At 60.0% G+C, this 230,686-nt stretch carries 208 protein-coding genes, 1 tRNA gene, 3 pseudogenes and 1 riboswitch (2 of these 213 running past the window's edge); of the genes and pseudogenes, 98 read left to right on the top strand and 114 right to left on the bottom strand.

Annotated features, from left to right (window positions below; genetic code table 11):
• From H7R73_RS08395 to H7R73_RS08375, 5 genes are all read right to left on the bottom strand, one after another.
• Window positions 1-503: the 5' portion of a Nif3-like dinuclear metal center hexameric protein gene (locus H7R73_RS08395; RefSeq protein WP_010675276.1), read on the bottom strand. The gene continues 259 nt to the left of window position 1, outside the view; 503 of the gene's 762 nt are visible here — the first part of the coding sequence; it begins with the start codon at window positions 501-503; its stop codon lies beyond the left edge, outside the window.
• A gap of 107 nt (window positions 504-610) precedes the next feature.
• On the bottom strand, window positions 611-1,945 hold the full coding sequence (locus tag H7R73_RS08390) for a sigma-54-dependent transcriptional regulator (RefSeq protein ID WP_010675277.1): 1,335 nt from the start codon (window positions 1,943-1,945) through the stop codon (window positions 611-613).
• A 70-nt stretch (window positions 1,946-2,015) separates the two neighbouring features.
• Window positions 2,016-3,050, bottom strand: a complete 1,035-nt coding sequence (locus H7R73_RS08385; RefSeq protein WP_010675278.1) for a sensor histidine kinase — start codon at window positions 3,048-3,050, stop codon at window positions 2,016-2,018.
• Window positions 3,051-3,155: 105 nt separating this feature from the next.
• Window positions 3,156-4,574 (bottom strand): sigma-54 dependent transcriptional regulator, encoded by a 1,419-nt coding sequence (locus H7R73_RS08380; RefSeq protein WP_182951732.1) that lies wholly within the window; start codon window positions 4,572-4,574, stop codon window positions 3,156-3,158.
• Window positions 4,575-4,813: 239 nt separating this feature from the next.
• A complete protein-coding gene (locus H7R73_RS08375; protein ID WP_182951636.1) occupies window positions 4,814-5,653 on the bottom strand; it encodes a DUF2726 domain-containing protein in 840 nt (279 codons plus the stop codon).
• Between the two features lie 258 nt (window positions 5,654-5,911).
• On the opposite strand from H7R73_RS08375, the gene H7R73_RS08370 reads away from it, so the two are divergent.
• From H7R73_RS08370 to ppx, 3 genes are all read left to right on the top strand, one after another.
• Window positions 5,912-6,424: a glycine cleavage system protein R gene (locus H7R73_RS08370; RefSeq protein WP_010675281.1), complete on the top strand. Its 513-nt coding sequence runs from the start codon at window positions 5,912-5,914 to the stop codon at window positions 6,422-6,424.
• A gap of 76 nt (window positions 6,425-6,500) precedes the next feature.
• Window positions 6,501-8,570, top strand: a complete 2,070-nt coding sequence (gene ppk1, locus H7R73_RS08365; protein ID WP_039040240.1) for a polyphosphate kinase 1 — start codon at window positions 6,501-6,503, stop codon at window positions 8,568-8,570.
• The gene (ppx, locus tag H7R73_RS08360; RefSeq protein WP_182951635.1) at window positions 8,560-10,050 is read left to right on the top strand and encodes an exopolyphosphatase; all 1,491 of its coding nucleotides are present in this window, start codon (window positions 8,560-8,562) and stop codon (window positions 10,048-10,050) included. The genes ppk1 and ppx overlap by 11 nt, the downstream gene beginning before the upstream one ends.
• 58 nt (window positions 10,051-10,108) lie before the next feature.
• Here the strand turns inward: ppx and mgtE are convergent, their stop codons facing one another.
• The 14 genes from mgtE to H7R73_RS08290 all read right to left on the bottom strand — a co-directional run bounded on the left by mgtE (window position 10,109) and on the right by H7R73_RS08290 (window position 24,642).
• A complete protein-coding gene (gene mgtE / locus H7R73_RS08355) occupies window positions 10,109-11,452 on the bottom strand; it encodes a magnesium transporter (protein WP_182951634.1) in 1,344 nt (447 codons plus the stop codon).
• Window positions 11,453-11,575: 123 nt separating this feature from the next.
• Window positions 11,576-11,745, bottom strand: a riboswitch (M-box (ykoK) riboswitch).
• A 177-nt stretch (window positions 11,746-11,922) separates the two neighbouring features.
• A complete protein-coding gene (gene flgL, locus H7R73_RS08350) occupies window positions 11,923-13,131 on the bottom strand; it encodes a flagellar hook-associated protein FlgL (protein WP_010675285.1) in 1,209 nt (402 codons plus the stop codon).
• 3 nt (window positions 13,132-13,134) lie between these two features.
• A complete protein-coding gene (flgK, locus tag H7R73_RS08345; RefSeq protein WP_161653624.1) occupies window positions 13,135-15,132 on the bottom strand; it encodes a flagellar hook-associated protein FlgK in 1,998 nt (665 codons plus the stop codon).
• 3 nt (window positions 15,133-15,135) lie between these two features.
• Window positions 15,136-16,236: a flagellar assembly peptidoglycan hydrolase FlgJ gene (gene flgJ / locus H7R73_RS08340; protein ID WP_182951633.1), complete on the bottom strand. Its 1,101-nt coding sequence runs from the start codon at window positions 16,234-16,236 to the stop codon at window positions 15,136-15,138.
• A gap of 46 nt (window positions 16,237-16,282) precedes the next feature.
• Window positions 16,283-17,380 carry a flagellar basal body P-ring protein FlgI gene (locus H7R73_RS08335; protein ID WP_010675288.1) on the bottom strand — a complete coding sequence of 366 codons (1,098 nt, stop codon included), beginning with the start codon at window positions 17,378-17,380 and terminating at the stop codon, window positions 16,283-16,285.
• Window positions 17,381-17,440: 60 nt separating this feature from the next.
• On the bottom strand, window positions 17,441-18,112 hold the full coding sequence (gene flgH, locus H7R73_RS08330) for a flagellar basal body L-ring protein FlgH (RefSeq protein ID WP_010675289.1): 672 nt from the start codon (window positions 18,110-18,112) through the stop codon (window positions 17,441-17,443).
• A 16-nt stretch (window positions 18,113-18,128) separates the two neighbouring features.
• Window positions 18,129-18,917 (bottom strand): flagellar basal-body rod protein FlgG, encoded by a 789-nt coding sequence (gene flgG / locus H7R73_RS08325; RefSeq protein WP_010675290.1) that lies wholly within the window; start codon window positions 18,915-18,917, stop codon window positions 18,129-18,131.
• Window positions 18,918-18,931: 14 nt separating this feature from the next.
• Window positions 18,932-19,678, bottom strand: a complete 747-nt coding sequence (flgF, locus tag H7R73_RS08320) for a flagellar basal-body rod protein FlgF (RefSeq protein WP_039040234.1) — start codon at window positions 19,676-19,678, stop codon at window positions 18,932-18,934.
• Between the two features lie 146 nt (window positions 19,679-19,824).
• The gene (gene flgE / locus H7R73_RS08315; protein ID WP_039040233.1) at window positions 19,825-21,171 is read right to left on the bottom strand and encodes a flagellar hook protein FlgE; all 1,347 of its coding nucleotides are present in this window, start codon (window positions 21,169-21,171) and stop codon (window positions 19,825-19,827) included.
• A 10-nt stretch (window positions 21,172-21,181) separates the two neighbouring features.
• Entirely contained in the window at window positions 21,182-21,919 is a 738-nt protein-coding gene (locus H7R73_RS08310; protein WP_042017540.1) for a flagellar hook assembly protein FlgD, read from the bottom strand.
• Window positions 21,920-22,009: 90 nt separating this feature from the next.
• The gene (gene flgC / locus H7R73_RS08305) at window positions 22,010-22,429 is read right to left on the bottom strand and encodes a flagellar basal body rod protein FlgC (RefSeq protein WP_005329775.1); all 420 of its coding nucleotides are present in this window, start codon (window positions 22,427-22,429) and stop codon (window positions 22,010-22,012) included.
• On the bottom strand, window positions 22,426-22,827 hold the full coding sequence (flgB, locus tag H7R73_RS08300; RefSeq protein ID WP_010675294.1) for a flagellar basal body rod protein FlgB: 402 nt from the start codon (window positions 22,825-22,827) through the stop codon (window positions 22,426-22,428). The genes flgC and flgB overlap by 4 nt, the downstream gene beginning before the upstream one ends.
• Before the next feature lie 61 nt (window positions 22,828-22,888).
• A complete protein-coding gene (locus H7R73_RS08295; protein WP_010675295.1) occupies window positions 22,889-23,713 on the bottom strand; it encodes a CheR family methyltransferase in 825 nt (274 codons plus the stop codon).
• Between the two features lie 17 nt (window positions 23,714-23,730).
• Window positions 23,731-24,642, bottom strand: a complete 912-nt coding sequence (locus H7R73_RS08290; protein ID WP_182951632.1) for a chemotaxis protein CheV — start codon at window positions 24,640-24,642, stop codon at window positions 23,731-23,733.
• Between the two features lie 222 nt (window positions 24,643-24,864).
• Here H7R73_RS08290 and H7R73_RS08285 point away from each other — a divergent pair, with 222 nt between their 5' ends.
• The 4 genes from H7R73_RS08285 (at window position 24,865) to H7R73_RS08270 (ending at window position 27,399) form a co-directional block, all read left to right on the top strand.
• Complete coding sequence (locus H7R73_RS08285) at window positions 24,865-25,812, top strand: IS30-like element ISAs2 family transposase (protein ID WP_019706001.1); 948 nt, start codon at window positions 24,865-24,867, stop codon at window positions 25,810-25,812.
• 154 nt (window positions 25,813-25,966) lie between these two features.
• Window positions 25,967-26,572 (top strand): flagellar basal body P-ring formation chaperone FlgA, encoded by a 606-nt coding sequence (gene flgA, locus H7R73_RS08280; protein ID WP_318841347.1) that lies wholly within the window; start codon window positions 25,967-25,969, stop codon window positions 26,570-26,572.
• Window positions 26,573-26,665: 93 nt separating this feature from the next.
• On the top strand, window positions 26,666-26,986 hold the full coding sequence (gene flgM, locus H7R73_RS08275) for a flagellar biosynthesis anti-sigma factor FlgM (RefSeq protein ID WP_010675298.1): 321 nt from the start codon (window positions 26,666-26,668) through the stop codon (window positions 26,984-26,986).
• The gene (locus H7R73_RS08270; RefSeq protein ID WP_039040232.1) at window positions 26,983-27,399 is read left to right on the top strand and encodes a flagella synthesis protein FlgN; all 417 of its coding nucleotides are present in this window, start codon (window positions 26,983-26,985) and stop codon (window positions 27,397-27,399) included. Before flgM ends, H7R73_RS08270 begins: the two co-directional genes overlap by 4 nt.
• Before the next feature lie 43 nt (window positions 27,400-27,442).
• On the opposite strand, the gene yfcE is transcribed toward H7R73_RS08270, so the two are convergent.
• Window positions 27,443-27,985: a phosphodiesterase gene (gene yfcE, locus H7R73_RS08265; RefSeq protein WP_182951630.1), complete on the bottom strand. Its 543-nt coding sequence runs from the start codon at window positions 27,983-27,985 to the stop codon at window positions 27,443-27,445.
• 10 nt (window positions 27,986-27,995) lie between these two features.
• On the bottom strand, window positions 27,996-29,633 hold the full coding sequence (locus H7R73_RS08260) for a peptide ABC transporter substrate-binding protein (RefSeq protein ID WP_039040230.1): 1,638 nt from the start codon (window positions 29,631-29,633) through the stop codon (window positions 27,996-27,998).
• A gap of 290 nt (window positions 29,634-29,923) precedes the next feature.
• Here H7R73_RS08260 and H7R73_RS08255 point away from each other — a divergent pair, with 290 nt between their 5' ends.
• Window positions 29,924-30,826, top strand: coding sequence for a DMT family transporter (locus tag H7R73_RS08255; RefSeq protein WP_010675302.1), 903 nt, complete (start codon window positions 29,924-29,926; stop codon window positions 30,824-30,826).
• 101 nt (window positions 30,827-30,927) lie between these two features.
• On the opposite strand, the gene rsuA is transcribed toward H7R73_RS08255, so the two are convergent.
• Window positions 30,928-31,620: a 16S rRNA pseudouridine(516) synthase RsuA gene (gene rsuA / locus H7R73_RS08250; protein WP_039040228.1), complete on the bottom strand. Its 693-nt coding sequence runs from the start codon at window positions 31,618-31,620 to the stop codon at window positions 30,928-30,930.
• Window positions 31,621-31,792: 172 nt separating this feature from the next.
• Between rsuA and H7R73_RS08245 the strand changes: the two genes are divergently transcribed.
• Window positions 31,793-32,983 carry an HD-GYP domain-containing protein gene (locus tag H7R73_RS08245; RefSeq protein ID WP_041214868.1) on the top strand — a complete coding sequence of 397 codons (1,191 nt, stop codon included), beginning with the start codon at window positions 31,793-31,795 and terminating at the stop codon, window positions 32,981-32,983.
• Here H7R73_RS08245 and H7R73_RS08240 read toward each other — a convergent pair.
• The gene (locus H7R73_RS08240) at window positions 32,980-33,168 is read right to left on the bottom strand and encodes a hypothetical protein (RefSeq protein WP_010675305.1); all 189 of its coding nucleotides are present in this window, start codon (window positions 33,166-33,168) and stop codon (window positions 32,980-32,982) included. The two genes, H7R73_RS08245 and H7R73_RS08240, sit on opposite strands and share 4 nt — an antisense overlap.
• A 178-nt stretch (window positions 33,169-33,346) precedes the next feature.
• Between H7R73_RS08240 and H7R73_RS08235 the strand changes: the two genes are divergently transcribed.
• The gene (locus H7R73_RS08235; RefSeq protein ID WP_182951629.1) at window positions 33,347-34,240 is read left to right on the top strand and encodes an EamA family transporter; all 894 of its coding nucleotides are present in this window, start codon (window positions 33,347-33,349) and stop codon (window positions 34,238-34,240) included.
• A gap of 135 nt (window positions 34,241-34,375) precedes the next feature.
• Window positions 34,376-36,181 carry an extracellular solute-binding protein gene (locus tag H7R73_RS08230; protein ID WP_182951731.1) on the top strand — a complete coding sequence of 602 codons (1,806 nt, stop codon included), beginning with the start codon at window positions 34,376-34,378 and terminating at the stop codon, window positions 36,179-36,181.
• Between the two features lie 89 nt (window positions 36,182-36,270).
• Here H7R73_RS08230 and H7R73_RS08225 read toward each other — a convergent pair whose 3' ends face one another.
• Both H7R73_RS08225 and H7R73_RS08220 read right to left on the bottom strand, forming a co-directional pair.
• On the bottom strand, window positions 36,271-36,663 hold the full coding sequence (locus H7R73_RS08225) for a DUF2750 domain-containing protein (protein ID WP_182951628.1): 393 nt from the start codon (window positions 36,661-36,663) through the stop codon (window positions 36,271-36,273).
• A 94-nt stretch (window positions 36,664-36,757) separates the two neighbouring features.
• Entirely contained in the window at window positions 36,758-37,306 is a 549-nt protein-coding gene (locus H7R73_RS08220) for a hypothetical protein (protein ID WP_010675309.1), read from the bottom strand.
• A 246-nt stretch (window positions 37,307-37,552) separates the two neighbouring features.
• Here H7R73_RS08220 and H7R73_RS08215 point away from each other — a divergent pair, with 246 nt between their 5' ends.
• A complete protein-coding gene (locus H7R73_RS08215; protein ID WP_010675310.1) occupies window positions 37,553-37,801 on the top strand; it encodes a TIGR02647 family protein in 249 nt (82 codons plus the stop codon).
• On the opposite strand, the gene H7R73_RS08210 is transcribed toward H7R73_RS08215, so the two are convergent.
• From H7R73_RS08210 to H7R73_RS08180, 7 genes are all read right to left on the bottom strand, one after another.
• Entirely contained in the window at window positions 37,788-38,099 is a 312-nt protein-coding gene (locus H7R73_RS08210) for a hypothetical protein (protein ID WP_102948633.1), read from the bottom strand. The two genes, H7R73_RS08215 and H7R73_RS08210, sit on opposite strands and share 14 nt — an antisense overlap.
• A gap of 77 nt (window positions 38,100-38,176) precedes the next feature.
• Window positions 38,177-38,386 (bottom strand): cold-shock protein, encoded by a 210-nt coding sequence (locus tag H7R73_RS08205; RefSeq protein ID WP_005302803.1) that lies wholly within the window; start codon window positions 38,384-38,386, stop codon window positions 38,177-38,179.
• Window positions 38,387-38,592: 206 nt separating this feature from the next.
• On the bottom strand, window positions 38,593-39,693 hold the full coding sequence (locus tag H7R73_RS08200) for a dihydrolipoamide acetyltransferase family protein (RefSeq protein WP_010675312.1): 1,101 nt from the start codon (window positions 39,691-39,693) through the stop codon (window positions 38,593-38,595).
• A gap of 94 nt (window positions 39,694-39,787) precedes the next feature.
• Window positions 39,788-40,774: an alpha-ketoacid dehydrogenase subunit beta gene (locus H7R73_RS08195; RefSeq protein WP_039040222.1), complete on the bottom strand. Its 987-nt coding sequence runs from the start codon at window positions 40,772-40,774 to the stop codon at window positions 39,788-39,790.
• Window positions 40,771-41,859 carry a pyruvate dehydrogenase (acetyl-transferring) E1 component subunit alpha gene (gene pdhA / locus H7R73_RS08190; RefSeq protein ID WP_103244601.1) on the bottom strand — a complete coding sequence of 363 codons (1,089 nt, stop codon included), beginning with the start codon at window positions 41,857-41,859 and terminating at the stop codon, window positions 40,771-40,773. The genes H7R73_RS08195 and pdhA overlap by 4 nt, the downstream gene beginning before the upstream one ends.
• A 271-nt stretch (window positions 41,860-42,130) precedes the next feature.
• Window positions 42,131-43,150: a succinylglutamate desuccinylase gene (astE, locus tag H7R73_RS08185; protein ID WP_182951627.1), complete on the bottom strand. Its 1,020-nt coding sequence runs from the start codon at window positions 43,148-43,150 to the stop codon at window positions 42,131-42,133.
• A 269-nt stretch (window positions 43,151-43,419) separates the two neighbouring features.
• Complete coding sequence (locus H7R73_RS08180) at window positions 43,420-43,629, bottom strand: DUF1127 domain-containing protein (RefSeq protein WP_010675316.1); 210 nt, start codon at window positions 43,627-43,629, stop codon at window positions 43,420-43,422.
• A gap of 530 nt (window positions 43,630-44,159) precedes the next feature.
• Between H7R73_RS08180 and H7R73_RS08175 the strand changes: the two genes are divergently transcribed.
• Window positions 44,160-45,053 (top strand): DNA replication terminus site-binding protein, encoded by an 894-nt coding sequence (locus H7R73_RS08175; RefSeq protein WP_039040220.1) that lies wholly within the window; start codon window positions 44,160-44,162, stop codon window positions 45,051-45,053.
• Window positions 45,054-45,134: 81 nt separating this feature from the next.
• On the opposite strand, the gene H7R73_RS08170 is transcribed toward H7R73_RS08175, so the two are convergent.
• The 9 genes from H7R73_RS08170 to H7R73_RS08130 form a co-directional block, all read right to left on the bottom strand.
• A complete protein-coding gene (locus H7R73_RS08170) occupies window positions 45,135-48,971 on the bottom strand; it encodes a DEAD/DEAH box helicase (RefSeq protein ID WP_182951626.1) in 3,837 nt (1,278 codons plus the stop codon).
• A 218-nt stretch (window positions 48,972-49,189) separates the two neighbouring features.
• Window positions 49,190-49,843, bottom strand: coding sequence for a YceH family protein (locus tag H7R73_RS08165; protein WP_039040218.1), 654 nt, complete (start codon window positions 49,841-49,843; stop codon window positions 49,190-49,192).
• Window positions 49,844-50,107: 264 nt separating this feature from the next.
• A complete protein-coding gene (locus H7R73_RS08160; protein WP_232092778.1) occupies window positions 50,108-51,757 on the bottom strand; it encodes a PglL family O-oligosaccharyltransferase in 1,650 nt (549 codons plus the stop codon).
• A 148-nt stretch (window positions 51,758-51,905) separates the two neighbouring features.
• Entirely contained in the window at window positions 51,906-52,994 is a 1,089-nt protein-coding gene (locus tag H7R73_RS08155) for an LPS O-antigen chain length determinant protein WzzB (protein ID WP_225315730.1), read from the bottom strand.
• Window positions 52,991-53,545, bottom strand: coding sequence for a dTDP-4-dehydrorhamnose 3,5-epimerase (gene rfbC, locus H7R73_RS08150; RefSeq protein WP_042017517.1), 555 nt, complete (start codon window positions 53,543-53,545; stop codon window positions 52,991-52,993). The genes H7R73_RS08155 and rfbC (H7R73_RS08150) overlap by 4 nt, the downstream gene beginning before the upstream one ends.
• A 54-nt stretch (window positions 53,546-53,599) precedes the next feature.
• Window positions 53,600-54,505 (bottom strand): glucose-1-phosphate thymidylyltransferase RfbA, encoded by a 906-nt coding sequence (gene rfbA / locus H7R73_RS08145; RefSeq protein ID WP_182951625.1) that lies wholly within the window; start codon window positions 54,503-54,505, stop codon window positions 53,600-53,602.
• A 47-nt stretch (window positions 54,506-54,552) separates the two neighbouring features.
• Entirely contained in the window at window positions 54,553-55,443 is an 891-nt protein-coding gene (gene rfbD / locus H7R73_RS08140) for a dTDP-4-dehydrorhamnose reductase (protein ID WP_182951624.1), read from the bottom strand.
• A 5-nt stretch (window positions 55,444-55,448) separates the two neighbouring features.
• Window positions 55,449-56,546, bottom strand: a complete 1,098-nt coding sequence (locus H7R73_RS08135; protein WP_232092754.1) for a sugar transferase — start codon at window positions 56,544-56,546, stop codon at window positions 55,449-55,451.
• 231 nt (window positions 56,547-56,777) lie between these two features.
• Window positions 56,778-57,512, bottom strand: a complete 735-nt coding sequence (locus H7R73_RS08130) for a glycosyltransferase family 2 protein (protein ID WP_197971178.1) — start codon at window positions 57,510-57,512, stop codon at window positions 56,778-56,780.
• A 233-nt stretch (window positions 57,513-57,745) separates the two neighbouring features.
• On the opposite strand from H7R73_RS08130, the gene H7R73_RS08125 reads away from it, so the two are divergent.
• Window positions 57,746-58,696 carry an IS1595-like element ISKpn3 family transposase gene (locus H7R73_RS08125; protein WP_005342491.1) on the top strand — a complete coding sequence of 317 codons (951 nt, stop codon included), beginning with the start codon at window positions 57,746-57,748 and terminating at the stop codon, window positions 58,694-58,696.
• Here the strand turns inward: H7R73_RS08125 and H7R73_RS08120 are convergent, their stop codons facing one another.
• The 8 genes and pseudogenes from H7R73_RS08120 to H7R73_RS24145 all read right to left on the bottom strand — a co-directional run.
• Window positions 58,697-59,794 carry a glycosyltransferase gene (locus H7R73_RS08120; protein WP_182951622.1) on the bottom strand — a complete coding sequence of 366 codons (1,098 nt, stop codon included), beginning with the start codon at window positions 59,792-59,794 and terminating at the stop codon, window positions 58,697-58,699.
• 9 nt (window positions 59,795-59,803) lie between these two features.
• A complete protein-coding gene (locus H7R73_RS08115; RefSeq protein ID WP_182951621.1) occupies window positions 59,804-60,871 on the bottom strand; it encodes an EpsG family protein in 1,068 nt (355 codons plus the stop codon).
• Window positions 60,872-60,902: 31 nt separating this feature from the next.
• Window positions 60,903-62,024, bottom strand: coding sequence for a non-hydrolyzing UDP-N-acetylglucosamine 2-epimerase (gene wecB / locus H7R73_RS08110; RefSeq protein WP_182951620.1), 1,122 nt, complete (start codon window positions 62,022-62,024; stop codon window positions 60,903-60,905).
• 158 nt (window positions 62,025-62,182) lie between these two features.
• On the bottom strand, window positions 62,183-63,088 hold the full coding sequence (locus H7R73_RS08105; protein ID WP_182951619.1) for a glycosyltransferase: 906 nt from the start codon (window positions 63,086-63,088) through the stop codon (window positions 62,183-62,185).
• Between the two features lie 6 nt (window positions 63,089-63,094).
• Complete coding sequence (locus H7R73_RS08100; protein ID WP_182951618.1) at window positions 63,095-64,342, bottom strand: hypothetical protein; 1,248 nt, start codon at window positions 64,340-64,342, stop codon at window positions 63,095-63,097.
• Window positions 64,332-65,432: a glycosyltransferase family 4 protein gene (locus H7R73_RS08095; protein WP_182951617.1), complete on the bottom strand. Its 1,101-nt coding sequence runs from the start codon at window positions 65,430-65,432 to the stop codon at window positions 64,332-64,334. Before H7R73_RS08095 ends, H7R73_RS08100 begins: the two co-directional genes overlap by 11 nt.
• Before the next feature lie 13 nt (window positions 65,433-65,445).
• A complete protein-coding gene (gene rfbC / locus H7R73_RS08090; RefSeq protein ID WP_182951616.1) occupies window positions 65,446-65,997 on the bottom strand; it encodes a dTDP-4-dehydrorhamnose 3,5-epimerase in 552 nt (183 codons plus the stop codon).
• A 60-nt stretch (window positions 65,998-66,057) separates the two neighbouring features.
• Window positions 66,058-66,159 (bottom strand): annotated as a pseudogene (locus H7R73_RS24145) (glucose-1-phosphate thymidylyltransferase RfbA); the annotation flags it as partial.
• A 103-nt stretch (window positions 66,160-66,262) separates the two neighbouring features.
• On the opposite strand from H7R73_RS24145, the gene H7R73_RS08085 reads away from it, so the two are divergent.
• Complete coding sequence (locus tag H7R73_RS08085; RefSeq protein ID WP_011191341.1) at window positions 66,263-67,537, top strand: IS4-like element ISApu2 family transposase; 1,275 nt, start codon at window positions 66,263-66,265, stop codon at window positions 67,535-67,537.
• On the opposite strand, the gene rfbA (H7R73_RS08080) is transcribed toward H7R73_RS08085, so the two are convergent.
• The 3 genes from rfbA (H7R73_RS08080) to rfbB form a co-directional block, all read right to left on the bottom strand.
• Window positions 67,505-68,335: a glucose-1-phosphate thymidylyltransferase RfbA gene (gene rfbA / locus H7R73_RS08080; RefSeq protein ID WP_182951615.1), complete on the bottom strand. Its 831-nt coding sequence runs from the start codon at window positions 68,333-68,335 to the stop codon at window positions 67,505-67,507. The two genes, H7R73_RS08085 and rfbA (H7R73_RS08080), sit on opposite strands and share 33 nt — an antisense overlap.
• 111 nt (window positions 68,336-68,446) lie before the next feature.
• On the bottom strand, window positions 68,447-69,334 hold the full coding sequence (gene rfbD / locus H7R73_RS08075; RefSeq protein ID WP_182951614.1) for a dTDP-4-dehydrorhamnose reductase: 888 nt from the start codon (window positions 69,332-69,334) through the stop codon (window positions 68,447-68,449).
• Window positions 69,334-70,455, bottom strand: coding sequence for a dTDP-glucose 4,6-dehydratase (gene rfbB, locus H7R73_RS08070; protein WP_182951613.1), 1,122 nt, complete (start codon window positions 70,453-70,455; stop codon window positions 69,334-69,336). Before rfbB ends, rfbD (H7R73_RS08075) begins: the two co-directional genes overlap by 1 nt.
• A 975-nt stretch (window positions 70,456-71,430) precedes the next feature.
• Here rfbB and H7R73_RS08065 point away from each other — a divergent pair.
• Both H7R73_RS08065 and H7R73_RS08060 read left to right on the top strand, forming a co-directional pair.
• Entirely contained in the window at window positions 71,431-72,105 is a 675-nt protein-coding gene (locus tag H7R73_RS08065; protein WP_041207018.1) for a response regulator, read from the top strand.
• 11 nt (window positions 72,106-72,116) lie between these two features.
• Window positions 72,117-73,487 (top strand): ATP-binding protein, encoded by a 1,371-nt coding sequence (locus tag H7R73_RS08060; RefSeq protein ID WP_214005469.1) that lies wholly within the window; start codon window positions 72,117-72,119, stop codon window positions 73,485-73,487.
• 369 nt (window positions 73,488-73,856) lie between these two features.
• On the opposite strand, the gene glk is transcribed toward H7R73_RS08060, so the two are convergent.
• Window positions 73,857-74,825, bottom strand: coding sequence for a glucokinase (gene glk / locus H7R73_RS08055; protein ID WP_182951612.1), 969 nt, complete (start codon window positions 74,823-74,825; stop codon window positions 73,857-73,859).
• A 348-nt stretch (window positions 74,826-75,173) separates the two neighbouring features.
• Between glk and H7R73_RS08050 the strand changes: the two genes are divergently transcribed.
• Complete coding sequence (locus H7R73_RS08050; protein WP_182951611.1) at window positions 75,174-76,028, top strand: MurR/RpiR family transcriptional regulator; 855 nt, start codon at window positions 75,174-75,176, stop codon at window positions 76,026-76,028.
• A 160-nt stretch (window positions 76,029-76,188) separates the two neighbouring features.
• A complete protein-coding gene (pyk, locus tag H7R73_RS08045) occupies window positions 76,189-77,628 on the top strand; it encodes a pyruvate kinase (RefSeq protein ID WP_041214849.1) in 1,440 nt (479 codons plus the stop codon).
• Window positions 77,629-77,696: 68 nt separating this feature from the next.
• Here the strand turns inward: pyk and H7R73_RS08040 are convergent, their stop codons facing one another.
• The 5 genes from H7R73_RS08040 to H7R73_RS08020 all read right to left on the bottom strand — a co-directional run bounded on the left by H7R73_RS08040 (window position 77,697) and on the right by H7R73_RS08020 (window position 86,461).
• The gene (locus tag H7R73_RS08040; protein ID WP_182951610.1) at window positions 77,697-78,740 is read right to left on the bottom strand and encodes an efflux RND transporter periplasmic adaptor subunit; all 1,044 of its coding nucleotides are present in this window, start codon (window positions 78,738-78,740) and stop codon (window positions 77,697-77,699) included.
• Between the two features lie 15 nt (window positions 78,741-78,755).
• Window positions 78,756-81,818: an efflux RND transporter permease subunit gene (locus H7R73_RS08035; protein WP_182951609.1), complete on the bottom strand. Its 3,063-nt coding sequence runs from the start codon at window positions 81,816-81,818 to the stop codon at window positions 78,756-78,758.
• Window positions 81,819-81,980: 162 nt separating this feature from the next.
• Complete coding sequence (locus H7R73_RS08030) at window positions 81,981-84,305, bottom strand: acyl-CoA dehydrogenase (protein WP_182951608.1); 2,325 nt, start codon at window positions 84,303-84,305, stop codon at window positions 81,981-81,983.
• A gap of 47 nt (window positions 84,306-84,352) precedes the next feature.
• Window positions 84,353-85,006 carry a TetR/AcrR family transcriptional regulator gene (locus tag H7R73_RS08025; RefSeq protein WP_005324182.1) on the bottom strand — a complete coding sequence of 218 codons (654 nt, stop codon included), beginning with the start codon at window positions 85,004-85,006 and terminating at the stop codon, window positions 84,353-84,355.
• Window positions 85,007-85,186: 180 nt separating this feature from the next.
• Complete coding sequence (locus tag H7R73_RS08020; protein ID WP_011191341.1) at window positions 85,187-86,461, bottom strand: IS4-like element ISApu2 family transposase; 1,275 nt, start codon at window positions 86,459-86,461, stop codon at window positions 85,187-85,189.
• Window positions 86,462-86,873: 412 nt separating this feature from the next.
• Here H7R73_RS08020 and H7R73_RS08015 point away from each other — a divergent pair, with 412 nt between their 5' ends.
• From H7R73_RS08015 to H7R73_RS07995, 5 genes are all read left to right on the top strand, one after another.
• Entirely contained in the window at window positions 86,874-87,614 is a 741-nt protein-coding gene (locus H7R73_RS08015; protein WP_005324180.1) for a phosphatase, read from the top strand.
• A gap of 87 nt (window positions 87,615-87,701) precedes the next feature.
• Window positions 87,702-87,777: transfer RNA gene (locus H7R73_RS08010), tRNA-Thr, on the top strand.
• A gap of 640 nt (window positions 87,778-88,417) precedes the next feature.
• Entirely contained in the window at window positions 88,418-89,284 is an 867-nt protein-coding gene (locus H7R73_RS08005; protein WP_182951607.1) for a helicase RepA family protein, read from the top strand.
• Window positions 89,274-90,110 carry a replication protein C, IncQ-type gene (repC, locus tag H7R73_RS08000; RefSeq protein WP_182951606.1) on the top strand — a complete coding sequence of 279 codons (837 nt, stop codon included), beginning with the start codon at window positions 89,274-89,276 and terminating at the stop codon, window positions 90,108-90,110. Before H7R73_RS08005 ends, repC begins: the two co-directional genes overlap by 11 nt.
• A gap of 527 nt (window positions 90,111-90,637) precedes the next feature.
• Window positions 90,638-91,009 (top strand): tyrosine-type recombinase/integrase, encoded by a 372-nt coding sequence (locus H7R73_RS07995; protein ID WP_182951605.1) that lies wholly within the window; start codon window positions 90,638-90,640, stop codon window positions 91,007-91,009.
• Between the two features lie 143 nt (window positions 91,010-91,152).
• Here the strand turns inward: H7R73_RS07995 and H7R73_RS07990 are convergent, their stop codons facing one another.
• From H7R73_RS07990 to H7R73_RS24140, 4 genes are all read right to left on the bottom strand, one after another.
• Window positions 91,153-92,070: an Abi family protein gene (locus H7R73_RS07990; RefSeq protein WP_182951604.1), complete on the bottom strand. Its 918-nt coding sequence runs from the start codon at window positions 92,068-92,070 to the stop codon at window positions 91,153-91,155.
• Between the two features lie 170 nt (window positions 92,071-92,240).
• Window positions 92,241-92,918, bottom strand: coding sequence for a hypothetical protein (locus H7R73_RS07985; protein ID WP_139737369.1), 678 nt, complete (start codon window positions 92,916-92,918; stop codon window positions 92,241-92,243).
• Between the two features lie 134 nt (window positions 92,919-93,052).
• Complete coding sequence (locus H7R73_RS07980) at window positions 93,053-93,424, bottom strand: hypothetical protein (protein ID WP_139737368.1); 372 nt, start codon at window positions 93,422-93,424, stop codon at window positions 93,053-93,055.
• Window positions 93,425-93,615: 191 nt separating this feature from the next.
• The gene (locus H7R73_RS24140; protein WP_232092753.1) at window positions 93,616-93,888 is read right to left on the bottom strand and encodes a hypothetical protein; all 273 of its coding nucleotides are present in this window, start codon (window positions 93,886-93,888) and stop codon (window positions 93,616-93,618) included.
• Window positions 93,889-94,358: 470 nt separating this feature from the next.
• Here H7R73_RS24140 and H7R73_RS07970 point away from each other — a divergent pair, with 470 nt between their 5' ends.
• Entirely contained in the window at window positions 94,359-95,633 is a 1,275-nt protein-coding gene (locus H7R73_RS07970) for an IS4-like element ISApu2 family transposase (protein ID WP_011191341.1), read from the top strand.
• A gap of 538 nt (window positions 95,634-96,171) precedes the next feature.
• Here the strand turns inward: H7R73_RS07970 and H7R73_RS07965 are convergent.
• The 7 genes from H7R73_RS07965 to H7R73_RS07935 all read right to left on the bottom strand — a co-directional run bounded on the left by H7R73_RS07965 (window position 96,172) and on the right by H7R73_RS07935 (window position 107,479).
• Window positions 96,172-96,810, bottom strand: coding sequence for a hypothetical protein (locus tag H7R73_RS07965; RefSeq protein ID WP_182951603.1), 639 nt, complete (start codon window positions 96,808-96,810; stop codon window positions 96,172-96,174).
• Window positions 96,807-98,786 carry a DEAD/DEAH box helicase gene (locus tag H7R73_RS07960; protein ID WP_182951602.1) on the bottom strand — a complete coding sequence of 660 codons (1,980 nt, stop codon included), beginning with the start codon at window positions 98,784-98,786 and terminating at the stop codon, window positions 96,807-96,809. Before H7R73_RS07960 ends, H7R73_RS07965 begins: the two co-directional genes overlap by 4 nt.
• A 154-nt stretch (window positions 98,787-98,940) precedes the next feature.
• Window positions 98,941-100,029 carry a tyrosine-type recombinase/integrase gene (locus H7R73_RS07955; protein WP_182951601.1) on the bottom strand — a complete coding sequence of 363 codons (1,089 nt, stop codon included), beginning with the start codon at window positions 100,027-100,029 and terminating at the stop codon, window positions 98,941-98,943.
• 371 nt (window positions 100,030-100,400) lie between these two features.
• The gene (locus tag H7R73_RS07950) at window positions 100,401-101,396 is read right to left on the bottom strand and encodes a sulfate ABC transporter substrate-binding protein (protein ID WP_042881496.1); all 996 of its coding nucleotides are present in this window, start codon (window positions 101,394-101,396) and stop codon (window positions 100,401-100,403) included.
• A 329-nt stretch (window positions 101,397-101,725) separates the two neighbouring features.
• The gene (locus H7R73_RS07945; RefSeq protein ID WP_103260447.1) at window positions 101,726-103,138 is read right to left on the bottom strand and encodes an efflux transporter outer membrane subunit; all 1,413 of its coding nucleotides are present in this window, start codon (window positions 103,136-103,138) and stop codon (window positions 101,726-101,728) included.
• Window positions 103,131-106,280, bottom strand: coding sequence for an efflux RND transporter permease subunit (locus tag H7R73_RS07940; RefSeq protein ID WP_103260448.1), 3,150 nt, complete (start codon window positions 106,278-106,280; stop codon window positions 103,131-103,133). The genes H7R73_RS07945 and H7R73_RS07940 overlap by 8 nt, the downstream gene beginning before the upstream one ends.
• A gap of 17 nt (window positions 106,281-106,297) precedes the next feature.
• Entirely contained in the window at window positions 106,298-107,479 is a 1,182-nt protein-coding gene (locus H7R73_RS07935; protein ID WP_010673710.1) for an efflux RND transporter periplasmic adaptor subunit, read from the bottom strand.
• Between the two features lie 154 nt (window positions 107,480-107,633).
• Between H7R73_RS07935 and H7R73_RS07930 the strand changes: the two genes are divergently transcribed.
• The 3 genes from H7R73_RS07930 (at window position 107,634) to H7R73_RS07920 (ending at window position 110,267) form a co-directional block, all read left to right on the top strand.
• Window positions 107,634-108,269, top strand: coding sequence for a TetR family transcriptional regulator (locus H7R73_RS07930; protein ID WP_010673709.1), 636 nt, complete (start codon window positions 107,634-107,636; stop codon window positions 108,267-108,269).
• Between the two features lie 90 nt (window positions 108,270-108,359).
• Window positions 108,360-108,923 carry a class I SAM-dependent methyltransferase gene (locus H7R73_RS07925; RefSeq protein WP_232092752.1) on the top strand — a complete coding sequence of 188 codons (564 nt, stop codon included), beginning with the start codon at window positions 108,360-108,362 and terminating at the stop codon, window positions 108,921-108,923.
• Between the two features lie 168 nt (window positions 108,924-109,091).
• Complete coding sequence (locus H7R73_RS07920; RefSeq protein ID WP_042014198.1) at window positions 109,092-110,267, top strand: dicarboxylate/amino acid:cation symporter; 1,176 nt, start codon at window positions 109,092-109,094, stop codon at window positions 110,265-110,267.
• Window positions 110,268-110,331: 64 nt separating this feature from the next.
• On the opposite strand, the gene tesB is transcribed toward H7R73_RS07920, so the two are convergent.
• The 7 genes from tesB to rnm all read right to left on the bottom strand — a co-directional run bounded on the left by tesB (window position 110,332) and on the right by rnm (window position 116,112).
• The gene (gene tesB, locus H7R73_RS07915; RefSeq protein WP_103260450.1) at window positions 110,332-111,195 is read right to left on the bottom strand and encodes an acyl-CoA thioesterase II; all 864 of its coding nucleotides are present in this window, start codon (window positions 111,193-111,195) and stop codon (window positions 110,332-110,334) included.
• A 181-nt stretch (window positions 111,196-111,376) separates the two neighbouring features.
• Complete coding sequence (locus H7R73_RS07910; RefSeq protein ID WP_103260451.1) at window positions 111,377-111,748, bottom strand: endonuclease domain-containing protein; 372 nt, start codon at window positions 111,746-111,748, stop codon at window positions 111,377-111,379.
• 212 nt (window positions 111,749-111,960) lie between these two features.
• Window positions 111,961-112,884 carry a 23S rRNA pseudouridine(2605) synthase RluB gene (gene rluB, locus H7R73_RS07905; RefSeq protein WP_039039190.1) on the bottom strand — a complete coding sequence of 308 codons (924 nt, stop codon included), beginning with the start codon at window positions 112,882-112,884 and terminating at the stop codon, window positions 111,961-111,963.
• Complete coding sequence (gene scpB / locus H7R73_RS07900; RefSeq protein ID WP_042014199.1) at window positions 112,877-113,569, bottom strand: SMC-Scp complex subunit ScpB; 693 nt, start codon at window positions 113,567-113,569, stop codon at window positions 112,877-112,879. The genes rluB and scpB overlap by 8 nt, the downstream gene beginning before the upstream one ends.
• 41 nt (window positions 113,570-113,610) lie before the next feature.
• Window positions 113,611-114,492 carry a segregation and condensation protein A gene (locus H7R73_RS07895; RefSeq protein ID WP_010673703.1) on the bottom strand — a complete coding sequence of 294 codons (882 nt, stop codon included), beginning with the start codon at window positions 114,490-114,492 and terminating at the stop codon, window positions 113,611-113,613.
• Window positions 114,485-115,105 (bottom strand): L-threonylcarbamoyladenylate synthase, encoded by a 621-nt coding sequence (locus H7R73_RS07890; RefSeq protein WP_010673702.1) that lies wholly within the window; start codon window positions 115,103-115,105, stop codon window positions 114,485-114,487. The genes H7R73_RS07895 and H7R73_RS07890 overlap by 8 nt, the downstream gene beginning before the upstream one ends.
• A gap of 125 nt (window positions 115,106-115,230) precedes the next feature.
• Window positions 115,231-116,112: an RNase RNM gene (rnm, locus tag H7R73_RS07885; protein WP_039039192.1), complete on the bottom strand. Its 882-nt coding sequence runs from the start codon at window positions 116,110-116,112 to the stop codon at window positions 115,231-115,233.
• 424 nt (window positions 116,113-116,536) lie between these two features.
• On the opposite strand from rnm, the gene H7R73_RS07880 reads away from it, so the two are divergent.
• The 6 genes from H7R73_RS07880 (at window position 116,537) to trpA (ending at window position 123,477) form a co-directional block, all read left to right on the top strand.
• Window positions 116,537-118,171 carry an anthranilate synthase component 1 gene (locus tag H7R73_RS07880; RefSeq protein ID WP_041213211.1) on the top strand — a complete coding sequence of 545 codons (1,635 nt, stop codon included), beginning with the start codon at window positions 116,537-116,539 and terminating at the stop codon, window positions 118,169-118,171.
• Complete coding sequence (locus H7R73_RS07875) at window positions 118,164-118,763, top strand: aminodeoxychorismate/anthranilate synthase component II (protein WP_039039194.1); 600 nt, start codon at window positions 118,164-118,166, stop codon at window positions 118,761-118,763. Before H7R73_RS07880 ends, H7R73_RS07875 begins: the two co-directional genes overlap by 8 nt.
• A gap of 10 nt (window positions 118,764-118,773) precedes the next feature.
• Complete coding sequence (gene trpD, locus H7R73_RS07870) at window positions 118,774-119,787, top strand: anthranilate phosphoribosyltransferase (RefSeq protein WP_103260452.1); 1,014 nt, start codon at window positions 118,774-118,776, stop codon at window positions 119,785-119,787.
• Window positions 119,787-121,292 carry a bifunctional indole-3-glycerol-phosphate synthase TrpC/phosphoribosylanthranilate isomerase TrpF gene (gene trpCF / locus H7R73_RS07865; protein ID WP_041214834.1) on the top strand — a complete coding sequence of 502 codons (1,506 nt, stop codon included), beginning with the start codon at window positions 119,787-119,789 and terminating at the stop codon, window positions 121,290-121,292. The genes trpD and trpCF overlap by 1 nt, the downstream gene beginning before the upstream one ends.
• A gap of 188 nt (window positions 121,293-121,480) precedes the next feature.
• On the top strand, window positions 121,481-122,674 hold the full coding sequence (trpB, locus tag H7R73_RS07860; RefSeq protein WP_042864151.1) for a tryptophan synthase subunit beta: 1,194 nt from the start codon (window positions 121,481-121,483) through the stop codon (window positions 122,672-122,674).
• Complete coding sequence (gene trpA / locus H7R73_RS07855; protein WP_103260453.1) at window positions 122,671-123,477, top strand: tryptophan synthase subunit alpha; 807 nt, start codon at window positions 122,671-122,673, stop codon at window positions 123,475-123,477. The genes trpB and trpA overlap by 4 nt, the downstream gene beginning before the upstream one ends.
• On the opposite strand, the gene H7R73_RS07850 is transcribed toward trpA, so the two are convergent.
• Window positions 123,474-123,632: a hypothetical protein gene (locus H7R73_RS07850; RefSeq protein ID WP_158657339.1), complete on the bottom strand. Its 159-nt coding sequence runs from the start codon at window positions 123,630-123,632 to the stop codon at window positions 123,474-123,476. The two genes, trpA and H7R73_RS07850, sit on opposite strands and share 4 nt — an antisense overlap.
• 171 nt (window positions 123,633-123,803) lie before the next feature.
• Here H7R73_RS07850 and H7R73_RS07845 point away from each other — a divergent pair, with 171 nt between their 5' ends.
• The 3 genes from H7R73_RS07845 (at window position 123,804) to H7R73_RS07835 (ending at window position 127,060) form a co-directional block, all read left to right on the top strand.
• A complete protein-coding gene (locus tag H7R73_RS07845) occupies window positions 123,804-125,078 on the top strand; it encodes an IS4-like element ISApu2 family transposase (protein ID WP_011191341.1) in 1,275 nt (424 codons plus the stop codon).
• 68 nt (window positions 125,079-125,146) lie between these two features.
• Window positions 125,147-126,610: an ATP-binding protein gene (locus tag H7R73_RS07840; protein WP_182951600.1), complete on the top strand. Its 1,464-nt coding sequence runs from the start codon at window positions 125,147-125,149 to the stop codon at window positions 126,608-126,610.
• Window positions 126,611-126,733: 123 nt separating this feature from the next.
• Window positions 126,734-127,060 carry a hypothetical protein gene (locus tag H7R73_RS07835; protein WP_103260454.1) on the top strand — a complete coding sequence of 109 codons (327 nt, stop codon included), beginning with the start codon at window positions 126,734-126,736 and terminating at the stop codon, window positions 127,058-127,060.
• Here the strand turns inward: H7R73_RS07835 and H7R73_RS24135 are convergent.
• A pseudogene (locus H7R73_RS24135) lies at window positions 127,057-127,301 on the bottom strand (metal-dependent hydrolase); the annotation flags it as partial. The gene H7R73_RS07835 and the pseudogene H7R73_RS24135 sit on opposite strands and share 4 nt — an antisense overlap.
• 134 nt (window positions 127,302-127,435) lie before the next feature.
• On the opposite strand from H7R73_RS24135, the gene H7R73_RS07830 reads away from it, so the two are divergent.
• From H7R73_RS07830 to H7R73_RS07770, 13 genes are all read left to right on the top strand, one after another.
• Complete coding sequence (locus H7R73_RS07830; protein WP_103260455.1) at window positions 127,436-128,125, top strand: hypothetical protein; 690 nt, start codon at window positions 127,436-127,438, stop codon at window positions 128,123-128,125.
• 173 nt (window positions 128,126-128,298) lie between these two features.
• Entirely contained in the window at window positions 128,299-128,775 is a 477-nt protein-coding gene (locus H7R73_RS07825; RefSeq protein ID WP_158657340.1) for an SMI1/KNR4 family protein, read from the top strand.
• A gap of 436 nt (window positions 128,776-129,211) precedes the next feature.
• Window positions 129,212-130,633, top strand: a complete 1,422-nt coding sequence (locus tag H7R73_RS07820; RefSeq protein WP_043155065.1) for an IS66-like element ISKpn15 family transposase — start codon at window positions 129,212-129,214, stop codon at window positions 130,631-130,633.
• 346 nt (window positions 130,634-130,979) lie between these two features.
• Entirely contained in the window at window positions 130,980-131,663 is a 684-nt protein-coding gene (locus H7R73_RS07815; RefSeq protein WP_158657341.1) for an alpha/beta family hydrolase, read from the top strand.
• A gap of 156 nt (window positions 131,664-131,819) precedes the next feature.
• On the top strand, window positions 131,820-132,089 hold the full coding sequence (locus H7R73_RS07810) for a hypothetical protein (RefSeq protein WP_158657342.1): 270 nt from the start codon (window positions 131,820-131,822) through the stop codon (window positions 132,087-132,089).
• A gap of 92 nt (window positions 132,090-132,181) precedes the next feature.
• Window positions 132,182-132,577, top strand: a complete 396-nt coding sequence (locus H7R73_RS07805) for a DUF2750 domain-containing protein (RefSeq protein ID WP_103260456.1) — start codon at window positions 132,182-132,184, stop codon at window positions 132,575-132,577.
• 85 nt (window positions 132,578-132,662) lie between these two features.
• Entirely contained in the window at window positions 132,663-132,851 is a 189-nt protein-coding gene (locus H7R73_RS07800) for a hypothetical protein (protein ID WP_103260457.1), read from the top strand.
• A gap of 388 nt (window positions 132,852-133,239) precedes the next feature.
• Window positions 133,240-133,545, top strand: a complete 306-nt coding sequence (locus H7R73_RS07795) for a hypothetical protein (RefSeq protein WP_158657343.1) — start codon at window positions 133,240-133,242, stop codon at window positions 133,543-133,545.
• Between the two features lie 241 nt (window positions 133,546-133,786).
• Entirely contained in the window at window positions 133,787-134,164 is a 378-nt protein-coding gene (locus H7R73_RS07790) for a DUF6896 domain-containing protein (protein ID WP_103260458.1), read from the top strand.
• A 106-nt stretch (window positions 134,165-134,270) separates the two neighbouring features.
• Complete coding sequence (locus H7R73_RS07785; protein WP_109422160.1) at window positions 134,271-134,732, top strand: DUF6678 family protein; 462 nt, start codon at window positions 134,271-134,273, stop codon at window positions 134,730-134,732.
• A gap of 156 nt (window positions 134,733-134,888) precedes the next feature.
• The gene (locus H7R73_RS07780) at window positions 134,889-135,176 is read left to right on the top strand and encodes a hypothetical protein (protein WP_103260460.1); all 288 of its coding nucleotides are present in this window, start codon (window positions 134,889-134,891) and stop codon (window positions 135,174-135,176) included.
• A gap of 178 nt (window positions 135,177-135,354) precedes the next feature.
• Window positions 135,355-135,534: a hypothetical protein gene (locus H7R73_RS07775; RefSeq protein WP_103260461.1), complete on the top strand. Its 180-nt coding sequence runs from the start codon at window positions 135,355-135,357 to the stop codon at window positions 135,532-135,534.
• A gap of 102 nt (window positions 135,535-135,636) precedes the next feature.
• Entirely contained in the window at window positions 135,637-135,879 is a 243-nt protein-coding gene (locus H7R73_RS07770; RefSeq protein WP_010673692.1) for a DUF3297 family protein, read from the top strand.
• A gap of 272 nt (window positions 135,880-136,151) precedes the next feature.
• Here the strand turns inward: H7R73_RS07770 and H7R73_RS07765 are convergent, their stop codons facing one another.
• Window positions 136,152-136,586, bottom strand: a complete 435-nt coding sequence (locus H7R73_RS07765; protein ID WP_103260463.1) for a DMT family transporter — start codon at window positions 136,584-136,586, stop codon at window positions 136,152-136,154.
• A gap of 10 nt (window positions 136,587-136,596) precedes the next feature.
• Complete coding sequence (locus H7R73_RS07760) at window positions 136,597-137,085, bottom strand: DMT family transporter (RefSeq protein WP_103260464.1); 489 nt, start codon at window positions 137,083-137,085, stop codon at window positions 136,597-136,599.
• Between the two features lie 100 nt (window positions 137,086-137,185).
• Between H7R73_RS07760 and H7R73_RS07755 the strand changes: the two genes are divergently transcribed.
• The 6 genes from H7R73_RS07755 to tauD all read left to right on the top strand — a co-directional run bounded on the left by H7R73_RS07755 (window position 137,186) and on the right by tauD (window position 143,137).
• A complete protein-coding gene (locus tag H7R73_RS07755) occupies window positions 137,186-138,079 on the top strand; it encodes a LysR family transcriptional regulator (protein ID WP_010673689.1) in 894 nt (297 codons plus the stop codon).
• A 149-nt stretch (window positions 138,080-138,228) separates the two neighbouring features.
• Window positions 138,229-139,332, top strand: a complete 1,104-nt coding sequence (locus H7R73_RS07750; RefSeq protein WP_010673688.1) for an ElyC/SanA/YdcF family protein — start codon at window positions 138,229-138,231, stop codon at window positions 139,330-139,332.
• A gap of 288 nt (window positions 139,333-139,620) precedes the next feature.
• Window positions 139,621-140,595 (top strand): taurine ABC transporter substrate-binding protein, encoded by a 975-nt coding sequence (gene tauA / locus H7R73_RS07745; RefSeq protein ID WP_103260465.1) that lies wholly within the window; start codon window positions 139,621-139,623, stop codon window positions 140,593-140,595.
• 16 nt (window positions 140,596-140,611) lie between these two features.
• Window positions 140,612-141,379, top strand: a complete 768-nt coding sequence (gene tauB, locus H7R73_RS07740) for a taurine ABC transporter ATP-binding subunit (RefSeq protein ID WP_103260466.1) — start codon at window positions 140,612-140,614, stop codon at window positions 141,377-141,379.
• A complete protein-coding gene (gene tauC / locus H7R73_RS07735; RefSeq protein WP_102948679.1) occupies window positions 141,376-142,206 on the top strand; it encodes a taurine ABC transporter permease TauC in 831 nt (276 codons plus the stop codon). The genes tauB and tauC overlap by 4 nt, the downstream gene beginning before the upstream one ends.
• A gap of 79 nt (window positions 142,207-142,285) precedes the next feature.
• Entirely contained in the window at window positions 142,286-143,137 is an 852-nt protein-coding gene (gene tauD / locus H7R73_RS07730; protein WP_043155533.1) for a taurine dioxygenase, read from the top strand.
• Between the two features lie 142 nt (window positions 143,138-143,279).
• On the opposite strand, the gene H7R73_RS07725 is transcribed toward tauD, so the two are convergent.
• The 8 genes from H7R73_RS07725 to H7R73_RS07685 form a co-directional block, all read right to left on the bottom strand.
• The gene (locus H7R73_RS07725; protein ID WP_010673687.1) at window positions 143,280-143,648 is read right to left on the bottom strand and encodes a DUF1428 domain-containing protein; all 369 of its coding nucleotides are present in this window, start codon (window positions 143,646-143,648) and stop codon (window positions 143,280-143,282) included.
• Window positions 143,649-143,730: 82 nt separating this feature from the next.
• Window positions 143,731-145,092, bottom strand: coding sequence for an MFS transporter (locus H7R73_RS07720; RefSeq protein ID WP_103260467.1), 1,362 nt, complete (start codon window positions 145,090-145,092; stop codon window positions 143,731-143,733).
• A gap of 279 nt (window positions 145,093-145,371) precedes the next feature.
• A complete protein-coding gene (cyoE, locus tag H7R73_RS07710; protein ID WP_010673685.1) occupies window positions 145,372-146,265 on the bottom strand; it encodes a heme o synthase in 894 nt (297 codons plus the stop codon).
• An 8-nt stretch (window positions 146,266-146,273) separates the two neighbouring features.
• Window positions 146,274-146,603, bottom strand: a complete 330-nt coding sequence (locus H7R73_RS07705) for a cytochrome o ubiquinol oxidase subunit IV (RefSeq protein WP_010673684.1) — start codon at window positions 146,601-146,603, stop codon at window positions 146,274-146,276.
• A complete protein-coding gene (locus H7R73_RS07700) occupies window positions 146,604-147,299 on the bottom strand; it encodes a cytochrome o ubiquinol oxidase subunit III (RefSeq protein ID WP_080560441.1) in 696 nt (231 codons plus the stop codon).
• On the bottom strand, window positions 147,220-149,196 hold the full coding sequence (gene cyoB / locus H7R73_RS07695; protein ID WP_103260468.1) for a cytochrome o ubiquinol oxidase subunit I: 1,977 nt from the start codon (window positions 149,194-149,196) through the stop codon (window positions 147,220-147,222). The genes H7R73_RS07700 and cyoB overlap by 80 nt, the downstream gene beginning before the upstream one ends.
• 3 nt (window positions 149,197-149,199) lie before the next feature.
• The gene (cyoA, locus tag H7R73_RS07690; RefSeq protein ID WP_080767819.1) at window positions 149,200-150,288 is read right to left on the bottom strand and encodes a cytochrome o ubiquinol oxidase subunit II; all 1,089 of its coding nucleotides are present in this window, start codon (window positions 150,286-150,288) and stop codon (window positions 149,200-149,202) included.
• A gap of 506 nt (window positions 150,289-150,794) precedes the next feature.
• Entirely contained in the window at window positions 150,795-151,238 is a 444-nt protein-coding gene (locus H7R73_RS07685; protein ID WP_103260469.1) for a carboxymuconolactone decarboxylase family protein, read from the bottom strand.
• Between the two features lie 119 nt (window positions 151,239-151,357).
• Here H7R73_RS07685 and H7R73_RS07680 point away from each other — a divergent pair, with 119 nt between their 5' ends.
• Window positions 151,358-152,266: a LysR family transcriptional regulator gene (locus H7R73_RS07680; protein WP_041214823.1), complete on the top strand. Its 909-nt coding sequence runs from the start codon at window positions 151,358-151,360 to the stop codon at window positions 152,264-152,266.
• Between the two features lie 90 nt (window positions 152,267-152,356).
• On the opposite strand, the gene H7R73_RS07675 is transcribed toward H7R73_RS07680, so the two are convergent.
• From H7R73_RS07675 to H7R73_RS07665, 3 genes are all read right to left on the bottom strand, one after another.
• Entirely contained in the window at window positions 152,357-152,686 is a 330-nt protein-coding gene (locus H7R73_RS07675; protein ID WP_042881649.1) for a DUF3634 family protein, read from the bottom strand.
• A gap of 95 nt (window positions 152,687-152,781) precedes the next feature.
• The gene (locus tag H7R73_RS07670) at window positions 152,782-153,753 is read right to left on the bottom strand and encodes a nucleoside hydrolase (RefSeq protein ID WP_103260470.1); all 972 of its coding nucleotides are present in this window, start codon (window positions 153,751-153,753) and stop codon (window positions 152,782-152,784) included.
• Between the two features lie 132 nt (window positions 153,754-153,885).
• On the bottom strand, window positions 153,886-154,185 hold the full coding sequence (locus tag H7R73_RS07665; RefSeq protein WP_103260471.1) for a DUF3861 domain-containing protein: 300 nt from the start codon (window positions 154,183-154,185) through the stop codon (window positions 153,886-153,888).
• 81 nt (window positions 154,186-154,266) lie between these two features.
• On the opposite strand from H7R73_RS07665, the gene H7R73_RS07660 reads away from it, so the two are divergent.
• Together H7R73_RS07660 and H7R73_RS07655 are read left to right on the top strand one after the other, a co-directional pair.
• The gene (locus H7R73_RS07660) at window positions 154,267-154,689 is read left to right on the top strand and encodes a MarR family winged helix-turn-helix transcriptional regulator (RefSeq protein ID WP_050498310.1); all 423 of its coding nucleotides are present in this window, start codon (window positions 154,267-154,269) and stop codon (window positions 154,687-154,689) included.
• Between the two features lie 128 nt (window positions 154,690-154,817).
• The gene (locus H7R73_RS07655; RefSeq protein WP_103261164.1) at window positions 154,818-155,387 is read left to right on the top strand and encodes a HutD family protein; all 570 of its coding nucleotides are present in this window, start codon (window positions 154,818-154,820) and stop codon (window positions 155,385-155,387) included.
• On the opposite strand, the gene H7R73_RS07650 is transcribed toward H7R73_RS07655, so the two are convergent.
• Together H7R73_RS07650 and azu are read right to left on the bottom strand one after the other, a co-directional pair.
• Window positions 155,384-155,587 (bottom strand): hypothetical protein, encoded by a 204-nt coding sequence (locus H7R73_RS07650; RefSeq protein ID WP_039039209.1) that lies wholly within the window; start codon window positions 155,585-155,587, stop codon window positions 155,384-155,386. The two genes, H7R73_RS07655 and H7R73_RS07650, sit on opposite strands and share 4 nt — an antisense overlap.
• Before the next feature lie 181 nt (window positions 155,588-155,768).
• Window positions 155,769-156,209, bottom strand: coding sequence for an azurin (gene azu / locus H7R73_RS07645; RefSeq protein ID WP_041213229.1), 441 nt, complete (start codon window positions 156,207-156,209; stop codon window positions 155,769-155,771).
• A 299-nt stretch (window positions 156,210-156,508) separates the two neighbouring features.
• On the opposite strand from azu, the gene H7R73_RS07640 reads away from it, so the two are divergent.
• Window positions 156,509-157,552, top strand: a complete 1,044-nt coding sequence (locus H7R73_RS07640) for an FAD:protein FMN transferase (RefSeq protein ID WP_103260472.1) — start codon at window positions 156,509-156,511, stop codon at window positions 157,550-157,552.
• Window positions 157,553-157,593: 41 nt separating this feature from the next.
• On the opposite strand, the gene H7R73_RS07635 is transcribed toward H7R73_RS07640, so the two are convergent.
• Complete coding sequence (locus H7R73_RS07635; protein ID WP_103260473.1) at window positions 157,594-158,019, bottom strand: Hsp20/alpha crystallin family protein; 426 nt, start codon at window positions 158,017-158,019, stop codon at window positions 157,594-157,596.
• A 269-nt stretch (window positions 158,020-158,288) separates the two neighbouring features.
• On the opposite strand from H7R73_RS07635, the gene H7R73_RS07630 reads away from it, so the two are divergent.
• The 7 genes from H7R73_RS07630 (at window position 158,289) to H7R73_RS07600 (ending at window position 168,112) form a co-directional block, all read left to right on the top strand.
• A complete protein-coding gene (locus tag H7R73_RS07630) occupies window positions 158,289-159,935 on the top strand; it encodes a response regulator (protein WP_042014219.1) in 1,647 nt (548 codons plus the stop codon).
• Window positions 159,936-159,995: 60 nt separating this feature from the next.
• Entirely contained in the window at window positions 159,996-160,958 is a 963-nt protein-coding gene (locus tag H7R73_RS07625) for an ion channel (protein ID WP_103260474.1), read from the top strand.
• 252 nt (window positions 160,959-161,210) lie between these two features.
• On the top strand, window positions 161,211-162,017 hold the full coding sequence (gene xthA / locus H7R73_RS07620; RefSeq protein WP_010673667.1) for an exodeoxyribonuclease III: 807 nt from the start codon (window positions 161,211-161,213) through the stop codon (window positions 162,015-162,017).
• A gap of 183 nt (window positions 162,018-162,200) precedes the next feature.
• On the top strand, window positions 162,201-162,689 hold the full coding sequence (locus H7R73_RS07615; protein ID WP_103260475.1) for a hypothetical protein: 489 nt from the start codon (window positions 162,201-162,203) through the stop codon (window positions 162,687-162,689).
• A gap of 285 nt (window positions 162,690-162,974) precedes the next feature.
• The gene (locus H7R73_RS07610; protein ID WP_182951599.1) at window positions 162,975-164,507 is read left to right on the top strand and encodes an efflux RND transporter periplasmic adaptor subunit; all 1,533 of its coding nucleotides are present in this window, start codon (window positions 162,975-162,977) and stop codon (window positions 164,505-164,507) included.
• Between the two features lie 73 nt (window positions 164,508-164,580).
• On the top strand, window positions 164,581-167,703 hold the full coding sequence (locus H7R73_RS07605) for an efflux RND transporter permease subunit (RefSeq protein WP_182951598.1): 3,123 nt from the start codon (window positions 164,581-164,583) through the stop codon (window positions 167,701-167,703).
• A 46-nt stretch (window positions 167,704-167,749) separates the two neighbouring features.
• A complete protein-coding gene (locus H7R73_RS07600; RefSeq protein WP_041214815.1) occupies window positions 167,750-168,112 on the top strand; it encodes a copper-binding protein in 363 nt (120 codons plus the stop codon).
• A 73-nt stretch (window positions 168,113-168,185) separates the two neighbouring features.
• On the opposite strand, the gene H7R73_RS07595 is transcribed toward H7R73_RS07600, so the two are convergent.
• Both H7R73_RS07595 and H7R73_RS07590 read right to left on the bottom strand, forming a co-directional pair.
• Entirely contained in the window at window positions 168,186-169,880 is a 1,695-nt protein-coding gene (locus H7R73_RS07595) for a pyridoxal phosphate-dependent decarboxylase family protein (protein ID WP_182951597.1), read from the bottom strand.
• A 176-nt stretch (window positions 169,881-170,056) separates the two neighbouring features.
• The gene (locus H7R73_RS07590; protein WP_103260477.1) at window positions 170,057-171,070 is read right to left on the bottom strand and encodes a lipoate--protein ligase; all 1,014 of its coding nucleotides are present in this window, start codon (window positions 171,068-171,070) and stop codon (window positions 170,057-170,059) included.
• Between the two features lie 411 nt (window positions 171,071-171,481).
• Between H7R73_RS07590 and H7R73_RS07585 the strand changes: the two are divergent.
• Window positions 171,482-173,927 (top strand): annotated as a pseudogene (locus tag H7R73_RS07585) (diguanylate cyclase domain-containing protein).
• A gap of 33 nt (window positions 173,928-173,960) precedes the next feature.
• Here the strand turns inward: H7R73_RS07585 and H7R73_RS07580 are convergent.
• Genes H7R73_RS07580 through H7R73_RS07560 form a run of 5 tightly spaced genes read right to left on the bottom strand, consistent with a single transcriptional unit; the run spans window position 173,961 to window position 179,355 of the window.
• A complete protein-coding gene (locus H7R73_RS07580; protein WP_103260478.1) occupies window positions 173,961-177,119 on the bottom strand; it encodes an efflux RND transporter permease subunit in 3,159 nt (1,052 codons plus the stop codon).
• Window positions 177,112-178,131, bottom strand: a complete 1,020-nt coding sequence (locus H7R73_RS07575; protein WP_103260479.1) for an efflux RND transporter periplasmic adaptor subunit — start codon at window positions 178,129-178,131, stop codon at window positions 177,112-177,114. Before H7R73_RS07575 ends, H7R73_RS07580 begins: the two co-directional genes overlap by 8 nt.
• A 39-nt stretch (window positions 178,132-178,170) precedes the next feature.
• Window positions 178,171-178,617, bottom strand: coding sequence for a YeeE/YedE family protein (locus H7R73_RS07570; RefSeq protein WP_182951596.1), 447 nt, complete (start codon window positions 178,615-178,617; stop codon window positions 178,171-178,173).
• A gap of 13 nt (window positions 178,618-178,630) precedes the next feature.
• Window positions 178,631-179,044: a YeeE/YedE family protein gene (locus H7R73_RS07565; RefSeq protein WP_182951595.1), complete on the bottom strand. Its 414-nt coding sequence runs from the start codon at window positions 179,042-179,044 to the stop codon at window positions 178,631-178,633.
• Window positions 179,041-179,355: an ArsR/SmtB family transcription factor gene (locus H7R73_RS07560; protein ID WP_042864166.1), complete on the bottom strand. Its 315-nt coding sequence runs from the start codon at window positions 179,353-179,355 to the stop codon at window positions 179,041-179,043. Before H7R73_RS07560 ends, H7R73_RS07565 begins: the two co-directional genes overlap by 4 nt.
• A gap of 87 nt (window positions 179,356-179,442) precedes the next feature.
• Here H7R73_RS07560 and H7R73_RS07555 point away from each other — a divergent pair, with 87 nt between their 5' ends.
• From H7R73_RS07555 to H7R73_RS07540, 4 genes are all read left to right on the top strand, one after another.
• A complete protein-coding gene (locus H7R73_RS07555; protein ID WP_039039226.1) occupies window positions 179,443-179,628 on the top strand; it encodes a YgaP family membrane protein in 186 nt (61 codons plus the stop codon).
• 52 nt (window positions 179,629-179,680) lie between these two features.
• The gene (locus tag H7R73_RS07550; RefSeq protein WP_039039227.1) at window positions 179,681-180,952 is read left to right on the top strand and encodes an NAD(P)/FAD-dependent oxidoreductase; all 1,272 of its coding nucleotides are present in this window, start codon (window positions 179,681-179,683) and stop codon (window positions 180,950-180,952) included.
• A gap of 371 nt (window positions 180,953-181,323) precedes the next feature.
• The gene (locus H7R73_RS07545) at window positions 181,324-181,701 is read left to right on the top strand and encodes a hypothetical protein (RefSeq protein WP_039039228.1); all 378 of its coding nucleotides are present in this window, start codon (window positions 181,324-181,326) and stop codon (window positions 181,699-181,701) included.
• 182 nt (window positions 181,702-181,883) lie between these two features.
• A complete protein-coding gene (locus H7R73_RS07540) occupies window positions 181,884-182,612 on the top strand; it encodes an MgtC/SapB family protein (protein ID WP_039039229.1) in 729 nt (242 codons plus the stop codon).
• 78 nt (window positions 182,613-182,690) lie between these two features.
• Here H7R73_RS07540 and H7R73_RS07535 read toward each other — a convergent pair whose 3' ends face one another.
• The 8 genes from H7R73_RS07535 to grpE form a co-directional block, all read right to left on the bottom strand.
• The gene (locus H7R73_RS07535) at window positions 182,691-183,701 is read right to left on the bottom strand and encodes a substrate-binding domain-containing protein (protein WP_041213247.1); all 1,011 of its coding nucleotides are present in this window, start codon (window positions 183,699-183,701) and stop codon (window positions 182,691-182,693) included.
• A gap of 27 nt (window positions 183,702-183,728) precedes the next feature.
• Window positions 183,729-185,144: a glycoside hydrolase family 32 protein gene (locus tag H7R73_RS07530; RefSeq protein WP_103260481.1), complete on the bottom strand. Its 1,416-nt coding sequence runs from the start codon at window positions 185,142-185,144 to the stop codon at window positions 183,729-183,731.
• A complete protein-coding gene (locus H7R73_RS07525; protein WP_041214803.1) occupies window positions 185,144-186,508 on the bottom strand; it encodes a sucrose-specific PTS transporter subunit IIBC in 1,365 nt (454 codons plus the stop codon). The genes H7R73_RS07530 and H7R73_RS07525 overlap by 1 nt, the downstream gene beginning before the upstream one ends.
• An 81-nt stretch (window positions 186,509-186,589) precedes the next feature.
• Window positions 186,590-187,549 (bottom strand): aminoimidazole riboside kinase, encoded by a 960-nt coding sequence (locus H7R73_RS07520; RefSeq protein ID WP_103261166.1) that lies wholly within the window; start codon window positions 187,547-187,549, stop codon window positions 186,590-186,592.
• A gap of 111 nt (window positions 187,550-187,660) precedes the next feature.
• Complete coding sequence (locus tag H7R73_RS07515) at window positions 187,661-189,151, bottom strand: carbohydrate porin (RefSeq protein ID WP_103260482.1); 1,491 nt, start codon at window positions 189,149-189,151, stop codon at window positions 187,661-187,663.
• Between the two features lie 264 nt (window positions 189,152-189,415).
• A complete protein-coding gene (dnaJ, locus tag H7R73_RS07510; RefSeq protein ID WP_041214802.1) occupies window positions 189,416-190,552 on the bottom strand; it encodes a molecular chaperone DnaJ in 1,137 nt (378 codons plus the stop codon).
• Between the two features lie 254 nt (window positions 190,553-190,806).
• Window positions 190,807-192,735 carry a molecular chaperone DnaK gene (dnaK, locus tag H7R73_RS07505; protein WP_010673646.1) on the bottom strand — a complete coding sequence of 643 codons (1,929 nt, stop codon included), beginning with the start codon at window positions 192,733-192,735 and terminating at the stop codon, window positions 190,807-190,809.
• Between the two features lie 283 nt (window positions 192,736-193,018).
• The gene (grpE, locus tag H7R73_RS07500) at window positions 193,019-193,594 is read right to left on the bottom strand and encodes a nucleotide exchange factor GrpE (RefSeq protein WP_029314044.1); all 576 of its coding nucleotides are present in this window, start codon (window positions 193,592-193,594) and stop codon (window positions 193,019-193,021) included.
• 263 nt (window positions 193,595-193,857) lie between these two features.
• On the opposite strand from grpE, the gene nadK reads away from it, so the two are divergent.
• The gene (gene nadK / locus H7R73_RS07495; protein ID WP_103260483.1) at window positions 193,858-194,742 is read left to right on the top strand and encodes an NAD(+) kinase; all 885 of its coding nucleotides are present in this window, start codon (window positions 193,858-193,860) and stop codon (window positions 194,740-194,742) included.
• A 24-nt stretch (window positions 194,743-194,766) separates the two neighbouring features.
• On the opposite strand, the gene H7R73_RS07490 is transcribed toward nadK, so the two are convergent.
• Complete coding sequence (locus tag H7R73_RS07490) at window positions 194,767-195,924, bottom strand: GGDEF domain-containing protein (RefSeq protein WP_103260484.1); 1,158 nt, start codon at window positions 195,922-195,924, stop codon at window positions 194,767-194,769.
• A gap of 306 nt (window positions 195,925-196,230) precedes the next feature.
• Here H7R73_RS07490 and recN point away from each other — a divergent pair, with 306 nt between their 5' ends.
• The 7 genes from recN (at window position 196,231) to H7R73_RS07455 (ending at window position 205,852) form a co-directional block, all read left to right on the top strand.
• On the top strand, window positions 196,231-197,895 hold the full coding sequence (gene recN / locus H7R73_RS07485) for a DNA repair protein RecN (protein ID WP_042014248.1): 1,665 nt from the start codon (window positions 196,231-196,233) through the stop codon (window positions 197,893-197,895).
• 471 nt (window positions 197,896-198,366) lie between these two features.
• On the top strand, window positions 198,367-198,807 hold the full coding sequence (locus H7R73_RS07480) for a universal stress protein (RefSeq protein WP_041213254.1): 441 nt from the start codon (window positions 198,367-198,369) through the stop codon (window positions 198,805-198,807).
• A gap of 194 nt (window positions 198,808-199,001) precedes the next feature.
• Window positions 199,002-200,165: an efflux RND transporter periplasmic adaptor subunit gene (locus tag H7R73_RS07475; protein WP_103260485.1), complete on the top strand. Its 1,164-nt coding sequence runs from the start codon at window positions 199,002-199,004 to the stop codon at window positions 200,163-200,165.
• The gene (locus tag H7R73_RS07470) at window positions 200,162-202,186 is read left to right on the top strand and encodes a MacB family efflux pump subunit (protein ID WP_103260486.1); all 2,025 of its coding nucleotides are present in this window, start codon (window positions 200,162-200,164) and stop codon (window positions 202,184-202,186) included. Before H7R73_RS07475 ends, H7R73_RS07470 begins: the two co-directional genes overlap by 4 nt.
• Window positions 202,183-203,556, top strand: a complete 1,374-nt coding sequence (locus tag H7R73_RS07465) for an efflux transporter outer membrane subunit (protein ID WP_103260487.1) — start codon at window positions 202,183-202,185, stop codon at window positions 203,554-203,556. The genes H7R73_RS07470 and H7R73_RS07465 overlap by 4 nt, the downstream gene beginning before the upstream one ends.
• A gap of 132 nt (window positions 203,557-203,688) precedes the next feature.
• On the top strand, window positions 203,689-204,495 hold the full coding sequence (locus H7R73_RS07460; RefSeq protein WP_103260488.1) for a siderophore-interacting protein: 807 nt from the start codon (window positions 203,689-203,691) through the stop codon (window positions 204,493-204,495).
• A gap of 250 nt (window positions 204,496-204,745) precedes the next feature.
• The gene (locus H7R73_RS07455; RefSeq protein WP_103260489.1) at window positions 204,746-205,852 is read left to right on the top strand and encodes a 3-deoxy-7-phosphoheptulonate synthase; all 1,107 of its coding nucleotides are present in this window, start codon (window positions 204,746-204,748) and stop codon (window positions 205,850-205,852) included.
• Window positions 205,853-206,322: 470 nt separating this feature from the next.
• On the opposite strand, the gene H7R73_RS07450 is transcribed toward H7R73_RS07455, so the two are convergent.
• Both H7R73_RS07450 and dsdC read right to left on the bottom strand, forming a co-directional pair.
• Complete coding sequence (locus H7R73_RS07450; protein WP_010673634.1) at window positions 206,323-206,730, bottom strand: H-NS family histone-like protein; 408 nt, start codon at window positions 206,728-206,730, stop codon at window positions 206,323-206,325.
• A 349-nt stretch (window positions 206,731-207,079) separates the two neighbouring features.
• Window positions 207,080-208,024 (bottom strand): DNA-binding transcriptional regulator DsdC, encoded by a 945-nt coding sequence (gene dsdC / locus H7R73_RS07445; protein ID WP_103260490.1) that lies wholly within the window; start codon window positions 208,022-208,024, stop codon window positions 207,080-207,082.
• A 215-nt stretch (window positions 208,025-208,239) separates the two neighbouring features.
• Here dsdC and H7R73_RS07440 point away from each other — a divergent pair, with 215 nt between their 5' ends.
• Both H7R73_RS07440 and H7R73_RS07435 read left to right on the top strand, forming a co-directional pair.
• Window positions 208,240-209,571, top strand: coding sequence for a D-serine ammonia-lyase (locus H7R73_RS07440; protein ID WP_103260491.1), 1,332 nt, complete (start codon window positions 208,240-208,242; stop codon window positions 209,569-209,571).
• A gap of 339 nt (window positions 209,572-209,910) precedes the next feature.
• Window positions 209,911-210,087, top strand: a complete 177-nt coding sequence (locus tag H7R73_RS07435) for a hypothetical protein (RefSeq protein WP_080944224.1) — start codon at window positions 209,911-209,913, stop codon at window positions 210,085-210,087.
• Between the two features lie 66 nt (window positions 210,088-210,153).
• Here H7R73_RS07435 and icd read toward each other — a convergent pair whose 3' ends face one another.
• Window positions 210,154-211,407 (bottom strand): NADP-dependent isocitrate dehydrogenase, encoded by a 1,254-nt coding sequence (icd, locus tag H7R73_RS07430; RefSeq protein ID WP_010673630.1) that lies wholly within the window; start codon window positions 211,405-211,407, stop codon window positions 210,154-210,156.
• 410 nt (window positions 211,408-211,817) lie between these two features.
• Between icd and H7R73_RS07425 the strand changes: the two genes are divergently transcribed.
• Window positions 211,818-212,909 (top strand): alpha/beta hydrolase, encoded by a 1,092-nt coding sequence (locus tag H7R73_RS07425; RefSeq protein WP_039039248.1) that lies wholly within the window; start codon window positions 211,818-211,820, stop codon window positions 212,907-212,909.
• 84 nt (window positions 212,910-212,993) lie between these two features.
• Here H7R73_RS07425 and H7R73_RS07420 read toward each other — a convergent pair whose 3' ends face one another.
• Window positions 212,994-213,143, bottom strand: a complete 150-nt coding sequence (locus tag H7R73_RS07420; protein WP_182951594.1) for a hypothetical protein — start codon at window positions 213,141-213,143, stop codon at window positions 212,994-212,996.
• 558 nt (window positions 213,144-213,701) lie between these two features.
• Here H7R73_RS07420 and H7R73_RS07415 point away from each other — a divergent pair.
• The 15 genes from H7R73_RS07415 to pgl form a co-directional block, all read left to right on the top strand.
• Complete coding sequence (locus tag H7R73_RS07415; protein WP_042879347.1) at window positions 213,702-213,995, top strand: hypothetical protein; 294 nt, start codon at window positions 213,702-213,704, stop codon at window positions 213,993-213,995.
• A gap of 246 nt (window positions 213,996-214,241) precedes the next feature.
• Window positions 214,242-216,362 carry a hypothetical protein gene (locus H7R73_RS07410; RefSeq protein ID WP_103260492.1) on the top strand — a complete coding sequence of 707 codons (2,121 nt, stop codon included), beginning with the start codon at window positions 214,242-214,244 and terminating at the stop codon, window positions 216,360-216,362.
• Between the two features lie 3 nt (window positions 216,363-216,365).
• The gene (locus tag H7R73_RS07405; RefSeq protein WP_103260493.1) at window positions 216,366-217,127 is read left to right on the top strand and encodes a DUF3142 domain-containing protein; all 762 of its coding nucleotides are present in this window, start codon (window positions 216,366-216,368) and stop codon (window positions 217,125-217,127) included.
• A gap of 7 nt (window positions 217,128-217,134) precedes the next feature.
• Window positions 217,135-217,374, top strand: coding sequence for a hypothetical protein (locus H7R73_RS07400; RefSeq protein ID WP_232092751.1), 240 nt, complete (start codon window positions 217,135-217,137; stop codon window positions 217,372-217,374).
• On the top strand, window positions 217,371-217,838 hold the full coding sequence (locus tag H7R73_RS07395) for a GNAT family N-acetyltransferase (protein WP_103260494.1): 468 nt from the start codon (window positions 217,371-217,373) through the stop codon (window positions 217,836-217,838). Before H7R73_RS07400 ends, H7R73_RS07395 begins: the two co-directional genes overlap by 4 nt.
• Before the next feature lie 83 nt (window positions 217,839-217,921).
• Window positions 217,922-218,830 (top strand): pseudouridine synthase, encoded by a 909-nt coding sequence (locus H7R73_RS07390; protein WP_103260495.1) that lies wholly within the window; start codon window positions 217,922-217,924, stop codon window positions 218,828-218,830.
• Between the two features lie 64 nt (window positions 218,831-218,894).
• Complete coding sequence (locus H7R73_RS07385) at window positions 218,895-219,362, top strand: NUDIX hydrolase (protein WP_039039255.1); 468 nt, start codon at window positions 218,895-218,897, stop codon at window positions 219,360-219,362.
• Between the two features lie 158 nt (window positions 219,363-219,520).
• The gene (gene mnmA, locus H7R73_RS07380; protein WP_010673619.1) at window positions 219,521-220,627 is read left to right on the top strand and encodes a tRNA 2-thiouridine(34) synthase MnmA; all 1,107 of its coding nucleotides are present in this window, start codon (window positions 219,521-219,523) and stop codon (window positions 220,625-220,627) included.
• 211 nt (window positions 220,628-220,838) lie between these two features.
• On the top strand, window positions 220,839-221,450 hold the full coding sequence (hflD, locus tag H7R73_RS07375; protein ID WP_010673618.1) for a high frequency lysogenization protein HflD: 612 nt from the start codon (window positions 220,839-220,841) through the stop codon (window positions 221,448-221,450).
• A gap of 30 nt (window positions 221,451-221,480) precedes the next feature.
• On the top strand, window positions 221,481-222,851 hold the full coding sequence (gene purB, locus H7R73_RS07370; protein ID WP_103260496.1) for an adenylosuccinate lyase: 1,371 nt from the start codon (window positions 221,481-221,483) through the stop codon (window positions 222,849-222,851).
• A gap of 152 nt (window positions 222,852-223,003) precedes the next feature.
• On the top strand, window positions 223,004-224,134 hold the full coding sequence (locus H7R73_RS07365) for a ribosomal protein uL16 3-hydroxylase (RefSeq protein WP_103260497.1): 1,131 nt from the start codon (window positions 223,004-223,006) through the stop codon (window positions 224,132-224,134).
• Window positions 224,135-224,537: 403 nt separating this feature from the next.
• Window positions 224,538-225,950, top strand: a complete 1,413-nt coding sequence (gene pykF / locus H7R73_RS07360; protein ID WP_010673615.1) for a pyruvate kinase PykF — start codon at window positions 224,538-224,540, stop codon at window positions 225,948-225,950.
• 149 nt (window positions 225,951-226,099) lie between these two features.
• The gene (mscK, locus tag H7R73_RS07355; RefSeq protein WP_103260498.1) at window positions 226,100-229,417 is read left to right on the top strand and encodes a mechanosensitive channel MscK; all 3,318 of its coding nucleotides are present in this window, start codon (window positions 226,100-226,102) and stop codon (window positions 229,415-229,417) included.
• Between the two features lie 121 nt (window positions 229,418-229,538).
• Window positions 229,539-230,147 (top strand): LysE family translocator, encoded by a 609-nt coding sequence (locus tag H7R73_RS07350; RefSeq protein WP_010673613.1) that lies wholly within the window; start codon window positions 229,539-229,541, stop codon window positions 230,145-230,147.
• A gap of 57 nt (window positions 230,148-230,204) precedes the next feature.
• Window positions 230,205-230,686, top strand: the 5' end (the start) of a protein-coding gene (gene pgl, locus H7R73_RS07345; RefSeq protein ID WP_103260499.1) for a 6-phosphogluconolactonase. The gene runs 517 nt beyond the window's last position; only the first 482 of its 999 coding nucleotides appear in the window; it begins with the start codon at window positions 230,205-230,207; its stop codon lies beyond the right edge, outside the window.

The following is a 230,686-nucleotide window of genomic DNA, read 5'->3' as shown; positions in this document are numbered from 1 at the left end:
GGACCACTGTCACCACAATGAAGCGGCTCGCGACCGAGACGCTCGGCAATCAGCTTGGCAAAATCGCTGCCGCTCATGGGCTCCTCCAGCTTGCCCACCATGGCCACGCTCTTGCTGTTCCAGGGTTCGAGACCGCGACGCACCTTGATGCCGAGCAGCCTGGCAAGCTGGGCGTTGTTCCCCACCTCGGGGTGCACGTCCAGCGGCAGGTGGTAGGCAAACAGGTTGATGTCGTGGGTCAAGAGGGTCTTGAGACGACGCTGCTTCATGCCGGTGATCTGGGCCGGCTCGCCGCTCCAGAAGTAGCCGTGATGAACCAGGATGGCGTCAGCATCGGCGGCCACGGCGGCATCGATGAGGGCCTGGCTGGCGGTGACGCCGGTCACCACCTTGCGAATGCGCTCGCGCCCCTCCACCTGCAGGCCGTTGGGGCAGTAATCTTTGATGGCATGGGGTTCGAGCAGGTGGTTGAGCAGGCTTTCCAGTTTACGATGAGAGATCATGGGGGTCTCCTAGCTGGGCTCCCCACGTACTGTGCGGGGAGCCGGATTCCGATCGTCAGGGCCCATGATAATCGAGCCGGACCGGCAAGGCCATGCGCCTGTCAGGCCTAGGCGGGCAGCTCGATGCCGGCGTCACGCATCTGGGCCAGCTTGTAGCGCAGGGTGCGCGGGCTGATGCCGAGCTTGTCGGCCACCGCTTTGCGACTGCCGTTGCACTCCTGCAGGGTGTCCAGAATGATCTGGTGCTCCTGCTGCTTGAGTTCGCCACCGAGCCCCTCCCCTGACAGCCGCTCGAGCGGGCGCACCAGGGTCTCGTCCGTCTCCTCCAGGATCAGGTGCTCACAGTCGATGAGGCCGTCTGGACAGAGGATCAGGGCGCGCTGCACCACGTTGTCGAGCTCGCGCACGTTGCCGGGCCAGGGGTGAGCCATCAGACGCTCTCGGGCGTCCTCTGCGAGCTGCGGCGTCGGCAGCCCCATCTGGCTGGCATGCAGCGCCAGCAGATGCTCCGCCAGGGGAAGAATGTCACCCGGGCGTTCCCAGAGCGCCGTCCAGCGCAGGGGGAAGACGTTGAGGCGGTAGTAGAGATCTTCGCGGAACAGCCCGTCCTGCACCGCTTTTTTCAGATCCCGGTTGCTGGTGGCAATGACCCGCACATCGAGGGGGATCATTTTGCGGCTGCCGAGCCGCTCCACCTCTTTCTCCTGCAAGACCCGCAGCAGCTTGGCCTGCAGCCCCAGATCCATCTCGGTGATCTCGTCGAGCAGCAGGGTTCCTCCCTGAGCCTGCTCGAACTTGCCAGGGCACCCCTGCACCGCACCGGTGAAGGCGCCCTTCTCGTAGCCAAACAGAGTCGCTTCCAGCATGTTCTCCGGAATGGCGGCGCAGTTGATGGCGACGAAGGCCTGCTCTGCCCGGCTGGAGTGGTCGTGAATGTAGCGAGCCAGCACTTCCTTGCCCGTCCCGCTCGGTCCGGTCACCATGACGGTGGCTTCGCTTCTGGCCACCCGGGTCGCCAGCTGGAACAGCTCCGCAGTCCTGGGGTCCCCGTACACTACGGCACGCTTCTCCACCTTCTGGGCCGGCACATAACGGCTGACCTGGTTGAGCAGCACCTCGGGGGAGAAGGGCTTGGCCAGATAGTCGATCGCCCCCTCGCGCATGGCGCGCACCGCCCCGTCGATGTTGGCGTAGGCAGTCATCAGGAGCACAGGCACCTGGGGATATTGCTGGCGGATGTTGGCGAGCAGGGTCAGACCATCCATGCCCCCCATCTGGATGTCGGAGATCACCATGTCAAAGCGCTGACGGGACAGGGCAAGCAGGGCCCGCTCGCCGCTGTCCACCTCGCGGCACTCATAGCCACCGAGCAGCAGGGTATCCACCAGCGCCTCGCGCAGGCCGTTGTCATCTTCCACCACCAGAATGCGAGCCTGGGTCATGCCACACCTCCTACAACCAACATGGCCTTGTCGAGAATCATCTTCACCGGCGCTCCGGCTTTTGCGCGCCTCATGCCACGCCCCCCAACTGAACCTGTTGCTGATGCAGGGGGAAGGACAGGGTAAAACAGGTGCCCTCGCCAGGGACCGAGGCCACGCTTACCTCCCCCTGATGGGCTCGTACCACCGACTGCACCACCGCAAGACCGAGGCCCGTGCCTTGGGATCGGGTGGTAAAGAAGGGTTCGAAGATCTGGTTGAGCAGGGAGGGGGCCATCCCCTTGCCGTTGTCGATGACCCGCATCTCCACCCGGTTGCCGCTGCGCACAGCGCTCACCAGGAGCGAATCGGCGCCGGCCTGCCGGGCGTTGGCGATGAGGTTGTTGATGGCCCCCGCCAGGGCACTGCTGTTGGCAAGCAGACAGAGATCGGGCTCAGGGGCCTCCAGATGCAAGGCGCAGCCCTGCTGCTGGCAGAAGGCTTCGGCCCCCGCCTGCACTTCCGCCAGCAGGCCCTGCACCGAGAGGGGCGCCACCACCTGGTTGTCGCCATTGCGGGCAAACAGCAGGATGTCGTTGATCTGCTTCTCGAGATCCTGCAGGCGCGCCATCAATTTTTGCTGGAACTGGCTGCGGGATTCAGGCTTGAGGGTGCGGTTGGCCAGGTTGGCCGCATAGAGCATGGCGGCGGAGAGCGGGGTGCGGATCTGGTGCGCCAGGGAAGCCGCCATGTTGCCAAGGGCGGAGAGGCGCTTCATGTGGTTGACCCTGTCCTGCAACTGGCGGGTCTCGGTCAAGTCGGTAATGAACACCAGTTGGCCGGGCTGATCCGGCAGCGGCTGGGTCGACAGCTGGACCCGGCGGCCGTCGCGCAAGGAGATCTCGTGACCGTCATCCTCACGGGGTTCGAAGCAGCGGGCGATGATCTGGCGCCAGGAAAGGCCTTCCAGTGGCTCTCCCAGCAGCGCCAGGGCGGCAGGGTTTGCGCGGGTGATCAGCCCCTCGCCATCGAGCAGCAGCACGCCGGTCGGCAGCGCCGTGAAGATGGCGTAAAGCTGACTCACTTCATGTGACTGGAGGGGGGCATCCTGCTGCAAGATTGTCATAAAGCTGACCTCAAACTGGCGATTGAGTCAGCTTATTCAATTTCCATGCCAGCAAAATAGACGTTATTTATCAATGCATTGGGTCAATGCGTCAAAGCATTGACCTCAATTGTCCTTGCTCATGCCGTACTTCTTCATCTTCTCCACCAGGGTGGTGCGGCGCATGCTGAGCAGGTCGGCGGCGCGGGCCACCACCCCGTCCTGGGACTCCAGGGCCTGGCGGATCAGCTCCACCTCGAGGTCGGCCAGCATCTCCTTGAGGTTGACCCCCTCTTGAGGCAACTGCATGGGCAGGGGCATGGCGATGCCGGGATCCAGCTCTGGTGGGGACTGGAACACGGCAGCCAGGGCGTCCCGCTCGTCCATCTCGGTGAGCCGTTCATCTCGTGGCTCGCAGGGCAGCAGGCGATAGCGGCCGGGCAGATCCGCCACATCGACGATCTGGTTCGGATAGAGGATGAGCAGGCGCTCGATGAGGTTGGACAGCTCGCGCACGTTGCCGGGCCAGGCGTACTGCATCAGGGACTCCATGGCGCGCTGGGTCAGACGGATGATCCCCTTGTGCTGTTCGGCATGGCGATTGAGCAGCTCCTGCAGCAGCAGCGGGATGTCGTCGGCCCGATCCCGCAGGGGGGGCGTCTCGATGGGGAACACATTGAGGCGGTAGTAGAGATCTTCGCGAAATGCCTGGGTGCGGATCATGGCTTCCAGATCCCGGTGGGTCGCCGCTATCACCCTCACATCAGCCTGGACGGCCTTGCCGCCCCCGACCCGGTCGAACTGGCGCTCCTGCAGCACCCGCAGCAACTTGACCTGCATCGGCAGCGGCATGTCGCCGATTTCGTCGAGGAAGAGGGTGCCCCCCTGGGCCAGTTCGAAGCGGCCGCGCCGGGCGGCAATGGCACCGGTGAAGGCCCCCTTCTCGTGACCGAACAGCTCGCTCTCGAGCAGTTCAGCCGGAATGGCGCCGCAGTTGATGGGCACGAAGGGGCCCGCGCTTCGGGCGGACAGCTCGTGGATGGCGCGAGCCACCACCTCCTTGCCGGTCCCGGACTCACCGAGGATCAGTACGTTGGCGTCGGTCTCGGCCACCTGGCCGATGAGACGGCGCACCTCCTGAATGCCCCTCCCCTTGCCCACCAGCAGGCGCAGCAGGGTCTGACCCTTGTCGTGGGTCTGATGACGGGGATGCAGGGAGATGAAGGCCTGGCAGAAGTGCAGATGACGGGTGAGGGACTCATAGGTAAAGGGCGCCTCGGCCACCCCGATGAAGTTGCTGCAGCCATGGCTCGCCGGCATCAGGGAGAGGAAGGGCAGACGAGGATGGGCGGCAAGCAGCTCACTCAGGGCGCGCTCGCGCAGTTCCCCGGCCAGAATTCCCTGCAGGGGCCCGGCAGTCTCGATGGCCACATCGAGATCGCTCTCCACCACATCCTGCCAAGGGATCCCCATGAAGGAGAGCACAGTCCCCAGTTGCTGGCGCCGCACATCATCGGCATCAACAAGCAGCACACCCATAGCCATCCTATCCATATTTTCACACCTGACGCCAAGTTATTGTTTTTTAAGTGCTTATTAAAACCAATTTCGCACTGTGTCATAAGGGGGACAAAGTGCCAAAATTCTGGCGGATTGTCAAAACTTGTCGCATCCTCCCGGACCCTGGCGGGACGGGGATCACGCTTCCAGCCAGATTGAGTATCGGATGAAAACCAGCGAAGGGGAAAGAATGACGCCGACAGGATGCGGCGTCAGAGGAGGGATCAGTGTTTCACGCTCTCCTGGGGAGCGGCATAGCGGCACTCGGGAAACCGGCTGCAGGCGAGGAACAGGCGACCGGCGTGGGGACCCTTTCGTGCTTCCCGTGCCACCAGGGGCGCGGCACAGCGGGGGCAATGGGGGATCGTCTCCCGGGGCTCCTCCTCATCCGGATCGAGGAAGGGATTCTCCTCCATCAACACGGGCATTGCCTCTTCGGCCTGGGGGGGCGGCACCTGTGGCTCCCTGGCAGCCCCCGGGTGTGACGTGCCCAGATCGACACCATCGAGCAGCAGCGGGCTGAAGGTCGGTTCGCGGCGCTCGCCGGGCAGCAGGTCATCCACCGGCGCCGTCGTTCTCGCCAGCAGGGGCAGCAGTTGCTCCCGCAACTCGTCGACCTGATAGTGGCTGCTGGCCGGGATCTGCAACAGCGGCAGACCGGCGCCATCGCAGGCCGCCTTCAGGAAGAGATCCCGCGCCTTGCGCTTCTGGTGGCGGTGCCCCTCGTCATCCAGCTCCACGGCACACAGGAAAGAGAGATCCGCCGGGTGGCAGAGCAGAAAATCGAAGTGCTTCTCCCCTATCTTGCCGAGCGCCTGCTGGCGCTTGCCCTTGCCAAGGTGCGCCTCGGGCGTCAGTACATAGGAGGCTCGTACCTTGGCAAAGACACGGGCCTTGTCCCCCACCGCCTGGTCCAGCACCCCGAAGAAGGTGCGCTCCGCTGGGCTCATCAAGGTTTCCTGCAGATCATAGGGCTCGGCCTTGCCCCCTTTCTCCCTGCGCCAGACGATCACCAGCAGGAGCAACCCCAGCAACACGGCTCCCGATACGACAAGGCTATTCATACACGCACATCCCGTTTACAAGACAAATTCAGTTCACACCAGAGGAAGGGGCACACTCTACCACGGGGAAAGCGACTCAGGCAGCGCAGAAATCAAGCCCGTCCCGGCATTCGCGTTTTTTCACTGAATTTGCGCAAGGCGGGCTTCATATGGCCTGTCACAGCAGGCACAATGCTAGAGCCCATGGACGTTCTGGCGCGCACCCCGTCACCGCCAGGCGTCAACGGACCCCACGCAGCCCCATTCAAGGAGAGCAGGATGCAAAAGCAATTGGTCGTCACCGTGATCGGCGCAGACAAACCCGGGATCGTCGAGAGCCTGGCCGATACCATCACCCGGCAGCAGGGCAACTGGCTGGCCAGCTCCATGAGCGAGCTGGCGGGGCAATTTGCCGGCATTTTGCACGTCGCCGTGCCTGACGAGCATTACCGTAGCCTGTGCGAGGCCCTGGTGATGCTGCCTGGCCTCACCGTGAGCTTCGCCGAAGGGCAGCTCAGCCCGCAACCGGCCCATCAGGTGATGCTGAGCGTCACCGGCAACGACAGACCGGGCATCGTCCACGAAGTGGCCAGCATCCTGCGCCAACTCAACATCAACGTCGCCGACCTCACCACAGGTTGCGAACCTGCGCCCCACTCAGGCGCCCCCCTCTTCTATGCCCACGCCCTGGTGGCCCTGCCGCCGCAGCTCGAACTGGACGATCTCGTCACGGCCCTGGAGTCCCTCTCCGACGACCTCGTCGTCGACATCGATCAGGATCTGAGCGAATAGTGTCGCCTGTCATAAATTTGTCATGGTTTGACGCCATAACTTCCGCGCAGACGCAACCAGAGCAAAGAGGCACCAGATGAGCACCGACAAGCAGTATGAAGAGAAAGAGCTTAGCTGGCTCTCATTCAATGAACGGGTGTTGCAAGAGGCGATGGACAAGACGGTACCCCTCATCGAGCGGGTCCGCTTCCTCGGGATTTTCTCCTCCAATCAGGACGAGTTCTTCAAGGTACGGGTGTCGGACGTCAAGCGCCGCATCCTCATCAACGAAGTCCACGGCGGCGACGACGAGGCCAAGGTGCTGCTGCGCGCCATCCAGCAGAAGGTGATGGCGCTCGGCGAGGCGTTCGACAACACCTACAAGGAGCTGCTGATCGCGCTGGCCCGCCACAACATCTTCCTGGTGAACGAAAGCCAGCTCTCCGAGTCCATCCAGCAGTGGCTGCGGATCTTCTTTCGGGAAAAGGTGCTGCGCCACATCATCCCCATCCTCCTCAACAAGGAGGTCAACCCGGTCAAGTTCCTGAAAGACGAGCACACCTATCTCGCCATCGAGATGAAGAAGAACGGCCAGGTGATCCAGTACGCCCTGGTGGAAGTGCCCACCGACGATCTGCCCCGCTTCTTCCAGCTACCGCCGGAGGGCACCCGTCGCAAGAAGCAGATCATCATCCTGGACAACGTCATCCGCTTCTGTCTGGACGAGATCTTCAAGGGCTTCTTCGACTACGACGAGATTGCCGCCTACGCGGTCAAGCTGACCCGGGATGCCGAATATGACCTCTCCGACCAGCTGGACCTCAGCCTGGTGGACAAGATGAGTGACGGCTTGAAACAGCGCCTCACCGCCATGCCGGTGCGCTTCGTTTACGAGCGGGAAATGCCGGCGGCCATGATAAGCTTCTTGAAGCTCAAGCTGCAGATCAGCTCCTACGACGCCATCATGCCCGGTGGGCGCTACCACAACTTCAAGGATTTCATCGGCTTCCCCAATGTGGGCCGGGATTATCTGGAAAACCCCAAGCTGCCGGCCCTCGATTGCCGCGACTTTGACGGCTTCGTCAACGCCTTCGACGCCATCGCCAAGCAGGACATCCTGCTCTACTACCCGTACCACAAGTTCCACCACTTCACCGAGCTGGTGCGCCAGGCGGCCTTCGATCCGGCGGTCAGCGCCATTCGCATCAACATCTACCGGGTGGCCAAGAAGTCGCGGATCATCCACTCCCTCATCGACGCCGCCAACAACGGCAAGAAGGTGACCGTGGTGGTGGAGCTGCGCGCCCGCTTCGACGAGGCGGCCAACATCGACTGGGCCAACATCCTGACCGACGCAGGCGTCAAGGTGGTGTTCGGGGTGCCCAGCCTCAAGATCCACTCCAAGCTCTGCCTCATCACCCGCCACGAGAACGGCGAGGCGGTGCGCTACGCCCATATCGGGACCGGCAACTTCAACGAGAAGACCGCCAAGATCTACACCGACTTCTCCCTGCTGACCCGCCATCCGGACATCACCGCCGAGGTGGAGAGCGTGTTCGAGTACATCGAGTACCCCTATCGGCGCTACAAGTTCAACCACCTGCTGGTCTCCCCCATCAACAGCCGCCGCCAGCTCTATCGCCTCATCGACAACGAGCTGACCAACGCCAAGGCGGGGCAACCCAGCGGTATCACCCTCAAGATCAACAACCTAGTGGACAGAGACCTCATCAACCGGCTCTATGCCGCCGGCCAGGCCGGGGTGCCCATCCAGATGATCATCCGGGGCATGTGCGCCCTGCGCCCGGGGGTGCCGGGTCTGAGCGACAACATCCGGGTCATCAGCATCATCGACCGTTTCCTCGAACATCCCCGGGTGATGGTGTTCCACAACAAGGGCAATCCCCAGCTCTATATCTCCAGTGCCGACTGGATGAGCCGCAACATCGACGGTCGCATCGAGGTGGGCACCCCCATCTATGACGAGCGGCTCAAGCAGCGCATCCTCGACATTCTCGAGCTACAACTGAGTGATACCTGCAAGGCGCGGGTGATCGATGCCGACCAGAAGAACGAGTACGTGAAGCGGGGCAACCGCCGCAAGGTCCGTTCCCAGGTGGCGATTTACGACTACCTCAAACGCATAGAGTCAAACCATGGACAATAGTCTGTACGCCGCTGTCGATCTGGGCTCGAACAGCTTCCACATGGTCATTGCCCGCCTCACCGAGGGGCGGATGCAGATCATCGATCGCATCAAGGAGCGAGTGCGCCTCGCCGAAGGGATGGATGAGCAGCGCCGCATGTCCCAGGAGGCCATGGCGCGCGGGCTGGACTGCCTCGCCCTGTTCGCCGAGCGGCTCACCAACATCAAGCCGGATCAGATCCGCATCGCCGGCACCTACACATTGCGCCGCGCCAGCAACGCCCGCGACTTCGTGCGCGAGGCGGCCAAGGTGCTCAACCACCCCATCGAGATCATCAGCGGCCAGGAAGAGGCCCGCCTCATCTATCAGGGGGTCGCTCATACCCAGCACATCGAGGGCCAGGTGCTGGTGGTGGACATCGGCGGCGGCAGCACCGAGCTCATCATTGGCGAAGGGTTTGAGCACAAGGCGCTCACCAGCCGCAAGATGGGCTGCGTGAGCTTCACCCAGAGCTTCTTTGGCAACGGCAAGCTCGGCGAGAAGGCCTTCAACGCCGCCGTGTTGGAAGCCCAGCACCAGCTCGCCCCCATCATCAACCAGTACCGCAAGCTGGGCTGGCAGAGCTGCCTCGGCAGCTCGGGCTCCATCCGCACCGTGCGCGACGTGTTGCAGGGGGAAGAGTGGACCGATGGTGCCATCACCCTGGCGGGACTGGAGCGGCTGAAGGAAGAGATGCTCAAGCACAAGCGGGTCGATCAGCTCAAACTGGCGGGCCTCACCGAGGAGCGTCAGGGGGTGTTCGCCGCCGCGGTGGCCATCCTGCTCGGGCTCTTCACCTCCCTGCCCATCGAGCGGATGGAGTACTCCGACGGCGCCCTGCGCGAAGGGTTGCTCTACGAGTTCGAGGAGCGCCTGCAGCATCACGACATTCGCGAACGTACCGCGCTTGCGCTCAGCACCCACTATCGCATCGACAAGCGCCAGGCCACCCGGGTAGAACGCAGCGTCCTCTCCCTGTTCGACGTCCTGAGCGGCCCCTGGGAGATGCCGGAAGAGCCCTATCGCGCCATCCTCGGCTGGGCGGCGCGGCTGCACGAGATCGGCCTTGCCATCAACTACAGCGGCATCCACAAACACTCCGCCTACATCTTGCAAAACACCGACCTGCCCGGCTTCAACCAGGACGATCAGGCCCTGCTGGCGGCCCTGGTGCGCTTTCATCGCAAGGGGCTCAAGCTCTCCGAGCTGCCCGCCCTGCCCAACCACGACGAGCAGACGGTGCTGCGCTGCATCCGCATCCTGCGCCTCGCGGTGGCGGCCCACCACAGGCGTCAGGACAACCTGCTGCCCGAGTGGAACGTGCAGGCCGCCGGGGATCAGCTGGTGGTCACCCTGCCCCTGGACTGGTGCGACGAGAACAAGTTGCTGATGCAGAACCTGGAAAAGGAGCACCGCTACTGCCACGAGCAGGGCTGGCCCCTGCTGTTCCAGCTCGGGTGATCCGCCCCTCTGTGCAAAAAGGCAGCCGATGGCTGCCTTTTTTGTCTCTTGTCCTTTCCTACTGCAGATCCGGCAGGATCAGCTTGGCTATCTCGAAGTAGATGATGAGGCCGGTACCGTCCACCAGGGTGGCGATGAAGGGGGCGGAGACCACCGCCGGGTCGATGCGAAAGCGACGCAGCACCATGGGGATCACCGAGGCGACGGTGGCGCTCCAGAGCACGATGGCGACGATGGTCAGGGTCACCACCATGCCGATCTCGGGCCCCACTCCCAGGCTCCAGGCCCGCACCCAGGCCGCCAGCGCGATGGCGGCCGAGATGAGCAGACCGGTGGAGATCTCCTTCTTCAGCACGGTGCCGAGGTTTTTCAGGCTCACCTCCCCCACCGCCATGGCGCGCACTATGGTGGTGGTGATCTGGGTACCGCTGTTGCCACCGGTGCCGATGAGGAGCGGGATGAAGAAGGCCAGGGCGATGGCCGCCTCCAGCTGCTCTTCAAACGCCCGCAGCACGGTGCCTGTGTAGGCTTCCGCCACGAACAGGATCAGCAACCAGCCCACCCGCTTGCGCCACAACTGCCAGGGGGTGGCCTGCAGATAGGGGGTATCCAGCGGCGAGGAGCCTCCTTGCAGCTCCGCATCCTCGGTGGACTCCAGCTCCAGGATGTCGGCGGCATCGTCCACGTGGAAGACCCCCACCAGACGCCCCTGATCTTCCACCGGCAGGAGCGAGAGGTCACGGTCAATGAGCAGGCGGGCCGCCAGCTCCTGATCCGCCCGGGCGTTGATACGCACCGCCTCCCCCTCCATCAGCTCCCCTACCGGCAGCAGAGGATCTGCGATCAGCAACGACTTGAGGGAGACGCTGCCAAGCAGGCGCTGCTCGCCGTCAACCACATAGAGATGACCGAACAGCCTGGCCTGATCCCAGGCCCCGTGGATCAGCTGCTTGGCGCTTTCCACCGTCGCATTGGCCTCCACTGCCAGGTATTCGTGGCGCATGTTGGCCCCCACCGACTCGTTCGGCCAGGCCAGCAGGGACTGGAAGGCTTTGCGGGTGGGGTCTGGCAGCCGGGCGAGCAGAGTCTTGCGATCGTGCTCGTCGAGCCTGCGCAGGATGGCCAGCAGGTCCCGACGGGCCAGGGTGCCCTGCAGTATCCCCACGATGCTGCCATGCAGCCTGAGCAGCAGATGGCCGGCACACTCCGCCGGGAGGGAGGCGAGCAAGGACGCCCCTTCCGGCATGGAGAGGGTATCGAAGATGCAGTTGAGCTCTTCCGGGCGCAGGGTCAGAAGCTGATCGGCACGGGCCACCGGATCCAGGTTGTGCGCCAGCCAGTTGCGCAGGGCAACCGGGTCGAGCAGTTGATGACGATTGAGCAGGGTGTGTGTTTTCTTCATCACAGATGTCCTCATGTGATTTCAGGCGAACCTGAACGCCTCCGGCACCTGGCCGGATGCAACGGCAAGAAAACAGCAATTTGATTGACGAGTAACAGGCAGGAAATGACGCCGTCCGGCGTGTTTTCATCCCCACGTACCAGCTTTAGCACTGCATAACGTATCCGGCATGCCGGAAGCCACTTGGGTTGACACCTTAATCCGATGAAAACTGTCCTGATCTTGGGCGTCTCTGGACGTCGTGAGATCAGTGGCCTGTGTTTATGCAGGAGCCTCGCCTAACGAGATGCTGCGAACATTGATTGCACGGCGCTACCGTGCGGGCGGCATCATCTGCCCAGGCGCAGGTCGAGTCAAGGCAAACGGGCCCCTGGCAACGGGTTGTTACAAATTGGCCGGACGGCGGGCCTTTCATGAAACGAGGCTCCCCCGTGCGTGGCACGGGGGAGCCTGCGGTCAACGGATGAACGTCAGCGGATATAGTCGAAGAGGGTCAGCTTGCTTATCTTGCTGAAGGCGAGCTGGGAGGCGCTCATGGCTGCATCCTCCTTGGAGAGGGCCGCGATCACCTCGTACATGTCCGCCTCGGACACCTTGGCCCGCGCCTGCTGGTTCAGGGTGCTGAGTCCGTCGTTGGAGCTCATCACCTGCTCCAGGCTGTTCATCCTTCCCCCCAGCTCCCCCAGCCCCCGGTCTATCTTGGTTCTGGCGTTGCTCATGTGGGTGGTGGCATCGGAGACCGCCAGCTGGAAATCGCTCTCGGACAGGGTCGGATCGCGCATGGCGGAGATGAAATCGGACATGCCATTGAGGATGTTGTCGTTTTTCGGGGTATCCAGCACGAAGTTCTGGGTCGCCGACCCCGCAGGGAGGTCGAGGGTGAGCGCCAGGCCGTTGAAGGGGATCTTGTTGCCCGCCACATAGTCGCCGCTTTGCAGCAGGGTGCCACCGCTGTCACGGATCTCGTAGGTGTCCGGCGGCCCGGCCAGGGTGCTGACCGCATACTGGTTGCTCGGCAGGGAAGCATCATAGTTGTTGCGATAGAAGCTCTCGAAGTTCCCCTGATCCGCCACCGACACCTGGATGTTGCCACTGGCGGCGCTGGCGGTGCGCCGGGTCGCCACCATCTCGAACAGATCGAAACCGGAGTCGTTGGCCGGGATCTGCACCGTGGGAGAGACCTGGATGTTGCGCTGCCCCGTGTCCCCCTGAAACACATAGTTGCCGCTGGCATCCTTGACGAAGGGCTGGGTCTTGCTCTGATTGCCGCCGAAGATGTACTCCCCCTGAGAGTTCTTGCTGTTCATCAGGTCGAACATCTGCTTTTGCAGCCCCTCCAGTTCGCTCGCGATGGCGTTGCGCTCCTCGGAGCCCATGGCGGAGTTGTTCGCCTTCTGGATCAGGGTCTGGGCACTCAGCATGGCGTTGTTGAGGGAGGTGAGCACCGTCTCCTCGTGGCCCAGGCTGTTCTCCAGCAGGCTGCCGTTGACGCCGTACTGCTTGAAGAGATCGATCTCCTTGGTCAGCGCCATCTTCTGGCTCATGCCGGCCGGGTCCTCCCCGGAACGGGAGAATTTATCCCCCGTCATCAACTGGTTGTAGGCGGTGTTCTGGCGCTCGCTCACCTTGCTCATGGAGGCAAGATTGCGGTCATAGATCATGTTGGTGGTGATGCGCATGACTTACCTCACGGAGGAGAGCAGGGTGTCGAAGATGGTCTTGGCGGTATTCACTATCTGGGCCGAGGCCGCATAGGACTGCTGGAAGCGGATGAGGTTGGCCGCCTCCTCCTCCAGATTGACGCCGGAGACACTCTCGAAGATGGCGGTACTCTGGGTCAGCTTCGCCTCGTTGGCCTGCAACAGGGTCTTGGCCTGGCTGGTCTTGTTGCCAATGCCGCTCACCAGACCCGAGTAGGCATCGTTGAAGGTCATCTTGTCGTTGCTGGTGGCGGCGTTGTTGTTCTTGCGCACCAGCTCCTTGTTCTGCAGCTCCGCCAGCGCCAGGCCGTTGGCGTTGTCCGCAAAGCCATCCTTGTTGTAGCTGAGCGTGAAGCTGTCGCTGGCCTCCACCTTGCCGGTGATGCTGAACTCATAGCCCGGGCTCTGGGTCGGATCGGCGTAGACCTTGGGCCCCCCCAGGGGGCTCTCGAGGGCGGCCATCAGGTTCTTTCCCTTGCTGGAGGCGGGGGCCACACCGAGCAGGTTGTTGTTCTTGTCATAGACCTCGTAGTTGCCGCTGCCGTCGATCTTGATGACCTGGGGTGCACTCGGGTCCAGAGTGTTGGTGCCAAAACCCGAACCCGTGCCGGTGTTGTAGACACCGCCCAGCGTTATCTCGCCCGAGCCCAGGTTCTGGGATCCCTTGTCCGCCTTCAGGGGGGATGCCAGCGCGATATCCTCGGGACGGGTGATCGCCTGCTCCAGGTTGGCAGCCGCATTCCGGGTGGGTTGCAACAAGATCTTGTCACCCGCGACCGGAGTGCCGGAGAGATCGATTTCGATGCCGTGCCCCGCCACCTCGAAGGTGGCTGGCGGCGTGGTCCCCGTGGCGAGCGAGGTACGCTGCCCGCTACCGTCGATGGAGAATACCTCGTAACCGGTGGCGCTGTTGAACCGCACCTCGTAGTCGAAGGTGGTGACCTCGCTCCCCTTGCCGGGGACGAAGTTGACGCTGGCCGCCCCGTTACCCTGGTTGCTGGCGTAGGGCAGCCCCTGGCTTCCCTTGAGGGTGAAGAGATCCCCCCCAAGCTCGTTGTCGAGATCCATCCCCAGCCGGTTCTGCTGGTTCATGGCATCCCCCAGGGCGACGGCCAGCTGCCCCAGCTCCCGCTTGGCGGGCTCCAGATCCCGGCGCGCGGTGAAGAGGCCACCGATGGCACCGCCAATATCCTGGTCGTTGATGCTGGCCTGGTTCTTGCCCAGGGTCAGCTGCAGGGAAGGCTCACGGGAATCCGGGTCCCCCGGCACCACCTTGAACTGGGCCACGCCGCCATCGAGCACCAGGGAGTGCCCTGTGCTCATGTTGACCAGCATGCTGCCATTGGGCTGGGTCACGGTGCGGATCTCCATCTTCTCGGAGAGCTGGCGAATGGCCTCATCCCGCTGATCGAACAGCATCAGGTTCTCTTCAGGGGAGCCCTGGGTGCGGACGATGGCCTGGTTCAGATCGTTGATGCTGTTCAGCAGGCTGTTCACCCTGTCCGTCTCGTCCCCTATGGTGGCGTTGATGGTATCGGACTGCTTGTCGAGCTGGGCGGAGAGGGTATGGAATCTGTCCACCATGCCGCTCAGTTCACTCAGGGTCGTCTTGCGCCCCCCGATCTCGGACGGTGACTCGTTGGCGGTGTGGAAAGCCTTGAAATAGGAGGTGATGGTGGTCCCCACGCTGTTGCTGGCATCACCGAGCAGGCTGTCGAGCCGGAACAGTTGATCGTAGCGGGTGTTGGCCGCCTGATAGGCGGACGTATCCCGGCGCACCTCGGCCTGGGCATAGGCGTTGATGATGCGCTCGCTCACCATGTCCCCCGTCCCCAATCCGACGGAATTGGTGTAGATCAGGGTGCGTTCACGTACATAGCCCTGGCTATTGACGTTCACTATGTTGTTGCTGGTGGTCTGCAGCAGTCGCTGCTGGGCCAACACACCCGAGGTCCCAATTCCAAGCAGATCGCTTGCCATAGCTTACAGCTCCATCTCTGTGTTCCTGTCTGCAATGTTGCCGGGCGTCGAGTAACCGGCGATGGCATCACTGCGCAACACTTGTTTAAGTTTCCTGGCGTACTGGGGATCGGTGGCATAACCGGCCTGCTGCAACGCCTCGAAGTAACGTTCCGGGCTGTCCACCTTGGCCAGCGCCCCCTTGTAGCGACTCCCAGAGGTCAGGAAATCCACGTAGTCGTTGAAGCTCTCTTCGAACGACTCGTAGGAGCGAAACGCCGCCTTCTGGCGCGAGGCCACCCCTTGCTCGTATTCCAGGGTGCTCACCACCGCCTTGGGGCCTTCCCAACGCGGATCGGCCTTGATGCCGAACAGGTTGTGCGTCACGTTTCCGTCTGCATCCTTGATCACCCGCTTGCCCCAGCCACTCTCAAGGGCGGCCTGGGCCACCAGCACCGCCGGGCTCAACCCCAGCTTGTCCGCCGCCTTCTTGGCCAGCGGCATCAGCCTGTCGACGAACTCTTCCGGGCTGTCAAACACCTTGGCGCTGCCATCCAGGGCCGAAGGCCTCTGGCTGCTGCCCATGGGCGGCACGGTGCGGTGGGGGCGTCTTGGCATGGCCAGCGGACGCTCGGCCCCATTCAGCTCACCCTTCATTTCGTTATCAGCAAAATCTTTGCCAACTTTGGAGGCAGCAATCAGATCGTTGGAGGCACTGGGGGGTTGATAGGGCTTGTAGACCCGCTCGGTACGCTGGGGCAGCTTGAGTACCCGGCCATCCTTATGGGTGAAGGTCTGCTCGGGTGAGAGCTGCCTGGCCACCATCTCGGCGATGCCCAGCCCCCCCTTGCTCGACATGTCGGCAACCCGCTGCTCGTCCAGCATCCCTTCATAGAACTGGGTGTAGCTGCTGTTCATCGGGTTGCCCTCGGTGAGCACCGAGTTGGCCTGGCGCATCCCCTTGAACAGGGTCTGGGTGAAGATGGATTCGAACTGGCGGGCGGCCGCCATCAGGGCCCCTTGCTTCCCCTCCTTGCTCAGGCTCATCTGGCGCAGTTTGTCCAGGTTCTGGACGTCCTGCACCATGCCAATATTGATACCGCTCTGGGTGTCGAACTCTGCCATAACCTACCTCTTTGCCGCCCGTGGCAACCGCTTGCCGTTCACGAAATTACAGAATGACCAGTTGGCCCTGGATCGCGCCCGCCTGCTGCAGCGCCTCCAGGATCGCCATCAGATCCCCGGGGGCGACCCCCACCTGGTTCACCGCCCGCACCAGGTCGTCCAGGGTCGCGCCGGTATCGAGCTTGAACATCCGACCGGGATCCTGCTGCACGTTGATGGTGGAGTTGTTGGTGACCGCCGTCTGCCCGCCAGCGAGCGGATTGGGTTGGGAGACCTGCTGGTTCTCGGCGATGGTGACCGTCAGCCCACCGTGGCTGATGGCCGCCGGGCGCAGCTTGACCTCGCTGCCGATGACGATGGTCCCGGTGCGCGAATTCACGATGATCTTGGCGGACTCGCTCGCCGGGTCCACTTCCAGGTTCTCGATGGTGGAGAGGTAGGAGACCCGCTGGGCCGGATCCCGCGGTGCGAATACCTTGATGGAGGTGGCGTCCATCGCCTGGGCGGTGTTCGGACCCACCAGATCGTTGACCACGTCCGCCAGACGGCGGGCGGTGGTGAAGTCCGGCCGGTTCAGGTTGAAGGTGATGGTGTCGCCCTGGCTGAAGGAGTTGGGAACCTCCCGCTCCACGGTCGCCCCGTTGGCAATGCGCCCCACTGTGGGCGTGTTCACCACCACCTTGGAGCCGTCCGCCCCTTCGGCCCCGAGGCCACCGACCACCAGGCTGCCCTGGGCTACCGCATAGACGCGGCCATCCAGCCCTTTCAGGAAGGTCTGGAGCAGGGTGCCGCCACGCAGGCTCTTCGCCTCGCCGATGGCGGAGACGGTGACGTCTATGGTCTGACCCGGCTTGGAGAAGGGGGGCAGATCCGCGTGGATGGCTACCGGTGCCACGTCCTTGATCTTGGGCTTGATGTTGTCAGGCACCTTGATGCCGAAGTTGTTGAGCATGGTCCTGAAGGTCTGCTCGGTGAAGGCGTTGTTCTTCTCCCCCGTGCCGGGCAGGCCCACCACCAGACCGTAACCGATCAGCTGGTTGCTGCGCACTCCTTCCACCGAGGCGAGGTCCTTGATGCGGGATGCGTGCGCCAGCCCGAAGGGCAGCAGGCAGCACAGCAGGGCAAGCAGACGGAATCGGTTCATGACATCTCCTAACAAAACCTTCCTGATCCAGGGCCCGTGAACGCCCCGGACTCTTGAGTCTTAAATGGGCCACCAGGGGCCGTTGAAGAAGCTGGTGAGCCAGCCCTGTTCCTGGGTGTTCGCCAGATCCCCGGTACCGCCGTAATAGATACGCGCATTGGCCACCCGCTGGGAGGAGACGCTGTTTTCCGAGCTCACGTCCTCCGGGCGCACCAGACCGGTGATACGGATGTATTCGTTGCCATTGTTGAGCATGATCCACTTCTCGCCGCGCACCAGCAGGTTGCCGTTTGGCAGTACCTTGACCACGCTGACCGAGATGTTGCCCTGCAGGCTGTTGCTCTGATCCGCCTTGGCCTGCCCCTTGAATGCACTGTTCTGGCCGATGGAGGCCGACAGATCGTAGGGCCCCGCCGTGACCGGCACCCCACCCAGGGTGACGGGGTCGAGCGCCAGCTTGTTGTCCTTGCCGCTCTGGGTGTTGGCCTTTTTCGACGCCGAGGTCGACTCCGCCAACTGGATGGTGATGATGTCACCCACCCGGTGCGCCTTGATGTCCGAGTAGATGCCGTTGACCTGCTCGGGCTGGAAGATGGCGCCGGTCGGGCGCACCGACACCGGCTCCGACTCCCCGTAGACGGGGGCGAAATCCGGGTCATCCGGTTTGGCGGTATTGGGGGTACTGGTACAACCCGCCAGCGTCAGCAGTCCCAGCATCCATATGGCTTTCATCATGACACTCCTTTCATCAGGTCCGCTGGGTCAGGAAGGACATCATGGAGTCGACGGCGGAGATGACCTTGGAGTTCATCTCGTAGACCCGCTGAGCCTGGATGAGATTCACCAGCTCCTCGGTCACGTTGACGTTGGAGGTCTCCAGCATCCCCTGCTTGATCACCCCCAGCCCGTCCGCACCGGCAGTCCCCTGAATGGGTGCGCCGCTGGACTGGGTCTCGAGGAAGAGGTTCTCCCCCATGGGCTGCAGGCCGGTGGGGTTGACGAAGTCCGTGGTGTTGATCTGGCCCACCACCTGGGATTGGCCATCCCCCTTGAGCTGGACGGAGACCTGGCCATCCTCCCCCACGGTGACGCTCTGGGCGTTCTCGGGGATCTGGATCTCCGGTTGCAGCGGGTAACCGTTGCCCGGGGTGACGATGGTCCCCTCGTCGTTCAGGGTGAACTGGCCGTTACGGGTATAGGCGGCGCTGCCATCGGGCAGCTGGATTTCGAAGTAGCCGCGGCCGCTGATCATCAGATCAAGGGAGTTGTCCGTGGTCTGGACGTTGCCCTGACTGTGGTTTTTCTGGGTGGCGACCACCTTGGCCCCCGCCCCCAGCATCAGGCCGGAAGGGAGCTCTGTGTCCGCCGAGGAGCGACCGCCAGGCTGGTTGATATTCTGATAAAGCAGATCCTCGAAGATGGCCCGCGCCTTCTTGTAGCCCACTGTGCTGGCGTTCGCCAGGTTGTTCGAGGTGACCGAGATGTTGGTCTGCTGGGCATCGAGGCCAGTCTTGCTGATCCAGAGTGCAGGATTCATGGGGTGCTCCTTGATTAGCTGATACGCAGCAGCTGGGTTTGTGCCTCGTCGTTCTCCTCGGCGGTCTTCATGATCTTGACCTGAGTTTCAAACTGACGTTGCAAGCGAATAAGGTTGGTCATCTCGTCGACCACGTTGACGTTGCTCCCCTCGAGGGAGCCGGCGATCAGGCCCACATCCGCAGACGCGGCCTCACTCTGGCCATCCTTGCGGCGAAACAGACCGTCCTGGCCTTTCTCCACCGCATCTGCCGCCGGGTTGACCAGCTTGATGCGCTGGAAATCTTCCGGCAGGTTGGCGGCTGCCCCCTCGGGGCGGCCGCTGATGGTACCGTCACGATTGATCTCAATTTTCTCCATGGGCAGGGGCAGCACGATGGGCTGACCGGCATCATCCACCACATTCAGACCGGTGGAAGTCTGCAGATTGCCGGTGGCATTGAGCTGCAGGTTGCCCATGCGGGTATAGGCTTCCGCGCCGTTGGGATCCTGCACCGCAATCCAGCCTGGCCCATCGACGGCAACGTCAAGATCCCGACCCGTGGTCATCAGCATGCCGTGCTGCAGGTTCTGGCCCGGCCGCTCGGTCATGGCGAACACCCGCGTGGGCAGCCCTTCACCAAACGCCTGCATGCTGCGCGCCTGCTCGAAGTCGGACTTGAAGCCAATGGTGTTGGCGTTGGCAAGGTTGTTGCCACGAACAGCCAGGCTGTTCATGTTCTCCTTGGCCCCGGACATGGCGATGTAAAGCAGGTGATCCATGGGATCCTCCGTCAAACAGATGACTCTCACAGCTCAACTGCAAGTTGAATGCCAAGAGAGATGACGAAGACGGAATGAAAGGAGGAAATGAGGCGGGACGGAAATGACAAGGGGCGCCAAAGCGCCCCTGCCAACTACCCGCCGTCTTAGCGGATCTGCAATATGTTCTGCTGCAGGGAGCTGTTCACTTCCAGGGAACGGGAGTTCGCCTGGAAGTTGCGCTGGGCAGTGATGAGATCGACCAGCTCGGTAGTGAGGTCCACGTTGGACTGCTCCAGCGCCGACGACTTGATGGAGCCGAACGTGCCGGAGTTCGGGGTGCCGGGCAAAGCATCGCCAGAGAGCAGGGACTGGCGCCAGGAGGTGTCGCCGACCTGGGTGAGCCCCTGGGCATTGGCAAACTTCGCCATGGCCACCATGGCCACCTTGACGGTGGTGGCGTTGCTGTAAGTGGCGGAGACAATGCCATCCGCCCCGATCTCCACCTTGGTCAGGCGACCGACGGTGGAGCCGTCCTGGGTCAGCTTGCTCACTTCAAAGGGGGAGGCGTACTGGGTCACGGTACCAAGCTTGAACTCAATCTCCTGGGTGCCATCGGCGCCATTGGTGATGATACCAGCCCCTGTCGCCCCCAGGGGTTCCGTCTTGATGACCGCCGGGGTGGTGGGTGTGACCATCTTGCCGGAGGCATCGAAGGTCACCCGGGCGCTCAGGGGAGCCTGGCTCAGACCGGTCGCCATGGTGGTGGCCGTACCGCCTACGATGTCGATGGGCTTGTCCCCTTCATAGAGGTACATACGCCAGGCAGTCGGCACCGCCGCTTGGGTAGGATCGGCCGGATCCGCTTCCTTGGTGAAGTACTGGGTGATCGTGTGTGGCTCGCCCAGGGAGTCATAGACCACCACGGAAGTAGAGGAGGAGTAGGTGGTCGAGTCCGTGGGATCGAATTTGGAGGCATTGACATCCATCAGCGTTTTCGTGCTGGAAGGCAGGTTGAAACCAGCCTCGACCGTCGTGGTCTGCACCGGCTCACCGGCCTTGTCCGGGATCTGGATGGGCTTGGTAGCGTTGATGCTCACCGCCTTGGGGGTGCCGTCAGAGTTGATCTCGTACCCTTGCAGATAACCGCCGGAGTTGCTGACCATGTAGCTGCTTTCATTGAGCTTGAAGGCGCCCGCACGGGTGTAGGTGCGATCCAGGTTGGTCAGGCCGTCCGAGGTCACGAAGAAGCCGTTGCCCTGGATGGCGAGATCCAGCGCGTTGTTGGTGAATTGCAGCGCGCCCTGGTGGAACTGCTGGGCCACAGCGCCAGTCGCCACCCCGTTGCCGACCTGGGTCTTGGCGTTGACGAAGATGGAGTTGGCGTAGACGTCGGCAAACTCGGCACGGGACTCCTTGAAGCCGGTGGTATTGACGTTGGCAATGTTGTTCGCGGTGACGTTCAGGTCTTTTTGAGCCGCATTGATGCCGCTGAGGGCATTGTTGAATGACATGTCTTTCTCCTTAGATCACTGCGTTAGAGGACGAAGCCGACTGGGTGGTGGTCTTGCCGGTCGTCGCGCCAATTTCCAATACATCGGTCAGGTAGATGCCACCCAGTCCCTTGAGTTTGAGGGTGCTGGGGTTGGTGCTCGTTCCCAGGGTGACGCTCTCCACCTTGGCGTAAGTCAGGGCGGGGACGCTCTCCGACTTGCCGTCGACGGTGGCATGCGCCTCTATCGAATACTTGCCGCTCTTGGCCTCGTTGCCGGACTTGTCCTTGCCATCCCATTCGAAGGCCACGTTCCCCTTGTGGCTCCCTTCGATGGCGAACTCCCTGATGACCTGGCCGCTCTCGTCCTTCACCGTCACCTTGATGTTGCTGCCGCCATCGCCGGTGGCGATGACCCCCGTGAGGGTGCCCCCCTTCTCCACGTAACCCGTGTTGGACGGGATCAGCACGTTCTGCCCCACCAGCGCGGAGGCCTGCAGCGCCTGGCTGGAGGTCATCAGGCTGTTGAGGCTCTCCATCTGGGTGGAGAGACTGCTGATCCCCTGAGACGTCGACATCGAGGTCATCTGGGAAAGCATCTGGGCGTTGTCCACCGGTTTGAACGGATCCTGATAGGAGAGCTGCATGGTCAGCAGCTTCAGGAAGGACTCCTGATCCAGCTCCTTTTTCTGGGTACTGGTGTTGGCCGTACTGGTCTGGGCCGACGTCGTCCGGTTGACACCCAGCAGGCTGTCATAGGTATCTGCCACTTATGCTCCCCCCTCTAGGGCGTGCCCACTGGGCCGATTGTTGCCGCCTGGCAGGCGATCACGGGTCACTCTCATCCGGGTTCACCTCTGTCAGGACTTGCCCAGACCCAGGGTCTGCTGCAACATTTTCTTGGCCGCATCGGCCACCTGGACGTTGGTCTGGTAGCTGCGCGACGCCGCTATCATGTCCGCCATCTCTTCCACCATGTTGACGTTCGGCTTGAAGATGAAGCCATCCTTGTCCGCCATGGGGTGATTCGGGTTGTACTCCTTGAGCAGGGGCGCATCACTCTCGACGATGCCCTTCACATCCACCCCGACCGAGGCCTGCTTGTCGGACATGGCCTGATCCAGCTGGGCGGCAAAGACTGGCCGCCTGGCGTGGTAAGTTTTTTCCACGCTGGAGCTGACACTGTCAGCGTTGGCCATGTTGCTCGCCACCGTGTTGAGGCGAACGGACTGCGCGCTCATGGCAGAGCCTGCAATGTCAAAGACCTTGAACAAACTCATCCTTGCTCTCCTTTCAGTGCCTTGAGCAGGCCGCTTATCTTGCTGTTCATGAATTCAAGGGAGGCCTGGTATTCGAGGCTGTTGCGCAGGAACTCGCTGCGCTCCTGCTGCACGTCCACCGTGTTGCCGTCACCGGTATCCGGTTGCAGGGGATTGCGGTACTGGGTCGTGCCCGGGGTATCCATCTGCAAGGCGAAGTGCTTCTCGCTGGTGGTGCTGAGCCCGAACCCTTGCTGGCCCTGGGCATCCTGCAACGCCTGTGAGAAGTCGATGTCACGGGCCTTGAAGCCCGGCGTGTCCGCATTGGCGATGTTGCTGGACAACACCTCGGCACGCTTGGCGCGCACGCTCAGCGTGTACTGATGAACACCGAATGCCTTGTCGAATGAAATTGCCATAGCACACCTCCTGCTTCATGAATATTTAGCAAGAGGTGTGCCAAGAGGGTATTGAGCGGGGTTATTTGACCTTGTAGACGATGCCGGGGTTGCAGCGGATCATCTCGAACTTGTCGGTGAGGCCGGCCAGAGACTCAGAGGCCCCCAGCATCAGGTAGCCGCCAGGATTGAGGCTGCTGGCGAACTGGTTGAGGATCTTGGATTTCACTTCGGGCGCAAAGTAGATGAGCACGTTGCGGCAGAAGATGATGTCAAACTTGCCGAGCAGGCTGTAGCTCTCCAGCAGGTTGAGGGGACGGAAGCTGGTCAATTTTCTGACACGCTCCACCACCCGCATCTTGTTGTCGCCACAGGGTTCGAAAAAGAGTCGCTTGCGCTCGGGGGAGAGCCCGCGAGCCAGCGCCAGGCTGTCGTAGACCCCCTCCTTGCACTGGTTGAGCATGGTGCTGGAGATATCGGTACCCACTATCTGCACCCCGCCCGGCAAGGTACCCGGCCGCTTGACTTGCTGCTCCAGCGCCGTCATGGCGATGGAGTAGGGTTCCTGCCCGGATGAAGAGGCGGCAGACCATATCTTGATGGGACGACCGCTCTTGCCAAGCTCCGGGAAAATCTTGTCGCTCAGCAGCTGGAACGGATAGGTATCGCGAAACCACAGGGTCTCGTTGGTGGTCATGGCATCGACCACCGCCATCTTGAGCTCCCGCTCGCGCACGCTCATCGCCCGGGTGACCAGATCAGACAGACTCTCGATACCAAACTGAGTCATCAAGGGCGACAGGCGGCTCTTGACCAGATACTGTTTGTTGTCACCCAGCACTATGCCGCTCTGTTGCGCCAGAAAATTGCTGAATTGCCTGTATAAGTCGTCCGAAAGTGTCTTCATGCAGTTGTTCTTCTTGATTAGAGAGCGCCTTGTACGGCCTTGGCCAATTCATCCGGCTGGAATTTGGCAATGAAATTGTTCGCTCCGACTTTCTGCACCATGGCCTGATTGAACACCCCACTGAGGGAAGTGTGCAGGATAACATGCAAATCCTTGAGGTTGGGATTGTTGCGGATCTCGGCGGTGAAGGTATAACCGTCCATCTCCGGCATCTCGATGTCCGAAATGACCAGGGCTATCTGATCCTTGATGGGACCGTTCTTGGACATCTCCAGCAACATGTTGAGCGCTTCCCGTCCATCCTTGGCCAGCACGCACTGCACCCCGATAGCCTCCAGTGCCCGTTGAACCTGCTTGCGCGCAACCGAAGAGTCGTCCGCAACCAGCACGGGACGCCCGTGAGGATTGCGCTTCACGCTTGCTTCCACCAGTTCGGTGGACACCTCGGTGGAGACCGGCGAGATCTCGTTGAGAATGCGCTCCACGTCCAGGATCTCCACCAGCTCACCATCTACCTCGGTCACCGCCGTCATGTAGTTGATGCGACCTGCCCCTTTGGGTGGCGGCAGGATGGACTCCCAGTTCATGTTGATGATGCGCTCGACCGAGTGGACCAGGAACCCCTGAATGGAACGGTTGTACTCGGAGATGATGATGAAGCACTTGGAAAGGTCCTGGATGGGGCGCTTGCCCATCGCCATGCTGAGATCGATCACCGAGATGGTCTGGCCACGGATATGTGCCACGCCGCGAATGCAGGAGTTGAGCTTGGGCATGACGGTCAGAGGGGGACACTGCAGCACCTCGCGTACCTTGAATACGTTGATGCCAAATCTTTGACGTCCATTGAGACGAAACAACAGCAGCTCCAGCCTGTTTTGTCCCACTAGCTGGGTTCGCTGGTTGACCGAGTCCAGAATACTCGCCATAAACACTCCCTAAAAATGCTTGGCACTGATCGTGCATGTCATTATGCATGCACATTGGCTTGCATCAGATCATCGTTGTTTCAACAACCGAATAATTCTGGAGCAAGCATAGTTAACCGGGAATTCAGATAATAAGTGCGACACTCATGGATGAATGGCGAGAGGTGGCCAACTGCTGATTGGTGGTACCCTTCTGCTCGCCAAAGTAAAAGCAGTATCACCATGAGCTATCAGCAGTTGACCGAGGGGCAACGATACCAGTTATCGGTGCTTCGCGCACAGGGGATGTCCATCCTTGCCACCGCACGCGCCATTGGCGTTCATCGCTCCACCCTCTACCGGGAGCTGCGTCGTAACGCCGGGCCGCAGGGCTACCAGCCAGACAATGCGCATCAGCACGCCACCCACCGACGGGCCAGTGCGGCCAAATCTCGGCTATCTGCCGATGTCATCCAGTTTGTCGAGCTGACACTCGCCTGGTGGTGGAGCCCGGAGCAGATAAGCGCGGTGGGCAAGCAGATAGGCCTCATGGTGAGTCACGAGTGGATATACCGCCATGTGGCCGCCGACAAAGCCCGGGGTGGCCAGTTGTACCGCCATCTGCGCCAGGGCCACAAGCGCTACCGCAAGGGGGCGAGCAGCCTGCGTTCTCCCATCAAGGAAGCCCGCTCTATTGATGAACGGCCGGCTATCGTCGATAGCCGGGAGCGGCTCGGTGATTGGGAGGCGGACACGGTGCTGGGCAAGCAAGGCACAGGTGCACTGGTCACCCTGGTGGAGCGCAAGAGCCGGCTCTATCTGGTCAAGCGGGTCGCGAGCAAACAGGCTGGGGTGGTGCGGGATGCGATAATCGAGATGTTAACGCCCTACATCGAGCAGGTGCATACCATCACCTTTGACAACGGCGGCGAGTTTGCCGAACACAAGGCGATAGAGGAAGCGCTGGGTGCCGAGACTTACTTTGCGCACCCTTACTCTTCGTGGGAGCGCGGTCTGAACGAGAACAGCAATGGGCTGTTGAGGCAGTTTATCCCAAAGGGAACAGACCTGAGAGAGGTCACGGACGAGGATGTCAGGAGAGCGGAGCAGTGGCTCAACCTACGACCTCGGAAATGTCTCGGATTCAGGCAGCCTGTCAAGGTATTCGAAGAGTACCGTCAGGCGGCATAGGCGAGTGTCGCACTTCGAAGTTGAATTCGCGAACTACGGTGGTATACGTGAATAACTTATCGACCGGTAAGCAAAAATGATTAGTAGACTTTTCCTTATCTTACTGCCGTTTTGCAGTCTGTCTCACGCCATGGCGTCCGAGGTCACCGACTATTTGCAAGAACAGGCACAGGCGTTCGTGCTCGACCAGCTCGATATTCCCCTCGATGCACAGGCCGACGTCAAGGCCGGTACCATTGACGAGCGTCTCCCCCTCACGCACTGCGAAGATGCCCTCACCATTTCCCTCCCCGCCAGGATGGAGATCCGTCGCAACACCACCGTCTACCTCAAGTGCGAGGGAGACAAATCCTGGGATCTCTATCTACCGGTCCGGGTCAGCATCCAGAAACCCTATGTCACCGTCGCCGTCCCGGTTGCCAAGGGAGACATTTTGAGTGAACCCATGCTGACCCTGGCATACCAGGACCAGACCCTGATCCGTGGCGACTACCTTACCGACCCGACCGCCCTCATCGGGGTACGCAGCAAGCGTGAGCTCAAACCGGGCCAGCCAATCAGGCTCACCCAGGTATGCGTGGTCTGCAAAGGGGACCAGGTCACCCTGAGCGCCGAAAACAGCAGCATGCAGATCAAAACCATGGCCCGCGCCTTGCAAGATGGCAGCTTCGGAGACATGATCCGGCTTGTCAACACGCGCTCGGGCAGAACGGTGCAAGGCCAGGTCAGTGCAGTGGGTTCCGTGGTCGTGACATTCTGACACATGATGCACTGCGCAATTTTTTTCTAAAGTTCTGACCGCCGTCACCGATATACAGGTAAGCGAACAGCAAAGCAGACGAAGGTAAACCTTATGGCTATCAACAATATCAACAACTTGGCTAACAACCGCCTGCAAAACAGCGGCAGCAGTCAAGGTGTAGCCACCAAGTCGGCGACCTCCAGCGAGAGCAGCCGTGCGACGACCGTCAAGAGCGACTCTGTCTCCTTGACCAGTGAGGCGCAGCAATTGCAACAGATGCAGAAGACCCTCAACACCGCCTCCACCGGTAACGAGAGCCGCGTCGAGAGCCTGAAGAAGGCCGTGGCCAGTGGGGAGTACAAGGTCAACAGCGAAGCCGTGGCCAGAAAGATGTTCAGCTTCGAAGCCGATCTGGATAAACGGTTGGGATGATGGACCTCCCTTCGCTGCTGCGCGCTCAGGATGACAACCTCTCCCAGATGCAAGGCTTGCTGGCAGAAGAGTTCGACCTGCTCAAGGCTCACCGGGCCCTTGCCTTGCCGGCACTCGCCGATCGCAAGCAGCAACTGCTGGTGGCCATCGAGACGCTGGACAAGACTCTGGCGGAGCTACCCGACCTGCAGCAACAGCTGGGCGCCTTCCCGACCCAATTGCAGGCCCTGCAAGCCAAGCTGGAAGCCTGTCAGGAGCAGAACAACCTCAACGGTCGTCTGCTCGAACTCAGCATTGTCTCCAATCGCCGTCTCGCCAGCTTCCTCAGCAAGCTCAGAGACAGCAGCTCCCTGACTTATGACGCCAAGGGCAATACCCGCTCGGGCACCCGCTCTTTCGGGATCAAGGCCTGATCTCCTCTCCCCCTTCTGATTTCCTCTCCTTGTCAGCCCCTAGTCAGAGCACCAGCTGCATCAGGGTTTCTCCATCCTTGCAGGCATGGATGCTCATGCAGCCCTCGTCATAGCGCCCATAACTGGCCACCCACTCGTCCCTTGGAAAACAGATAGACCCCGGGTTCATCAGGAAAATCTCTCCCTCCTGGCGCAGCACAGGCACATGGGTATGACCGCTGATGAACAGGCTCCCTGCTGGCAGGGGCACGTTGCCGGGCTCATAGAGATGACCGTGGCTGACAAACCAGCGCCGCCCATCCACCAGCAGCTGGTTGTAGGGCGCCGTGATGGGGAAGTGGAGCAGCATCTGGTCCACCTCCGAATCACAATTGCCACGCACCGCCATGATGCGGGGGGCCAGCTGGTTGAGCCTTGCCGCCACGGCGGCAGGATCATACCCCGCCGGCACCGGATTACGCGGCCCGTGATTGAGCAGATCCCCGAGCAGCAGATAGTGATCAGGCTGCCAGGGAACGAGTTGCGCCAGCACCTGCTCGAGGGCAGTCAGACTGCCGTGCAGATCCGAGATAATGGCAATCTTCATTCCACACTCCTCATGGCTGGCTGAAATAGAGATCCTTGGTGGCGATGGCGCCCTTGAGGTTGCGGCTCGGCAAGCCGCGCAGTGCCGGGTCCACCAGTCGCATCTGGTTGTAGTGATAGACGGGGATGACGGGCACCTCCTCCATCAGCAGTTGCTCGGCCTGATGATAGATCCCGGACCGGGCGTTGGCATCCAGGGTCTCGGAGGCCTGCTGCAGCAGACCATCGAAGGCGGGGTTGCAGTAGCCGCTCTCGTTCTGGGGATCCTGGCAGCGGAAACTGCCAAGCATGGACGACGGCTCGACATAATCACCAAACAAAAATGAACGAGCCAGCATGAAATCACCACTGTCCTTGGCGACCTGATAGGCATTCCACTCCATGTTGTTGAGAGAGACCTCGACCCCCAGCGGTTTCCACATGGCCGCCACCGCCAGGGCCAGCTTCTTGTGGTTCTCCGACGTGTTGTAGGTCAGCGTCAGCCTGAGGGGATGGGCGCTGTTGTAGCCCGCCTGGGCCAACAGTGCGGCGGCCCGGGCCAACCGGGTCGGCTGGTCTTCCCGGGAGAGGGGGATATCCAGCTCGTCATAACCCGGCATGGCGGGCAGCAGTGACCAGGCAGAGCGCTCCCCCTGGCCGCTCACCTTCTCGGTCAGCAGGTGGCGATCGATGGCCATGGAGAGCGCCTGGCGCACCCGCACATCCTGCAACTCGGGGCGATTGAGATTGAAAGTGTAAAGATAGGTGCCAAGCAGCGGCAGACCCCAGATCCGCTCCGGTGCCTCCTGCATGGTCTTCTGGTAGTACTCCAGCGCCACCTTGTTGGTGAGCTGGATCTCCCCCGCTTCGTAACGCAGGCGCTCCCCATGCTGGGAAGCGAGCGGCAGGTAGGTCACCCGCTGGATCCGGGTATGGGCGTCATCCCAGTACTGGGGGTTGCGTTCGGCTTCGATGCGCTCGTTCACCACCCAGCTCGCCAGCTTGTAGGGGCCATTGCTCACCATCTTGCCTGGCTGGGTCCACTGCTTGCCAAACTGGGCGATGACCCGCTCGTTGACCGGCACGAAGGGGCGCTGGCTGACCAGTTGCAGGAAATAGGGAACGGGGCGCTCCAGGGTCACTTTCAGGATCTGGTCGCTTTCTGCCTCCACCCCCAGGGCATCGAGGTCGAGCGCCCCGGCATAGATGGACTGGGCATTGTTGATGCCGGTCGCCAGCAGCAGGCCGGCGGAGGGGGAAGCCTGCGCCGGGTTCAGCAGCCGCCGCCAGGCGTAGACGAAATCCCGGGCGGTGAGGGGCTCACCGTTGGACCATTTGAGCTGGGGACGCAGGAAGAAGCGCCACACCAGCCCATCCTCGCTGGTCTCCCAGCGCTGGGCCTGGGCGGGCACTATCTTGCCCTGACCATCCTCGCTCACCAGCCCCTCGAACAGGTCCACCAGCACCACCTCCCCCGGGAAACCGGAGCGGATCAGGGCCGGATCGAGGGACTCGGGTTCGGCGCCATTGCCCTTGACCAGGGTCTGCCTGTCCGACAGCACGGGCTGCTGCACCACGGTAGTGGCCTGAAGCGGCGGCACCGCCATCAACCCGAACAGCAAGGGAGAGAGCCAGCGGCGGGCTGGCCTGGCGGCGAAACGGTAAAACATGACATCAACCTCGTTCAATTCTTTTGACTGCAATGGGGGGAAGGCCGGCGGCGCGCCTGGAACCGAATGCATCATGCCGCGCTTGTTATCCCCGAAGACGACCCGTATTGTATCGGGCCTGCCCGATAGAGGGAGTCTTTCGGGCTATTTTTTTCAAGGTTTTATGACGACACGGCCGCCACGGGTGGGCGCAATTGCCAGAAGGCGCACTCCCCTGCCCCCTTGGCAATCGCCCCGGGGCGATGTGTCGCCTGCAAGTCCGGTTGTCGTCTACCGTTTCAGGGGTCTTTATGGGTTACGAATGGCTGGCGCTGGCTGCCGCCAGTTTATGGGCGATCGCCGCCCTCATCTCCGTCAAACCGGCTCGCCATCTGGGGGCCTTTGCCTACAGCCGCTGGCGGATGTTCCTGGTCAGCCTGATGCTGGCCAGCGCAAGTCTGGTGACGGGAGGCTGGCAGACCCTCACCGAGAGCGCCCTTCCCCTGCTGGCCCTCTCCGGCCTCATCGGCATCTTCGTCGGCGACACCGCCCTCTTTGCCTGCATGAACCGGCTCGGCCCCAGGCGCAGCGGTCTGCTCTTCTCCTGCCACGCCCTCTTCTCCGCCCTGCTCGGGCTCTGGCTCTTTGGCGAGCGGCTCGATGGTTGGCGCCTGCCAGGCGCCTTGCTGGTCCTGGCCGGGGTCATGCTCGCCATCCTGTTTGGTCGTCGTGGCGACAACCAGCAGAACGAATGGGAGCAGGTGCGCGGCCGCCTCGTGGTCGGCATAGCCCTTGGCCTCACCGCAGCCCTGTGCCAGAGCCTCGGAGCCATCATCGCCAAGCCGGTGATGATGAGCGGCACCGTGGACGCGGTGAGCGCTTCCGGCGTGCGCATGGGCAGCGCCCTCTTGGCACACTGCGTCTTGCGGGCACTGCGCCTGCCGCTCGCCATGCCGCACAACCCCATCAACCGGCAGGTGCTCGGCATGATAGGCATCAACGGATTTCTGGCGATGACGCTGGGAATGACCCTGATCCTGGTGGCCCTGCGTCAGGGAGATGTGGGCATGGTGGCCATCTTGTCTTCCACCACACCGGTCATTCTGCTGCCCTTGCTGTGGTGGCACTCGGGGATGCGTCCCTCGCTCCCCGCCTGGGCCGGAGCCCTGCTGGCCACCCTGGGCACGGCCCTGGTGCTGGGAATGGGGAACTGAGCCCCGTCTCTCCTGCAAGAAGGAAGGACCAACACGCCCATCGGCGGCACTGAGCCGCCGATACTCCCCCTTGCCGGACAGGGAGAGAGGCGATCGCGCCCCTAGAACAGAGCGACTTCCTCTTCGGTCAGCTCCCGGTATTCCCCCGGTGCCAGCTCATCGTCCAGAGCCAGATCGCCGATGCGTTCCCGATGCAGCCCGACCACCTTGTTGCCGATGGCGGCGAACATCCGCTTCACCTGGTGATACTTGCCCTCGTGGATGGTCAGGCGTGCTTCCCGCTCGTCAAGGATTTCCAGCTCCGCAGGGCGGGTCTTGTCGTTCTCGTTGCGCAGGTAGATACCGTCGGCAAAGAGCGAGATGGCCTCTTCACTCACGGGATCAGCCAGCCAGACGTGGTAGGTCTTCGCACACTCGTGCCGGGGCGACGTGATGCGATGGGACCACTGGCCGTCATCGGTGATCAGCACCAGCCCGGTGGTATCGAGATCGAGGCGTCCCACCACGTGCAGTTTGCCCATGGCCGGCTCGTCGAGCAGGTGGAACACCGTGGCGTGATCCGGGTCCTCGTTGGAGCAGACATATCCTTCCGGCTTGTGCAGCATGAAGTAGCGATTCTGCAGGTTCAGGGTCAAGGTCACACCGTCAAACTCGATCTGGTGTTGCTCATTGATGTGAAAGGCGGGCTGCTTGACCAGCACGCCGTCTACCAGCACTTCCCCCTGACGGATCAGCTTGCCCGCCTGGGAACGGGTCAAATCGGAGCAATCGCAAAGAAATTTGTCGAGCCGCATGCAAAAACCTCGGAATCCATCATGATTGGGGGCGACATTATATCGGTCAGACCCGACAACACCAGTACTAAGCGACAGGGACTCAAGATGGCGCCTGACGCCATGATGTGCCAGTGATAGACTGCCGTCAGCAGACCGACATCACACATAATAATAAGCCCAGGATGTACCCATGAAGCCGACGAAGTCTCACCCCGTCATCCCCGTCAGCCAGCTAAAACCTGGCATGTACGTCATTGCCATTGCCAGCCAGACCGGCGCCATGGAGATTGCCCAGACCGGCATGGTGACCAACCCCCAGCAGGTGGAGGCGCTGATCCGGCGCGGCGTGCTGACGGTGCGGGTGGATCTTGCCCGCAGCAAGCTGCCGGGAGGGGGCTCGGCAAGCCCGGCGGATGTGGTGACAAACGGGGCGGGCTCCTCTCGTCAGATCGGCAGTGGTGAAGGGCGCGAGCTCAAGATCCGTCGGCTCTATCAGGAAGCGCGCGAACTCCAGGGCAAGTTCATTCGCCATCTCAAGGCCGGAGAGCCCATCGACATCACGCCCCTTGCCGCCGTGGCCGAAGAGATGGTCGATACCATGTTCACCCACGGCGATGCCATGCTCTGTCTGGCGCGGATCCGTGCCAAGGATGCCTACCTGATGGAGCACTCCATGAATGTCGCCATCCTCCTGGCGAACTTCGGCCGCTACCTGGGGCTGGATCGCAGCGTGCTCAAGGAGCTTACCCTCGGTGGCCTGCTCCACGACGTGGGCAAGATCATGACCCCGGACGAGGTGCTCAACAAACCGGGCAAGCTCACCGATGAGGAGCTGGAGGTGATGCGCGAGCACGTGGTCCACAGCCACGACATCCTGGCCGCCACCGCCGGCATCACCCCCATCATGCTGGAGGTGGCCGCCAACCATCACGAGCGGATCGATGGCACTGGCTACCCGCGGCGCCTCAAGGGGGATCAGCTCTCCCTCTACACCCGCATGAGCGGCATCGTCGATGTCTACGATGCGGTGACGGCAGACAGGGTATACAAACAGGGCATGCAGCCAACCCAGGCGTTTCGCATTCTGCTCAAGGGGGTTGATCTGCATTTTGATGCCGACCTGGTAACCAGGTTCATCAAGTGCATGGGGGTCTATCCGGTGGGTACCCTGGTGCAGCTCTCCAACCAGCGCCTGGCCATCGTGATGCAGCGCAACGAACAGCAACCGCTCAAGCCCGTGGTCAAGGTGATCTATCACGCAGGCCATCGCCATTATCTCGAGGTGCAGTGGCTGGATCTCGCCAAAAACGGGGTTCAGGAGACCATAGAGAGCACGGTGGACCCCAAGGAGTTTGGCATCAACCTGGCCAACTTCGTCTAACCTGTCCGGCTTGTTGGCGGCTGCTCACGGCAATGGCGAATCAGGAACTCCTCATCCAGCGGGGAGAGATCGAAGCGCAGGCAGGCCTCTTCGATGGCCCGGATGTCGTGTTGATGGTGTTCGCTGAGCCAGCGCACCGCGCGGCGCAAGTCTTCACCATGGGGCAGCAGGGTATGGTCGCTCATGGAATACCTCCGGTCAGCCATCGACGCCAGCCCGTCAATCCGGGCTCTCACTTTTAGCTTAGCCCGCCCGCACTCGCCCGGCAGACACCTGCGCCCTTGACGGTGCCCACCCTGTAGCAGGTATGCTCGACCCCTTCGGCGCCCTGCCGTGCCGGCGCCGCTCAAACAAGGATGCTGCATGCAAACCAAGGACAAGTGTCTGGCCGCCCTGGTCATTCTCTGCTGGGGACTCAACTTCGTTGCCATCAAGTGGGGGCTGGAAGGCATCCCCCCACTGCTGCTGGGAGCACTGCGTTTCGTCGGAGTCGTCTTCCCCGCCATTCTGCTGGTCCCCAGGCCTGCCATGCCCTGGCGCTGGCTGCTGGCCTATGGCGGTGCCATCAGCCTGGGCCAGTTTGCCTTCCTGTTCTGCGCCATGAAATTCGGCATGCCCGCCGGCATGGCCTCCCTGGTGCTGCAATCCCAGGTGGTCTTCACCCTGCTGTTCGCCATGATCTGGCTGGGAGAGCGCTGGCAGCCCCACCACTGGGTGGCACTGCCGCTGGCGGGAGCAGGTCTTTATCTCATTGCCACCCATGGCGAGGGCAACCTCACCCTCATCGGGTTTGTGCTGACGCTGTGCGCAGCCGCCTGGTGGGGCCTTGGGAACGTCATCAATCGCCAGATAGGTCTGCGCTATCGCACCTCTCTGCCGAGCCTGGTCGCCTGGGGCGGGCTGGTGCCCATCCTGCCCTTCTTCGCGCTCTCCTGGCTGTTCGAAGGGCCCGAACTCATCGCAAGCAGCCTGCTCAACATCCGTTGGCAGGGCGTCTTGTGCGTGCTCTATCTCTCGTTTATCGCCACCTGGCTCGGTTATGGCCTGTGGGGGAGGCTGTTGATGCGCTATCCGGTGGCCCAGGTTGCCCCCCTCTCCCTGCTGGTGCCCTGTGTCGGCATGGTGGCCGCCGCCCTGCTGCTCGATGAACACCCCACTCCCCTGCAATGGCTGGGCTCGGGTCTGGTGCTGCTCGGCTTCGTGGTGCATCTGCTGGGGGGCAAGATGCGCTTCTTGAAGACCCAAACCGAGGATTGACCTCGCCCGGGAAACTTCCCATCATGGGTCAGGCCCTCTTGGGCCCACCCCGTTATTTCGGCAGGACGCCATCATCAGGAGAGCAAGGACATGCGTCATCCGTCACTTTCGATCATCCCCTCTTTACCAGGCATCATGCGGGTCACGGCCATGCTGCTCCCCTTCTGCTGGAGCCCGTTCGGCTGGAGTGCCACCCTGCCGGCAGATCTCAAATGGGAGAGCAACGACACCGATCCCGTCTATGCAGACCCCGAGGCCAAGCGAGGCGGCACCTTCCGGGATTTCATGTCGAGCTTTCCGCTCACCTTGCGCAAATACGGGCCGGATTCCAACGGCGGCTTTGCAGCCTACGTGCGCGAGACCAACCTGCCGCTCCTGAGCACCCATCCCGTGACGCGCAATCCCATCCCCATGCTGGCCAATCAGTGGGCTTTCGGCGCGGATAACAAGACGCTCTATTTTCGCATCAACCCCAAGGCCCGCTGGTCGGACGGCCAGCCCGTCACTGCGGACGACTGGGTCTTCACCCTCAAGATGATGCGCAGCAAGGAGATCAACGACCCCTGGTACAACAACTACTACAGCACCCAGATAAGCGAAGTGACCAAGTTTGACGATCACACCCTCGCCATCACCAGCGGCACCGAGAAGAGCCGGGAAGATCTGCTCGAAGCCCTCCCCTTCACCCCGGAACCCAGCCACGCCATCAAGCTGACCGCCAACTGGGTCAAGGAGTACAACTGGAAGGTGCTGCCGGTCACAGGCCCCTACCAGATTGGAGAGCTCAGGAAGGGCAAGTCGGTTACCTTCGACCGGGTCAAGGATTGGTGGGGGAACGACGAGCGCTACTTCCAGCACCGCTTCAATCCGGATCGCATCGAGATCAAGGTGCTCAGGGATCAGAACATCGCCTGGCAGCACTTCCTGCGCGGTGAGCTCGACACCTTCCCCCTCGTGATGCCCAACTGGTGGCACGACAAGAGCAAGACCGCCGAATTCGAGAAGGGTTATATCGAGCGGCTCTGGTTCTACAACCAGACGCCTCAGCCCCCCATGGGGCTCTATCTCAACACCGCCGATCCCTTGCTGAGCAATCTCGACGTCAGACTCGGCATCCAGCACGCCCTCGCCCTGGACAAGATGATCGCGACCCTGCTGCGAGGGGACTACCAGCGTCTCAACACCTATGGCTCGGGCCAGGGAGATTTCACCAATACCGACCTCAAGGCGCGCCCCTTCGATCCCGCCCTTGCTCGCGAATTCTTTGCCAAGGCGGGCTTCACCAAGACCGGACCGGATGGCATCTTGCGAAACGACAAGGGCCAGCCCCTCTCTCTCAGCATCACCTACACCACGGCGGAACATGCACAGCGCCTCACCTTGCTGCGGGAAGAGGCGAAAAAGGCGGGGCTCAACCTCGAGCTCAATCTGATGGATGCGTCTGCCGGCTTCAAATCCATGCTGGAGAAAAAGCACCAGAGTGCCTGGATGGCCTGGAGCGGTGGTCGCTATCCCGCCTATTGGGAACACTTCCACAGGGTCAATGCCAACAAGCCCCAGACCAACAACATCATGAACATCGATGACGACAGGATCTCGGCCCTGGTGGAGCAATACGACAAGGCGTTCGATTTCGGCAAGAAGGCCGACCTCTCCCGCCAGATCCAGCAGCGACTCTATGAGCTCGCCAGCTTCGTCCCCGCCTATCAGGTGCCCTATACCCGGGCCGGCGCCTGGCGCTGGGTATGCCTGCCCAAGGTGCCGGCAACCCCCCAGAGCGACTTGCTCTACTGGCCCCTCGACGGCTCCAACTCGGGTTACAGCTTCGGCGGTCTGCTCTGGATTGACGAAGCAGCAAAGGCGCAGACCCGGGCCGCCATCAAAGAGGGGCAGACCTTCCCGTCAGTGACCATCACGGATACCACCTACCAGCAAAAATAGGGCAGCTGGCACCGTCATCCCCAAAACAAAAGACCCCGCACATTGGCGGGGTCTTTGTTACAACCGGGATGGCACCAGGCAGAGGGCATTCAGCTGCGTTTGGCCTGCTTTTGCGCAATGGCGTCGGCGACGTCGACCGGGTCCAGCACAATGCCTTCCTGATCCGGCGTCGGGAACACGGCCACGCAGAGATCATCCTGCTCCATGCCGTCCACCCAGCGATCCAGCCACACCTTGAGGGTGATGGACTGCGGCTTGCACTCGGCCCACTCCCCTTCGGCCCAGGCCTTGGCGTAGTCGGGATGCGGCCATACCGGGATGCAGTCTTCCTCTTCGGTCGTCAGCATCATGACGCCGTGTTCGTCGGTCAGGACAAACAGCTCTTCGTGCTCGACCAGCTTGCTGATGAAGTGATCAAAGCGGTAATCGGCGTTCAGTTGCAGCGCGGCATTGCGCTCGGTGTCGCTAAGTTCATAGCTCATCGGTCAAGTCTCTCGTTCAATAAAGGGCGACATGTTCACATCTTGCCGACCCCTTGTCCAGCAGGAGTAATGGGTCATCTGTCTTTCCATCGCCTCACCCCAGCTCGGGGGTCAACAGCCGGAGTCCCGCGGTCTCACCCAGTCGCTCCCTCAGCCAATAGGCGGACTCCACTTCCACAAAGCAGAGCTGATCCCGCCCCGCAGCGACCCCCACCATGATCTGCTCAAGCCGTGCTTGCTGGGCGGTACTCCAGGCAGCAACCAGCTTGCCGCCATGGGCCTCGTCCACCACCTCGCGGCGCAGCTCGAACAGGTTATCGGTGATCGGGCTGTTTATCTTGCTCGGGTGGCGCCAGTACATCTGCAGGTTGTCCAGCATCTCCTCATCGTAACTTGCCAGCGCATCGAGCTCCGGCGTCTCTTTGCTCTGGGCCGCGAATTCACACCAGCCTGCCGACAAGGTAGCCAGACTCTGGGCATCCTTGCCATGCTGACGCAGGGTTGTCACGTCTTCCCCGCGAATGGCCGGCAGCCAGAGATCTCCTTGATGTTGCGCCAGGAGAGGGAGCAGCAAGGAGGGAGCATAAACAGGAAAACGGGGACCCAGAGAGTGCAGCAGAGAGACCAGAGTAACAGTGATCATGAGACGCGCCTTGAACAAGATGACCTGGCATCACGCCTGGTCATGAGGGTGAACGAGGGTGCCATTCTAGCATGTTTGCCTTGCTGGGGGCTTTTGCGTCCAGTCGGAGCGGTGATAGATAGCGTCCAAAAAAGCAGCGTTTGAACCAGAGCGGCCCCGATAAAGGCCAATTGTTTGAGCCAGCGCCCACTAAAGAGGCACCGGGGATGCTAGGTTGCATACATCTTTAGCGTAAGGAGTGCATCCATGAGTGGGATCAACCAGGTTTCTGACGATTTTGTGAATGAGCTGAAAATACTGGCGTGTTTTGATCCGGCCAACATGAGCCTGGGGATCAAGCTGCGCAGCGACATGTCGGAAGCGCTTTGCCAGGCGGCAGCGCGCCTGCACAGCCAGGGCCTGATCACCGCGGCAGATGGCGGCTATCTGACCCCTTTCGGCATGACCATGCTGGAGCATCTCCAACACCTGCTGGTCGCACTCAAGCCGAATTGAGCGGTTGTGGTGCCCAGAGCGAGAAGTTGAGCAACTCCCAGCGCTCTCCTTGTCGCAGCAGACAAGCAAACAGCAAAGGACCTTCGGGTCCTTTTATCTTGCCATCGACCAGCCACTCTCCCGCCCGTTTTGGCACCGGCTGTACCCTGATCTCATCGGGTTTCACCGCGTTTCCCAGACGAACATGTACAAACTGTTGACACACGGACACGGCATCATTCACCGCAGGATCCGGCGTTGGCGGGCTGGCCTGACCGGTCAACGCCACGGTCAGCAAGAGGGAGGAGATCAGGGTCATGACGCGTATTGATGAAGCCATGAAAACAAAAAGCCGTGGCACCAGAGGTACCACGGCTTTCTTAAATTCTGCAAGAATTACAGAGCAGTTACGTTCTCAGCCTGCGGGCCTTTTTGACCTTGGGTCACAGAGAACTGTACGCGCTGACCTTCAGCCAGGGTACGGAAGCCGTTACCTTGGATGGCGCTGAAGTGAACGAAAACGTCCGGGCCGTTTTCTTGCTGGATGAAGCCAAAACCTTTGGTTTCGTTGAAAAACTTAACGGTACCGGTGATCATGTTAGACATATCTTTAAACCTGTATTCAAAATAATTACTTATGCTTTTCAGCGGGTAAAGCTCAAAAAACGGGATTACTTATGAACAACAGGAAAAGATGTAAAACATCATATTCATTGACATAACTATCGCCCTTTCAAGCTGGTTGAGATTATACGTGCCTTTGTCGATTACGCAAACAAATTTGTACCCCGCCAGCGGCGGGGTACAGCGGTTTAGACCTGTGCCGACTCCAGTGCCTGAACCAGGGCTTTGAGGAAGCGAGCCGCCTCTCCACCGGTGCAGGCTCTGTGGTCAAACGTCATCGACAGGGGAAGTGCACGCACCGGGCGCGCCTCGCCGTGGATGAACACCACCTTCTCGAACAACTTGCCCGCTCCTATGATGGCCACCTGGGGTGGTGTGACGATGGGGCTGGCGTAACGGCCTGCGATGGCGCCAAAGTTGGTGAGGGTGATGGTTGCCCCCTGCAGCATTTCCCGCGGCACGGCACGGGCCTTCACATCGGCGATCATCCGATCCAGCCCCTGCCGTATGTCAGCCGGGTCCCGCTCTGCCACGTTCTCCATCACGGGCACATAGAGCCCATGCTTGGAGTCGACCGCGATGGCCACATTGACCTCCCTGAACAGGCGCCGCGACAGGGTCTCTCCGTCAAACCACGCATTCATGGAGGGTTCGGCCCGACACGCCACGCCGATCGCCTTGATGAGGCGCACCGTCACATCTTCATCCGGGCGCCAGTGGCGCAAGTCCACTTCGTCGGTGATGCTCACCGGCACCACAGTCCGGTGCGAGAGCTCCATCGCCTTGGCCATGGCCCGGCGCGAGCCTTTCAGGAATTCGTTGCCGCTCTCCTGCTGGGCCTCGAACGCCTGTTGCACATCCTGCTCGGTCACCATGCCAGCGCTGCCGGTTCCCTTGACCTTGTCGATGTCCAGTCCCAGTTTTTGCGCCAGCAGACGTACCGCTGGCATGGCTTGCACCAGCGTGCCGCCGGGCGCCATGGCCCCCACCACGAAATGATCCTCGATATGCTGCTGATGGGCGCTGACCTTGCCAACGACGGTGCCGTCATCCTCGCCCCCTTCAAACTCCACCAGCGGTGCCCCGATGTGGAGGATGTCCCCCTCCTGCCCGCACAATCTGGCGATGACCCCGGCCACCGGTGAGGGCACATCCACCAGCGCCTTGGCTGTCTCCACCGACAGCAGTACCTGATCTACCTGCACCGTATCACCGGCGCTCACCTTCCACTCGACGATCTCGGCCTCGGCCAGTCCTTCGCCCAGATCCGGCAATTTGAAAAATTTCATGACCTGCTCTCCCTCTGCTGGGACATCACCAAACATTGACAGACACCATGGAGCCCTGTGGCCCTGGCACTTGCGCATCCGTACCTGTCGTGCGTCATAGCCACTGGTTCTCCATCAGTTGCCGAGCCGCCTGCGCAATCTCCTGCTCGGTGATGAGGTAATACTCCTCGTTGCGATAGTAGGGGACGGCGGCATCCACGCCGGTGAGGCGTCTTGGCGGCGCCTTGAGGGCAGTCATCGCCTCTTCGGTCACCTGGGACACGATTTCGGCTCCCACCCCGAAACTGCCACAGGCTTCGTGTACCACCAGCAGCCTCCCGGTCTTGCGTACCGAGGTCAGGATGCTCTCCATGTCCAGGGGTTTGATGGTGGCAAGATCCAGCACCTCGCACTGGATGTCCTGCTCCGCCAGCAGGTGCGCCGCACGCATGACTTCCTGGATGCAAGCACCCCAGGCCACCACAGTGATGTCCCGGCCGGGACGCAGGGTGAAGCAGACATCCAGCGGCAGGCCGACGCCGTCATCCACCACATCCGACTTCATGGAGCGATAGATGCGATCCGGCTCGAAGAACATCACGGGATCCGGATCCCGAATGGCCGACAGCAGCAGGCCGTAAGCCCGCTTCGGGCTCGAAGGGATCACGACCCGCAGCCCGGGGATATGGGCAAACAGGGCCTCGACGCTCTCGCTGTGGTGCTCGGGTGAATGGATGCCGGCGCCGTAGGGGGAGCGGTAAACGATGGGACAGGTGATGCGGCCACGGGTCCGGTTTCGCATCCGTGCCGCCTGGCAGATGATCTGCTCCATGCCCGGGAAGATGAAGCCCTGGAACTGGAATTCGGCCACGGGTTTGAGCCCCTGGGTCGCCATGCCCACCGCCACACCGGCGATGAGTCCTTCGGCCAGCGGCGTATCGATGACCCGCTTGAACCCGAATTTATCGCGAAGCCCCACGGTGGCGCGAAACACACCGCCGTTGACCCCCACATCCTCCCCCAGTACCACCACATCAGGATCGCGTGCCATCTCGTGGTGCAACGCCAGATTGATCGCTTCGAGCAGCGTGATATCGCTCATAGTCCCTCCCCGCTCTGCTGCATACCTTTGGCGATGATGCGCTGGCGCTGGGCAAGATAGGCCTTCGGCAGCTCGGCAAACTGGTAATCGAGCAGGGTCTCCGGCGCCTGGGGCGTGATGGCCTCGTAGGCGGCAACGGCGCGTTCCACTTCCCGGCCCGCCTCTGCCAGCAGCGCCTGTTCCTGCTGCTCGTCCCACCAGCCCCGTTCAAACATGAACTGGCGCAGCCGCTTGACCGGTTCCCTGGCCCAGGCCGCTTCCACCTCGGCGCCGTCACGATAGCGAGTCGCATCATCGGCGGTGGTGTGATCCCCGAGCCGGTAGCTGACGGCTTCGATGAGCGTCGGCCCCTTGCCGCTGCGAGCCCGCTCGACGGCGGCGCGGGTCGCCTCATAGACCGCCACCACGTCATTGCCGTCCACCTGAAGGCTGCGCACCCCGGCTCCTATGCCCTTCTGGGCCAGGGTGGGCGCGCTCGACTGCAACTTGCGCGGCACCGAGATGGCCCACTGGTTGTTGTTGATGATCATCACCATGGGGAGATGCCAGACACCGGCACAGTTGAGCCCCTCGAGGAAGTCTCCCTTGGAGGTGCCGCCATCGCCGATGGTCACCACGGCGACCCTGGGCTGGTTGCGCAGCTTGAAGGCGGCCGCGATGCCGGCAGCATGGGTGATCTGGGTGGCGATGGGAACGCAGATGGGCAAGTCTTCCGACAACTCGCCATCGGCCTTGTAGAAGACGCTGCCACGCTCGTCCCCGCCCCAATACTGCAGGTTCTGCTCCATGGGCACGCCCCTCACGTAGAGAGTGGGCATGTCCCGGTAGTAGGGCACATAGACATCCTCTGACTGCATGGCGAGCCCGACCCCGATCCCCACCGCTTCCGCCCCGAGATGGGAGGGAAAAGTGCCGAGTTTGCCGGTTCGCTGCAGTGCTATCGCTTTCTTGTCGTAACTGCGCACCATCACCATGTTGCGGTAGAAGGTGTGCAGCATCGCCTTGTCCAGCCAGGTCGGCAGTGTCGCGACCGGGCGCCCCTCCTCATCGAGGTAACGAAGGAAGGGGATGTCGACATGGGTCATAACTGGCTCCTTGCCGTTGTCAGCGTCACCACCATGAGGTGACATTTAAAATGTAAACAACATGTTAATCAAAGGGCAACGAGATTCATCCAGGTAAGACCAGTAGAAACTTCTTTTATTTTCGAAGGTAATCGGAATTTTCGGCGAGCAGAAACAAAGAAGGGAGCCTGTTCAGGCTCCCTGTCATATCGAGTTCGGGATCATACCCATCACCGCCATGCTGCTTGCCACCGCCCGTGGCGCAGGATCAGCATGACAAAAAGGCGTCAATTCACTCCCACAAACGGGTGGGTACCACCAGCAGCATGGTGCGCTGTCCGATGGCCACGTTGGCGTTGGGGAAGACCACCGCTTCCCGCGGTTTCTCTACCCTGTATTGCCGATCCCCATCTTCTGCCAGCACAAAACCCTGGGGAAATTCGGTGAAATTGTCCACATCGCTGGCAAACAGGAAGCGGAACTGCTCCGACTGCTTGTTGATCACCCGATCTATGGCAAAAAGGGTGAAGTCATCGGCTCGCCAGGGCTCAAGGGCCACCTCATCCCGGGTCACCAGCTCCTGCAATGTCTGGCGCACCTCGATGAAGCGGGTCATGTCGTTTTCACCGAAGGGCCGCACCTTGCCCAGCTCCACCGTAAAGGCATGGGCGCCGTGCTGGTGCGAGCTGTAATAGCTGAAGGTGGTAGTCGGGCCGCTCGAGAGCAGTATGGTGCGCACGCCGCAGGCACCGAGGAAACGTACCTGCTCCTTGCAGTGGGGGCGTTCGTGGGGGAAGGGATAGACGGCAAACTTCTCGTGGCGCGAGCCGCGAATGGCGGTATGGAGATCGTAGTGGTAACGGGGCCTGGCCGAGTCGGCAAAGAAGCGGCTCACATACTGCTCCAGACGCATGGCGCGGATGCGCTCCCGGTTGCACAGCCCCTCCCCCTTGCTGTGGGCGCCCGAGAAGAGGCGGTTCATGTTCTCTTCCACCTCCCTCACCCCCTGGTTCATGGCGGCGGGGTTGCCAAAGAGGAAGAGCACCCGGTGACGAACCTTGAGCTCCTCTGCGAGCAACCGGGTCAGCAACTGATTGCAGATCTCGATGGGGGCTGTCTCGTTGCCGTGGATGCCGCAGGAGAGGACGATGTCCTTGTGCCCGGGTTGCCCCGCCTCGGAAGCGGGTTCCAGGCAGATCACGCCGGTATCCCACACGCTCACCCGGGTACCGTTGGTCAGATTGAAGGCGAAAGGCTCGAGCTGCCACTCATGGCGGCGCGTCAGGGCCAAAAAGTCATGCTGGGGAATCATCCGTCTCACCCTTTAGTCTGGAATGCCATGGCCGGATTATACGCAAGGCAACCGGGCTTAAAATCAGTTTTTAAACAAATTCAAACAGTAAGGATACAAAGGTGGCGAAAATGAGTGACAACTCATGCAACAGGATCAAGCGGGGGGAAACACGGGAGAGGGAAAGTGGTGAACGGGTATCGGCAGGTGAAGACAGCATGCCTTCGGCAGACGGGTGGGCAGCATGCCCCTGGGATCAGCAGAAAAACAAGGCATCCATGCCCGGCTGATCAACCACGCCAGAACGGCTTGGTGGTCTCTTGATAGCGGTCGGCTTCGTTCAGACCGATGTCCTTGAGCAGGTAGGCGGGCAGCTCGGAGAGCTGGCGACGGCTGCGGCTGCGTTCCAGCCAGGTCAGGACGGTCATCTTGACGCGAGCAACCAGATTCGATTCGCTGGAATGCTGGTAACCGGCTTCGGTATAAGTCATGTTGGCCATGATATGGCTCCTCTCTCTCGTTCTGCGCAAGGCTCGGATTTGATGCGCAAAGCTTAGTCAGGGCGGGGAGGTGCCTCAATTGACGAATTTTGATACATGACATTAGTAAAAGTAATGGTTGATATCGCCAGGGCAATAACCATAACCATATGATTTTAAAATGAAATAATGCTGAAACTTTCCCCCTGGCAGCCTGGCAGCATTTTCTCCTGCGCCACCCACTTCTAACTATGCACTTTCCCACGCTAGCTATGCACGGCACGACGGCGAGTCAGCAGGGTGCAAACTCTCGGTCAACAGGTTTTGTTAACAAATAGATCGCAACAAGATCGTTATTTAACAAAAGGATACGAACAGGCAACCTGAACCGGATGCCCCCATGTCACCCCCATCGTCAGGGTGGCACCGGACACTTGGCACCCTGCCATCATACTGGTATGGTTATTTATACAGTGGTTTATCATGCTGCCTCCCCACGTTGTCCCAACACCATGCTGAACAGGGGAGCGGCACACACACAGGATCTGCCGATGGACACCTTTACCCCCACCGCCGCCCTGCGTCAACAGATGGCCCTGCTGGAGGCGTCGCTGGCACGCCTTGCCCGGCAACTGGGCCAGCTCGACCTGCTGGAGGCTCATGTCTATCCTCTCCCGGCCGTGGCCCAGGGGGAAGAGCATGAGCCCATCGAGGCTATCGAGGTGGGCTATCTCTCGGGCGAGGCGGCCCTGGCCGCCACCCTCGCCGCCTTTCAGGACCACAGCGCCCGCCCCGGCTGCTCCACCAAGGCGACCCACCGTCTGCCCGGCTGGCTGCGCTTTCCTGCCGCCTGCGCCAGGGAGCTGGCCCCCGTCATCGAGGAGATCAACGCGCACAAGCTCGCCTTCAAGGCCATGGTGCAGGCGGCGGGCGGGCGGGACGAGAAGTTCGAGCTGGTGCACGGCGCCCTGCCCGGCGTCATCACCCTGCAGGTCTATCGCAAGCTGACCTGGCTTCAGGGGGATCTCCATTCGCTGGGTTTCACCTGGGCCGACAAGCAGAGCATCAGCCGCCTCAGCCGGGAGCAGGTACTGGAGATGCTGGAGCGCAGCCGCCGGTATGTACCGGCGCTCTTTGACAACGAAGAGTGGAGCAAGATGGTGGATCAGGAGGTATACGACATTCGCCGCCTGCCGGCGGATGCCGCCCTGCGGATCCGCAGGCCGGTCAAGACCCACCCCATGATCAACCTGCTCTGGCAGGACCGGGAGCCCCGCAAGCAGCAGATCAAGGCGAGCCTTCCCCTGCTGCTCTGCTCCGATACCCAGCCGGCCGTCACCCATCTGGGCCACTACCCACCCAAGCTGCGCCAGGCACGCCGGGATCGCAAGATTGGCGGTGACCCCATCATAGAGCGGCTGCACCTCTACCTCTATCAGGGGTAGCGCAGGCTCGGCACCGCCACAAACGACAAGGGGAGCATCACGGATGCTCCCCTTGTCACATCGGGCGACAGCCCATCGCCGTCAGCTCATCAGCAGTGCCCGCAGGCTCTCCACATCCAGCCCCTTCACCTCGGACTGGCCGCTCAGGAGGCCGTCGGCCAGTGCTCGCTTCTCGTCGTGCAGCGCCACTATCTTCTCCTCCACCGTCTGCTCGCACACCAGGCGATAGACGGTCACCGGCTGGGTCTGGCCCATGCGGTGCGCCCGATCGCTCGCCTGATCCTCCACCGCCGGGTTCCACCAGGGATCGAGGTGCAGCACGGTGTCGGCCTGGGTCAGGTTGAGGCCCGTGCCCCCCGCCTTGAGGCTGATGAGGAAGAGCGGCACCGTTTCATGGCGAAAACGCAGGATGGACTCCTGACGGGACTTGGCCGAGCAGCCCCCATCCAGATAGCAGTAGTCCCACTGCCGCTGCTCGATACGGCTGCGCAGCAGGCTCAGCAGATCGACAAACTGGCTGAACACCAGCACCCGGTGGCCACCATCGATGGCTTCGTCCAGCAGCGCCATCGCCTCGTCCAGCTTGCTGCTGGTCTGGGACCACTCCGGCATCACCAGCTGGGGGGAGCAGCAGAGTCGGCGCAGCCGGGTCAGGCCGCTCAGCACATGCATCAGGGCACGGCCATCGGCACTTTGCACCTGCTGCACCACCTCGCGCCGGGTCGCCTCGTAGAGCTGACGCTCCTCGGGGGAGAGGCTGATGTGATGGATGATCTCGGTCTTGTCCGGCAGCTCCGTCAGCACCTGTTGCTTCAGGCGGCGCAGGATGAAGGGGCTGATCACCGCCCGCAGCATCGCCATGTGCTGGGGATCCTTGACCGCCTTGCCAAAGCGGCGCTTGAACTCCCCGAGGCTCCCGAGCAGGCCGGGGTTGATGAAGCTGAACAGGCTCCACAGCTCCCCCAGATGGTTCTCGATGGGGGTGCCGGAGAGGGCGAGGCGAAAATCCCCGTCGAGCTGGAACAGCAGCTTGGCGCGCTGGGTACCGGCATTTTTGATCTGCTGTGCCTCGTCCAGCACCATGCTCGACCAGCGGCGGGACTTGAGCGCCTGGGAGAGACTGCCGAGCATGCCGTAGTTGACCAGGACGATCTGTCCGGCCCTGGCCCCCTGGATCAGGGTCTCCCGCTCGGCGGGATGGTCGAACACCACCACCTCGAGCTCGGGGGCAAAGCGGGCCACCTCCTCCTGCCAGTTGGTGACCACTGACTTGGGCACCACCACCAGCGCCGGGCCCAGGTGCTGACGCATGCGCAGCACTATGAGGGCCTGCAAGGTCTTGCCCAGGCCCATGTCATCGGCCAGACAGGCGCCAAAGCCGTGATGGGCCAGGGTCGCCATCCAGCGTACCCCCTCCTTCTGATAGTCCCGCAGCGCCGTCAGCAGCTCGGGGGGACAGCTCACCTCCTGCTGCCACTCCTGCTGGAGATTCTGCCAGGCGGCATCCCCCTCGGTGGTGATGACGGAGAGCAGGCGGGCCAGCGGATAGGCCAGCTTGTTGTTGATGCGCTGCTCGTTGTCCAGCATGGCGCCGAGCACGGTGAGGCGTTCCACCAGCTTGTCGCTCAGCATCAGGCTGGTCTTCTCGTCGAGCTGCACCGTGCGCTGGCCCGGTGTCAGCTGGCGCAGGATGAGGCGAAGATCGAGGATCTGGTGCTCGTCCAACGAGAGCGCCCCCTCCACCTGGAACCAGTCCTGACGCCGCTCGATGCGCAGGCTCAGGGCCGCTTCATCGAGGCTCTTGAGGCGGGCGCTGTCCTGGTGCCAGTGCACCACCACACCGGCGTCCACCAGCTCCGGCAGGGCGTTGACCAGGGTGAGCGCCTGCTCCCCGTCCAGCTTCCACTCGTTGCCGGGCAGGCCGATGGGCAACTGGTTGCGAAGGCGCTGGGCATCGTCCTTCTCGGCAGCCAGATCCCGCTGCCAGTAGTGATACTCCCGGATACCCTGGCGCACGATGGCCTCCCCCTTGCCCAGAGGCAAGGGAGGCAGGTCCCCCTCCCGGGTCACCAACTGGACCACGAGCTGCCCCTCCTGCCAGTCGAGCAGGACGGAGGGATCGCCGGGCCAGGGGGCCAGCTCGGCATTGCCTCTGAGCCCCGCCACCTGGCTGTGCCAGGGGAGATCGGGAATGGCATCCAGCGTGCGTTGCAGCTCCTCGAGCCCGGCCGGCGGCAATGCCGGAATGGCCTCCAGGGCCGGTAATCTGTCCAGCAGCGCCTGCGGTGTCAGAATAAGCTGCCACAAATCCTGAGCCAGGGGGACGATGTGCGCACCGCGGGCGGCGGGAGCAGGATGTAGTCTGGCGCTCATGCCCTCCCCGCTCTGTACCAGTTGCAGCAGGGGGGCGCTGACGGCCAGTTGCAGCTTCTGTCCCTTGGCATTGAAGAGGCGAGGATGGTTTGCCAGGGGCACCCAGGCATCCCGGGGCAGCTTGCCCATGTTGCGCGGCAGGGTGCGCACCAGTGCCCAGTCAGCTTCGTCCAGCAGGCTGGCGTACTGGGTGGAAAGCAGGGCCGGATCGACCCTTCGCCCGGCGGTCCATTCCCCCTTGGTGCTCTGCTTCTGGATCTTGCACTCAAGCTCAGGCCCCTCCGCGTGGAGCAGCCAGACCAGCCGCTCCTGGGGCTTGCGCACCCCGCTCGAGCGTCCCAACCCCTGCAGCCAGTTGAGCCAGCTTGCCGAGGCGGGGGCCTTGCCTTCCTCCTCGGTGGCATCCTCTTCCTCCCCTTGAGCAGGACGCAACGCGCGCAGGGGCCAATGGGCGGCCTCCCGGCCAAGCAGGAGTCGCAGCAGATCCTGGCAGAAGGCCATCAGGCGATGCCGGGGCTCGGCGTCCAGCACGTGGGAGAGGTCCCACTTGTGCAAGATGGTCACCTGGGGGCTCTGCTCGCCGTGGCGCGCCAGGGCGCAGAGATCGAGCCAGAGGTAACCCCAGTGGAGCTCCTCCAGCGGCAGTTGCAGGGTATCGAACAGGCCGACCGCCTGGCCGTGGCGATCTCCGGCCCACTGCCCCAGCAGATCGGCCAGCAGGGGGGAGTGATGGCCCAGACTGCGCTGCCACTTCTTGCGCTGCTCGCTCCCCTGCACCGGATCTGCCTGTTGCAACCAGCCGAGCCAGAGCAGGGCACTGAACATCCGGGGCCAGGGCGACGCCTCTTGCCCCTGCCACTGGCCAAGCGCCCCCAGCAGCCGCTCGGCCAGGGGCTGCTCATCCCCCTGCTGCGCCAGTTGTTGCAGTGCAGGCCAGTGAGTGGTTACCTCGCCCCCAAAGGAACCGCAGAGCCACTCCCATTCGCGGGCGCGAGCCTGGATCTGGCCAGAGAGCGCCGGGGAGCAGGAGACAACCAGCGTTGCCAGCGGCCAGCCCTCGTCAGGCTCAGCGTCAAGCAGGGCCTGCAGGGCGAAGTGCTCGAGCAGCAGGGCCTGCCAGGCGGGGCTGGAGCCTGCCAGCAGGCGGGGAGCATCGGGAAGATCCAGCAGGCTCAGGAGTTCGGCACTCTGGTAATAGGCCGGGATCTGCCCCGCGTCTCCCAGACAGAGCTCGCGCACCACCTCCTGTGCCCGCTCCAGGCCCGTGACCGAGGGGATGCGGGACCACTGCGGCATGGGGCACTCCCCCGCACGCACCGCCAGGATCAGGGTCAGGGTTCCCTCTGCCGTCAGACTCCACTGCTGCTCCGTTCGTTGACGGACAAGCCCCCACTGCTGCAACTGATCAAGGGTGTCGAGCAGCGCACGCCCGGGTGCGCCCGGGGCATAGAGGGTGTCTTGCAGGTAACGAGTGCTGGCGGCGCGCTGCAATTGCAGCTCGCACAGCAGGGCATGGCAATCTGAAGAGAGGGTGAAGGCTGACATCAGAACTCACGGGCAAGTGCAAAGGCGGAATTTTAACGGGAAAGCGGCGGCGGCTCGACCCTTAAGCGCGAAATAGTGCAAAAAAGCTGGCGCCTTTGATGGGTACGCGAGCGACAAGGCTGACAGGGCACTCGCCCCTGCCACCGGGCAACGGGCCGCAGGAGGGGCGCGGTCATCAAAAAAGGCGCCGCAGCGCCTTCTGGAAACAGATTGTTGGCTCAGCCTTCCAGCCGGGCCAGACGGGCTTCCAGCCCCTGCAACTGCCCCTTGAGGTGCTCGACCTCTTCTTCGAGCGCCGCCAGTCTGTCTGCCGCCGGTGACACAAGGTTGCCAGCGGGCGCCGCGTCGGCCAGCGCCTGCAGATCCACCTCGCCACTGAACAGGTGCGCGTAGCGGGATTCCCGCTTGCCCGGCTCACGGGGCAGCTTGACCACATAGGGCCCCCGCTCGATGAGAGTGGCCAGCACCGCATCCACCTCGGTCACATCGTCAAAGCTGCACAGCCGGTTGGTGCGCGAACGCAGCTCACCCGGGGTCTGCGGGCCACGCAGCAAGAGTTCGCAGATAATGCCGAGTTCCTGGGCCGAGAACTTCAGCTCGCCGAACTCGGTATTGCAGAAACGATGCTGATAGCGGGGCACCCTGGCGTTGAAACCGGCGGTATTGACCACCAGACGGCGGCGGATCAGCTCGTCGATCACGGCGCGAATATCCAGCTCGGCGAGCTCCAGCACGGGTTCCCGGTTGCTCTTCTGGTTGCAGGCATTGACCAGTGCATTGAGCGAGAGAGGGTACTGATCCGGCGTGCAGATCTCTTTCTCAATCAGGCAGCCGATCACGCGGGCCTCTAATGGGCCTAGTACTATCTCCATGTCATACTCCCTTGCCAAACAAGACGTTAAGACGGTTATCTTAGCCAAGACGCTTGCGCCGTCCAGCAGATAACCCCATTTTTGCGAGCCGATGAAACCCTTGCTGCAACCTTGTACAGCAAAACGGCCGCGGTGCGCAGGCGAGGTGAAGGGATGGCCGGGAACCTCTTTGGCAACCAGCCCCCTCCCCCTTCAACGAGGCGGGCACAAAAACCATCACGGCCGCAAAGGCGGCCGTGATGGTTAAACGGGTTGAGACGGCCCTCATGAAGAGGGCTTGCGCTCCAGGGTCGCGGCCACCTTTCTTGCGGCCGACACGGTGAGCAAAGGCTCACCCGGATAGAGCATCAGGGCGCTTGCCCGCAGGTTGTCGGCCTCCGCCGTGCGCCCCAGGGCATTGAGGGCGATCACCATGTTGGCGTAGATGTTGGCCCTCGGGGTATGGCGCACGAAGGCCTGTCCCCAGTCGAGGTAGGCTTCAAGCTCCGCCTTGTTATTGGCCTGCAGACCGACCATGAGGCGCACCGCGTTCACGTCGAACTCCACCCGGGTCAGCCAGGCCATGGGGTTGACGATGTCGAGCAGGAGCGCAGGCTGCTTGTAACCGCCCCGCTCATACTTGGTCACCACCCAGGCGGTATGCATGGCGGTCAACATGAAGGGGATGACGATCAGGGGAATGGCGATGGCCATGAAGCGCAGCAGCAACCAGGGGCGGCACAGATGGTCGCGCCAGTTGCCGTGGTCTTGCTCCTCCACCTCCGCATCCATCGCATACAGGAGCAGCAGCAGCGCCCACCACAGGGCGATGGCGTGGTAAAAGGGGTACTCGGTCTGGGTGTGCAGCAAGATGGGGGTCACCAGCGCGAGCAAGGCGGCGCCCTTGACCCAGCCCGCCCGGCTCAGACGCCACAGCAGGGCCCCGCCCATCAGCACCATGCCCAGCATGGGGGCCAGACCCCCTTCCACCGCCCAGTAGAGAAACTCGTTGTGGGGGTGATCCAGGTTGTACTCGATCTGCACCATGGCCGGGTTCAGCGCCTTGTCGGCCATGTAGTGATGGAGAAACACCGACTCGAAGCTGCCATAGCCCCAACCGGTCCAGGGCATCTGGGCAATCAGCTTGGCGGCGTAGGGCCAGTAGATGGAGCGCATGCCGCCGGACTGGTAGATCTCCAGCCCTCGTCTGGCTCCGGCCATCAGGTATTGCGAGGCCAGCCCGAGCAGAATGCCCAGGGCCACCAGCGCGAGCATCCTGCCCAGCCGCCGCTCACGACCCAGCTGGGCAGACAGCAGCAAGAGAGCCATCACGCCGCCCAGTTGCCCGACCCGCGATTGCAGGACCACCAGCAGCAGGGAAGTGGCCAGGATCACCCCATAGCGCAGCCCCTTGAGCCAGGGGTTGGCATCACCGCGCAGCTCCAGCCAGATGGCCAGTGACAGGCCGGTCGCCATGAAGCTCGCCATCACGTTGGGTTGCTGGAAGATGCCATAGGGGCGGTTGGTCTGGGTGTCGTACCCAATCCAGTTGCCCGGCACCAGCAGGTAATACTGCACCAGGCCGAGCAGCGCCTCGATGGCAACGGCCCCCAGCAGCAGATAGAGCAGCCTGTCTCGCCCCTCGCGGCCGAATCGCCACTGATAGAGGCTTGCCAGAAACAGCAGGCCGGCAAACAGCCCCAGCAGCCGGGGAATGGCATAGTCCTTGAGCTCGGCTCCCGGGTAGGCCATGGGCAGCAACAACAAGAGGCCCCCCAGCCACTGGGCCGTCAGCAGCGGCGAGACCACCAGCCGCTGGCTGAGGGTCACATGCCACAGCCCCAGCGCCATCACCAGGCTGGCGAAGATCCAGCCCCAGGCATTGAACGGCAGATAGAGCCCTGCCCCGCCCGGGTTGTGCATGAAAAAATGCATGCCAAGCAACCAGTAAAGGAGGCTGACAACCCCCAATATCCCTGTCGTCGACGTCACCGTCACTGCTCCCTGTTGTGTCATGCTCATGCTCGTTTTCTTCCGACACGCCATACATGAAGGGGGGCAGAGCCCCCCTTGTTCACTTCAATCATCCTTGTGCCGATTCCGGTCGGCGAAATGCATGGCGCACCAGCACGATGCCCACCCCCAGCATGCCGCCGAGCAGGGTAGCCAGCACCACGACCAGAGGGCGCTTGGGCTGCTCGCGGCTCAGGGGCTCACTCGGCGAAGCCAGATAGGCGAACGACTGGAAGGGCTGTGCCTCAAGCTTGAGGGCCTCAAGACTGCCCAATTGCAGGCGCAGGTCGCTCAGCGCCGGGTTGAGGAACTCGGGGTTCTTGATCTCCTTGAGGATCTTGAGCTTCTCGGAGAGGGCGCGCGCCCCCAGATCGATGGGAAGGCTCCCCTGCTCCTGCAGATTCTGCACCGGCGCCTCCAGCCCGGCCGCCTGTGTAATACGCAGACCATATTCGGTACGCAGAATATCGTCTTGCAACTGCTTGAGGGTATCGGCCTTGGCACTCTCGAACTGGGTCTGCAGCGTCTTGATGCGGTTCTGCCAGATGGTATACAGCTCCTTGCCCTTGGCCGCCGACTCCTGATGCTGGATAAAGGCGATGTACTGCTCCAGCCGGGATTTGGCCTCCCCCGCCGTGGCCGCGGCAAAGGAGAGTGTCACATCTTCACGCAATTTGTCCGGTGCCTTGGCGCTGATCCCCTCGGCCATCTTCTTGAGCAGCAGCCGCTTGCCTTTGGGGTCTGTGACGTCGGCCTGCGCGGCCTCGGCATCCAGGTAACCCCTTTCTTGCAGGAACTGGCGCTTGTTGTTGAAGCTGTTGAAGTTGTTGACGAAGTCGCCATAGAGCGCCTTCTTGTCAAAGGCAGTAAAAGCCGCCACCGGTACCTGGGCATTGATCAGCTGATTGATGTTGAGCTCGAGGGACTCCACCTCCTTGAGGGTGGGCGACCTGATCTCGGCCTGGCTGACCCAGACCTGGGGGGCCAGCAGGGCATAGGCGATACCTGCTGCGGCAAAGACGCCTGCGACCAGCAGGATCAGTATTTTCTGGCGCCACAGGACCAGGATCAGCTCACGCAGATCGATTTCATCACCGGAAGAGGCTTGCCAACCCTGGGGCAGCTGACTGTCTGAATTATCGAATACTTGTTTGTTCATATCGGGCTCTGAAGATGAGGTGATTGCCAGAGAGGGGCGTGACGGTCTTTCTCTGACAAGCGTAATGGCACATTGTCCATGAGGGGCCACTCAATAGCCAGTGTCGGATCCGACCAGTGAAGGGAGGCTTCCAGCTCGGGAGCGTAATAATCGGTGCATTTGTAGAGCACCTGGGCCCATTCGCTCTGAACATAAAAGCCGTGGGCAAAACCTGGCGGGATCCAGAGGGAGGTTCCCTCCTCGGCCGAGAGCGACACCCCCACCCACTGGCCCAGGGTCGGGCTCCCGGCGCGCACGTCGACGGCCACGTCGAAGATGGTGCCTGCCAGCACCTGTATCAGCTTGCCCTGGGGCCGTTGGCGCTGATAATGCAGCCCCCGTAGTGTCCCTTGTCGGGAACGACTCAGATTGTCCTGAACGAAGCAAAAATCACCGCACCTGCGGGTGAAGAGATCGTGGCGAAACAGCTCCATGAAGTCGCCCCGCTCATCTGGATGACGCTGGTGGCGGATCTGGATAACATCCGGAATCTTCAATGAAATAAAGTGCATAGGTGTTTTCTTTGGAATAATGGGCAAGGATATATCACTCAATGGAGTGCCTTATCAATCCCAATCGGGGTGCATTTTGCCAAAGGGCTCTTGCAACAGACGCAACAGATAGGCGCCATACCCGCTTTTTGCCAGTGGCTGTGCCAGTGACGCCAGCGCCTCGTCAGAGATCCAGCCCTGGCGCCAGGCGATCTCCTCCGGAGCGGCCACCTTGAGCCCCTGGCGTTTCTCCAGGGTCTGGATGAAGCTGCTCGCCTCCTGCAGGCTGTCATGGGTCCCGGTATCCAGCCAGGCAGCACCACGCCCCATGAAACAGACCTCCAGACTTTGCTGTGCCAGATAATGGAGATTGACATCGGTGATCTCGAGCTCTCCCCGTGACGAAGGGCGCAGGCCCCGAGCAATCTCGCTTGCCGTGGCATCGTAGAAATAGATGCCCGTCACCGCATATTGACTGGCAGGAGATGCCGGCTTCTCGACGATCGACTCGACCCGCCCCTCGCCGTCGAACCCCAGCACACCGTAACGTTCTGGATCCTGTACATGATAGGCAAACAGAGTGGCGCCTTGCGTCTTGGCGCTCGCGCGCTGCAACTGGCGGGGCAGCTCGGTGCCATAGAAGATGTTGTCCCCCAGAATGAGGCAGCAGGGGCTGCCGGCCAGAAAGGGCTTCGCAATGAGCAGCGCCTGGGCCTGCCCGGCAGGCTCTTCCTGCACCGCGTAGCAAAATTGCATCCCCCACTGGCTGCCATCCCCCAGCAGCAGCTCGAAGCGGGACAGATCCAGCGGCGTGCTGATGATGAGAATCTCACGGATCCCCGCCTGCATCAGGGTTGAGAGGGGGTAATAGATCATGGGCTTGTCATAGACCGGCAGCAGTTGCTTGCTGATGGCCAGCGTCGCCGGATAGAGACGGGTGGCGGATCCCCCGGCCAGGATGATGCCTTTACGCTGGTGCATGGAACACCTCCAGAGGAGAACAGAGAGCCATCAAGACACACGTCACATCATTCACCTTCACACTGACTGGCAAGCCAGCGGCTCATCAGCTCTTCCCAGGCCGGGATCTGGATCCCGAACACAGTGGCAAACCGTCGACAATCGAGCCTGGAGTTGAATGGCCGACGGGCTGCCTGGGGCCAGTTTGCAGATGGAATGGGTTTTATCGGAACAGGCTGCGCCAGCAGACCAAGCCGACAGCCTTCCTCAACCAGGGCCGATGCAAAGCCATGCCAGCTCGTCTCGCCTGCGGGGCAGAGATGATAGAGGCCGCCCTTGTCTGGCACCTTCACGACCTGTGTCAGCGCCAGGAGAACGGACGTTGCCAGCCAGTCCACCTGGGTCGGCGCTCCCCACTGATCCGCCACCACCTCAAGGGGCTTGCCCTCGTTGGCACGGCGCAAGATGGCTCGGGCGAAGTGTGCCTCTTCCCCACCATAAACCCAGCTGGTGCGCACGATCAGATGATGGGGACATAGCTCCTGAATGGCCTGCTCTCCGGCCAGCTTGCTGGCACCGTAGACATTGAGCGGGGCAGGCACATCCACCTCGCGCCAGGGAGCGCTGCCGGAGCCATCGAACACATAGTCGGTGGAAAAATGCACCAGCAGCGCCCCCCTGGCACCGGCTTCCCGGGCAAGCAGTGCGACGGCCAGATGATTGATACGCTCTGCCAGCTCGGGCTGGCTCTGTGCGAGATCGACTGCCGTAAAGGCCGCACCGTTGAGGATGACATCAGGCTGATGGCGGTTCAGGGCGCAGATCAGCGCACCGGGGTCGGTGATATCACACGCATCCCTGCCAAGGGCCGTCACCTGCCAATGGGGATAATCCCGGCAAAGGGCAGAAAAAAGGGCTCGTCCCAACTGGCCACGAGCCCCCAGCAACAAGATCCGCATCGGGATTACCGCGCGCCAAAACCGGTCAGGATGGTGCGGATGGTCTTGAACACGATGAGCACATCCAGCCAGAGGGAGAAGTGCTTGATGTAGTAAAAATCGTGCTCGATCTTGATGCGGGTATCATCGGCATCGGCGGCATAACCGTGGACCACCTGCGCCCAGCCACTGATCCCGGGCCGCACGATGTGACGGTACATGTAGAACGGGATCTCCCGTTCGAACTGATCGACGAACGTGCGCTGCTCCGGTCTTGGCCCAATCAGGCTCATGTCCCCTTTAAGGACGTTGAAGAACTGCGGCAGCTCGTCGATGCGCAGCTTGCGGATCACCTTGCCCACCCGGGTGACGCGCATGTCGCCGTCCTGGGCAAACTGGGCGCCGGCTTTTTCCGAATCCTTGCACATGCTGCGGAACTTGTAGATGCGAAAATCCTTGTTCCCCTTCCCTACCCGGTTTTGCAGGAACATCACGGGGCCCGGACTCTCCAGCTTGATGAGGATCGCCGTCACCAGCATCAGGGGGGAGAACAGCGGGATCGCGATCAACGCGGCCAGAATGTCCATTCCACGTTTGATGAAGGCATAGACGGGGGACGGCAAGAGGGAACCAAGCTGGTTCTCGTGCAGATGATCGATCTTCACGCGCCCGGTCAGGGTCTCGCTGATCTGCTTGATGTGATAGACGGGAATGTGCGACAGGGCGCAGCGCGCCAGGAAACGCTCCCACTCACCCGCCAGCTTCTCATCCCGAAGATCTGCCACCACGGCGTCATAACGCACGGCCCCGAGATCGGGTTTGTCCAGCAGACGCCACTGCACACACTCGTGCCGGGTCAGGGCCTGATAGTCCCCAAAGGGTAGCAAGGCGTATTTGGGGGTCCGGTAACGGCGGCCGATGAAGTAGGCGAGCCAGCAGCAAAGCAAGGCAACCAGATACGACTCGAACAATACCTGGCGGCTGTAAGGCAGCCGCAGGAAGAAGAGAATGCCGACCAGGGCACCATAGAGGGTGGTCACCGTGGGGATCATATAGGCCACGGGACTCGCGCCCGGATAGCGCAGGAAGCGATGCAGCACAATCCCGGTCAGCAGAAACGCCACAAAGGCACCGCTTAGGGTATTGATCCGGACGGCATCGAGGTGATGCCAAAATGCCAGGCCCCATCGCTCAATGGCAGGCAGGCAAACCGCAAGCAAGGCCCCGAAGATGAACAAGGCAGGAGAGCTGAATAACACACGTTCATACCAGCGTGAGTGACGGCGTTGAAAGGACAAAGTTACCCCCAGAGATCGAAATAAAGGTCAAATAAATACATACATAACTTTCTAATTCTACTCGCGAATTCGTTTTTTCAACGCGATGACGATATAGCTGAGCCAATGATACAAACTATCTGGCAAACTTAACAACAACTTGTGTCGATAGATATGCCACTGCCATTTTGCTGCGGTCAATTTATTTGCAGATAATGAGTTGGAACTCAATCTATAACGAGCAACGATGTCTTGAACGCAGGCAGCTTTTTTTGCAACCTTCATTATTGCAAGCCACATCAAGTAATCTTCATGCCCACAGCGCTCTTGGTAAAATGTGCCAAGCAGTTCGCGGTTATATATTCCCGTCAGATTTCCGATCCGGTTGCTGTTCAGCATATCCTTGTAGCTGAATTCCATCGGACTGGTTCGCACTGCCACGGGGCGATCAATGTCATCAGAGAGAAAAGTAGAGTAATTGCCACACACCACAGCATACCCTTGCTCCAGCAAAGATATCTGTTTTTCCAGTTTGTTTGATTCCCAGAGATCATCACTATCCAGAAACGCAATATACTTGCCCTTGGCGGATTGAATGCCGACATTGCGGGCATTGGCTACACCACCATTATCCTTGAGCAGGATATATTCGATTCTATCATCGTGGATATCTGCCACAACATTCGCTGTGTCATCTGTTGATGCATCATCAACAATATAGAGGCGCCAATCGCCAAATGATTGGGACAATACAGATTCAACACTATGCATTATATGTCTTGCCGCATTATATGCAGGCATGATGATAGACACTATTTCACATGGCATTTATAGTAACCTTATCCATCGACTTTTTCATAATAACCTCAACGAGTAGCACTTTTTGCTGATGCAACCGAATAACCAGCCAATATTTCATATGTTTTATGATAATACTTATAATGAAGTTTAAATTTCATTTCAAAAATTAACCTGATTACCCATGATTAGCAGTCAGTTACCACGAACTATACTGATCTTACGTACAGTTATCGAGGTGCGAGATCATGGCCAAAAGCAAAATCCAATTCCAGAAAGGCTACAGCCTGTTTGAGTTTCTCAAGGACTATGGCACTGAGGCTCAGTGCGAAAACGCGCTGTTCACTTGGCGTTTTCCTAACGGCTTTGTCTGCCCTGAATGTGCCAACAAGACCTGTTGTCGCCTGAGAAGGCGGCCACGTGTGTGGCAATGCAATCACTGCCGTCACCAGATGTCATTGACTGGAAACACGATTTTCGCAAACACCAAGCTCCCACTGACCAAGTGGTTTCTGGCAATGCACCTGTTGTCACAAACCAAAACAGGCTTGTCAGCGATGGAGCTAAAGCGCCAGTTGGGCGTCAAATATGACACCGCCTGGATGCTCAAGCACAAGCTGCTGCAAGCCATGAAAGAGTCCGATGACAAGCAGCCCATCAGCGGCATCATTCAGCTCGATGATGTCTACTGGGGTGGCGAGCGCCGTGGTGGCAAACGGGGTCGGGGCGCGGCAGGCAAGACGCCGTTTGTGGCAGCAGTGGCCCTGAACAAGGAAGGACATCCAATCAAGATGCGGATGACGGTGGTCGATGGTTTCAAAACCAAGTCCGTTGCTGATTGGGCAAAACGGCATATTGCCAGTGGTAGCGCGGTGATATCCGATGGATTGGCCTGTTTCAAAGCGGTCAAGGAGGCCAATTGTGAGCACCTGGGTGTTGTCACCGGGGGCAACCTGGACTGGCTGGATCATCCGGCATTCAACTGGGTAAACACGATGATAGGAAATGTGAAAAACTCGCTGCGGGGCAGTTGCCATACGCTCGGAGCGAAGCATTTACCAAGGCATCTTGCGGAATACTGCTTCCGGTTTAATCATCGTTTTGACCTCAAGAGCATGTTGGTTGAATTGGGGCATGCAGTCGTGGCAAGCCCTCCGATGCCATATCGGCTCTTGAAGCTGGCTGAGGGTCATGGGTAATCAGGTAGTATTTATTCTATGAAGTAACTCTTCCTGCTTTTCTTCCCAAAAAACATCTGGTGTATACTTATTGAATGTTGTTTCTTTTGATGACAATGCATTGTTTATTTCATTGACAATATCTGCAACATCAAATTCATTAACTAAAACAGTACTTCCATTTATTTTATATAGTTCCTCTGCCATCATTGTTTTTCTTGAAATTATAGGAGGTCTGGAGAAAAGAGAACTTTCAAAAAATTTATTTGAAATAGCATATACTGCATTAAAATCTAGCGTTGGGTAGGCGGCCCAAACTAAGTTTGATACTTTATAAATAAATGGCAAGTCTACTTGTGAATATCTTCCAAAAAATAAAACTTTTCTTTCCAGTTGTTTCTCTTTTATATAATACTTTAAGAAAGACAACTCGGGGCCATCTCCAAATATTAGAAGCTCAGCATCTACGGTTCTCATTGCATCGACCATATTAGTAAGAACATCTCTATATCTTACAACGCCAATCCATGAGATGAACTTTATGCCTTTAGATTTTTTCTCTTGCAATGAATTCAACCATACCGGGGTATCAGGTAAAGAATCTATTATTTCACGAGATGGATAGTTTTCAAAAACCATAATATTATCATGATTGTATAACTTAGCGTAATATCTTGAAGCTAAAATAACAAGATCGACTTTTTTTAAACAAATACTTTCAATATAAAACAATGCTTTTAAAATTGATTTATTACGTGATGTTGGCAAATCTAAACAATCATAGATGATTTTAGATTTTGACTTAAGGAATAAATTGGCCAAAACAAAACAAAGAAGAGAATCCCAATGACTTAAAAACAAATAATCAGGGTTTTCTTTTTTTACTACATTGTAAACGTGGAAAATAAACTTTGGCAAAAGCCACAATTTTTTCAGTTTATGTCCATATCCAATATCAGACTCCAGTATATGATAGTTGTCATCCGTGTTGATATTGTTATTGGAGTTCCTGTTCCAGGCTATTACATGTGTGTTAAAACATTTAGATATCGTTTTTTTAAATTTTTCCGTTCTGGTATTAATGGGATATCCAGTATCAATAAATAAACACTTCAGCATATGATAAACCTATTTCAAATAAAATTCATATGGCTCTGCCATGTATGCTAACGCAGATATGTATGTAATATAAGCACAGGATAAAAAAAGTGACACAGCTCTTTTAAAGTTAATTTGGAGATAAAATCTCTGATTATAAATCTGACATATGACAGGTATTACTATTACCCCTGTTATTAAGTATAAATAACTAACACGCAAGGATATGACTGTTATACTTGCGAAAATTATCATAAAAAACATACCGGCACAGAAAGCTTTGCATAAATTAATATACAAAGGGTCATTGATTTTACCCTTAACATGCCAAATCAAAAAACAAATAAAAACATTTAATATAATTCGAGGATCATACATCCTCATTGGATATCCATACTCAATCGATGACATGTAATTTAGTATTTTATTAGATACTATGCCTAACCCCATCATATTAAAAAGATCAGCAAGCAATGCTAATGGATTTAGAAAGACACAAGACAATAAAATAATGAAAATCGCAAGAAGCAATTTTTCAAGGCTAATTCTTGTAATAAAAATAGCCAATAAGCTAATCGCTGATGTATGAAAACTTATTGATAAGGCAAAAAAAATAACAGATTTAAGATAGCTTTTATTTAAAAAAGAGATAATGAAAACCAAACCAAATGCAGCTGCCACAGAACTTCGGGATGCCTGCATGTTCATCGTTAGAACAAAAGGATACCAGATTAACAATGATAATACTCGATAGCAGGAGTATTTATATATAGTAAACGCGACAGGAATAATCGATAAAACCGCCATTACGAATATTATAAATTGGCCATCAAAGTTGAACTCATTACCAATGTATGATAAATATCTAAAGCCTATTTCAGCATGTATGCTAGTATCAAATATATCATCGAATGTTTTTATTTTCTCGTATAATCTAATATACTCATAATAGTCACCTGTACCAGTCCCTCCTTCACGAAGGCCTACAAAAAAAATCAATACCAAAGTAAGAAATATTAAAATAGGTTTTTCTGCCTTCGATTTGTCAAAGACAGACATGGACAAGAAAAAAAATGGGAGTATCAAATAATAAATCATTTAATAAATGCCATAGTAAACGCTGCGTTAATCATTGGCCTGCTTTTAGAGCATTTAAAATTAAGGTTACACTATCGCCATCACCATACGGATTGTGTGCATGACTCATCGTATGATAGGCCTCTTCATTGTTGAGTAATTCATCTAAACATGTGAATATTTTATCTACATTGGTACCGACTAATTTAACTGTTCCTGCAGACACAGCTTCAGGTCGCTCCGTAGTATCACGCATAACTAAAACAGGCTTACCTAAGGACGGGGCCTCTTCTTGAATACCACCAGAGTCTGTCAAAATGATATGAGCACGCATCATTAGATAGATAAATGGCAAGTATTCCTGTGGCTCAATCAAAATGATGTTGTCGATCTCACCTAGAATACGGCTAACAGGTTCGCGCACATTGGGGTTTAAATGCATTGGATAAATAATTTTCACACAGGGATTTGCTTTAGCGGTAATAGCAAGCGCTTTGCAGATCCGCTCAAAGCCACCACCAAAACTTTCTCGACGATGCCCAGTAACAAGGATAAATTTATTATTATCATTCAGAAATGGGAATTGTGCGGCAAGGTTTGTTTTTAATTGTTTATCTTTTTCAATTTTCTCTTTCACCATCAATAACGCATCAATAACAGTATTGCCCGTTACAAAAATTTTATTGGCATCATAGCCTTCTCTTAATAAATTGCTCCTTGATATTTCTGTCGGGGCAAAGTGGTACGCTGCTAATGTACCTGTTAATTTACGGTTAGCCTCTTCCGGCCAAGGAGAATAAATATTCCCGGTACGTAACCCTGCTTCAACGTGGCCAACAGCAACTTGCTCATAATATGCAGCTAAACTTGCCGCAAAAGTGGTCGCTGTATCACCGTGCACTAACACTACATCCGGCTTAAACTCCTGCAATATTGGTTTTATCCCCAATAATATCCTAGCAGTAATATCATTTAAAGTTTGCCCTACTTTCATCAAATTCAAGTCATAATCAGGGATGATTTCAAATAATGATAACACCTGATCCAACATTTCACGATGTTGAGCAGTTACACATACCCTTGATTCAAAGCAATTATCTGCAGCTAATGCGTGAACTAAAGGTGCCATCTTAATCGCCTCTGGACGGGTACCAAATACAACCAATACTTTCATTCTCCCCCCTGATCATCAATGATCAATAATATAGATTTGAATTTTATATAATAATATGGATATTTAAATTTCTCTGGACTAGATGTGATGGACGCAACTTCAAGCACTATGCTCTAACCCATCTTACAAAATAATCTTCTAAGTTAAAATACAGAGCCTTAACCATCAAGCAAAACATCATATATTTTCTTTATTACTTTTATATATGTGATATTTTTTTTGACGATCGAAAGCGATATTAATCTAGCCATTCTAACAAAGAAAAAAATGAAAATAATTATTTTATTTTCTTGTGTTAATTTATAAAATATAGCCCGACCGACTTCAATATTTATAATTTTGAAATCTGAATTATTCGATGTAGTAACACTACCTATATGTACAGCAAAAGACTCCAATAAAAGTTTTATCTTTTTCCCTTTTTCTTTAAATCGCCACAGTAATTCCGTTTCTTCAAAATATAAGAAGAATGCCTCATCAAAACCATTCATTTCTTCATAAATGGCTCTAGATGTAGCAAAAAGTCCTCCGCACACATAATCAACCTCCAATGACGATCCATTTTTAGATGGAATTTTAATTTTGGCTGTTGCGTAATCATTAAAATATTTGGGTAAAAATTTATGTACAAAAAACAACTCTAATAATTCACCTTTCAACGAAGGAAAACTACCATGGGTATGAGTTGGATCACCGAATTCATCGACAAAATTAAACCCGAGTACATTTCCATCATTCAAATAATCAAGATGGCGATCCAATGTAGATAGTATATTTTTCAAAAAAACGATATCTGGATTAACAAACAGTAGTATATCACCGAGTGCATTATTGACACCGATATTGCAGGCCGCACCAAATCCCACATTACCTTCAGATTTAATATATTTCACTGTTAAATTGTCAATGACATCAATAAAATCTGAATATTGTGATGAATTATCAACAATGATAACTTCATAATCACTTCGCCCATCAATATATCTATCTAATGATGCGATCATTTTTAATATATAAGGTGAGCATTCATAGTTTACAACTATTATAGAGTATTTAATTTTCATGGCACTTTATTTATATCTATGAATATGTGTTTTATATTTAAAAATATGCATACAACTCATACTGAGAACGCCAAATAACTCCGACAGCATGAGCGATGCAATTGGCCCAAGATAACCAAAAGTGAACGTTAATGGTACAATCGATATTGAAAAAGAAATCAAAACGATTGAATTACTGAATGTTGTGACTTTTTCAAGATTATTAGGAATACTTATTTGTGTATCAATAAATATTGCGGAAGCTGTAGCCAGCATACACAACGCACAGAAGATGACATCAATCATTGAAAAATTATATTTATTTGTTGCGATGAATTTTAATGCAGGAACACCAACAATTATCAAACCGACAAAAATAAATGTAATCAATATTGCATAACGTTTTGCATTGTTTTTTATATACGATAAACCATCTACGCTACTGCTCTTTGATACTGCTATCGGCATCCACAATCGACACACCATTGACGGCAGCATTATGGAGGCATTCAAGAGTTGCTTTAAGATGCTAAGGGCTGCTAACTCACCTTTCGCAAGGAAAAGACCAACCAATAATTGATCTACGTATTGATAACACACTCCGATAGATGAGTTGGCAATAAAATTTTTCGCTTTAATTAAAAAACCCAAATAATTTATTTTATTTTCCCACATAGCAGAAATACTAATATACGGTGAGACATATATAAATCCGATAAGATTGGTCAATAAATAAGAAGCAGACATGATAGATACATACGCAATAAAACTCTTTTCTTCATTTATGAAAAAAATGATGGCTATGAGAACTAAAGCTCTAACAAAAAGAGTCCTGTAAAAAATCTCTTTATATTTTTGGGTGGCATAAAAATACCATTCAAAATTCATAAAAGAAAATAAAACAGGCAACATAAATATGCCTGACAAGGTCATATTAGTTGCACTTACATGCATAAATAACAGTATTATAACTACATAAAAAAATGTACATGATAAAGATAAATATAATTGCAGCTGTAGGTTTTGTGATAAACATACCTTTTTACTAATACCTGACTCGATTTTCCTTATAAATTCGCGGATAAAAAGAGGCTGTACAGATAACACAAATAACACATTAAAAATCTGATAAACCACGTTTATAAAAACGTACTCACCATATTGGTGACTTGAAAAAATTCGTAATACTATAGGAATAGTCAATATAGGAAATACTGCATTAAGGACAGTATATGCCAATGAATAATTAAAAGGTGCGCTTAATTTAAATTTCATGCAATATTTCTTCAACTTTCAATCTAAGATTGAAACTGTTCCTAACATAACTCAAGCGAGATTCATATTGCTGTTCATATATTGAGTCATCTGCCATGATGTTTTCTAAACAACGACTTAGCGCATTGGCGTCGTTATGGGGTATGACGATACCATACTGCTTGTTAGATGTTAACTCTTCAACTGCGTTCACTGGTGTTGATATTATCACATTACCAAAATATGCAGCTTCGGTCATCGCTAAGGAAAATCCTTCATAGCGAGAAGTCATAAGGAAAAATCGACTTTTTGAATAAAGGTTGAAAACAGCTTCTCGATTCTGATCTCCAAGAAACTCTATCGAATCTGCATCAGGGTGCTTTTTTATTTCATAAATTTTACTTTTAAACTCTTCCGATATAGGACCAACAAATTTAATTTTCCATCCATTATTTATACGTATCTGGAGAAGTGCATCAACAACCATCTCATGGTTTTTCTGAAATGCACCAATTCTACCAACAATAATGATTACCTTATCTCTTTCATTATATTTAACAGGGGATATAGAGCGAGAAACAGTTAATGGTGATACTGCATTTGGCACAACTCGCAGCTTTTTGTTAGGCCATATTTTCATTAAGTCTGTATAGCCACCATTGGTTTCTATAGATGCTAAATCAACCAATGATAACATAGTTCTTTTAATCACCCACTTTATTTTATTATTTTTTGTATCTGTAATAAATTTAGCAAGCCCACGATTGTCAAAATCCAATTTCAGATAGACTTTTTTGCGTGATAAAACTTTGAACATCAATATAAAAATAAATGTTTCTTTATTCATATGATAGATGTTGATATGAGTGACCTTTCGTATTAATACAAAAAAGAAAAGCTTCATATAATATGATAAAACACTAGAGGCACTTATAGGGCTTAATATTATATTATCCTCATATGGATTATAAAAATTCTCTCCTTTATCTTTGTATATAAGCAGTGACTTATCAAATCCAGAGCATTGGCTCACCTCCATAGGAATCATACCTACATCTTTTGTCAAGTGTACACTGGAGAAACGTGTAAAAATTGTGGCAAAAGTACTCATTTCATCCTCTGTTTTAGATAAAATACAGTGCATCATTAAACGATATTGATAGATGAGAATCCTTATTAGATAGCTGTGGCCGGAATTCAAATGGCCATTCAATGGCGACATCTGCATCATCCCATTTTATACAGGCCTCACTTTCAGGGACGTAATAGCTTGTCGTCTTGTATAGAAATTCTGCCGTTTCACTCAAAGTAACAAAACCATGGGCAAATCCTTCCGGGATCCATAACTGTCGTTTATTTTCGCCTGACAAATGCACTCCAACCCACTGACCGAAAGTTGGTGAACCTTTGCGAATATCTACGGCCACATCAAATACTTCACCCACAGCACATCGCACGAGTTTCCCTTGAGCATGGGGTGGCAACTGGTAGTGCAATCCACGTAGCACGCCTTTCGATGACTTTGAGTGATTGTCCTGTACAAAGGTAACAGGATATCCTACCGCCTCTTCAAACAGCCTGTGGTTGAAACTCTCAAAGAAAAATCCACGCTCATCACCAAATACTTTTGGCTCAAAAACAAGCACATCTGGGATTGCTGTCTTGATTACATTCATCTGTCTATCCACATTTAGTTCAATCTTTATGGGGGAGCATATTCCCTCCCCCATATCACATCAGGCTTTGGCAACCATTCTTAACAAATATTGGCCATACGCATTCTTTGCCAACGGTGCAGCAAGTTCACGAACCTGTTCGGCATTAATGAACTTCTGGCGATCATGTACAGGATCTTTAGCTACAACCAATTGAAATAGATAGAAAAAAGGCTTCGTTTGTGATCTGATTTAATCGCAAAAAAAAACCGACACGCCCGAAGCCATGACTATTATCAATGCAACCCAGTACCTCAAGCAACTTCTTAGCTCTTCTGAACTCAACCGGATCGGTAAATTTACCGGTTTTTGTCAGCGACTCCGGGATATCCAGCCTGCGAGACTACTCCCGGCTCTGCTCTCAGGGCTTGGTTGCGACAAGGTGGATGGTATTGCTGGTTTGCATCGCCATTTCAATGCGTTGCAGCTCCATGATACTGACCAAATAGCGTATAAACCCTTTCACAACCAGTTACGCAAGCAGGGTTTTCCCTTGTTCATGCGCGCACTGGTTGAACGAGCCATCGCCTTACGCCTCAAGGAGTGTCTACCGGACGCCCACGGACTGGCAGGCTTTGAGCAGGTACTGCTGCAGGACGGGTCGTCATTCGCGTTACATCCGCAATTGGCAGAACATTTCCCGGGCCGATTCAATAAGCACAGCCCCGCTGCGGTAGAGTGTCATATGACCATGTCCTTGCTGGACCAGTCGCCGATATCGATGAGTATCACGGCGGATACCGAATCGGAGCGCAAGCATCTTCCGGCCGCAAATTCGTTAAATAACAAACTGTTATTGGCGGATGCCGGTTACATCAGCCGCGAGTACTTTGCTGATGTGACCAAAGCCAAAGGAAGCTATCTGGTCAGAGGGAGTCAAAATCTCAATCCCAAAGTACAGGCAGCTTACCGACAGGACGGCAGGGAAATGCCCAAGTTACTCGGAAAAAAGCTCAAGGATATCGATCGGAGAAGCTGCAGAGCCGAGGTTCTGGATCTGGATGTGAGTTCGGGAAAGTATAAATATCGACTCATAAGACGTTGGTTTGCAGAGGAAAAACGGTTCTGTATATGGATGACCAATCTTCCGCGTGAGCGATGGCCAGCCGAGAAGGTGATGGCATTGTATCGTTGCCGTTGGCAGATCGAACTGTTGTTCAAAGAGCTGAAATCACATAACCGGTTGAAGGCGTTCGCGACACGACAAAAAGCGATAGCGGAAGGCTTGATCTGGGCTAGTTTGCTGGCCTTGCTGGTCAAACGTCGGCTGGCGCTGACGCTGATTGGCAGCGCGGAGTTATCGATGCTGAAGATTGCCAAAAACAGCGCGCTTTGGTTAATGCCGATATTGGCGAGCATCATCCATGGTGCGTGGCAGGAAATAACAGAGAAGTTGGAGTGGGCAATGGTGTATTTATCCAAAAACGGCAAAAAGAGTAGGCAGAGAAAATCCAAGCAAAACAACACGTTAGACGGTATTATTAATTCGCTTGCCGCTTAAGGTTCTGTACATGTTCTGGCGATAGGCGATCTCTTCCGGGCAAGCCACTTTCAGTCCCTGACGGGTCTCGATGGTCCGAATAAAGTTGCTCGCTTCAATCATGCTTTCATGGGTGCCAGTATCAAGCCAGGCATAACCACGGCCCATCATCGCCACCGACAGATTGCCTTGCTCTAGGTAGATACGGTTCACATCGGTGATCTCCAGCTCACCACGGGGCGACGGCTTCAGGCTCTTGGCGATCTCCACCACGCTGTTGTCATAGAAATAGAGGCCGGTCACCGCATAGTTGCTCTTGGGCTCCAACGGCTTCTCTTCCAGAGAGATAGCGGTACCCTCTTTATCAAATTCCACCACACCATAACGCTCGGGGTCATGCACATGGTAGGCAAAGACGGTAGCGCCGCTCTCTTTGGCCGCTGCCGCCTCCAGCTGTTTCTGCAGGTCGTGGCCGTAGAAGATGTTGTCCCCCAGCACCAACGCACAGGGGTCTGACTCGATAAACTCTTCACCCAGAATAAAGGCTTGTGCCAACCCGTCCGGGCTTGGCTGCACCTTGTATTGCAAGTTAAGGCCCCACTGACTGCCGTCACCCAGCAATTGTTCAAAACGGGGGGTATCTTGCGGGGTACTGATGATCAAAATATCGCGAATACCCGCCAGCATCAGGGTGCTGAGTGGGTAATAGATCATCGGCTTGTCATAGATAGGCAGCAGCTGCTTGCTCACCGCCATGGTGACCGGATAGAGACGGGTACCGGAGCCACCAGCCAGAATAATGCCTTTGCGTTTAATCATGATGCTTGTTTCTTATTTTTCAATTTCAAAAGAAAGGGTGGCTTGACACCACTCCTTTCTGTTTTATCCCTACCAGCCTGGAAGGCATTCAATACATCCCTGACCTGTGATTTACTTGCCCAGGATCTCGGTCAACATCCGCTCCACGCCGACCGTCCAGTCCGGCAGCACCAAATCGAAGGTGCGCTGGAATTTGCTGGTATCAAGGCGAGAATTATGAGGGCGTTTGGCCAGGGTCGGGAAGGCGCTGGTCGGCACCGCATTGAGCTGCGTGACTGCCAGTTCAACCCCGGCCTCTCTGGCTTTGGCAAACACCAGCTGGGCGTAGTCAAACCAAGTGGTGGTACCGGAGGCAATCAGATGATACAGCCCGGCAACGTCGGATCTGTTCTGCGCCACGCGGAGTGCATGAGCGGTACAATCTGCCAGCAATTCGGCACCGGTCGGGGCACCAAACTGGTCATTGATGACCGACATCTCGCTACTCTCCTTGCCAAAACGCAGCATGGTCTTGGCAAAGTTGGCGCCACGGGCAGCGTAGACCCAGCTGGTGCGGAAGATCAGGTGGCGCGAGCACAGGGCCGCAGCCTGCTCACCCGCCAGCTTGGTCTCGCCGTAGACGTTGAGCGGAGCGGTCGCATCGGTTTCAAGCCAAGGGCGCTCACCATTGCCATTGAACACATAGTCAGTGGAGTAGTGCACCAGCCAAGCCCCCAATATATCGGCTTCTTTGGCGATAGCGGCCACGCTGGTCGCGTTGAGCAGCTCGGCAAACTCCCGTTCACTTTCCGCCTTGTCTACTGCCGTGTGGGCCGCCGCATTCACAATAACATCGGGTTTGACCAAGCGCACCGTTTCGGCCACACCGGCCGGATTGCAGAAGTCGCCACAATAGTCGGTGGAGTCAAAATCAACGGCAGTGATGCGCCCCAGCGGCGCCAGTGCGCGTTGCAGCTCCCAGCCTACCTGACCGTTTTTGCCAAACAACAGAATATGCATCAGGTACGCTCCCCGTAGTTCTGCTCAATCCAAGATTGGTAGGCACCGCTTTTGACATTGTTAACCCACTGCTGGTTCTCCAGATACCACTGCACCGTCTTGCGGATACCAGACTCGAAGGTCTCTTGCGGTTGCCAGGCGAGTTCGGCGCTCATCTTGCTAGCATCGATGGCATAGCGGCGATCGTGACCGGGGCGATCGGTCACATAGGTGATTTGATCGCGGTAGCTTCTCCTCTCATCCCGGCCCTCTCCCCCAAGGTGCGAGGGAGACAGAGGCACCATCTCGTCGAGCAGATCGCAGATGGTATGAACGACGTCCAGATTCTGTTTCTCGTTGTGACCGCCAATGTTGTAGGTTTCACCGATCACACCTGTGGTGACCACGGTATAGAGTGCACGCGCATGATCCTCAACGTAGAGCCAATCGCGGATCTGGTCGCCCTTGCCATAAACCGGCAGCGACTTGCCATCCAGAGCATTGAGGATGACCAGCGGGATCAACTTTTCGGGGAAATGATAGGGGCCGTAGTTGTTGGAGCAGTTGGTAACGATGGTCGGCAGGCCATAAGTACGGCGCCAGGCTCGCACCAGATGGTCGCTGGAGGCCTTGGAGGCAGAATAGGGGCTGCTGGGGGCGTAAGGGGTGGTTTCAGTAAAGAGTGGCAATGGCTCACCAGCGGCGACTTCATCCGGATGGGGCAGATCCCCATACACCTCGTCGGTGGAGATGTGGTGGAAGCGGAAGGCCGCCTTGCGCGCCTCGTCCAGACCGTTCCAATAGGCGCGTGCCGCTTCCAGCAACATATAGGTGCCGACGATATTGGTCTCGATGAAGTCGGCGGGGCCCGTGATGGAGCGATCAACGTGACTCTCGGCGGCCAAGTGCATCACGGCATCGGGTTGGTGGGCAACGAAGATCCGATCCAGTTCGGCGCGGTTGCAAATGTCAACTTGTTCAAACGCATAGCGGTCGCTAGCAGAGACAGCCGCCAAGGATTCCAGGTTGCCCGCATAGGTCAACTTATCGAGGTTGACTACTGAATCTTGGGTGTGCCGGATGATATGACGAACAACGGCAGAACCGATAAAACCGGCACCACCAGTCACGAGGATCTTCATTGAAAGGTTCCCGATTGCAATCTGATTAAATGGAAAAGAGATTAAGAGACTCATGGTTGGCGGCCGTATGCCACCACATCTATAAACAAGCTAATGATGTAATGGCACAGACACCAGAACAGGTGTGGGAGGAGTCCATTTACCTCAATAGGTTGGCGCTTTATTTCAGGAGCGTGGAAAAACAACATTGATGGAAACGCAGATTATGCCGTTGTCAGCCCAGAAGGTGAACAAGGCTTATGCTACCGCCCTTGGGTTACAGCTCCCAACATGCTGCTTTTAACCTGATTGTCCGTGCTGTTGGCCATCACATCCTCCAGCTTCTTGTTTTGATTGATGTTTAACAATGTTGTCGCATTACATTGCACACCCAGGCAGTCCACAGCCTGCATTGCTCACATCTTGGGCTATCTGCGCCCCAAACCCGATTCGGGGTCAGATTCTATCTTGTTTAACCCAAAGATGAACAGTCAAAACAATAGGAAAGCGCCTATTGAAATCAGGATTCAAAAAAAACCATTCATGTGATACTGCCCTCCGTGAATCCACTCAGCCGTTGCCGGGGATTGCCCTGCTTTGTTCCAGCATCCAGGCCAGGGCATGTAAACATGTTTAATTTCAAACAATTAAATTCATACCTCAAGCGCGTGCAGGCACTCGGGGATGGCCTGACGCCAGCAAGGCCCCCCGCCCCTGTGTACCGGCAGGCTGAAAGCGGCAAGCCGCTTGTGCGATAAGAATGGTCGCGACCAGCCCCTGCACCGGCTCTGACCCTCAACACCCAGAAACCGGCAGGCACGGATAGCGAGCCTGAACACGAGGCTGATGACACAGCGTTGCATCATGGGAAATGCATGAGGAAAGAAGGCAGGGATGATTCAGTCCCGATACAGCGGGGTCAGGTAGGATCCGGATTGACTCTCCCTCTTGTTGACCCTCTAATTGACAGCCTGGACCCTCATCATCATGCATCTTATGAAAATCCTACTGGTTGAAGACGACAAGCTGCTCAATCACCACCTCTCCACCCTGTTGACCGAGGCCCAGAACCAGGTTTACAGCACGGACAATGCCCAGGTGGCGCTGCACTACGCAGCCGACTACCCCATCGATGTCGCCATCATCGATCTGGGCCTGCCTGACATGGATGGCCTTCAGCTCATCACCCGCCTGCGCGAGCAGCAGATCCCCTTTCCCATCATTGTGCTGACGGCCAGAGGCAACTGGCAGGACAAGGTGGAAGGACTGGAGGCCGGGGCGGACGACTACCTGGTCAAACCCTTCCAGAAGGACGAACTGCTGGCCCGTCTCAATGCGCTGGTACGCCGCAGCGCCGGCTTCATCTCCCCCAGAGTGAAGGCGGGTGACTACGAGCTGGATCTCTCCCGCAAGGAGCTGACCATCGCCGGCGAGGTCACCGTGCTGACCAGTTTCGAATATCTGATCCTGGAATACTTGATGCGAAATGCCCGTCAGGTGGTCTCCAAACAGCAGTTGCTGGATCAGCTCTATGGGGATGGTGAAGGGGATCCCAACACCATCGAGGTGATGGTGAGCCGGCTTCGCAAAAAACTGGATCCGGAAGGGAGCATCCAGCCCATCTCCACCATCCGCCGCCAGGGCTACATCTTCAACCTCGCCTGCAGCTGATGCGCCTTGCCATGTTGCATCCCCTGACCCTGATCCGCCGCTCCCTGCACCTCAAGCTGATGCTGAGTGCCATGCTGGTCATCGCGCTCATCATGGCCTTCTCCGTCTACATCCTCTACCTCGGCCATGCCGAGGAGCAGGCCCAGAAAGCCAGTGTCCGCATGCAGGAGAACCTCTCCAAGCTGTTCTCGTCCAAGCAGCCGGAGCCCCACGCCATGACGGATCTAGGCAAGCTCACCCCGGATGCCATCGATCCCAATCTCGATACCCTGATCTGCCGCGCCGACGGAGTGCTGAGCTGGTCCAGCCTGCACATGCCGGAGGTGGTCTCCATCAAGGAGACCATCTGCCGGGATCTGATGAGATACCTGGGGGGACTGGATCAGGACTATTTCTTCAAGCTGCATACCATCAAGAACGGCGAGAGCTACTTCATCTACAGCCTGCGTTTCCTGCGCAATCATGGCGCCGGCCCCACCACCTACTACGTGGTGATGGTCGATTCCGCCCGGCGCTATCAGGCCCAGACCCGCGATTACCTCTACCGCTGCATTCGCCAGGCGCTGCTCGCCTACTGTCTGCTGGGCGCTCTGTTGCTGCTCACCAGTTTCTGGAGCCTCTCCTCCCTGCGCACCATGGCGCGCCAGATTGACGAGATCCGCGCCGGTACGCGAGAGGCGCTGTCAAACGACTACGAGCGCGAGCTGACCCCCCTGACAAGCTCGGTCAACCAGTTGCTGGAGAACGAACGCCAGCAGACCCAGCGCTACCAGCACGCCCTCAACGATCTCGCCCACAGCCTGAAAACCCGGCTGGCGCTCATCCAGATCACCGCCCAGGAGCTCAAGCTCGGCCACGACATCCATGACAACATCAATGAACAGATCACCACCATGGATCAGATCATCCAGTACCAGTTACGCCGCGCCGTCACCGGGCGAAAGCGCCTCGCGAGCAAGGGCACCGAACCGGTTCCCCTCATCGAGAAGCTGCTGGCCAGCCTCGCCAAGGTCTATCGACACAAGAAGCTGCAGACCGGCTTCCAGTTTGACGACGATGTCTTCTTTCACGGCGAGCAGGGCGATCTGATGGAGCTGATGGGCAACCTGCTGGACAACGCCTGCAAGTTCGCCATCAGCGAGATCCGGGTTCATGTCCGCCACCGGGAGAGGGGTCTGCTCATCGTGGTGGAAGACGACGGCCCCGGCATCGATCCCGGCAAATCGCAGCAGATCTTCCAGCGCGGCGTGCGGGCTGACAGCTCCCCCGGCCAGGGGATTGGCCTCGCCGTGGTGACCGAAATCGTGCACAGCTACGGCGGCGAGATCCGGGTGGATGACTCCCCGCTCGGCGGCGCGAGATTCCACATCACCCTCCCCTGACAGCGCAGGGGTCAGTACCTGGCCCCTGCCGCATTCGGGCATTGCCATCCCGGTGCTTGCCCTGTCTCACGCCTCACTCCTTATGCTTCGACCAGGCCAAGCACATGGCAGCGAGGCTGACGAGCTTGTGCACCCATCAGAAGCTGGCCTGCCGCTCCCCTCGGCCCCATGCTCGCGCAGAAACGACAGGCATAAAAAAACCGGCCGCGAGGGCCGGTAAAACAGTTCAGGCTTGTCAGGTGACAATGCGCACCCAGCGGATGAAGACCGGTTTCAATTCCCTATGAAGCCCCGTCCTCTTGAGTACGTAGGTTCACTTTACGCCCCGGTCACTGAATCGGGACTGAACCATGTTCACGCTGGCAAGGCTCAGAGACGGATCCCGAGTGACTGGCGCAGATAAGCCCCTGCCCCGAGCAGCCCCGGCCCTTCATGGGTGATGAGGAAGACCGGAATGTCTTTGAGATAAGGCTTGAAGCGCCCCTTGTCCTCGAAGGCGACCCGAAAGCCCGATCCGATGAAGAACTCCTGGAAGCGCGGCACTATGCCACCGGCGATGTAGACACCGCCGAAGGTGCCCATGTTGAGTGCCAGGTTGCCGGCAAAGCGGCCCATGAGCACGCAGAACAGGCTCAAGGTGCGGCGGCAATCGAGGCAATCCCCCGCCAGCGCACGCTCGGTGATGTCCTTGGGGGCAAAAGGTTCGGGCTCGCGGCCATCGGATTTGACCAGGCCGCGATAGAGATTGACGAGCCCGGGGCCCGAGAGGAAACGCTCCGCCGACACATGGCCCAGCTCGCCGCGCATCACCTGCAGCACCGCATCTTCCTCTTCCGTGTTGGCGGCGAAGTCCACGTGACCGCCCTCACCCGGCAAGCTCAGCCACTGCTCACCGGCCTGCACCAGGTGGGCGACGCCAAGGCCGGTCCCTGCGCCATAGATGGCGATGGGCTTGCCGGCGACTGGGGCCGCGCCCCCGAGCTGGATGCGATCCATCTCGCCGAGCACGGGCACCGCCATGGAGACGGCAGTGAAATCGTTGATCACCTGCAGGCGTGCCAGGCCGAGGTTGGCCTGCATCTCGCAGATGGAGAACTCCCAGCTGTGGTTGGTCATGGCGACCCAGTCACCATTGATGGGACAGGCGATGGCGATGCACGCCTCGCCCACGGTGGCATCGTGCTCTTCGAGATAGAGGCGCACCACGGCCTCCAGGCTGGGATGGGCCAGCCCCGAATAGGTTTTTGCCTGGGAAATGGCGCCCGTCGCCAGTTCGCAGAGGGCCAGTCGGGCATTGGTACCGCCAACGTCGCCCACCAGCGCATGGGTATGCTGCATAACAAACTCCTTCGTTACCGACTCGGGGCGGCCCTTACCGTCCCGACATTATTATTTGGCTGCAATACTACTCGAGCCCGCAGCCGGGCTGCGCGATTTATGCAGACAAGTGTGCGCCCGCTCACAGTGTTGTTGCTTTGCAACATTTGTAAGCGTTTTCAAGACGCAAATGGAAGTTTGCAACTAAAAACACGAAATAATTAGACATGAGTCATACTTTGCAGGGCCGAGATTAGTTCCGATAAGCGCTTGTCTTGTATAGTCATCGCGGAGACTGGAAACCTGCTTGAGCTGTGAATTTAGTGCACAGACACTGAAGTTAAATTACAAAAATGCCTGGTGGTAATGATGAATACCCTCGATAAAATTACGAACAATCTGGAAAGTTTCAGTAAATCAGAGCGTAAGGTGGCTGAAGTGATCCTGGCCTCACCCCAGACCGCCATTCACTCCAGCATTGCTACCCTGGCCAAGCTGGCCGATGTGAGCGAACCGACCGTCAACCGTTTCTGCCGTCGCCTCGATACCAAGGGTTTTCCCGATTTCAAGCTGCACCTGGCCCAGAGCCTGGCCAACGGCACCCCTTATGTGAACCGCCACGTGGAAGCGGAAGACGGCCCAGATACCTATACCGCCAAGATCTTCGAATCCACCATGGCCTGCCTCGATGCCGCCAAGAACAGCCTGGACATCTCGGCCATCAACCGCTGCGTCGATATTCTGACCCAGTCCAAGAAGATCAGCTTCTTTGGTCTGGGCGCCTCCTCCGCCGTCGCCCGGGATGCCCAGAACAAGTTCTTCCGCTTCAACATCCCCGTGGTGAGCTTCGATGACATCGTCATGATGCGCATGAGCTGCATCAACAGCAGTGAAGGGGACATGGTGGTCCTCATCTCCCACACCGGCCGCACCAAGGCCCTGGTGGAAATTGCCGCGCTGGCCCGGGAAAACGATGCCACCGTCATCGGCATGACCGCCAAGGACTCTCCCCTGGCCCGCGAATGCAACCTGGTGCTCTCCATGGACGTGCCGGAAGACACCGACGTCTACATGCCCATGGCCTCGCGCATCGCCCAGCTCGCCCTGGTGGACGTGCTGGCCACCGGTTTCACCCTGCGCCGTGGCATGAAATTTCGCGAAAACCTGAAGAAAGTCAAAGAAGGTTTGCGCGAATCCCGCTTTGATACCCAGCACTCCTCCTGATCATTCGGGGGTCCGCCCCCGACTGTCTATGCCAACGGGCTTGGTGTAGTATCGAAATTCAATCAAACAAGGCCACCCAGATGGCCTGCCAGTTGGCGCCATGCCACATGCTTGACGGGGCAGTATTTCAAGTCATATCAACTTCACATTGGAGTCTTTCATGCCAAGACGTACAAAGATTGTTACCACACTCGGTCCGGCGACCGATCGCGACGGCATTCTCGAGGGGATCATTCGCGCCGGTGCCGACATGGTGCGGATGAACTTCTCCCACGGCACTCCTGAAGATCATATCCAGCGCGCCAACCAGGTGCGTGACATCGCCGCCAAGCTGGGCCGCCACGTGGCCATCATGGGCGATCTGCAAGGCCCCAAGATCCGCGTCTCCACCTTCAAGGATGGCAAGATCTACCTCGCCATCGGTGACAAGTTCATTCTCGACGCCGCCCTCGGCAAGGGCGAAGGCTGCCAGGAGCAGGTCGGCATCGACTACAAGAGCCTGCCGCAGGACGTGGTATCCGGTGACATCCTGCTGCTCGACGATGGCCGCGTGCAACTGAAGGTCGAGCAGGTCGAAGGCACCCGCATCCACACCACGGTGACCGTGGCCGGCCCTCTCTCCAACAACAAGGGCATCAACAAGAAAGGTGGCGGCCTCTCCGCCCCGGCCCTGACCGAGAAGGACAAGGAAGACATCAAGACCGCCGCCCGCATGAACGTGGACTACCTGGCGGTCTCCTTCCCCCGCAGCGGCGATGATCTGCGCTACGCCCGCGAACTGGCCCGCGAAGCCGGCTCCAACGCCAAGATCGTGGCCAAGGTCGAGCGCGCCGAGACCGTCGCCAGCGACGAGGCGATGGAAGACATCATCCTTGGCTCCGATGCCGTCATGGTGGCCCGTGGTGACCTGGGTGTCGAAATCGGCGACCCCGAACTGGTGGGTGTGCAGAAGAAGCTCATTCGCCACTCCCGTCGCCTGAATCGCGTGGTCATCACCGCGACCCAGATGATGGAGTCCATGATCAACGCACCGCTCCCGACCCGTGCCGAAGTCATGGACGTGGCCAACGCCGTGCTGGACGGTACCGATGCGGTGATGCTCTCCGCCGAGACCGCCGCCGGCCAGTTCCCCATCGAGACCGTGACCTCCATGGCCAGCGTCTGTGTGGGCGCCGAGAAGCACCCGAGCCTGAACGTCTCCAACCACCGCATGAGCTACACCTTCACCTCGGTGGAAGAGGCGGTGGCCATGTCCACCATGTATGCGGCCAACCACCTGGAAGGGGTCAAGGCGATCGTGGCGCTGACCGAGTCGGGCACCACCCCGCTGCTGATGTCCCGCATCAGCTCCGGCCTGCCCATCTTCGCCATGTCTCCTCACAACAAGACCCTGGCCTGGGCCAACCTCTACCGCGGCGTCACCCCCGTGCTGTTTGATGGCGACGAGACCAAGCCGGTCTACGAGGTGTGCCGCGACGCGCTGGACGTGCTCAAGGCCAAGGGACTGCTGCAAAGCGGCGACATGGTACTGCTCACCCACGGCGACAAGATGGAGACCGTCGGCAGCACCAACACCTGCAAGGTGATGATGGTCGAGTAATCGCCCCTCCTCCCTGCAACAAAAACGGCTCCCGCGGGAGCCGTTTTTTTATGGGATCAGCCCCAGGTTCAACCGCGAAACAGCTCCACCTTGTCCCCATCCTGCAGGCTGCCGGCGCCGCGCACCACCACCTTGTCTCCCTGCTTGAGGGCGCCACTCACCGCCACCTCCCGGCTGTCCCCAAAGAGCACGGTGACCGGCACCCGGTTCACCGTGAGCGCCTCGCCGTGCTGCTCCACCTGATAGACCACGCTTCCCTCGGTGCCGAGCACCAGGGCATCCCGTGGCAACAGCATGGTGTGCTGCTCTCCCATCGGCAGCGCCACCCGCACCGGCGAGCCGATGATGAACGTGCCCGCTTCCGGCTTGAGGCGCAGCTCGATGAGCCGGGACTTGGGATCGGCGCTCGCCGCCCGCTGGTAATAGATGGCGTGGCTGCTGAGCTGCTCCCCTTCCACCCGCAACCGGGCCTGGGTGGCCAGTTGCCGGGCCCAGGCAATAGGCGCACGCAACCGGATGTCCGGCTGGTCCGGATTGACCAGCTCAAGCGCCTGTTCGCCCGCATCCACATGCTCCCCCGGCTGGATGAAGTGTTCATTCACCACTCCGTCAAACGGGGCAAAGATGCGGCTTCTGCGCAGCTGCTCCTCAATCTGGCGCACCTGCACCCGCGCCAGCTGCTCGGCCAGCTCAGCCTGCTCCACGTCATAGCGCGCCTTGTCATACTGGCTCTGGGAGGCACTCTTTTGCTGGTGCAAACGATCCAGGCGCTGGAACTCGGCGCGAGCGTAACGCAGATTGCTCCCCTCTCTGGCTTGTTCCGCCCTCGCCTGCTCCAGCGAGAGGCGCAGGGTCGCGCTGTCCAGGCGCAGCAACTCGTCCCCCGTCTTCACCCGGCTGCCAAACTCGGCTATCCACTCCACCCGACCGCTCACTTCGGCGCTGAGCGCCGCCTGCTGGCGGCTTGCCACCGTGCCGCTGACCCAGATGCTGGCCCCCGCCTCTCCCTGGGCCACCTCCGCCAGCGTCACCATCTTGCTTTGTGCAAACGCAGGCAGCCCGCCAGCCAGCAGCAGAGCCCCCACCACTATCCTTGTGAAACCTTGTGTCATCGATGAGCTCCTTGCTCAGGCACGCTGCCGAAGGGCGTGCGGTATGTCGGTCTGCTCCCCCAACCGCAGGAAGGCGGGCAACAGGATCAGGGTGAAGAGGGTGCTGCAACTCATGCCGCCGACGATGACGGTGGCCAGCCCCCGGTAGATTTCGCTCCCCTCGCTCGGACTCAACATCAGGGGCAGCATGCCGAAGATGCTGGTGAGGCTGGTCATGGCGATGGGACGCATCCGGCTTTGCAGAGCATCGGTGACTGCCGACTGTCGGCTCATCCCCTCCCGCTCGGCCATCCTGGTCTGGTGCACCAGCAGAATGGCGTTGTTGACCACCAACCCGAGCAGGATGACGAAGCCGATGATGGTGAGCAAGTCCATCGGCAGCGGCGCCACCAGTCCGCTCAGGTGCAGCGCCAGCACGCCGCCTACGGTGGCGAGCGGCAAGGTGAGCAGCACCAGCACGGCATCCTTGAGGGAAGCGAAGACCCCCCACAGCAGAATGAGCAGTATCATCACGGCGAACAGGAAGATGCTGCCGAGGTTGCCGAGCGCCTGCTGCAGGCTGTCGGCATTGCCGGCGACCCGCAGCTCCCCCCCGGCCGGCAGCAACGGCCGGATGGCGGCAAAGCTCTTGTGCTGCAGGGTGTCGAGCACCTGCTCCATGCTCATCCCCGCAGGGGGGGAAATCTGCAGACTGATGCTGCGCCGCCCATCGGATCGGAAGATGCTCTCAGGCCCGAGTTGCGGCTCCACCCGCAGCAGTTCCCCAAGGGGAACGATGCGCCCGGACGGGGTAGCAAGCGGCACCGCCTTGAGCTCGTCCGGGTTGGCGGAGGCCTGCCCCATCAGCAGGATGTCGAGCCGCTCATCCCCGTCGAAATATTCGCCGACCCGCAGACCATCGCCGAAGGTCTGGATGATGGCGGGCATGGGGGAGCGATCCCAGCCCACCTCGGCCAGGCGCCTGTCCTGGGGCACCAGCCGAAGCTCGGGAGCGGTGAAATCGAGTCCGGGCTCTGGCCTGACCTGGGCGCCGGGCAAGTCCCGCTGCACTATGGTCATGCTCTCCCTGGCCGCCTGATAGAGTTCGGGTAGCCCACCCCCCTGGATCAGCAGGGAGATGCTGTTTTCACTGTCAAAACCGCCAAACAGGGACCCCTGACCGCCAAACACCCGGGTGTCGGGAATGCCCACCAGCAATTGCTTCATCAAGAGCTGCTCCAGCACCTTGATCTGGTTATCCTCCTTTGGCCGCACCCCGATCTGGGCACCGCCCGGGTAGCGCAGGATGTAGTAGTTCTTGAGGACAGGCTCCTTCTCCCCTTTCATATAGGGGTCGAGGCGGGCAATCAGGGTATCGATCACCTCCTCCCGCTGGGCCTTGAGATTGACCCCGGGGGTGAAACTCATCCAGACGTCGATGGCGTCCCGCTTCACATCCGGCAGGTAGTTCATCTTGGGCAACATCAACCAGCTCACCAGCACAGGCCCCGTCATCATCAGGACGATGATGGCCCAGCGCCTGGGGGCGGTGGCCGTCCAGCGGATCACGTGGCGGGTGACGCGGCACCACAGGCGCTCAAAGGGATCAATCAGCCGCTCGTGCCCCATCCAGCGCGCCGCCACCGCAGGCAACACAGTCACCGCCACCACCATGGAGACGGTCACGGCGCAGGCGATGGTGAGCGCAAGATCGGCAAACAACTGCCCTTCCACGTCGTTGAGCAGGAGCACCGGCAGGAAGATGGCGACCGTGGTCAGGGTGGACGCCACCAGAGCGGTCCACACCCGGCGGGTGCCCTCCAGCGCCGCCTCTCCCTTGCTGATGTCACCCCGCTCATGGCGCCGGTAGATGCTCTCCAGCACCACGATGGCGGCGTCGAGCACCATGCCGACCGCAAACGCAATGCCCGCCAGGGAGATGATATTGAGGGTCCGCCCCATCACCTTGAGCAGGCAGAAGGTGAGCATGATGCTGATGGGAATGGCGATCGCGATCATCAGGGTCGCCTTGAGCTGGCGCAGAAAGACCCAGAGGATGGCGCAGGAGAGCAGCACCCCGAGCCCCAGGTTGGCGGTCACCATGCTCACCGCCCGGTTGATGTAGAGAGAAGCGTCAAACGACTGCTCCATGTGCAGACCAACCGGCTCCAGCACCTCCTGGTTGAGCTCCCCGACCTTGGCCTTGATCCCCTCGAGCGCCGCCAGGGCATTGGCACCGCTCTCCTTGAAGATCTGCGCCGCGATGGCGGTGTTGCCGTTCTGGATGCGCAGCACCGGGTTCTCCTCCCGGGCCACTCTGATCTCGGCAACGTCCCGCAGATAGATCGGCAGGCCGTCACGCCAGTCCACCACCTTGTCCCCCAGGGCCGCCACGTCATAGCGACCGGCAAAGCGCAGCTTGTACTCCCAGCGTCCGATGTCGAGGGTCCCGGCCGACACATCCCAGCCCGTCGTTGCCCGGCTGGCGAGCACCGGGATCTCCACCCCCAGCTCGGCGGCGCGGTAAGGGTCGAAGCGGATCTGGATCTGGCGCTCGTTGATCCCCTCGATGTCGACCGTGGACACCCCGGGGATCCGCTCCAGCTCGGGCTTGACCCTCGCCTCGATCAGCGCCTGGTGATCGTCTATCTCCCCCTTGGCGCCGGGCAGTTGCTGGATGAAGAAGAAGGTCAGGGTGTCGTTGCTGCTGTAGTTGTTGACGTAAGGACCACCGATGTTGTCCGGCAGCCCCGAGACCCGGTTCAGGCGGGAGATGACGTCAAGCTGGGCCCGCTGCATGTCGGTGCCAAGGGCAAACTCCATGTCGATTTCGGTGAAGCCGGGGTAGCTGTTGCTGCTGAGGCTCTTGAGCCCCTGTACCCCCTGCATCTCCTGCTCGATGGGATCGGTTATCTCCGACTCCATCTCCTGGGGCGAGGCCGAGCGCCAGTCCACCGTGATATTGAGGTGAGGACGGTCTATGTCGGGAAACAGCTGGACGGGCAGTCCCCGGATGCTGAGCAAGCCCAGCAAAAAAATCAGCACGACCGAGACCGCCACCCAGATGGGGCGTTCGATCGCCGTTTTGGCGAGGTTCATTCACTCTTCCTGAGTTGTTGTTATCGGCCATTCCTATGGCCTTGCTTCCTGCCCCAAGGGTGGGGGCCATTGCATTAAACTGGAATTAATCGACCTTGTAAATGCCTGGTTAAACAACAAAAAAACCGGCCACTAGGGCCGGTTGTCGGTTTATGCTCGGGGTCAGGCTGCATGCTCGACCGGGTTCGGTTGAGACAATCCTTCCAGCTCGCCAGGAGCGAAGTTGTCCACCTGGATCGCCTCGTAGCGCAGGGCATCGGCGGCCAGCAGCTTCTCCGCTTCCTCCTTGCCGAGGATGGACTGGGACAGGGCCGCAGCCACCAGCTCAGGCAGCGCCAGCTTGCGGGGCAGTCTGCCCTCTTTCTGGGCCTGCACCAGCTTCTTCTCGATGGGCTGCACCGAGACCATGGCCTGGAAGGCACGCTCCATCAGCCCCACCGGATCCGCCTCGTCCTTGCCCACGTAACAGAGCGCGGTCAGACGATCCCGGAACTCGCCCGGCGTCATCATGGCCAGGCAGATGGCATGGCAGCGATCGTCCGCCGGCATCTTGTAACCGACGCCGAACGGGAACACCACCCGCTTGAGTACCGCACCCACCACCTTGTTCGGGAAGTTCTGGAAGAAGCCCTCGAACGCCTTGCCAATCAGGTAGAGGTTGCGCTCCACCGCGTACTGCACGAACGGCAGGTCAGAGACCATGCGGCCCTGATCCTCGTAATGCTTGAGGGTGGCGGAGGCCAGGTAGAGGTGGCTCAGCACGTCACCCAGTCGGGCGGAGATCATCTCCTTGCGCTTGAGATCGCCACCCAGCATCAGCATGGAGACGTCGGCGCACAGGGCCAGCCCTTTGCTCATGCGGGAGAGCTGCTTGTAGTAGCGGGCGGTTTCACCAGCCACCGGGGCACTGTTGAACTGGCCCAGGGTCAGCCCCTGGAACAGGGCACCGAAGAAGTTGCCGGTACCGAAGGCGATGTGTTTCATCAGCAGGGCGTCAAACTTCTCGAGACCGCGCTCCACATCGGTGTCGGCCGCCGCTTCCAGCTCGGCAAACACATACGGATGGCAGCGGGTGGCCCCTTGCCCGAAGATCATCAGGTTGCGGGTCAGGATGTTGGCCCCTTCCACCGTGATGGCCACCGGAATGCCCATGTAGGCGTAGCCGGTGTAGTTTTTCGGGCCCAGCTGGATGGCGCGACCGGCGTGGATGTCCATGGAGTCATCCATCACCTGGCGGGCCATCTCGGTCATGTGGTACTTGGAAATCGCGGTGACGATGGCCGGTGCCTGACCCAAATCCAGGGAACCTGCGGTCATGCGACGAGCGCCTTCGAGCTGATAGGTGAGGCCGCCGATGCGGGCCAGCGCTTCCTGCACACCTTCAAACTTGCCGATGGACATGCCGAACTGCTTGCGCACATAGGAGTAGGCGCCCACGGTGCGGCTCGCCATGTGACCACAGGCGGTGCCAAGGGCAGGCAGCGAGATGCCACGACCGGCGGAGAGGCACTCCACCAGCATGCGCCAGCCGCGGCCGGCGTAATCCGGGCCACCGATGATCCAGTCGAGCGGAATGAACACATCCTTGCCGAAGGTCGGGCCATTCAGGAACGCCAACCCCATGGGGTAGTGGCGATCGCCGACGCGCACGCCAGGGTGACTGGTCGGGATCAGCGCACAGGTGATGCCGATCTCTTCCTTGTCACCCAGCAGTTTTTCCGGGTCATAGAGCTTGAACGCCAGCCCCAGCACGGTGGCGCGCGGCGCCAGGGTGATGTAGCGCTTGTTCCAGTTCAGGCGAATACCCAGCACCTCTTCCCCCTTGTGCACCCCCTTGCAGACGATCCCCTTGTCCGGGATGGCGCCCGCATCGGAGCCCGCTTCCGGCCCGGTCAGGGCGAAGCAGGGCACCTCCTTGCCGTTGGCCAGCCCCGGCAGCCAGAAATCTTTCTGGGCCTGGGTGCCGTAGTGCATCAGCAGCTCACCCGGGCCGAGGGAGTTGGGCACCATGACGGTGACCGCGACGCTCAGGCTCTTGGTGGCGATACGGGTGACGATGGTGGAGTTGGCAATCGCCGAGAACTCGCGGCCGCCGTAGGATTTCGGGATGATCAAGGAGAAGAAGCCTTCCTTCTTCAGATAGTCCCACACCGGCTCCGGCAGGTCCTTGGTCTCGTTGACGATCTTGAAGTCGTCCACCATGGCGAGCAGGGTTTCGACCTGGTTGTCGATAAAGGCCTGCTCTTCTGCGCTCAGCTCGGCCTTGCCGTAGCCATGCAGTTTCTTCCAGTCCGGGTTACCGCGAAACAGCTCCCCGTCCCACCAGACGGAGCCGGCCTCCATGGCCTCCCGCTCGGTGGCCGACAGGGGCGGCAGTATCTTCTTGAAGATGCCGAACACGGGGCGGGTCACCACCTTTTTACGGATGGCGGGGACACCGAGCACCACGGCTATCGCCAGCACCAGCAGGACAAGCAATGTGATCATACCGAAGTTCCTTCTATTTCACTGTTTCCGTTGATTATTGTTAGGTGTTACACGGCCAGGGAGAGCCTGGTCGACTCCACGGGCGCCCCGACACCGGACGCCAGATAAGGAATGACGTTGCGCACCAGCCCTTCCACATCGAGCTGCTGGCCAAAATCGGCCTGGGCGATGTCACGCAGGGCATCCGCAGAGGCCATGGTGAAGACGACGGTGCCCAGGGTGAAGTGCAGGCGCCAGAAGAGATCCGCTGGCGACAAATCCGGATTGGCCTTGGAGATGGCCTGGGTGATCCCGTGCAGGGTCGCCCCATAATGGGTGGTAATAAAGCGGCGCAGGTGCCCCTGACTGTCGATATAGCCGCGCCCCAGCAACTGCATGAAAAGCGCCGGGCCATTCGCCCTGACGGCCGACAGTTTCATCAGGGGTTCGACAAAGCTCTCGAACACCTGCAACAGGGTCAGCTGATCCTGCGCCATCAACGTCTGCAACCGCCCGTCCAGTGCCGGCATGAAGAGGCTCAGATAACGGTCGAGCACCGCCTGGATAAGCTCCTTCTTGGAGCCGAAGTGATAATTGACCGAAGCCAGGTTCACATCGGCCTCGCTGGTGATCAGACGCAACGAGGTATCGGCGAACCCCCGCTCGGCAAACAGCACCTCGGCGGCGTCGAGAATACGGTTCTTGGTATCGATTTTACTCACTGGACACCTCACTTAAACGAATGTTTAAAAAGTACGTTTCACGCTCACCCATGTCAAGAGAATGTGAACAAGTGTTGGCTAAATGTTTTTAATCAAAAAAGAGGGAAGATGGCGGGAACTTCGCGGCGAGACGGCACTCTATATCTATGCCACTGCAATTAAACATTCATGTACAGAACCTTAAGCGGCAAGCGAATTAATAATACCGTCTAACGTGTTGTTTTGCTTGGATTTTCTCTGCCTACTCTTTTTGCCGTTTTTGGATAAATACACCATTGCCCACTCCAACTTCTCTGTTATTTCCTGCCACGCACCATGGATGATGCTCGCCAATATCGGCATTAACCAAAGCGCGCTGTTTTTGGCAATCTTCAGCATCGATAACTCCGCGCTGCCAATCAGCGTCAGCGCCAGCCGACGTTTGACCAGCAAGGCCAGCAAACTAGCCCAGATCAAGCCTTCCGCTATCGCTTTTTGTCGTGTCGCGAACGCCTTCAACCGGTTATGTGATTTCAGCTCTTTGAACAACAGTTCGATCTGCCAACGGCAACGATACAATGCCATCACCTTCTCGGCTGGCCATCGCTCACGCGGAAGATTGGTCATCCATATACAGAACCGTTTTTCCTCTGCAAACCAACGTCTTATGAGTCGATATTTATACTTTCCCGAACTCACATCCAGATCCAGAACCTCGGCTCTGCAGCTTCTCCGATCGATATCCTTGAGCTTTTTTCCGAGTAACTTGGGCATTTCCCTGCCGTCCTGTCGGTAAGCTGCCTGTACTTTGGGATTGAGATTTTGACTCCCTCTGACCAGATAGCTTCCTTTGGCTTTGGTCACATCAGCAAAGTACTCGCGGCTGATGTAACCGGCATCCGCCAATAACAGTTTGTTATTTAACGAATTTGCGGCCGGAAGATGCTTGCGCTCCGATTCGGTATCCGCCGTGATACTCATCGATATCGGCGACTGGTCCAGCAAGGACATGGTCATATGACACTCTACCGCAGCGGGGCTGTGCTTATTGAATCGGCCCGGGAAATGTTCTGCCAATTGCGGATGTAACGCGAATGACGACCCGTCCTGCAGCAGTACCTGCTCAAAGCCTGCCAGTCCGTGGGCGTCCGGTAGACACTCCTTGAGGCGTAAGGCGATGGCTCGTTCAACCAGTGCGCGCATGAACAAGGGAAAACCCTGCTTGCGTAACTGGTTGTGAAAGGGTTTATACGCTATTTGGTCAGTATCATGGAGCTGCAACGCATTGAAATGGCGATGCAAACCAGCAATACCATCCACCTTGTCGCAACCAAGCCCTGAGAGCAGAGCCGGGAGTAGTCTCGCAGGCTGGATATCCCGGAGTCGCTGACAAAAACCGGTAAATTTACCGATCCGGTTGAGTTCAGAAGAGCTAAGAAGTTGCTTGAGGTACTGGGTTGCATTGATAATAGTCATGGCTTCGGGCGTGTCGGTTTTTTTTTGCGATTAAATCAGATCACAAACGAAGCCTTTTTTCTATCTATTTCAATTGGTTGTAGCTAAAGATCCTGTACATGATTAAACATTAAGTCTCGCCCAACCTGCGTCATGCTAGTTGGGCATTTTTTTGGCCTGCCGTCACCCGATGCGCCGACAGAGAACCAAAAAAAACCGTCGCAGGGGCGACGGCGGGGAAAACGGGTCTGACCATCCAGTGTCGACCCATCGATGGGTGTTCAGGCTTGCATCGATGTCGCCATCCTCGCAGTGAAACGTCATCAGACTTTGTCAGCACAGACCCAAATTGTGACAAAGTATGGCAACCAGCCACATGGCCCGGCTTCGCCAATCTTGCTATGCTGTCGCCTCATGCCAGAGGGGAGAGAAGATGAAGTATACGGTCGATACCCACACGCACACCGTCGCCAGCACCCACGCCTACAGCACCATTCACGATTACCTGCCCATCGCCAAAGCCAAGGGGATCAAGCTGTTCGCCACCACGGACCATGGCCCGGACATGGCAGATGCCCCGCATTACTGGCATTTCGTCAATCTGCACGTGTTGCCCAGAGTCGTGGACGGGGTCGGCATCCTGCGCGGCATCGAAGCCAACATCAAGAACATCGACGGTGAAATAGACTTCCCCGAGCGCTACGAATCGCGGCTCGACATGATCATGGCGGGCTTTCACGAACCGGTGTTCCCCCCCTGCGATCAGGCGACCCACACCCAGGCCATGATCAACGCCATTCGAAGCGGTCGGGTCGACATGATAAGCCACCCCGGCAATCCCGCCTTCCCCATCGATATTCAGGCGGTGGTCAAGGCAGCGGCAGAGTATCGAGTGGCGCTGGAGGTCAACAACTCCTCGTTCAGTCACTCCCGTGCAGGCAGTGAAAGCAACTGCCGCGCCATCGTCGAGGCGGCGCGCGATCTGGGTGCCTACCTCACTTTCGGCTCCGACTCTCACGTGGCATTCAGCCTCGGCGACTTTGATCACTGCCATCGGCTGGTCACCGAAGCCAACTTCCCACATGAGCGGATCCTGGCCCGCTCCCCCCGCGCCCTGCTCGATTTTCTCGAGAGCCGCGGCCGTGCTCACATCCCGGAGTTCGTTGACCTCTGATATGCCTTAACATCATGAGCCAACTCATAAAATCGAGTTGGCTCAATTGACTTGTCCGGCTTTTTTCACGACTCTGAACATCAAGCCGCCGGTATAGCTCAGTTGGTAGAGCAGCGCATTCGTAATGCGAAGGTCGCAGGTTCGACTCCTGTTACCGGCACCAAGTTTTATCAAAAAAAACAGTAAGTTGGGCGTTGCAGTTTGATGCGTTACTGAGCGTTGGAATGCAGCATTTAGCTTATCCAGTGTGGCAAAATTGTGGCATGCCACACTGGCCTGATAGCGGCGAATGACGCTTGCCAGTGCATGACATAGCAAAACACTGCTGGTAGACTTCATTTCGTCACGTAACATCGGACGACAGGCACTAATTATTTATACCCTCAAGGCCGGGCATGGTGCCGCTCAGGTCAATTACCGATTAGCTAACCGGCACAGCTATTCGATGACCCTTGCCGCCTTGTTGGGTTATGACCATGAAACAAACCTCTATTACCACCTCCAGCGTGGTGCTTTTGACTGTTGAGCAATTGGCTCTCTGTCTGCATAAATCCGTTGCTAGCATCCGTAGTGACGCGACTCGCAACCCTTGTTCACTTCCCCCTATCTGCCGTTTACCAGGAACCAAGCGTTTGCTCTGGCGTGCTGAAGATGTTGAGCTTTGGCTTGCTGAACATGTCATTAGCCAAGGTTTGGATGATCGAGCGGTTAAATCGGCAGATATGCCTCGGCGTGGCCGGCCAACCAAAGCCGAGCAGCTAGCACGACAAAAGTCACAGAATTCAAACGCTAAGAGGTAAGCCATGGCTCTTGACCTACTAGCTGCGTTTGAACAGGAGCCGCCTGCTCTTGACTTCATATGGTCTGGATTTTTGGCCGGTACTGTGGGAGCTCTGATCGCACCAGGAGCAACAGGTAAAAGCTTTTGGGCATTGCAGGCCGCAATGGCCGTGGCTTGCAAAGAGTCTGATGGCGATCTGTTGCAACTACGTCCGACCCGTTCAGGCCGAGTGATCTATATGGCTGGTGAAGATCCGGCTGCAGTGCTTAGTCATCGCGTCCATGCGCTTGGCAAACATCTATCGCCCAAAGCGAGGGCCTCTATTGCCACAAACCTCGCATTGGAACCGATGATGGGTGTGAGTTTAGATCTGATGAATCCGGACTGTTTCAAGGCTCTGATACAGCAAGTAGATGGTTATCGCCTTGTTGTTCTCGACACTCTCAGCCGTATGCATCAGATGGACGAAAATAGTAACGGGGACATGTCTCAGTTGATTACCCGACTTGAGTCGCTGGCCGCAAATACGGGGGCTGCGGTGCTCTATTTGCATCACGCTAGCAAGGGGAGCGCGAGGGATGGCAGTCTTGATCAGCAGCAGGCAGCCAGAGGCGCATCAGCGTTGATTGATAACATCCGATGGTGTGGTTACATCGTGCGGATGGGGGAAGAAGAAGCAAAGCAGCTAACCGAGATTCAACACGGTAGTACACCCATCGGAAACTCTCGACGCAGTGCGTTTGTGCGCTTTGGGGTATCCAAGCAGAACTATGGCACTGCAATCAAAGATCAATGGTTTGAACGCCAGGAAGGGGGCGTATTACATCCGGTACAACTTATGGAACCTCCTCAGGCGCGAGAGCGAAGGAGGTTTGCTCATGGCTATTGAACTTACCCACGCGCGCCATGATCCGATGCACTGCCTTGCTCCTGGTCTATTCCGCAGTTTAAAGCGAGGGGAGAGAAAGAAGTTAAAGCTGGATGTGACGTATAGCTATGGACAGAACCAAAGCGCTCGTTTTATTGGTTTTGAGCCATTAGGGGCTGATGATATGCGACTGCTACAAGGGCTGGTTGCGCTATCCGGTCCCAAGGGCGTTATTCTGACCTCTGCGCCATCAGCAGCTATTCCTAAGCGACTTCGTTTGGCCTTAGCATCGGAGTTTGATAGTGCGGACTGCCGTTGCTTGGTGGTGCAGTCTCGTATCACTCAGCTACTCGAAGAGATTGGTCTATGCAAAAGCGGCAGAAACCTTAAAACCCTAAAGGCTAGCCTGATCAGGATGTCGAATGTCACCGTTGTCATTCAAGGTGACTCTCGCTGTGCATCCTTCCACCTGATGAGCCATCTCTTTGATGACCATGATAACGCGCTATACATCTGTTTGAACCCACAGATTGCAGAAGCCGTTCTCGGTGGACGGCCACATGCTCGCATCGATATGAATGAAGTGCGTAGCCTCAAGAGCGATCCTGCTCGATTGATCCATCAACGCCTATGCGGGTGGATCGATCCTGGTAAATCAGGGCGCGCGTCCTTGGATACTCTGTGCAGTTACATCTGGCCGGATCCTGCGATTGCTGATGCGATGAGAAAGCGCCAGCAGATTGCCCGTAGAGCTGTGGGGGAGCTGTTCACGATAGGTTGGTTGGTAACTGAATACCGCAAAGATATGTGGGAGATCCGCAGGCCACGGAACAGATCTTTGGAGTAATTTCAGTGCACTATCATTCCCGAACTGGTGCACTAACGTTCCCAACTGGTGCACTTTCATTCCCAGGAGTTGGTCTTAAAATCTTTTCAAAACATGTGGTTAAGGTATTTTTGGAAAAGTGATCCAAGATTATCCATAAGATAATCCACTAGACACAGGCCCTTGCAGCCCTTGGACGGGTTGCAAGGGCCACAACTGAGATTACCCACCTCGCTAATAGACCTAGTTGTCTAAGCTGGTCATTTGGTCTTTTTATCTGTAGCAGGCTGTATATTTGCGGATTGAGTGGGGATCGTCACGCTATCAATTTGGGGGGCTACGCCGGAACCCCAGAAAATTCTGCCGGTAAACCTCTAGGCTGATGTTTCCGTATACATGCCTTATCCGACAGGGTTTTTTGTGCGCTTTCCACTCACTTCTGAGCTTGTTTTTGCCCTGATATGGACGGTGTCTGGAAACAACTGTTTACCGTCAACCTTCGCCAGTGCTGGCTTTGCGGGCCAGACGGAAAAATCTGGGATTCCGGCTTGGAACCCCAAATTGCACTGTCCCGCCAGGCAGTATCCCTGATCATGGAGTACCTGCAGCTGGCCGGCCGGGAGTACGCTCACAAGAGCGAAGCGGCCCTGTTCGGTGGTTTTGGCTGGCATCAGACAGCCCTCAAGCGCGGCGCCCCACTCTCCGTCAAGACGATAGAGCGGATCTTTGCTAGGGCTCACGAGGTGCTGGCTCTCTCCTCGATGGGGATTGCGCCGTGGACAGGTCACAGTGCCCGGGTCGGCGCCGCCCAGGATATGACTGCGTCTAGCTGTACGATCCTGCAGATCATGCAGGCCGGCCGCTGGGGTAGTGAGGCGATGGTGCTGCGCTACTGCTGCGCTACTGCAGGGATATCCTAGCCAGCGAGGGGGCGATGGCGATGCGTCGGGCTGGCCGGGTGTAGGTCAAGTGAGTTAAGGCGAATCCCCGGTGAGTTTGCTTAACTCACCGGGCTGGCCAAGGAGTGGGATAAGAGAGAGGGCGCCAATATGGCGTCCTTCAATTAGAAATGGTAACTGTTCAGCTTGCGCTGCTTTATCCTGCTCACAATTTTCTTAGCGCCCTCTGGCTTAGATCGCCTCATTTTCCCAGGGCTTTCAAGATGTAGAGATTTGCATCCACCATGAAACCTATACGTGGCCAACGCCTGGCGAGTTAGCAGCGCCTTCAGTGCAGACCAGTGGCTGGTTCTCTGCATGTAGACAGGTATGGCGGGGTCAATCCAGCCGGCCAGCCAGGCAATCTTGTCGATGGCTTGTGCTATCGAGATAACAGTGTGGCGAGGGTGGCGCGGGGTGAAGCCAGCAGCACCTGAGCTGTTAAACTCGGGGATTCTCCAGATCGCGTCGTGGTGCCCAACACGATTTCTAATGTCTCTGATTCTGTAAAGAAGGTTGGTAAGATCTTGTTTGAACTGTGGATCTCCGAAATGTAGGCCCTGCTGGAGGGGTGCGTGAGGGAATGCGGCGGACAGAATGTCGTACTGTAAGTTGGGGTGCCGCCTTGAGTGAGAGACGTGATCAAGGGAAGCGATGAGGTTTTCCCAGAATCCAAACGGAAGTGCTGCAACTATGTCATCTGGAGTGGCGGCCGGCTTTTTGGTTATCACGCTCTGCACGTTCTGGATGCTCTGCGAAGCCATGCGGTGAAGGGGTGTTATAAACGGTTTTAATGGGTTGGGCACCGGGTTAGGGCGCGGTATCATCCAGTTGAAAGAGTCGGCTTGTTGGTTGCTGTAGTGGAGTGAGAGTGAACGATGCAAAGCATTGCGAAGGGTTATTTCGAAGTCACCCAGTATGGGTAGTAGGCCGGAGGAAACAGCCTGAGCCCAAGCGTAACAGCCCAGTAAATCGTCATCATCTTTTGTTCTGAAAAAGTGTCTAACAGTGGCCAGGCGTTGCTGGGTCAGATGGCTTAGCATAAAAGACCTTGTTCTGGAGTTTTAAAGTGCATATAATAACTTATATAGACACAGGGTTTTCTGGAAACAGACGTGCCCTTGTAACTTGAGGCCAAAGCCCGCTACTTGCGGGCTTTGTCCTATCTGGAATTCAGCGCGAATGAAAAAGGGTGCCATCATGGTGCCCTTTCTCAATTCAGCGGTGGGGTGAACACGCCATTTTTGATGAGGGTGTTCCATATGGTTTTCATCGCCTGGCCAGTCTCCTGAGTAACAAACAGGGATGACCTGCTTCCGGCCGGGGAACCCATAAGGTAGTCCTTCATATCCTCCCAAGTCTCAGGGCATTGGGCAGTTGGCCAGTGAGGAAGCTCTTTTAGTAGCATCTTGGGGATGGCGACAGAGGAGGGGATCGGTCTGCTTGGCTCTAGGCCACAAAGCCACTCAAAGCGGATCAAAATCGGAGTGGCACTCAGGTTGTATAGAGGGATTCCTATCTCTTCTGCCTCAAAGTACCCGTCAGGATGGCTAAGGGCTGCAGCGGCGTTCAGCACTGTTTTGGTGGCGTGGCTATAGGGGCAGGTGATGATCGCGTTCGCCAGGTAGATCGTATGATCAAGCCCGTGATACCCGATGTCTTCGCATGGTGCTGTTCGCGCCCAATCACGTATGCCGGCGTATTTGTTTGGCAGATCAACTATTGGGTGCCAGACGGGATATGAATCTACTACTGGCCCATAGTCTTCGATCAGTTTGAGCACCAGCTCCTTGGCATCTGCCCTCTGCGCCGGGTTTCCATCTGATGGGGTGAGATACCGAACAGCCCGTTCCGTCCCTCGCTGAATCTCGTCGTTCGCTCTAAATGCCATTTTACGCACCTCCAATTGACCATAAAACAAACCAATTAAGCATGAAGTTACGATTTTATGCCTAAGCAGTCAATCTCGTGCGTGATTTTAATTGTTTGTGCAAAAAGCAAGGGCGCCGATGTGGCGCCCTTGCCTCATTCATCAAGCCCCAGCGATCTCATTAGGGCCTCGCCGTTCTCTAAGGCCTGCTTCTCCCCTATGGCATAGGCGCGGGTAGGCTTCTTAGCCAGTTCTATGGCGCTGGCCAGCTCTTCATGGTTGCCTATGAACGTGGGGCGATCCCATGCGCCGCCATCGAGGCATCGAACATCCCAGTGCCCATTGCTATTCCATTGCAGGTACGGTTGGCGCCACCACAGTATCATTTCTTCGGGTTCACGCTCGTCGTGCTTGATGTCTCTGGCTGGTGGATTGGTCGGGTTGACCGGTATCCCGTCTATGACGCCAGATAGCTTGGCCGGTTCAATGGCCAGGGCGGCCTCAAGGGTGATCGCAGTAAAGGACATCGCTTGCCCTCCGTGTTGATTGATTGGTTCATCATTGCAGCTGGCCAGCCTGGTGTCACTGGTGTCCGCCCTATTCCGTGCTGCCCTTCTCGTTCTTGCCGGCGGCAGCCTCACTTGGCTTGCCTTCTTGTTTGCTGAGTGTGGTCTTATCCCAGCGATCCTCTGGGAGAATCACCTTAAATCCCGGGCTATCAACTGGTGTGCCAAGTGGTGTGTAGTTGGGGTCTGGCTTCCCAAACGATCGGCGTCTTTTCGACTTGGGCCAGGTAGCCGCCACCAATATCGCTATGGGTACCGAAAAGCGTGAGTTCCGTATGCTCTGGCTGCACAGAGTTAAGCGCAAAGTTGAGCCGGTACTCATCCTTGGCGGCCAACTGGACAACCTTCTCCGCTGCCCCTGGGGCATTGTAGAGGCGAACCGGCGCATTGTCGTCATCAGTGGTGTCCAGGCCAATTGCTGCCACGGTATCGAAGAGGCCGACGAAGGCGACGCGTACCTCGCGCCCCTGGTTGCGGCTTACAACCCCTCATAGGTGCCGGTGAGGGAGCCAGGCTTGAGGAATTTTTTCCCTTGGCGTTCCATCCTGATCACTCAGCTCCAATCTGTAAAGTGTATGGAAGTGGGATGGAAAGTGAATGGAAGAGGTGGGTAAACCTATTGAAAACCATAGGTTTTCTCTTTGGTTATCCTATCCGCAGATGATTTGTATGATTTCCCTTGTTGCTGATGCATGCTTTCCTTCATGATTACAAGGCTGAATTGCGGGCAGGATGTGTGAAGTTAGCTAACCGGCACGCCGGAGTAGCTTCTTCACTAAGCCTTATTCGCACCTCATGTACAGGATCTTTAGCTACAACCAATTGAAATAGATAGAAAAAAGGCTTCGTTTGTGATCTGATTTAATCGCAAAAAAAAACCGACACGCCCGAAGCCATGACTATTATCAATGCAACCCAGTACCTCAAGCAACTTCTTAGCTCTTCTGAACTCAACCGGATCGGTAAATTTACCGGTTTTTGTCAGCGACTCCGGGATATCCAGCCTGCGAGACTACTCCCGGCTCTGCTCTCAGGGCTTGGTTGCGACAAGGTGGATGGTATTGCTGGTTTGCATCGCCATTTCAATGCGTTGCAGCTCCATGATACTGACCAAATAGCGTATAAACCCTTTCACAACCAGTTACGCAAGCAGGGTTTTCCCTTGTTCATGCGCGCACTGGTTGAACGAGCCATCGCCTTACGCCTCAAGGAGTGTCTACCGGACGCCCACGGACTGGCAGGCTTTGAGCAGGTACTGCTGCAGGACGGGTCGTCATTCGCGTTACATCCGCAATTGGCAGAACATTTCCCGGGCCGATTCAATAAGCACAGCCCCGCTGCGGTAGAGTGTCATATGACCATGTCCTTGCTGGACCAGTCGCCGATATCGATGAGTATCACGGCGGATACCGAATCGGAGCGCAAGCATCTTCCGGCCGCAAATTCGTTAAATAACAAACTGTTATTGGCGGATGCCGGTTACATCAGCCGCGAGTACTTTGCTGATGTGACCAAAGCCAAAGGAAGCTATCTGGTCAGAGGGAGTCAAAATCTCAATCCCAAAGTACAGGCAGCTTACCGACAGGACGGCAGGGAAATGCCCAAGTTACTCGGAAAAAAGCTCAAGGATATCGATCGGAGAAGCTGCAGAGCCGAGGTTCTGGATCTGGATGTGAGTTCGGGAAAGTATAAATATCGACTCATAAGACGTTGGTTTGCAGAGGAAAAACGGTTCTGTATATGGATGACCAATCTTCCGCGTGAGCGATGGCCAGCCGAGAAGGTGATGGCATTGTATCGTTGCCGTTGGCAGATCGAACTGTTGTTCAAAGAGCTGAAATCACATAACCGGTTGAAGGCGTTCGCGACACGACAAAAAGCGATAGCGGAAGGCTTGATCTGGGCTAGTTTGCTGGCCTTGCTGGTCAAACGTCGGCTGGCGCTGACGCTGATTGGCAGCGCGGAGTTATCGATGCTGAAGATTGCCAAAAACAGCGCGCTTTGGTTAATGCCGATATTGGCGAGCATCATCCATGGTGCGTGGCAGGAAATAACAGAGAAGTTGGAGTGGGCAATGGTGTATTTATCCAAAAACGGCAAAAAGAGTAGGCAGAGAAAATCCAAGCAAAACAACACGTTAGACGGTATTATTAATTCGCTTGCCGCTTAAGGTTCTGTACATGATTCGCACCTACGGTGCTCAAAGGGGTTGCTGTACAGCTAATATAGGATAGAAAGTTTAATTAATTATTGTGGGGGGGAATAGCAGCTAGATTATAAATGCAATACGAAATATATAATATAAACTGACTGCATAGAAAATAACTTTTAATGTTTGCACTTATGTTTTAAAATATAATTTACTATCAAGATAAACATCTTAATTGATTAAGTGAGAGTTAAATGACTGCGAGGCGTGAAAGTGATAAAAAAGTGAGACTGCTTACCAAGCATGAGTTGAATTCACTGCGTACAGATATGGTTAGGTCAAGTAGACTAATGAAACTTGAATTGCTTAAACGAAGAATAAAAAATGACAGTTGATGTAAAATCTTTAATATTGATGCATATGGCAACGGATTACCTTGATAATTACATAAAAATATCATGGCATTTATTGAATGGTATGCCGCACCAGCGACATACCATTGCTACCTACTCCCCATCAATATCGTTTTATATGTTAAGTCATAATATTAAGTGGTGCTTTATTTGATGTAAGGTCTTTCTGATGTATGGTCAAACAATCGTTTGAAAAAATCAAACCCTATGTTTCTATCAACTCCAATCTTAATTGAAGATGAGTTTTTATAGTAGAAATCAAAATGGTATCTTGGATGGATTCGTCCATTTTTATTTTTATCGTCATCATCAAATCTAAAATAACCATGATCTTCAGTCATCAAGCTTGTGAATATATCACAATAATTAACTGCAGCTCTCACATCAATGTTGTAGTTCACTACTATATTTTCTATTATATCTTCATGTGAGTATCCATAGTCCCGACAGGCTTCGACACAACTTCTCATTATAGAGATAAATAATGCGGTTATCGGCATGTTATACTCATCGTAGTTAAAGCTAATGTTTCCACCAAAATCAATTATTTGAAATGGTAGGCACATAGTATAAAAGCCTAAATCCTTTTTAATCAAAATCCGAGTTGTATTGCCAGTAAATATAGCAAAAACTGCTTCATCTTCATTTTCAGTACGGCAGTGACCACAACGGTTAACAGTCTCTACCAATGTTAATACATTAAGAAAGTTATCATAAGAGTTCCTTACTGCCACAAAGTCATCCAGATGGTAATCAGGTATATCTGTGAATAAATAAACACTCATAGTTTTCTATTCCGGATGTACTCAGCTTCAACAATTGTTAAGAGATATTCCTCTGAATAATCTTCTATCCCCTCAAGCATTGTAGATACTGTGCTGATAATTTTGGCAACTAACCGAGGTGTGGCTTTTCTTGACTCACAGTAACGTTTTACAGTTTTCTCTATAGAAAGACCTTCTGCCAAAACAAACAGATCCTTCTGTTTTTCAATTTCCTCTGCAGTTGGTACTCGAACATTCAACTCATTACTTGCTGTTAACTGTTCTAAGCCTGTTGAGATAGTCTCAAATACGGCAGAGTCAGTATCATGGCTTAATAACAGATGACTTTCTAAAAATGACCTGGCCATCATCGTATAAAGAGCATTTCGAAAGCTAGGATAATACCTAAGTTGTTTGGCGAAGCAAATTACAAAAGGAAATTCTAGGCCCTTAGCATTATTGATATTAGATATAAATAGTTTATCTGTTAGTCTGTTTTTTGTCTCAAATGAGACATTGGATTCCCAATTATATTGGCTTTTAATTTTCAGTCTTAACTTTGAGATTTCATCATAAATGTAATTTTCTGTATCTATAAAGATTACAGCGATATCACCTTGCTCTACTGAAGGATATCTATCTCTAATGCTTTGGATCATCGCTATTATGTTATCGGAGATATCAGCACTCTCCTCTAAAATATGTAGCGAGGTACTTGGATAGTCACTCGGTATGTCTTCAAATCGTCTTAGAGGGTCACGTGTTAAATGTGCTCTTCCATCGCTATCATTGTAATTGTAACCACATGCATCCCATTCCTCCGGCTTCAACCATCTCAGGACAGGTTTTTCAAACAATCCCATACCTAACGCATGAGAAAACATCAAGTTTTTAGGGTCTGTTCTATAGCATTTTTTCAAGACCATATTGGCTGTGCTGACACCTTCATCAATCGGTCTGAATATATTTTGAAATACATCCCCAGCAATGAATACTTTTTTAGATGTAACCAACTCACATAGTTGTAAAAAACTTGCAGGAAAATCTTGACTTTCATCAACAAAAACGTAATCAAATGCTTTTTCATGTACCCCATTCTTTGATAAGAACTCTATGGCTTTTTGGCTATGGTAATCTAATGAACCTGAGCCGTATGTTCCGAATGGAATGTTATAAAAATGACAAATATAACGATACATTCCTGAATGAGGATCTTTTCCACTACCCCATGACTGGAAGCAAAAAAACTTAGAATCCCACTCAATCTGTCTGTCAACTCGCATGAAGTCGAAAAACTCGGGAATTCTACTTTTCATTGTTTTAGCTAAAATCTTATTAAAACAAGTAAATGCAATTCTTGAGTCTGTGTCATGCGCAAAAATCTCCTTGACCTTATGTAGTAATAGCTCTGTTTTTCCTGAGCCAGCCAATCCCTGGATTACAAATTTTTTCTCTGGGCCAGTTTTGAATACAAAACTGGTTTGATCAGTATCAAAAAGTATTATTTTTGACTTTACGCTATCAAGTAAGTTATCGGTTTCAATCTTTATTCTTGAAACATCATTAATACTACCGACAATTAAAGATGTAATGAGATCAACGTGCCTAGCCAACACTTTGTCAGCCAAATATGAATCTAAATCTAAATCACCTAGATCAACAATCTGAAAGTACTTCTCCCAATCTCTTTTTCTTCCAATTTTTTCTCTATATTTAAATTTTTCTGCCAAGAATGACACATCTTCCAAGAAATCATCCACAAAATAATTGAATTTTTTTTCATCTCCGCCAGTGTTGATTAAGCATGGCTTCATTCCGCTGGAGAATATGGCTAAAGCATCATTATATTCATAAGATGCATCTTCTTTGGATAGGGGCTTGCATAATACATAAGTTTGTTTTTTATGTTCCTCTGCAAAGCTATCAATTTGTTCTTTTATGTTTACTCGCTCTGCAATGGCTAAGGCATCATGTGTATAAAAACAATAGTCAGACATATATCACCTCAAACTTCATTTCGTTAAACTAATATGAATGTTTAATTTAAAAAATTGTAATTATTGTAATTGCTCTGGATGCTTCATCACAACCAATTTTTTGAATGACAATGATTATAAAGTCGTACAAATGAGCATAATAAAAGATGGTTAGTCATGATAGCTTTCTGGCTAAGTCTTCCGCTCTTGGATGATAGTACCGCATTAGCATTCTCGGGTCTTTATGTCCGGTGATCTTTGTGAGTTCGTGCATAGGAAATATCTCAGCCAGACGAGAAGTGGCTTCATGGCGCAGATCGTGGAAACGCAGGTCACTGAGAAAGTTGGTTACTGGCATCACACCTTGGGCTTTACACTCTAGCTCGTAGGTCTGTCTAGCGCGCTGGACTGCCCGTTCAAAAGCTCGCGTTACCGCATCAGGTCTGATATCAAAAACTCTACCTGTAGCAGTGACTCCCATAGATTGCAGAGTAACAACCGCGCGAGTTGAAAGTGGCACATCACGCGCACTGCCATTTTTGGTCGATGGCAGGTGTGCAACTCTGCGTTCCAGATCGATGTGCTCCCAGCGCAAGCTAACCAGCTCACTCCGCCGCATGGCTGTTTCCAATGCCAGTATGACCAACGATGGTAAGACCCTTGAGCTACTGGCAGCGATGATCCGCTCTATTTCACCTTCTGATGCTCTATGTGCGCTTTCTTCATCCTGGCTCTGGGGACAATGTGCTGACGTTGCAGAAGCTGCTATACGCCTTGTACGTGCGTTATCAGCTTGGGGCTTACGAATTAGCTCCAATGGATTGGATAGACTTTCCATTCCCCATTCTTTACGGGCCATGTTGAAGACGTGGGAGAGCAGGGCAAGCCGCCGGAGGACTGTTGCAGGTTGATAATCTTTCAGCCACTCGTCTCTTAGCTTTGCAACATCCGCTCCACGAATGGATGCCAATGCGCGTGATGACAAAGGTAATGTCTTGTAGATGCGGATCAGTGAGAGCTCTTGCACGGCTCCCTTTTTATGCGGAACAACCTCAGTTTCATAGCGGCATAGAGCCTCATAAAGCGAGGTTGCTTCAGCTTCGGCTCTGCTGACCCAAATCCCTCGGGTCATCTCAGATTCAATGACTTTAGACCAGGCCTCCGCCTCCGCCTTTGTGTTGAAGGTTTTACTCTGAGCCGGATACCCCTTGCGGCGTACCTGGGCTTCCCATTGATAGGGGCCGCGCTTACGGAACGTTGCCATAGCCAAATACCATAACTTGCTGCTGAGTGTGGCAAGATTGTGGCATAAACCCTATTAAATAGAAAAAGCTATTGATTTATATGAATTGCAGTTTGCTTTCGTAATGCGAAGGTCGTAGGTTCGACTCCTATTACCGGCACCAGACAGACGAAGGGTTGGCCTCAGTGCGAGGCCAACCCTTCGTGCTGTTTGTCTCGGGTCTCTGGCCAAGACGCCGAAGTGACTGCGCCAGAACACCCTCCCCCACCATCCGAGACGGTCCTGTTCATCTTTCAGAGCCTGACGCACCAACCTGGCCCCACCGACAGAGAGGGCAGCCAGGCAGCCACGCCCCGGCTGCACCTGGGTGAGCATCGTTATCCAGAGGCCCCTCAGCGCTGGGCATAGATCTGGTCGAACACCCCGCCCTCCTTGAAGTGAGTGCGCTGGATCACAGGCCACGCGCCGAAGGTCTTCACCACGTCGAGGAAGGTGGCGTTCGGGAAACGGTCTGCAAACTCGGCGAGGATCGCCGGGTTGCGCGGGCGTAGATAGTTGCTGGCAGCGATGCGTTGGCCTTCGTCGGACCAGAGATAGGCCAGATAGGCTTCGGCCTCCTTGCGGGTACCCTGCTTGTCGACCACCTTGTCCACCACTGACACCGGCAGCTCGGCCACGGCGGTGACGCTCGGATAGACCACCTCGAAGCTGCCACGACCGAACTCCCGGGCAATCATCTCGGCTTCGTTTTCGAACGTGACCAGCACGTCCCCTATGCGGTTCTGGATGAAGGTGGTGGTGGCGGCGCGGCCGCCGGTGTCGAGCACGGGAACCTGCTTGAACAGCTTCCCGACAAATGCCCTGGCCGCATCTTCATCGCCCCCCTGCTCCAGCACATACCCCCAGGCAGACAGATAGGTGTAGCGGCCGTTCCCCGAGGTCTTGGGGTTGGGCACGATGACCTGTACCCCCTCCTTGAGCAGATCAGGCCAATCCTTCAACCCCTTGGGGTTGCCCTTTCGCACGATGAACACGGTGGCCGAGGTGAAGGGGGCGCTGTGATCCGGCAGGCGATCCGCCCACCCCTTGGGCACCAGGCCCCCATGCTCGGCGAGGGCGTTGATGTCGGTGGCCATGTTCATGGTGATGACATCGGCGGGCAGGCCGTCGATGACGGCGCGCGCCTGCTTGCTCGATCCGCCGTGGGACATGTTGATCTGCAGTGGCTCCCCGCCTTCGGCCTGCCAGTGCTTCAGGAAGGCTCCGTTGTACTCCTTGTAAAAATCGCGCATCACGTCATAGGAGGCGTTGAGCAGGGTGGTCGCCTGGGCCAGCGGGGCGAGAGCCAGTCCTGCAACAAGCAGGGTGGCGGGCACGAGTCGTTTCATTTCACATCCTTGGAATGAGGGGCGAGTGACTGACTATAAGAGCCGACCATTTATTCTTTGAAAGAATAATTACTGCTCAGCTTATGCGATAAATGGCATCTCCTGGGTCCGGCGCAACGGATGACGGCGATGAGGTAGTCACCTCCAGGCGGGCCATGATGGCTGCCGAGGACGGCGCCCATGAGCGTGGGGCACCTCCTGCCCGCTCCCTGCCCCGGGCAGGGAGCGCCGTTGTCACCTGCCTCGATTTGGCTTCTCGACATGACAGATAAAAAACGGGGCGAACCTAGTGGTTCACCCCTGATGCTTTTTACGTCAACCCCGACGGGTCAACCCTGTTTGTCTGATGCCAACTCTGCGTCCTTCGGCGCCTGCCAGCCGCCACCGACGGCCTTGTAGAGGGCGACCTGGTTACTCAGCTGGGCGAGCCGGGTGCTGATGAGCCCCTGCTTGGCGCTGAACAGGGAGCGCTGGGCATCGAGGCGGGTCAGGTAGCTGTCCACCCCTTGCTCGTAACGCACCTCCGCCAGCCTGAAGTAGGTCTGGTTGGCATCCACCAGTGCCTGTTGCGCCTGCAACTGCTGCGCGTAGTCCGCCTGGGCACCGAGGGTGTCCGCGACCTCCTTGAAGGCGGTCTGGATGCTCTTCTCGTAGCTCGCCACCGCCTGCCTGGTCCCCACCTCGGCCACGTCCAGATCCGCAACGCGCTTGCCGCCATCGAAGATGGGCAGATTGATCTGGGGCATGAAGGTCCAGGTGCCGGTGCCGCCGTCAAACAGACCGCTCAGCTGGTTGCTGGCGGTGCCAGCCGTCGCGGTGAGCGAGATGGTCGGGAAGAAGGCGGCGCGGGCCGCCCCTATGTTGGCGTTGGCCGCCTTCAGGTTGTGCTCCGCCGCCAGGATGTCCGGGCGTTGCTGCAACAGGCTGGAGGGAGCCCCCACCGGGATCGGCGCCAGTTTCACCTCGGCCAGGGTGGCCGGTTGTGCCGCCAGTACCGGGATATCGGTGCCAAGCAGCAGGGCCAGACCGTTTCTGTCCTGCTTCACCAGACGCTGGTATTGCGCCTGGCTGACCTTGGCGTTTTCCAGTGCCGTGCGTCCCTGGGCCAGCTCCATCTCGGAGGCGGCGCCCAGGCGGTATTTGTGCTCGGTCAGGGCATAGCTCTCCTGCTCGGTGGCGAGGGTCGCCTGGCTCAGGGCCAGCAACTCCTGATCCGCCAGCAAGGTGAAGTAGGCATTGGCCACCGAGGCCACCAGCGCAATCTGGGTGCTGCGCTGGGTCTCGATTTGCGCCAGATAGGTCTCAAGGGCCTGATCTTTCAGGCTCTGGATCCGGCCAAACAGATCCAGCTCATAGGCGGTGATGCCGATGTTGGCGCCGTACTGGCTGCTGATGGTGCCCTGCCCCGTACTACTGAGATCGTCGGATCCCTGCTGGCGGGTGCCGCTGCCACTGGCGGCCAGGGTCGGCAACTGGGCCGCCCGCTGGATACGGTATTTCGCCTCGTAGGCCTCGACGTTGAGGGCTGCCAGGCGCAGATCCCGGTTGCTCTCAAGGGCGGTGCCGATCAGCGTCTGCAGGGCCGGGTCCTGGAACTGCTGGCGCCAGGGGGCAAGTTCCCCGGCGGCCAGGTCAGCTTGCCAGGAGACGCCTTGGGGCAGCTCGGGGCGCTGGTAGTCGGGGACCATGGAGCAGCCCCCCATCATCAGGGTCACGCCCAGGGCGATCAGGGTCTTAGTCATGGTTGATCTCCTTGGTGTGGACACACTCTTCCCCGGCATGCTTGCGTTCGGTGAAATAGCGCATCACCAGCACAAAGAACAGCGGCACGAAGAAGATGGCGAGCACGGTGGCACTGATCATCCCCCCCATCACGCCGGTCCCGATGGCGTTTCGGCTGCTGGCGCCCGCCCCGGTGCTGATCACCAGGGGCAGTACCCCCAGGATGAAGGCGAGCGAGGTCATCAGGATGGGGCGCAGACGCTGACGCGAGGCCTCCACCACCGCATCCCCAAGCCTCATCCCCTTGTCGTGCAGCTCCTTGGCGAACTCGACGATGAGGATGGCGTTCTTGGCCGACAGCCCGATCGTGGTGAGCAGGCCCACCTGGAAGTAGACGTCATTCTCAAGCCCGCGCAGGGTCGCGGCCAAAATGGCCCCCAGCACCCCGAGCGGCACCACCAGCATGACCGAGAACGGAATGCTCCAGCTCTCGTAGAGGGCCGCCAGACAGAGGAAGACCACCAGGAGCGAGATGGCGTACAGGGCCGGCGCCTGGGAGCCTGCCTGACGCTCCTGGAAGGAGAGGCCGGTCCACTCGATGCCGATCCCTTCCGGCAACTGCTTCACCATCTCCTCGATGGCCGCCATGGCATCACCCGTACTCTTGCCCGGGGCCGCCTCACCGACGATCTCCATGGCGGAGACACCGTTGTAGCGCTCAAGACGGGGCGAGCCGAAGCTCCACTCCGTGCTGGCAAAGGCGGAGAAGGGCACCATCTGGCCCGCGCTGTTGCGCACGTACCACAGCTTCAGATCTTCCGGGTTCATCCGGAAAGGGGCATCCGCCTGCAGATAGACCTTCTTGACCCGGCCTCTGTCGACGAAGTCGTTCACATAAGAGGAGCCCCAGGCCGCCGACAGGGTGTTGTTGATGTCGGTGATGGAGAGCCCCTGGGCCAGCGCCTTCTCGTAATCGATCTTGATGTCGAGCTGGGGCGTGTCTTCCATCCCGTTCGGGCGTACCCGCACCAGGTTGGGATCCTGCGCCGCCATGCCGAGCAGCTGGTTGCGCGCCTGCATCAGCTTCTCATGACCCAGACCGCCACGGTCCTGCAGGAAGAAGTCGAAGCCGGTGGCCGTGCCGAGTTCCGGAATGGGGGGCAGGTTGAAGGCGAAGACCTGGGCTTCCTTGATGCTGAACAGGAACCCCATGGCGCGGCCGATGATGGCATTGGCGCTGCGCTCTTCTCCCTTGCGCTCGCTCCAGTCCTTGAGCTTGATGAAGGCCATGCCGCTGTTCTGACCGCTACCGGCGAAGCTGAAGCCCGCCACCGTCAGCACGGAGTCCACGTTCTCCTTCTCGTTCCCGAGGAAGTAGTCGCGCATCTCCCCGAGCACCACCTCGGTCCGCTCCTTGGTTGCCCCCACCGGGAGCTGCACCATGGACATGATGACCCCCTGATCCTCTTCCGGCAGGAAGGAGGTGGGCATGCGCATGAAGAGCACCGCCAGCACCGCCAGCATGGCCAGATAGATGATGCCGTAGCGGGTGCCCTGCTTGATCACCTTGCGCACGCCGTTCTGGTAACGGTTGGCGTTGGTGTCGAAGAAGCGGTTGAACCAGCCGAAGAAACCGCGCTGGGCGCCGAATTCACCGTGCTTCATGGGTTTGAGCAGGGTGGCGCACAGGGCCGGGGTCAGGATCAAGGCCACCAGCACCGAGAGCACCATGGCCGAGACGATGGTGAGGGAGAACTGGCGATAGATGGCACCGGTAGAGCCACCGAAGAAGGCCATGGGCACGAACACCGCCGACAGCACCAGGGCGATGCCCACCAGGGCGCCGGTGATCTGGGTCATGGACTTGCGGGTCGCCTCGAGGGGGGAGAGATCCTCCTCGCTCATCAGACGCTCCACGTTTTCCACCACCACGATGGCGTCATCCACCAAGAGGCCGATGGCGAGCACCAGACCGAACATGGTCAGGGTGTTGATGGAGAAGCCGAAGGCCGCCATCACCCCGAAGGTGCCGAGCAGGACCACGGGCACCGCGATGGTCGGAATCAGGGTCGCCCGGAAGTTCTGCAAGAACAGATACATGACGCAGAACACCAGGAAGATCGCCTCGATCAGGGTCTGCACCACCTCCTCGATGGAGATCTTCACGAACGGCGTAGTGTCGTAGGGATAGACGATCTCCATGTTGGCCGGGAAGTACTCGGAGAGTTCACCCAGCTTGGTCCGCACGTGCTCGGCGGTGTCCAGGGCGTTGGCACCGGTCGCCAGCTTGATGGCGACGGCGGCGGTGGCCTGGCCGTTGTAGAGCGCGGTCGCGTCGTAGTTTTCACCGGCAAGTTCGACCCGGGCCACGTCCTTGAGCTGGACCTTGGAGCCATCCTGGTTCACCCGCAGCAGGATGTTGTTGAACTCCTCCACGGTGGAGAGCCGGGTCTGGCCCATGATGGTGGCGGTAAATTGCTGATCGCTCACCGCAGGGGTCCCCCCCAGCTTGCCGAAGGCAACCTGGGCATTCTGGGCCTTGATGGCGGCCTGAATGTCGGCCGGGGTCATCTGCACCCGGTTGAGCTTGTGGGGATCGAGCCAGACACGCATGGAGTACTGGCTGCCGAACAAGGTGATGTCACCGACCCCGTCCAGACGGCTCAGGGGCTCCTTGATGTTGGCTACCACATAGTCCGCCAGGTCATCGTTGGTCATGGCGCCATCGGTGGAGATGAAGGCGGCCACCATCAGGAAGCTGCTGGAGGTCTTCTGTACCCGCACGCCCTGTTGCTGCACCTCTTGGGGCAGGAGCGACATGGCCTGTTGCAGCTTGTTTTGCACCTGCACCTGGGCGATGTCGGGATCCGTGCCCGGCTTGAAGGTGAGGGTCACGCTGACGTTCCCTGACGAGTCGGATTGCGCCGACATGTAGAGCAGGTGATCCAGCCCGGTCATGTTCTGCTCGATGATCTGGGTCACCGAGTCTTCCACCGTCTTGGCGGAGGCCCCCGGGTAGCTGGCGGAGATGCCAACCGCCGGCGGGGCGATGGTCGGGTACTGGGCCACCGGCAGGCCGATGATGGCCATGGCCCCGGCCAGCATGATCACCAGGGCGATCACCCAGGCGAAAATGGGTCTATCTATGAAAAAACGTGCCATGAGGCGACTACTCCATCCTACTGCTTGGTTGCCGGGGTCTGTTGTGCGCTGTTACCGGCACGTTCAGTGGGCGCCACCACGACCCCGGGTTTGACTTTCTGCAGACCGGCGACGATCACCTTCTCGCCAGCCTTGAGACCGGACTCCACCACCCAGCTGTCGCCGGACATGCGGCCGACCTGCACTTCACGCAGTTCCACCTTGTTGTCCGCCGTCACCACCATGACGGTGGCACCGCCCTTGGGGGTACGGGTCACGGCAGTCTGGGGCACCAGCAGGCCTTGCGGGCGCTCGCCCTCCTGCAGGGTGGCGCGCATGAACATGCCGGGCAACAGCAGTTGATCCGGGTTGGGCACGATCACCCGCAGGGTCACCATGCCGGTCGCCTCGTCCACGGTCACGTCGGAGAACTGGAGGGCTCCTTTCTCGCCATACTGGCTGCCATCTTCCAGCTGGAAGCTGACACCGGCCCCGTCCTTCTCCCCCTGGGTCAGCTTGCCCTCGGCCACCAGGCGCTTGAGGCGCAGCAGGTCGGCGGTGGACTGGCGCACGTCCACGTACATGGGATCGAGCTGGGAGATGGAGGTGAGGCTGTCCGCCTGCTGGGCGGTGACCAGGGCACCCTCGGTCACCGCCGACTTGCCGATGCGGCCGCTGATGGGGGCCGTGATGCGGGTGTAAGCCAGGTTGATGTTGGCGGTCTGCAATGCGGCCTTGGCGGCCCCGATCTCGGCCAGCTGCTGTTTCCAGGCCGCGTCGGCGTCGTCATACTCCTGGCTGCTGATGGCTTTCACCTTCACCAGCTCGGCGTAGCGCTGGGCCTTGAGGCGGGCGCTGCGCTCGTTGGCCTCGGCCTTGGCGAGGTTGGCCTTGGCGGAAGCCACTTCGGCCTGATAGACGGCGGGATCAATCTGATAGAGCAGTTGACCGGCCTTGACGTCGCTCCCCTCGGTGAACAGGCGCTTGAGGATGATGCCGTTCACCTGGGGACGCACCTCGGCTACCCGCAGGGGGGCGGTGCGGCCGGTGAGCTCGGACAACAGTTGCAGGGGGGCCGTATGGAGGGTGACCACGTCCACGGCGGCGGGAGGCATCTCCCCCATGGCCTGCTGGGCCCCGTCCTTGTCACCACAGCCAGCCAGCAGGCCGCTTGCCAGCAAGGCAAGGCCGACCGAACGTGCGAGAATATGTTTATGCATCAAGTCTCTGAACCTCAGTTTCAATCAAAAAGAAGTGACAAAACCACAGGGTTTATAAGGCCCCTGTTGGTAAAACGGCGAAGATGAGGCAATATACATACATTCATGAATGTATGTAAGAAACTTTTTTCACTTTTAAACAGGACCGGAGTCAATGGCCAGACGCACCAAAGAAGAGGCGCAGCAAACCCGCTGCAACATCATGAGCACGGCCCTGGATCTCTTCTGCCAACAGGGGCTGGCACGCACCAGCCTGACCGATATCGCCAAGGCGACGGACCTCACCCGGGGCGCCATCTACTGGCACTTCAAGAATAAAGAAGAGCTGTTCGTCACCCTGTGGGAGGAGCTGTGTGCCCCCCTCTCCCACCAGCTCGATGCCTGCGTCGACGAGGCGGAGCCGGATCCTCTGGGCAAGCTGCGCAGCTTTCTCAAGGAGGTGATGCTCAAGATCAGCACCGAGCCCGCCCACCAGCAGATGTTCACCATCATGTTCAATCTGGAATCCATGGAGGGAGAGGCCGCCGTCATGCGCGAGCACATGCACCTGCAATCCATGAATTTCTTCCGGGATCTGGAGATCACCCTGGCCAATGCCGTGCGTCGCGGCCAACTGCCCGAGGGGCTGGATCTGCGCCGCGCCGCCACCCTGCTCCACTGCACCCTGGACGGCTACATCATCAACTGGCTGCACTTCCCGGATCGCATCGATCTGATTGAAGAGTCGGACTTCCTCCTCGATACCCTGTTCACCCTCATCGCGAGCCCCACCCTTCGCCGCCACCCCTGAGTCGGCAAGACGCGCCGCCCCCGCCAATGCTCAACAGCCGGGGGCAAACCTGCTAGAGTAACGCCCCCCACCACGATGAGCCCGACACCCTTGCCACACGCCCCCGCGCCGGCGCACGACGCCGCCCCTCGCCCCGCCCTCGTGGCAGGCGCCCATGCCCTCTTCCTGGCCCTGCTGGGCAGCGGCCGTCATCTGCTGGAGGCCGGTTGCGGGGCAGGAGAGGATCTGCGCCTCTTTCGCCAGCAAGACCTCACCGTGACCGCCTTCGATGCGAGCCGGGCGCAGGCCGCCGCCGCCTCGCGCCTGTGTGGCCAGCCGGTGCGGGTCTGCCGCTTCGAGCAGATGCAAAGCGTCGTTCCCTATGACGGCATCTGGGCCAGCGGCTCCCTCCCCTGTCTGCTCGAACACGAGATAGCCCCGGCGCTCGGTCATCTGGCCACCCTGCTCAAGGCCGGGGGCCCCCTCTACGCCTCCTTCCCCCACGGGGAGGGCGAACCGCTGCCACGGTCGGGGGAATATCCCTTGCAGACCCGGCTCGACGAGGCGGGGCTGCGACGCCTGATCGCTCCCCTCCCCTTCACCCTGCACCATAACTGGGTGGGGAAAGATGAGGTGAACGGCCCCTGGCTGCACGCCTTGCTGGTGCGGCGCTGATCCGCGAAAGCCCCCGGGGACAGTGACACCTCACGGCATTCAGCCCGTTAACAATATTTAACCCTAAGTTAACCACCATAAAGCAGACAAGATGCGGCGTTTGTGTTAAAAAGCGGCATTAAATTCAAAATTAAATAACAAATCAGACACCAACACCTGGATTCCCCCATGAAACTCGTTCTCAATCTGGTTGCCGGTATCCTCGCCGGCCTGCTGCTCGGTCTCTATGCCCCCGAATGGGTCGCCCGCGTGCTGTTCACCGCCAAGACGGTGATAGGCCAGCTCATCACCTTCACCATCCCGCTCATCATCCTCTTTTTCATCATGAGCGGCATCGCCAGCCTGCCGAAGAACTCCGGCAAGCTGCTGGGCAAGACGGTGGGGCTCTCCTACTGCTCCACCATACTGGCGGGCCTGTTCGCCTTCACCGTGGCGAGCCACCTGATCCCGCACCTGACCACGGCCGCCGAGCCCACCGCCGAGGCTGCCACCAAGCTCGCTTCCTACATCAATCTCGAGATCCCGCCCCTGTTCGGGGTGATGTCGGCCCTGGCCGCCGCCTTCGTGTTCGGCATCGGCATCAGCGCCACCCAGGCCACCGACCTGCGCCGGGTCGCCGATCAGGGCCGTGACATCATCGACCGCCTGCTGGCACGCGTGATCATTCCCCTGCTCCCCTTCTACATCGCCGGCGTCTTCGTCGAGATGACGGTGGAAGGCACCGTCTTCGCCACCCTCAAGACCTTCGGGGTAGTGCTGGTGATGGCCATCGTCATGCACTGGATCTGGCTCTGCGTCCTGTTCGTCGGCACCGGCCTCGCCCAGGGGCGCTCCCCCGTCATGCTCATCAAGAACATGCTGCCCGCCTACTTCACCGCCCTTGGCACCATGTCCAGCGCCGCCACCATTCCGGTGGCCCTGCAAGCCAGCAAGCGCAACGGCGTGAGCGACGGCATCGCCAACTTCACCGTGCCCCTGTGCGCCACCATCCACCTGTGCGGCTCCACCATCACCCTGGTGACCTGCGCCACGGCGGTGATGTTCCTCTCCGAACACCTGGCCATTCCGGGCTACGGCACCATGGTGCCCTTCATCATGATGCTGGGCGTCATCATGATTGCCGCGCCGGGCGCACCGGGTGGCGGTGTCATGTCCGCGCTCGGCCTGCTCACTTCCATGCTCGGCTTCGGTGAGGCCTCCATCGCCCTGATGATCGCCCTCTACCTGGCCCAGGACAGCTTCGGCACCGCCTGCAACGTCACCGGTGATGGCGTCATCGCCCTGTGGGCCGACCGCTTCGCCCGGGGCGAGCCAGCACTCAGCACCGAGCAGGACGCAGCCTGATAGCGCAGGCAATAAAAAAACGGGAGCCATCGGCTCCCGTTTTTCGTTGGCGCAAGGGGGCGTCTCAGCCCCGGCGACGGATCACCCCTTCCTGCATGGTGCTCGCCACCAATACCCCATCCCGGGTGAAGAACTGGCCGCGCACCAGACCCCGACCGCCGCTGGCGCTCGGGCTGTCCACCACGTAGAGCAGCCAGTCGTCCAGCCGGAACTCCCGGTGGAACCACATGGAGTGATCGATGGTGGCCACCTGCATGTCCGGCTCCCAGTAGGAGACCCCGTGGGGCTGCAGGGCGGCGAACAGGAAGTGGAAGTCGGAGGCATAGGCCAGCAGGTAGTTGTGGACCCGCTGATCGTCCGGCACCGGGCCATTGGCCTTGAACCAAGTGTAGCGAAGGGGCTCGTGAACATCCGGGCGGATGGGATCCACCAGGGTCACGGGGCGAATTTCGATGGGCTTCTCGCACAGGATCTTGTCCCGCAGGGCCGCCGGGATCATCTGCTCGTAGGGACGCACCAGCTCCAGCTCGCTCTTGAGCTGCTCGGGGGGCGTGATGCCGGCCGGCATCTTCGTCTGATGCTCGAAGCCCTCCGCCTCCACCTGGAAGGAGGCGTTGAGGTAGAAGATGGGCTTGCCATTCTGGATGGCCTTGACCCGGCGGGTGGAGACGGTCTGGCCGTCGCGGATGTTCTCCACGTCGTAGACGATGGGCTTGTTGGCATCCCCGGGGCGCAGGAAGTAGGAGTGGAAACTGTGGACCTGGCGGTCGCTTGCCACCGTCTGCTTGGCGGCTGACAAGGCCTGCCCCATCACCTGTCCGCCAAACACGGATCGCAACCCGAGATCCTGGCTCTGGCCCCGAAACAGGCCCTCCTCGATCTTTTCGAGCGCCAGCAACGCCAGCAGCTCATCCAGTACCTTGCTCATTGGTTTCTCCTGTCTTTGTGCGCGAAAGGCTAACAAGCCCGTCCCGGCAGGGCAACCATCCTGATGCACATCCCCGTCTGCAACCACCTCCCCTTCAAAAAAAGGAAGTGTATGGCGCTTTCCAGCCCGTACAGAGGGCACTCTAGCCCCCTCCCCTGGCAAGGGGAGGGCTGGGGTGGGGTCAGACGCGATCAAGCCATGCCCGAATAGAGACAACCACCCCGGGTAGATTTTCCATCACCTCCCTGTTGCTAAATCTCAGTACCGTCAGCGACAGGGCCGCCATGTAGGCATCCCGTCGCTTGTCATGACGCAAACCCCGCATGTCGAAATGGCTGTCGCCATCAACCTCAATGACCAACAACCGCCCGGGGCAGTAAAAATCCGCAATGTATGGGCCTATACCTTGCTGACGACGAAACTTGACTCCGAGTTGCCCAGCCCGAAGCGCCTGCCACAATCGCCATTCAGGCTCTGTTGGATTGCTTCGTTGTTCACGCCGTTTATCCAGCGTTGCCTCGCGGTTGAAAACACGAACTGGCTTCTCGTTCATGACAGTATTCCTCCGACTATGACCCCGTCAGCATAACAACTACTCACCCCCTCCCAGCCTCCCCCTTCAAAAGGGGGAGGAGCTTGCCTGGCCCTTTCTCTCCCCTGTGCGATTCAGTCTCAAGGAGCCCGGCAGGAGCAGAAAACAAAAAAGCCCGCACCTTGGGGTGCGGGCTTGTGGCGTGTCCGGGGCGAGCGGCCCGTGGCGGCGCCTTACTTGCTGCCGGTGCCGGAATTGCGGGTGGAGGAGGTCGGCTTGCGACGGGCGGTGGTGGCACGGGCGCGCGGCTCCTTGCCCTGCATCTCCTTGTGGCGCTTCACGGCGCGACGGATCTGGGCGGCCTGCTTGTGGCGAGTGCTCTTGCCATCCTGCTGCAAATCGACCTTGGACTCGGTCTCGTTGGGCAGGTTGACCAGGCCGCGCAGGTAGTTCACCTCGGGCAGTTTCAGCTCCTGCCAGCCGCCGCGGGGGATGCCGCGATCCAGCTTGACGTCGCCGTAGCGGATACGCATCAGGCGGCTCACCTGTACTTCCTGGGACTCCCACAGGCGGCGCACTTCCCGGTTGCGGCCCTCGGTCAGGGTGACGTTGAACCACTGGTTCAGCCCTTCACCGCCGGCCGGCTTGATCTTGTTGAACTTGGCCATGCCGTCTTCCAGCTGCACGCCCTTGCGCAGGCGCTGCAACATGGCTTCGGTGATCTCGCCAAAGACGCGCACCGCGTATTCCCGCTCCACTTCGTGGCTCGGGTGCATCAGGCGGTTCGCCAGCTCGCCGTCGGTGGTGAACAGCAAGAGACCGGAGGTGTTGACGTCGAGGCGGCCGACCGCTATCCAGCGGGCGCCATCCATCTTGGGCAGACGATCAAACACGGTGGGACGTCCTTCCGGATCGTGGCGGGTACACATCTCCCCTTCGGGCTTGTGGTAGGCCAGCACGCGGCAGATCACTTCCTCTGCGGCGCGGGTCTTGACCTGGTGGCCATCCACCCGGATCACGGCGTTCACTTCGACGCGATCCCCCAGCGTGGCGACCTTGCCATCCACGCTGACCCGACCTGCGGTGATCAGGGCCTCCATCTCACGACGGGAGCCTTGACCCGCGCGGGCCAATACTTTTTGCAGTTTTTCACTCATCGGGTTTACCTGATTGTTGATCGCTGCCCGCCGACATCGCGGACAACCTTGGCTCTTGTGGGAAGGCCCCGTTGGCCTCCCCACCATGTTCATGCTCAGCACGGCCTGCCAGAGGCTGACCGTCACCGCCCTCGCCCGGCATGAGCGACAAGGGGGCCTGCAGCTCGGGATCCAGCTCGGGGAGCTGCTCCAGACTCTGCAGGTTGAAATAGTCCAGAAATTCACGGGTGGTGGCGAGCAGCTCGGGGCGACCCGCCACCTCCTTGTGGCCGATGCTGCGCACCCAGCCACGCTCCTTGAGGGTGTTGACGATCTGGCTCGACACCGCCACCCCGCGGATGGCTTCTATCTCCGCCCGGGTGATGGGCTGACGATAGGCAATCAGCGTCAGCGTCTCCATCACGGCGCGGGAATAACGGGGAGCCCGCTCGCTCCACAGGCGCGACAGCTCCTCGGCATACTCCTGGCGGGCCTGGAAACGCCAGCCGGAGGCCACCTCTTTGAGCTCGACCCCCCGCTCGCTGTAATCCTGTCTGAGCTCTGCCAGCAGCAGCTGGACATAGCGGCCGGTGACCGGGTAGTCCGAGAGCACGCTGCCCTTGATTTCGCTCACCGTGAGGGGACGCCCCGCCACGAAGATCGCCGCCTCGATCAGGGTCTTCAATCGTTCAGCAGGCAGCGCCACGGTGGACCTCCCGGGTCCGCGCCCCTGGGGCCGCCCCTCGCTCAGTGTAGATGCTCATGCTCCTCCCCTTTCCCCTGACTGGCCAGGGCAAAATGGATGGGGCCCAGGGGCTCCGCCTGCAAGATCCAGATCAATTGTTCCTTGCACAGCTCCAGCAGGGCCAGGAAGGTCACCAGCACCCCCATGCGCCCCTCCTCGGCCCGCAGCACCTGCTCCAGGCGCAGGGTCTGGCCCAGGGAGAGCATGGCGAGGATCTCCGCCATCCGTACCCGGGTAGGGATCTGCTCGCGGCGGATCTGGTGATGTTCAAAATGAGTCGCGCGTTTTACCACACTTTGCATGTAAAGGGCGAGTTCAACCAGAGAAACATCGGGCGCCAATGGCTTCAAGGCACCAAAATCCGGCGCCATGGCGGCGGCGACGAAGATCTCCCGCTCCACCCTCGGCAGGGCATTGACCCGCTCCGCCCCCAGCTTGTAGCGCTCGTACTCCTGCAGGCGACGAATGAGGGTGACGCGGGGATCTTCCCCCTCCTCCTCGTCTTCCAGCTCCGGGGCCTTGGGTAGCAGCAGGCGGGACTTTATCTCCGCGAGCCAGGCCGCCATCAGCAGGTATTCCGCCGCCAGCTCGAGGTTGAGGCCCTGCATCAGATCCACGTACTCCATGTACTGGGCGGTGATCTGCAGGATGGGCAAGTTGAGGATGTCGAGCTGCTGGCGCCGGATGAGGTAGAGCAAGAGATCCAGCGGCCCCTCGAAGGTGTCGAGAAACACCTCCAGCGCATCGGGGGGGATGAACAAGTCCTGGGGCAGCTCATGGTAGGGCTGCCCCAGCACGGTGGCGATGGGCGGGGGAAGGGAAGCCTCCCCCGTCGTGCCCGCGGGGGTTGTCAGCGCGGGCACGGGGTCGGCAAGATCACTCAAACGGCGTCGGATCCCCGGCACCGCGGCGACGCAGCACGGGCTCGTCGTCGGAGAAGTCCACCACAGTGGTGGGCTGCTCGCCCAGATACCCGCCGTTGACCACCAGATCCAGCTGCTTGCCGAGCTTGTCGGCAATCTCCTCGGGGTCGAACTCCGCCATCTCGGAGCCCGGCAGGATCAGGGTGGTGGAGAGCAGCGGCTCACCGAGGGCCTCGAGCAAGGCCAGCGCGATGTTGTTGGCCGGGACCCGGATGCCGATGGTCTTCTTCTTCTCGTTCATGAGGCGGCGCGGCACCTCCTTGGTGGCCTTGAAGATGAAGGTGTAGGGTCCGGGGGTGTTGTTCTTGACCAGCCGGAAGGCGGTGTTGTCCACCTTGGCATAGGTGGAGATCTCCGAGAGATCCCGGCACACCAGGGTGAAGTCGTGGTTAGGCTCGATGCGACGGATGCGGCAGATGCGCTCCAGGGCATCCTTGTTGCCCATCTGGCAGCCCAGGGCGTAGCCGGAGTCGGTGGGATAGACGATGACGCCGCCGTTTTGCAGGATCTGCACCGCCTGGCTGATGAGGCGAACCTGGGGATTGTCGGGATGTACGTAAAAATGCTGACTCATATGCTCTTCTCGCGATAGGGGGCACGCTCGTTGCCCGCTTCATGGTCAAGGGCCCCTTGGCCCATGACACTACCTTAACCTGTTTGACGCAGACTCGCCTGCATCAAAGATGCCGGCCCGGGGGGTCAGCGGCTGGCCAGCAGGCCCGCATGCTCCTCGGGGGTGAGCCCGAAATGACCGGGGTGACCCAGCCACAGCGGCATCCCCTCCTTGGGGAGCCAGAGGTGGCGGCCAAGCTCGGTCCAGTTGGAGGGGAAGTGAAAATCGGACCCCACCGAAATATAGAGATCGTGCTCCCTGGCCCACTGGCCGAGATTCGCCCGCTCCTGGGGGCTCTGCTGGGGCAGGGAGACCTCCATGGCATCCCCCCCGACGGCCTTGAAGGCCACCAGCAGCCGCTTGATCCACTTGGCGGTGAGATTGTAGCGGCTCGGGTGGGCCAGCACCGCCAGCCCGCCTGCGGCGTGGATGGCCTCGATGGCCTCCCCCATCCCGGGCCACTCGGCGGGCACATAGCCCTTGTTGCCCCGGCTCAGGTACTTCTTGAACACCTTCTGCATATTGTCGGCCACCCCGCGCGCCACCAGCACCCGGGCAAAGTGGGCCCGGGTCACGGCGGCGTCACCGGCGAGCTGCTTGGCCTCTTCATAGGTGCCCGGGATGAGGCACTTCTCCAGACGACGCCCGATCTCCTCGGCGCGCGCCTCCCGGCGAGCCCGCTGCCCTGCCAGAAAGGCGAGCAACTGGGGATTTTTCTCATCCACCCCGAGGGCCACGATGTGGATCTCGTGATGCTCCCACCCGGTGGAGATCTCCACCCCGCTCACCAGGCGCAGTGGCAGCTGGTCAGCCGAGATGGTCTGGCGCACCTCCTCAAGCCCGTCGAGGGTATCGTGGTCAGTGACCGCTAACACCTCCACCCCTTTTTCGGCGGCGCGGCGCACCAGGTCGGCGGGGCTCAGCACCCCGTCCGAGGCGGTGGTGTGGCAATGAAGATCGAATCTCATCGGCGTGTTTCGCTCTTGTTTGGGGCCTGCCTGGAAAAGGCCGGCAAAAAAGCGACTTGACTTGGCCGCGGCTTTATCGTTTTCTGTAGGCACTTCATTGCAAACATCTTTTTACAGGACTCAATCTCATGCAAGCGACTTCCATCCTGACCATCTGGTGGTGGCACACTCCCTGACATGCGGGCGTGTGGTCGTTGCTGTACCTGTAATCTGACAGCAAGTTAAGAACCCAAAGAAAAAGCCCGCTGACCCCAGCGGGCTTTTTTATTATCCGGCAAATGGACCTGTGATGAAACCGACAATTCAGAGAAGCACACTGACATGGCGATGGCGAACTCGCTGACGTGACCCGAACCCGACCCATTTTCAAGAGAGACAGCGCCATGACCATCGGTGACACACAACACATGCAAGGGAAGGCATTATGACAGGCAACAAGACCCGTTTGCCCCTGGGCGAATTCGATACCATCCGGCTCAATGCCCCCTATGTGACAGACCCCCTGGCACTCTATACCCGACTCTGCCAGGACAGACCCAACAACCTGCTGCTTGAATCGGTGGAGATCGACTCCAAGGCCGGCACCCAGAGCCTGCTGCTGGTGGACGCCTGCCTGCGCATCGAGTGCCGCGGCCGCGCCGTGCAGGTGCGCCCCCTCGGCGACAACGGCGCCGCCCTGCTACGCCTGCTGGAGCAGCGCCTGCCCGCCGTCATCACCCAGACCCGGGTGGCGGACGAGCTGCACCTCGACTTCCCGGCGTCCGATCGGGAGCTTGACGAAGACAGCCGCCTCAAGGGCAGCAGCGTGCTGGACGTGCTGCGCACCCTGCAGCGGGAGCTGCAATGCCAGCAGGGCAAAGAGGCCCTCTTCATGGCGGGCAGCTTCGCCTACGACCTCATCGCCTCCTTTGAAGACTTGCCCGAGGTGCCAGAGGGGAGCAACGACTGCCCCGACTATTGCTTCTATGTGGCCGAGACCCTGATCACCATCGATCACATCAAGCAGAGCACCCAGTTGCTGGCCTGCCTGTTCGGCGGCGAAGAGGATGAGCAGCTGGACGCGCGCTACGCCCGCCTGACCGCTCGCCTCGAATCCTTCAAACAGGCCTGTCAGCAGCCGCTGCCTGCGCCACAGGGCACGGCGCCGCTGACCGGCGCCCTGGCCGTCGACAAGGGGGACAAGCAGTTCTGCGCCGAGGTCGAGAAGCTCAAGGGCTTCATCCGCCGTGGTGACATCTTCCAGGTGGTGCCGTCCCGCAGCTTCTCCCTCCCCTGCCCGGATCCCGTCGCCGCCTATCGCCGCCTCAAGCAGACCAACCCCAGCCCCTACATGTTCTACGTGCAGGACGAGGGCTTCACCCTGTTTGGCGCCTCCCCCGAGAGCGCGGTCAAGTTCTGCGCCAACAGCCGCCAGGTGGAGATGTACCCCATCGCCGGTACCCGCCGCCGCGGCCTCAACCCGGACGGCAGCATCAACCTGGATCTGGACGGCCGCATCGAGCTGGAGCTGCGCCAGGACGAGAAAGAGGTGGCCGAGCACCTGATGCTGGTGGATCTGGGCCGCAACGACATCGCCCGCATCTCCGCCCCCGGTACCCGCTACGTCAAGGATCTGCTGAAAGTGGATCGCTACAGCCACGTCATGCACCTGGTCTCCCGGGTGGTGGGCACCCTTCGCGCCGACCTTGACGCCCTGCACGCCTACCAGGCCTGCATGAACATGGGCACCCTGACCGGTGCCCCCAAGCTGCGCGCCAGCGAGCTTATCCGCATGGTGGAAGGCAAGCGTCGCGGCAGCTACGGCGGCGCCGTGGGCTACCTGAACGGCGCAGGGGAAATGGACACCTGCATCGTCATCCGCTCCGCCTTCGTGAAAGAGGGGGTCGCCCATGTCCAGGCCGGCGCCGGGGTGGTCTATGACTCCAAACCCCAGGCCGAGGCGGACGAGACCCGCGCCAAGGCGGCGGCCGTGCTGGCCGCCATCGCTGCCAGCCATGGCACCTCCCTGCAGGCCCTCAGCGCCCAGCAGGAACAACACAAGGACGTGAGCCATGACTAACATCTTCCTGCTCGACAACTTCGATTCATTTACCTACAACCTCGTCGACCAGTTCCGCACCCTGGGCTACCCGGTGCGCATCTACCGCAACAGCCTGCCGGCGAGCCGCATCATGCAGGAGATCGACGCCTGCGAAGGGGACGCCGTGCTGGTGCTCTCCCCGGGGCCGGGCGCTCCCCATGAGGCGGGCTGCCTCATCGATCTCATCAAGCTGGCCCGGGGCCGGGTGCCCATCCTCGGCATCTGTCTCGGTCATCAGGCCCTGTGCGAAGCCTACGGCGGCACCGTCGGGGCGGCGGGGGAAATCGTCCACGGCAAGCGCTCGCTGATTGAGCACAACGGCCATGGTGCCTTCGCGGGGCTGCCGAGCCCCTTGCCGGTGGCCCGCTACCACTCCCTGGTGGCCACCTATGTGCCACAAGAGTTGCAGGTGATTGCCCACTATCAGGGCATGCCCATGGCCATCGAGCAGCGTGACGAGCGGGTGCTGGGCTTCCAGTTCCACCCGGAATCCATCATGACCAGCGAAGGGGCCCGCCTGCTCACCCAGGCCCTCGCCCATGTCACCCGTCCAGAAAGCCACGTGCGGTAAGGAAGAGACCATGCATCAACATCTCAACACCCTCTATCAGGGGCAGTCTCTCACCCGCGACGCCGCCCGCGATGCCTTCGGCCAGGTGGTTCGTGGTGAAGTGGATCCCATCGTGCTCGCGAGCCTTTTGACCGCCCTCAAGATCAAGGGGGAGACCCCGGAGGAGATCGCCGGCGCCGCCGAGGCGCTGTTGGCCGAAGCCCGCGACTTCCCGCGCCCGGACTATGCCTTCTGCGACATCGTCGGCACCGGAGGGGACGGCCTCAACACCATCAACGTCTCCACCACCTCGGCCCTGGTGGCCGCCGCCTGTGGCCTGAAAGTGGCCAAGCACGGCAACCGCTCGGTCTCGAGCAAGTCGGGGTCGAGCGACCTGCTCGATAAAATGGGCATCAAGCTCGACATGAGCCCGGCCCAGGCCCGCCGCTGCCTGGACGAGCTCGGGGTCTGCTTCCTGTTCGCCCCCCAGTACCACGCCGGGGTGCGCCACGCCATGCCGGTGCGCCAGGCCCTCAAGACCCGCACCCTGTTCAACGTGCTGGGACCGCTCATCAACCCCGCTCGCCCCAGCTTCCAGCTGATGGGGGTCTATGCCCCCGAGCTGGTGCGCCCCATCGCCGAAACCCTGCTGGCACTCGGCCTGAAAACCGGTATGGTGGTGCACGGCGCCGGCCTCGACGAGATTGCCATCCACGGCCCGACCCAGGTGGCGGAGATCCGCGACGGCGAAATTCGCGAGTACTTGCTCACCCCGGCGGACTTTGGCCTCGACACCTACCCGGTCAGCGCCATCCAGGGCGGTGAGCCCGAGGAGAACCGCGCCATCACCGCCGCCATCCTGGAAGGACGCGGCAGCCCGGCCCACAACGCCGCCATCGCCGCCAACGTGGCGCCGCTCCTGGTGATGGCGGGCGAGGCCCCGGACTTTAGGCAGGCCGCCGCCCGGGTGCAGGCGGTGCTGGCAAGCGGCCAGGCCGCCCTCCTCGCCCGGGATCTCGCCACCCTGAGCCATCAGGAGGCATGATGTCAGCCACCACCACAGCGTGCCCCAGGGGCACTCACCCAGAACGCCCGACGGGCAACAGCCAGCTTCGCAAGGATAACGAGATGTCAGATGTCATTGCTCCCCACGCCTTTCTGAACATGGCCTCCATCAGCCAGACCATCCTCGGCAAGATCGTGGCGGCCAAGCAGGAGTGGGTCGCCGCCCGCAAGGAGAGCCAGCCCCTGGCGAGCTTCCAGGACGCGCTGACCCCGAGCGATCGGGACTTCGAGGGGGATCTGCGCAAAGGCTCCACCCGCTTCATTCTGGAGTGCAAGAAGGCCTCCCCCTCCAAGGGCTTGATCCGCAACGACTTCAGCCCGGAGGCCATCGCCGACATCTATGGCCACTACGCCACCGCCATCTCGGTGCTGACGGACGAGAAGTTCTTCCAGGGGGATTTCGCCTTCCTGCCCCGGGTACGGGGCCGCGTCCAGCAGCCGGTGCTCTGCAAGGACTTCATGATTGACCCCTACCAGGTCTATCTGGCCCGCCACTATCAGGCGGACGCCATCCTCTTGATGCTCTCCGTGCTCACTGACGAGGGGTATCGCGCCCTATTCAACGTGGCGAAAGAGTTGGGCCTCGGGGTGCTCACCGAGGTGAGCAACGAGGAGGAGCTGACCCGCGCCATCGACCTCGGCGCCCCGGTTATTGGCATCAACAACCGGGATCTGCGGGATTTGAGCGTCGATCTTGCCCGCACTCAGCAGCTGGCGGCCAGGATCCCGGGGGATCGGGTGGTGATCAGCGAATCCGGCATCAACCACCGCGCCCAGGTGGCGGCCCTGCGCCACCACGCCAAGGGCTTCCTGGTGGGCTCTTCCCTCATGGCGGAGCCGGATCTGGAAGCCGCGGTGCGCAAGCTCGTGCTCGGCCAGAACAAGGTGTGCGGTCTGACCCGTCCCGAGGACGCCGCCGCCGCCCATCAGGCGGGGGCCGTGTTCGGCGGCCTCATCTTTGTGGCGAAAAGCCCGCGCTACGTGGACATTCCCGCCGCCCGCGCCGTGATGGCGGGCGCGCCGCTCTCTTACGTCGGGGTGTTTCGCAATGCCCAGCCCGCCACCATCGCCAAGACGGTGGATGCGCTGGGGCTCGCCGCCGTGCAACTGCACGGGGATGAAGATGCCGCCTATATCGAGACCCTGCGCCCCCTGCTGCCGGCGGGCTGCCAGATCTGGAAGGCCGTCGGTGTCACAAGCGGCGAGCCCCTGCCCGCCCTCGACTACCCGGCGGATCGCCTGCTGCTGGATACGAAAGTCGGCAGCCAGAGCGGCGGCACCGGTCAGGCGTTCGACTGGACTCTGCTGGCCGGGCTCGACAAGAGCAAACTGATGCTGGCAGGGGGGCTCAACCCCGACAACGCCCTCGAGGCCGCGCAAGTGGGCTGTGTGGGCCTTGATTTCAACTCCGGGGTGGAGAGTGCCCCGGGCAGGAAGGATGCCCACAAGCTGGCGGCCGCCTTTGGCGCCCTGCGCCAACTGTGAGCGCCCCCGTGACTCATTCAACGAATTAATGAACTGCGTTTGCCCATAAGCACAAGGAATAATGTATGACCCTGCTCAACCCGTTTTTTGGTGAATTTCGTCGATGACATGTATGTGCCCTAGCCATACGCCTCAGCCCGACAAGGCTCATACCTGATCTCAATTGCAGAATGTAAAGGAAGATAACCATGACCCTGCTCAATCCGTTTTTCGGTGAATTTGGCGGCATGTATGTGCCCCAGATCCTCATCCCCGCCCTGCTCCAGCTGGAGAAGGCCTTTGTCGATGCCAAGGACGATCCGGCCTTCGTCGCCGAGTTTCAGGCGCTCCTGACCGAGTACGCCGGTCGCCCGACGCCGCTCACCCTCACCCGCAATTTGACCAAGGGCACCAAGACCCGCCTCTACCTCAAGCGTGAGGACCTGCTGCACGGCGGCGCCCACAAGACCAACCAGGTGCTGGGCCAGGCCCTGCTCGCCAAGCGCATGGGCAAGAAAGAGATCATCGCCGAGACCGGCGCCGGTCAGCACGGTGTGGCGACGGCGCTGGCCTGCGCCCTGCTCGGCCTCAAGTGCCGTGTCTACATGGGGGCCAAGGATTGCGAGCGCCAGAAGCCGAACGTGTTTCGCATGAAGCTGATGGGTGCCACCGTGATCCCGGTGCACTCCGGCTCCAGCACCCTGAAAGATGCCTGCAACGAGGCGCTGCGGGACTGGGCTGCCAACTATGAAACCGCCCACTACCTGCTCGGCACCGCCGCTGGCCCCCACCCCTTCCCCACTATCGTGCGGGAGTTCCAGAAGATGATCGGGGAAGAGGCCAAGGCCCAGTGTTTCGAAAAAGAAGAGCGCCTGCCGGATGCGGTGATCGCCTGCGTCGGCGGCGGCTCGAATGCCATCGGCATGTTCGCGGACTTTATCGATGAGCCTTCCGTGCGCCTTATCGGGGTCGAACCCGGTGGTCACGGCATCGAGAGCGGCGAGCACGGCGCGCCGCTGGGTCACGGCAGCAAGGGGGTCTTCTTTGGCATGCACTCCTTCCTGATGCAGGACAACCAGGGCCAGATCCAGGAGTCCTACTCCGTCTCGGCGGGGCTGGACTTCCCCTCTGTCGGCCCGCAGCACGCCCACCTGGCCGCCATCGGCCGCGCCGAGTACCCCTCGGTGACCGACAAGGAGGCGCTGGACGCCTTCCAGGAGCTGGCCAAATCCGAAGGGATCATCCCGGCGCTGGAGTCCTCCCACGCCCTGGCCCACGCCCTCAAGATGGCCCGCAGTGAACCGGAAAAAGAGCAGGTGCTCATCGTCAACCTCTCCGGCCGTGGCGACAAAGACATCTTCACCGTTGCCGACATCTTTGAAAAAGAAGGAACCTTGTCATGAACCGTTACGCACAACTCTTTTCCCGTCTGGACAAGGCCAATCAGGGCGCCTTCGTGCCGTTCGTGATGCTGGGTGACCCCACCCCCGAATTGTCCCTGGCCATCGTCGATGCCCTGGTCGAAGGGGGCGCCGACGCCCTCGAACTCGGCATTCCCTTCTCCGATCCGGTGGCGGACGGCCCCACCATTCAGGGTGCCGCCCTGCGTGCCTTTGCCAGCCACACCACCCCGGACGACTGCTTCGGCCTGCTCGCCCGCATCCGCGCCAAATACCCACAGCTGCCCATTGGCCTCCTGGTCTACGCGAACCTGGTCTATGTGCGCCACATCGACGGCTTCTACGAGAAGTGCCAGCAGGCAGGGGTGGACTCCGTGCTGGTGGCGGACGTGCCGGTGCAGATGTGCGAACCCTACAAGGCGGCCGCCGACAGGTTCGGCATCGACAGCATCTTTATCGCCCCGCCCAACGGCGATGCCGAGACGCTCAAGGCTGTTGCCGAGCTGGGCTCCGGTTACACCTATCTGGTGAGCCGCGCCGGTGTGACCGGTGCCGAGACCAAGGCCGGCATGCCGGTGGAGGGGCTCATCAACACCCTGCGCGAGTTCAATGCCCCCCCCGCCCTGCTCGGTTTTGGCATCAGCGAACCGGCTCAGGTGCGTGAAGCGATCAAGGCTGGCGCCGCCGGTGCCATCTCCGGCTCCGCCGTGGTGAAGATCATCGAGACCCACCACCAGAACCCGGAGCATATGCTCACTCGCCTGAAGGAGTTTGTGGAAGGGATGAAGGCCGCGACCAACCGCTAAATAGGAGCAATAGCCTGATCGCCAAAATCAGAATAGAAATGGCCATAATCCCAAGCCTGAATGGTGCCCAATTGGGCGCCATTTTTATGCCTATGCTTTTCAATTAACACTGCAAATTCGCTATACCACCAGTCACGAATAAAATTCGTCAGCATGAAATTTTTCTCTATCCCTCTTTTCCATTTCAAATGGCACCATTAGTATGGTCAAATGGAAACCATTCTTCATGTACAGGATCTTTAGCTACAACCAATTGAAATAGATAGAAAAAAGGCTTCGTTTGTGATCTGATTTAATCGCAAAAAAAAACCGACACGCCCGAAGCCATGACTATTATCAATGCAACCCAGTACCTCAAGCAACTTCTTAGCTCTTCTGAACTCAACCGGATCGGTAAATTTACCGGTTTTTGTCAGCGACTCCGGGATATCCAGCCTGCGAGACTACTCCCGGCTCTGCTCTCAGGGCTTGGTTGCGACAAGGTGGATGGTATTGCTGGTTTGCATCGCCATTTCAATGCGTTGCAGCTCCATGATACTGACCAAATAGCGTATAAACCCTTTCACAACCAGTTACGCAAGCAGGGTTTTCCCTTGTTCATGCGCGCACTGGTTGAACGAGCCATCGCCTTACGCCTCAAGGAGTGTCTACCGGACGCCCACGGACTGGCAGGCTTTGAGCAGGTACTGCTGCAGGACGGGTCGTCATTCGCGTTACATCCGCAATTGGCAGAACATTTCCCGGGCCGATTCAATAAGCACAGCCCCGCTGCGGTAGAGTGTCATATGACCATGTCCTTGCTGGACCAGTCGCCGATATCGATGAGTATCACGGCGGATACCGAATCGGAGCGCAAGCATCTTCCGGCCGCAAATTCGTTAAATAACAAACTGTTATTGGCGGATGCCGGTTACATCAGCCGCGAGTACTTTGCTGATGTGACCAAAGCCAAAGGAAGCTATCTGGTCAGAGGGAGTCAAAATCTCAATCCCAAAGTACAGGCAGCTTACCGACAGGACGGCAGGGAAATGCCCAAGTTACTCGGAAAAAAGCTCAAGGATATCGATCGGAGAAGCTGCAGAGCCGAGGTTCTGGATCTGGATGTGAGTTCGGGAAAGTATAAATATCGACTCATAAGACGTTGGTTTGCAGAGGAAAAACGGTTCTGTATATGGATGACCAATCTTCCGCGTGAGCGATGGCCAGCCGAGAAGGTGATGGCATTGTATCGTTGCCGTTGGCAGATCGAACTGTTGTTCAAAGAGCTGAAATCACATAACCGGTTGAAGGCGTTCGCGACACGACAAAAAGCGATAGCGGAAGGCTTGATCTGGGCTAGTTTGCTGGCCTTGCTGGTCAAACGTCGGCTGGCGCTGACGCTGATTGGCAGCGCGGAGTTATCGATGCTGAAGATTGCCAAAAACAGCGCGCTTTGGTTAATGCCGATATTGGCGAGCATCATCCATGGTGCGTGGCAGGAAATAACAGAGAAGTTGGAGTGGGCAATGGTGTATTTATCCAAAAACGGCAAAAAGAGTAGGCAGAGAAAATCCAAGCAAAACAACACGTTAGACGGTATTATTAATTCGCTTGCCGCTTAAGGTTCTGTACATGAACCATTCTTTGTCATGAGACAAAAATATTTTTATTAATATAGGTTCTCTTGAATATGAAAAAATTTGACTTAAATATTGACCGGATGTTGGAAAACTGGGATGCATTTCATGCAATTCGTGAAATTATTGCTAACGCCCTTGATGAACAAGCATTAACCCAATCCCAAGATGTAATTATCACACATAATGAACATGGACAGTGGTGTATTCGTGACTTCGGGCGTGGGCTTAGACATGAACATTTCACCATGAATGAAAATCAGGAAAAGCTTGATCATCCCAATCTCATTGGTAAGTTTGGTGTTGGTTTAAAAGATGCTCTAGCAACATTTGATCGTTTAGGAATTGAAACAAGAATTCGTTCTAAGTTTTGCGATGTGACATTCGATCGCTCAGAAAAACATGATTTCTCAGATATCATAACTCTGCATGCTTGCATATCTGAACCATCAGATCCAACATTTATTGGCACTGAATTTATCTTAACCGGTTGCTCACATGGTGATATAGAAAAAGCAAAGCAACTTTTTTTAAAGTTCTCTAAAGAAGATTTGCTTGAAAAAACTAATTATGGAGAGATTCTTAGTAAAAAAGGAAGTGTTTCATACATATACATCAATGGAATTCGGGTCGCTGAAGAAGATAACTTTCTCTTTTCTTACAACATTACTTCTTTAACAGCTTCAATAAAAAAAGCTCTTAACCGAGAAAGAACCAATGTAGGTCGCACAGCATATTCTGAAAGAGTAAAATCTATTCTACTATCCTCATCTTCAGAGGTCATTGCCAAAGCTCTTGTTAACGACCTTAGTAACTTTGGACATGGAACACTCCACGATGAAATGAAGTGGACAGATGTATCCGTACACGCATCAAAGATAACTAATGCTTCTGGAGATGTATTATTTCTCACCAGTGACGATATCATTAATGCCCCTCGTTTCGTTGAGGAGGCACGAGCATGCGGTCGGCAAATAATTACTATCCCTAGTGTTGTGAAAGATAAGTTATCTGGCCAGATCGATGTAGAGGGGAATAAAATTCAGGATTTAAGCCACTTTGTATCCGAATGGAATGACAGCTTTGAGTTTAAATTCATTCAACCTGATATGCTTACAAAAGCAGAATATTCAATATTCAACATGACACATAAAATTGCTAGTCTTGTTGGCGGGCTCCCAGCTAATGTCAAAGATATAAAGATTTCAGAGACGATGCGTTCTGAGTTCGGTGGATTTTCAGAAGCATGTGGTCTCTGGACTGGTACCGAGATCATAATAAAACGGAGTGAACTTGTTTCTATAGAGCGTTATTCCGCTACTTTACTCCATGAGGTTGCACATGCCCGTAGTGGAGAGTCTGATATTACTATCGGTTTCGAGCTGGAGTTAAGCTCACTTCTTGGAATGGTTGCCTCTAAAGCACTCCACGGAAGTTATGACTCTAATAAAACAATTAGTAACAGCCATTCACTCTCATCGAAGAAAAAAGGTTTTTGGGCTCGACTGTTTAGCTAAAGAAATATGGGACATCCACTTTTATGAACAAGGCATAGCATAGCCAACATTCAAAATGATGGGTGTCCCAGCTCTATCGCATCTCAGTCCAAAAAGTTAACGTTGGCAAATTTTAAAAATTGCATGACAGAAATCAGCCGAAAAACAGAACAACTGGCCACTCTCTGTTTTTCCCTGTTTCTGATCAGACTCGGATTTCGCGCCTTTGGCTATGATCAGCTTTATCACAATCCAAATGATCCATACGGCATATCAGATTTGATTGAAGTGACGTTAGCCCTCATATATCTGGTGAGTCTGGGTCTCTGCATACTGCATGCACTATGGATATTGCTCCGACACTGGGAGCAAGGTGCCTTGGGAGCCTCAGCCCTGCTCGCTCTCTGTGCCGCCCAGTGGCACAGCTATGACTATCTTCATCATTTGGCCGCCAGTCTCAGCATCCCCTAGGGCCCCCTTCCACTTCCCCGCCACCCCATCAATATCAGCATCACTACAACCCCTGGCAGCCAGATCCAATAGAGCTCGGAGAGGATCACCGCTTCACCCCGGGCGGTGAGATAGGCCTCCGGCTTGAAGGGGGCGACCCGGATCAGCTGCCAGGGGGCGAAGAAACGCTCGTCACGCCACGGCCAGAACCAGCCTACCCCCTTGCCGCCTCGAGCAGGCTGTGGGGGAGCAGAGAGACCAGAGCGGTGGCGGAATGCTGGGAGTATTGCTATGGACAGGCAGGCTCGTCTCCATTCGTGGCTCAAAACGCTTGCCATGGGTATCCATCTTACGCATCATTCACTATTTATAGAGTCATACGAAAACGGAATGGTGATGAAAAAAGGGTTATTCCTGCTTTTAATGCTGTTGCAAGCACAAGTTTTAGCCGAAGGCGCCCCTCTGAAAGCCAAAGATCCGCTCGATTTTGTCCCCAAGGGATATGTCGTCTTTGAGAAAATCGAAGGGGATTTAAACAAGGATGGCCAGAGTGATATGGTCATCGTCATCAAAGGCACTGACAAGCGCAATGTCATTGTTGACGAATACCGTGGTGAGCTGGATCGTAATCGGCGAGGCCTTATCATCGCGTTCAATAAGGGGGATCACTATGAGCTGGCGCTCGATAATCCAAGCTGTTTCTCCTCGGAGAATGAAGATGGTGGTGTCTATTTTGCCCCTGAGCTTTGGGTCTCCGTAGAGAAAGGGATCTTGCAGATCCACTATGGCCATGGACGTTATGGTTACTGGTCTTACAAATTCAGATATCAGAACGCCGGTTTCGAATTGATTGGCTATGACATGAGTGAAAACCGCGGCCCCCTCGTCGAGCGGGTGACGAGCATCAACTTCTCGACCAAGAAAATATTAATAAAGGAGAACATCAATCAGGATGCGCAAGAAGATGGTGACGAGATCTTCAAGGAAACCTGGAAACGATTCACCCTGCCAGCACCGTTTACCCTAAAAACGGTTGCTGACTTTGATGATTTTTACTACGACAAACTATACAAAATCATTCTCTAGATGCCTTGCAGGGTATCTGGATGCAAAAAATATAGATATGAGACACGGTAAATCCGAGCAAAAGTAGCGTATGCCAAGGCTTTGTGTGAATTTGTACATACAAGGAACCGCAGTGAATACAAACAAATTATCCAATTACTGTCAAGCGCAGTGATAGTTCAGGAAACCAGAGAATGAGAGAGTTAATCCAGCGGATTGGTGAGATGGAAAACTGCAAGGTATTGCCACCTTCAGGCATTCCTGAAATGGATATTCCAGATGATTTAAAAGAATTTTATTCACTCTGCGGTGGTGTCATTCTTTTTGAGGCAAGTGACTATTGTTTCAAAATCTCGACACCAGCAGAATTAATCCCTGCGAATCCATCTATACTGCCTGAAGGATATGAGCAAGACATACCCAAAGATGATATGTCCAATGATTTCTATGTCATCGCAAGAAATGGCCCTGAACAAGCAATAAGCATAAATCTCGGGGATTCTCAATTTGGCTACTGTTACGATAGCTTCTGGGACCTCCATGCAACGAGTGATTCCCCCATAATCGCATACAGTTTCACATCGATCTTGAATAGCTTGGTCAAAAATAAAGGCTCTTGTCTTTATTGGCTCAATTCAAGCTTTGTTAGTTTGGGGTACTTATATGACTAGGCGCTTTACAAGGGCCAGCAAACGACAGGGTAACGCCAATTAACATACTGGCAAACAGGTGAGGCCGGGAGCATATGCCCACAGCCAAAAGTACCGACATATCGGACACCCGCCTTGCTGAGCAAGGCGCTGGATAGCCAGAACACAAAAGATGGGTGTCTACGTTTTTGATTTTCGACTCCCATAGGGATATAGCTGCAATCGCTGCATCACCCCGCCAGATCGACGCCATTTCGCTTTTCTGCTTGTTGCCGATCACGGCATCGTTGTCGCCTCGCTCGAGGAGACGGCAGGAGCGAAGGGGCTTTGTTCATACATCTGCTCACTCAGCAGTAAGTATTCACCGGAACAGTATTGACACAGGAAAAATGAGACGATCGTCTCTTGATCCCACTTTCCTGCTTGCTTGATCCTGCTCCTTAGATACGCTCCCCCCATGAGCAAAAACACCATGCATTCCGCGGGAATGCCCACCACTCTGGAGCAGGCCAACGAGCTGATTTATAAGCTCCTCGACCGCATCGCCGAGCTGGAGGACCGCCTCAATCAGCACAGCGGCAACTCCTCCAAGCCGCCTTCCAGCGACGGCCCCGGTGCACCGCCGCCGGCCCGCAAGCGTCCGGCGTCCGGCAAGCAACGGGGGGCGCAGCCCGGTCACAAGGGACATCGCCGCGAGCGGCATCCGCTTGATGCCCGCCTGACCCTGGTCCCGCATTACCCTGCCGCCGATTGCGCTTGCTGTGGCGGGGACATGGTGGCCCATGCCAAACCCTATCAGGTTCATCAGGTGTTCGAGCTGCCCGAGGTGAGCTATCTCGTCACCGAACACCAACTGTATCGTGCGACCTGCTCACGGTGTATCGGCACGACCCAGGCCGCACTGCCAGACAACGTCAGCAGCAGCCAGATGGGGGCCAATCTGCTCAGCTACATCGCGCTGCAAAGCGGCCAGTTTCACCAGAGCGTCAGCCAGATACAGCAGCAGCTCAAACAGCATTTCGGCCTGAGTTTTAGCCGGGGCGCCATCAGTGAGGCGCAGGGGCGGGTGAGTGCCATGCTCACCCCGACCTACCAGGCCATCAAGCAGCAGGTGCAGACGGCCACCCACGTTCATGCCGATGAGACCCGGCATCAGCGGGGTGGAGAGCGCCGCTGGATGTGGCTGGCGCTGAGCAAGATAGCCGTCTGCTTCATGACGGCCTATGGCCGTGGTCAGGAGGCGGCCAAGCGGCTGCTGGGCGCCGAGTTTGACGGGGTGCTGGTGACCGACCAGTACGCCGGCTACCGGTTTATCGACGCCGACCAGCGGCAACTGTGCTGGGCCCACGTGGCCCGCAATCTCGCGGCCATCGCCGAGAGTAGCGAGCAGTGCAACCAGCCCATCGGTGCCCGGTTGGTCTTGCTGGCGGATGCGGTGTTTCGTACCCGGCACCGTTGGGAAAGCGGTGCGTTGAGCAAGCAGAAATACCTGCGCAGGCTCGCGCGTTACCGGCAAAGCTGGCGAAGCCAGTTGGAGCGCGGCGCCCTGTTGTGCAGCAAACGCTACCGTGGACGATGCCAGTTGCTGCTGCGGGATGACGAGATGCTGTGGCGGTTTATGACTGACGACGAAATAGCGCTGACCAACAACGAGGCGGAGCGGGCGCTGCGTGGCTATGTGCTCTGGCGCAAGGGTAGCTACGGCGTGTGGTCTCACCGGGGCGAGCTGTTTCGCCAGCGCATCCTGTCGTTGGTGGAGACCGGCAAGCGATTGGGCCGCTGCCCACAGGAGTGGTTGAGGGCCGTGGTCAGGGCGTGCATCGAGAAGACAGATTATCCCATCCCGGCAGAACTGATGCCGTCAACCCCGTCCTGGTGAATAGATACACTCAGCAGCCCGCTTAAAACAGTAATTTTTCACTAATGTATTGAAGCTAATAGTATTTTTCTCACTCCCCTCTTCCCATGCCCCGATCAGAGCCCTTATGATAGCCAAACGATAATCCCTCTCTCGGGAGAAGGCCATGACAGCGATTGTTGCTATCTCGCAGATGACAGGCTGCAGACTGGGGGCTGGAACTCAGGGGCGGTAGCTTTGCCAGGATTGTGGCGCCAGACTCGAAAAAGATGGCGCTCAATGCAGGTTCAACCACTGCAAGGGCTTCGATATCGACCAATAATCCGGCAACATAGCCGGGACTTTTCCATCGTATCGAGATCTGAGTGTGACCAAGACTCCAATTCTGCTTTTAGTCGGCCGCGACGATTGGCAAAGAGATGAAGCATTGAACCAGGCCCTGCTGACCAGATTGAGAAAAAACAATGTCGACATTCGTTGGGAGGATCCAGCGGCCGGCTTCATTTTTTCATTCAGAAAATGGGTAAAACGGCTCCGTCTTCTTCCAAAACGCCTGGAACGATTACATCTTCGGGCGGCACAGGTACTCTATGGTATCTTGCACCCATCGTATTTTTCCTATCTGTATCACAGGAAAGACAACGCTGTGTTATCTCGTTGTGATTTTCTCAAGAAGACAATCAGCAGCCAGAGTATCGCTGAACGTGTCATCGTGCTTGCACGCTCTTCAGGTGGACGGGTGTCATCATTGATCGCCGATGAACTGGGTCTCAAGAAAATAATTTGCCTGGGCTACCCTTTCAAACATCCTGATTCGCAGGATGAGCCAGAACGTTATCAGCATCTGGCCAATCTCCAAACTCCCATGCTGATTATCCAAGGTGTTCATGATGAATATGGTGGTCTGGGTATAGAAGATCACTACCCTCTCAGTGAGAATATTCAGATCTCTTATTTTGATACGAATCATAATTTCACTGTCGATGATGCCACCATCACCCGATTGGTTGATGCCATTGAAAGCTACTCGGGTTTGGTGAAACGGTCTTGATATTTATAAACAGATGCATGTGTTGAGACCAGGGACGGTTTGAAACAGTCGGGATAATCAGTTCACCTGCCTATTGACCAGAGGTGGTTCTTTTTTGATGATGAGACCACCTTTTTATTATTACTGCCTTTCCGGCTAATTACTATTGAGGTATTCTTGAAAAGTGAAGGATGCCCAATCTGTGGCTTTACAGATATAACCGTGTTGGATGAGTCAAATTGCACCACTTTTGATATTTGCGCATGTTGTGGTGCCGAGTCAGGTTTTGATTATGATCAACACTCCACACCTGAGCATTTTGCCAAGATCCGTCATCAATGGGTTGAAACAAAACATTGCGCATGGTGGGGGAGTAAAAAATCGATTCCATTAAACTGGGATCCAAAAAAGCAAATGGCGCTTGCCAACATTGAGATGTCTCTGTAGCAGCCAGTTGTTGGCAATCCATGCAGCACACCACTCACCAAAAACCGGCACTTGAAAACAGCCACGGGTTCTATATTAACCATTGAGAAAATATGAGCTACCGACTCACTGAAAAGGAAATGCAAAACGTCCTTGCTCTTCCGTCGACAGAGCGTGTCATGCATTTCATCAAACGCGTCGCAGACCAGGAGTCTGCCTGGGGATTGCGTGCATCTGACGGCTGGGTGTCTGGCGATATTGATGGTTGTGGCAAGCCAGCATTTGCCATCTGGCCTCACCCTGAATACGCCAGCGCATGTGCCACGGGTCCTTGGTCAACGGCGAAACCTGAGATCATTGGCCTGGACGACTTGATGGACGAGTGGTTGCCTGAAATGTCCAGACTGGGCGTTCCGCTCGCAATATTCCCCACCCCTCAGGACGCCGCTGTGACCATGACGGCACAAGCGTTATCGGCAGCCCTGGCATATGAACTGGAAAACTACTAGGTGTCAGCGGTCACCCATTCCTGTCGGGCTTCTCATAACGGCGCCTGAACTCGGACCACAGCAGATAAAAGAAAAGGAGCATCTTTTGAACCCAGACTACATTGAAACCGGCAAGCAGTTTTTTGTTGGGTGGGGGACATTGATGCTAATCAATGCTGTCCTCGCCCAAGGGAAGAATCGTAGCGGTTTGGCCTGGTTTTTTATTTCATTGCTGCTAGGCCCGGTTGCAACATTGATATTGGTTCTGGTTCCAAAAATAACAGAAAGTCAATGACAAGACATGCTTTAACCATGATGCTTTTCAATTTTGTGATAACAGGTGGATCATGTAGCGATTCATTTTTATCAATTTGGCAGGCTCTAAAAATCAGTCAATATGCTTGAAAAAAACAAATTATATCGCTGTGAACTGGCGCTATATGAATTTTCCTGGTTGATGTTCATGTTTGCACCGCAATCCAGGTCGTGTATCAATCCCTCACCATGAATATATTTCCATCAGGCATATTCGGATATCCCGGTAAGGACCTGGTATCTGATGGTGCGATCATGCTCTCAATCTGAGGCTCATCAAAAATGAACCCCCTTTTTTATCTGAAAGACATCCTGCTTCCCATAAGGCGGCCATTCTTGCTGATGAAGGGACTTCGGTCTGGCTCTACATGACAGACTCCGGGTCTGATTACCCTGCAGCGGACTGTTGGCTGCTCAATACGGTACCATCCCCTGAACATCTGAATGAGCACTGCGACAACAACGCACCGCCGGCAATCCTCAAGTTTGTTGTTCCTGGTAGTGAAGGTGATGCACCCCTCGAAAGCGATATTGAGCTGCGTTGGGCGCCTGACGGTCATTCCGTCGCCCTGTTGGTCAAGGGTACTCCACTGGGGTTTATTGCACAGGGAAACAAACATGGCTACAGCAAGAATCTGGTGACTGCCAGCCCGTTTGGCATGCCATTTGAATAAGAGCTTTATGAGCGGTTGTTCCCATGATCACTCCTGTCTTGTCGGCCTGTCATTCAAGACGTTCATAGCCTTCACTGGTCTGGATTGACCACCCCATCTTGCCAACAGGTCGGGCAATATTGCAGCCAAATCCCAAACACAGAATCTGCCGCAGAACAATTTTCTGTTATGCATGTTGACCGCGAGATAGGTTGCCGCCGCTGGATATAACACGCCATAACATAGAATCTGAGAAGGCAAAATGGACAATCTGGAAAAAATCAAAAACCTTATTCCGCTATGGTATGCACAAAGGAAGTGGGCTGAAGAGCTGCTTGTACGTGTTTTTCATCTGGCCTCTGCAGAGGAAATATTGGAGCCAAAGCATAGGGGAAGCATGACCATACCAGGGACTCATTGGGTCTATCGTACTCATGGTGTTGGTGTCGATATATACCGAACTGCTTCTGTCGGTGGAATAGACTTTGATTTCAACAAGCCAGATCCCGACGAATGGCGCTTAAAAGTATTCTTTGAAAAACAGTACAATGAAGGCAACCTCTCTTTCACCGCGTACCGCGAGCTCTATGAGGATGAAGAACTGCTTGACCGCGTTATAAAAATGGCGCTTGACAGGTGATCTACAACACCTGTTGTTTATCAAACCCATATCTGGTTTTAGTGGGTCGTGTCACGACAGGGCGGCGTAGATTTCCCTGGCCAGGTGTCATTCGATCGGGAGGATAATGATGGACATTCGACATAGAGAGCCCGTCAAAGAATATGTTATCAAGGCAGGCATGACGTCTGTTTCGAACAATTCCAAATGGAATCGTCTTTTTGCGTTGCTGCATCAGAGCAACAGGTTCTTCCAATACCGGCGAACGGATCTGGATGGTTCCACATTTCCAGAAGATGGCAAGAGCTATACACCAGAACTGGCCCAATATTGGGGCAACTTCTGGGCCATGGAGTTCCTGGACGTCCTGGCATACCAGGCTCACTCCAGAGGGGCATTGCTGGCACCGGATATTGAAGATTTCACGGATGAAGCGATTCATATTGCGAGCCAGGCCGGTGTCAAATTTACCATGCTGGAGCGTGGTATCCGGGTCTGGGGCTATGTGAGAAAAGAGAGCCATCCCGTTTTCGTCTGTATGCACAACCAGTCTCTACAGGCGCAGCGGCAGGACCACTGCGCGAACTAGCGTACTGTGTTGACCCTTATTTTTCTGCATTGCGTAAACGACTTGCGCCCCAAAAAGAGCGACGAATGTCTTGGTGCAAATACATGCCCTACACAGGGTTGTTTCACTGGACATATCAACCATCGTCACCACACCAGATGTTGCAGGTAAAACAATATGCTCGATGAAATACAGCTGGCATTTACGCCAGACAATGTAAAACAGGTTTTGACATGGGGCGCCCATCCAGAAAGTGCACCTCACCATCATGAGTCCATTGCTCACTGGTGTGAGGCTTTCTGGAACAAATACGCTGATATAGATGCCCCCGCAGAGATTGATGCCGTGATGCCCATCCTCGCTGAGGTAGAAACGAACTGGGATATCCACGTTGCGTTGAATAAAGAGTCTGCCTCCATGCCTGCTGAATGGTTTGTCGCATGGTTATCTCAACTACCGGAGTGACAAGGCAACTCCTCGCCAGACCGGAATCGCAAAATAGCACGCACGCGACAAAATAGAGTGCCCGAAGAAGAAGACCCAACGTTGAATCACACCAACTGGCATGGCTGATTAACGCAGCGAAAGGCTCGCGACAAGCACCTGCTCATCCATATTTCGCATCCAATAAGTGAATCGCCCCATGACAAGAACACTTATCCAGCTTCTGTTGACACCGCTTCTGGCGGTTGCCTTCCTCTATCTTTGCAGCCTGCCGGAGGATCTCTATTTCGACCCGCCGCTCTTAAGCTATGTCGTCATGTTTCTTGTCACTCTGGCTGGCACCGCCTATGGCAGGATCAAGGCCTGGCGCGCCTCCTGACCGACCTCATCACAGATTCTCAAGGCTGCGCAGACGCAGCCTTGAGCCCATGGCGGGCATTGCCTACAATGACCCACTTTTTATCACTCTCAGGTCTATAAAATGAGCGACAACAAACCTGCACTGCCCGACCGTCTGGCGGCCAACCCGCGCAGCCCGCACCATGTGGCGGAGTGTTTCGAGCACGAGATCGGCATTCGCGTGAACGGCAAGGAGCGCACCAATGTCGAGGAGTACTGCATCAGCGAAGGTTGGGTGAAGATCCCCTCCCCCAAGGCCAAGGATCGCTACGGCAACCCCATGCTGATCACCGTCAAGGGCACCGTCGAGGCTTTCTACGCCTAAGCGGCCCTGACCGCGCGCCCCGCCGGGCCCGCCGCCATGCTGTTCAGAACATCGGCCTTGCGCCGGTGTTCTGCTGTTGAGGGCGGCCCAGGGTGACAGGCGCCTCTCTTTCTTTGCTCTCTGTTGCCTTCCTGTTTCTTCCTTTCCCTCCCTTTCTTTCGCCTTTTCCTTTTCATCTGGGCCCTGATCCGACAGGCGAGCCGCCTTTGGCATCCAGGCAGGGCGACACTCTTGTCATCCCTGCCGGTTTACCCAGGCCATCACAGCATCACTCACCCTCGGGAGCGCGACTTGCCGGCCTGCCAGCGTTGCAGCGCAGCCCCCGCCAGCACCAGCAGGATGCCGAGCAGATCGCTCGCGGCCAGCCGTCCAGCCAGGGCATCGAGCAGGGCGCCCCCCGCCAGTTGGCCCGTGACGATGAGCAGGGCGCAGGCCAGGGCGCCGATCCGGCCGATGGCCCAGCTGCTGATGGCGACGAACAGCGCCCCCAGCACCCCGCCGAGCAGCAGCCAGGGATCGAGCCCGGCGAGCCGCTCCCAGGGTGCCCCTTTGAGGATGAGCAGGGCGCCGAGCAGCCCGAAGCCGAACAGGTGGTTGGCAAGGGACGCCGTCATGGCGCCCCGGGCGCTGGCGAGGCGGCCATTGAGGGTGCGCGACAGGCTCACCGCCACGCCGTTCAGCAGTCCCAGCAGGATCAATAAGGTCATGGTGTCTCTCCTAATGCAGCACGATAAGCAGGGCGCCGGCCAGCACCAGCAGGGCGGCGAGCGCGTCCTTTCCCGAGGGGCGGCGGCGGGTCAGCCCGAGCCAGCCGAGGCCATCGCACAGGGCACCAAACAGCAGCTGGCCGAGCAGCAGCAGGGCCAGGGTGCCCGCCATGCCGAGGGGCGAGTTGAGGCAGAGGGCCGCCAGCACCACGGTGAGCGCCCCCGGCAGACCGCCGAGCCAGGCCCAGGGCGGGGCCGCCTCCGGCGTCGGGGGCCTTGGGGAGAGCCACCACAGGAGCCCGGCCACCAGGGTGCCGACCCCGTGGGCCAGCCAGCTCGCGAGCCAGGGGTCGGTGGCGCGGGACAGGGCACCGTTCTGGGCGATCATCAGCGCCAGCAGCAGGCCGGCGGCGAAGGCGGCCAGGGCGCCCAGGGTCTGGCCAAGTGTCTGTCCGAGGGCGGGGCGGCCGGAGCCGCCGTCAACAAGCGGGGGGATCATGGGGTTGCTCCTTGGTTGAATTGACGAGCAGGGTAAATTGTTTTTGATTTGGGGATAATCTACCCTCCTGGAACAACATTGTTTCCATATCGAGAACAACATGAACCAGGAAGCCTTCGCCCTGCTCCCGGCCTTCGTCGCCGTGGTGGAGTCGGGCACTTTCTCCGGCGCCGCCCGTCAGCTCGGCCTCAGCAAGTCGGTGCTGAGCAAGAAGGTGAGTCAGCTCGAGCAGGCCCTCGGCTGCCAGCTCCTCTATCGCACCACCCGCTCCCTCACCCTCACCGAGGCGGGGGAGCGCTACTTCGAGACGGTCCGCCATGCAGTGCGCCTGGCCAGCGACGGGGAAGATGCCATCGGCGCCCTGCAATCGGCCCCCCGCGGCCTGCTGCGGGTGACGGTGCCCATGGTCTATGGCCGGCGCCACATCGCCCCCCTTGTCCCCGAGTTTCTCGCCCTTCACCCCGAGGTGCAGTTGCAGCTGGAGATGAGCGACGCCCGGCAGGATCTGGTGGCTGAGGGGTTCGACGTGGCGGTGCGCATCGGCGAGCTGGAGGATTCGAGCCTGGTCGCCCGCCGCCTCGCCCCCTGTCTCAGCACCCTGTGCGCCGCCCCCGCCTACCTGGCGCAGGCCGGCACGCCCCGCACCCCGGCGGATCTCGAGCGCCACAACTGCCTCTTCTACTCCCTGTTTCGCGGCGGCACCCAGTGGCGGCTGCACGGGCCCGAAGGAGAGGTGGCCATCACCCCCAGGGGCAATTTCGAGGTCAACAACAGCGATGCCATCCACACCGCGCTGCTGGCGGGGCTTGGCATCGGCAACATGCCGGACTTCATCGTGGCGCGGGATCTCGCCATCGGGCGGCTGGTGCCCGTCCTGCCAGACCATGCCCTGCCCGAGCACGGCATCTGGTGCGTCTATCCCAAGCGCCGCCACCTGCCCGCCAAGGTGGAGGCCTGGCTGGCCTTCCTGCAGGAACGTCTGGGGCTGCGCTGAGGGGGGCATCGGGATAACCGGAACGGTTCACGTTTTTTTCATCGGGAAGGGAGTAGAGTAAGCAGCAAACCAAGCATCTGTTTTTATTGGAAAAGCATTCAGGGGACGAGCCACGGCATCGCGCCCCGCACCCCAGAGGGAGCCCCATGATGAAGAAAACCGCGATTGCCCTGACCCTCACCAGCCTGCTGACGCTGCCGCTCGTTGTCTCATCCGATGCCTGGGCCGCCCCGGTGCGCTCCCTGCAAAAGGAGCAGAATTACGAGCAGTTCATCAGCAAGCGCCAGGTGGTGGATCAGCTGCTGGCAGACGCCGCCCGCATCTTCCACTCCCCTGCCCGGGTCTCCGATGCGGGCTTTACCGCCAAGATGCCGAGCAACATGGAGCAGGTGACTACCCTGCTGCTGGAGGCCCACCAGCTTGAGCCCTATCGCACCGATCTGCTCATCTCGGCGGCCAACGCCCAGATCTACAACGGCAACGTGGACAGGGCCATCGCCCTGTTCGAGCAGGCCCTCACCGCCGCCCCGGACGATCTGGACATCAACACCTATCTGGCCACCTGGCAGCGCTTCAAGGGCAACCAGGCCAAATCCGATGGCTACCTCAAGCGGGTCGGCGAGCTCAATGCCGGTCGCGCCGCCGACTTGCAGCGGCTGTTCGCCACCGTGGACAGAGTGGTCGCCACCCCCCTCAAGGAGCGTCAGGGACGGGGCGAGAAGAAGGGGCGCCGCGCCATCGTCACCCTGGGCTATGCCCTCAATCCCGACGGCTCCATGCACGACATCCTGCTGGGACGCCTCGAGACCACCCGCGCCCTGGCCCAGGCCGATCCGGCAGCCCTCGTCATCCTCACCGGCGGCGTGCCCCAGAACCGCCAGACCGAGGGCAAGCTGATGGCGGACTGGCTGGCGAAAAAGGGCATCGACCGCTCCCGCATCATCGAGGAGAACTACGCCACCAGCACGGTGGAGAACGCCCTCTACAGCGGCTATGCCCTCGCCCGCCACGAGATTGAGTTCGCCACCCTGGTGAGCTCGGCGAGCCATGTGCGCCGGGGCCAGACCCTGCTGGAAATCGCCTGTTGGCAGAGCGGCCCGGCGAACATCCGCATCGACAGCGTCGCCTACCCGGACAAGCCCCTCTCGGCCCTGGCCAAGGCAAGCCCGGAGGAGCTGCTTGGCATCTACCGGGACGCCCTGCGCACCTATGGCCTGTGGAGCTACCGCTCGGCCCCGCTGGTGGAGCGCTGATCCCCCGGCCCCGCCACCCTGGCGGGGCCTTTTCCTCTCTTCTCCCTGCCAGTCACTGCCCTCCCTGTTGGCCAGCCCCTGCACGCACCTGCTGACCCCTTGCGCCAGACACCCGATAGATGGCGGGTGAGCAAGCTATCCACTTTCTGGCATATCTCAATCAGATCATTGATTTACCGTTCTTTTTCTAAGAACCAAACGGCATGAGAACACCCTTCTCGTTCCTTCGCCCCCGGGGATGTTCAGATAAAGATGTGGCTTCCAACCCCCCCAACAAGGAAGTGCATCATGACAGCAAAAGGCATCTCTCTGTGGCTCGCAGCCTCCATGCTGCTCGGCCAGTCCGCCCAGGCCCTCGACGTCACCGTGGCCTACCAGACCTCCGCCGAACCCGCCAAGGTGGCCCAGGCCGACAACAGCTTCGCCAGGGAGAGCGGCGCCACCGTGGACTGGCGCAAGTTTGACAGCGGCGCCAGCGTGGTACGGGCGCTCGCCTCTGGCGACGTGCAGATAGGCAACATCGGCTCCAGCCCCCTGGCGGTGGCGGCAAGCCAGAACCTGCCCATCGAGGTGTTCCTGCTCGCCTCCAAGCTCGGGGAGTCCGAGGCTCTGGTGGTGAAGCAGGGGCTCGCAAAACCCGAGGATCTCGCGGGCAAGCGCATCGCCGTGCCCTATACCTCCACCACTCACTACAGCCTGCTGGCGGCCCTCAAGCACTGGAACGTCGACCCCGCGACGCTGCAGATCGTCAACCTGCAACCACCAGCCATCATCGCCGCCTGGCAGCGGGGCGACATCGACGGCGCCTATGTCTGGGCCCCCGCCCTCAACCAGCTCACCAAGGAGGGCAAGGTGCTGACCGACTCCGCCCAGGTGGGTGACTGGGGGGCGCCGACCCTGGACGTCTGGGTAGTGCGCAAGGACTTTGCCAAGGCCCACCCCGAAGTGGTGCAGGCCTTCGTGAACAGCACCCTGGCCGCCCAGCGCGACTACTTGGCCAACCCCGACGGCTGGCTCACCAAGCCGGACAACCTCGCCAAGCTGGCCAAGCTGAGCGGCGTTCCCGAGGCGGACGTTCCTACGCTGGTGAAGGGCAACACCTACCTCGATGCGAAGGCCCAGAGTGCCGAGCTCGGGCGCCTCGTCAACCAGACCATCATCGACACCGCCCGCTTCCTCGAGAGCCAGGGCAAGGTCGCGAACGCCGCCTCGGACTACCGCCAGTTCGTGACCGATCGCTTCGTGAAAGCCGTGGCCCAGTAAATCCAAGGAGACGACCATGTTGCAGCTCTCTCATGTGTCCGCCGAGTACGCCGGCAGACGGGTGCTCGACAACATCAACCTCTCCCTGTCCGAGGGGGAGCTGATGGTGGTGCTGGGGCCCTCGGGCTCGGGCAAGACGACCCTCCTCAACCTGGTGGCGGGCTTCGAGCCTTGCCACCACGGCCAGATAAGCCTTGAGGGCAAGCCGGTCACCGGCCCCGGCGCCGAGCGCGGCGTGGTGTTCCAGAGCGAGGGGCTGCTGCCCTGGCGCAACGTGCGAGACAACGTGGCCCTCGGCCTGCAGCTGGCGGGTGTGCCCAGTGCCGAGCGCACCGAACAGGCCCAGGCACTGCTGCGTCAGGTGGGGCTGGAGGGGGCCGGCGATCGCGCCATCTGGCAGCTCTCCGGCGGCCAACGCCAGCGGGTCGGCATCGCCCGGGCCCTCGCCACCCAGCCCCGCCTGCTCCTGCTGGACGAGCCCTTCGGCGCCCTGGACGCCTTCACCCGGGAGCAGATGCAGACTCTGCTGCTGCGCCTGTGGCACGAGCAGCGGCGTCAGGTGCTGCTCATCACCCACGATATCGAGGAGGCCATCTTCATGGCCACCGATCTGGTGCTGCTCTCCCCCTCTCCCGGGCGGGTGACGGAGCGGCTGACCCTGGATTTCGGTCGCCGCTTCGCCGCCGGGGAGCCCTGCCGCAGCATCAAGTCCGATCCGGCCTTCATCGAGCGCCGTGAATACGTGCTGGAACGGGTGTTCGCAGAGCGGGAGGCCTTCGCATGACCCTCGCCCTCGCCCGGCAACGGGATCTCACCCACGCACGGGCAGCGGGCTGGCCCCTGTCCCGCCGTCTGACCCTGAGCCTCGCCACCCTGCTCGTGCTGCTGGCCCTGTGGTGGCTGGTGGCCCACTTCGGCTGGGTCGATCCCCTGTTCCTGCCGCCCCCACAGCGGGTGCTGGCACAGCTCATCACCATCGCAGGCCCAACGGGCTTTATGGATGCCACCCTGTGGCAACACCTGGGAGCCAGCCTGGGGCGCATCCTGGTGGCGCTCGCTGCCGCGGCGTTCTTTGGCATCACGGTGGGCATCGCGATGGGGCTCTCCCCCACGGTGCGCGGCGTGCTGGATCCCCTCATTGAGCTCTACCGCCCGGTGCCGCCGCTCGCCTACCTGCCTCTCATGGTGATCTGGTTTGGCATCGGTGAAACATCGAAGGTGCTGCTCATCTATCTGGCCATCTTCGCGCCCGTGGCCCTGGCAACCCTGGCGGGGGTGCAGAGCGCCAACGCGGTGCGAGTGCGGGCGGCCCAGGCGCTGGGCGCATCCCGGTCCCAGGTACTCTGGCACGTGATCCTGCCCGGCGCCCTGCCGGACATCCTGACCGGGCTGCGCATCGGGCTCGGGGTGGGCTGGTCCACCCTGGTGGCGGCCGAGCTTATCGCCGCCACCCGGGGGGTGGGCTTCATGGTGCAATCCGCCGGCGAGTTTCTCGCCACCGACGTGGTGCTGGCGGGCATCCTGGTGATCGCCCTGATCGCCTTCGTACTGGAACTGGGCCTGCGCGCCCTGCAGCGCAGGCTCACCCCCTGGCATGGAGAAGGACAATGAGCCACAGGCTGACCGCGATCCTTCGCCTCCCTTTCCTATTGGCATCGGGCCTTCACGCCCCCAGACATGGAGCAAGACCATGACCGACAAGTTGACCATTACCCCCCTCGGCCCCCACATCGGCGCCGTCATCGCCGGCGTCAATCTGGCAGAGCCCCTGAGCCAGGGGCAGTTCGAGCAGCTCCATCGCGCCCTGCTCAAATACCAGGTGCTGTTCTTTCGCAACCAACCCATCACCCCGCGAGCCCAGCGGGCGCTGGCGAACCGCTTCGGGGATCTGCACATCCACCCCGTCTACCCCCACACGGAGGAGGCCGAGGAGATCATCGTGCTCGATACCCACGACGACAATCCGCCGGACAACGACAACTGGCACACCGACGTGACCTTTATCGAGACGCCCCCGGCACTGGCCATTCTGGCCGCCAAGCAGTTGCCCCCCACCGGGGGGGATACCCTCTGGGCCAGCGGCATCGCGGCGCTGGCGGCCCTCTCCCCGCCCCTGCAAACCCTGCTGGCAGGGCTGGAAGCCGAGCACGACTTCACCAAGTCCTTCCCGGCCCATCGCCATGATGACAGCGAGGAGGCGCGCCAGCGCTGGCAGGCGGCCGTGGCCCGTCACCCGCCCCTGCGCCACCCGGTGATCCGCACCCATCCGGTGAGCGGCCGTCAGGCCCTGTTCGTCAACGAGGGGTTCACCACCCGGCTGCCCGGACTGCCCCCCAAAGAGAGCGAGGCCCTGCTCGGCTTTCTGTTCGAGCACATCACCCGCCCCGAGTTTCAGGTGCGCTGGCGCTGGCAGGAGAACGACATCGCCATCTGGGACAACAGGGTGACCCAGCACTATGCCAATGCCGACTACCTGCCGGCCCGCCGGGTGATGCACAGGGCCACCATTCTCGGGGACAAGCCCTTCTGGCGCCCGGGCTGAACATCCCCCATGGAGAGCGACCATGAGATAACGCCCAGCAAAAAGCCCGCCGGCTGGCGGGCTTTTTCATCATCTGACGGGCCTGGGTGTTGCTATCGGCCCTTGCGCTCCGGCCACCAGGGTGAAGCCCCGATGGCCGGTCTCAGCCCTTGAGCTCCAGCACGGTGGTGAAGCCTCCGAAAATCATGCGGGCGCCGTCAAACGGCATGGTCTGGTGCAGGGGATTGGCGGGATCCATCCTGGGGTCCTGCATCATCTTGCCCATGGCGTCGTCCCGCACCGCCTTGCTCGGCCACTCCACCCAGGAGAAGACCACGGTTTCATCCTCCCTGGCCGCCACCGCCCGATAAAAGTCAGTCTGCTTGCCGTGGGGCACGTCGTCCCCCCAGCACTCCAGCACCCGGGTGGCGCCGTATTCGAGGAAGATGGGGTCAAACTGCCCCGCATGATCGATCAGGGCCTGCTTGTTGGCCGTCGGCACGGCGAGCACGAATCCGTCCACGTATGACATCAGAGGTTCCTCCTGTGAGTGAGGATCTCAGCATAGCAGCCGCCCTTCAGCCCGCGCCTGCGCCGCCCCGCGCCGCCAGCCATCACAAAGAGACCAGCCGCTCCAGATCGCTGCGGGTCAGGCGCTTGCTGTCCACCTTCACGTAGAGGGAGTGCTCCTCGCGCACCAGCAGCACGTCGCTCACCCCCTCGCAGGCGCGGATCCGCTGCTCCAGGGCCGGGGTGGCATCGACCCCTTCCGGCAGCACGATGCGCAGGCTGCTCACATAGGGGGGCTCGGCCATGGTGAGGCTCACCCCGAGCCAGGCAAGGGCCAGAGCGGCACAACCGCCAAACACCAGGGGGCCGCCCCCCAGGCTGTAAAGCAGGCCGCCGAGGCTGCCGCCGATGGCGACCCCGAGGAACTGACTGGTGGAGTAGACCCCCATGGCGGTGCCCTTGTAGCCCGGCGGGGACTCCTTGCTGATGAGAGACGGCAGCAGCGCCTCCATCACGTTGAAGCCGATGAAGAAGAGCTGCAACCCGGCGAGCAGACCCCACAGCTGCTGGCCGCTCTGCCAGAGCACCAGCTCGGCGGCCAGCATCACCACCACGCACCCGATGAAGACCCGCTTCATCCGGCGGTGCTTCTCGGCATAGATGATGAAGGGCACCACGCTCACGAAGGCGATCAACATGGTGGCCAGATAGGCCTGCCACTGGCTGTCACGGGGCAGCCCGGCACGCTCCAGCAGGGGCGGCAGGGCCACGAAGCTCGACATCAGCAGGGTGTGGACGCAGAGGATGCCGAGGTTGAGCTTGAGCAGGCGAGGGTTGGTGAGCACGGTACGAAAGCTGCCTCGCACCATGGCGGACTCGCGATTTTGCAGGTGGGCCGCCGGGGTCGGCACCACCCAGAGCACCATGGCGATGGCGGCCAGGGCCAGCAGGGCGATGAGCCAGAAGAGGCCGGACAAGCCCAGGGCATGGGTGATGAGGGGGCCGGTCACCATGGCGATGGCGAAGGTGATGCCAAAGCTCACCCCGATGAAGGCCATCGCCTTGGTGCGATTCTGCTCCCGGGTGAGATCCGACAGGAGCGCCATGACGGCGGCGGAGATGGCGCCGCTCCCTTGCAGGGCGCGCCCAACGATGACCCCCCAGATGGCGTCGCTCAGGGCGGCGATGACGCTGCCAAGGGCAAACATCAGCAAGCCGCCGACGATGAGGGGCTTGCGCCCCACTTTGTCGGAGAGCAGGCCGAAGGGGATCTGGAACAGGGCCTGGGTCATGCCGTAGATGCCGATGGCAAGCCCGATGAGCGCCTCGGAGGCGCCCGCCAGGGACATGCCGTAGGTGGTCAGCACCGGCAGCACCATAAACATGCCGAGCATGCGCAGCGAGAAGACGGAGCCGAGCGCCCAGGTCGCGCGTCGCTCGCCCCTCGTCATGGTGAAATCATTCATGAGGGCCTCGATGAGTCAAAAAGAAGAGGAAAAGAAAGGGGTGACAGGCGCCCGGCCGCCCCCGAAAATCGGCGATGCCCCTCGCAGGGCGGCGCCCATAATAGCAGAGCCGGGAAGATTCCCGGCTCTGGATTTCATGCATTTCAGGGGTGCAGTTCACACTATCAGGGCAGCATGCTCACCAGCAGCGGCGCTGCGTCCGGCTGGAAGCCCACCGACATCATCACGCTCAGGCAGGTGAAGATGATGACGACGATGGAGAACATGTCAGCTCCAGCGTCAGGGCAGCATGCTCACCAATACAGGCGCTGCGTCCGGCTGGAAGTCCACCGACATCATCACGCTCAGGCAAGTAATGGTGACGATGGAGAACATGAACAGCTTGCGCGCCCAGAGGGAGTCGTCCACCGCCGCCTTGTAGCCCGACAGGGCCATCCCCAGCCACCAGACGCTCACCGCGGTGGCCACCACCAGATACTTGTACCCGGCGTAGCCGCCGAGGAACAGCATCAGGGTCGGCACCATGAACGCCAGGATGTAGAGGGTGATGTGGAGCTTGGCCACCGGGATCCCCTTCACCACCGGCAGCACCGGGATGTTGGCGGCCTGGTAGTCCTTGAAGCGGAAGATGGCGATCGCATAGGAGTGCGGCATCTGCCACAGGCTGAAGATCGCCAGCAGGATCAGGGCCCCCGAGTCGAACTGCCCGCTCACCGCGCAGTAGCCGATGACCGGCGGCGCGGCGCCGGAGAGGCTGCCGACCAGGGTGCCATAGACCGAGTGGCGCTTCATGTAGAGGCTGTAGACCCCCACATAAACCAGGAAGCCCAGCACCGCCAGCAAGGCGGCCAACGGATTGGCCGCAAAGTAGAGCAGTGCAATGCCCGCAACGCCCAGCGCCGTCGCATACCAGAGGGAGACACCGGGGGCGATGAGCCCCCGCACCAGGGCGCGGTTCTTGGTGCGCTCCATGATGCAGTCGATGTCCCGGTCGATGTAGTTGTTGAACACGCAACCGGAGGCCACCACCAGTGACACCCCCACCATGGTCAGGATGAACAGGGGCACATCCAGGCTCCCCTTCGAGGCCAGCAGGAATCCCCCGATAACCGAGATGAGGTTGCCGAAGATGATGCCCGGCTTGGTCACTTGCAGGTATTGCTTCATCATCATCAACCCGCTCAGTGAACCATCATGTTGATGTTGAGGTTGTACATGATCCACAGGGAACCCACGACCACGATGGCGATGATGAGCACGGTAAAGACCAGTGCCACCAGGTTCCAGCGCTCCTCGGAGGAGGTGTTCATGTGCAGGAAGTAGACCAGGTGTACGAAGATCTGCACCACCGCCATGGCCACCACGGTGCCGAGCACCACGGCGTGGGAGGCGGAGCCGTCCATCACCATCCAGAACGGCACGGCGGTCAGGATGAGTGACAGCACGAAACCGATCATGTAGGACTTGACGCTGCCGTGGCTGGCGCCGTGATTGTCAACGGAATGACTCATTTACATGACCCCCATCAGATAGACCACGGTGAAGACGCAGATCCATACCACGTCGAGGAAGTGCCAGAACAGGCTCAGGCACATCAGGCGAGTGCGGTTGCGCTCGGTCAGCCCCTTCTTGGTGATCGACACCATCATCACGATGATCCAGACCAGGCCGCTGGTCACGTGGATACCGTGGGTCCCCACCAGGGTGAAGAAGGCAGAGAGGAAGCCGCTGCGATCCGGGCCCGCCTCGTGCACGATCAGGTGATGGAACTCGTAGATTTCCATCGCGATGAAGCCGGCACCCAGCAGGAAGGTGACGAACAGCCAGGTGTTGACCGCCGCGACCTTGTTCTTGTTCATGGCCAGCATGCCGAACCCGAAGGTGATGGAGCTCAGCAGCAGCAGCATGGTTTCGGCGAACACGAACGGCAGTTCGAAGATGTCCTTGCCGGTGGGGCCGCCGGCAGTGCCGTTGACCAGGACCGCATAGGTCGCGAACAGGGTCGCGAACAGGATGCAGTCACTCATCAGGTAGATCCAGAAACCGAATACCTTGGTGGCACCGGCATCGTGGTGCCCATCCTCATGGGCACCGTGAGAGTGATGTAGTACGTCAGTCGCCATGGAATTAAGCCACCTTGTTGATGTTGTCGAAATGCTGACCTTCGATGCGCTCGATCTCGTCAACCTGTACGTAGTAGTCCACATCGTCGTTGAAGCTGTGGATGATCCAGGTGGCGATCATGCCGATGAAGCCGGCGATGGCCATCCACCAGATGTGCCAGATCATGGCAAAGCCGAACACCACGCTGAAGGCGGCGATGATGACACCGGCACCGGAGTTCTTCGGCATGTGGATGGGGGCATACTGGGCAGGCTTCTTGTAAGCGCTGCCGTCAGCCTTGGCTTCCCAGAAGGCGTCCAGACCGGTGACCTTCGGCTCGATGGCGAAGTTGTAGAACGGCGGCGGAGAGGACGTCGCCCACTCCAGGGTTCGGCCACCCCAGGGATCGCCGGTCAGGTCGCGGTTCTTCTCGCGGTCGCGGATGCTGACCACGATCTGGATGACCTGGCACAGCACGCCCAGGGCAATCAGACCGGCGCCGCAGGCGGCGACCACCAGCCAGCCGTGGAACTCGGGATCGATGTTCTGGCTGACACGACGGGTCATGCCCATGAAGCCCAGCACGTAGAGCGGCATGAAGGCCACGAAGAAGCCGGTGATCCAGCACCAGAAAGCACGCTTGCCCCAGACGTCATCCAGCTTGAAGCCGAACGCTTTCGGGAACCAGTAGGTGATACCGGCGAAGCAGCCGAACACCACGCCGCCGATGATGACGTTGTGGAAGTGGGCGATGAGGAACAGGCTGTTGTGCAGCACGAAGTTGGCGGCCGGCACGGAGAGCAGTACCCCGGTCATGCCACCCACGGTGAAGGTGATGATGAAACCGACGGTCCACAGCATGGGCGAGCTGAACTCGATGCGACCGCGGTACATGGTGAACAGCCAGTTGAAGATCTTCACCCCGGTCGGGATGGAGATGATCATGGTGGTGATGCCGAAGAAGGCATTCACGTTGGCGCCGGACCCCATGGTGAAGAAGTGGTGCAGCCAGACGATGAACGACAGCACGGTGATCGCCACGGTTGCCCACACCAGGGAGGTGTAACCGAACAGCTTCTTCTTGCAGAAGGTCGCCACCACTTCGGAGAAGATCCCGAACACCGGCAGCACCAGGATGTACACCTCGGGGTGACCCCAGGCCCAGATCAGGTTGATGTACATCATCATGTTGCCACCCATGTCATTGGTAAAGAAATGGGTACCCAGGTAGCGGTCTGCGGTGAGCAGGGCGATGGTGACGGTCAGAATCGGGAAGGAGGCGATGATCAGGATGTTGGCACACAGGGCGGTCCAGGTGAAGACCGGCAGGCGCATCATGGTCATGCCAGGGGCACGCATGCGGATGATGGTGGCGAAGAAGTTCACGCCGGTCAGCAGGGTCCCCAGACCCGAAATCTGCAGACTCCATATCCAGTAATCGACCCCGACCCCGGGACTGAACTCCAGCCCCGACAAGGGCGGATAGGCCAGCCAGCCGGTCTGGGCGAATTCACCGACCCCGAGGGAGACGTTGATCAGCACCACGGCCGCGGCGGTGAACCAGAAGCTCAGGTTGTTCAGGAAGGGGAAGGCCACATCACGGGCACCGATTTGCAGCGGCACCACGATGTTCATCAGACCGATCACCAGCGGCATGGCCACGAAGAAGATCATGATGACGCCGTGGGCGGTGAAAATCTGGTCGTAGTGGTGCGCATTCAGGTAGCCTTCGCCACCCCCGGAGGCGATGACCTGCTGGCCACGCATCAGCACGGCGTCGGCAAAGCCACGCAGCAGCATGACCATGCCCAGAATGAGATACATGATACCGAGGCGTTTGTGGTCGACCGAGGTCAGCCACTCTTTCCACAGATATTGCCACTTGCCGTAGTAAGTGATGAGACCGGCGATGGCCAGGCCCCCCAAAATGATACCGGCTATCGTGACCATGATGATGGGTTCATGGTACGGAATAGCCTCGAGTGTCAATTTTCCAAACATCGATTATTCCTCGGATCCTGCTTTCACACTCTTGTCGGCCGACATGGCCATGTGTCCGGCATGGGCGTCATGGTTCATGGCCTGGTTCTCCATGGCGTCCTCTTGCGAGGCCTCATGGTTCATCCCTTCGTGGTCCATGGCACCCGCTTTCGGGGCGGCGTCATGGTTCATGGCCTCGTGGTTCATGCCCTCGTGATCCGCGGAGCCCGCAGCCGGGGTGGCGTGACCACCATGGGACATGCCGCCCATGAACTTGTTGATGATGTTGACGAACAGCTTGGGATCGGCGCTGGCGAAGTACTCCACCGGGTGGTTTTCGCTCTTCTTGGCCAGGGCATTGAACTCATCCATGGTGCTCAGGGCCTTGGAAGAGGCCTTCACCTTGGCTACCCAGGCGTCGAAACCGGCTTGATCCTGGGTCGCGATGGCCTTGAACTTCATGCCGGAGAAACCGGCACCGCTGTAACCGCCGGAGATGCCCTTGTACTCGCCCGCTTCGTTGGCAATCAGGTGCAGCTTGGTCTGCATGCCGGCCATGGCGTAGATCTGGCCGCCCAGTTGCGGGATGAAGAAGGAGTTCATCACGGTGTCGGAGGTCACCCGGAAGTTGACCGGGGTGTTGACCGGGAAGGCCAGCTCGTTGACCGACGCAATGCCCAGCTCCGGATAGACGAACAACCACTTCCAGTCCAGAGAAATGACATCCACCTGAACCGGTTTGACGTCCGATTCCAGCGGCTTGTAGGGGTCGAGGGAGTGGGAAGTTTTCCAGGTGATCACCGCCAGGATGACGATGATGATGACGGGTACAGTCCAGACGACTGCCTCAATCTTGTTGGAGTGGGCCCAGTCCGGCGCATAGGTGGCACTGGTGTTGGACGCCCGGTATTTGTAGGCGAACGCCACCGCCATGACAATCACGGGCACCACCACGATCAGCATCAAGCCGAGTGCGGTGAGTATCAGTGACTTCTGCTCCATACCGACCTGCCCCTTGGGGCTCATCAGTGCCATGTCGCAGCCACTCAGCAAGCTGGCGGTCGCGAGCAGCAGCAAAGCGCCCAAGCCCCTCTTCACATCAAAGAGTCTCATGCAATGTCCTCATCTTTTGAAGGCTTATTGGTATAAAAAAATGCAGCATTTTATTGCATCAGACCGGCATGTGAACAACATGAAAAATTAATCCCAAAAATGTTCAAAAGGTGATGGAAAGCGGTATCAGATGTTAATCACTTGACAATGACCAATTTATTCAAGCTACACCGCGGCAATTCATCTTCCGTTAATCTCTCGCGCCACCAAAAGTGACCACCAATTAACCAAAAAGATCCATCTGGTCTGTTTTTAACCCGCCATTGCGATCAAAAAAGAGCCATACAGCCCCTTTTCGACTCACAGGTCATTTTTCCACACCTTGATCTGGATGTGTGTTTTTCGGGGAAGATTAAAAAAATAATTAATCAAACGAATGTATGATTAACTTCCCGCCCCCCGACAACGGTCGCAACCCCTGACGCCAGAAGGCACACTTCGTAACAAAACGGGCCCTTGTGCGGGCCCGTTGACAATCGTTTTCTCTCCCTCCCTCGGAGTCGGAGTCAGGAGTGATTGTGTTCCATCCGGGTCGCCACGGCGATCCGGTTCCAGGCGTTGATGGTGACCACCTGCACCAGACACTGGGCCAGCAGGGTTTCCCCCAGTTGGGCCAGCGCCGCCTCATAGGTCTGCGTCGTGAGCCCCTTGTCGGCGATCAGGGTCACCTCGTCGGTCAGGGCCAGCACCGCCCGCTCCCGGGCGTCGAACAGCGGCGACTCCTGCCAGGCGGCCAGCGCCAGCAGACGCTGGGCACTCTCCCCGTGCTTCATCGCCACGTCGGCGTGCATCTCGATGCAGTAGGCGCAGCCGTTGATCATGGAGGCGCGCAGCTTGATGAGCTCCTTGAGCGACAGGGGAATGTCGGTGCCCCCGAGGTAGGACTCAAGGCCCATCATGGCCGAGACGGCGGCGGGCACCTGGTTGGCGAGCTGGATACGGTGTGACATGGCAAGACTCCGGTGATGGACCCCGGATGGGGCGGTGAGCTGATTGTTCACTTTTTCATTGTTGATTAGAATATCGTCATAACCTGCAACAGTTTTGCGTTTATCGCAAAGGTGAATCCATGCTGGATCGCATCCGCATCCTGGCCCAGGTGGTGGAATCGGGCAGTTTCTCCCGTGCCGCCCGCGCCCTCAACCAGGCCCCCTCCTCCGTGACCCGTGCCATCGACGCCCTGGAGCAGCAGCTCGGGATCCCGCTCTTCAAGCGCAGCACCCGCCAACTGGTGCTGACCGAGCAGGGCGCCTATTTTCTCGCCCGCTCCCTGCCCCTGCTGGAGGAGGCGGATCAGCTGGTGCAATCCCTGCAACCCCTCTCGGTGACGCCAGAGGGGCCGCTGCGGGTCTCGGTGTTCGAGAGCTTCGGCGCGTCCTGGCTCTCTCCCCGCCTGCCCGACTTCCTCGCCCGCTACCCCGGGGTGCGCCTGGAGGTTGCGCTGGACAACCGCATGGTGGATCTCGATGCCGAGAACGTGGACGTGGCGGTGCGCATCGGCAAGCCCGCCGACAGCAGCCTGCACACTCGCCATCTGCTCACCAACCGCTCGCTGCTGGTCGCCTCCCCCGCCTATCTGGCCCGCCATGGCGAACCCGCCCATCCCGCCGAGCTGGCCCACCACAACTGCCTCATTCGCGGCCATGGGCGCCAACGCCAGCACTGGTACTTCCAGCAGGGCACGGAGCGCGAGAAGGTGGCGGTGCAGGGCAACCTTGCCTCGGTCGGGGGCACGCCCCTGCTCTGCGCCGCCCTCGCGGGGTGCGGCGTGCTGCTGCTGTCGAGCTGGATGGTGCAGCAAAGCATCGACGAGGGCACCCTGCTGCCGCTGCTGCCAGAGTGGCTCGCCTCCCCCTACGAGGATCGCCAGGACGAGATCCACGCGGTGTTTCGTGGCGGCCGCTTCCTCAAACCCCAGACCCGCGCCTTCATCGACTTTCTGGTCGAGGCGATCAGGCCCCTGCAAGGGCCGCGCTGACCGCAACAGGGCCTCCTGGCGAAGCGCTGAAAACGCAGACGCCGGGCACAGGGCCCGGCGTCTGGAAATGAGGGTCGCCACGGCGACCGCTCAGCGTGATTTTCGCCCGTCAGGGCTCGGGGAGAGCCCCCGGTAATCCCCGTAGGGGAAGATGTTGCGCAGGCGCTGGGCCACGGGCTCGGGGATGGAGCGGGAGAAGACCAGCCTCACCCCGTTGCCGTCCCGCAGGCCCAGAATGCGCCCGCGCACCGCCTCATGGTGCAGGATCTGGGTCGCCTGGGTCACAAAGCGCGGCGGCACCGAGCCCCGCTTCACCACCACCTTGCCCGGCGCGAGCCGGACCTCGAACAGGGCACCGCGCCCCAGCGTCATCAACCACCCGATCAGGGCTATCGCCACCAACAGAGACAACCAGGCCATTGCGTCTTCCTCCCGTCAACCCGATGTTCGCCAGTATAACCGGGGGCGCCTCACCATGACCCGGCCGCCATCACGCTTTCACTCACTGCCGGGCCTTATCGGCGCCCCTTGCCCCAGCCCACCAGGGTATCCCGATAGAGGGCGAGCAGGGCCTGATCCCGCACCGCGACCCCGACCTGCTGGGCCGGGCAGTGGGCCCACTCGTCATGGGGATGACGGGTGTCGTCAAACTTTTGCAGGGTATGGCCGATGGCGGGCCCCTCGGTGATGACCCGCACCGGCCCCTTGCGCAGGGTGAACAGCGCAGGATCGATCACATAGGCGATGGCGGAGGGATCGTGCACATGGCACCCCGCCATGCCGATGCGCTCGGAATAGAAGCGCAGGTAGAAGCGGCTGACATCCCACAGGAAGCGGCCCGGCTCCCCCGCATCATCCCGCAGGGCATCCAGATAGTCGGCGGTGAAGATGCTCTGCTGGGTGACGTCGAGCCCGATGATCACCAGGGGCCAGGGGGCGGTGAAGACCCGGTCCGCCGCATCGGGATCGTCGTGAATATTGGCCTCGGCATAGGGGGTCACGTTGCCGCGATGGCCGTTGACGCCAAAGGCGCCGCCCATCACGACCACTTCTTTCACCAGGGCGGCTACCTCGGGGGCCGCCTCGAGCGCCAGCGCCAGGTTGGTGAGGGGCCCGATGGTCACTAGCGTGATCTCGCCGGGGTGGGCCTTCACCGTCTCGACGATGTATTGCCAGGCCGGGCGGGGATCCGGGATGAGGGTCACCTCCCCCGCCTGGACGTCGCCAAACCCGCTCGGGCCGTGCACCACAGTGGTCGGGCCCACGGGCTCGCGTAGCAGCGGCGCGGCGGCGCCCCGGGCCACGTCCGCCTTCATGCCATATTTTTGCTTGAGCCAGAGGGTGTTGCGGGTGCCGTTTTCGATGGTGGCATTGCCAAACACAGTGGTGATGGCGAGCAATTCGATGGCGGGGTGCGCCTCGGCAAACAGAATGGCCATGGCATCGTCGATGCCGGGATCGGTATCCAGAATGATCTTGTGGGTCATGGGTCCTCCGTGAAACGAGAGGCCAGTGTAGCGGGCCGTCGCCGCTTTGACAGCACCGGGATCACAACCTCGGGGTTTCCTTTGCATCAGGCATCCTGGCGGGACCACTCGCCCTTGGGGTCAGGGCAGGAGTCACTCGGAAGGGGCGACCACCGCCTCCTCTCCCCTGGCGGTGCGTTTCAGTTGCCCCATGAATTGCTTGAAATGGGGGAGAAACCCCTTGAACAGCTCCTCTTTGCGATGCTGCATCATGACTTCGCCAAACAGCTTCAACCCGACGATAAACGCCTGATGTTCCTGCTCCGACATGGGCAGCTTCCCCTTGCTGAGCGCCAGGATGGCAAAGATGTCGTCGTGATTCTGGCAGTCGAACTGCAACGGGGGCACCTCGCGCTCCAGCGCCTGGACCTGTACACGATAGCTGTGTGGCATCTTTCATCTCCTCTCGGGCTGGGCTTTTGCCCATATGGTTGATAAAATCAATTAAACCCTTTTAAGTTGACTTTATCAACCATGAAGTTGTCAAACCGCCTCTTCCGGATCCTCGATCAGTACAAAATCGCCATGACGCAGCATTTCCGGGCACAGCAGATCGCCCTTAGCCCCCTCCATTACAAGGTGCTGCAACTGATCCATGCGCTGGATCCCGCCACGCCGCAGCTCATTGCGCAGCGGTCGGGCCGCGACAAGGCGCAGGTGACGCGCCTGCTGCAGGAGATGGAGAAACAGGGGCTCATCGAGAAGAGGCCCCATCCCACTGACAGACGCAGCATCTGTCTGGCCTTGACCCCGCTGGCCTGCGAGCGGGTCAACCAGGGGGAGCAGGAGGCCGCACGGCTCGACGAACGGCTGTGTTCCCTGCTGACGCCGGCGGAGATAGCGCAGTTGCAGCAACTGCTGGACAAGATAGAAAAAGGGCTTGAGTCGACCGATTAGGGTCAGCGTCAGGGGCCCGCTGCCTGATTTGTGGCCAACCAGCGCGGCCTGCGCTGGCGGCGCCTTGTGAGCCACTCCCGGAGATGGTATCACTGGCCCCACTCTCCCCTTCCCGCCGAGGCGCCATCGTGATCACCCTGATTAAAGAGTCCGACCAGTTGAAAATGCCCTGGAAGAACAGGCAGGGCACCACAGCCCAGATCCTGATCTCCCCCCCTGGTTCGACCCTGGACAAGCTCGACTTTGACTACCGGCTGAGCTCGGCCCCCATCAAGGAAGCGGGGAGTTTCTCCCGCTTTCCCGGCTACCAACGCATCCTGCTGCCCGTCAGCGGTGCCGGTTTCGTGCTCAACGGCCACCCCTACGCCACCTTCGAGGCGGCCCACTTCAGCGGGGATGACGAGACCCGCTGCGAGCTGCTGAAAAAAGAGGTGACGGATCTCGGGCTCATCTACCACCCCGCGCGCATCAGCGCCAACGTGCGGGTGCTGAACCTGCCCTTCCCCCTCAGCCTCACCCTGGAGGTGGACAAGTGCTACCTCTGCCACCTGCTGGAAGGCCAGCTCACCGTGCAGGGACAGCAGGTCGCACCGGGCGAGACCCTGGTGGTACAGGGGGAGGAGAGCATCCGCTTCGAGTGCGGGAAGAAGACCACCCTCGCCTTCTTTACCCTGCAGCCCAAGCAGGCCGCCGTTTAACGCCGGGGGGCTCGGCCCCCGCTGTCGAGGCAGGCCTGCATGGTGTCATAGGGGGTATAGTGCCTGGTGCGGCTGTAGTAGGTGCCGCCCTTGGGGTGACAAATGCCGCTCCGGCTCTTCTTCACCGGGGGCTCGGCGGCCAGCGCGATGGCACACAGCAGCATCAGGCAACAGCCAAGCATCCATTTCACTGCGTTCATGCTCTCTTTTCCGAAGGGGCGTAGGCGGGCCACTGGCCCATTTGCGGCCTATTCTACGCCGCTCATCTCCTTGCCACCCCAGACCAGATCATGAAAGCACTGCGACGCAGCGCAAGCGAAGACAAAAAAGCCGGGACCCTCCCGGCTTTTGCTTGTGCTGGCGGCGACACGCCCCTTGGCACTACCCCACCTTGAAGCTGCCCTTCATCAGGGCGAAGTGGCCCGGGAAGGAGCAGAAGAAGGTGAGATCCTTGCCCGCCAGGCCGTCGGTCTTGAAGGTGACGCTGGTGCTCTCGCCGCCCCCCACCAACTTGGTGTGGGCCAGGATCCTGGGGTCATCCTTGGGCAGGTAGTCGTGATCGACCCCGGCGCTCATGCCGGCGGTGGCGATAGCCTGATAGTCGGCGGTGTTGGCCAGCACCCAGTTGTGGCCCATGTTGGCCACCGGCAGCTTGCCCGTGTGATTGAGGGTCACCGTCACCTCCTTGCAGGTGGCCGGCACGCTCATCGCGGTCTGGTTGTACTGCATGGCGTCATTGCCTTCGATCACCAGTGCGCACTCGTCGGCCAGGACAGGGGTGGCGAGGGAGCCAAGAAGCAGCAGGGTTAACACCTTTTTCATCATTTTCTCCTTTGATTGACGAAGGATGACAGCACAGGCATCTCGCCCCCGTGGGCGCGACCCGCAAAGATGCTGTCAGGATCGATCTTCATTGTATTCAAATGTCACCGAAGGACGACCGCTTTTGGGCCAGCCTGCGGGCCCGGTCACTTCTTTTCTCCCGACCCCGGGCCCAAAGCGGGTTGATCACATCCCCGTCTGGCTTAATTATTTGCGGCCTTCCCGCCCACGGCCACTCGCCAACACCGCAGCCGTTGGCTAAGCTGCTCCCCCGTCGATGACTCCCGCGAGAATGAGAGATGAAGTTCCCCTTTGCGCCTGCGCTGACGCGCACCCTGCTGCTCTCCCTGATCCTGCTGCTTGGCGCCTGCCAACCGGCCCCGACCCAGACCCGCATCCAGGGCAATACCATGGGCACCTATTATGCGGTAACCCTGAGCGACCCCTTCCCCGGCGGACAGGGGGCACTGCATCAGGAGGTGGAGGCACTGCTGGCACGCCTGAACAAGGAGATCTCCACCTATGATCCGGGCTCCCTCATCTCCCGCTTCAATCAGGGAACGGGGCAGCCCCCCCAGGTCATCCCGGCCACCATGGCGAAGATTGTGCAACAGGGCATTGACGCCGGGCACCTCACCCGGGGGGTTCTCGATGTCACCGTGGGCCCCCTGGTCAACCTCTGGGGCTTCGGGCCGGACAAGCGCCCGGTCAGGCGGCCCAGCGCAGAGCAGATCGCCAAGGCGCGGGAGCGGGTCGGCATCGACAAGCTCACCCTGACCCCCGAGGGGGATCACTTCCTGCTCGGCAAGGCCATCCCAGACCTCTATCTGGATCTCTCCACCCTGGGCGAGGGGGCGGCCTCCGACGAGATAGCCGGGCTGCTGGAACAAAAAGGGGTCCACAACTACCTCATCGAGGTGGCGGGGGCGGTGCGCAGCAAGGGGCACAACGACAAGGGCAATCCCTGGCGGGTGGCCATCGTCGAGCCCTCGGACAGACCGGGCGCCATCGAGGATGTGGTGACCCCGAACGGCATGGCGGTGAGCACCGCCGGCAGCTATCGCAACTATTACGAGCTCGACGGCAAGCGCTACTCCCACATCATCGATCCCGTCACCGGCGAGCCCGTGACCCACAAGCTGGTCTCCGCCACCGTCATCACCCCCACGGCCCTGGAGGCCGATGCCCTCGACACCGCCCTCATGGTGATGGGCCCCGAGCGGGCGATGGCCTTTGCCAGGGAGCACAAGCTGGCGGTCTATCTCATCGAGAAGACCGCCACGGGCTTTGCCGCCAGCCACACCCCCGAGTTTGCCCCCTATCTGGTGCGCAAGCAGCCCTGAATGACGAGGCCCCGCAGTGCGGGGCCTCGTTCACTGACCGCCTATTCGATGGGGATGCGGTGGGGCGCGGGGCTGGCCGCCTGCTTGGGCAGGCGCAGGGTGAGGATGCCGTTGTCAAAGCGGGCGCTCACCTGCTCTGGCGACACCTCCACCGGCAGCTCGACGCTGCGCGACACGCTGCCATAGTAGCGCTCGCTGCGCAGGGCCCGTTCATCCTTGTTCTGGCTGTCAAACTGGCGGATCTCCGCCTTCAGGGTCACCAGCTTGCCGTGCACGTCCACGTGGATGTCCTCCTTCGCCACCCCGGGCAATTCCGCCTGCAGCAGGTAGTCATTCCCGCTCTCCCGCAGATCCAGCTTGATCTGGCTGGGCAACGGGTCCCCGTGCAGGGGGCGGATGTAGAAGCCGGAGGCCATGTCGTGGAACAGGTCATCAAACAGGCTGGTGCGACTCGGTAGCAAACTCATCTGATCCCTCCTTGTGAGCGGGTAAGGGAGCAGACGGGCACCCTGCCCTCTGCCGCCTCCCTCATGCTGACGCTCTTCAAGTCTAAAAACCGGGACGGCGCCTGCCAGTGCCAACTCGCCTTCCCTTGACCGGGATCAAAGGCAAGACACCTTTTTTTCACCCAAGGTCTGCGGGAAAAACCGGGGCCCCTCCCCATGTGCAATTGCCTGCCTGCGGACTTTGGTGGCACACTTCTCCCACCAGCCCGTAGCGCCTTGATGCCAGACAGATGCAGACACCGGACTCCGTACCCGAGAAGAAACCCCAGCCCAAGCCCAAGCGCATCCTGCTGGTCAACGAACAGCGTTCCTTCCAGATGATGATGAAGGCGATGCTGATCAACATCGGCATCAACCGCATCACCTACACCAACTCCGCCGACGAGGCGCGCCGCCGCTGCCAGAAAGAGAGCTTCGACATCTATCTGCTCGACTATGAGCTGGGGGCGGGCGAGAACGGCCGCCAGTTGCTGGAAAGCCTGCGGGATCAGCAACTCATTCCGCCCCAGAGCGTGGTGATCATGGTCAGCAGCGACGGCTCCCGCGCCATGGTGCTGAGCGCGCTGGAAGCCGAGCCCGACGAATACCTGATGAAGCCCTTCTCCCAGGAGCAGTTCTCGTTTCGCCTCAAACGCGCCCTCGCCCGTCGCCAGGCACTGGAGAGCGTCTTCAGCGCCCTCACCCGGGACGATCTGCCCGCCCTGGTGGAGGCCTGTGCCAAACAGGCGGACGCCGTGCCCCGCTTTGCCAACTTCTGCCGCTGCCTGCAGGCCGACACCCAGCTCAAGCTGGGCCAGGCCAAGGAGGCCCGCAGCCTGATGCGCCAGCTGCTGGCAGGGCAGGAGAACAGCTGGGCTCGCCTCACCCTGGGCAAGGCGTGCCATACCCTGGGTCTGCATGAGGAGGCGGTGAGCCACCTGCAAGCCACCCTGAAACACACACCCCTGATGGTGGAGGCCTACCTCTGGCTCGCGGAGTCCCTGCTGGCGCTGGGCAATGACGAACAGGCCCAGCAGGAGCTGCGCCGGGCGGTGGACATCTCTCCTCAGTCGGTGCAGCTCTCCCGCCGTCTGGCGGAGGTGTGCCTGCAACGGCACGACTACGCCCAGGCCAAGGACGTGCTGCTCGCCCTCATCGACTTGTCGCGCAACTCGATCCACCGCACGCCGCATTATCTCGGGGCCTATATCCAGACCCTCACTCTCTACGCCCTCAACAGCAACGACGGCTACCACATCGCCAACCTGCAAAAGCAGGTGAACTCCGCCCTGTCGCGCATCCGCGACTCCCTGATGATGTCGGAGTTCAACTACCCGGTGTTCGAGCAGATCTGCCAGGCCCGGGTGCGCATCGCCCTGGGGGAGCTGCTAAAGGGCAAGAAGATGCTCTATCGCGCCAACCAGAACTGGCTGGACGAGCCCGCCACCATGCCTCCGGCCCTCCTTGGCGAGACCATACTCGCCCTCTATCAGCTCGGGGAGTTCGAGTACGCCGAGAGCCTGCAATCCCTGCTGGCGGAGGATGAGGATCGGCTGCTCACCACCTGCATCCAGGTGACCCGGGATGACAAGACGGTGCAGGAGCGGCGCCAGCGCTATCAGCAGCTCAACGATCTGGGCATCAAGGCCTATCAGGCCGGGGAGCTGGAGCAGGCCCTCGGCCACTTTCGCGAGGCCCTGCGCCGGGCGCCCGCCAATACCGGCGCCGCCCTCAACAAGATCCAGGTGCTGCTGCAACTCATGCAGAAGAACCGCAAGAGCCCGGAGTTTGGCGCCGAGTGCAAGGAGACCCTGGAGGTGCTGGAGGGCATCCCCCTCAACCCCGCCCAGCAGGAACGTTTTCGCAAGCTGCGCCAGGAATATCATCAGCACAGCTGATATCCCCCCTCCTCCCCTCACCTATGCTGATACTGACTCAGGGAAGGGAGGGGCAACACCATGGCAATGTGCCGATACCTGGTGGCCGATGGCCGCCACTGCACCGAAGAGGCAGGGGATCATGATCTCTGCCGCTGGCACGACCCCGCTGCGGCCCACAACACCCCTGATACCGCCCAGGCGCTGGAGCGCTATGTGCGCCAGGGAGGCCTGTGCCACGGCCTGCAACTGGCCCGCGCCGAGCTGGCGGATCTCAACCTGGTGAACAGGCAGGGTCCGGAGGGATTCTTGCTGGAGCAGTGCAACCTCTATCGCGCCAACCTGCGGGGGGCCCATCTCTTCGGCATTCGCATCAAGGGCGGCAGCCTGATGAAGGCCGATCTGAGCGAAGCGAACCTCCACTGCGCTACCCTCGACGACGTCAACCTGCTCGGCATCCGCTGGAAGAACACCCGCCTCGACAACCTGGAGACGGGCAAGCGGCTGATGCAGGACAGAAAGGGGCGCCGCGAGCGGGACCCGGCGCAGGCCCGCGTCTGGTTCAAGGAGGCGGAGGAAACCTACCGGGATCTGCGCAAGGCCTCGGAGGCCCAGGGCATCTTCACCATGTCCGGTCGCTACATCCAGCAGGAGCTCACCATGCGCCGCCTGCAGATGCCGTTCTGGTCCTACCGCCGCTTCGCCTCCTGGATAGTGGATCTCTTCTGCGGCTACGGCGAGGCCCCGATGCGGGTGGTGCTCTTCTCCCTGCTGCTCATCGTCATCTGCAGCATTTTTTACTTCTTCTGCGGCCTCAACTTCGCGGGCACCCACCTCATCTATCGCCCGGACGCCCCCCTGGAGCAGAACGCCATCTTCCTGATGGAGTGCCTCTACTACAGCGTGGTGACCTTCACCACGCTGGGGTATGGGGACTTCACCCCGGTGGGGTTGTCGCGGATCTTCGCCGCCTTCGAAGCCTTTACCGGCAGCTTCACGCTGGCGCTGTTCGTGGTGGTGTTTGTCAAGAAGATGACCCGCTAGAAACCTGTCCACGATCCTGCTGGGAGGCTGCTTCCAAGGCTCATGTGCAGCTCGCTTATGTGTCGCCAGGCGCTCCCATGTATACATATGCGCTCAGGTTCCTCTGCTGCGCGTCACCTTGCTGACAGACTCTCGCGACAGATCGTGAACAGATTCCCGAGCCGCTGCGCCAGTCACAGCCACCGAACTTGCATCCATCGCGGATTCCTAGTCCAATAAGCGACGAACAAAAACGACATGAGCACCCCGAACATGAAGATCATCTCTTTCAATATCAATGGCCTGCGCGCCCGTCTTCATCAGTTGCAAGCCCTTATCGACAAGCACCAGCCGGACGTGATCGGCCTGCAGGAGATCAAGGTGCACGACGAAGCCTTCCCGGTCGCGGACGTGGAGGCCATGGGCTACCACGTGGTCTTCCACGGCCAGAAGGGGCACTACGGGGTCGCCATCATGAGCAAGCAGGCTCCCATCGAGGTGCAAAAGGGCTTCCCCACCGATCCGGAAGATGCCCAGCGCCGCATGATCATGGCCAGCTTCAAGCGGGAAGACGGCTCCGTCATCAAGGTGATGAACGGCTACTTCCCCCAGGGGGAGAGCCAGGATCACGAGACCAAGTTCCCGGCCAAGCAGAAGTTCTATGAAGACCTGCAGCACTACCTCGAGACCCACCACACCCCGGACGACCAGATAGCGCTGATCGGGGATATGAACATCTCCCCCACGGATCTCGACATCGGCATCGGCGAGGCGAACCGCAAGCGCTGGCTGCGGGATGGCAAGTGCTCCTTCCTGCCCATCGAGCGGGAATGGATGGAGCGGCTCAAGGGGTTCGGACTCACCGACACCTTCCGCGCCGCCAACCCCACCGAGTGCGAGCGCTTCTCCTGGTTCGACTACCGCTCCAGGGGCTTTGACGAGAACCGGGGCCTGCGCATCGACCTCATCATGGCCTCCGACGCCCTCAAGGACAAAGTGACCGAGACCGGCATCGACTACGAGCTGCGCGGCATCGACAAGCCATCGGATCACGCCCCCATCTGGACCTGCTTCGCCTGATCCCCACGCCAGGCTAGCCCTCGCCAAAAGAACCTGCCCCCGCCCATGCGGGGGCTTTTTTTGTTCACTGCCCCGCCCTTTCTTAATCCATGTCAATTCCCAGGCAGACGGCGCTTGCCAGGCCTTGACCTTCTCCTTTCGGCAAGGTTTAGATTCGGCCCATCCGTCACAGGGAAACCACCCATGCTCTCATCGAGATTGCCCACCACGTTCATCGCCCGGCTGTTGCTGGGGCTGATGCTCGTCTGCAATCTCACCCTGTGCATCGGCTGGCATGGGGCGGCCACCGCCCTGCCAAGCAGTGCATCCGCATCCATCCTGACTCCGGCGCAGCTCCCCTTGTCTCATGGACGGCACCAGAGCGAGCCGATGCAGCACACCGCCATGCACCAGGCCGACACAGCCTCCCTCTCCTGCCACGGCGGCCCCCAGAGTGAGGCGGCCCCGCCCGGGGAGGAGTGCCAGATGCAGAGCGGCGTCTTCGGCGCCACCAGTGCGCCGCCCCTGCTCGGCCTGCTGCTGTCACTGCTGCTTCCCCTGCTGTTGTTCCCTTCGTGGCGCGTCGCCCCCCTGCTGGACAACTGGTTGCGGGATCCCTTCCTGCGATCCCGCGGCACCCACCCTCCCTCCTGGCCACGCCGACACCTGATGTTGTCGGTGCTGCGCCACTAGAAAGCGCTTCTCTCGCGGCAGCGACAAGCCTCGGCTTGCCCGTTTTCTGCCGCCTTGCCTGACCCTGTGACGACTGGCCCCGCCAGTAACAGGGAGCCGTGCGTTCGCTGACTCGTCAGCAACGCCCCGTTTGCCGCCTCGTGGTGATGCCCTGCCCGCGCACACCACCACACAGGCGGCCTGACAGAAGAGAAGAGATATCATGTCATCCACCCCCGTTATCCGGTCTGCCTGCACGCGGCCGTGCCAGTCCCCCCTTCGCCTCCTGTGCGTCGGAGGCTTGTCATGAACAAGACGCTGTTGATGTCCGCCCTGCTGCTCGCCCTCGGCGCCGGTGGCGGCTACTGGGCCGCCAAACAGACCGGTGCAGGCCCCGCCGCCAAAGAGAAGACGCCGCTCTACTGGGTCAACCCCATGGATCCCCGCGACAAGCGCGACGGCCCAGCCAAGGACAACATGGGGATGGACTTTATCCCCGTCTATGAGGAAAAACAGGGCGGCTCACCGGGCACAGTCACCATCAGCCCCGAGATCCAGCAGAATCTTGGGGTGCGGCTCGCCAAGGTGGAGAAGCTCCCCATCCACCAGCAGATCGAGACGGTGGGCTACGTCGGCTATGACGAGGACAGGCTGGAGGCGGTCAACGCCCGCATGGCGGGCTGGGTCCGCACCCTCGCCATCAAGAGCGAGGGACAGCAGGTGAGCAAGGGAAGCCTTATCTACGAGCTCTATGCCCCGGATCTGGTCAACGCCCAGCACGAGTATCTGCTCGCCCTCAACACCAGCAACCCTCTGTTGCTGCGCGCCGCCGAAGGCAAGCTCAAGTCCCTGCAGGTACCGGCGGATCAGATAGCGGCCCTCAAACGCACCCGTCAGGTGCAGGAGACGGTGCGCATCTATGCCCCCAGCAGCGGCTATGTCTCCGAGCTGAAGGTACGCGAAGGCCAGTATGTGGAGCCCGCCGCGGCGCTCTTTAACATCAGTACCCTCAAGCAGGTGTGGGTGAGTGCCGAGGTGTTCGAGCGTCAGGCGGCCCAGCTGAAGGTAGGCGATCCGGTCACCATGACCCTCGACTATGCCCCCGGCCGCCACTGGCAGGGCCGGGTCGATTACCTCTACCCGACTCTGGATGCCACCACCCGTACTCTCAAGGTACGGCTGCGCTTTGCCAACCCGGACGAGTTCCTGAAACCCAATATGTTCGCCAAGGTGACCATTCAGGCGGGCAAGGGAGAGCCGCAATTGGTGGTGCCGAGCGAAGCGGTGATCCGCACCGGCAGCCAGGACCGGCTGGTGCTGGCGCTGGGGGATGGCAACTTCAAGTCGGTCGCCGTCACTCTGGGCCCCCAGTTTGGCGACAAGGTGGCCATCAAGGCAGGGGTAGAGGCTGGGGATAACATCGTCAGCTCGGCCCAGTTCCTGCTCGACTCGGAATCGGCCATCGATTCTGACTTCCAGCGCATGACGGCGGTACGCCCCGCCCAGGTGTGGACCCAGGGGGAGGTTGAAAGCATCGATCTGGCCAACCGTACCCTGATGGTCTCCCACCAGCCCATCCCCGAGTGGCAGTGGCCCGCCATGGAGATGGAGTTCACCGTGGCAGATGGGGTCGATATCAGCAAGCTGGCCGAGGGGCAGACCCTCCATCTGCAAGTGATGCAGGAGGGTGATGAGTACCGCATCACCACTATCCATCAGGAGAAGTCACCCGCTACTGACGGCGACGCCAAGCCTGTGGCAGATGAGATGGGCAAGATGGAAGGCATGGACCATAGCCAGCATCAGATGGCGATGCCCGAGATGGAGAAGAAGTCATGATCCCTGCCATCATTCGCTACGTTGCCAACAAACAGGCTCAGCTCTCTGCACCCAATGAGCAAGGAGCCCAATCATGATCCCGTCAATCATTCGCTGGTCCATCGGCAACCGCTTTCTGGTGCTGCTATTGACCCTCATGCTCACCGCCTGGGGACTCTGGTCGGTGAAGCAGACTCCGGTGGACGCCCTGCCGGATCTCTCCGACGTGCAGGTGATCATCAAGACGGCCTACCCGGGCCAGGCGCCTCAGGTGGTGGAGGATCAGGTGACCTACCCGCTCACCACCGCCATGCTGGCGGTGCCGGGGGCGACCACGGTGCGCGGCTACTCCTTCTTCGGTGACTCCTTCGTCTATGTGCTGTTTGACGACAGCACCGACCTCTACTGGGCCCGCGCCCGGGTGCTGGAGTATTTGAGCCAGGTCGCACCCAACCTGCCCGCCTCCGCCCGCCCCCAGCTCGGCCCCGATGCCACCGGGGTGGGCTGGGTCTATCAGTACGCGCTGGTGGACAGAACCGGCAAGTATGACCTGAGCGAGCTCACCTCGCTGCAAAACTGGTTCCTCAAGTACGAGTTGCAGACGGTAGATGGGGTCTCCGAAGTCGCCACCGTGGGCGGCATGGTGCGCCAGTATCAGGTGCGGGTCGACCCGGACAAGCTGCGCGCCTACGGCATTCCGCTCTCCCTTATCGAGACCGCCATCAAGCAGGGCAACCAGGAGACCGGCGCCTCCGTCATCGAGATGGCGGAAGCGGAGTATATGGTGCGCTCGAATGGCTATCTGAAAAGCGTGGAGGACTTAAAACAGATACCCCTCGGTACCACTGTGCGCGGTGCCCCGCTGCTGCTGGGCGACGTAGCGGATGTGGTCACCGGGCCCCAGAGCCGGCGCGGTCTGGCCGAGCTCAACGGCGAAGGGGAAGTGGTGGGCGGCATCATCGTCATGCGTTACGGCGAGAATGCCCAGCACACCATCGACGGGGTCAAGGCGCGACTCGCCCAGCTGAAAAGCAGTCTGCCGGAGGGGGTGGAGGTGGTCACAGTCTACGATCGCTCCGACCTTATCCAGCGCGCCATCGACAACCTCTCCGGCAAGCTGGTGGAGGAGTTCGCGGTGGTGGTGCTGGTCTGCCTCGGCTTCCTGTTCCACCTTCGCTCATCCCTGGTGGTGGTCATCTCCTTGCCCATCGCCATCCTGACCGCCTTTATCGTGATGCACCTGCAGGGGATCAACGCCAACATCATGTCCCTCGGCGGCATCGCCATCGCCATCGGCGCCATGGTGGATGGCGCCATCGTGATGATCGAGAACGTCCACAAGCATATGGAGCGGGAGACGCTCACCGACAAGAACCGCTGGCGCATCATCACCGAGGCGAGCATAGAGGTGGGCCCCGCCATCTTCTTCTCCCTGCTGATCATCACCATCAGCTTCCTGCCGGTGTTTGCGCTGGAGGCGCAGGAGGGGCGGATGTTCCACCCCCTCGCCTACACCAAGACCTACGCCATGGCGGCCGCGGCCGGGCTCGCCATCACCCTGGTGCCGGTGATCATGGGCTACTTCATCCGCGGCAAGGTGCTGGCGGAGCAGGCCAACCCGCTCAACCGCTGGCTGAGCCAGGGCTATGTGCCTTTGCTCAAGGCCGTCCTGGCCCGCCCGAAAACCACCCTGGCCATCGCCGCCGTGGTGACGGTGGCGGGCTTCTGGCCGCTCAAGTACCTGGGTTCCGAGTTTATTCCGCCGCTCGATGAGGGGGACATCATGTATATGCCCACCACAGCAGCAAATATCTCGGTGGGCAAGGCGCGAGAGATTTTACAGCAGACCGACAAGCTCATTCGCACCGTGCCCGAGGTGCAGAACGTGTTCGGCAAGGCGGGGCGCGCCGAATCGGCCACCGACCCCGCCGACCTGGTGATGATGGAGACCAGCATCCAGCTCAAGCCACGCGACCAATGGCGCCCCGGCATGACCCCGGAAAAGCTCAAAGAAGAGCTCGACTCCCTCATCCGCTTCCCCGGTCTCACCAACGCCTGGGTGCCCCCCATCAAGACCCGCATCGACATGCTGGCCACCGGCATCAAGACCCCGGTGGGCATCAAGATTGCGGGGCCCGATCTCAAGGTGATCCAGCAGCTCGGCCAGCAGCTGGAACAGATCGTCGGCAAGGTGGAGGGCGCCTCATCGGTCTACGCCGAGCGGGTAGCGGGCGGCCGCTATGTGAAGGTGGACATCGACCGGCTGAAAGCGGCCCGTTACGGCCTCAATATCGCTGACGTGCAGGCGGTGCTCGCCACCGCGGTGGGCGGCATGGAGGTGGGTCAGACCATCGAGGGGCGCGAGCGTTATCCCATCAACCTGCGCTATCCCCAGAGCTATCGCGATTCGGTGGCCAGCCTCGAACTGCTGCCCCTGGTCACCCCCAAGGGTGAGCGGATCGCCCTGGCGGACGTGGCGCGGGTCTACATCAGCGACGAGGCGCCCATGCTGCGCAGTGAAAACGCGCGCCTCAACGGCTGGGTCTACGTCGATATTCGCGGCCGCGATATCGGCTCCTTCGTCGATGAGGCCAAGGCCGAGGTGGACAAACAGCTGGTGCTGCCGGCGGGCTACGCCCTCACCTGGTCCGGGCAGTACGAGTACATGGAGCGGGCCAAGGCACGCCTCGCCTACGTGGTGCCATTGACCGTCGCCATCATCGTGCTGCTGCTCTATCTGGCGTTTCGCCGCTTCCAGGAGGTGCTGCTCATTCTCACCACCTTGCCGCTGGCGGTGGTGGGCGGGATCTGGACCCTCTGGCTGCTCGACTTCAACCTCTCGGTGGCGGTCGGGGTGGGCTTTATCGCCCTGGCGGGGGTGTCGGTGGAGACCGGCGTCCTGATGCTGGTCTACCTCAACCACGCCTGGGATGACCTCGTGGCCAGCGGCAAGCCGGACCAGGCGGGCCTGCACCGGGCGGTGATCCACGGCGCCGCCCTGCGCCTGCGCCCCAAGATGATGACGGTGGTGACCATCATCGCAGGCCTTCTGCCCATCATGTGGAGCCACGGCACCGGCTCCGAGGTGATGCAGCGCATCGCCGCCCCCATGATTGGCGGCATGGTGAGCGCGCTGGTGCTGACCCTGCTGGTACTGCCTGCGGCCTATTACCTGTGGCGCAGCCGCAACCTGCCTGCTTATCAACAATCCGAATGACCCGATTTCCCAACCCTTTTCGACTGAACGATTGAAGGAAAACACCATGAACTACAAGACGCTGACCCTGACATTGCTGCTCGGCCTTGCCACCCACACCGGCCTGCAGGCTGCCGAGATGATGAACCATCAGGGCCACGACATGAGCCAGATGGGGCAAATGGAGGGCATGAGCGAGATGGGCGACATCATGATGACCAAGGGGGTCATCAGCCGCATCGACGCGGCCAACGGCAAGGTCGGCATCAAGCACGAGGCCATCGCGAACCTCAAGATGCCGGCGATGACCATGGTGTTTCGGGTGGCCGATCCCGCACTGCTCAAGGATCTGAAAGTGGGGGATGCGGTGCGCTTTCACGCCGAAAACCCGGCCGGCAAGCTCACCGTGACCGCTATCCAGAAACGGTAACCACTGCCTTGAGCCATAAAAACGGCGGGATTATTCCGCCGTTTTTATTTATGACATCACAAGATGCAGCTCTTCAGCCACGAATATGCGCGATAAAGGCGTCGATCTGCTCGCGGGTGCAGGCCGGGTTCATGAAGACCGCCTTCTCCCCGGCGATATAGGAGTACTTGCCGCGCTCGTCGTAGTCCGAGTGCGCTACCGCCTCCACCCAGTTGGTGTAGAGCCCTACTTTGCCGCGTCCCTTGAACAGGCTGCGATGGTAGTCGGTGTTGCGCTGCAGGCGCGCCTTGTAGGCGGGATCGCTGGAGCGGGCCAGCTCGAAGGCGAACTCGGCCTCGGGGTCCTGTACCCACTCTGGGTTGTAGATCTTGAAGCCGACACTGGGCCCCTGGTTCTCCTGGGCCACCAGCTTGACGTTGCCGAGCTGGCTTAACCGGAAGCGGAAGTAGTTGGCGTTTTGCAGGCAGTGGGCAAGCACGGTGCGATACCCCTCCACCCCCAGGTAGTTGAGGGCCGCATAGGCACCGAACAGGCCGCTCGCCCCACGGGAGCACTCGATGGTGGATTGCAGGTGGGTCTGACCCTGGATGTCCCGCTCGAAGTAGGAGAAGTTCTCCGGGTCATTCTCCATCGCCTTGAGATCGCTCTGCTCTTTTATCATCACCAGGCTGGAGGTGTAGGGCACATAGCCCCACTTCTGGAAGTCCACGGTGAAGGAGTCGGCGTATTTGAGCTCGGCGAATCGGCTCACGTTGCGCTCGATCCCCGCGAGCGTCGCGGCGTTGATGGCCAGCGGGTTGGCGACGAAGTCGTAATCCAGGAAGAAGATCATCGACCAGCCGATGGCGGCGTCCACGTGGATGTGGGGCTTGACCGCCACCTCGAACCGCTCGCACAGCCTGTCCCGCAGCTCGACCACGGGTTTGACCTGATCCACCCCGAAGGTGTCGGTGGTGCCCATGGTGAGCATGATGGTGGGCACCACGTGATGAAGGGCAAAGCAGGCGGTCAGGGTACGCTCGAGGTGGTCGAGATCGATGTCGTTGTTCTCGCCCACCTGGATGCGGATGGTCTTGTTTTCGATGTCCACCCCGAGCAGGGAGAGGTTGGTGATGTTGGAGTAGTGGCCACCCTGGGAGTTGATGATGCGGTAGTCCTGATAGTGGCCGAGCCCCTTGTGCTTGGCCTGTGGCAGGCTCTTGCGGATGCCGAGCAGGTAGCCGTAGAGGTTACAAAACGTCCCCCCCTGGGTGAAGATGCCGGTGGCGCGGGCCGGGTCGTAACCCGCCAGCAGCGCTATCTGGCGCACCACCTTCTTCTCCAGCTCCTCCGCCACCCCGGCGTATTCGGAGTAGACCAGGTTGGGGTTGGCGAGAATGCCCATCTGGGCGCCATAGATGGCGGGATCCGCCGACATGGTGATGACGTTCTCGACGCTGGAGGGGTTTTCCCAATCCTTTGACAAGGCGCCGGCAAACAGCAGCTCCGCCATGGGCTCCCCCGGCGTGCGCATGGTGGCTGGCACCGGCATGGTTTCGCAGAGATCGGCCAGACGGGCGCGACCATCGGGCCAGGCATTGAGCCGCGCATCCGGCGCCAGTCCGCGGGCGCGAAACTCGTTGAGGGTGGCAAAACCGGGCTCGCGAAACACCGGCCAGAGGTCGGGGTTGCGTGAGAAGAAGTGGGCTTTGACGGTGGCAAAACGGCGGGCGAATTCGGGGGAGACGGCGTTGACGCCCTCATCTTTCAGATAGACCAAGTGATTCATTTTTATACCATTGATACTGCTGAGGTGCGGTTTTTATACTCCAGTGACACCTCTATCAACAGAGACAATAACTAATGGTCTGCCCTACTTTTTGTCATGTTGGCGCCCTGACGGGCGCCGCGCCCCCTCTCCCCTCTTTTCCCCTGTTCATCTTGTGATCCTGGTCATGGGCAAGGTCAGCGCAGGGCGGTCAGCAGCCATGCCGAGAATCCTTCCAGCTCGGAGTTGGCCGAAAACGTCGCCCGCCACTGACGCAGCAACTCGTCGATGGCGTCGGGACGATAGGCCACCCCAGGCAGGCGTGCGGCCAGGTCATCCAGGGGCGCAGGGTCCAGGGTGTCACTGAAGATCTGTGCCCTTCCTATCACCCCCTTCTCCACGTCGAAATGAAGCTCGACCCCGCCCCAGGGGAAGCGCTCCTCCAGCAGGTGGCTGAAGGCGGGAGCATGGCCGAAGTTCCACTCCCAGCTGCGTTGGCGGGCAAAAGTCTCGGCAAAGCCGGGCAGGTCGGGCATCCGCTCGGGGGAGATATGCTCGGGCTGCACCACCTCACCGTGATGGGCAAAGAAGGCGTCGCACAGAGCCTGCACCACCTGCTCATGATCCAGACCAGGCAGCAGCTCGCCAAGGTTCGCCACCCGGCTGCGCACCGAGGTGATGCCCTTGGCCGCGAGCTTCTTCGGATCCGGGTTGAGGTAGTTGGCGAGGCGGCCGAGATCGGCATCCAGCAGCAGGGTACCGTGGTGAAAGCCGCGATCATGGGTCTCCCGGTAGGCCGAACCCGACACCTTGCGATCCCCGTCCGGGGTCGCCACCAGCAGGTCGTTGCGCCCGGAGGCAAAAGCGCTCACGCCGAGTCTGGCGAGGGCATCGATGACGATGGTGGTGGAGACGCTCTTGTCATAACCGGGCTTGCCCGCCATGAAGGTGAAACAGCTGTTGCCAAGGTCGTGAAACACGGCGCCGCCCCCGCTGCTGCGCCGGGCCAGGGTCACCCCGTCCTCTTCCATGCGGCGGGTGTTGCACTCCTTCCAGGGGTTCTGGGCCCGGCCTATCACCACCGTATTGTCGTTGCGCCACAGGAACAGCACCCGCTGGGCCGGGTCCATCTGGCGAAAAATGCACTCCTCCACCGCGAGGTTGAACAGGGGATCGTGGGAGTCGGAGAGCAGCAGGCGCAAGGAAGACATGACAGGACCTTCTCGGAAAACAGGAAACGGATGACTACCATACCACCCTGAACGGAGGAAGGCGTCCCCCGACCGCCACAGGTCGACACCCGATCGGGGCAAGAGCATCAACTTCTGATACGACAGGAGAAGACAAGAGGGAGTCGCCGAAAACACGCAGTTTATCATTAACAGGCGAGAAGAGAGGCGGCAGCCACCCCTCCTGGAATGACACCTTATGCCCTTGTCACCGGGCCGGTGACGGGTTGACAAGGTTTCAAAACGAGCCGTGATGCCCATTGACGTGATGAATGACACAAAAATGACTTTTACTGCCTCCCGCGCCCCATCTTATTGGGGCCTGCTCCCCTTGCGAATGGCAGGAAATTGTTTGACTCTAGCCAGAAGAGCACCTCCCGAGAGAACAGCGGTATGACGGAGTCCGATGCATCTCGCCAGCCTGTACGCTGGCTTCTGCCCTTCTGGGTGATGATTGCCACCCTGACCACGGCTGACCTCAGGGCGGATGAGCGCGTCATCCTGCAACTTCCCTGGCAGCACCAGTTCCAGTTTGCCGGTTACTACGCCGCCATCGCCAAGGGGTTCTACCGGGAGGCCGGTCTGCAGGTCACCCTGCGGGAGGCGGGGCCGGGCACCGACGTCATCAATGAAGTCACCACGGGTCGCGCCCAGTTCGGCATCCGCGGCAGCGATCTGCTGCTGGCCCGGGCAGCTGGCCGCCCAGTGGTGGTGCTCGCCGCCATGTTGCAGCACTCCCCCCTGATGCTCATTACCCTGGAGCGGCCGGATATCCAGACCCCGGGCGATCTGGCCAACAAGCGGCTGATGCTCGAACCCGGCTCCAACGAGCTGCTCACCTACCTGCATCGCTACACCCGCAGCCGGCAGTGGGATACCCTGCCCTACGAGCGGGGGGTACAGGCACTGCTGAGGGGCCAGGCGGACGCCATCAGCGCCTACAGCACAACCGAGCCCTTCACCTTGCAGCAACAGGGCATTCCCTACCGGGTGTTCAGTCCCAGCGACATCGGGTACGACTTCTACGGAGACAACCTCTTCACCTCGGAAAATGAGGTCTTCAACCAGCAGGAACGGGTCCAGCGCTTCTTGCAGGCCAGCCTCAAGGGGTGGCGCTATGCCATGGATCATCCCGAGGAGATGATCAACCTGATCCTGGAGCACTACCCCAGCGGGGCCGGGCGTGAGGCGCTCGCCTTCGAGGCCCGTGAAACCCGGGCCCTGATGCAACCCGACATCATCGAGCCCGGCTACATGCAGCAGGATCGCTGGCAGCAGATCGCCCGCACCTACCAGGAGGCCGGGATGATCAAGGCGGTGCCCAACCTCACCCCCTTCCTCTACAACAGTACCCAGGCGAGCCTTCGCCAGCAGCGCCAACTGCTCGACAGGAGCGTGGCCATCGCCATGCTGATCTCCTTCTCCCTGCTGGCCCTTCTCGGCGTCTTCCTGCACCTCTATCTGCGTCTGCGGGAAGAGGCCAGTGACCGACAGCGGCTCACCCGGGAACTGGCCCAGCGCGAGCAGCACTACCGTTTCGTGGCGGAGAACAGCGGCGACGTGATCTGGACCATGGACACCGACAGCCTGCGTTTTCGTTACATCAGCCCCGCCATCGCGTCCCTGAGCGGCTATGAGCCTGCCGAACTCTTTGCCCTCTCCCTGCGCCAGCTGCTCCCCGATGAGTCCTGGAAACAGCTTCGCGACGGCATCACCGCCTCCCTCGAGGCCTGGCAACGGGGGGATCATGGGCAGACCCGGTGCGTCATCCACTCCCAGCTGCGCCACAAGCAGGGTCATCTGGTGGCCATCGAGACGGTAACCACCTTGCATGGCAGCGCCAGCACAAGACCGGACGCCATTTTGGGGGTGACCCGGGATGTCACCGAACGTTCGGCCCGGGAGGAGATGATGCGCCGCCTCGCCTTCTATGACCCCCCTCACCGGCCTGGCCAACCGCCGCCTGCTGCAACAGCGGCTAAAGGAGACCCTGGAGCAGGCTCCCCAGCAGCCCCTGGCCCTGGTCTTCATCGATCTCGACCACTTCAAGCCCATCAATGACACCTTCGGCCACGAAACCGGCGACCTGCTGCTCAAGTTGGTGGCCGAGCGCATGGGGGAGTGCGTCAGGGAAGAAGATCTGGTGGCACGCCTTGGGGGGGACGAATTCGTCATCATGCTGCCCGATACGGATGCCTCGGCCCTCGCGGTCGCCGACAAGCTGCACCACTGCCTGCATCACCCCTTCCAGCTTGAGCAGCAGGCGCTGCGCATCTCCGGCAGCATAGGGGTCGCCCTCTATCCGGATCACGGCACCGACCCCAAGACCCTGATGCACCACGCCGATCAGGCCATGTATCAAGCCAAGCACCATGGCCGGGGCAGGGTCTGCCTGTTTTCCACCGGGCAGGATCCCCTCCCCGGCACCCTGCAATGGCAGCCCGCCCACGCATGCGGCCACCCCCGCATCGATGCGGACCACCGCCAGCTCTACCTGCTGGCCAACCGCTTGCTCGAGCACATGCAGGATCCCGGCATCCATCCGGATGCCTTGCTGGCAGACATGGCGCAGATATTCGAGATGTCGCGCCAGCACTTCCTCCTCGAAGAGCAGGTCCTCGCGCAATATGGCTATGAGGAGCTGGCGGCCCATCGCCAGGAGCACCAGCATCTGCTGAAAAAAGCCGGTCAGCTGATGGCGGCCGCACAGGCGGGCACCCTTGGCAACGACGCCCAGCTCAACTTCATCATCCAGGAGCTGGTCGTGGGCCACATGAGCCAGGCGGATCGCCGTTATTTCCCTCTGATGAAAACCTGCGATGCCCGCGAGGCGGTGTGATGCCAGAAAACAGGGGGCACGTGCCCCCTGTGTTTACCTCTGACTTCGGCGAACGAGCAGGCTGTAGTAGAGCAGCGGGATCACCACCAGGGTGAGCAGGGTGGAAACCAGGATCCCGAAGATCAGGCTGATGGCGAGGCCATTGAAGATGGGGTCATCCAGGATGAAAAGCGCCCCTATCATGGCCGCCAGCGCCGTCAGCATGATGGGTTTGGCTCGCACCTGCGCCGCCTCGATCACCGCCTGCTCGAACGCCATGCCACTCGCCCGCTGCTGCTCGATGAAATCCACCAGCAGGATGCTGTTGCGCACGATGATCCCGGCCAGCGCAATCATTCCGATCATCGAGGTGGCGGTGAACTGGGCCCCCAGCAGGGCGTGACCCGGCATCACCCCGATGAGGGTGAGCGGAATGGGGGCCATGATGATGAGCGGCACCAGATAGGAGCGGAACTGGGCCACCACCAGCAGGTAGATGAGGATCATCCCCACCCCGTAGGCCAGCCCCATGTCGCGGAAGGTCTCGTAGGTTATCTTCCACTCCCCGTCCCACAAGAGCGCCACCTCCCCCAGCTTGTCGGGCTGATGCACGTAATACTGTGGCAGCGAGATGTCGGCACCGGTGGCAAACATGCCGTAGAGCGGGCTGTCGGCATGGCCCCCCATGTCAGCCACCACCATCACCATGGGCTGCATGTTCTTGTGCATGAGGTAGCTGGGGGCGACCTCGTCACGACGGCTCACCAGCTCGGAGACCCGCACCAGCTGGCCGCTCTGGCTGCGCACCTTGAGAGCCAGGATGCCGGTCAGATCCCGCTTGTCACCGGGGGCGAGCTCGATGCGGATCGGCACCGGATACTTGGCGCCTTGCCCCTGCAGCCAGCTGGCATCCTGATAGCCCACGCCCCCGTTGAGGGTCGCCACCAGCTCCCCGAGATCGACCCCGAGCAGGGCCGCCTGGGCGCGATCCACCACCAGCCGCCACTTGGGCTGGGGGTCGGTCAGATAGATGTCCACGTCCACCAGATCCGCCGTTGCCACAAAGCGGGCCTCTACGGCGCGCGCCACCGCTTCGCGGGCAGCCTGAGTCGGGCCATAAATTTCGGCAACTATGGGTGACCAGACCGGCGGGCCGGGCGGCACCTCAACGACTTTCAGGTTGCCCCCTGCCGCACTGGCGATGGCCTGCAAGGGCGCACGCACCGATTGGGCAATCTCGTGACTGCTGCGATCCCGTTCATGCTTGTCCACCAGATTGACCTGGATGTCCCCCACGTTGGCGCCGCTGCGGATGAAGTAGTGGCGCACCAACCCGTTGAAATTGATGGGGGCGGCGGTGCCGGCGTAGATCTGGTAATCCTTCACCTCGGGCACCCTGGCGAGCTCCCGCCCCACCGCCAGCAGGGTGCGCTCGGTCTGCTCCAGGGTCGCCCCCTCCGGCATGTCGAGCACCAGCTGGAATTCCGACTTGTTGTCGAAGGGGAGCATCTTGAGCACCACCCACTGCACCATGGGCATGGCGGCGGCGCCCGCTACCAGCAACAGGATGGCCAGCCAAAGCTTGTGTCTCGCTCTTTTGGCACCCGCCCCCATCAGGAAGGGGGTCATCAGTCGGTGAAAGAGCCCGGCCTTGGCCTCCCCGTGGGCGACACGCCCCTCGCGCTTGAGCAGGTGATTGGCCAGCCAGGGGGAGAAGATAAAGGCCACCAGCAGGGAGATGAGCATCCCCATGCTGGCATTGATGGGGATGGGGCTCATGTAGGGGCCCATCAGGCCGCTGACGAAGGCCATGGGCAGCAGGGCCGCGATGACGGTCAGGGTCGCCAGTATGGTCGGCCCCCCCACCTCGTCCACCGCGCCCGGAATGAGATCCTTGAGGGAACCCTTGCCCAGGCCACGATGGCGGTGGATGTTCTCCACCACGACAATGGCGTCATCCACCAGGATGCCGATGGAGAAGATAAGCGCAAAGAGGGACACCCGGTTGAGGGTAAAGCCCCACGCCCAGCTGGCAAACAGGGTCAGCGCCAGGGTGATGACGATGGCGACCCCCACCACCAGCGCCTCGCGCCACCCCATGCTCACCAGCACCAGCAATACCACCGCCGTGGTGGCAAAGATGAGCTTGCCGATGAGGGTGTTGGATTTGGTCTCGGCGGTGACGCCGTAGTCACGGGTCACCGTCACCTCGACGCCAGCCGGGATGAGCCGGTTCCTGAGGCTCTCGACCCGCACCTCCACCCGCTTGGCCACCTCGACCGCGTTCTGGCCGGGCTGCTTGCCGATGGCCAGGGTCACCGCCGGATAACTGCGATCCCCCAGCCCCATCCAGCTGCGCTTGGTCGGGGTCTCCTGACCCAGCGAGACCCTGGCCACCTCCCCCAGATAGACCGGCTTGCCGTCGTGCAGCCCCACCACCAGCTCGCGGGCCTCCTGCTCGCTTTGCAGGAACTGCCCCACCTGCACCTTGATCTCCCGGTTGTCCTGCCAGGTGGCCTGTGTCGGGCCCACCTGATTGGCGGCCGCAAGGCGCTGGCTCAACTCGCCCCAGCTGATGCCGTGGGCGCTGAGGGCCGCCGGATCCGGCATCACCCGCAACACGGCACTCTGGCTGCCCAGCGTGTAGATATCGCGGGTACCGGGAATGCGCTTGAGTTCGGTCTCCAGCTCGTGGGCGACCCGGGTCAGATCGGGGGCCCCCAGCAGCTTGCTCCAGAGGGTTAGACTGACGATGGGAACATCATCGATCCCCCGGGGTTTTACCAGTGGCTGACCGACTCCGATCCCCTGTGGCAACCAGTCGCGGTTGGAGTCGAGCTGGTTGTTGAGATCCACGATGGCCTGCTCCCGGCTCACCCCCACCTTGAACACCACCACCAGCAGGGCGCCATCGGGTTGGGAGAAGGAGTAGAGGGTATCTATCCCCTTTATCTGGGAGACCACCTGCTCGGCAGGGGTGGTGACGAGGGATTCCACCTCTGCCGGGCTGGCCCCCGGGAAGGGAATGTAGACGTCGGCGAAGGTGACATCGATCTGGGGCTCCTCCTCCTTGGGGGTCACCAGCACGGCAAAGAGGCCGAGCAAGAGCCCCACCAGCGCCAGCAGCGGGGTGATGGCCGAGCCCTGAAACAGGGCCGCCAGCCGACCCGCCGGCCCCAGGTGGCCATGGCTGCCGTTCAGCTCGCTACTCATGGGGCACCTCCTGTTGACGGGTCCAGGCATCGGGGGCCAGGGTGTCACCGCCCTTGAGACCCGCCAAGACCTCGCACAGCCCAGCCTCGCAGTGGCCGACCCGCACCGGGGTCAGGGCCCAGCCCTCCCCCTCTTTGAGGTAGACGCCGTTGAACTCCCCCTGCCGCAGCAGGGCGGGCTCCGGCACTTGCAACACCTGACGCTCACCCTGTTTGAGCTGCACCTTGAGCCACATGCCGGGCAGCACCCCTGCCGTGTTCGGCGGCAGATCGAGGCGCAGCCGGAAACTGTGGCTCTGGCTGTCGGCGTAGTTGAAGCGGGTCAGCTTGACGGGAGTCACTGCCTTGCCACCAGGCAGCAGCACCTGCACATCCGACGGCTGGCCGGCGAGAGCCAGCGCGGACTGGGGCAGCTCCAGCTCCACCCTCAGCTCGCCCAGGGAGAAACCGGATAGCAGCGGCGTACCGGGGGCCACCGTCTCCCCCAGCTCCACCAGCCGCCTGGTCACCACCCCGGCGTAGGGGGCGAGGATACGGGTATAGCCGTAGGCTTCCCGGGCCTGGATGAGGGCGGCCTCGGCGGCATTGACCTCGGCGCGGGCGGCCCGATCCGTTGCCTGGGCGTTGTCGAGCTGGGCCCGGGTGATCACCCCCTTGGCGATGAGGGCCTGATAACGGGTGAGCTGGCGCTCGGCCTCCACCTGCTGGGCCTGGGCCCTGGCCACCCGCGCCTCGGCGCCGGTCACGGCGGCAGACTGCTCCTTGCCGCTTATCTCGAGCAGGGGCTGCCCGGCCTGTACCTCGTCGTTCACATCCACCAGCATGCGGGAGACGCGGCCGCTGGTCTGGGCCGCGACCGTCCCCTGATGAATGGCGCTCACGGTACCGCTCAGGGTGAGCCAGTCGGTGACGCGCTGCGGGGTCAGCGTCAGCGGCCCCTTGGCCTCCTCGGCCGCCACCATGGTGGATGTCATGACCAGCAGGGTGGTCACCAGCAACCGGATTGTGTTCATCATGATTCTCCTTCCCTGGCTCATGGGCACCTTGAAAACTCAGGCAATACGGTGCTGGCGAGCCTTCTCCAGCACCCTGTTCCAGACCTTGTCCACCAGCAGGATCCCGGCCGCCATGGCCCCGATGAACAACAATATCACGGGCTGTCCGCTGGAAATGAGACTCAAGGCAGGCCCTGGACAGATGCCGACCAGGCCCCAACCGATCCCGAACAGTGCGGCCCCGCCAATCAGGCGGCGATCCAGCACGGGAGCGGGAACCCGGGCCATGGGTTCCCCCAGCAGGCTCAGACGACGGGGCTTCACCAGCAGGAAGTAGCCCGGCATGAAGACAGCCAGGGCCCCCCCCATCACGAAGGCCAGGCTGGGATCCCAGGCACCGGCCAGATCGAGAAACCCGGTGACCCGCGCCGGATCCATCATCCCGGAGAGGGCCATTCCCAGCCCGAACAACAGACCCGCAAACAGACTTGTCAGCAATTTCATGGCAATCAACCCGTCAAAACATGTGGTGAGTAAAGAACACGGTCGCCACGCCCATCCCCATAAAGGTGAGCGTCGCCACCACGGAGCGCGTCGACAGCCGCCCCATACCGCAGATGCCGTGACCGCTGGTGCAGCCATTGCCAAGACAGGTGCCGATGCCCACCAGCAGGCCGGCCAGCAGCACCACGGGCCAGCCGGGCAAGGCATCAAAGGCGGGCATGGTGGCCCAACCCAGGGTCAGCGCCAGCCAGGCCCCCAGTCCCAATCCCAGCAGAAACAGCACCCGCCAGGGCGTCTTGTACTGCATTGCACCGGCCAGAATGCCGCTGATCCCGGCCACCCGGCCGTTGAACAACATCAGGATCAGGGCCGAGAGCCCCGCCAGCATGCCGCCCCCCAACGAGAGCAACCATTGGCTTTCCATCATCGAATTTCCTCATCTGAGTGACAAAAATGGGTTTGCAGCGCCGCCAGCACATCGGCCGCCGCCTCGCTCACCAGGGAGTAGTAGATCTGCTGGGAGACTTTGCGCGAACGGATAAGGCCGTAGCGCTTCAATACCGACAGTTGCTGGGAGAAGGCCGACTGCCCGAGCTGGCTGTGGGCCAGCAGCTCCCCGACCCCCTTCTCCCCTTCCACCAGCTGGCAGAGCACCATCAGGCGTTCGGGATGAGCCAGCGCCTTGAGCAGGCCGGCGGCGGCTGTCGCATGTCGGTTCATCTCGTCGAAGTGGCTCATAAGATTAAATTAGCAATTGCTGATATTTGTTCTATTGTATAAAACATCCCTAAATTAGCAATCTCTAAACAAAAAAGGAGACGAGAAATGACCGTCGATAACGGAGTCAGAGTGGTCGCAGGTGGCATGTTGCTGCTGTCGCTGCTGCTCACGGCCTGGGTCCACCCGGGCTTTGTCTGGTTGAGCGTCTTTGTCGGGGTCAACCTGATCCAGAGCGCGTTCACCGGGTTCTGTCCCGCCGCCGCCGTGCTCAGGCGAATGGGGCTCAAATAGGCAGGCGGACATATTGGCTCACAGGAGCCGTGTAATAGAGCGGAGGCTCATTATGGCAACCATCATCATCATCGGGGCAGGGTTGGGGGGCATGTCGGCCGCCTACGAGCTCAAGGCCGAACTCGGCAAGCAGCACGACGTCATCCTGGTGAACGACAAACCCGACTTTGAATTCAACCCTTCGAACCCGTGGATTGCGGTCCGGTGGCGAGAGCGCAAGGATATCTCCCTCCCCATAGAGCCTCATGTGAAGAAGAAGGGGATCCGCTTCATCCACGCCGCCCTGACCGGGTTGCAACCCCTCGAACAGCAGATCCGCCTCTCCGATGGCCAGCACCTGCACTACGACTTTCTGGTGCTCTGCACCGGCCCCGCACTCGCCTTTGAAGAGGTGCAGGGAGCGGGCCCGACGGCGGGCGGCACCGCCAGCGTCTGCACCCTCTCCCACGCAGAGGAGTGCCTGCACAGTGTCAACGGGCTGCTCGACGAACCGGGTCCGGTGATCGTCGGTGCCATGCCCGGCGCCTCCTGCTTCGGCCCGGCCTACGAATACGCCTTCATCCTCGATCGCCACCTGCGCGACAAGAAGGTGAGAAAGGACGTGCCCATGACCTTCGTCACCAGCGAACCCTACATCGGTCACCTCGGCCTCAACGGCGTGGGGGATTCCAAGGGCATGCTGGAGAGCGAGCTGCGCATGCGCGACATGCAATGGATCTGCAATGCCCGCACCGTGGCGGCCAGGGATGGGGTGATGACGGTGGAGGAGCTGGATGAAGATGGCAACGTCAAGCGCACCCACAGCCTCCCCTACAAGCATGCCATGATGCTGCCCGCCTTCGCCGGCATCAGCCCCCTGCGGGGCCTCGAGGGGCTGGTCAATCCCCGCGGGTTCGTCATCGTCGACGAACACCAGCGCAACCCTGTCTTCCCGCAGATTTACGCCGCCGGGGTCTGCATCGCCATCCCGCCCCAGCACAAGACGCCGGTCCCGACCGGGGTGCCCAAGACCGGCTACATGATCGAGGCCATGGTGCGCACCTTAAGCCACAACATCAAGGCGGAGCTGGACGGCCAGCCCCCGGTCACCCGGGCGGTGTGGAATGCCATCTGTCTGGCGGACATGGGGGACACAGGGGCCGCCTTCGTGGCCATGCCGCAGATCCCGCCGCGCAACGTCGCCTGGTTCAAGAAAGGGAAGTGGGTCCACCTGGCCAAGATAGCGTTCGAGAAGTATTTCCTGCACAAGATGCAAGTGGGCGACACCGAACCCATCTATGAAAAACTGATGCTCAAATACCTGGGCATCGACAAGACCCGGTAACCCCCCAAGGGCCCGCCGGTGAAGGGAATAGCGCTCCCTTTACCGGCGCTTTCATCTCTTTTTTATTATGTTTCAATATGTTGCTATCAAGGGCTCGGGGTTTACCCAGGCCGCCGTATCGGCTACCATGTCGCCTCTTTATCACTAGCGGAGACCATCGGTGGGCAACTCATCAAGTGACAGACGCACGCCGACCCTCGTCGTCGGCACCCTGGTCGCGAGCTAGCCGCAGGTTTTTCTCTGCCGCGACTCGCCACCCTGCGAGAAGTGGATCCCTCTTTTCCCCGCTTTTCACACTTGACGTCAGGTGACGCGGACTCATCCCACGACACCTTGCCTGCATAGTTTCTGCTTCCCAAAAGGAGGCTGCTATGCGCTTGATTTCAAACAACCCTGTCGCTGACAAATCCCCTTCCCTGCTGAGCAGACTGGGACGGGGCCTGCGACCACTCTGGCAACGTGGCAGACGGCGTCAGCACCTCTATCGGCTGCACATCCGCTGCGAAGACAGAGCCGACATGGAGCAGGTGCTGGCGGCGGTGAGCCACACCCTGCAACCGGCCGGACTCAGTCCCCTGCAGTCCATGCAGCCCGGGCGCGGTGAAGGCCGCGTGCTGGTGCTGAGCCTCTACTGCACGCCGCCCCAGCGCCGCTATCTGGTGCAGTTCATCCACCAGGTCGGGGCTGTCCACCCGGTACGCTGGGAACTGCGCCCCCGCGCCGGGGACGACGCCACCACCAGCCATTGACCCTCGAACGAGGCGAGGTCCTTCCCGGGCAACCGTGAAGGGCCTCTTCCCTGTTCTGCGCCATCCCGCCCCGTCAGGAAGCGGGTCGCGCCCTTGCATTCACCACGATGTCGACCTTGCCCCCCGTCTCTCACGCAACCCGGGGGCGAAGGCTGGTCGGCATCCCCAGAAGGAGACCCTTCATGAGAATGTGGCAACAACTCGATTTTCTCGCCCTGCTCGACACCCTGTCCAGCCTGCTGCTCGCCTTCGTGCTGGGCAGCCTGGTCGGCCTGGAGCGCCAGTACCGCCAGCGCACCGCCGGCCTTCGCACCAACGTGCTGGTCGCCGTGGGGGCGGCCCTGTTCGTCAACCTGGCCCAGCGCATCTATGACCTGCATGGTGGCAGTTACGGGGTCGTCCACGTGGTGGCCTACATCGTCTCCGGCATCGGTTTTCTCGGCGCTGGCGTCATCATGCGCGAGTCCGGCAACATCCGGGGCATCAACACAGCGGCCACCCTGTGGGGCGTGGCCGCGGTCGGGGCCGCCTGCGGCGCCGGGTTCGCCCTGGAGGCCATCCTCGGCGCCCTCTTCGTGCTGGCCGCCAACACCCTGCTGCGCCCCCTGGTCAACCAGATAAACCGCGACCCGGTGGACAACATGGACACCGAAGTGACCTATCACGTGACCGCTCTCATCGGCCGCGCTCACCAGAAGGAGGTACTGCCCTGGCTCGAGCAGATGCTGGAACAGGCCCACTACCCCCTGAGCGAGCTCGACATCACCCCCTTCGGCGATCAGGATCTCGAGATCTCGGCGGCGCTGCTCGCCACCGCCATCGATGGCACCAAGCTCGATGCCCTGATGAACACGCTCGGGGAGCACCCTCACATCAAGCAGATCTTCTGGCGGGCCAGCATCACCGATTGACGCCCTCATACCAGATGCAGCAGAAAAAGCCCCGCCGGATCCGGCGGGGCTTTTTCACAGGAAAGGGAAGCCGTGTGCCTAGCGGCGGCTGCGCCAGCGCACCCTGGGGTTGATGACCTGGGCGGTCTGGGCAGGGGGATTGCCCGCGATGAGTTGCTGCATCATCTCGAAGGCGGCCCGGGCCAGGGCCGGGCAATCCTGGGCCACGGAATCGATGCGCATGGGGATGCAGTCGAGCAGATCGTGATCGTCGAAGGTACACAGGCGCATGCCGGTCTCCATCAGTTCCGCCTCGTTGAGGTAGCGCAGCACCCCCTCCAGCAGGGTGAAAGAGGCGGTAAAAAGCCCCTTCGGCGGTGCCCCGAGTTCGTCCACCAGCTCAGACATCAGCTGATAGCCCGAGCTCGGCTGGTAGTCACGGTGGCGGACCCGGTCTGAAGTGGCCTCCAGCCCGGCCCGGTGCAACCCGAGCTCGTAACCCGCCAGCCGGTGGCGGCTGGGGGAGAGATCCAGCAGACCGCCGAAGTAGTAGATCTCCTCCCCGCAATCCTCGGCCATATCCTGCACCAGCTCGGCGGTAGCCTTGCAGGCGTCCGAGATCACCATGGGCAGGCGCGACTCACCGATGTGGCGGTCGAGCTGCACCACCGGCAAGCGGTCGTGGATGCGGGCATAGATGTCGTCACTGTGGCCGCTGGAGGCGACGATGAGGCCATCCACCTGGCGGCTGATGAGGTTGTCCACCACCCGCTGCTCCAGGGTGGGGTCATCCTCGGAGCAGGCGATGAGCAGCTGGATCCCCGCCTCCCGACAGCGGGCCTCCAGGGCACGGGCAATGCTGGCGAAGCCGAAGTTGGTGAGGTCGGGGATCACCAGCCCCCAGGTGTAGCTGCGCACCTCCCGCAGGGAGCGGGCGTGGATGCTCGGCTGATAGTGGCACTCGTCCGCCACCGCCTGGATCCGCTTGCGGGTATCGTCGGCGATGCGGTATTCCGCACTCTTGCCGTTGAGCACCAGGCTGGCGGTGGCCTTGGAGACCCCCGCAAGCGTGGCTATCTGGGCAATCGTGATCCGTTTCTTCTTCTCCACCTGACCTCCCGGCACACTGAGACCGGGCTATTGTACTAGGCAGGCCGCCAGCGGCCAGTGATCGAGGCAAATTTTGCTGCCATCACCACCACAACGTGCGGAAAGTACTGGGTTTTCGCCGGGGAAGTAACGGGTCGACAAGCTCTGGCGACCGCCATCCACGAAGCACTCCAGGCTGGAGCGGTCACACAAGACGGTGATCTTGCCCCCAAGCCAGGGGGCGCTTCGCTCCTCCCACTCCCCGCTCTGCCAGTTCTGGCGCCGCAGGACAAGACGCCCCGGCTGCCACACCAGCTCGACCACGGCCCCGAACCCGAGGCGCCCTTCACCGCACAGCGCCACATCGAGCCAGGCCGAGTCGATGGCCAGGGCAGGCAGCTCGTCCGGTGCCCCCTCGAAGCGGGTCTGCTCCCCTTTCAGGGCGTCCAACTCTGCCACCGGCCGCTGGCAGAGCCACTCATCCTGCCAGAACAGCTCCCGCGGGCAGCTCATCTGGTGGATCCAGCCGTGCTCGAGAGTGGGCTGGCTCATCTCGTTCTCCTCCGGCAAGCCCAGCCAGCCGAACAGCAGGCGCCGCCCCTGACTGTCCTGAGTGGTCTGCGGCGCATAGAACTCGAAGCCCCGGTCCAGCTCATGGAAGGCCCCGTGCTCGAAGCGCTCGCCGTCGAAATCACCCGCCAGCCAGCCGCACTGGTAGAGGTTGCGATAATCCTCTCCCTGCGGGGCAATCCCCTGCGGGCAGCTGATCAGCACATGGCGATCTCCCAGGGGGAAGAGGTCCGGACACTCCCACATGTAGCCAAACTCCCCGAGACCGCCGCGCCCGCTGCCGGCGATGGGCCCCACCAGCGTCCAGGCATCCAGGGTGTCACCGCGATAGAGCAGCACCTCACCCCAATCGTCCAGGGTGCGGGCCCCCAGCACCATCAGCCACTGCCGACCGTCGTGCCACACCTTGGGGTCGCGCACATGGCCGCTGTAGCCTGCGGGCAGGTCCAGCACAGGGCCCAGCTTGGCAAAGCCCCCCGCACCGTCGGCGCGGGCCAGACACTGGTAGGCGGTGCGGCTGCCGTCCGGGTATTTGACGTTGCCGGTGTAGATAAGGGTCAGACGCCCCTGCTCATCGCTCACCGCCGAGCCCGAATAGCAGCCGTGGCTCTCATAGGCCTCGGTGGGCAATAGCGCCACCGGCTCATGCTGCCAGTGCAGCAGATCGGTGGAGGTGACATGCCCCCAGCCCTTGTTGCGGTGCTCGCAACCGAGCGGGTTCCACTGGTAGAAAAGATGGTAGTGCCCGTCGTGCTCGATAAAGCCGTTGGGATCGTTGAGCAGCCCCACCGGGGCTGCCAGGTGCCAGCGGGGCCGATGGGGATCGGCCGCCGCCTTGAGCTGTCCGGCCAGCAGGGACCGGACAACCTGGTTCAGGAGATGGCTTTCCTTCATCACTCCACCTTGTACTTGAGCAGGTAGGAGGCGGCGAAAGCGGCGCCGAAGGCGATCACCAGACCGATGACGTAGTGGATGAGGCTCATGGGCTGGACGATGGCCATGCCGGGGATGCCGGTCAGCCCCACCGCCGTCATGCCGACCTTGGCCGCCACCACGTAGGCGCCGCCGCAGGCCCCGCCAAACAGACCGGCCAGGAAGGGCTTGATGTAGCGCAGGTTGACCCCGAAGATCGCCGCCTCGGTGATGCCGAGCAGGCAGGACATGGCCGCCGGCACCGTGATGGCCTTGATCTTCACGTCCCGGGTCTTGAAGTAGACCGCGAGGCAAGCCCCGCCCTGGGCCACGTTGGCCATGGCCCAGATGGGCAGCAGGAAGTTGACGCCGATGGCAGGGTTGGCCAGCAGCCCCGCCTCGATGGCGTGGAAGCTGTGGTGGATGCCGGTGATGACGATGAGCGAATAGGTGCCGCCAAACACCAGCCCCGCCAGCCAGCCTGCCTGCTCATAGAGGGCGCTCAGACCGAACGAGATGCCATCCCCCAGCACCCGCCCGGCGGGGCCGATGAAGAGCAGCGCCACGAAGCCGGTGATGATGACGGTCAAAAACGGGGTGAGGATGAGATCCAGGGCGTCAGGGATGCGCTTGCGCAGCTGCTTCTCCAGGTGGGACATGAACCAGACCGCCAGGAGCACCGGGAAGACGGTGCCCTGGTAGCCGATCATGGCGACATCCAGGCCGAAGAAGTCCATGGTCTTGAAGCCCCCGGCCACGCCCCAGGCGTTGGTCAGGGCCGGGTGGGTGAGAATGCCGCCGAGCGTCGCCCCCAGATAGGGGTTTCCGCCGAATTCGCGCGCCGCCGTAAAACCGATGAGGATCGGCAGGATGATGAAGGCTGCCGAGCTGAACATGTCGAGCATGACGAACAGGGCGCTGTCGGCGTTGACCCAGCCGTAGGTGCGCACCATGCCGAGCAGCCCCATCAGCAGGCCGGAGGCGACGATGGCCGGAATAATGGGTACGAAGATGTTGGAGAGGGTCCGCGCCAGACGCTGGGCCACGTTGAGCTTGGCCGTCGCCATGTCGGTCAGCTCCGCCTTGCTGGCGGTGCCGGTCCCGGTCAGGGTGACGAACTCCGCATAGACCTTGTTGACCAGGCCGGTGCCGAAGATCACCTGAATTTGGCCCGCGTTGCTGAAGCACCCCTTGACCCCCTCCAGCTTGTCGATGGCGGCCTTGTTCACCTTGCTGTCGTCCGCCAGCACCAACCGCAGCCGGGTGGCGCAGTGGGCGGCGCTGACGATGTTCTCCTTGCCCCCGAGCAGGGGCACCAGATCCTGGGCTATCGCACTGATATTCATATTCTTCCTCTTATGGCCCGCCGTCGGCGGGCCCATGTCACATGAGAGTAGGGTCTGTCGACCCGCGGTTCTAGCCGCGGATCAACAGCCGTCTGCGCCTGATCGCAAAAATTCATCCAGCCGGGTGCGGGTGGGCAGTGCCGTCATGGCCCCCTTGGCGGTGGTGGCGAGCGCCCCGCAGCCGTGGGCCTGAGCCAGGATGGCGGGCAGCTCGGCCTGCGTCGGCAGCGAGGTCCGTTCGGCCAAGGCCGCCAGCAGTCCGGCGACGAAGGCGTCCCCCGCCCCCGTGGTATCGAGTGGCGTCACTTTGGGCCCCACCCACTCCAGCAACTCGCCACCCAGACGGGCCACCACGCCCCCCGCCCCCCGGGTCACCAGCACCAGGGCCGGGCCTGAAAGAGTGGCAAGCCCCGCCGCCAGATCGTCCAGACCGCTCAGCAGTTGCAGCTCCTCCACCGAGAGCTTGACCACGTCTGCAAGGGCCATGGCCTCGCGCACCACGGGCAGCATCTCGGCAGGGTTGCCCCACACCTCTGGCCTCAGGTTGGGGTCGAAGCAAACCCGCCCCCCGACGGCCCGGATGGTCGCCATGGCTTGCAGGCAACTGCTGCGCACCGGCTCGTTGGCGAGCGCAATGGAGCAGGTCAGCAGCCACTGCCCGGCCTGGAAGACCGGCAGATCGGCGGGGCTCAGGAACTGATCGGCGCTCGGGCGCACCATGAAGGTGAAGCTGCGCTCCCCCGCCTCATCGAGATCCACCAGCACCGTGCTGGTGCGATGGGCCGGATCCAGGATCAGGTGGCGAATGTCGACCCCCTCCCTGGCCAGGGTCTCCCCCATGAAGCGGCCGAAGGGATCCGCGCCGACCCGGCCAATGAAGGCCGACTCCCCGCCGAGCCGGGCAACGCCCACCGCCACGTTGGCCGGTGCGCCACCCGGACACTTGAGGTAGTGCTGCTCCCCTTCCGGGATCAAGTCCACTACCGCATCCCCCATTACCCACACACGATTCGTCACCTTGTTGCTACTCCACTGCTGCACAGGATTTGCCGGGGTCAGCCCCGGGTTCTGGGTCCGCATTATCAGCTAAACCGTTTTAGCTAACCAACAGATCCCGGGGCCGCCTGCCATTTTTGTGATCGGGATAACGAACTAGAACCAGGTTTCCATCTGCACGCCGAAGTTCCACTCGCCCCCGGCGGTGAAGTTGCTCTGGCCCATGGCATCGGAGCTGGCGTAGTTGTCGAGCTCGGAGGACCAGTCCATCCAGGTGGCGAACACCCGAAGCTCGGGCCGCTCGAAGAAACCGGCGGTCTGCGCCTTGAAGGTCGGCGCGAAGGTGAGCTTGGTGAAATCGCCGCTCACCGCCTGACGACCCTTGTAGCCCTTGGGATCGAGGTCCATGTACTGCCAGGTCGCCTCGTAGACCAGCTCGACGTTCTGGCTCAGTACCTGGGCCAGGCGGCCATTGAGGGTCACCCAGCGGTACTCGTCCCCCTTCACGTAACGATCCTGGCTGTGCTCGGCCAGCAGGGCCGGGGCGACACGCCAGCGGGGCGCAAGATCGGTGGCACCAAACACGGCGACCCGCACCGCATCGGCATCCGGCAGCAGCTCGCTGTCGGAGCCCAGCCCCTTGACCTCGGCACCCAGACCGTGGCCATACAGCACAGCCGCCTTGGAGAAACCGGGGTTGATGCCAAAGAAGCTGTCGGCGTGGTAGGCCACCAGGGTGTGGGCCCCCTTGTTCGCCGCTTCGCTGCCCGCGCCGCCGTCATTGATGCGCGCCTCGTTGTCCTTGGCGGAGAGGCCGTTGAGCATCCACTGCCAGCTGCCAACGCGGTTGTTCATGGTGAGGATGTAGCTCTCGATGTCGGAGAGACCGCTCGCGCTGATGTCGCCGTAGTCGCGCCCGTAGAGGGAGAAGTTCGCCTTCCAGCTGTCGGCCAGCTGCACGTCGTAGACGCCGCCGCCGGTGCCGGCCAGGAAGACCACGTCCGAGTCGAGCCAGTGGATGTCGAAGTTGTCCCGGTCAAAGCGCTTGCCCGCCCAGAGCACCGAGTGCTGGAAAGGACCGCTGAAGCTCGCCAGATCGCCGATTTCGGCAAACACCTGGCGGGTGTTGAGGCTGGAATCGCTGGCGGTCCAGTCGTTGCTGGTCTCCACCCCGTCCGCCAGCATCAGCTTGTAGCGGGCCCAGCTGCCATCATCGAAGGTCTGGGTCTTCAGCAGGTTGGCCTCCATGTAGGTGTCATCCTCGTTGCCAAGGCGACCCACGGCGCCGCCCACCGAGCCGGCCGGGGTGATGTAGGGGCCGCCGCGGCCACCATTGCCGTTGCCGTTCACCAGCAGGCCCGAGCGGGCATAGCCGTGGAACTCGAAGCCCTGGGCCCCGGCAGTCTGCTTGTCCACCTTCTCGCTCTGGGCCTTGGCCACGGCGGCGGTCTCGCGGGCTTCGCTCGCCTTGCTCTGGGCCTCATCGGCCCGCGCTTCGGCAGCGGTGGCGCGCGCCTCGGCCGCCTGCACCCGCGCCTCCAGCGCCGCCAGCCTGGCTTCGATACCGTCATCCGCCGCCCACAGCGGGCTGCTCATTCCCAATCCCAGCGCCACGGCCAGCGCCAACTTGCTCTTGAACATCGTCATCGTCCTCACCTGTCTTCTGTCGCCCGTCCGGGCTCTGTTGTTGTTGACGAGCCGAGGATAGCTAAACCGCTTTAGCTGACTCAATATGCCAGCTAAACCGTTTCAGCAAGAGTGTGAGCGGGATAACATTTGTACAGGGGGAATTGGCGGAAGTTGTGAGGAGGATCCCTCATCGGGATCCACTCAATAAGGGGGGATCCAGGCCAGATGGCGGGCAAAAAAAAGCCGGCACATCCGTGCCGGCTTGGGTAACGCGGGTCGCGTTTATTTGGTCAGGTCGTCGAAGAAGCGTTTCACCCCTTCGAAGAAGCCTTCGGATTTCGGCTTGTGGGTCTTGGCAGCGGCGCCGCTGAAGGAGTCGTCCAGCTGGCGTAGCAGATCTTTCTGGGTCTCGGTCAGCTTGACCGGAGTCTCGATCACCACCTTACACATCAGATCCCCCACCTGGCCGGAGCGCACGGACTTGACGCCCTTGCCCCGCAGGCGGAACAGCTTGCCGGTCTGGGTCTCCGGGGTCACCTTGAGCTTGACCCGACCATCCAGGGTCGGCACTTCAATCTCGCCGCCGAGCGCCGCCGTGGTGAAGCTGATGGGCACTTCGCAGTAGAGGTCGTTGCCGTCACGGACGAAGATCTCGTGCTCGCGCACGTGAACCTGTACGTAGAGATCCCCCGCCGATGCGCCGGTTTCCCCCGCTTCCCCTTCGCCGGAGAGACGGATGCGATCCCCGGTATCGACCCCGGCCGGGATCTTGACCGACAGGGTCTTGGTCTTCTGGTAACGCCCTTCCCCATGGCACTTGCGGCACGGATCCTTGATGATCTTGCCGCGACCGTGACAGTGGGGGCAGGGCTGTTGCACCGCGAAGAAGCCCTGGCGCATCTGCACCTGGCCGGAGCCGTGGCAGGTGGGGCAAGTCTGGGCGGAGCTGCCGGTATGGGCACCGGAGCCGTTGCAGACTTCGCAGTGGACCTGGGTCGGGATCTTGATCTCCTTGGAGACCCCGCGCACCGCCTCTTCCAGCGTCAGCTCCATGTTGTAGCGCAGGTCGGAGCCACGGGCCGGGCCGCGACGACCGCCCCCGCGACCACCGAAGATGTCGCCAAACACGTCGCCGAAGATGTCGCCGAAATCGGCGCCACCGCCAAAGCCGCCGTGGCCGCCACCCTGGCTCGGATCCACCCCGGCATGACCGTACTGGTCATAACGGGCACGCAGGTTCTCGTCGGTCAGGACCTCGTAGGCTTCCTTGACCTCTTTGAACTTCTCTTCAGCCCCGGCATCACCCTGGTTGCGATCCGGGTGATACTTCATGGCCAGACGCTTGTACGCCTTCTTGATCTCGCGCTCGTCGGCACCTTTCGACACCCCGAGCACTTCGTAGAAATCGCGCTTCGACATACTCATCCTGTTGCTATATCAGCAGTTACGCAGACGGGCGTTGGTTACCCAACGCCCGTAAATTCATTGACGAATCTGCTCACACTCTTACTACGAAGCCGTGATCAAGGCTCATGTGCTGCTCGGGATCCTCACGTATATCTATACGCTCCGGTTCCTGCGCTGCTCTTTACCTTGCTGACGGCCTCTCGCGACAGACCGTGAACAGATTCTGAGCCGATGGGCGAAGCGGACTTCGCCCATCCGGGTCGGGCTTATTTCTTGTCGTCTTTCACTTCTTCGAACTCGGCGTCGACCACGTCGTCGTCAGCCTTGGCAGAAGAGGAGGACTGACCGGCGTCAGCACCGGCGGCGCCTTGCGCCTGAGCCTGCTGCTGGGCAATCTCCATCAGCTTCTGGGACGCTTCCAGCAGCGCTTGCTGCTTGGCTTCGATGGCAGCCTTGTCGTCACCCTTGATGGCGGATTCCAGCTCGCTCAGGGCAGTCTCGATCTTGGTCTTCTCGTCGGCAGGCAGAGCTTCACCGGCTTCGGTGACCTGCTTGCGCACGGAGTGGACCAGACCGTCAGCCTGGTTGCGGGCCTGCACCAGCTCTTCGAACTTCTTGTCCTCGGCCGCGTTGGCTTCGGCTTCGCGTACCATGCGTTCGATCTCGTCATCAGACAGACCGGAAGAGGCCTGGATGGTGATCTTCTGCTCCTTGTTGGTCTCCTTGTCTTTGGCGGAGACGTGCAGGATGCCGTTGGCGTCGATGTCGAAGGTCACTTCGATCTGCGGCAGACCGCGCGGTGCCGGGCGGATGCCTTCCAGGTTGAACTGGCCCAGGGACTTGTTGTCGCTTGCGCGCTTGCGCTCACCCTGCAGCACGTGAATGGTCACGGCAGACTGGTTGTCTTCGGCGGTGGAGAACACCTGGGACTTCTTGGTCGGAATGGTGGTGTTCTTCTCGATGAGCGCGGTCATCACGCTGCCCATGGTCTCGATCCCCAGGGAGAGCGGAGTCACGTCCAGCAGCAGTACGTCGGTCTTGTCACCGGACAGTACGGCACCCTGGATGGCAGCACCCATGGCCACGGCTTCGTCCGGGTTGACGTCTTTGCGCGGCTCTTTGCCGAAGAAGTCGGCCACGGTCTTCTGAACCAGCGGCATACGGGTCTGACCGCCCACCAGGATGACGTCGTCGATCTCGCCAACCGCCAGACCGGAGTCTTTCAGGGCGACACGAACCGGCTCCAGGGAGTCTTTCACCATGTCTTCCACCAGGGATTCCAGCTTGGCGCGGGTCACCTTGATGTTCATGTGCTTCGGACCGGTGGCATCTGCTGTGATGTACGGCAGGTTCACGTCGGTCTGCTGGGCAGAAGAGAGCTCGATCTTGGCTTTTTCGGCGGCGTCTTTCAGACGCTGCAGAGCCAGCTGGTCATTGCGCAGATCGATGCCCTGCTCGCGCTTGAACTCGTCAACCAGGTAGTTGATGACGCGGTTGTCGAAGTCTTCACCACCCAGGTGGGTGTTACCGTTGGTCGCCAGTACTTCGAAGGTGGTTTCCCCTTCGACTTCGTCGATCTCGATGATGGAGATATCGAAGGTACCGCCCCCTAAGTCATATACAGCAACCTTGCGCTCACCCTTGACCTTGTTGACGCCGTAGGCAAACGCAGCCGCAGTCGGCTCGTTGATGATGCGCTTGACGTCCAGACCGGCGATGCGACCGGCATCCTTGGTGGCCTGACGCTGGGCGTCGTTGAAGTAGGCCGGTACGGTGATGACGGCTTCGGTCACCGGCTCGCCCAGGTAGTCCTCGGCGGTCTTCTTCATCTTTTTCAGCACTTCGGCAGAGATCTGCGGCGGTGCCATTTTCTTGCCTTTCACTTCAACCCAGGCGTCACCGTTGTCGGCCTTGGCGATGGCGTAAGGCATGATTTTCAGGTCACGTTGTACTTCGTCATCTTCGAAACGACGGCCGATCAGACGCTTGATGGCGAACAGCGTGTTCTTCGGGTTGGTGATGGCTTGGCGCTTGGCCGGCTGACCAACCAGGATTTCGCCGTCATCGGCATAGGCAATGATGGACGGAGTAGTACGGTCGCCTTCCGCGTTCTCGATCACGCGAGCATGGTCGCCATCCAGAATAGCGACGCAGGAGTTGGTAGTACCCAGGTCAATACCGATGATTTTACCCATTTGACGAATCTCCAAATACTTTGAATAAACTGGCGAGGGGCTCGCCTTGATACGTTAACGGCTAGGTGGGGCCTGCCACTGTGGCTTTCAAGCTCCCGGCATCAAATTTTTTGTGCCGCCGTGGCCTTGCAACCTATATGGGGTCTCAAGTCGGCGCTTCAAGTCCGGCCCTGAAAAAACCTGCATACAGGCCACTTGACAGCCAAATGACGCCAGACACGTCTTTTGGCGCCACATCCAACAAAAAGCCCGCCAAGCGGCGGGCTTGGTGAGAACAGCGTGATCAGTCAGCGGACTTGGAGACCATCACCATGGCCGGGCGGATGACGCGGCCGTTGAGCTCGTAGCCCTTCTGCATCACGGCGATCACTGTGTTCGGCGCCACATCGGCACTGGGCACCATGCTCATGGCCTGGTGGGCATTGGGGTCGAACGGCTGGTTGGTCGGGTCCAGCGCCACCAGGCCGAACTTGGCCACGCCGCTCTGCATGGATTTCAGGGTCAGTTCGACCCCTTCAATCATCGGCTTGAGGGTGTCGTTCTCCTTGTCCGCCAGCTCGATGGCGCGCTCCAGGTTGTCCAGCACCGGCAAGAGCTCTGCGGCGAACTTCTCCAGTGCAAACTTGTGGGCTTTCTCCACGTCCTGAGCGGCACGGCGACGCAGGTTCTCCATCTCGGCGACGGCGCGAATGGCGCGCTCCCGCTCTTCCAGGGAGGCCTGCTGGGCCGCCTCCAGCTGGGCCTCCAGCTCGGCGATGCGGGCCTGCTCGGCTGTCACTTCACTGTCTACATCGGTCGGCTCGACTGGCTGGGCTTCCACTTGCTCCATCGCTTCAACCTTTTGTTCTTCGTGGCTCATGACATCTCCAATATTCAGGGGTTGCGTGTGAGGGTGGCTGGCGTTCAGACAAGCGACACGCGCCAGCAGACCCTGTGTTGGCGCTATTATGGGGACACAGCCCCGGCTTTCAAGGGGAAAAGGGCAGATCAGGCACAATGGCGCCCATCCGCGTGCCAGGCAGCCCCTTTTCGGGGCCGATTGCACCAACTGCCACGGAGGCAGACAAATCCCCGGCAAAGCGCGGTATACTCCCCCCAAGACTCTCCCAGACCCGATAACCTATGGATTCTCCGTTCAAAACCGTTGCCCTCATCGGCAAGCCCCATCACGAGGGGGCCAACCAGACCCTGACCGGCCTGTATCAGTACCTGACCAGCCGCGGCTTTCGTGTGCTGCTGGAGAGCCGGGTGGCCCATACCCTGGGGCTGGTCGGGGAGAACGTGATGGATCTGGTGCAGCTCGGCGAGCAGGCGGATCTCGCCATCGTCGTCGGCGGTGACGGCAACATGCTGGGGGCCGCCCGGGTGCTGTCACGGTTCGATGTGGCGGTGATCGGGGTGAACCGGGGCAACCTCGGCTTCCTGACCGATCTCTCGCCCCAGGATTATCTGCTGCCCCTGGAGCAGGTGCTCTCGGGTCACTTCAAGAGCGAGCATCGCTTCCTGCTGGAGGCCGCCGTCTATCGCCACGGGGAGCGCAAGTCGAGCAACCTCGCGGTCAACGAGGCGGTGCTTCACCCGGGCAAGATCGCCCACATGATCGAGTTCGAGGTCTACATCGACGGCAGCTTCATGTACAGCCAGCGCTCGGACGGCATCATAGTGGCGACACCCACCGGCTCCACCGCCTACTCCCTGTCGGCAGGGGGCGCCATTCTCACCCCCAAACTCAACGCCATCACGCTGGTGCCCATGTTCCCGCACACCCTGAGCAGCCGCCCCATCGTGCTGGATGCGGACAGCGAAGTGCGGCTGCTGGTCTCGCCGGACAACCAGGACGACGCCATGCAAGTGAGCTGCGACGGCCAGGTCACCCTGGCGGTCCACCCGGGGGACGAGATCCTCATCAAAAAGAGCAGCCACAAGCTGCATCTGGTGCATCCGCTGGATTACAGCTACTTCCACGTGCTGCGCAACAAGCTCGGTTGGGGCAGCAAGCTCTTCTAGCCAGGCAACACCGGTGGCGAGGGTCTACCCCTCGCTGCTTTCGACCAGCCGAGGCAGTGCCGGCTCGAATGCCAGATGCACCCCGTTTCTCCCCGCTTCCTTCACCCGGTACATGGCAGCATCGGCTTTGGTCAGCATCAGTGCCAGGTCAGCCTCGGCACTGGCGCACACGACCCCCATGCTCACCGTAACCCCCTCGCACGGCAGGCAGGCCCCCTGCCGGGAGCCCGTCTCTATCTGGCGGCGGATCCGGTCACAGATGTCGCGGGCCATCTGGCCGCTCACGCCCCCCATGATGATGGCGAACTCCTCGCCACCGATGCGCCCCACCAGATCATCCTTGCGTACCTCGGCCACCAGCACCCCGGCCACATAGCGAATGACCTCATCCCCGCAGCCGTGACCAAACTGGTCGTTGACCCGCTTGAAGTGATCGATGTCCAGGACCACCACGCAGCGCGTCTGGCCAGGCGTAGCCCCCTCTCCCTGCCTGAAGAGACCGCGCCGATTGAGCACCCCGGTGAGGGGATCCCGCTCCGAGAGCGCCAGCAATGCCTCCTCCGTCTCCACATAGGCCACCAGAGGCAGCAGCAACACCGAGCCGATGGTCAGCACCATGTGCATGAAGAAGATGAGATCGAGCCAGCCTCCGTCTCCCATCCGCCCTTCAGCTCCCAGCAAGAGCAGCCCCCCCTGACTCAGCAGGATGGTGAAATGCAGCAGGTAAATGAGCGCCACCACATGGAGCACCCGCTTCTGTTGCCGGCCGAGAGAGACGATGAGGCAGGCGCACCACAGGTACAACATCGACTCCATCAGAGCCAGCACAATGCGCACGGGGGCGAGGCTGGACAGTCCCAGATAGAGCAGCAGCAACACCGCCACGCCTCCCCCCACGGCACGGGGATGCCATGCGCGCTCGTAAAGCGCACAAAAACCGGCGAGCAACAGCAGGATGCTCATGATCGAGACCAGGCCGCCGACCCGGATGCCCAGCGCCGGATACCCTCCCAATACCCCCAGACTGAGCAGCAGGATGGAGAGGGAGAAGAGAAAAGCGGAGAGGGACCAGTACAGAAAGTTGCCTCGACCCGGCTTCAGGGAGTGGATGAACAACATGATCAGCCCCGACATCAGGTTGATTGCCAGGGAGATCAGCAGCAGGGTTGGGGTATGGATCATCTTGACGCATCCTTGCGAAGAGGTCTGTACACAGCCCAGGCTCAACCAGGACTGTTTCGAGTGTGTCTCAGCCAGCCACTCACCACAAGAGAGCCCCTCAAGGTGGCTTCTCGCATCGCCTCAGCCCATGCCAGGTACGCAGGTTGATTTTGCAGGCCATCTGATCGGCGTCACACTCATGCCGCGGCCTTGACATCCTTGCCCTCCCCCTGTTTCGCAAAAATCCTCCCTGCCCACTTTACTGTATATAAGACCAGTATATACTGGATGCATACACAGTAATGTTGACCCATACAGGATGAGACCATGCTGACCCAGCTGACCGTCAACAACTTCGCCATCGTCAAGTTTCTCGAGCTCGATCTGCAACCGGGGATGACCTGCATTACCGGGGAGACCGGGGCGGGCAAATCCATCGCCATCGATGCTCTGGGGCTGTGCCTGGGGGAGCGCGCCGAAGCCAGCATGGTGCGCCCGGGCAGCGACAAGACCGAGGTGAGTGCCCGCTTCCTGCTGGAGGGTAATCCTGCCGCCCGGGCCTGGCTCGCCACCAACGAGCTTGAAAATGACGGTGAGTGCATCGTCCGGCGGGTACTGTCCGCCGAGGGGCGCTCTCGTAGCTATATCAACGGGGTTCCCGTCCCCCTCGCCCAGCTCAGGAACCTGGGTCAACTGCTGGTCAATGTCCACGGTCAGCACGCTCACCAGATGCTGCTCAAACCCGATTACCAGCTCGCCCTGCTGGACGGCTACGCCGGTCATCATCTGCTCCTCGACGATGTGCGCCGCCACTACCAGCAGTGGCGCCAGTTGCAAAACGAGCTCAACCGGCTCAAGGCCGAGCAGCAGCAGCGGGAAGCCCGCCGTCAACTCATCGAATACCAGGTGCAGGAGCTGGACGAATTTGCCCTTCAGCCGGGAGAGTTTGAAGAGATTGAAGAGGAGCATCAGCGGCTCGCCAATGGCACCGAGCTGATGCAGGAGTGCGGGTATTGCCTCGATCTGCTCTATGACAATGAAGAGACCACCATCGCCGGTCTGCTGCAGACGGCCGTGGACAGGGCCGAGACCCTGGTCGGCATGGACAGCCGGCTTGGCAACGTGCTCGGCATGCTCAACGAAGCCCTGATCGGCGTACAGGAGAGCCACAGCGAGCTGCGCAGCTATCTCGACCGGCTGGAACTGGATCCAGAGCGCTTCAACGAGCTGGAGAGCCGCCTCTCCAAGGCCATCAACCTGGCACGCAAGCACCATGTCAAACCGGCGGAGCTGGCCCTGCACCATCAGGAGCTGGCCGCCGATCTGGCCCGCCTCAACTCCGACGAGGAACGCCTCGAGGGGATGGAGGACGAGCTGGCCTCGGCCCGCCAGGCCTTCGTGCAGGCCGCCGAGGCCCTGAGCCAGAGCCGCCAGCGCTATGCCGAGGAGCTGGGCGCGAAGGTAAGCGCCAGCATGCACGAACTGGCGATGCCAGATGGCCGCTTCGCCATCGAGGTGCGACCCGATGCCCAGAGCAGCCTCTCGCCCCTTGGCATCGATCGGGTGGAGTTCATGGTCACCACCAACCCGGGTCAGCCCATCCAACCCCTTGGCAAGGTGGCTTCCGGCGGCGAGCTGTCGCGTATCAGCCTCGCCATCGTGGTGATCAGTGCACGCAAGATCTCCACCCCGACCCTTATCTTCGACGAAGTGGATGTGGGGATCAGCGGCCCGACCGCCGCCGTGGTGGGCCGCCTGTTGCGCCAGCTCGGCGAATCCACCCAGGTGATGGTGGTCACCCACCTGCCCCAGGTGGCAGGCAAGGGTCACCAGCACATGGTGGTGAGCAAACACACCGACGGCAAGACAACGGAAACCCAGATGCAGGCGCTCACCCCGGGCGCCCGGCTCAACGAACTGGCCCGCCTGTTGGGGGGCGATCAGATCACCGACAACACCCTGGCCAATGCCCGTGAGTTGCTCGCAAGCTGACCACGGGGCGGGAGGGATGCCCTCCCGTCCATGTCGGCCCTTTCAGATTGACCGTGCCATCATCGCGCTGGCCAGTTGAAACCTCTTGCCGACGGCGCCGGCCTGGTTGGCCGATGCCGTGAGCCGCAAGCAAGAACGAGGGGCTGCCCTGGCTAATCCGCGGCACGTGTCTTGATGCTCAGTCTGAACCTGCCAGCCTGGTCATCACCCAGTCGGGTTTCCATCGCCATGGTCAGGACGCCACTCATCTTCGTTGCACTCATTCACATTTCGAACGGACACATCCCTTCATTTTCCATTCAACTCAGTCTGTTATGATGATGTAAACGGACTCGGTACCTTCAGTTGCCATCGACAGAAGGTGACGCTTGATGCAAACACACCGGGTTCGTTTGAGCTGACATTTCGCGGGAAGGGAGGATGGGAGCGCGCTTCCGCTGTCTGACCCGCACCTGCCAAGGAGAACTGCTTATGAGCCCGACCAATATTGTGCTGTTGCTGGAAGGCAAGGATTACGAGCAGGAGACACTGGCCAAGGCGAGCCGTCTGGCACAAGGGCTGGGCGCCAACCTGACCTTGTTGCACCTGACCCACAGCAGCAAGACCCGTCGCAATAGTCTGTCCCTGTCACAAGAGGAGCGCAGCCCCCAGGGCACCCTGGATGCCAAGGCGATCATCAGTGAACTCATCACCCAGCTGTCTCACCCAGTGGATTACCAGTGCCTGGTGGTGGATGACGTGGTGCCGGATCTCCAGCGCTGGCTGACCGCTCACCCCGCCGACCTCTTGCTGGTCGGCAGCCGTCATCACTGGATGGAGGGCTCGCTGGCCCGCCTGCTCCTCTACAAACTGCCCCTCGATATCCAGATCTGCCACGAGCCTCACGCCGCCTTGCTCAAAGCCGTCGGTTGACACCACAAGACCCGCTCCCTGAACGGGTCTTCTTGTTTCTGACGCCCCGCCGTCACCCTCCCCCAGCTTGACCTCCTCCACTGCGTCACCGCCAGAACCACACGATTTCTTACACATTGCTCGCTTCTTTTTGAGGGCCATTTGCTGCACGATATGGCCCTTGCACGCCTTCGCTCGTTTCGTTCAGGTGATAAATGAAAGCTCTTCGAAAACCCGGCAAGCTCGCCCTGCTCGCCCTTGTGCTGATCCCTCTCGTCACCTGGCTGGCCTGGCCAGGCAACACACCGGACCCGGTACTGACCGCAACGGTTACCCGACAGGATGTGGAGCAGACGGTGCTCGCCAGTGGCGTACTGCAGGCCATCGAGCAGGTGGATGTGGGGGCTCAGGTCTCGGGTCAGGTCACCTATCTCGCGGTGGAAGCGGGTCAACAGGTCAAACAAGGAGAGCTGCTGGCGGAGATCGATCCCCTGATCGCCCAGAACAACCTCAAGACCGCCGAAGCTGAGCTGGCCAGCCGCCGCGCCCAGCTCAAGATCAAGCAGGCACAGCTCAAACAGAACGAGCTTGCCTGGCGCCGCCAGCAGCAGATGTTTCGGCAGGAAGCGAGCTCTCGTGCGGATCTGGAGAGCGCCGAAGCCCAGCTTGCCGTCACCCGGGCCGAGCTGCAAAGCGCCCAGGCCGACATCGACAACGCCATCATCAAGGTGGAGCGCGCCAAGACGGAGCTCGGCTACAACCGCATTCAGGCCCCCATGGATGGTACCGTCGTCTCCATCGTCACCCGGCAGGGGCAGACCCTGGCCGCCAGCCAGACGGTACCGACCCTGCTCAAGCTCGCCAATCTCGACACCATGACGGTCAAGGCCCAGATCTCCGAAGCGGACGTCACCCGGGTCAAGGCGGGCATGCCGGTCTATTTCACCCTGATAGGGGATCCGGATACTCGCTACCACGGTACCCTTCGCACGGTCGAGCTGGCCCCCACCAACATCAATGAGCAGACGGCCAGCACCACGGCCACCAGCAATGCGGCCATCTACTACTATGCCCTGTTCGATGTGCCCAACCCCGGCCATCAGCTGCGGGTCGCCATGACGACCCAGGTCACCATCGTGCTCGGCGAGCGCAAGCAGGTACTGGCCATTCCCCAGACCGCCCTCGGCAAGAAGACTGGCGACAACGAGTACGAGGTCCGCCTGCTCAAGGCGGGGGACCAGAGAGAGATCCGCCGCATCAAGACCGGCATGAAGGATGACATCAAGATTGAGGTGGTGAGCGGCCTGACCGAGCAGGAGAAGGTGATCCTGGAGCAGGGCAAGCCGGCCCTGCACGATGAAGGGGAGATGGAGCCGTGAGCGAGCCCCTGATCCGTCTCAAGGGCATCGAGCGGCGCTACCAGAGCGGAGAGCACGAAGTGACCGTGCTGCACCCGCTGGATCTCGCCATCGATGCCGGGGAGATGGTGGCCATCGTCGGCGCCTCCGGCTCCGGCAAATCGACCCTGATGAACCTGCTGGGCTGCCTCGATCGCCCGAGCGGCGGCCAGTATCTGTTTCGCGGCCAGGATACCGCGACCCTGGATGCCCTCTCCCTGGCACGGCTGCGCTGCCACCACTTCGGCTTCATCTTCCAGCGCTATCACCTGCTGCCCCATCTGGATGCGGCCGCCAACGTGGAGATCCCCGCCATCTATGCCGGCACCGCCCGCCTTGATCGCCAGGCCCGTGCCCGCTCCTTGCTGACCCGCCTGGGACTGCAGGATCGCAGCCACCACAGACCCGGCCAGCTCTCCGGCGGTCAGCAGCAGCGGGTCAGTATTGCCCGGGCGCTCGCCAACGGCGGCGAGGTGATCCTGGCGGACGAACCCACCGGCGCTCTCGACAGCCAGAGCGGCAAGGAGGTGATGGCAATCCTCAAGGAGCTGCACGCCCAGGGCCACACCATCATTCTGGTGACCCACGACATGGCGGTGGCAAGCCATGCGGATCGCATCATCACCCTGCGTGACGGGCGGGTAGTGGAGGACAGCGGCCATCGGGCGACCGATGACAACGCAGCCTCACCCTCCCTATCCGGGACGCCGGCCCACCCGCAGCCAGGTGACGGCAGCCAGCTTGCCCCTCCCCCTGTCGGGCAAGATGCACAGAGCACAGGCGCCGCCGTCCGCACCGCAAGCCGGGGCTGGGATCGCTACCGGGAGGCGGGGCGCATGGCCCTGCACGCCATGCTGGCCCATCGCATGCGCACCTTCCTCACCATGCTCGGCATCATCATCGGCATCGCCGCCGTGGTCAGCGTGGTGGCGCTGGGTCAGGGGGCGCGCGCCAAGGTGATCGACGACATCAACGCCATGGGCACCAACACCATCGACATCTTCCCCGGCAAGGACTGGGGAGACGAGAAGGCCGCCAGCATCCAGACCCTGAACGAGCGGGATCTCGACGCGCTGCTCGGCCAGCCCTATCTGGAGGGGGCCAGCCCCCAGATAGCGACGTCGGGCCAGCTTCGCTATCGCAACAAGACCAGCAGCGGCAGCGTGATCGGGGTCGGCAACGACTTTTTCCGGGTCAAGGGGATGACGCTCACCCAGGGGCGCTTGCTCGATGAGCGGGACATTCGAAACCGGACGGCAGTCGCCGTGGTGGATGGCAAGACCATAGAGAGCCTGCTCGGCAAGGTGGACCCGGTCGGCCAGGTGGTGCTGGTCGGCACCCTGCCGGTGCGCATCGTGGGGGTGGTCACCCAGGAGACCGGCTTTGGCCGCAGCAGCCAGTCGGTCAATGTCTGGCTCCCCTACAGCGCCGTCATGAGCCGTCTCCTTTCCCAGCAGCACTTCACCCAGATCACCATCCGGGTCAAAGACGGCGTCCAGCCCGCCCTGGCCGAGCAGGCGGCAGTCGCCCTGCTGACCCAGCGCCACGGCGTGAAGGACTTCTTCACCTTCAGCAGCGACAGCATCGTCAAATCGGTGGAGAAGACCACCGCCACCCTGACACTGCTGGTCTCCGCCATCGCGGTGATCTCCCTCATCGTCGGCGGCGTCGGAGTGATGAACATCATGCTGGTCTCGGTGGTGGAGCGTACCCGGGAGATAGGGATCCGCATCGCCGTCGGCGCCCGCCAGTCCGACATACTGCAACAGTTCCTCATCGAGGCGGTGATGGTCAGCCTGCTGGGGGGGCTGCTCGGTATCGGCCTCGCCCTGCTCATCGGCGCTCTCTTCTCCCTGCTCGTGGAAAGCTTCCAGATGCGCTTCTCGCTCTTCTCCATCCTGATGGCCTTCGGGTGCTCCTCCCTCATCGGGATCCTGTTTGGTTACCTGCCCGCCCGCAATGCGGCCAGGCTCGATCCGGTGGAGGCACTGGCGAGGGAATGACGATGCACAACCTATCAAGGCTCGGGCTAAGCCTGATGCTCACCGCCAGCCTCGGTGCCTGCAGCCAGCAGAGCACCTATCACAGACCCGATCTCGACGTGGCGCCAGCATGGCAGCAGGAGAGCCGGGATCTCACCGCGCAGCAGGCTGGCCCCTGGTGGCAGGGATTCCAGGATCCCGCACTCGATCGCCTGGTCGAGGCGGTGCTGGCCGCCAACCCGGACATGCGGGTGGCCGGGCTCAAGCTCAAGAATGCCCTGCTCGGCGCCGATCTGGCTGACACCAACCTCACCCCCTCGGTCAGCGCCAATCTCGGGGCCAGCGGCACCAAGAACATGAAAGATGGCAGCGCCAGCAGCAACCTGGGCCCTTCCCTCAACCTCAGCTACGAAGTGGATCTCTGGGGCAGACTGGCCGCGGCAAGGGATCAGGCGAGCTGGGAGGCACAGGCCAGCGAACAGGATCTGGCCGCCACCCGATTGCTGCTCATCGGCAAGACCCTGGAGCAATACTGGCAGCTGGCCTACCTCGGCTCGGCCATTACCCTGGGCACCCAGCAACTGGCCAATCTGGAGCGCATTGAGCGCCTGACCCGCGCCAAATACGAGGCGGGCGCCGTGACCCGACTCGATCTGGTACAGGCCAGCCAGCAGAAGGCAGGCAAGCAGGCGGAGCTCGCCACCCTCACCCAGCAGCGGGCACAGGCGGGCAATGCTCTTCGCCTGCTGCTGGGCCGCAGCAGCGGGCCGCTCGCTGACGCTCCCGACGCCCTGATCATGGGCCCGATCCCGTCCGTGGCGGCCGGCATCCCCACCGATTTGCTGGCCCGGCGGCCCGATGTGCGCGCCGCCGAACTCAGGCTGCGCAAGACCCTCGCGAGGGGAGACGAGATCCGCACCGGCTTTTATCCCACCCTGAGCCTGACCGGCGGTGCCAGCACCACCTCGGATACCCTGACCCAGGTGCTGCAAAATCCAGTCGGCACCCTGGGCGCCACGCTGGCGCTCCCTTTCCTCGAGTACAACAAGACCCGGCTCTCCATTGCCAGCGCCGACATCGACTACCAGATTGCCGAAACCGAGTTTCGCAAGCAGCTCTATACCGCGCTGCTGGAAGTGGAGGATGGCCTGGCCGCCCGTCAGCAAGGGGATCAGCGGCTGCGCTATCTGGAGCAGCAGAGGGCCTATGCCCGGGAGGCCGAAAGGCTGGCAGGCGCCCGTTTCCTGGCCGGAGCCACCGGGGTGCAACCCTGGCTGGATGAGCAGAACCGCCTGTGGGATGCCGAGCTCGCTCTGCTGGCACAGCAGCAGGCCCAGCTCAACAACATGGCAGGCATCTATCGGGCACTGGGGGGAAGCGATCGAACCTGATCCAGGCAGAGAGTGTGGGATCGCGATGGACGTCCCGAGGAGGTCAATCGCGACCCATTCTGCCCACAAACTAATTGATAATAGTTTTCATTTAATCAAGAATGGGCGCCATCATCAGCCAGGAGTATGCCCATGTCTCAACCCGCCCCGGCCAATCGCCCCCGCCTGCTCACCGTCAAGCATGTTCAGGATGTGAGCCCGCACCTGCGCCGAATCTGCCTGACCAGCCCCGAGCTTGTGGACTACCCCTTCAGCTGTGGCGGTGCTCATGTCAAGATCATGCTGCCCCGACCGGATCAGCGCGAGATAGTGTTGCCCACCCCCACCGACAAGGGGCCTCGCTGGCTCGATCCCGCCCAGAAACCCGTCATTCGCACCTTCACCATACGTGCGTTTCGCCGGGAGGCGCTGGAGCTCGACATCGACTTCGCCCTGCACGGCGAGGCCGGCCCCGCCAGTCGTTTCGCCCTGCACGCCAAACCGGGTGACAGGCTCGCCATCTCGGGCCCGGGCGGCCCCGACCCCATGCTGCAAACGGCCGAGCACTATTACATGGCGGGGGATCTCACCGCCCTGCCCGCCATCAGCGCCATGGTGGAGGTGATGCCGGCCCATGCCCTCGGCCATATCGCCCTGCTGGTCCCCCATCAGGACGACGTGCAGGATCTGTCGCTGCCGGCCGGCGTCGACCTGCGCTGGTTCGTGGGCAATCCGGAACAGGCCGCGACCCTGGTGGCGTATTTCACCGCCCAGGCCATGGTCGCCGAGGGGAGCTATTTCTGGTTTGGCGGGGAAGAGAACCTGGTCGTGCCGCTACGCCGCCACGTCAGACGCACCCTGGATGCCGAGCGCCAGCGGGTCTACGCAGTCCCCTACTGGCGCAGCGGCAAGGATGAAGACGCCTACCACCAGGACAGGCACGCCGTGATGGACAGCTGACCCCCTCTTTATCTTGTGACTGGCGGGCTTCTTCCCTCGGGGAGCGGCCTGCTTTTGCTGCGGTTCCCCCGCCATCGTTCTCTCTCCCCCCATCTTCGCCTGGCGATTTCATTGCACTTGCATTTGAGACAAACACCAAGATAATGACAATCATTCTCAACAACTGCGATGAGCCGTGAATCTGTCTGCTCCCAACAGGATGCCGCATACGGGTTCCCCATCGCACACATGCACAGCAAGGTAACTCCAGATGGCAGTTTTGAATTCGGTCATGCGCGCCTTCGCCATAGAGGCGCTACCCACCCCTGCCGAGCTGCTGGCGCAGCACCCCTGTCCGGCCGACATGGCCCGGCACATCGACAACCAGCGCCATCAGGCACGCCGGATCCTGGCAGGTGAAGACGATCGCCTCCTGGTCGTGATTGGCCCCTGCTCCATCCATGATCCCGTCGCGGCCCTGGACTATGCCGGGCGGCTGGCACGACTCGCCACCGCCTATGAAGACAGCCTTCAGATAGTCATGCGCGCCTATTTTGAAAAGCCGCGCACCACGGTGGGCTGGAAGGGGCTGGTCTTCGATCCGCACCTGGACGGCAGCAACGACATCAATCGGGGATTGCATCTGGCACGCCAGGTGCTGCTCGACATCAATGGGCTGGGGCTCGCCACCGCCACCGAATTCCTCGACACCACCAGCTTTCTCTATCTCGCCGATCTCGTCAGCTGGGGCGCCATCGGGGCACGCACCACGGAGTCTCAGGTCCACCGGCAATTGGCCTCCGCACTGCCCTGCCCCGTGGGATTCAAGAACGGTACGGACGGCAATATCCGGGTCGCCATCGATGCCATCCAGGCCAGTACCGCCTCCCATCTCTTCACCGCCCCCGGCAGCCAGGGCGGCATGGTGGTGATCAAGAGCGAAGGCAATCCCGACGGCCATATCATTCTGCGTGGCGGCATCCTACCCAACTACCACCAGAGCGATGTGGCGGAGGCAGCAGACCGCCTCACCCGTCAGGGACTCCCCCCTCGCCTGATGGTGGATTGCAGCCATGGCAACAGCCAGAAGCTGCACACGAACCAGCTGAAGGTCGCCAAAGAGCTCTGTCGCCAGCTGAGCGAAGGGAGCCAAGCCGTCGCCGCCGTCATGGTCGAGAGCTTCTTGCTGGGAGGAAACCAGAAACCGGCTCCTCTGGGTGAGCTGCAATACGGTCTGTCAGTGACCGATGCCTGCCTCTGCTGGGAAGAGAGTGAACACCTGCTTGCCATGCTGGCAGAGGCGGTCCAGGCCCGTCGCCGCACCCGGAGAAAATACACACACGCCGTTCAGTCTGAACTCGGACAACCCGTCATCTAGCATTCGGTTTATTTGTTTGCCACCAATCCGTGTCTGCCTCATCCGCACGTTGTCCGGCATCGTGCGGATATATCGCAGAAGAGCGGTGTCAAACAGACCATAAATAGAGGGGATAAATTAATAGGCGGTGGGCGTCATGCATCAGCATGAAAAAGAGACGGGCCGCTCAGGCGTACAGATGAGTATCCACCGCCGCTATTTCATTCTGTCACAGCAGGTATCCATGTTCGTTTCTCACAAGGGACGAAGAAACACGGGCTGTATGAGTCCTAAGTGCGTATAAGTGGCGAGGTGGCGTGGAAGATGATGCGCCACCTTTATTGGGCACATGATGGTTATGGCTATTCCAGACGAGGCTCTCCAATTAACCGGAGTAACCTGCGCAATTGGGTTTTACTGCGACATCATCTGAACTCTGAAAATAATAATGCCGCCCTGCAGGCGGCATTATCGAGAATCGGATCCGGCGATCAGATCAGGAAATCGTTCAGATCCTTGCCCAGCGCAACTTGCTCGGCGATGGCCTTGGGCATACGACCCTGACCGGTCCAGGTCTTCTCCTGACCGTCTTCCTGATACTTGTATTTCGCAGGACGGGGAGCACGCTTGCTCTTGGTGGTGCCCGCCGCAGCCGGAGCCGCCACGCTGCCGATCAGCTCACGGGGATCGATACCAGCCTGTTGCAGCATTTCGGTGAATTCATTCAGTTTGCGCTGACGCTCTTCCTGTTCGGCGCGTTCCTGTTCAACGGACTCGGCACGCTCGTTATATACCAGGTCAAACTTTTCTTTCGCTTCTTGCAGTTGCTCAAACGGCAGTTCACGAATGGCAGCGCGCAAGCTGCGAATGTTCAGCAGAACCTTCAGAAACTCGTTCATTACTTCCTCACAGAATTATTTTTGTATGTCACAGGGATAACACGATTTGAGAATAGCATGCCCATTGGATAACAACATAATGTTTTTATACCATCCGGCAAAGCGCTGACACCATATGGACATTATTCACCGTGGTTAATTCCCTGCCTGATACTTATTGGGAATACTCTCACAGACTTTATTTTCTATTTTCCCCGGTTAATCTCTGGTTCACCTCATCCGTTGCTCACGCTGTTATCTCTTACCCGCGTCGCTCTGCGCCAGGTCATTTAGCAGCAGTGCCGGCCCTTATTGTACAAATAGTGCGCTCATGGCCATGACCTTCGCAGACAATAAACCAAGTCCCGTGTCAGGATGCCCCTTGCGCCTGATCCTGTATCCAGCGGATGAATGCCTGGATCTTGGGACACTGGCGATGAGGGAGGGTCGCCAGGTAATAACGCGGCTCGCAGCGCACCGCCATATCCGGGAAGGGCATCACCAGCGCTCCGCTCGCCAGCGCCTGGCTTGCCAGTTGCCTGCGCCCCATGGCGACACCGGCGTGGTGGGTGGCGGCAAGGATCGCCAGATCCGCCCGATCAAATCCCATGTGCGACGCGCAAGCCTCCAGGGAGAGATGCCAGTGACTCCCCCAGGTGCGCCACTCGTCGCTGTCGGTGTCCTGGCCCCAGGCCTGCCTGTCATGGAGCAGGCGGCACTGCTGCAGATTCCCCACCTCCCCCATCAGACCGTGGTCGCTGGCGTATTGCGGGCTGCACACCGGCACCATGTATTCATCCATCAGGGGGTGGATGGCCAGGCCCGTTGGGGTTCTGGCATCGAAGTTGAGGGTCAGATCGATGCCGTAGCCGTGCAGGTTGATGTGCTCGTTGCCCGTCAGCAGGTTGAGCTCGATGTGAGGATGCCGGCGGGAAAAATCGGCGAGCCTTGGCACCAGCCAGCACTGGGCGATGGAGGGGCGCGAGTGCAGCGTCAGGGAGCCCGACAGCGCCTGCTCCCTGATCTCCAGCACCTCCTGATTGATGAACTCCAGGGAGGAGGTGAGGGCCCAGAAGATGCGCTGCCCCTCCGTGGTCAAGGCCACCTTGCGGTGAAAGCGCTGGAACAGCAAAAAACCGAGCGCCTCTTCCAAGGCCGAGATGCGGTGGCTCACCGCGCTTGGGCTCAAGGAGAGCTCGTCGGCTGCGAGCGCAAAGGAGCCGTGGCGGGCCGCCGCCTCGAAGGTGTGGAGCCTGGCGAGCTGATGGCTGCTGAGCAGCTTGCTCCTCACCCCCGGGTGCTCATCACGTTGCATGGTTGGGCCTCCCTCTCTTTTATCTGGCAGATGATACCAGAAGGGCGAGGTTTGCATTCACCAGGAAGACTCAAGTCACCCGTATTCGAAGGTACAGCAGGGCAGATGACCATTTGCATCAACTGGGCTCATCCAAGCGACGCATTTTATCATTTGTCACGGCAACGCTGGTGCCATTCAATGGGATGATTCCGTCACCACCCCGAGAGGCTTTCATGACACACACCGACATTGCCGGGCTCATCGCCCGCTTCCCCCTGCTCGAACCGCTGATCGCCCTCACCCCTGTGACCTGGTTCAATCCGGGGGCCACCTCCCTCGCGGAAGGATTGCCCCATGTGGGGCTCACCCGGCACGATGTGGCCGCCGCCTCCGCCCGGCTCGCCCGCTTCGCCCCCTACCTGTGCGAGGCCTTCCCCGAAACCCGCGCCAGCCACGGCATCATCGAGTCCGGGATCGCCGCCATCCCGACCCTGCAGGGGACCCTCAATGGGCGCTACGGCGTCAAACTCACCGGCAGGTTGCTGCTCAAACAAGACAGCCATCTGCCCATCTCCGGCTCCATCAAGGCGCGCGGCGGCATCCACGAGGTGCTGGCCCATGCCGAACATCTGGCCATCCAGGCTGGGCTGCTGCGCGAGACGGATGACTATCGCACGCTGTTCTCGGACGAGTTCCGCCACTTCTTCAGCCAGTACAGCATCGCGGTGGGGTCGACCGGCAACCTCGGCCTCTCCATCGGCATCATGAGCGCCCGCCTCGGCTTTCGCGTCACCGTCCATATGTCCGCCGATGCGCGGGAGTGGAAGAAGAAAAAGTTGCGCGAACATGGCGCCATCGTCGTGGAATATGCCGACGATTACGGGGTGGCGGTGGAGCTGGGGCGCAAGGAGGCCGAACGCAATCCCGCCTGCTTCTTCATCGATGACGAGCACTCTCGCACCCTGTTCCTCGGCTATGCGGTGGCGGGCGAGCGGGTGAAAAAGCAGTTCGACGAGATGGGCATCAGGGTGGACGCCGACCATCCGCTCTTCGTCTACCTGCCTTGCGGCGTCGGTGGTGGCCCGGGCGGGGTGGCCTTTGGTCTCAAGCTGGCGTTCGGGGACAACGTGCACTGCTTCTTCGCCGAGCCCACCCACTCCCCCTGCATGCTGCTCGGGGTCCACACCGGGTTGCACGATGCCATTGCGGTGCAAGACCTTGGCATCGACAACCTCACCGCCGCCGACGGCCTCGCGGTGGGACGCGCCTCCGGTTTTGTCGGTCGCGCCATGGAACGCCTGCTTGCGGGCTTCTACACCCTGAGGGATCAGGAGATGTACGACCTGCTGGGGCTCCTGGCCCGGGATGAAGAGATCCGGCTCGAGCCCTCGGCACTGGCGGGCATGGCAGGCCCCTGGCGAGTGGCCGCCAACCTTGAGTGGCAGAGTGGGCAGGGATTGGATGCTGCCAAGATGGCCGGGGCCACCCACCTGGTGTGGGCCACCGGCGGCGGCATGGTGCCCGCCGAGGAGATGGAAAAATACCTGGCCTGCGCCCGGATCTGATCTTTTTTTCGCCCCCATGACCCGCCGACCTGGCGGGTTTTTCTGCTGCGAGATCAGCAAGATGGCGCCTCAGCCCTCGCCACCATGACACAGACGGCCAGACTGCTGGACAGCCTGATTTGTCATCCAGCCCCACTGACTGGTTATTTTGTGATACGATAGAGACCGTTTTTTGACATCTGCGCCCCGTTGTCCCCTTTTTCCGGTGAGATAACCACCGGTTCCGGCGACCAACACCTGCCGGGCGCAGCACAACATGTGCCCAGTTCGAATCGCTCCTGCGCGACCTTGACGCCAGGAGCACTCCCCTCTGGGCACCTTAGATAAGGAGATCGGGCGATGAAACAATATCAAAGCTGGTTGGGACAATATCTGATGAGCCGCCGTGACGGAGACCACGCCATGGCATCCGAGCTCGCCAACTCCATCTGCGAATTCTGGCAGGCCCGTGGAGATGAGGCCGAGACCAGCAAATGGCAGCAGATCTACGAGCAGCACGTGGAAAAAACCACCTGACGACCTGCTCTCCTCCATAAAAAAACCGGCGCTCATGGCGCCGGTTTTGCATTTCAACGACCCGGATCACATCTGGTCGATCATGTCCTGGGCGAACTGGGAGCAGGAACGCAGGGTGGCTCCTTCCATCAGACGCTCGAAGTCATAGGTGACGGTCTTGTTGGCGATGGCCGCTTCCATCCCCTTGACGATGAGGTCAGCCGCCTCGGTCCAGCCCAAGTGGCGCAGCATCATCTCGGCAGAGAGGATGAGGGAGCCCGGGTTGACCTTGTCCTGGCCAGCGTATTTCGGCGCGGTGCCGTGGGTGGCTTCGAACAGGGCAACGCCATCGCCGATGTTGGCGCCCGGCGCGATGCCGATGCCGCCGACCTGGGCCGCCAGCGCGTCGGAGATGTAGTCACCGTTGAGGTTCATACAGGCAATGACGTCATACTCGGCCGGACGCAGCAGGATCTGTTGCAGGAAGGCATCGGCGATGACGTCCTTGACGACGATGGTCTTGCCGGTCTTCGGGTTCTTGAAGGAGCACCAGGGGCCGCCGTCGATGAGCTGGGCATCGTACTCTTTCTGGGCCAGGGCATAGCCCCAATCCTTGAAGGCACCCTCGGTGAACTTCATGATGTTGCCCTTGTGCACCAGGGTCACGGAGTCGCGATCGTTGTCGATGGCGTACTCGATGGCGGCACGGACCAGACGCTCGGTACCGGCCTTGGACATGGGCTTGATGCCGATGCCGCAGGACTCGGGGAAGCGAATTTTCTTCACGCCCATCTCGTTTTGCAGGAAAGCGATCACCTTCTTGGCTTCATCGCTGTCTGCCTTCCACTCGATGCCGGCGTAGATGTCTTCGGCGTTCTCGCGGAAGATCACCATGTCGGTCAGCTCGGGGTGCTTGACCGGGCTCGGGGTCCCTTCGTAGTAACGGACCGGGCGCAGGCAGACGTAGAGGTCCAGCTCCTGGCGCAGGGCCACGTTGAGGGAGCGAATACCACCGCCGACCGGGGTGGTCAGCGGGCCCTTAATGGCCACGCAGTATTCACGAATGAAATCCAGGGTTTCGGCCGGCAGCCAGGCACCTTCGCCATAGACATGAGTCGATTTCTCGCCGGTATAGATCTCCATCCAGGCGATCTTGCGCTCGCCTTTGTAGGCTTTCTCGACCGCAGCATTCACCACATTCAACATGGCCGGGGTCACGTCCACACCGATACCATCCCCTTCGATAAACGGAATGATGGGATTGTGGGGAACCTGCAGCTTGCCGCTGGCATCGACTGTGATTTTCTGGCCCTGGGTCGGGATAACTACTTTGCTTTCCATCGGCATCTCCTAACTTCCGTTTGTTATCAATCTGATCGTTGCGCGCGGCCATCTTAAGCCCATCCATTTGCATAATCAAATAGCGGGCGTGCATGTCAGACCATAGTCGGGGAGTGGATCACAGTGCGCCTGAGGATCCCCTACTCCCTCGCTGCCCTCTGGTCCTGACGAGGCGCAGGCCCCGTCCATCCGGGCCTCTTCCTCTAGTGATGACAGCGTCTTCCTGCCCTCGCCGCCCCGAAGGCGCCATTCCCCCAAATCTCGTTCGCCTTTACATCGTCGTAACCCCTTTGGCGAGGCAAGGCGCGCCGGGGGACAGGCTGCCGGATCCGGACTAGGCTCTTTGCCAGTGATCGGGGCGCCCGGGGCGTGGCCGGTCATGAAGAGAGCACGACAACAAGGAGAACACCATGTTTATCGTCACCAACCGGATGGTCAACGAGCAGGGCAAGACCCCCAGCGAGATCTTTGGCGAAAAACCCGCAGAGGGCCCCAACGAACTGCGCCTCGCCGAGGCCCGGCGTCAGGGCAAACAGTGGCAGCTGGACCTGCTGCCGGATCAGATCACCGCCGAGATGGCCGCCAGCGTCGGCCTTGACCCCGACCTCCCCCACCCGGCCAGCGCCTATGTGGCGCGCAAGCTGCTGGAGCGCTGCGCCGGGACCGGCAGCACGGCCAAGCAGAAGCTCAAGACCGGCAAACACCTGCTGCTGTTCGTACACGGCTTCAACAACGATCTTGACGATGTGCTGGAACGGGCCGCGGGGCTCGAGGCCCGGTACGGCGTCGAGGTGCTCTGCTTCAGCTGGCCCGCCAATGGCGGCGGCGCCCGGGGCGTGCTGAGCTACAAGAGCGACAAGCGCGATGCCCTGGCCTCGGCCGGTGCCCTTGACCGGGTGCTGGAGAAGATGAAGGGGCTGCTCGACGAGTTCAACGGCCAGTATGTGACGCAGCTGGAAGAGAAGGCCCAGAAGAAGTTCGCCGACAACGGCGAGGCCTGGGATCGCTACTTCGCCAAGGAGGTGAACAAGCGCTGCCCCTTCACCATCAACCTGCTGCTGCACAGCATGGGCAACTACCTGTTCAAACACCTGCTGGGCAGCACGACCTACCACGCCAACCAGCTGCTGTTCGACAACATCATCATGGCCGCCGCCGACACCAACAACGAGCTTCACGCCCAGTGGGTCGACCGCATCCAGTGTCGCAACCGCCTCTACATCACCATCAATGAGCGCGATGGTGCCCTGATGGCATCGCGCATGAAGATGGGGGAGCAGCAAAAGGCGAGGCTCGGCCACTACACCCGGCGGCTGGACGCCAGAACGGCCACCTATGTGGACGTGACCAATCAGCCCCATGTGGGGGACTCTCACGCCTACTTCGAAGGGGATGCCCTCGCCAACGAGAAGGTGCTGCGCTTCTTCCACACCGTCTTCAACGGCGGCACCGGCGAGAGCGCGGAGCTGTTCGATGCGGCCCAGAACCTCTATCGCCTCTAGCCACTGCGCAAAAAAACCACCGCCCCAAACAGGGCGGTGGTTTTTCATTATGCGCTCACTTGGTGGCCACAAGGCCGCCAGGGGCTAGTGTTCTGCCGCTTCCGGCTGGGGCGCTTCGCTGCGCTCCCGTTGCAGTTCATCGACCCTGGCCTGCCATCTGTCCTGGGCCTGTTTTTGCCCCTGGGACTCGAATTCCTGGCGCATGATGTCGATTTTTTGGTCAAGTTTTTCCATCAGGATGTCTCCTTACATCTCGGGTTACACACTGGCTGACGGCACTGTTTGGCCAACCTGCTCACCCGATTGGACACCAGGTTTTCCCCAATTGTCCAACAAAATAAACGATTGATTATGCAAAAACCAATCTAGAAAATGGGTTAAAGCTCCTTATGAAACCCCATCATCCACCCTGAAAACGCCTGATAAAATCACTGTTTTTGCCATTGATATCAATACCTTGATATTTATAACTTGCTCAATGACTCCCTTGAGATCGGCATGACGAGGATATGCACATTTTTTTTCACAAAAACTCCCCGCTCTCCGAGTTTTGCAACCGGAAAGGCCCCCATGTCCATCCAAAAATGCGATGGGTTATGACGCAACCCATCTCTTTAATGGATAGATAATCCCCAACCCCGACCCTGCGGCTTGCCAGCCCGACCACCAGCAGGTTCGCTTGTTACCCATCCGGGCATATCCCGCCCCACTCCCGCCCCGATAAAATGGGGCCGCACCGCGCCTGCTGAGCGGGTTGTTGCCGCCCTCATCCCCTCTCGTCGGAGTCATGACATGGATCTCTTCTGGTGGTTTGCCCTGCCCGTCGCCGCAGGCACCTTCTATGGGTGCTATTTCTGGAACCAGCGCCATGCCCAGCCCGACTGGCTGCGCCTGCCTACCCGCGCCGACTACCTGCACCAGCATCCCGAATGCGCCATCGACGATGAACTGGGGGCGCGCTGCTGCGCCTGCGGCTCCGACAAGGTGCTGGGCCACCCCCAGACCGGCTGGCCTGATCATCGCTTTCGCCACACCTGCCTCGCCTGCGGCAAGGCGCTCTTTCGCACCGAAGAGCCCCCGATATAAGCATCCACATTCTCTCTTTTTGTATGGCGATGTATGGCGATGGCAGATGCTGACATCCGCGAAGCAACAAAGAGCACGCGCTCGGGACAGGGGGATGGCGCAGGCGTCCTGACAGGGAGAGCACCGACCAGGTCAGAATGGGTTGTCGTTTGTGACCCTCTTTCGTACTATTGCCCGCCACTGCGAACCCCCTTTCCCGGCCCGGGCGTCATGCACGGCGCGGGCCCACAAACGGATAGCGATCCCATGACATCTCTGACCCACTGCTCGGTGCTGGCGATGACGCTGGTTGCACTGCCCGCCCTCGCCTCCGGTGACGGTGACGGGTGCGGCTTCTGGCTCACCGACTGCCCTCTCCCCACCTATCCGCTCTATCTCAACGAGAACGACACCCGGGGCAACCTGCTGATGCTGCTGGGGGATGCCCAGCATCACCCCCTCCCCTTCACCCTGCCGGCGGATCCGCTGAACGAGCGCAGCCAGCCGCTGTTCTACCTCACCCGCCTCCCCCAGCCGGAGGAGGTGGAGGATCCGGCGCTGCGCGAGCAGCTCGGCAGCCGGCTGGCCGCCTACGACCCGTCCCTCCCCCCGCTGCTCGAGCAATACGCGGGCCACGACTCCCTCTACGGCCACGCCATCTCCAACTCCCTCTCCTCGGTCAGCGCGTTTCTGGACGCCCTCGAGCAGAGCGAGGTACCCGCCCCGGAGCGCACGTCCCTGCTGCGAAGCCGTCTGCTGATCCTGGGGCAGCAGGAGAGCCCCGCCCCCGCGACCGAAATGAGCAGTGCTGCCCTTGAGTGGCAGGGGTATCTGCAGGCCGCCCGACACTTCTACGAGAGCCGCTTCGAGGAGGCCCGCGCAGGCTTTGCCGCCTTGCAGCAGGCCAAGGCCCCCTGGGTGGCCGAGAGCGCGACCTACATGGTGATGCGCACGGAGATCAACCTCGCGATGAAGGAGGCGAAGGACGAATACGGCGATCAGGACGTGACCAGGAGCGACAAGGAGGCCCTTCGCCGCGCCATGGCCCAGGGCCAGGCCTATCTGGTGGCCTACCCGCAAGGGCGCTACGCCAGCTCGACCAGAGGACTGTTCAGACGCATCCAGTGGATGTCCGGTGATCTCGGCGCCCTGCGGGATGCCTATGACGAGGCCATGGCAACCCGCCAGCCCTTGCCGGCGCTGGAGGCCCTGGTCAACGAGATCGATCTCACCCTGCTCAGTGGCGATGCCTATCGCCATCAGGCGGCCTATCAGGACTCGGCCCAGCCGGCGCTGCTGTTCGTCAATGCCCTGCGGGGTCTCAGACCGACCTATGAGCGGCCGCGGGACTGGCAAGATGCCCAGCTGGACGACGCCATCGCGCACCTGCAAAAAACCGGTCACCAGGCGCAGGCGGCCTATCTCAAGGCCTACGCCCTCTTTTTGGACAAGCAGTTCGAGCAGGTGCTGGCCCTGCCCTCCCCCGGGCAGGAGGACGCCACCCTGGCATTCAGCCACCAGATGCTGCGCATCTGGGCCTGGCAGGGCATGAAGGCCTTCGACAAGGCCGAGCAGGCCCTGATGGCGCTGGTGGCCTCCCCCCTGGGTCAGGCCCAGCAGGCGTTCGTGGAGAACGTGCTGGCGGATCACTGGGTACGCACCGGCAACACGGCCGCCATCTTCCAGCCGGGCAGCCCCATCACCCAGCTGCGCATCCGCGCGGCCGTGCTCAAGCAGGAGGCCGAACCCGCCCTGTTGCGCCAGCAAGCCAGTCAGGGCCCGAGCGCGGCGGAGCGGCAGATTGCGCTCCATACCCTGCTGGTGCGGGATCTCATCGCCAGCGACCCGGCCACCTTCTTGCAGGATGTGGCCCTCATCCCCGCCGATTACAAGGAGGCGACCCCTCCCGCCGACGCGCCCTGGGAGCCCGTGCCCAACGGGGATGTGCGCCTCTCGGCGTTCCAGTGGCGCGGAGAGGGGACGCCCCAGGGCTACCACTGCCGGGATCTGGCCCAGACCCTTGGCACCCTGGTGCAGCGCCCCGACGATGGTCATGCCCTCAACTGCTTCGGGGAGTACCTGCGCAGCCGGAATCCCCATATCGACCTGTGGCAGGATCGCGAGATGATCTGGGGGCTGGCGCAAGACGAGCATCCCACGTTCCCGAGTCGCCTCGCCCTCTATCAGGCCGTGATGGCCAACCCCAAGGCGGAGCCCGAAGACAAGAGCTATGCCCTCTATCGCGCCATCCAGTGCTATGCCCCCTCCGGCTACAACAGCTGCGACAGCCAGGAGATCCCCAAACGCACCCGGCAGGCCTGGTTCAACACCCTCAAGCAGCGCTATGGCAACTCGGTGTGGGCCAGATCCCTCAAATACTACTGGTGAGCCATGAGCAGACGCTCTAAACGCGCCCTGCTGGCGCTGCTGCTGACGGCCCTGGCCACCCCCCTTGAGGCCAGTGTCGATGCCAGCGCCTATCACGGGTTCTGGCTCTGGTCCGCCACCCGCCACCAGCCGGTACTGGAACAGGCCAGCACCCTCTATCTGCATCAGGGGGAGATCCTGGACAGGCCCGGCGGCCCCCGCTTCGTCAAGCTGGGGCGGGTTCCCTCCCCCCTCAAGGCCGGGCAGGTCTGGCTGGTGGTGCGTGTCAACGCCCTCCCCCTCTCCCCCGCCCACGAGCAGGTGCTGGTGCGCCTCTACGAGGCGTGGCGCGCGGCCGGGGCCAGGGTGGCGGGCATCCAGATCGACTTCGATGCGGCGACCCGCCAGCTCGATCGCTATGGCAACGCCCTGCAACAACTGCGGCGTGCCCTGCCTCCCGGGTGCAAGCTCAGCGTGACGGGGCTGCTCGACTGGGCGAAAACGGGGGACGTGGCAGAGCTCAATCGCCTGCCCGTGGACGAGCTGGTGATCCAGACCTATCAGGGCACGCGCACGGTGCCGGGATATCAGGCCTATCTGCCCGCCATGGCGCACCTGACCATCCCGTTCAAGGTCGGGCTGGTGCAGGATGGGGAGTGGGATCCCGCCTGGCAGACAACACTGGCCGCCTCCCCCCACTACCGGGGCGAGGTGGTCTTCCTGCTCAACCGCCCGGCGCCGATCCCGGGGACCAGCGCCCCTGTTCCCCGGCATGACGCCCACTGAGACGCGGGTGAACCCTATCGGGACACAGGGGCAAGGGCTTGCCCACAGCAAGCAGCAGTTGCAGGCCCTGATCCAGCTGGTTGAAGCCAAACCGGGCGAGATGCCGTGCGAGGAGAACGCCGCCCGGGTGCTGGCCAGCATGGGCATTGCCTCCCCCGAGGGCGCCGCCCGGGCCACCACATCGGTCAAGCCCGCCATCGTGCTGCGCGCTGCGCGCCGTCACAAACAGGAAGAGAAACAAGGATGACGTTTGTCGAGATGAACCCCGCCCACCTGCAGCTGGCCCTGCTGCTGGAGGCCGATCCCGCCGCGTCGCGCATCGCCGCCTACCTGCCCGGGGCCTGGGGCTTTGCCGCCCTGGCGGACAACGAGGTCGTGGGGGCCTGCGTGGCGGGCCTGGTGGGGGAGCAAACCGCCGAGATCTTCAACATCGCCGTTGCCCCCAACCGCCAGCAGCAGGGCATCGGCTCCGGCCTGCTGCGCTTCGTGCTGGAGAACCTGACCGGGAAGGGGATAGGCCGCGTCGAACTCGGTACCGGCAGCTTCGGCCACCAGCTCACCTATTACCAGCGCCACGGCTTTCGCGTCCATGCCGTCGTGAAGGATCACTTCCTCATCCACTATCCCGAGCCCCTGATGGAGCACGGCATCCAGCACAAGGACATGCTGCGCCTCTCCCTCGCACTGGCGCCGGGCACCGCCTCCCTCTGACCCGAGAGGGTGAGCCCCGCTCTCCCCCTGATGACCACCCCCTGTGGTACACTCCGCCATCCCCTGTTTTTGGTAGGCATGCGATGAAATCAGCCCGTCCCCGTCTCTCCCTCTCCGCCCGCCCTGACGCAGGCCGCACGGCCAGCGGGCCCACCACGGTGCGCCCATCCCAACGCCGGGAGGCCCGGCACGCAGGGAGGGTCAACGAGCGCAAACCGGCCCCCGCCCCGGTGGATCGCAAGCTGCTGCTCTTGAACAAGCCCTACATGGTGCTCTGCCAGTTCACCGACGAAGGGGGCCGCGAGACCCTCAAGGATTACATCAAAGAGCCCGGCATCTATGCCGCGGGCAGGCTGGATCGAGACAGCGAAGGGCTCTTGCTGCTCACCAACGACGGCAAGTTGCAGGCACGCCTCACCCAGCCGGGAGAGAAGACCCCCAAGACCTACTGGGTGCAGGTGGAAGGCATCCCGAGCGAGGAGAAACTGGCCGCCCTGCGCGCCGGTGTGGAACTCAACGACGGCATGACCCTGCCCGCCGGGGCGCGCATCATGGATGACCCTGCGGTGTGGCCACGCAACCCGCCCATACGCGAGCGCAGGGAGATCCCCACCTGCTGGCTCGAGATCAAAATAGTGGAGGGGCGCAACCGCCAGGTGCGGCGCATGACCGCCCACATCGGCCACCCCACCTTGCGCCTCATCCGCTACGCCATCGGGGAGTGGACCCTCGATGGGCTGGCGCCGGGAGAGAGCCGCGCCCTGCCCGCTCCCGATCTGGCACCCGCGCCACGACCAGCCGCCACGCAAGGCAAACCACGGGCATCCGCCGCAGCCGGGGGCACTGGCCGCAGCGCCCCCCGCACCGCCCGGCCAACAGATCAGGATCCACCCCAGGGGCGGGAGCGCCGCGGGGCAGACCCGCGCCCCGGCAATCGCAGCGGCGGGCGCACCACCGCCCGCCGTCCGGCTCGCACCAAGCCCTCTGAATGAAGGCGACAGCGGATCTGCATCGAGCGCCCCCGCCGGGGCACAGCCAACAAGACAAGGAGTCCTTATGAGCGATCACCCACCGCTGCCCACCCGCCTCACCGTGGCCGCTCTGGTGCACTGGCAGGGGCGTTTCTTGCTGGTGGAAGAGGAGATTGCGGGCCAGCGCCGCTTCAACCAGCCCGCCGGCCACGTGGAGCCGGGAGAAGATCTCATCCAGGCGGCCTGCCGCGAGCTGAAGGAGGAGACCGGACTCACCGCCGCGCCCACCGGCTGGCTCGGGGTCTACCTCTTCAAACCGGCGGACAGCGAGGCCACCTTTGTGCGCACCGCCGTCATCTTCGACCTTGAAAAGTCGCCCGGTCAGCACCATCCAGAGGATCCCGACGGTGACGTACTGGCCTGTCACTGGCTCAGCCTGGAGGAGATTGCCGAGTGCAAGCCCGCCCTGCGAAGCCCCCTGGTGTGGCAGTGTATCCAGGACTATCTGGCAGGCACCCGCCTGCCGCTGTCGGCACTCAAAGCCTTTATCTAAGCGCCATTGGACGCTCTTTTTGACGCGATGGGGCCGAGACAAGAAAAACGATTTCCCGCCACCGGGCTTCCAAGGGGAACGGCGGCAGGGAGATGTGACCGGGGGCGCAAAACTCTGGTAGAATACGCCCCGTTTAAACGAACTGGTAACTTCGACTAATGACAGACAACAGCCAAATCAAGGTGATCGTCGGCATGTCCGGCGGCGTGGATTCTTCCGTCTCGGCCTACCTGCTCCAGCAGCAGGGCTATCAGGTCGAAGGCTTGTTCATGAAGAACTGGGAAGAAGACGACACGGACGAGTACTGCTCTGCCGCCCAGGATTTGGCTGATGCCAAGGCCGTCTGCGACAAGCTGGGGATGAAACTCCACACCATCAACTTCGCCGCCGAATACTGGGACAACGTGTTCGAGCACTTCCTGGAAGAGTACAAGGCGGGTCGCACCCCGAACCCGGACATCCTGTGCAACAAGGAGATCAAGTTCAAGGCGTTCCTGGAATTCGCCGCCGAAGAGCTGGGGGCCACCTACATCGCCACCGGCCACTATGTGCGCCGTGACGACAGCACCGGCCGCCCGCGCCTGCTGCGCGGCCTCGATACCAACAAGGATCAGAGCTACTTCCTCTATACCCTGAGCGAAGCCCAGGTGGGTCAGAGCCTGTTCCCGGTCGGGGATCTGGAAAAACCCGAGGTGCGCCGCATCGCCGAGCAGCTGGATCTCATCACCGCCAAGAAGAAAGACTCCACCGGCATCTGCTTCATCGGTGAGCGCAAGTTCAAGGACTTCCTGGCCAAGTTCCTGCCCGCCCAGCCCGGCCCCATCGAAACCGTGGACGGCAAGATCATCGGCGAGCATCAGGGGCTGATGTACCACACCCTGGGCCAGCGCAAGGGGCTTGGCATCGGCGGTCGCAAAGATGCCACCGAAGAGGCCTGGTACGTGGTGGACAAAGAGGTGGAGCGCAACACCCTCGTGGTGGCGCAAGGGGAACACCCCCGCCTCTACTCCGACGGCCTGGTCGCGAGCCAGCTGCACTGGGTGGATCGCACCCCCATTCGCGCGCCGCGCCGCTGCACCGTCAAGACCCGTTACCGTCAGGAAGACATCCCCTGCCTGATCCAGCCCATCGACGATGAGACTATCCGGGTCATCTTCGACGAGAAACAGGCTGCGGTGACCCCGGGCCAGTCCGCCGTCTTCTACGACGGGGAAGTGTGTCTGGGCGGCGGCATCATCGAACAACGTTTCAGCCATCCGGTCTAAGGGCTGGGCGCTCACGAGCGTCCGCGCTGTACTCCCTTCTCCCCTCGCGGGAGAAGGGTTGGGGATGAGGGGGTAACCACCCTCACCCTGACCCTCTCCCTGAGGGAGAGGGGACAAAGAAAAACAGTACCAGGCAGCGATGCATGATTGGCAACGTCCAGGCCGGATCATGGCATCGGCCGGTGAAAGAACAGAACAGGGCCGTGAAGATATGAGCGACAAATTCCAAGACAGAACCATGGCCTTCGCAGGCATCTGCCAGGCCGCCTATCTGGTGCAGAAAGTGGCCCGTGACGGCTCCTGCGATGAAGCCTCCCTGCGCGAGAGCCTGCAAAGCATTCTGGTCACCAACCCCACGCAGCCGCTGGAAGTGTTCGGCAGCCACCTGGCCATTCGCGACGGCTATCGCGCCCTGGTGGAACAGCTGGGGGCCGACGGCAGCCAGAAGAATGCCGAGCTCACCCGCTACGTGGTGAGCCTGATCGCGCTGGAGCGCAAGCTCGCCAAGCGCAAGGACATCCTCAACATGCTGGGGGAGCGGATCAGCCAGATCGGCCGCCAGCAACAGCATTTCGATCTGCTCGACGAGCAGATCCTGGCCAACATGGCGAGCATCTACAGCGACCTTATCAGCCCCATCGGGCCGCGCATCCAGGTGGCGGGCACCCCGCTGTTCCTGCAGCAGCCCCTGGTGCAGCACAAGGTGCGCGCCCTGCTGCTCGCAGGCATCCGCGCCGTGGTGCTGTGGCGCCAGCTCGGCGGTAGCCGTACCCAGATCATCTTCGCCCGCAAGAAGATGGTGGAACTGGCCAAACGATTTTAACCCCCACACCAATCATCAGGAGTTCACCCCATGGAGCTGTCCGCGCTGACTGCCGTTTCCCCGATTGACGGTCGTTATGGCGACAAGGCCGATGCCCTGCGCCCTATCTTCTCCGAATTCGGTCTGCTGCGTTTTCGCGTCGAAGTCGAGGTGCGCTGGTTGCAAAAACTGGCCAGCCACGCCGGGATCCCGGAAGTCCCTGCCCTGAGCGAGGCAGCCAATGCCGTGCTTGACGGCATCGTCAGCAACTTCAACGAGCAGGATGCCGCCCGCATCAAACAGATCGAGCGCACCACCAACCATGATGTGAAAGCGGTGGAGTACTTCCTGAAAGAGAAGGTGGAAGTGAACCCGGAGCTGGCCGCCGTCAGCGAATTCATTCACTTCGCCTGCACCTCGGAAGACATCAACAACAACTCCCACGGCCTGATGCTGAAGACCGCCCGGGAAGAGGTGATCAAGCCTTATTGCGAAAAGCTCATCGGTGAGATCAAGCGCCTGGCCGTCGAGTACCGCGACATGCCGCTGCTGTCACGCACCCACGGTCAGCCGGCGACCCCGAGCACCATGGGCAAGGAGATGGCCAACGTCGCCTACCGTCTGGAGCGCCAGCTCAAGCAGATCATGGCGGTGGAGCTGCTGGGCAAGATCAACGGTGCCGTGGGCAACTACAACGCTCACATCAGCGCCTACCCGGATGTGGACTGGCACCAGTTCTCCGAGGAGTTCGTCACCTCCCTGGGCCTGACCTGGAACCCCTACACCACCCAGATCGAGCCCCACGACTACATCGCCGAGCTGTTCGACGCCCTGGCCCGCTTCAACACCATCCTGATCGACTTTGACCGTGACGTCTGGGGTTACATCTCCCTGGGCCACTTCAAGCAGCGCACCATCGCCGGCGAAATCGGCTCCTCCACCATGCCCCACAAGGTCAACCCCATCGACTTCGAGAACTCCGAAGGCAACCTGGGTCTGGCCAACGCCGTGTTCCAGCACCTGGCGAGCAAACTGCCCATCTCCCGCTGGCAGCGTGATCTCACCGACTCGACCGTGCTGCGCAACCTGGGTGTGGCGGTGGGTTACTCCCTGATTGCCTATCAGGCGACCCTGAAGGGTATCTCCAAGCTGGAAGCCAACGCGGACGCCATGGCCGCCGATCTGGACGCCAACTGGGAAGTGCTGGCGGAACCCATCCAGACCGTGATGCGCCGCTACGGCATCGAGAAGCCCTACGAGAAGCTCAAAGAGCTGACCCGTGGTCGCCGCGTCGACGCCGAAGGGATGCGCACCTTCATCGACACCCTAACACTGCCGGAAGCGGTCAAGGTCGAGCTCAAGAAGCTGACCCCGGCCAACTACATCGGCGACGCCCAGCGTCTGGTCGATCTGCTGAAATAAGTGATGTAACCGAACCGGCGGGGGCTCTGTCATGACGGCAGGGCCCCCGTTGATTTTGGCCCATTTGATATGATCACCCTCTATCGGGCCATTTCAGAGCCCTTGCCCAAGCCCGCCTTGGGCAAGCCCTCTCACAAGATACGAGAAGCACCATGTACCAACTCAATCTGGATATCGCTCACTTCCTCGAGCACTACTGGCAGAAGCGCCCGCTCCTCATCAAGGGCGGTTTCACCGACTTTCAGGATCCCATCAGCCCGGACGAGCTGGCGGGTCTGGCCATGGAAGAGGAGATCGAATCGCGCCTGGTCACCCGCTTCAACAACAAGTGGGAGGCGGCCCACGGCCCCTTCGAATCCTACGATCACCTGGGGGAAGAGAACTGGACCGTGCTGGTGCAGGCGTGCAACCACTGGGTACCCGAGGTGCACGAGCTGGCGGTGCCCTTCCAGTTCATCCCGGGCTGGCGCTTTGACGATGTGATGGTGAGCTTCTCCACCCCTCACGGCGGTGTCGGCCCCCACATCGACAACTACGACGTCTTCATCACCCAGGGTCAGGGCAAGCGCCACTGGCGGGTCGGCGATGCCAAGCCCTTGAACGAGTTTGCCGCCCACGCCGCCCTGCTGCACTGCGAGCCGTTCGAGGCGATCATCGACGTCATCATGGAGCCGGGCGACATCCTCTACATCCCGCCCGGATTCCCCCACGAGGGCTACGCCATCGAGCCCTCCCTGAACTTCTCGGTGGGTTTCCGCGCGCCGGACGCCAAGGCCCTTGTCTCCTCCTTTGCCGATCACCTGATCGACAACGAGATCCGCACCGAACGTTACGGCGACCCGGACCTCCAGCCCCGCGCCCGCCACGGGGAAATCCAGCCCCATGAGCTGCACCGCCTGCGGGAGCTGATGCAACAGGCCCTCGACGACGAGACCCTGTTCAAGGAGTGGTTCGGCACCATGATCTCCGAGGCCAAGCACGATCTGGACGTCAATCCGGTGGAGCCGGACTACAGCGCCGACGAGGTGGCCGACCTGCTGAGCCAGGGGGAGCCCGCCATCAAGGTGCCGGGGTTGCGCAGCGTCTGGTTCAGCGGCGAGAGCCGCACCTGCTACATCGACGGCGAAGCCTGGACCCTGCCAAGCGAGGATCCGGCCGCCATCGCACTCCTGTGCGACAAGGACATCATCACCCAGGACGCGCTGGTGGAACTGGCCGATCAGGCGGGCTTCCTGCAACTGCTGACCCGGCTGGTCAACCGCGGCTACTGGTTCTTCGGCTGATCCAGAGGGCTGCCGCCCCTCCCGGCGTGCCGGGAGGGGCGGCGTTTTTTCCGCTGTAGGCCAACCGGCTCCTGCCTTGCGTTGCTTCGCCCTGACGCCGCGGGAGGGAGTGACTACACTGGATGACGGCCAACGGCATCGGGCCGGATCGCCCCCGCAATGGGGCCCTGTTGTTTGTCATTTAACAACATGGGATCGGGCAGGATGCGGGGCCAGAAATGGGAACCAAATGGCCTCAGTTGCGGAAAATCAATTATTTTAGCCCCTAAAATGAGCTGTGAGCGAAAACGTTATCTTTCAAATTGAGGCCGTTTTCGCTCAAAACGTTGTTTCTGGATCATAAAAAGTATCCAAAAACTGGTGTATATTGCACGGCGGAAATTCCTTAACCATGAAGACTGACATGAAAAAGACCAAAATCGTCTGCACCATCGGTCCCAAGACCGAATCCAAAGAAATGCTGGGCAAGATGCTGGATGCCGGCATGAACGTCATGCGCCTGAACTTCTCCCACGGCGACTACGCCGAACACGGTGGTCGCATCAGCAACCTGCGCGCTGTCATGGCCGAAACCGGCAAGCACGCAGCCATCCTGCTGGACACCAAGGGTCCGGAAATCCGCACCATCAAGCTCGAAGGCGGCAACGACGTCTCCCTGGTCGCTGGCCAGACCTTCACCTTCACCACCGACCAGACCGTGGTGGGCAACAAAGACAAAGTCGCCGTCACCTATGCCGGTTTTGCCAGCGACCTGCGCGTCGGCAACCGCATCCTGGTTGACGACGGCCTGATTGGCCTGGACGTCATCGAAATCACCGAGCGCGAAGTGATCTGTAAAGTGCTCAACAACGGTGACCTGGGCGAGAACAAGGGCATCAACCTGCCGGGCGTCTCCATCAAGCTGCCGGCCCTGGCCGAGAAAGACAAGCGCGACCTCATCTTCGGTTGCGAGCAAGGCGTTGATTTCGTTGCCGCCTCCTTCATTCGCAAGAAAGAAGACGTGCTGGAAATCCGTGAGCACCTGAAAGCCCACGGCGGCGAGAACATCCAGATCATCTCCAAGATCGAAAACCAGGAAGGCCTGGACAACTTCGACGAGATCCTGGCTGTCTCCGACGGCATCATGGTTGCCCGTGGCGACATGGGTGTCGAGATCCCGGTAGAAGAAGTGATCTTCGCCCAGAAGATGATCATCGAGAAGTGCAACAAAGCCCGCAAAGTGGTCATCACCGCCACCCAGATGCTGGACTCCATGATCAAGAACCCGCGTCCGACCCGCGCCGAAGCCGGCGACGTGGCCAACGCCATCCTGGACGGTACCGACGCAGTCATGCTGTCCGGTGAGTCCGCCAAGGGCAAGTACCCGCTGGAAGCCGTGACCATCATGGCCACCATCTGCGAGCGTACCGATGCCGTGATGCCGTCCAACCTATCTGCTGCCAACGACAGCAACAAGCTGCGCATCACCGAAGCGGTCTGCAAAGGCGCGGTAGAGACCTCCGAGAAGCTGGACGCCCCGCTGATCGTGGTTGCCACCGAAGGCGGCAAGTCTGCCAAGGCCATCCGCAAGTACTTCCCGAAAGCCTGGATCCTGGCCATCACCACCAACAAGAAGACCGCTGCCCAGCTGGTGCTGACCAAGGGTGTGGTTGCTCACGTGGTTGACTCCATCGCCTCCACCGACGACTTCTATCGCATCGGCAAAGAAGCTGCGCTGGAAATCGGCATGGGCGTGAAGGGTGACGTGGTTGTCATGGTCTCCGGTGCCCTGGTACCGAGCGGTACCACCAACACCGCCTCCGTTCACGTACTGTAATCAGTCCTGAACCGATGAAAGCGGCGCCTGCGGGCGCCGTTTTTTTTTATCTCTCCCCCTGCTGCCCCTCTTGCGCCGGTGCTAGAATCCACGCGGATTTTACCCTGGTGGAAAATCCCCCGAACATCGCATAATCACCCGGACGCTTTATGCTCTCAACACGCTTCAAAAGAGCCTCGGCCACCCTGCTGCCGCTGCTCTGTTTACTCATTACCTTCTGGACCCCGAGCACCCTGGCGCAGGATCTGCCCCAGCGCGCCACCGTGCAGCGGGCGCTCGACGCCCTCGGCAAATCGGACACCCCCACGGCCAGCCAGCAGGCGGACCAGAAGTTCCTGACTGACACCCTCTCCCTCCTCGACAGCATCGACAAGGAGAAGAGCAAGGCCAAAACCCAGAGCGAACGCCTGCGCACCCTGCCGACAGAGCTCAAGGAGATCGGCACCAAGCTCGACGCCCTGACCCAGGGCAAGAGCCCGGAGCAGCTCAAGAGCGAATACGCCACCATGAGCCTGGCGGAGCTCGATGCCCGCCAACCCGAGATCATGGCCAACATGCAGGCGGCCCAGGAGGCCCTTGGCACCATCGGCAGCCAGATCACCAACCTGCAGACCCTGCCGGAGCGGGCCCAGGCCAGCATGAGCCGCGCCTATCAGCGCAGCCAGGAGATCCGCACCCGCCTCAACGCCGGGGACGGGGTGAGCAGCGCCGAGAAAATGAAGCTTAATGCCGAGCTGGCCCTGCTGGATCTGCAACTGGCCAACCTGCAAAAGGAGCTGGACAACCGCACCAGCATGCAGGATCTGGTGGTCAAGCAACGGGACTACCAGAGTGCCCGCCTCGCCAGTGAAGAGCAGAAACTGCAGGCATTGCAGGAGCAGAGCAGCGCCAAGCGCCTGGGCGACACCGAGAAGACCGCCGAAGAGACCGGCGAGCTGGTGGCCGCCGAAGACAACCCCCTGGTGCAAAAAGAGCAGGAGCTCAACTACCAGCTCAGCCAGCAGCTCATCAGCTCCACCAACAGCCTCAACACCCTGGCCCAGAAGAACCTGCAGGCGAAGAGCATGCTGGAGCGCGGCACCCAGACCGAGCGCAACCTCAACGAACAGGTGCAGATGCTCAAGGGCAACCTGCTGCTCTCGCGCATCCTCTATCAGCTCTACCAGCAACTGGAAGCGGCCCCCTCCACCCTAGTGAAGAACCTGGAGGAGCAGATCGCCGACCTGCACCTGGCCCAGTTCGAACTGAGCCAGCAGCGTGACCAGCTGTTCCAGAAGAACCAGTATCTGGACAACCTCATCGCCAGCAGCGGCGAGACGGTGAGCGACGAAGACAGGGCCAGCCTTGCCAAGCTCATCGACACCCGCATCGGCCTGCTGGATCAGCTCAACCGCCAGATGGATGCCCAGCTCACCAACGCCATCAGCCTGCAACTGACCCAGCAGCAGCTGACCCGGGTCTATGCCTCCATCGAGTTCACCCTGCAGCAGCACATCTTCTGGGTGAGCAGCAACAAGCCCATCGATGCCAAGTGGTTCATCACCTGGCCGGCCCAGGCCTTCAAGCAGGCCTCCGACTGGGTGCTGAAACCGGACTGGAGCGGCTGGGGCGACATGCTGCTGGCGGTCTCCCTGCTCTCCCTGCCACTGCTGCTGGTGGGAGGCCTGCTGCTGTGGAAGCGCGGCACCCTGCTCGAGCGCCAGAAGAAGATCGTCAAGGATCTGGGACGTTTTCGTCAGGACAGCCAGTGGCACACCCCCCGTGCCCTGCTGTTCACCGTGCTGCAACGCCTGCCGGGCACCCTCTTCATCCTGGCCGCCGGCCTGCTGCTCGCCTATTGCGGCCTGCTGAGCCCGAAACTCATCTTCCAGATCACCCTGAACCTGGCCCTCGGCTACCTGGTGTTCAGCGTCTACCTGTCGGTGATGCGACCGGGGGGCATCGGCGAGACCCACTTCCGCATGCCGCGGGACGAGCTGCAGGCCAAGCGCAACAGCATGCGCTACCTCTGGCTGCCCCTGCTGCCCCTCATCATGCTGTCGACCAAGGCGGTGGTGGAACCCTCCTCCCTTGGCAACGACGTCATCGGCCAGGGCATGACCATGCTGCTGCTGGGGCTGACCGCCTACCTGGTGCTGCCCATCTCCCGCGCCCGCATCAAGGGCGAGGCGAGCATGTTGCAGACCCTGACCGCCGTCTCCCTGGCGCTGGCGCCGGTGGCCCTGATGGTGCTGGCAGCCCTTGGCTACTACTACACGGCTCTGAAACTCACCGGCAGGCTCATCGAGTCCTTCTACCTCATCATCATCTGGGGTCTGGTCTATCGCACCGCCCTGCGTGGTCTTGAGCTGGCGGCCCGTCGTCTGGCCTATCGCCGCGCGGTCGCCAAGCGGGAACACAAGACCCAGGAGGATGCGGAAGGGGGCGAAGCCATCGAAGAGCAGCCCATGGATCTGGAAGAGGTCAGCCAGCAGTCCCTGCGTCTGACCCGCATCATGCTGCTGCTGGTGTTCGGCGTCGCCTTCTACTGGCTCTGGTCTGATCTGGTGGCGGTCTTCACCTACCTCGACAGCGTGGTGCTGTGGCACAAGAGCGAGGGGACCGGGGCCAACGCCGTGCTCTATCCCATCAGCCTGAGCGACGTGCTGACCGGCCTCTTCGTGTTTGGTGCGGCTCTGTCGCTGGCCCGCAACCTGCCGGGCCTGCTGGAGGTGCTGGTGCTCTCCAAGCTGCGCCTTGCCCAGGGCACGGCCTATGCCTTCACCACCATGCTCAACTACGCCCTGATCGGGGTAGGCAGCCTGACGGCGCTGGCCATGCTCGGGGTCCAGTGGGAGAAGCTGCAGTGGCTGGCCGCCGGTCTCTCGGTCGGTATCGGTTTCGGCATGCAGCAGATCGTCTCCAACTTCATCTCGGGCATCATCATCCTGTTCGAGCGCCCGGTGCGGATCGGCGACACCGTCACCATCGGCACCATCTCGGGCACGGTCAACAAGATCAGGATCCGCTCCACCACCCTCACCGACTTCGACCGCAAGGAGGTGATCATCCCGAACCAGCAGTTGATGATAGAGCGGCTCATCAACTGGTCCCTATCCGACACCGTCACCCGGGTCATCGCCCGGGTCGGGGTGGCCTATGGCTCTGATCTGGATCTGACCCGCAAGCTGTTGATGCAGGCCGCCATGGAGAACAGCCGGGTGCTGAAAGACCCGGCCCCCATCGTCTACTTCCTCACCTTCGGGCCCAGCACCCTGGATCACGAGCTGCGCTTCTTCGTGAGCGAGCTGGGGGATCGCAACCCGGCCATCGACGAGCTGAACCGCCGCATCGACGTGCTGTTCCGCGAGCATGGCATCGAGATCGCGTTCAACCAGATGGACGTCTACATCAAGAACATGCAGGGAGACGAACAGAAGGTGGAATCCCGCCCGGCGCTACCGCCGGCGGGGAACCAGCCCGTCTGATCCCGCCCGCTTCACAGGCCCCGTCACGGGGCCTGTTTTTTTTCTGCCCGCCCCCCGCCTTGGAAAGCGCAGATCGCCCCCAATATAGGGAAGACAACGGACTGTCTGCACGAGGAACCCAATGGACTCGCTCTACGCCGTGGTGCTCTTTGCCATCTCGGCATCGGTCACCCCCGGCCCCAACAACATCATGGTGATGAGCGCCGGCGCCAGCGTCGGGATACGCAAGAGCCTGCCCCTGCTCATGGGGATCTGCGTCGGCTTCACCCTGATGCTGTTGCTGGTGGGGCTGGGCTTTGGCCAGCTCTTTACCCGCTTCCCCGAACTCCACATGTTCATCAAGTGCGCGGGCACCCTCTATCTGCTCTATCTTGCCTGGCTCATCGCCCGCCCGACGGACGGGATGGCTGACAGCAACGGGACCCGCCCGTTCGGCTTTTTCAAGGGTGCCCTGTTCCAGTGGGTCAATGCCAAGGCCTGGGTGGTCGCCACCGGCGCCATCGCCGCCTTCACCAGCGCGGGGAGCGACCCCTTTGAGCAGCACCTCGTCATCGCCCTGACCTTCTTCATCGTCTCTTTCCCCTGTGTCGGACTCTGGCTCCTGTGCGGTTCCCTGCTCAAGCGCTGGCTGGCAAACGATCTTGCCCGTCGCCGCTTCAACCAGGTGATGGCAGCCCTGCTGGTACTGTCAGTGGTGCCCGTCATTCGCGAGATCCTGATCCCCGCCTGAGACGCCGGGACTCCCCTTTCCCTTGACCCGACGGATGGCCGTCGCAAAGGAGATGCAATGCAACAAGTGGTCTATGTGGCCAACCCGGTGAGCGGGTTGATCCATGTGTTTCGCATCGAGGCAGGCACCCTCGCCCCGCTGCAGGAAGTGCAGACCGGCGGCGAGGTGCAGCCCCTGGTCATCAGCCCGGACCGGCGCTGGCTCCATGCGGGGGTGCGCCCCGATTTTCGGGTGCTGAGCTTCCCCATCGCCGCCGATGGGCGGCTCGGGGCCCCGACCTCGGCGCCACTGCTCGGCAGCGCCTCCCACACCTGCACCGATGGGAGCGGCCGCCTTTTCTTTGCCGCCTCCTACGCCTTCAACCACGTCACCGTCTCCCGCCAGGATCAGGCGGGCCGGATGCAGCCCCCTCACCAGCGTCTCGACCACCTGATGGCGGCCCACTCGGTCACCTGGCTCCCGGGGCAAAACGGGGAGCAGGATCTGCTGGTGGCCTGCCTGAAAGAGGACAGGGTGCGCCGCTTTGCCCTGGTGGACGA

Source organism: Aeromonas sp. WP2-W18-CRE-05, assembly GCF_014168615.1.
In the GTDB taxonomy this organism is placed as follows: domain Bacteria; phylum Pseudomonadota; class Gammaproteobacteria; order Enterobacterales; family Aeromonadaceae; genus Aeromonas; species Aeromonas caviae.
The sequence above is the reverse complement of the archived record's forward strand: the minus strand, read 5'-3'. Positions and strand labels throughout refer to the sequence as shown.

Bases quoted from the DNA above. Each gene is read 5' to 3' on its own strand.
- H7R73_RS08235 (WP_182951629.1), top strand. From the start codon at position 33,347: ATGCAAACCAAGGACAAGTGTCTGGCCGCCCTGGTCATTCTCTGCTGG.
- H7R73_RS08165 (WP_039040218.1), bottom strand. From the start codon at position 49,843: ATGGAGATAGTACTAGGCCCATTAGAGGCCCGCGTGATCGGCTGCCTG.
- H7R73_RS07410 (WP_103260492.1), top strand. From the start codon at position 214,242: ATGACATCTCTGACCCACTGCTCGGTGCTGGCGATGACGCTGGTTGCA.
- ppx (WP_182951635.1), top strand. From the start codon at position 8,560: ATGGACAATAGTCTGTACGCCGCTGTCGATCTGGGCTCGAACAGCTTC.
- glk (WP_182951612.1), bottom strand. From the start codon at position 74,825: ATGCAGCATACCCATGCGCTGGTGGGCGACGTTGGCGGTACCAATGCC.
- repC (WP_182951606.1), top strand. From the start codon at position 89,274: ATGGCTATTGAACTTACCCACGCGCGCCATGATCCGATGCACTGCCTT.
- pdhA (WP_103244601.1), bottom strand. From the start codon at position 41,859: ATGACCCATGTCGACATCCCCTTCCTTCGTTACCTCGATGAGGAGGGG.
- rfbC (WP_182951616.1), bottom strand. From the start codon at position 65,997: ATGAATGTAATCAAGACAGCAATCCCAGATGTGCTTGTTTTTGAGCCA.
- flgM (WP_010675298.1), top strand. From the start codon at position 26,666: ATGGCTATCAACAATATCAACAACTTGGCTAACAACCGCCTGCAAAAC.
- H7R73_RS07755 (WP_010673689.1), top strand. From the start codon at position 137,186: ATGAACCAGGAAGCCTTCGCCCTGCTCCCGGCCTTCGTCGCCGTGGTG.
- nadK (WP_103260483.1), top strand. From the start codon at position 193,858: ATGGATTCTCCGTTCAAAACCGTTGCCCTCATCGGCAAGCCCCATCAC.
- H7R73_RS07770 (WP_010673692.1), top strand. From the start codon at position 135,637: ATGAGCGACAACAAACCTGCACTGCCCGACCGTCTGGCGGCCAACCCG.
- H7R73_RS07795 (WP_158657343.1), top strand. From the start codon at position 133,240: ATGACAGACTCCGGGTCTGATTACCCTGCAGCGGACTGTTGGCTGCTC.
- H7R73_RS08125 (WP_005342491.1), top strand. From the start codon at position 57,746: ATGGCCAAAAGCAAAATCCAATTCCAGAAAGGCTACAGCCTGTTTGAG.
- dnaJ (WP_041214802.1), bottom strand. From the start codon at position 190,552: ATGTCGAAGCGCGATTTCTACGAAGTGCTCGGGGTGTCGAAAGGTGCC.
- tauA (WP_103260465.1), top strand. From the start codon at position 139,621: ATGACAGCAAAAGGCATCTCTCTGTGGCTCGCAGCCTCCATGCTGCTC.
- H7R73_RS07580 (WP_103260478.1), bottom strand. From the start codon at position 177,119: ATGAGTAGCGAGCTGAACGGCAGCCATGGCCACCTGGGGCCGGCGGGT.
- rfbA (WP_182951615.1), bottom strand. From the start codon at position 68,335: ATGATTAAACGCAAAGGCATTATTCTGGCTGGTGGCTCCGGTACCCGT.
- H7R73_RS08385 (WP_010675278.1), bottom strand. From the start codon at position 3,050: ATGACAATCTTGCAGCAGGATGCCCCCCTCCAGTCACATGAAGTGAGT.
- H7R73_RS08390 (WP_010675277.1), bottom strand. From the start codon at position 1,945: ATGACCCAGGCTCGCATTCTGGTGGTGGAAGATGACAACGGCCTGCGC.
- trpD (WP_103260452.1), top strand. From the start codon at position 118,774: ATGCATCAACATCTCAACACCCTCTATCAGGGGCAGTCTCTCACCCGC.
- tauC (WP_102948679.1), top strand. From the start codon at position 141,376: ATGACCCTCGCCCTCGCCCGGCAACGGGATCTCACCCACGCACGGGCA.
- flgG (WP_010675290.1), bottom strand. From the start codon at position 18,917: ATGAATCCTGCACTCTGGATCAGCAAGACTGGCCTCGATGCCCAGCAG.
- trpB (WP_042864151.1), top strand. From the start codon at position 121,481: ATGACCCTGCTCAATCCGTTTTTCGGTGAATTTGGCGGCATGTATGTG.
- H7R73_RS07545 (WP_039039228.1), top strand. From the start codon at position 181,324: ATGCGCTTGATTTCAAACAACCCTGTCGCTGACAAATCCCCTTCCCTG.
- H7R73_RS07415 (WP_042879347.1), top strand. From the start codon at position 213,702: ATGGATCTCTTCTGGTGGTTTGCCCTGCCCGTCGCCGCAGGCACCTTC.
- H7R73_RS08285 (WP_019706001.1), top strand. From the start codon at position 24,865: ATGAGCTATCAGCAGTTGACCGAGGGGCAACGATACCAGTTATCGGTG.
- flgJ (WP_182951633.1), bottom strand. From the start codon at position 16,236: ATGGCAGAGTTCGACACCCAGAGCGGTATCAATATTGGCATGGTGCAG.
- recN (WP_042014248.1), top strand. From the start codon at position 196,231: ATGCTGACCCAGCTGACCGTCAACAACTTCGCCATCGTCAAGTTTCTC.
- H7R73_RS08205 (WP_005302803.1), bottom strand. From the start codon at position 38,386: ATGTCTAACATGATCACCGGTACCGTTAAGTTTTTCAACGAAACCAAA.
- flgK (WP_161653624.1), bottom strand. From the start codon at position 15,132: ATGGCAAGCGATCTGCTTGGAATTGGGACCTCGGGTGTGTTGGCCCAG.
- H7R73_RS07565 (WP_182951595.1), bottom strand. From the start codon at position 179,044: ATGATGGAAAGCCAATGGTTGCTCTCGTTGGGGGGCGGCATGCTGGCG.
- H7R73_RS08290 (WP_182951632.1), bottom strand. From the start codon at position 24,642: ATGGCGAGTATTCTGGACTCGGTCAACCAGCGAACCCAGCTAGTGGGA.
- rfbD (WP_182951624.1), bottom strand. From the start codon at position 55,443: ATGCGGATCTTGTTGCTGGGGGCTCGTGGCCAGTTGGGACGAGCCCTT.
- rfbD (WP_182951614.1), bottom strand. From the start codon at position 69,334: ATGCATATTCTGTTGTTTGGCAAAAACGGTCAGGTAGGCTGGGAGCTG.
- H7R73_RS08085 (WP_011191341.1), top strand. From the start codon at position 66,263: ATGACTATTATCAATGCAACCCAGTACCTCAAGCAACTTCTTAGCTCT.
- H7R73_RS08230 (WP_182951731.1), top strand. From the start codon at position 34,376: ATGCGGGTCACGGCCATGCTGCTCCCCTTCTGCTGGAGCCCGTTCGGC.
- H7R73_RS07455 (WP_103260489.1), top strand. From the start codon at position 204,746: ATGGCAGTTTTGAATTCGGTCATGCGCGCCTTCGCCATAGAGGCGCTA.
- H7R73_RS07720 (WP_103260467.1), bottom strand. From the start codon at position 145,092: ATGAATGATTTCACCATGACGAGGGGCGAGCGACGCGCGACCTGGGCG.
- H7R73_RS07670 (WP_103260470.1), bottom strand. From the start codon at position 153,753: ATGACCCACAAGATCATTCTGGATACCGATCCCGGCATCGACGATGCC.
- H7R73_RS08015 (WP_005324180.1), top strand. From the start codon at position 86,874: ATGAAGTATACGGTCGATACCCACACGCACACCGTCGCCAGCACCCAC.
- H7R73_RS07685 (WP_103260469.1), bottom strand. From the start codon at position 151,238: ATGTCACACCGTATCCAGCTCGCCAACCAGGTGCCCGCCGCCGTCTCG.
- H7R73_RS07845 (WP_011191341.1), top strand. From the start codon at position 123,804: ATGACTATTATCAATGCAACCCAGTACCTCAAGCAACTTCTTAGCTCT.
- H7R73_RS07365 (WP_103260497.1), top strand. From the start codon at position 223,004: ATGTACCAACTCAATCTGGATATCGCTCACTTCCTCGAGCACTACTGG.
- H7R73_RS08060 (WP_214005469.1), top strand. From the start codon at position 72,117: ATGTTGCATCCCCTGACCCTGATCCGCCGCTCCCTGCACCTCAAGCTG.
- H7R73_RS07525 (WP_041214803.1), bottom strand. From the start codon at position 186,508: ATGAATATCAGTGCGATAGCCCAGGATCTGGTGCCCCTGCTCGGGGGC.
- cyoE (WP_010673685.1), bottom strand. From the start codon at position 146,265: ATGATGATGAAGCAATACCTGCAAGTGACCAAGCCGGGCATCATCTTC.
- tesB (WP_103260450.1), bottom strand. From the start codon at position 111,195: ATGAGCAAGGTACTGGATGAGCTGCTGGCGTTGCTGGCGCTCGAAAAG.
- H7R73_RS08160 (WP_232092778.1), bottom strand. From the start codon at position 51,757: ATGCATTTTTTCATGCACAACCCGGGCGGGGCAGGGCTCTATCTGCCG.
- H7R73_RS07850 (WP_158657339.1), bottom strand. From the start codon at position 123,632: ATGCTGACGAATTTTATTCGTGACTGGTGGTATAGCGAATTTGCAGTG.
- rsuA (WP_039040228.1), bottom strand. From the start codon at position 31,620: ATGCGGCTCGACAAATTTCTTTGCGATTGCTCCGATTTGACCCGTTCC.
- H7R73_RS08095 (WP_182951617.1), bottom strand. From the start codon at position 65,432: ATGAGTACTTTTGCCACAATTTTTACACGTTTCTCCAGTGTACACTTG.
- H7R73_RS08380 (WP_182951732.1), bottom strand. From the start codon at position 4,574: ATGGCTATGGGTGTGCTGCTTGTTGATGCCGATGATGTGCGGCGCCAG.
- H7R73_RS08065 (WP_041207018.1), top strand. From the start codon at position 71,431: ATGAAAATCCTACTGGTTGAAGACGACAAGCTGCTCAATCACCACCTC.
- H7R73_RS07955 (WP_182951601.1), bottom strand. From the start codon at position 100,029: ATGGCAACGTTCCGTAAGCGCGGCCCCTATCAATGGGAAGCCCAGGTA.
- H7R73_RS07625 (WP_103260474.1), top strand. From the start codon at position 159,996: ATGGCAATGTGCCGATACCTGGTGGCCGATGGCCGCCACTGCACCGAA.
- H7R73_RS07395 (WP_103260494.1), top strand. From the start codon at position 217,371: ATGACGTTTGTCGAGATGAACCCCGCCCACCTGCAGCTGGCCCTGCTG.
- H7R73_RS07665 (WP_103260471.1), bottom strand. From the start codon at position 154,185: ATGCCACACAGCTATCGTGTACAGGTCCAGGCGCTGGAGCGCGAGGTG.
- H7R73_RS08215 (WP_010675310.1), top strand. From the start codon at position 37,553: ATGAGTGGGATCAACCAGGTTTCTGACGATTTTGTGAATGAGCTGAAA.
- trpA (WP_103260453.1), top strand. From the start codon at position 122,671: ATGAACCGTTACGCACAACTCTTTTCCCGTCTGGACAAGGCCAATCAG.
- H7R73_RS07760 (WP_103260464.1), bottom strand. From the start codon at position 137,085: ATGATCCCCCCGCTTGTTGACGGCGGCTCCGGCCGCCCCGCCCTCGGA.
- H7R73_RS07935 (WP_010673710.1), bottom strand. From the start codon at position 107,479: ATGCATAAACATATTCTCGCACGTTCGGTCGGCCTTGCCTTGCTGGCA.
- hflD (WP_010673618.1), top strand. From the start codon at position 220,839: ATGAGCGACAAATTCCAAGACAGAACCATGGCCTTCGCAGGCATCTGC.
- flgB (WP_010675294.1), bottom strand. From the start codon at position 22,827: ATGGCAATTTCATTCGACAAGGCATTCGGTGTTCATCAGTACACGCTG.
- H7R73_RS08270 (WP_039040232.1), top strand. From the start codon at position 26,983: ATGATGGACCTCCCTTCGCTGCTGCGCGCTCAGGATGACAACCTCTCC.
- rfbC (WP_042017517.1), bottom strand. From the start codon at position 53,545: ATGCACTTTATTTCATTGAAGATTCCGGATGTTATCCAGATCCGCCAC.
- mnmA (WP_010673619.1), top strand. From the start codon at position 219,521: ATGACAGACAACAGCCAAATCAAGGTGATCGTCGGCATGTCCGGCGGC.
- trpCF (WP_041214834.1), top strand. From the start codon at position 119,787: ATGTCAGCCACCACCACAGCGTGCCCCAGGGGCACTCACCCAGAACGC.
- flgL (WP_010675285.1), bottom strand. From the start codon at position 13,131: ATGCGCATCACCACCAACATGATCTATGACCGCAATCTTGCCTCCATG.
- H7R73_RS07910 (WP_103260451.1), bottom strand. From the start codon at position 111,748: ATGAACGAGAAGCCAGTTCGTGTTTTCAACCGCGAGGCAACGCTGGAT.
- H7R73_RS08220 (WP_010675309.1), bottom strand. From the start codon at position 37,306: ATGATCACTGTTACTCTGGTCTCTCTGCTGCACTCTCTGGGTCCCCGT.
- H7R73_RS07725 (WP_010673687.1), bottom strand. From the start codon at position 143,648: ATGTCATACGTGGACGGATTCGTGCTCGCCGTGCCGACGGCCAACAAG.
- tauD (WP_043155533.1), top strand. From the start codon at position 142,286: ATGACCGACAAGTTGACCATTACCCCCCTCGGCCCCCACATCGGCGCC.
- H7R73_RS07575 (WP_103260479.1), bottom strand. From the start codon at position 178,131: ATGAACACAATCCGGTTGCTGGTGACCACCCTGCTGGTCATGACATCC.
- H7R73_RS07515 (WP_103260482.1), bottom strand. From the start codon at position 189,151: ATGACGATGTTCAAGAGCAAGTTGGCGCTGGCCGTGGCGCTGGGATTG.
- H7R73_RS07650 (WP_039039209.1), bottom strand. From the start codon at position 155,587: ATGAACGCAGTGAAATGGATGCTTGGCTGTTGCCTGATGCTGCTGTGT.
- H7R73_RS08020 (WP_011191341.1), bottom strand. From the start codon at position 86,461: ATGACTATTATCAATGCAACCCAGTACCTCAAGCAACTTCTTAGCTCT.
- H7R73_RS07460 (WP_103260488.1), top strand. From the start codon at position 203,689: ATGTCTCAACCCGCCCCGGCCAATCGCCCCCGCCTGCTCACCGTCAAG.
- astE (WP_182951627.1), bottom strand. From the start codon at position 43,150: ATGATTCCCCAGCATGACTTTTTGGCCCTGACGCGCCGCCATGAGTGG.
- H7R73_RS07880 (WP_041213211.1), top strand. From the start codon at position 116,537: ATGACAGGCAACAAGACCCGTTTGCCCCTGGGCGAATTCGATACCATC.
- H7R73_RS07440 (WP_103260491.1), top strand. From the start codon at position 208,240: ATGACACACACCGACATTGCCGGGCTCATCGCCCGCTTCCCCCTGCTC.
- H7R73_RS07945 (WP_103260447.1), bottom strand. From the start codon at position 103,138: ATGACTAAGACCCTGATCGCCCTGGGCGTGACCCTGATGATGGGGGGC.
- H7R73_RS07615 (WP_103260475.1), top strand. From the start codon at position 162,201: ATGCTCTCATCGAGATTGCCCACCACGTTCATCGCCCGGCTGTTGCTG.
- rluB (WP_039039190.1), bottom strand. From the start codon at position 112,884: ATGAGTGAAAAACTGCAAAAAGTATTGGCCCGCGCGGGTCAAGGCTCC.
- H7R73_RS08120 (WP_182951622.1), bottom strand. From the start codon at position 59,794: ATGCTGAAGTGTTTATTTATTGATACTGGATATCCCATTAATACCAGA.
- H7R73_RS07660 (WP_050498310.1), top strand. From the start codon at position 154,267: ATGAAGTTGTCAAACCGCCTCTTCCGGATCCTCGATCAGTACAAAATC.
- H7R73_RS07640 (WP_103260472.1), top strand. From the start codon at position 156,509: ATGAAGTTCCCCTTTGCGCCTGCGCTGACGCGCACCCTGCTGCTCTCC.
- mscK (WP_103260498.1), top strand. From the start codon at position 226,100: ATGCTCTCAACACGCTTCAAAAGAGCCTCGGCCACCCTGCTGCCGCTG.
- H7R73_RS08155 (WP_225315730.1), bottom strand. From the start codon at position 52,994: ATGAACAAACAAGTATTCGATAATTCAGACAGTCAGCTGCCCCAGGGT.
- H7R73_RS07560 (WP_042864166.1), bottom strand. From the start codon at position 179,355: ATGAGCCACTTCGACGAGATGAACCGACATGCGACAGCCGCCGCCGGC.
- dsdC (WP_103260490.1), bottom strand. From the start codon at position 208,024: ATGCAACGTGATGAGCACCCGGGGGTGAGGAGCAAGCTGCTCAGCAGC.
- H7R73_RS07425 (WP_039039248.1), top strand. From the start codon at position 211,818: ATGTTTATCGTCACCAACCGGATGGTCAACGAGCAGGGCAAGACCCCC.
- H7R73_RS07970 (WP_011191341.1), top strand. From the start codon at position 94,359: ATGACTATTATCAATGCAACCCAGTACCTCAAGCAACTTCTTAGCTCT.
- dnaK (WP_010673646.1), bottom strand. From the start codon at position 192,735: ATGGGTAAAATCATCGGTATTGACCTGGGTACTACCAACTCCTGCGTC.
- yfcE (WP_182951630.1), bottom strand. From the start codon at position 27,985: ATGAAGATTGCCATTATCTCGGATCTGCACGGCAGTCTGACTGCCCTC.
- H7R73_RS07780 (WP_103260460.1), top strand. From the start codon at position 134,889: ATGCTCGATGAAATACAGCTGGCATTTACGCCAGACAATGTAAAACAG.
- H7R73_RS08225 (WP_182951628.1), bottom strand. From the start codon at position 36,663: ATGAGCTATGAACTTAGCGACACCGAGCGCAATGCCGCGCTGCAACTG.
- H7R73_RS07790 (WP_103260458.1), top strand. From the start codon at position 133,787: ATGGACAATCTGGAAAAAATCAAAAACCTTATTCCGCTATGGTATGCA.
- purB (WP_103260496.1), top strand. From the start codon at position 221,481: ATGGAGCTGTCCGCGCTGACTGCCGTTTCCCCGATTGACGGTCGTTAT.
- H7R73_RS08200 (WP_010675312.1), bottom strand. From the start codon at position 39,693: ATGAAATTTTTCAAATTGCCGGATCTGGGCGAAGGACTGGCCGAGGCC.
- H7R73_RS07700 (WP_080560441.1), bottom strand. From the start codon at position 147,299: ATGTGGACTACTACGTACAGGTTGACGAGATCGAGCGCATCGAAGGTC.
- H7R73_RS07475 (WP_103260485.1), top strand. From the start codon at position 199,002: ATGAAAGCTCTTCGAAAACCCGGCAAGCTCGCCCTGCTCGCCCTTGTG.
- H7R73_RS08040 (WP_182951610.1), bottom strand. From the start codon at position 78,740: ATGACACAAGGTTTCACAAGGATAGTGGTGGGGGCTCTGCTGCTGGCT.
- H7R73_RS07465 (WP_103260487.1), top strand. From the start codon at position 202,183: ATGACGATGCACAACCTATCAAGGCTCGGGCTAAGCCTGATGCTCACC.
- H7R73_RS07550 (WP_039039227.1), top strand. From the start codon at position 179,681: ATGGCAACCATCATCATCATCGGGGCAGGGTTGGGGGGCATGTCGGCC.
- H7R73_RS07480 (WP_041213254.1), top strand. From the start codon at position 198,367: ATGAGCCCGACCAATATTGTGCTGTTGCTGGAAGGCAAGGATTACGAG.
- H7R73_RS07840 (WP_182951600.1), top strand. From the start codon at position 125,147: ATGAAAAAATTTGACTTAAATATTGACCGGATGTTGGAAAACTGGGAT.
- H7R73_RS07610 (WP_182951599.1), top strand. From the start codon at position 162,975: ATGAACAAGACGCTGTTGATGTCCGCCCTGCTGCTCGCCCTCGGCGCC.
- H7R73_RS07555 (WP_039039226.1), top strand. From the start codon at position 179,443: ATGACCGTCGATAACGGAGTCAGAGTGGTCGCAGGTGGCATGTTGCTG.
- H7R73_RS07920 (WP_042014198.1), top strand. From the start codon at position 109,092: ATGAAACTCGTTCTCAATCTGGTTGCCGGTATCCTCGCCGGCCTGCTG.
- H7R73_RS07630 (WP_042014219.1), top strand. From the start codon at position 158,289: ATGCAGACACCGGACTCCGTACCCGAGAAGAAACCCCAGCCCAAGCCC.
- H7R73_RS07875 (WP_039039194.1), top strand. From the start codon at position 118,164: ATGACTAACATCTTCCTGCTCGACAACTTCGATTCATTTACCTACAAC.
- rfbA (WP_182951625.1), bottom strand. From the start codon at position 54,505: ATGCACCAGCGTAAAGGCATCATCCTGGCCGGGGGATCCGCCACCCGT.
- H7R73_RS07980 (WP_139737368.1), bottom strand. From the start codon at position 93,424: ATGTCCTTTACTGCGATCACCCTTGAGGCCGCCCTGGCCATTGAACCG.
- H7R73_RS08175 (WP_039040220.1), top strand. From the start codon at position 44,160: ATGGACACCTTTACCCCCACCGCCGCCCTGCGTCAACAGATGGCCCTG.
- H7R73_RS08005 (WP_182951607.1), top strand. From the start codon at position 88,418: ATGGCTCTTGACCTACTAGCTGCGTTTGAACAGGAGCCGCCTGCTCTT.
- flgF (WP_039040234.1), bottom strand. From the start codon at position 19,678: ATGGATCACCTGCTTTACATCGCCATGTCCGGGGCCAAGGAGAACATG.
- H7R73_RS07820 (WP_043155065.1), top strand. From the start codon at position 129,212: ATGAGCAAAAACACCATGCATTCCGCGGGAATGCCCACCACTCTGGAG.
- H7R73_RS08180 (WP_010675316.1), bottom strand. From the start codon at position 43,629: ATGGCCAACATGACTTATACCGAAGCCGGTTACCAGCATTCCAGCGAA.
- H7R73_RS07590 (WP_103260477.1), bottom strand. From the start codon at position 171,070: ATGTCTTCCTTGCGCCTGCTGCTCTCCGACTCCCACGATCCCCTGTTC.
- H7R73_RS08260 (WP_039040230.1), bottom strand. From the start codon at position 29,633: ATGTTTTACCGTTTCGCCGCCAGGCCAGCCCGCCGCTGGCTCTCTCCC.
- rfbB (WP_182951613.1), bottom strand. From the start codon at position 70,455: ATGAAGATCCTCGTGACTGGTGGTGCCGGTTTTATCGGTTCTGCCGTT.
- pyk (WP_041214849.1), top strand. From the start codon at position 76,189: ATGCCAAGACGTACAAAGATTGTTACCACACTCGGTCCGGCGACCGAT.
- wecB (WP_182951620.1), bottom strand. From the start codon at position 62,024: ATGAAAGTATTGGTTGTATTTGGTACCCGTCCAGAGGCGATTAAGATG.
- H7R73_RS07765 (WP_103260463.1), bottom strand. From the start codon at position 136,586: ATGACCTTATTGATCCTGCTGGGACTGCTGAACGGCGTGGCGGTGAGC.
- H7R73_RS07405 (WP_103260493.1), top strand. From the start codon at position 216,366: ATGAGCAGACGCTCTAAACGCGCCCTGCTGGCGCTGCTGCTGACGGCC.
- H7R73_RS07940 (WP_103260448.1), bottom strand. From the start codon at position 106,280: ATGGCACGTTTTTTCATAGATAGACCCATTTTCGCCTGGGTGATCGCC.
- icd (WP_010673630.1), bottom strand. From the start codon at position 211,407: ATGGAAAGCAAAGTAGTTATCCCGACCCAGGGCCAGAAAATCACAGTC.
- H7R73_RS07775 (WP_103260461.1), top strand. From the start codon at position 135,355: ATGACAAGAACACTTATCCAGCTTCTGTTGACACCGCTTCTGGCGGTT.
- H7R73_RS07530 (WP_103260481.1), bottom strand. From the start codon at position 185,144: ATGAAGGAAAGCCATCTCCTGAACCAGGTTGTCCGGTCCCTGCTGGCC.
- H7R73_RS07390 (WP_103260495.1), top strand. From the start codon at position 217,922: ATGAAATCAGCCCGTCCCCGTCTCTCCCTCTCCGCCCGCCCTGACGCA.
- xthA (WP_010673667.1), top strand. From the start codon at position 161,211: ATGAAGATCATCTCTTTCAATATCAATGGCCTGCGCGCCCGTCTTCAT.
- cyoA (WP_080767819.1), bottom strand. From the start codon at position 150,288: ATGAGACTCTTTGATGTGAAGAGGGGCTTGGGCGCTTTGCTGCTGCTC.
- H7R73_RS07450 (WP_010673634.1), bottom strand. From the start codon at position 206,730: ATGAACGAGTTTCTGAAGGTTCTGCTGAACATTCGCAGCTTGCGCGCT.
- H7R73_RS07805 (WP_103260456.1), top strand. From the start codon at position 132,182: ATGAGCTACCGACTCACTGAAAAGGAAATGCAAAACGTCCTTGCTCTT.
- H7R73_RS07435 (WP_080944224.1), top strand. From the start codon at position 209,911: ATGAAACAATATCAAAGCTGGTTGGGACAATATCTGATGAGCCGCCGT.
- H7R73_RS08170 (WP_182951626.1), bottom strand. From the start codon at position 48,971: ATGTCAGCCTTCACCCTCTCTTCAGATTGCCATGCCCTGCTGTGCGAG.
- mgtE (WP_182951634.1), bottom strand. From the start codon at position 11,452: ATGAAGAAAACACACACCCTGCTCAATCGTCATCAACTGCTCGACCCG.
- H7R73_RS07930 (WP_010673709.1), top strand. From the start codon at position 107,634: ATGGCCAGACGCACCAAAGAAGAGGCGCAGCAAACCCGCTGCAACATC.
- H7R73_RS07960 (WP_182951602.1), bottom strand. From the start codon at position 98,786: ATGTCTGACTATTGTTTTTATACACATGATGCCTTAGCCATTGCAGAG.
- H7R73_RS08370 (WP_010675281.1), top strand. From the start codon at position 5,912: ATGCAAAAGCAATTGGTCGTCACCGTGATCGGCGCAGACAAACCCGGG.
- H7R73_RS07675 (WP_042881649.1), bottom strand. From the start codon at position 152,686: ATGGCCTGGTTGTCTCTGTTGGTGGCGATAGCCCTGATCGGGTGGTTG.
- rnm (WP_039039192.1), bottom strand. From the start codon at position 116,112: ATGAGATTCGATCTTCATTGCCACACCACCGCCTCGGACGGGGTGCTG.
- cyoB (WP_103260468.1), bottom strand. From the start codon at position 149,196: ATGTTTGGAAAATTGACACTCGAGGCTATTCCGTACCATGAACCCATC.
- grpE (WP_029314044.1), bottom strand. From the start codon at position 193,594: ATGAGCCACGAAGAACAAAAGGTTGAAGCGATGGAGCAAGTGGAAGCC.
- H7R73_RS07595 (WP_182951597.1), bottom strand. From the start codon at position 169,880: ATGAATCACTTGGTCTATCTGAAAGATGAGGGCGTCAACGCCGTCTCC.
- H7R73_RS08375 (WP_182951636.1), bottom strand. From the start codon at position 5,653: ATGAATAGCCTTGTCGTATCGGGAGCCGTGTTGCTGGGGTTGCTCCTG.
- H7R73_RS08240 (WP_010675305.1), bottom strand. From the start codon at position 33,168: ATGAGCGACCATACCCTGCTGCCCCATGGTGAAGACTTGCGCCGCGCG.
- H7R73_RS07350 (WP_010673613.1), top strand. From the start codon at position 229,539: ATGGACTCGCTCTACGCCGTGGTGCTCTTTGCCATCTCGGCATCGGTC.
- H7R73_RS07750 (WP_010673688.1), top strand. From the start codon at position 138,229: ATGAAGAAAACCGCGATTGCCCTGACCCTCACCAGCCTGCTGACGCTG.
- H7R73_RS08195 (WP_039040222.1), bottom strand. From the start codon at position 40,774: ATGAGCGATATCACGCTGCTCGAAGCGATCAATCTGGCGTTGCACCAC.
- H7R73_RS07705 (WP_010673684.1), bottom strand. From the start codon at position 146,603: ATGAGTCATTCCGTTGACAATCACGGCGCCAGCCACGGCAGCGTCAAG.
- H7R73_RS08100 (WP_182951618.1), bottom strand. From the start codon at position 64,342: ATGAAATTTAAATTAAGCGCACCTTTTAATTATTCATTGGCATATACT.
- H7R73_RS07835 (WP_103260454.1), top strand. From the start codon at position 126,734: ATGACAGAAATCAGCCGAAAAACAGAACAACTGGCCACTCTCTGTTTT.
- H7R73_RS08105 (WP_182951619.1), bottom strand. From the start codon at position 63,088: ATGAAAATTAAATACTCTATAATAGTTGTAAACTATGAATGCTCACCT.
- H7R73_RS07890 (WP_010673702.1), bottom strand. From the start codon at position 115,105: ATGAGTCAGCATTTTTACGTACATCCCGACAATCCCCAGGTTCGCCTC.
- azu (WP_041213229.1), bottom strand. From the start codon at position 156,209: ATGAAAAAGGTGTTAACCCTGCTGCTTCTTGGCTCCCTCGCCACCCCT.
- H7R73_RS07965 (WP_182951603.1), bottom strand. From the start codon at position 96,810: ATGAGTGTTTATTTATTCACAGATATACCTGATTACCATCTGGATGAC.
- H7R73_RS07990 (WP_182951604.1), bottom strand. From the start codon at position 92,070: ATGCTAAGCCATCTGACCCAGCAACGCCTGGCCACTGTTAGACACTTT.
- pykF (WP_010673615.1), top strand. From the start codon at position 224,538: ATGAAAAAGACCAAAATCGTCTGCACCATCGGTCCCAAGACCGAATCC.
- H7R73_RS07985 (WP_139737369.1), bottom strand. From the start codon at position 92,918: ATGGCATTTAGAGCGAACGACGAGATTCAGCGAGGGACGGAACGGGCT.
- H7R73_RS08050 (WP_182951611.1), top strand. From the start codon at position 75,174: ATGAATACCCTCGATAAAATTACGAACAATCTGGAAAGTTTCAGTAAA.
- H7R73_RS07600 (WP_041214815.1), top strand. From the start codon at position 167,750: ATGAACTACAAGACGCTGACCCTGACATTGCTGCTCGGCCTTGCCACC.
- H7R73_RS08115 (WP_182951621.1), bottom strand. From the start codon at position 60,871: ATGATTTATTATTTGATACTCCCATTTTTTTTCTTGTCCATGTCTGTC.
- H7R73_RS07635 (WP_103260473.1), bottom strand. From the start codon at position 158,019: ATGAGTTTGCTACCGAGTCGCACCAGCCTGTTTGATGACCTGTTCCAC.
- H7R73_RS08035 (WP_182951609.1), bottom strand. From the start codon at position 81,818: ATGAACCTCGCCAAAACGGCGATCGAACGCCCCATCTGGGTGGCGGTC.
- H7R73_RS07385 (WP_039039255.1), top strand. From the start codon at position 218,895: ATGAGCGATCACCCACCGCTGCCCACCCGCCTCACCGTGGCCGCTCTG.
- H7R73_RS08335 (WP_010675288.1), bottom strand. From the start codon at position 17,380: ATGAACCGATTCCGTCTGCTTGCCCTGCTGTGCTGCCTGCTGCCCTTC.
- H7R73_RS08245 (WP_041214868.1), top strand. From the start codon at position 31,793: ATGAAGCCGACGAAGTCTCACCCCGTCATCCCCGTCAGCCAGCTAAAA.
- H7R73_RS07950 (WP_042881496.1), bottom strand. From the start codon at position 101,396: ATGAAACGACTCGTGCCCGCCACCCTGCTTGTTGCAGGACTGGCTCTC.
- H7R73_RS07785 (WP_109422160.1), top strand. From the start codon at position 134,271: ATGATGGACATTCGACATAGAGAGCCCGTCAAAGAATATGTTATCAAG.
- H7R73_RS08210 (WP_102948633.1), bottom strand. From the start codon at position 38,099: ATGACCCTGATCTCCTCCCTCTTGCTGACCGTGGCGTTGACCGGTCAG.
- H7R73_RS08030 (WP_182951608.1), bottom strand. From the start codon at position 84,305: ATGATCACATTGCTTGTCCTGCTGGTGCTGGCGATAGCCGTGGTGCTC.
- flgC (WP_005329775.1), bottom strand. From the start codon at position 22,429: ATGAGTTTGTTCAAGGTCTTTGACATTGCAGGCTCTGCCATGAGCGCG.
- tauB (WP_103260466.1), top strand. From the start codon at position 140,612: ATGTTGCAGCTCTCTCATGTGTCCGCCGAGTACGCCGGCAGACGGGTG.
- H7R73_RS07825 (WP_158657340.1), top strand. From the start codon at position 128,299: ATGAGAGAGTTAATCCAGCGGATTGGTGAGATGGAAAACTGCAAGGTA.
- flgE (WP_039040233.1), bottom strand. From the start codon at position 21,171: ATGTCATTCAACAATGCCCTCAGCGGCATCAATGCGGCTCAAAAAGAC.
- H7R73_RS07570 (WP_182951596.1), bottom strand. From the start codon at position 178,617: ATGAAATTGCTGACAAGTCTGTTTGCGGGTCTGTTGTTCGGGCTGGGA.
- H7R73_RS07830 (WP_103260455.1), top strand. From the start codon at position 127,436: ATGAAAAAAGGGTTATTCCTGCTTTTAATGCTGTTGCAAGCACAAGTT.
- H7R73_RS07680 (WP_041214823.1), top strand. From the start codon at position 151,358: ATGCTGGATCGCATCCGCATCCTGGCCCAGGTGGTGGAATCGGGCAGT.
- ppk1 (WP_039040240.1), top strand. From the start codon at position 6,501: ATGAGCACCGACAAGCAGTATGAAGAGAAAGAGCTTAGCTGGCTCTCA.
- H7R73_RS08255 (WP_010675302.1), top strand. From the start codon at position 29,924: ATGGGTTACGAATGGCTGGCGCTGGCTGCCGCCAGTTTATGGGCGATC.
- H7R73_RS07420 (WP_182951594.1), bottom strand. From the start codon at position 213,143: ATGGAAAAACTTGACCAAAAAATCGACATCATGCGCCAGGAATTCGAG.
- H7R73_RS07490 (WP_103260484.1), bottom strand. From the start codon at position 195,924: ATGATCCATACCCCAACCCTGCTGCTGATCTCCCTGGCAATCAACCTG.
- H7R73_RS07540 (WP_039039229.1), top strand. From the start codon at position 181,884: ATGAGAATGTGGCAACAACTCGATTTTCTCGCCCTGCTCGACACCCTG.
- H7R73_RS07605 (WP_182951598.1), top strand. From the start codon at position 164,581: ATGATCCCGTCAATCATTCGCTGGTCCATCGGCAACCGCTTTCTGGTG.
- flgH (WP_010675289.1), bottom strand. From the start codon at position 18,112: ATGAAAGCCATATGGATGCTGGGACTGCTGACGCTGGCGGGTTGTACC.
- H7R73_RS08295 (WP_010675295.1), bottom strand. From the start codon at position 23,713: ATGAAGACACTTTCGGACGACTTATACAGGCAATTCAGCAATTTTCTG.